This is a genomic window from Gelria sp. Kuro-4 (assembly GCF_019668485.1).
Taxonomy (GTDB): domain Bacteria; phylum Bacillota; class DTU030; order DUMP01; family DUMP01; genus DUMP01.
Genome location: NZ_AP024619.1, coordinates 2,474,633 through 2,705,318, shown reverse-complemented (window position 1 = coordinate 2,705,318; position 230,686 = coordinate 2,474,633). Strand labels below are relative to the sequence as shown.

Here is a 230,686-nt window from a genome sequence, read left to right as displayed (position 1 = left end):
ACGATTTCCGGCAGCTCGGTGGCCAACGTGGTTGGTACGGGGAGCTTCACCATCCCTTTGATGAAGAGCATCGGCTACAAAGCCAATTTCGCCGGTGCCGTCGAGGCGGCGGCGTCCACCGGTGGACAGATTATGCCGCCCATCATGGGGGCGGCGGCCTTTCTGATGGCCGAATTCACGGGGATTCCTTACGCCCGCGTGGCCCTGGCGGCCGTTATTCCCGCGCTGCTTTACTTTACAGGCGTCGGCATCGGTGTTCACCTGGAGGCGCGGCGCACAGGACTGACCGGGCTGCCCGAAGAGCAGGTGCCGCGGCTGGGCAAGGTCCTGCGGGAACGGGGTCTGCTGCTTATTCCCATCCTGGGCCTGATCGTGATCATGGCGTCGGGCGCCACCCCCACCAAGGCAGCGCTCCTGGCCATGGTTCTGGCGATCCTTGTCAGCTCCATCTCGCCCAAGACGCGCCTCAAACCGAAGGACGTCCTGGATGCCCTGGAGCAGGGGGCGCGCGGGGCTTTGGGCGTGGCTGCGGCCACGGCCGCCGCCGGCATGATCATCGGCTCGGTCACCCTGACCGGTCTGGGACTTAAGCTGGCCAACGGGCTGGTGACCCTGGCGCACGGCAACCTGCTTCTCACCATGTTCTTCGCGATGATCGCTTCGCTGATCCTCGGTATGGGCTCGCCCACCACGGCCAACTACGTCATCACCTCCACCATCGCCTCACCGGCTTTGATCCACCTGGGGGTTCCACTCCTTGCTGCGCACATGTTCGTGTTCTACTTCGGCATCGTGGCCGACCTGACTCCACCGGTAGCCCTGGCGGCTTATGCAGGGGCGGGTATAGCCAAGGGTGAGCCGATGGCGACGGGGGTCAATGCCACCAAGCTGGCCATCGGCGCTTTCCTGGTACCGTATATCTTCGTCATGTCACCGCAGCTGCTGCTCATTAATACCACTGTCTTCGGCGCCCTGCGTGTGGCGGTGGGAGCGGTCATCGGTATGTTGGCCTTGGAGGCGGCGGTGCAGGGCTGGCTGCTCAAGCAGGCGGGCCTGCCGGAGCGCGCCGCCCTGGCTTTAGGTGGTCTCATGCTTATCGATCCGGGGAGCTTGACTGACATCGTCGGTTTGACGCTCTTTGTGGTCATCTATCTCCTGCAGCGCGGCAGTGCGCGCCGGCAGGGCATAAACTACGTTCTTTAGCAAACGAGGCCTTGCGGAACCAGGAATCAGCCTGGTGAAGGGCGAATGGTTTTCTTAGGGAGGGTATAACTGTTGCCGACGATTGTACACATGGATCGCATCAGCCCGGAACTCAAGGAGATCTTCCTGGCGGTTTTGCCGCCGGGCTTCCGGCTGGTTACGCCGGAAGAACCGCAGTGGGAGGTGGAACTGACGGCCACGCGGTACCTGACGGTGAATACGGCGCCGGTCACCGCGGCGGTGATGGACCGGGCGCCGCGCCTCAGGCTCATTCACAAGCTGGGTGCGGGCTATGACAACATCGACGTGGCCGCGGCCAGCCGGCGCGGGATCATCGTGGCGCGCACCCCGGGGGCGAACAAGGTGTCGGTGGCGGAGCTGGTGTTCGGCCTGGCGCTCAGCCTCTACCGCCACCTGCCGGCCCTGGCGGCTGAAACGCGGGCCGGGGAGTGGAACATGTGGCGGCACCGTCCCTACTGCTATGAACTGGCGGGGAAGCGCTTGGGCCTGGTGGGCCTGGGGGACATCGGCCGGGCGGTGGCCGAGCGTGCCCTGGCCTTTGAGATGGAAGTGGTTTACTACCGGCGGCACCCGCTCCCGCCGGAGGAGACGCCCGGCATACGTGCGGTTTCGCTTCCCGAGCTCCTCAGGACCAGCGACATCGTGAGCCTTCACATCCCGCTTACGGCCGAAACGCGGGGGCTGATCGGTGCGGCGGAGCTCAGGAGCATGAAGCCCAGCGCCATCCTCATCAACACGGCGCGCGGCTCCATTGTGGATGAGGCCGCCCTCCTCACCGCCCTCCGCGAGGGTTGGATCGCCGGTGCGGCGCTGGATGTGGTGGCGGAGCCGCCGCTTCCGGCGACCAGCCCGCTTCTTGCCCTGCCCAACTTCCTCTGTACGCCCCACGTCGGCGCGGCCACGCGCGACGCCGACACGCGCGTCCTTAAGACGGCCTATGCCAACATCGAGCGGGTGGAGCGCGGCGAAGAGCCGCTGAACGTGGTCAACCGCCCGGCGGTCCAAGCCTAGTGGCGTTTTGCGCCGCCGGCGGCCGGCGAACTGCATCGATGATATATTGACGGAGAAGAAAAACAACTATACAATGTAGCCGAGATAAAATTAGGAGGAAGGTTGCGTGCAGGGTAGGATTTTCTTTCATTCACTGCGCGAGCAGCTTTTCCAGGCGCTCAAGGAGGCCATCCTGACCAACAGGTACCGACCGGGCGAGGAGCTCCCCATCGACAAGCTGGCGGCCGAGTTCGGCGTGAGCACCACGCCGGTGCGCGAGGCATTGGTGCGCCTGGAGGGGATCGGCCTGGTGCGCCTTATCCCCAACCGGGGCGCGCAGGTGACCTCGATCACGCCGGCGGACGTCCGCCACATCTGGGAGGTCAGGCGCCTCCTCGAGCCCTACGCGGCGCGCACGGCCGCCGAGCGCTGCTCGGTAGAGGAACTGGATGCTTTGGAGGATAAGCTGCAGCGCGTTCTGGCCCGGCCGGAGGAGTTCGACCTTTACACCGAGTCCGACCTGGAGCTCCATGAGCTGTTGGTGAAACACCTGACCAACGGCGTTCTCATGGAGATCCTGGATCGGGTGAAGCTGAGTTCCCTCCGGATGCGCTACTTTTCCGAAGAGAATATCCCTACCCTGCGCCGGGAGGTGATCCAACAGGCGACGCGCGAGCACCTGGCCATAGTTGCTGCGCTGCGGGCGCACGATGCGGCGCGGACCGAGAACATGGTCTGCCGGCACCTGGTAAATGGCGAAAAGCGTACCCTCCTGGGCCTGGAAGGACGGCTTCTTGAAGCCTAGGGAGGTGAGGCGGGAGCAAAAGCGGGCCCGTCAGCAGAGGGAAGAAACGGAGGGAGAAACGGTGGACGGCTCATTCAAGGTTGAGATCAACAGCAGGTGGTGCAAACACTGCGGCATCTGCTTAGCCTTCTGCCCGCAGAAGGTCTTTACCTGGGACGAGAAACAGCGCGTCCTGATCAGCTATCCGGAAAAGTGCACCGGATGCCGGCTGTGTGAGTACCGCTGCCCCGACTTGGCCATCGAAGTGCGCAAAGCGGAGGAGGAGTCCCATGAGTAGCCAGCTCATCCAAGGCAACGAAGCCTGCGCCTGGGGCGCGTTGAAGGCCGGGGTGAAGTTTTGCGCCGGTTACCCGATCACGCCTTCCACGGACGTGGTGGAGCTCCTGGCGCAGGAACTGCCGAAGGCCGGCGGGCGCTTCATCCAGATGGAGGACGAGATCGCCAGCATGGGCGCCGTCCTGGGGGCTTCGGTGATGGGGGAGAAAGCCATGACGGTCACCAGCGGCCCCGGTTTTGACCTGATGCAAGAGAACATCGCCTTCGGCGCCATGGCGCAGCTGCCCTGCGTGGTGGTGAACGTGCAGCGCAGCGGCCCCAGCACCGGCGGCGCTACGCTCCCGGCCCAGGGCGACCTCATCCAGGCCAAGTACGGCACCTCGGGCGACAGCCCCCGCATCGTCCTCTACCCCAACTCCGTGGAAGAGATCTACCGGATGACGATTCAAGCCTTTAACTATGCCGAGCAGTACATGACCCCGGTGATCCTGCTCATGGACGAGATCATCGGGCACATGCGGGAGAACGTGGACCTGGAAGGCGTAGGAGATGTAGAAATCGTGAGCCGCCGACGTACCGACGTGCCCCCGGCCGAATACCGTCCCTACGCCGCGGATGAAACGGGCATCCCCATTTTGATGCCCTTTGGCAGCGGTTACCGCTATGTGGTGCAGGGGATGCATCACGACGTGAACGGCATGCCCAACACCGGCGCCGCCAACGTGGACGCCACCATCCGGCAGATCAACGGCAAGATCGACCGCCACAAAGAAAGGATCTGGCTGTGGGAAGAAAAAGAGACAGAGGACGCCGACATCCTTCTGGTGGCGGTGGGCTGTGTCTCCCGCTCGGCGCTGGAGGCGGTGCGGCAGGCCCGGCGCCAGGGGCTCAAGGTCGGGCTTTTCCGTCCCATCACCGTCTGGCCTTTCCCGGAGGAGCCGTTGGCCCGGGCCCTGGCCCACGCCCGCGCCGTGCTTGTCCCGGAGATGAACTGGGGCCAGCTCATCCACAAGGTGAAAGAAGTCAAGCCGGACGCGGTCAAGGCTGTAGGGCTCAACAAGTACGACGGCACCCTGATCATGCCGGAGGAGATTCTGAAGGTGATCGAGGAGGTGCGCGCATGAGCTGGAAGGATTACATTAAAGAGGACATGTTCCCGCTCTTCACCTGTGCCGGCTGCACCCACGGCACGGTGACGAACGCCTTTGCCCGCGTGGCGGATGAACTTAAGCTCGACAAAGACAAAACCGTCATCGTCTGCGCCATCGGCTGTGCCGGCCGCATTCCCACCTTCCTCGATTTCCCCGTCCTCCGGGTGACGCATGGGCGCGCCCTGGCCTTCGCCACGGGGATCAAGCTTTCCCATCCGGAGATGAAGGTGGTTGCCCTCATGGGCGACGGCGACGCCCTGGCCATCGGCGGCAATCACTTTATCCACGCCGCCCGGCGCAACATTGATATCACGGCCATTGTCTCGCGCAACGAGATCTACGGCATGACCGGTGGCCAGTACGCGCCCACCACGCCGCCCGGCGCCCGTGCCACCACCGCTCCCTACGGCATGCTGGAGCCGGCCTTCGATACCTGCAAAATGGCCGCGGGTGCAGGCGCAACCTACGTGGCCCGCACCGATGCCTACCACGTGCAGCACCTGCAGAGGACCCTGAAGACGGCCCTGCAGCACAAGGGCTTCGGCGTGGTGGAGGTGCTCACCAGTTGTCCCACCCAGTTCGGCCGGCGCAATAAGGTGGCGGATCCGGCGAAGATGCTGGAGCGGATTAAAGCGCTGACCGTGACGCAGGCCCAGGCTGAGCGGATGACGCCGGAGGAGCTGGAGGGTAAGTTTGTCATCGGCGAGTTCGTCAACACCTCGCGTCCGGAACTGACCGAGATCTATGCCCGGGCATTTGCAGGAATGGGGGTTTAGGCGATGCGCGACGTGGATAAAGTGGAGATCCGCTTGAGCGGTTCCGGTGGGCAGGGTGTGGTGCTGGCGAGCATCATCTTTGCCGAGGCCCTGGTCGCGGAGGGGTACAGCGTCATCCAGACCCAAGCCTACGGTGTGGAAGCCCGGGGCGGTGCCTCCCGCGGTGAGGTCCTTTACGGCAAGGTGAAACCCAATTACCTGAAGGTGGAGCGCCCCGATATCCTGGTGGCCATGACGCAGCAGGCCTGCGACCGCTACCTTCCCAGTCTTAAGCCCGAGGGAACCCTGATTCTGGATTCCTTCTTCGTGGAGAAGCTGCCGGAGCGCGCGGGCGGACGTACCTTTGCTGTACCGCTCAGCAAGATCGCCATCGACGAGCTCGGCAGCCCTCTCTACGCCAACATCATAATGCTGGGGTTTATGAACGGTGTAACAGAGCAGGTGGCGCCGGAACACTTGGAGGCGGCGGTGCTCAAGCGGGTGGCGCCGGCCTTTGCCGAGGCCAACCGCCGGGCGCTCCACCTGGGCTATGAAAAGGCGCGCGCCGAACTGGGCCTTTAGGCGGCAAAGCGCGCAGCGAGGAGCTGAACTTAGATGAAGCTGTATGAATACCAAGCAAAAGAGCTTTTTCGCGGCTACGGTATACCTACACCTCACGGGCACGTGGTAAAATCGCCGATGGAACTTAAGGCGGTGCTCTCCCGTGTAAGCTATCCGGTTGTGGTTAAAGCGCAGGTCCTCGTGGGTGGGCGGGGTAAGGCGGGCGGGGTCAGGTTCGCCGACACCCCGGAGGAGCTGGAAAAGAGCGGGACGGCACTTCTCAGGGCGACGCTCAAGGACGAGAAGGTTACGGCCCTCCTCCTGGAAGAAAAGGTGCCGGCGACCGAGGAGTACTACCTGGCGGTAACCCTGGACCGGGCCCGGCGCCTGCCGCTCATCATGTTCAGCCGTTCGGGCGGCATGGACATCGAAGCGGTAGCGCGCGAACACCCCGGGGCCATCGCCCGGGTGCACGTTGATCCCCAGATGGGCCTGAGGGGTTTTCACCTGGAGCAGCTCACCAAAGCGGGCGGCCTGGCCGATCCGGCCGTGAAAAAGGGCGTGCAGCGGGCGGCCCGGGCCCTGTACCGCCTGTGGGACGAAAGCGATGCCGCCCTGGCGGAAATCAACCCGCTCATGGTGCTGGCCGATGGTTCGGTGGTGGCGGCCGATGCCAAGCTGGAGGTGGACGACAGCGCCCTCTTCCGCCACCCGGAGCTCGGCGCTTTCCGGGCGGAGCTACCGGAGAGCGAGCTTGAACGGGAGGCGCGCGCCACGGGCTTCCTCTACATCGATGTGGACCCGGCGGGCAGTGTGGGCGTAGTGAGCAACGGCTCGGGCATGATCATGTCCTGCATCGACTGGATCGCCCGTCACGGCGGCCGGGTGACCTGCGCTCTCGACCTGGGCGGCGGGGCCACCGCGGACCGGGTGGCGCAGGGGATCGACATCCTGCTCAAGAATCCCCGGGTAAAATCACTCCTCATCAGCATCTTCGGCGGCATCACGCGCTGCGACGAGATAGCGGGCGGCGTCCTCAAGGCCGTTAAGGAGCACGCCTACCCGGTGCCCATCGTTACCCGCCTGGAGGGTACCAATAAAGAGAAAGGCTTGGCTCTCCTGAAAGAGGCGCGCCTGGCCGGCGTAACCGTGGCCGGCACCCTGTCCGAGGCGGCCGACCGCGTGCTGACGGCACAAAAGTTAGGGGGACGTGGGGCATGAGCATACTCATCGATGAAAACACGCGCCTTCTGGTACAGGGGATCACCGGCCGGGAAGGTCACTTCCATACGGCGAGGATGCTGGAGTACGGCACCAACGTGGTGGCCGGGGTGACGCCCGGCAAGGGAGGCACCTCCGTGGAGGGCGTGCCGGTCTTCGACACGGTGGCCGAAGCGGTGGCGGCGCGGCAGGCCAACGCCGCGGTGCTCTTTGTGCCGCCCCAGGTGACGCTGGATGCCATCTTCGAGTCCCTGGCGGCCGGCATAAAGACCGTAATCACCATCGCCGAAGGTGTACCGGTAAAGGACATGCTGCAGGTTTACCACTATACCAAGCACCTTCCCGACGTGCGGGTCATCGGGCCCAACTCCTTCGGGGTCATCAGCCCGGGGAAGGCCAAGGCCGGCTTCATGGCGCACGAGATCTACCTGCCGGGGCCGGTGGGCCTCATGTCCCGCAGTGCGACCAACTCCTACGAAACGGTTCTCGCCATGACACAGCGCGGCATCGGCCAGTCCACCTGCATCGGCGTGGGCGGCGACGTCATCCCCGGGTCGGCCTTCCGGGACCTGCTGCCCCTTTTTGCAGCGGACCCGGAAACCAAGGCCGTGGTCCTCATCGGTGAGATCGGCGGCGCCGATGAAGAAGAAGCGGCGGACTACATCAAGGCGCACATGACCAAACCGGTGGTGGCCTACATCGCCGGCCGCAATGCGCCCCCCGGCAAGAAGATGGGCCACGCCGGCGCCATCGTGGGCGCAAGCGGCGTGGGCAGCGCCCAGAGCAAGATCGCAGCCCTCACGGCGGCCGGCGCCCACATCGCCGACAGCCCGGGACAGGTGGCGGAAATACTGGCCAAGATCCTCTAGGCAGGAAAGGAAGGACGGTACATGGCCGAGTTCAAGGTGGTACTTACCGACAACATCTTTCCCGATCTTAACCTGGAGCGCGACATGCTGGCGGCGGCCGGCGCGGAACTGGTGCTGGCCGATCCAGAGCGGGATCTCGCCGAAGAGCTGAAAGACGCCGACGCCGTGATCAACACCTATGCTAAACTGCCGGCGTCGGTAATCGAAAAGCTTGAACGCTGCCGCCTCATCATCCGCAACGGCATCGGGGTGGACACCATCGATGTGGCCGCCGCTTCGCAGAAGGGCATCATGGTGGCCAACATACCCACCTACTGCCTGGAAGAGGTGGCCACCCACGCCACGGCCCTCATCCTGGCCTGCAACCGGAAGGTTGTTTTTCTGAACGGCAAGGTTAAAGCCGGCATCTGGAATGTTAAGCTGGCGATTCCCATACAGGCGCCGGAAGCGAGCGTGGTGGGGCTGGCGGGCTTCGGCCGCATCCCCCGCTCCGTGAGCCGGAAGGTGAAGGCCCTGGGGTTCGATGTCATCGCCTACGACCCGTATGTGGCCCAAGCCGATGCGGACGTCTACGGCGTGACCATGGTGGATTTCTCCACGCTCCTGGCCAAGTCCGACTACATCTCCATCCACTGCCCGCTCACCGCAGAGACGCGCGGCATGTTTGATTATGAAGCCTTCCGAAAGATGAAGCGCAGCGCCTACCTCATCAACACCGCCCGCGGGGCCGTGGTGAAGGAGAAAGACCTGGTGGCGGCCCTTAGAGACGGCCTCATCGCCGGCGCCGCCCTGGACGTGCTTGAGACGGACGGCATCGCCCCGGATCATCCTTTCCTTGAGATGGAAAACGTCATCCTCACGCCGCACGCCGCCTGGTACAGCGAGCAGTCCATCCTGCGCCGCCGTACCCAGACGGTGGAGGAGGTAATCAAGGTCCTTAAAGGCGGCGAGCCCACCTCGTTTGTCAACCGGAGGAGCATCGTGAGGTAGCTGCAGGCAGCGGAGCGCATTCACGGTGCGCCGGACCGCCTGCCGGGGTAAGGATGCAGGAGAGAGGAGAATTCCCATGGTTAAGATCGGGCTGTTTGATTCCGGGTTGGGCGGCCTTACCGTGGTGCACGAGGTTCGGCGCCGGCTGCCGGGGGCGGGCGTAGAGTTTTACGGCGACAACGGCCGTAACCCGTACGGCCCGCGCCCGCAGGCGGAGATCGTCAAGTTCTCCCGCCAAATCCTGGACTTTCTCGCTGGGAAGGGGATTGACCTCGCGATCATCGCCTGCAACACGGCCACGGCGGCGGCCCTGGCCGAAGTGCAGGACGCGTACCCCTTTCCTGTGCTGGGTGTGATCGAACCGGGGGCGCGGGCGGCCTTGGCGGCGAGCAAAAGCCGCCGGATCGGCGTAATCGGGACGGAGTTTACCATAAGAAGCGGCGCCTACACCCGCGCGCTGCAAGGTTTGAGCCCCGGGGTGCAGGTACTGGGGCAGGCCTGCCCGCTCTTTACCCCCCTGGTGGAGCAGGGCAGAACCGCCGGTCCGGAGCCCGAGGCGGCGGCGCGCGCGTACCTGGCGGCCTTCCGGGGGAGCGGCATCGATACCCTCATCCTGGGTTGTACCCACTATCCCGTGCTCATCGACGTCATCCGCGCCCACCTGGACCCCGGTGTCACCACAGTGGACCCGGCGGTGGAAACCGTGGCCCAGGCCAAGCTGCTGCTCGGTGCCGAGGCCACGCTGCCGGCGGCGGCACCGACATACCGCTTCTACACCAGCGGCGACCCCGAGCTCTTCGCGCGGCTCGGCAGCAATATCCTGGGCCGACCGCTGGAGAATGTGACACGGGTGACCTTTCCCGAGTGACCGGTTGACTTCCACTGGAAGGCAGGGACGAGCAGCTTGTTTGTCCCTGCTTTTCTGTTGGGAAAGCTTCACTGCCTTTTGTCAAGAAGGAAAATTGGTGTGTAAGACCGAATCTCATGGCTACACCATACGGTGGGGCCTGATTGGAAAGGGCTCGAGGAGCCGCAGGCCTGGCCGATGGGCATGCGCTGTGTTCCGGACGGTGAACCCGCGTCGGCCGAGGGGACGCTCCCGGGACGGCTGCCGGGCCGGGTGCTGCGGCCCAAGTAGAACCAGAAAGAGAAACGGGGTGTTGACTTGGATCGGGTACTCATTCGCGGCGGCCTGGTGGTGGACGGTACGGGCCGGCCGGGCTGTCGGGCGGACGTGGCCCTGGAAGAGGGGCGGATCGCCGAAATCGGGGCGAAGTTGAGCGGCCCGGCCCGGCAGGTGATTGAGGCCGACGGGCTGGTCGTGGCGCCCGGCTTCATCGACATCCACTCCCACAGCGACGGGAGCGTCTTCGCCCATCCCCTGTCCGAAAGCAAGGTCTTGCAGGGGGTCACCAGCGAGGTGGTGGGGAACTGCGGCATCGGCGCCTTTCCGGTGACGCCGGAGCAGAAGGAGGAGCTCCTCGGCTACCTTAAGATCCACGAGTTCGTCTTTGCGCCCGCCGGCATCACCTGGACAGACTTGGGCGAGTATGCGCGCGCCGTGGAGGCATTGGGGCCGGGGCCGAACCTCATCCCCCTGGTGGCGCACGGTGCCCTGCGCAGCGCGGCCATGGGCTTTGAAGACCGGGAGCCCGCCGCGGCGGAGCTCACGCGCATGGAGGAGCTCTTGACCCAGGCTCTGGAGCAGGGGGCGTGGGGGCTCTCCACGGGGCTGATCTACCCGCCGGGGAGTTTTGCCCGGACGGACGAGCTGATCGCCCTGGCCCGCGTCCTGGCGCGTTACGGGGCCCTCTACGCCAGCCACATCCGCGGTGAGAGCGGCACGCTGCTCACCGCCCTGGACGAGGCCATCGCCATCGGCGCCGCGAGCGGGGCCCGCGTGGAGGTTTCCCACCTGAAAGCCCTGGGCCGACCCCAGTGGGGGCAGGGTAAGGAGTGCCTGGCTCGCCTGGCCGCGGCGCGGGCGCGCGGCGTCGACGTGGGCGCCGACCAGTACCCCTACGAGGCTTCCAGCACCTCGCTCACAGCGCTGGTGCCCCAGTGGGCGCACTCCGGCGGCGCGGGCGAACTCTTGAAACGCCTGGCTGCGCCGGAGCTCAGGGAGCGGCTGGAGACGGAAATTGAGCGGGAGATGCTGGTGCGCGGCGGGCCGGAGCGGGTGCTCATCGCCGGGGTGGGCTCGGGGGAGAACGCCGACCTCTCCGGACGGACCCTGGCACAGATCGCCCAGGGTTGGGGGCTCAGCCCGGCGGCGGCGGTGGGGCGGCTGCTCTTGGAGGAAAAGGCGGCCGTGGGGGCGGTCTACTTCTCCATGGCGGAGGACGACGTGGAGGCCATCCTGGCCGATGAGCGCGTGGCGGTGGGCTCGGACGGGCGCGGCATGAACGCCGAAGCTGATGCCGGCGAAGCCACCCACCCCCGTTCCTACGGCACCTTTGCCCGGGTACTGGGCCGCTATGTCCGGGAAAAGGGGCTCCTTTCCCTGGAGACGGCGGTGTACAAGATGACGGGCCTGCCGGCGGAGCGCCTGCGCCTCACCGACCGGGGCCGGCTGCGGCCGGGACTGGCCGCGGATGTAACCGTGTTTGACCCGGCACAGGTGGCGGATCGGGCGGACTTTGCCAACCCGCACCGGTACGCGACCGGGATCGAGTACGTCTTTGTCAACGGCTGCCCGATCGTGGCGGCGGGCCGCCTCACCGGTCGGGCCGGTGGTCGTGTGCTGCGCAAGGATTTGCGGCACGCCCGGCTCTAAGAGGGTGGACACGTGAGGTTATCTCCCGCCGGGCCCGATGTCCAGTCCGCTGGTCGGCGTGGGAGCTGTACCCCGGCGGAGTTGATGCCGCATGGACTTTCGTAGATAACAAGGCCCCAAAGGCGAGACTAAACGGTGGAGGGAAAAGATGTGGCAAACGGCAGCACCAGCATCTGGCTCGGGCTCTTGGGACTTTTGCCCCTGGTGGTTTACATCGTTGTCGTCTTTCGTGACTGGGAGCCGCTTCCGGCCACGGCGCTGTGCGTCCTCATCGGCGCGGTGCTCACGCACCAGTCCCTTATCTCTTTCGGCGATGTGCTGGCCAAGGCCATGGGTTCGTTCCTCGCCCTGGTGGGCCTGATTATCATGCTGGGGCGGGGCCTGGGCGAGGTGCTCACGGAGACCAAGGTGGCTCATACCCTGGTGCACGGAATCATTTACGGCATCGGGGTGGATACCGAAAAGAAGGCCATGCTGGGTATCATGCTGGCCTGCCTGGTGGTGGTGGGGCTGCTCGGTACCATGGCGGGCGGCAATGCCATCATCGCGCCCATCGTGCTGCCGATTGCAGCGGCGGTAGGGCTTTCGGCCAGTACCGTGGGCGTTATCTTCCAGGCGGTGGGTGAGACGGCGCTCATCTTGGGACCCTTCACCCCGCCGGTGGTGGCGCTCCTCGGCTTCACGAAGCTCTCCTACGGCGAAATGCTCCTCAAGGTGGCCGTCCCGGTCACCCTGGTCACCTTGGTGCCCACCTGGTTCATGCTCCAGCGCATCCAGCGCGAAACCAAGGATAAAAACCCCTACCCGCACCAGGAAGGGGTGGCCGCGTTCCGGCCCACGCCGGTCCAGCGCCGGGCTACGCTGACCTTCGGCCTGCTCTTTTTGGCGGCCATGGTCTACGGGGTGCTGGTGAAGGCCGCCACCTCGTACGTGATCGTGGTGATGCTTGGACTGGCGCTGGTGACCGGTTTCGTGGGGGGTCTGAAGTTCGACCATATCCTCAAGCTCATCGTCAAGGGCATGGCGGGCAACGTGGGGCTCTTCTTCCTCTTTGTGCTCCTTGAGCCCTTCATCAACTTCATCGTCCAGGCGGGCGGTTTTGACGCCTTGGCCCAGCTCTTTAAGCCGCTCGTTTCGTTGGGCGGCCGGCCGGCCATCGTCATCCTGGGCGGTCTCACGGGAGCCTTCGGCATCTCGGGTGCGGTGGTCGGGGAGCTCAAGACGCTGCACGAGATGTTCCTGCCGCTCTTAACGCAGTACGGCGTGCACATGACGGCTTGGGCGGTGGCTATGGTAGTGGCCACGCGCGTCACCAACTTCATCTACCCTGGTGCCAACATGTTCAGCTCCATGGGCTTCGCCGAATCCCGCGACGTGAAGTCCATGATCAAAAACGGCGTCATAGTGGCCGTGTGCCAAACGGTGTTTCTTCTGCTCTACGCCCTCATCTTCGCCTAGACACCGATGCGCCCTTAGACCGCGTGGAGACCGGTCACCCGGTCTCCACGCTTTTTTCAGCCAGGATGAAACCCTCGCGGGCCAGCCACTTACGGACCCGTTCCAGCAGGCAGCGGCGGCGATAGGCCTCCCACTGGGCCGCCACGTCGGGGAACTTCCCGACTGCGGCGCAAAAAGAGCGGACGGCGGCTTTCCCGCTCAGGGCGCGGTGCAGCTCGGCCCGGATGGCCGGATTCTCTACGCGCGCCACGAAGGACAGCATGTCGTGATACAGTTCGCGCGGGGAGGCGTGGGGGATGTGACGGTAACGAGCCGGTTGGGATTTGCAGCGCAGGAAGATGCTTTCGCGCTCCTCAAGAGCTTGTTCGCCCACGCAGAGGGAGATGACGTTGCCGGTGCTGACGTCCAGGAAGGCTTCTTCAGCCAGGGAAGTACAGGCAAACGCCTTCACCAGTCGTTCCAGATCGACCGAGAGCCGGTGCGGCATGGTCTCCCTCCTTCCCTGTTTGCTTAATTTTATCATGGCCTTTGTTAGGGCGGCAACAATCTCTACGGCAAATCAGAGAATTTTATGGCTTGCCATGGCATGCTACCGGCTTTGAGTAGACGTGTACGGACGTGATATAATTGGTATTGCCAGTTAAAGAGGGAAAAAGGCGGTGCAGGCATGATTATCGGGGCACATTTGTCCATAAGCCGGGGGTACCCGGCGGCGGCCCGGGAAGCGGCCAAGCTGAACTTGGACGGTTTTCAGTATTTCACCCGCAATCCGCGCGGCGGGGCGGTGCGCCACCTGGTGGACGAGGAAGCCGCCGCTTTTCGCCGGGCACGGGAGGAGGCCGGCCTGCGGGCGGTGATCGCTCACCTGCCGTATACGGTGAATCTGGGGAGCAGTGAACCCCGCTTGGTCGAATTCGCCGCCCAGGTGGTGCGCGAGGACACGGAACGCGCCCGCCGCCTGGGAGCGGAGCTGGTGGTGACACATCCGGGGCACTTCGGTTCGGACGGACGGGAGGCCGGGCTGGAGCGCGTGGTCCGCGTGCTGCAGGAAGGTCTGGGGGAAGTGGAAGACGGTCCGGCCTTCTGCTTGGAGACCATGGCCGGACAGGGACACGAGATCGGCGGTACCCTGGAGGAGCTGGCGGCGGCGATTAAAGTCCTAGAACCGGTGGTGCGGGTGGGACTATGCCTGGACTCAGCGCACCTCTTCGCCGCCGGCTGGGACCTGCGGACGTGGCCGGGCATCGACCGGCTGGTGGAGCGGATTGACGAGCTGGTGGGCTGGGACAGGGTCTGGGCCCTGCACCTGAATGACACCAAGGCCGCCCTGGGCAGCCGCCGCGACCGGCATGAACTCATCGGGCGGGGGCAACTGGGTCGGGACGGCATCAAGGCCATCGTAACGCACCCTGCGCTGGGACGCCTGCCGCTCTTTTTGGAGACGCCCGTCGGCGATTACAAGGAGTACGCGGCCGAGGCGGCGCTGGTACGGGAGCTGGCCGGCTTGACGAAGACTGAGACGCAGGAGTAAACTCTAGGTGAGACTAAGTCTCACTCGCTGTCCCAAGGCTGGAAAGCCGGGTAACGCCGGTCTTGGCAGGCCGCTTCAGACCGACGCGGCGGGTGCGTTGAGTGGCGATGGGGAGCGGAGCACAGAGAAAGGAAGGGAAGAGAACGGCATGAGCAGCGAGGCCCTGGCTGAGGCTTTACTGGCGCGCGGTTACCAACTTACCGAGGCGCGCCGGACTGTACTTACGGCGATCAGCGCTTGGTCCGGCTGCTTTTCTTCCCGCGAACTCTGCCGTAAGCTTCAGGCCGAGCGTTCCGGGGTGGGGCGGGCTACGGTTTTTCGGACGCTGAACCTGCTTTTGGAACTGGGCCTTCTGGAGCGCATCCGGGGCACGGACGATGTGGAACGTTACCTGGTGACCTGCACGGGGGACCACCACCATCACCTCATTTGCTCCTCTTGCGGGTGGGTGGAGGAGCTGCCGGAGTGCCCGGTGGCAGACAAGCTGGCGGAACTGGCGGCGGCGCGGCACTTCCAGATGAAGAGCCATAGCCTGGAGGTGTACGGGCTCTGCGAGCGGTGCGCCGGGAAAAGACCCGGCCAAAGCAATAAATAAGGGTATTTCTTTTGTGCCCGTGGGTGAGACTAAGTATCAGTTCGAGCTGAGGAGGCGGAATTTTGGTTTTTCTGCGCGAAGCGCTGGTGGAAGCTTGGGCCGATACGGCGGAGATGCTGCCGCTCCTTTTCTTGCTCTTTCTTCTCCTGGAAGCGTTTCAGCACCGGCTGGGAGCGGGTCTCAGCGTTCACCTGGAGCGGGCCGGACGGCTGGGGCCGCTGGTGGGGGCGGGCCTCGGGATCATACCCCAGTGCGGGTTCTCGGTGCTGGCGAGCCTGCTTTATGTGCGCGGCCTGGTGACGCCGGGGACACTTCTTGCTGTGTTTTTGGCGACGTCGGATGAGGCCGTGCCGGTGATGCTGGCCCAGCCGGGCAAAATGGGCTACATAATGCCGCTGCTCATCGCCAAGCTGGTCCTCGGTATCGCCGGCGGTTACTTCACCGACCTGCTCCTGAAGCGCGACGGGCGATCGCTCGGCCGGGCACCGGTCGGGGGCGGGGCTGTTCTGCGGCGCCCCACCCCGGGGGAACATGCGCACCGGGTGCGGGCCGCCACGCTGGTTTACCACGCTGCGCACCAAACGCTGCACATTTATGCTTTTGTCGTGGCCGCGGCGACGCTCCTTAACCTGGGCGTGAAGCTCCTCGGCCTCAGCGGCGTCTCCCGCGTGCTCCTTACCGGCAGCCCCCTACAGCCGGTGATGGCGGCGTTCATCGGGCTCATTCCAAACTGCGCCGCTTCCGTGGTATTGGCCCAGCTCTACCTGGAAGGGGCCCTGGGCTTTGGGGCGGCCGTGGCCGGCCTGGCGGCGGCGGCCGGGTTGGGCCTTTTGGTCCTGGCCCGCCACAACCCTCTGCGGGACACCGCCCGTCTGCTGGGGCTGCTTTTTGCCTTGGCTGTGGCCGCCGGCCTAGTTCTCCCGTCCCGCCCGTGGGTGCTCTGAGAAAAATGCCCGGCGGCGCAGGAAGGAAAATTGTCGGCGGGGGAAGAATATGTCTATTAAAGGGGAAACAGGAGAACCATAAGAAGGGGGGACAAGATGGCTATGTTCGGCAGCATCATCCTTGCCTACCTTCTTGGGTCCATTCCCTTCGGCTATCTCATCGGCCAAATCAAAGGGCGGGATATTCGCCGCTTCGGGAGCGGCAACATCGGCACGGCCAATGCCTTGCGGGTCCTCGGCCTGCCCGCCGCCGTGGCGGTGTTCCTCGGCGACGTGGTCAAGGGACTCCTCGGCGTTATGGTAGGGCGCTGGCTGGGCGGGGGCGGCGTGGCCGCCGTTCTGTGCGGCCTGGCCGCCATCTGCGGCCATAATTGGTCTGTTTTCTTAGGTTTCAAGGGTGGCAAGGGCGTGGCCACCTCGTTCGGCGCTGCGCTGGGAATAGCGCCGCTTTTGGCTCTGCTGCTCGTCCCGGTCTGGGTGCTGGCGGTGGCCTTCACCCGCTACTCTTCCCTGGGCTCGCTGCTGGCGGCGGCCCTGGCGCCCGTGGTCGCCCTGCTGTTGCGCCAGGGTTGGCACGCGGTGGTGTTTTCGCTCTTGGCGGCCGCGCTCATCATCTGGCGCCACAAGGCGAACATCAAACGCCTCTTGGCAGGGACGGAACTTAAGCTTGGCGACCGCATATAGGAGAAGCAGGAGATGGAACTTACGGCTTTCATCCGGGAGAACCCGATCATCGCCGCGGTCCGTGAGGTGGCCGACCTGCGCGAGGCCCTGGCCTCCACGGTCCGGGCGGTTTTCCTTTTGACCGGCGATGTCAATAACGTGGCCGACTGCGTCCGGGCGGCGCATCACGCCGGCAAAGGGATCTTCGTCCACCTGGACCTTTTAGAGGGCCTGGGCCGGGACAAGGCGGCGGTGCGCTTCCTGGCACGTGAGGCGGCGCCGGATGGGATCATCACCACGCGCAGCAACCTCATCCAGGCGGCCCAAAAGGAAGGCCTGTACACCATCCAGCGCATCTTCATCCTCGACTCGCTGTCGATTAAAACCGGCATCGCCAACGTTGAGGCTACCGCGCCGGACGCGGTGGAGTGCCTGCCCGGCATTCTGCCGCGGGTCTTTGCGGAGCTGACGCAAGAGGTGAGCGTCCCCGTTATTGCCGGCGGGCTGCTCAAGTACCCGGCGGAATTGCGGGAGGTCCTCCAGGCCGGCGTGCAGGCGGTATCGGTTAGCCATAAAAGATTTTGGCATTTCTATCGTTCACAGGAGGAATTCCGGCAGTTTTGTAGAATAGACATAAATAAGAAGCCGGTTGCTCCAGAGAAAAAGAAATAACCGAGGACGGAGATGTGGAGAAAGTCCTATCCTAGGTCCGGTGCAGGCGCGCTGGCCTTGGGTAGGGCTTTTGTTCTTGCCTGGGGGACAGCCGGCGGGAAGGAGGGTTGTGCAGGGAGGTGAGGGAGCGGGGAAAACCGGGCTTTGTCTGCCTGCGAGTGTGAGCCGTGCGCACAGAAAGCAAGGGAGGTAGGGATAGGATGGCGAAGTACGTGCTGGCGCTTGACCAGGGAACCACCAGCTCCCGGGCCATCGTCTTTGACCATGACGGCAACAACGTCTCCATGGTGAACAAAGAGTTTCCCCAGATCTACCCCAAGCCCGGCTGGGTGGAGCACAACCCGGCGGATATTTGGAACTCACAGCTGGAGGTGGCGAAGGCAGCCCTCGAAAAGGCCGGGATTACGCCGGCGGACGTGACGGCCATCGGCATCACCAATCAGCGCGAAACCACCATTGTTTGGGATAGGGCTACGGGACAGCCGGTGTACAACGCCATCGTCTGGCAGTGCCGGCGGACCGCCCCCATCTGTGACGAGCTCAAAGCCAAAGGTTGGGCGGAGAAGATCCGCGAAAAGACCGGCCTCGTGGTGGATGCCTACTTCTCCGGCACCAAGATCAAGTGGATCCTGGACAATGTGCCGGGCGTGCGGGAGAAGGCGGAGCGGGGTGAGCTGCTTTTCGGCAATGTGGATACCTGGCTTATTTGGAACTTGAGCGGCGGCAAGGTGCACACCACCGACTATTCCAACGCTTCCCGCACCATGCTCTTTAACATCCACAAGCTGGACTGGGACGACGAGATTCTGGCCGAGCTGGGCATCCCGCGGGCGATGCTGCCGAAGCCGCAGCCCTCGAGCCACGTGTACGCCCACACGGACAAGGCTGTCTTCGGGGCGGAGGTGCCCATTGCGGGCGATGCGGGCGACCAGCAGGCGGCGCTCTTCGGCCAGGCCTGCTATAAGCCGGGCATGGCTAAGAACACGTACGGCACCGGCTGCTTCATGCTCATGAACACAGGCGAGAAGGCGGTGCCTTCAAAAAGCGGGCTGCTCACCACCATCGCCTGGGGCGTCAACGGCAAGGTGGAGTACGCGCTGGAGGGCAGCATCTTCATCACCGGCGCGGCTGTGCAGTGGCTGCGCGACGAGCTCAGGGTCATCGACAACTCGGCTCAGTCCGAGGAATACGCCCGCAAGGTGCCGGATACCGGCGGCGTATACCTGGTACCGGCCTTCGTCGGCCTGGGCGCCCCGTACTGGGATATGTACGCGCGCGGCACCATTGTCGGCATCACCCGAGGCACCAAGCGCGAGCATATCATCCGGGCCGCCCTGGAGTCCATCTGCTACCAGACCCGCGACGTGTTGGAGGCCATGACCAGCGATTCCGGCATCAAACTCACTGCCCTCAAGGTGGACGGCGGCGCGGTGGCCAACGACTTCCTCATGCAGTCCCAGGCCGACATCCTAGGCGTGCCGGTCCACCGTCCGAAGGTTACCGAGACCACGGCCCTGGGCGCCGCCTACCTGGCCGGTCTCGCCGTGGGCTTCTGGGCCGACCAGGAGGAGATTGCCGCCAAGTGGCAGATTAATAAGGAATTCACCCCGGCCATGGCGGCCGATCAGCGCGAGAAGCTCTACCGGGGCTGGAAGCGGGCGGTCGAGCGGGCCCTCAAGTGGGAGGAGGCGTAAACTCGTTTAACGTTCCAGCTTAATCGCAGCAGAAAACGCAGCCCGTGGCGGAGATGAGGAGAAAGCCACACCCAGGGCAGGAGCAAGCACGTGCCTTAGGCCACCTGTGTTTCTCTCGGGTGTGGCCTCTCCATTTCGCCGGTTCAGCAAGGGAGGTCTTTTGATGGAAAAACTACAGGCTGACGTGGTGATCATCGGCGCCGGCGTCACCGGCACCGCCATCGCCCGTGAGCTCGCCCGCTATGAACTCGAAGTGGTCCTGGTGGAAAAAGAGGCGGATGTGGCCTGCGGTTCCACCAAGGCCAACACGGCCATTGTGCATGCGGGTTACGACGCCCACCCCGGTACCTGGAAAGCCAAGCTCAACGTCCGCGGCAACGCCGTTTTCCCGCAGATTTGCCGCGAGCTGGAGGTGCCCTTTAAGCGGACCGGCTCGCTGGTGGTGGCCCTGGAGGAAGACCAGGTGCCCCACCTTTACGAGCTCCTGGAGCGCGGTCACGTAAACGGCGTGCCGGACCTTGAGATCATCGGCCGCGATGAGCTGCTGCGCCGCGAGCCGCACCTCAACCCCCACGCTGTGGCCGCTCTCTGGGCGCCCACGGCCGGCATCGTCAACGCCTGGGAGTTGACCATCGCGCAGGCGGAAAACGCCGTGGAAAATGGGGTGAAGCTCCTCCTGGAGCAGCCGGTCATAAGGATCGAGCGCGAGGGCGACCGGGTGCGTACCGTATGCACGCCGGACTTCGCCATTGCGACCCGCTTTGTGGTCAATGCCGCCGGTCGCCACTCGGACGAGATCGCCCGCCTTGTCGGCCAGGAGGATTTCCGTATCACCCCCCGCAAGGGCGAGTACTACGTCTTTGACCGGCGCTTCGGGCACATGGCCGGCTGCCCGCTTTTCCCGGTACCCACGGCCGTCTCCAAGGGCATTCTGGTGACGCCCACCGTGGAGGGCAACCTCCTCATCGGCCCCAACGCCCAGGACCTGGAGGACAAGGAAGACCTGCGCACCACACCGGCCGGGTTGAAGGAAGTCCTGACGGAAGCCCTGGACATGATGCCGGACCTGCCGCTTAAGGACGCCATCGCCAACTTCGCCGGCCTGAGGGCGGTGGCGAGGCCCAGCAACGACTTTGTCCTCGGGCCCGCTTCGGGTGTACCGAACTTCATCAACGCGGCCGGCATCCAGTCGCCCGGCCTTACCTCGGCCCCGGCGGTGGCTGAGGAGATCCGGGACTACCTGCAGGCGGCGGGGTTGGAGCTGAACGGAAAGAAGAAGTTCAATCCCTACCGGAAACGGCTGGTGCCCTTCCGGGAACTCAGCCGTGAGGAGCAGGCGGAGCTCATCGCTGAGGACCCGCGCTACGGGCAGATTGTCTGCCGCTGCGAGACGGTAACCGAGGCCGAGATCGTACAGGCCCTGCACCGCCCGGTGCCCTGCACCACCATGGACGGCGTCAAGCGCCGGACCCGGGCCGGTATGGGGCGCTGCCAGGCCGGCTTCTGCACGCCGCGCGTCGCGGCCATTATGGCCCGGGAACTGGGACTTTCGCTGGACGAGGTAACGAAAAAGGGCGGCGCCTCCCAACTCCTTCTGGCCCGTACCAAAGAACTGCTTCTAGCGAAGGGGGCTGAGGCGCATGCGTAAGATACAGTGTGACGTGGCCGTGGTAGGAGCGGGGCCCGCCGGGCTCGCAGCCGCCGGGCGCGCCAAGGCGGCGGGCGCGGGGCGGGTGCTGCTCATCGACCGGGACCGGGAGCTGGGCGGCATCCTGCAGCAGTGCATCCACAACGGCTTCGGGCTGCACCTCTTTGGCGAGGAGCTGACGGGGCCCGAATACGCCCACAAGTTCATCGCGGAGAACCAGGAGGCGGGGGTGGAGGTTCTCCTTAATACCATGGTGCTTCAGGTGCGCCCCGACCGGCACCTTTACGCCATGAACCGCCGGGAGGGGATGCTGGACATCGCAGCCGGGGCGGTGGTTCTGGCCATGGGCTGCCGGGAACGCAACCGCGGGGCGGTCACCATACCCGGGACGCGGCCGGCCGGTGTCATTACGGCGGGAACGGCGCAGCGCTTTGTCAACATGGAAGGGTTTATGCCTGGCCGGCATATTGTCATCCTGGGCTCCGGCGACATCGGGCTTATCATGGCGCGCCGCTTCACCTGGGAAGGGGCCAAGGTGGAGGGCGTTTTCGAGATCATGCCCTACACGAACGGTCTCACCCGGAACGTGGTGCAGTGCCTACACGACTACGACATCCCGCTCCACCTCAACCATACCGTGGTGGAGATCCACGGCCGGGAGCGGGTAGAGGCGGTGACCGTGGCCAAGGTCGATGAAAAGCTGCAGCCCATTCCCGGCACGGAGCGGCGCATCCCCTGCGACACCCTGCTGCTTTCGGTGGGCCTCATTCCGGAAAACGAGCTGAGCCGCGACGCCCGCATCGAACTCGATCCCGTGACCGGCGGGCCCGTGGTGAGCGATGAGATGGAGACCTCGCTTCCGGGGATCTTTGCCTGCGGCAACGTGGTGCACGTGCATGACCTGGTGGATAACGTCACCCGGGAAAGCCGGCTGGCCGGAGAGGGAGCCGCCCGGCTGGTGCAGGGCCGGCAACCGGGCGGGCCGGTCCTGGCGACGCGCGCGGGCGAGGGCGTCCGCTACGTGGTGCCGCACCGCCTGCACCTGGCCAACCTGGCCGAGCGCGAGACCACGCTTTACATGCGGGTGCGCGAGCCGGCCGAGCACGTGCGCATTGAGGCCAGCGTGGGCGGGGAGCGCGTCCTGAGCGTACGGGAGCGGGTGGTCCGTCCCGCGGAGATGGTGAGCGTGAAGCTCCCGCCGGGCTCTCTCCCGGCTGATTGCACAGGCACGGAACTTACGCTCTCCGTGGTGAAGGAAGGTGAGCGGGCATGACGAAGGAGCGGAAGCTCACGTGCATCGTTTGCCCGGTGGGCTGCGGGATTAAGCTCACCTACGACGCCGACCGGCGAGAGATTCTGAGCGTTACCGGCAACCAGTGCAAGCGCGGTGCGGCCTATGCTGCGGACGAGGTCTTCGCCCCGAAGCGGGTGCTCACCACCACGGTGCGGGTAGAGGACGGTTTCCTGCCCGTGGTGCCGGTGCGCACAGCGCAGCCCATCCCCAAGGAGAAAATCTGGGATGCTCTTAAGGAGCTCGCGGCGCTTCAAATAAAGGCGCCCGTAGCTTATCATCAAGTCATCTGCCCCGACGTGGCGGGGACAGGGGTGGCCGTGATAGCCGAGCGTCCCCTGCCGGCCGAGACAGAAGAGAAAGCCGGCTGAGCTGAAACCCTGACGGCTGGTGTACCCAAGCACCGGCCGGCAGGTCTTTCCGCCGGCGGTAGGACCTGTCATCAAGGAAGGGGGGATGCCGCTTGAGCCGGAGGAGGTTGTAAGGCGGTTAACGCTTGAGCATGCGAAGGAGGCAAGTCCAGTGAAACGTGATACCTTGTGGGGTGAGCTGTGGGCGGAGTTCTTCGGTACCCTGACCCTCATTGTCTTCGGGTGCGGCGTGGTGGCCAATGTGCTCTATGCACCGCGCCTGAGCGGCTTCGGCATCTTTAAGACGGGGGCGGGGTACGGCTGGGATACCATAGCTTTCGGCTGGGCCTTTGCCGTGGCCCTTGCTGTCTACGTCGCCGGGGGTATCACGGGCGCGCACATCAATCCGGCGGTGACCTTCGCCGCCATCCTGCGCCGCGGCATGCCGGTAGGCAAGGGCATCGCGTACATGGCGGCCCAGACCTTGGGGGCCTTCTTCGGGGCCTTCATCGCGCACATGGCCTACTTAGGCAGCTTCATCAAGGACGGTTACATGAACATCTTTTACACCGGTGCGGCCAACCCCAGCTACAGCCTGGGGAACAGCTTCTTTGTTGAACTGGTGGCTACGGCTTTTCTCGTTATCTTCATCTACGCCATCGGTGATAACGTGAACAACGTTGGTCCGGGGGCCAACCTCTGGCCGTTCATGGTCGGCATGGCCATCCTCCTTATCGGCCTGGGGCTGGGCGGCCCGACCGGGTACGCTCTGAACCCCGCACGTGACCTGGGCCCGCGGATCTATGCCGCGCTCATCGGTGACCCGGCGGCCTTCCAGGGACCGTACTGGTTCTTGGTGCCTATTGCGGCGACGCTTTTAGGCGGGGGTATAGGTGCCTATGTCTATGACTTCGGCATTACACCCTTCCTGCCCAAGGCAGCGGCGGCCAAAGAAAAGACGGCGTCCACCGCCGCCAAGTAAGCGCTCGCGTTTCCTGTGCGTACAATCCAGCAGGCGACTCACCAGCCACCTGCTTCTTTCTTCATATAATGATAGACAGAAAAGTAGGATAAGTATGAGATAAGTTTTAAGGCAGCGGGGGAGATCATACATTTGAATCAAGAGAGGGAATGGACTCCGGCGGCGCCAAGCGGGCGAATTCAGGCTACAACAGGGCAAAAAAAGATCGGCCTTCTGGAAGGTGACTTCCATCCCAGCGGCGAATCTTGCTTGCGACGCACCTGCTTACAGCCACGCGGCTGAAACCGCGCGTACAGCCGGTTTTTATCCCAGTGCTTAGAAGAGTAAAAGCTTTCCGTAGGGCGGAGGGGGCGAGGGGATGGCTCAGCTCTGGCGCTGGCTCGCTACCAGTCCGGTGATCGCGGTTGTGCGCAGCAGTGATGCCGTAAGCGAGGCCCTGGCGGCCCCCGCGCGGTGCGTGCTTCTGGCCACAGGGGACATCGCCAGCGTCGGCTCCGATACTCACCTTTTTCATACGCGGGGGAAGATAGTTTTTCTCCATACCGATCTGATCGCCGGCCTGGGCGGCGATCAGGCGGCGGTGCGCTTCATCGCCCGCCGCCTTAAACCCGATGGCATCCTCACCACCCACAGCCAGCTCATCCAGGCGGCGCACAAGGAGGGGCTCATCACCATCCAAAGCCTCTTTCTGCTCGATTCGCTGGCGGTAAAAAACGGCCTCACGGCCGTACTTAAGAGCCGGCCGGCGGCGGTTCATGTTCTACCCGGCATTCTACCCCGGGTGATACGCGAGATCAAAGCGACCTGCCGGCTGCCGCTCATTGCCGGCGGCCTCATCCGTAGCCGGCGGGATGTCGAAGAGGCGCTGGCGGCCGGGGCGGTCGCCTGCGCCACCGGGAAAACGCGGCTGTGGTGGCTGGGTGAAGAGCTTCCAGCGGGCACTGGAGCCGTGCGGGAGGTGGTAGGAGAGGAACACTAGCTGGTTACCGGTTTCTTCATTTTTCTACAGGCCAAACGAAGGGGGCGGAAGGAATGGCTATCGACATCAATGCTCTGGTGGCTTCATTCGGCGGCGGCATCGTCGGCGCGGCCATGGGTGGACTGCCGGCCTTCATCCTTACTGGTTTAGCCGTCCTGGCCGGCGTGGCGGCGAGCTTCTTCGGGCAGCCCCAGGCCGCGCAGATCATCGGTTCCGTGGCGTTCGGTCCCTTCCTGGGCCCCCACGTAGCCTTCGGTGGCGGCGTGGCGGCGGCGGCCTACGCGGCGCGCAAGGGACTCGACATCACGGGGAAAGACATCGGCGTACCGCTCACCAAGTTCAACGATCCGGGTGTTCTTCTCGTCGGCGGTGTTTTCGGCGTGATCGGTTATCTTCTTAACGCCTTCTGGGTGGGTATGAGCCTCAAGACGGACACCGTGGCCCTGAGCGTGGCCGTGTCGGCGATCATCGCCCGGGCGGTGTTCCTGGGCGACGGGCCCTTTGGTTCCCTGCCGGCGGAAATGAAGGAGAAGGGCTTCGGCGGCCGCTTTGTAATTACGGAAGGACACTGCTGGCTCCCTTGGCAGAAGGACTTTGGGCAGCTGGTAGTGCTTGGTCTGGGCTTCGGCCTGGCGGCCGGGATTCTCGCGGTGGCCACCGGGCAGCCTGTCTTAGCCTTCGGTATCAGCGCCGCGTCCCTGGTGTTCCTGGAATTCGGTCCCGGCTGGCCGGTCACCCACCACATCACGCTGCCGGCAGCGCTGGCGGCAGCGGCTACGCAGAGCGTGATCATGGGCGGTGTGTTTGGAATCGTCGGCGCCCTCCTCGGGGAATTCTTCGCCCGTCTCTGCTATAACTACGGCAAGAACCACATCGACCCGCCGGCCTGTGCCATCGCCCTGGCCACAACACTGGTGCTGCTCTTCTTGTAGAGGCGGGTCGAGCAGCGGCCTCCCGCCACGGGGGGCCGCTTCGGCTTCCAACACCCCGGTGCGCCTGCCGGAGAGGAAGGGGAGGCAAATGAAGCATGCGGAGACCGCCGTTATCCGCCACAGCCGCGGGCTGCATGCGCGGGTGGCGGCCCTGGTGGTGCAGAAAGCGACGGAGCTGGCCCGGCTCTACGGCGCCGAGCTGGAACTGAAGGCGGCCGACGGCCGCCAGGTGCCGGCCACCAGTATGCTGGCCGTGCTGGGGCTTGACCTCCGGCAGGGGGCTCGGCTCAGCGTCCTGGCCCGGGGCCCGGGGGCCGAGGCAGCCACCGCGGAGCTGGCCCGCTTTCTGGAGCGCGACTTTTCCTCCGACGCCCAGGGACCCTTGAGCCAGGTGGACGATCTTTTGGATGAAACCACTTTAACGGCCGGGCAAATCTTTACCAGCATGGCGGCCGGGCTGGTGGTAACGGATGCCAAGGATCGGGTGGTGGTCTTCAACCCGGCGGCGGAGCGCCTTTTCCGGCTGCCGGCGCCGGCCGCCCTGGGCCGCCCGATTGGGGAGTTTTGGCCTGAGGCCGCCGCTGCTTCCGTACGAACGAACCGGGAGCCGGCAACGCGGCGGCAGGCGCTCCCCGGCGGCGCGGTCATCGCCACCTGTACGCCCATCCTGCTGGAGGGGGAAACCCGCGGTACAGTGACGCTGCTGGAGGACATCTCGCATGTGGAGGAGCTGGCCGGTGAGCTCCGGGCGGTGAAGGAGCTGAAGGAGCGCCTGCAGCTGGTACTGGACACGGTACACGACGGCATTTCGGTGGTGGATAAGGAGGGTACGATCACCTACGTCAACCCGGCCTACGAGGAGATTGCCGGCCGGCGCCGGGCTGAGCTCATCGGAAAGAGCGTCTTCGCCCTTTCACCCCAGGGCGTGCGCGCCCGGGTGCTGAGGAGCGGGGAGAAGGTGCTGGGGGCGCTGACGCGCAAGGCGAACGGGCGGACGCTGGTGGCCAATGTTTCCCCTATTTACGTGGAAGGGGAGATCTGCGGCGCTGTCTCGGTGGTCAAGGATGTCTCGGAGGTGGAAAGGTTAGCTGAACACCTGCACAAAGTGCTGGCGCGGGCGGAGTACCTGGAGCAGGAGCTCACCCGCACGCAGGAGCTCCCGGCGGCCTTCGCCGGTATCATCGGCCGAAGCGGCGCGCTGCGGGAGGCGCTGGCGGTGGCGCAAAAAGCCGCGGCGAGTACCTCTACCGTCCTCATCCGCGGCGAGAGCGGCACGGGCAAGGAACTGGTGGCCCGGGCCCTGCACGCGGCAAGCCCCCGGTCCGGGCGGCCGTTTGTCCGGGTCAACTGTGCCGCCATCCCGGCGCCGCTTCTTGAGAGCGAACTTTTCGGGCACGAAAAGGGCGCCTTCACCGGCGCCTGGCAGCGCCGCCACGGCCGCTTTGAGCTGGCCGACGGCGGCAGTATCTTCCTCGACGAGATCGGCGATATGGAACCGGCCATGCAGGCTAAACTCCTCAGGGTGCTTCAAGAGCGTGAATTCGAGCGCGTGGGCGGCGAGACCACCATCCGGGTCGATGTGCGCATCATCGCCGCCACGAATCGGAACCTGGAGGAGATGGTGCGCACCGGCCGCTTCCGCGAGGACCTGTACTGGCGCCTGAACGTCATCCCCATCTTCCTGCCCCCGCTCAGGGAACGGCGCGAGGACATCCCGCGCCTGGCGGAATACTTTCTGGCCAAGCTGGCCGGGCGCCTGGGAAAGAAGGTACAAGGGATCACGGCCCAAGCCCTGGCCTGCCTGGAGCAGTACGCCTGGCCCGGCAACGTGCGTGAGCTGGAGAACGTCATCGAGCGGGCGGTGAACCTGGCTGAAGGTGCGACCGTCACGGCGGCCGACCTGCCCGCTTACGTGCGCGAAGGGGGGGCACCCGGCGTTTTCGCTGCGGCGGCGCAAGAGGCCCCGCTCCTTCCCTTTGCTGCCTACGAAAAAGCGATCCTCGCCCGGGCCCTGGCCGAGTGCGGGAGCTTTCGGGCGGCGGCACGGGCCCTGGGATTGGATCATAAGACAGTGGCCGCGCGGGCGCGCAAGTACCGTTTGACCGAACAGAAGCTGCCTGCGAGCGGCTAGGCCGGAGGGGGTTGGGCTGCCCCCGGGCGGGGAAAAGCGCCTCTGGAGCAGATCGCCCCACCTGGGGGAATACTACCCAGGATCCTGGGGAAGTATTCCCCAGAGAGGACGCTGAACCCCGTGCCGCGACCGTCCGGCCCCGGGCCGGCGGCTGGCACGCTGCTTGCATGTCCCCAAAAGTGGTACCCTGGGTCCAGTATGCAAGAAGGAGGAGTAGAGGATGAAGAAGCTCATCAACCAGCCGGAACGTGTGGTCGAGGACATGCTGGCGGGGATGGCGGCGGCCTATCCCGAGTATGTCCGCCTGCTGCCGGACCTGAACGTGGTGGTGCGGGCGGATGCCCCCGTTAAGGGGAAGGTGGCGCTGGTTTCAGGCGGCGGCAGCGGCCACGAGCCCACCCACGGCGGTTACGTAGGGCGCGGCATGCTGGATGCGGCCTGCGCCGGGAATGTCTTCACTTCTCCCACGCCGGACCAGGTGCTGGCCGCCGTTAAGGCGGTGGACGGCGGCGCCGGCGTGCTCTTGGTGGTCAAGAACTATACGGGCGATGTCATGAACTTCGACATGGCGGCCGAGATGGCGGCGGCCGAGGGCATTGAGACGGCCAGCGTGGTGGTGAACGACGACGTGGCGGTGGAAAACAGCACCTGGACGCAGGGACGGCGCGGCATCGCCGGGACCATCTTCGTCCACAAGATCGCCGGTGCCAGGGCCCAGGCCGGCGGCAGCCTGGCTGAGGTGAAGGCGGTGGCGGAGAAGGCGATCGCCAACGTCCGCAGCATGGGTATGGCCCTCACCCCCTGTATTGTGCCGGCGGCCGGCAAACCCAACTTCGCCCTGGCCGAGGACGAGATGGAAATCGGCATGGGCATCCACGGCGAACCGGGCACCCACCGGGAAAAGATCAAGACGGCCGACGAGATCACGGCCCACCTGACAGAGAAGGTCCTCACCGACCTGCCCTTCAAGAGCGGGGACGAGGTGGCGGTGATGGTGAACGGCCTGGGCGGCACGCCGCTCATGGAGCTCTTCATCGTGAACAAGAAGGTGGCCGCCATGCTGGCGGAGCGCGGGATCAAGGTCTTTCGCACCTACGTGGGCGAGTTTATGACCTCGCTCGAGATGGCCGGTTGCTCGGTCACCCTGCTCAAACTGGACGAAGAGCTCAAAGAACTCCTGGCGGCCCCGGCCGACACCCCCGGTTTCAAGCAGCTGTGAGATTTCGCGAGGGGTACCCGCGGGTGCCCCTCATAATCTTTAACTACAAAAAGCGAGGGACGAAGCGTGCCTTTAACAGCTCAGGAACTCACCGACATGATACGTGCCATTGGGCAGACCCTGGAGGGGAACAAAGCGTTTCTCACCGAACTCGACAGCGCCATCGGTGACGCCGACCACGGCATCAACATGGCCAAGGGCTTCCGCGCCGTGGAAGAGAAGGTGGCGGGCGTTGCCGGGAAAGACGCCGGCACCATTCTGAAAACCGTGGGTATGACCCTGGTGAGCACCGTGGGCGGGGCCGCCGGCCCGCTTTACGGTACGGCTTTTATGCGGGCGGGGACGGCCGTGGCCGGCAGGGACAGCCTGACAGCGGCCGACCTGGTCCGGGCGCTGGGGGCGGCCGTCGAGGGCGTCAAGCAGCGCGGCAAGGCCGGGCGCGGGGATAAGACCATGGTGGACGCCCTGGAGCCGGCGTACGAGGCCATCCAAAAGGAAGTCGCCGCCGGCAAAGGTGCGACGGCCGCCCTGGCGGCGGGCGTGGCGGCGGCGGCGGCCGGCGTGGAGTACACCAAGGGTATCATCGCCCGCAAGGGCCGGGCAAGCTACCTGGGTGAGCGGAGCATCGGCCACCAGGACCCGGGTGCGACCTCCAGCTACCTTATCCTCAAGACCATGGCTGAGTTTCTAGCAGGGAGGAAGTAACATGGCGGAACTTACAGGCAGGCGCGTTGCCGTGCTTACCGAAGAAGGCTTTGAAGACCTGGAACTCTGGTATCCTATCCTCCGGCTGCGCGAGGCCGGCGCCGCGGTGGATGTGATCGGCACAGGCAGCGCCCCGGAGTACCGGGGTAAGTATGGGCTCCCTAGCCGCCCCGACAAAACCATCGACCAGGTGGAGGCCGGCGACTACGACGGCCTGGTGGTGCCGGGCGGCTGGGCGCCGGATAAGCTGCGCCGCTACGGCGCGGTCCTGGCTTTTGTCCGGGACATCTTTGCCGCCGGTAAACCGGTGGCGGCCATCTGCCATGCTCCCTGGGTGCTCGTTTCCGCCGGCGTCCTCAAGGGAAAGACCATGACCGCCACCATAGCGGTCAAGGACGATGTGGAAAACGCCGGCGCCACCTACGTGGACCGGCCGGTGGTCCGGGACGGTAACCTGATCACCTCGCGCAAACCTGACGACCTGCCCGACTTTTGCCGCACCCTGATCGCGGCCCTGGCCGAGTAGAGGCGGCGGCCATGGTGGGCATAGTCATCGTTTCGCACTCCGCCGAGGTGGCGGAAGGAACGAAGAAGCTGGCACGGCAGATGACGCCCCCCGAGCTGCCCCTGGCCGCCGCCGGCGGCACGCGCGACGGCCGGCTGGGCACAGACGCCACGCTTATCCAGGAGGCCATCGAGGCGGTGGCCGGGCCGGATGGAGTGCTGGTGCTGGCCGACCTGGGAAGCGCCGTCCTCAGCACTGAAATGGCGCTGGAACTTCTTTCTCCCGAACTTCGGGAGCGGGTGGCCCTGGCGGATGCCCCTCTGGTGGAAGGAGCAGTGGCGGCTGCGGTGGAAAGCAGCTTGGGGAAAAACCTCGCTGAAGTGAAAGCGGCAGCGGAAGCAGCACGTAATCTCAAGAAAACTTAAGGCAAGAGGGAAGAGCATGCAGCAACAAAGCGTAACCTTGACCAACCGGCTGGGCCTCCACGCGCGCCCCGCCGCGGCGTTTGTGCAGAAGGCGAACCAGTATCGGGCGTCGGTGCGGATCCGGGCCGGAGAAAAGGAGGCCGACGCCAAGAGCATCCTCAGCGTGCTCGCCCTGGGAGCGCGCCAGGGTTCCACCGTTACCCTGACGGCCGACGGTCCGGACGAGGAGCAGGCACTGGCGGAACTGGCGGCCTTCCTGGCGGCCGGTTGCGGGGAAGCGTAGGGGTGCGCCGGTGCAAGATGAGGAGGCTGAGGGGGCGGGAATATGTGGCAGGGTCTGGCGGCGGCGCCGGGAATAGCCATCGGGCCGGCGGCCGTCCTTAAGAAGACGATTGGCGGTCTCGAACAAACGGGGCCGGCGGCTGAACCGCAGGAAGAGGAAGCGCGCCTGACTGCGGCGGTGGAAGCGGTGCGGCGTGAGCTTACCGCCCTGAAAGAGCGCACGGAAAGGGAGGTGGGTGCCGAGCAGGCGGCGATCTTCGGCGCCCACCTGCTCATGCTGGACGATCCGGCGCTCGTAGGTGAGACCAGGCGGCTCATACGGGAGGAGAAGCTGGCGGCGCCGGCGGCGCTCACGCGGGTGGTGGACGACCTGGCCGCGGCGCTGGGTGCACTGCCGGACGAGTACCTCAGGGAGCGCGCCGCCGATGTGCGCGACGTGGGCGGGCGCCTCCTGGCCGAGCTTACCGGAGCGCGGACCGAGGTGGTGCTGCCGGCGCCGGCGGTCGTGGTGGGCGCGGACCTTACGCCTTCGCAGACGGCCCAGCTGCCCAAGGATAAGCTCCTGGCTCTGCTGAGCGGCACCGGCGGCCGCACCGCCCACGTAGCCATCCTGGCGCGGTCCCTGGGGATCCCGGCGGTGGTGGGCCTGGGCGAGCGGCTCAGCGCCGTCCGCGACGGCGACCTGGTGGCCGTGGACGGAACACAGGGGCTGGTCGCGGTGAACCCCTCAGACCGGGAACTGGAAGAGTGGCGCCGGCGGCAGGCGGCCGCAGAGGAAGAGAAGGCGCGCCTGGCTGCCTTTAAGGACCTCCCTGGCGTGACCCGGGACGGCCGGCGCGTGGAACTGGCGGCCAATATCGGCACGCCGGGCGATGTTGGGCCGGCGCAGGCCTTGGGGGCGGAGGGGGTGGGCCTCTTTCGCACCGAGTTCCTCTACATGGACCGCACCGACCTTCCCAGCGAGGAAGAGCAGTTCGAAGCCTACCGCACCGTAGTGGCCGCCTTCGCGCCGCAGCCGGTTATCATCCGCACCCTGGACATCGGCGGCGACAAGGAGCTGCCCTACCTGGGGCTCACCCGGGAGGAGAATCCCTTCCTGGGCCTGAGGGCCATCCGCTTTTCCCTGGCCCGGCCCGAGGTTTTCCGCACGCAGCTGCGGGCCATCCTGAGGGCCGGCGCCTACGGCAACGTCAAGGTCATGTTCCCTATGGTAGCGACACCGGCCGAGGTGCGCTCCGCCCGGCGGCACCTGGAAGAGGTGCGGGAAGAGCTTTCCCGGGCCGGGGTCAAGTTGGCGGAGAAGATCGAGGTCGGCATCATGGTGGAGGTGCCGGCGGCGGCGCTCGCCGCCGACCTCCTCGCGCCGGAGGTGGACTTTTTCAGCATCGGCTCCAACGACCTCATCCAGTACACCCTGGCGGCCGACCGCCACAACGAACGGGTGGCTTACCTGTACGAGCCTTTCCACCCGGCGGTGCTGCGGCTCATCGAGCGCACCATCCGGGCCGCCCACGCCGCCGGCATCTGGGCCGGCATGTGCGGTGAGCTGGCCGGCGACCGGCTGGCGACGCCGCTTCTTCTGGGGCTGGGCCTGGATGAGTTCAGCATGGCGGCCGGGTCGCTGCCGGCGGTGAAGGAGCGCCTGCGTGCGCTCAGCTATGCTGAGGCACAGCGCATCGCCGCGAAGGCCCTTTCCCTGCCGGATGCCGCGGCCGTCCGGGCGCACCTGGAAGCCGTGCAGGCTTGAAGGAGAAATAGTGGGTGAACCCCGGTCGGCTGCGACCGGGGTTTTTGGGGTTTTTGGCGGCGCCGCTCCTATTCCTGCGGCCGGCGGTAGCTTTCCCACGTGGCCCGGTAGGCGGGGTGCTCCTTGAAGAAGGCTAAAAGCTGCTCGATGGCCGTGAGGGCGGCCGTGCTGATGTTGTGCTCGATCTTTTCCGCGTCCTCCAGCACGTCCTCGACGCCGAGCAGGCGCAGGAAGGCCTCGAGCGTATTGTGCCGGTGGATGAGGAAGCTGCCGATTTCTTCCCCCCGGGGGGTGAGGCGGATGATGCTGTACTTTTCATAGACGAGGAAGTCGCTGTCGGCCAAGCGCTGGATCATGCGCGAGGCGGAGGGCGGCTGCACGTGCAGCGCCGCCGCCAGCTCCAGGACCCGGGTGTAGCCGTCCCGCTGCGCCAGCCGGTAGATCATCTCCAGGTAGTCTTCCATACTGGGGGTGAGGCTGTCCGGGCGCCGGGCGCTGTGGAGGGAGTAACCGCGGAAAGTGTAGAACTCTTTTCTCCCGCTCATGGCCGGCACCTCCTTCCTAAAGCCCTTCTTGCTAATGTTTACGCGGCGCGTGCGGCGCGAAGAACGGTGACCGTGACGCTTCTTTTTACTGGATGAATGTCAGGTGAAGGTCGCCATAAGGAGTAGGAGATTCAGGAAAATGACCGCACCGGCCATCAGCCAGCCGACGATGCGCACGGCCGGTGTGTTTACCATATCGCCCATCACCGCCCGGCGGCTGGAGAGCACGAGCAAAGGAATAATCGCCGCCGGCAGGGTAAAGCTCAAGATCACCTGGCTCAAGAGCAGCATGTACATCGGGTCTAAGCCGAGTCCAATGATAATGAGCGCCGGGGCCATGGTGAGGAGGCGACGCCAGACAATGGGAATCTTCAGGTCGACAAAGCCGTCCATAACCACCTGCCCGGCCATGGTACCCACCGCTGAAGAGGAAAGCCCGGAGGCCAGTAAGGCGATGGCAAAGGCGGTGCTCGAGAGCGATCCCAGCAGCGGCTGCAGGGTCCGGTGCGCTTCTTCGATGGAAAGTACCGTCAGTCCCCGGTTGTGAAAGACCGCAGCGGAGACCACCACCATGGCAGCGTTGATGACAAAGGCGGTATTCATAGCCAGAAAAACATCGATCTTTTCCAAAAACAAGTGCCGGCGTAAGTTGGCGGCCCCGGTCTGCCGGCGCGACTGTATCAGGTGAGAATGCAGGTAGATTACGTGCGGCATCACCGTTGCCCCCAGCATGCCGACGGCTACGAAAAGGCTGTTCCGGGTGAGGCGGGGAACAACCGCGTGGTACACCACCTGGCTCCAGTCAGGTTGGGCGAGGAAGAGTTCCACGAAGTACGCACCGCTGATCACTGCAATCAAGGCAAAGACAACCCCCTCCACCAACCGGTGCCCGTATTTCTCCAGGTGCACCAGAACGAAGGTGACCAGTCCGGTAAGGAGCCCGGCCCAGCCCAGGGGAATGGCGAGCAGCAGGTTGAAGCCGAGGGCGGCGCCCAGGAACTCGGCCAAATCGGTGGCCATGGCGGCCACCTGGGCCAGGCACCAGAGGACCCAGTTCACCGGCCGGGTGAAGGTACGGCCGCAGAGCTGCGGCAGGTTCATCCCCGTAGCGATACCGAGTTTGGCCGAAAGGATCTGCATGAAGATGGCCACCAGGTTGCTGGCCAGGATAACCCAGAGCAAATCCAGGTTGTAAAGGGAGCCACCGCTGATATTGGTGCCGAAATTGCCTGGATCGATGTAGGCCACACTGACAACAAATGCCGGACCCAAGTACTGAAACAAGGACTTGATTTGCACCCCGGTGCGGCCGGGCGCTTTTGCCCTCGTCAGCGGGCGCGACCAGCCCTGCGTCCGCTCCAGCGCCTTGTCGCTTACAGTCACCTCGATCGCCTCCTATCGGACACGCAGAATAGCCTTGCCAAACAAACTTAGTCCCCGTTAACTTCCCTGCCATCTTATGCAGGGCCGAACGCCTTTGTCACCGGGAGCAGGAATCGCCTCGCTCTGTGGCGAATTACGAGGAGAAGGTAAAAAGAGACGAAGAGATGAAACCATATCCCCAGGGTGCGAAGGAGGGTAGAGGATGGCAGTACGGCGATTCTTTCACCTGCGCGACGTGGTAGACGTCAGCGTGCTGCAGGAGATTCAAGACCGTTTCTCCGACGCCACCGGTTTGGCGTCGATTATTGTCGATTACCAGGGTAAGCCCGTGGTGCGCTACAGTAACTTCCGGCCGTTTTGCGCGCGGGTGCGGCAATACCCCGGCGGGCGCGAGGGCTGCGAGCAGTCCGACGCCCACGCCGGGCTTGAGGCGGTGCGCGAAGGGCAGCCTTACATCTACCGCTGCCACATGGGGCTGGTGGACCTGGGAGCCCCCATCGTGGTGAACGGCCAGTACTTAGGTTCCATCATGGCGGGACAAGTCCTCATTGAAGAAGAAGCCATGGCCGGCCTCGACCGCATCGCCAAGCCGGGACTCAACATCGCCCAACACCCGGAGCTGAAGCAGCTCTATGAAGGCATCCCTACCATGCCCTTCCATAAGGTAAAAGCCGCCGCCCAGCTGATGTATACCATCGCCAACTACATTGCGGAAAAAGGCGTGGCCAACATCATCCAGCAGCAGCTCAATGAGCAGAACGTCCGCCTTATGGAAGAGATCAAGGCGCGGGCGGAACTGGAGAAAGCTTTGAAGGATGCGGAACTCAAGGCGCTGCAGTCGCAGATTAACCCGCATTTTCTCTTTAACACCCTCAACACCATCAGCCGCCTGGCCCTCCTGGAAGGAGCGCCGCAGACCCAGGAGGTGGTGTTTGCCCTGGCGGAACTGCTGCGCGCCAGCCTGCGCAAGATCGGCCAGGTGGCCACGCTGCGCGATGAGATCGCCTACATCCGCCACTACCTCTTGATCCAGGAGACGCGCTTCCGCGATCGCATTCAGGCGGAGCTGGATATCGATGAAACCTGCCTGGAGAGCGAGATACCGCTCTTGACGCTGCAGCCCCTGGTGGAAAACGCCATCGTGCATGGCTTGGAGCCGAAGGAAGAAGGCGGGCACCTGGTGGTGCGGGTGCAGCGGGTGGGGGACGAGGTGTGCATCGAGGTGGCCGACGACGGGCTGGGCATGCCGGCGGAGGTGGTGGAAGAAGTCCTGCGGCTGGAGTCGAAACGTTCGGGCCGCAGCCACCTTACCGGCCTCGGGATGAGCAACGTGCACAAGCGCCTGCAGTATCACTTCGGCGCCGACTACCACTGGGAGGTGCAGAGCCGGTTGGGGGAAGGAACGCGCATCACCCTCTTTTTACCTTACCGGCCTGCCAAGGTGGGAAGCTGAATGGTAAAAGTGCTGGTAGTGGATGACGAGCCTTTGGAGCGCGAGGCCATTTCCTATATCCTGGGACATGAACGGCCCGAGGTGAAGGTGGTCGGTGAGGCCGGCTCCGGCCGTGCGGCCCTCGAGCTCACCCGGAAGCTCCGGCCCGACATCGTTTTTATGGACATCCAGATGCCGGGCGTAAGCGGGCTGGAGGCCACCCAAGCGCTCAAGGAGCTGGCGCCGGAGATGAAGGTGGTGGTGCTCACCGCCTACGACGAGTTTGACTTCGCCCAGCGGGCGCTCAAGCTGGGGGCCAGCGACTACCTTTTGAAGCCGGCGCGGCCCGCCGAGATTCTCCGCGTGACCGACGCCATGTGCCGCGAGCTGGCTGAGGCGGCGGCCCGCGAGGAAGAGGAAAAAAGGCTGCGGCAGGAACTGGCGGCCATCATGCCCTATATTGAAACCGGGCTCCTCTTGGATCTGGTGAGCGGGCGCACGGAAAACAAAGCGCAGCTCACGGAGCGGGCGCGCTTTTTGGGTTTGGCCGCCGGTCCGTACCAGGTGCTGCTGGTGGACATCGACCACTTTGCCCAAAGCACCTCCGCGCAGCGGGAAGTAGAGCGCCAGGTGCTGAAAAAGGAGGTCTACCAGGCCCTGGTCCGGGTGGCCCGGGAGGCCGGACCGGCGCTCGTGAGCCCCTTCGGCAGCGATACCTTCCTGGTGCTCGCCCCGGCCGGCAACCGGCCCAGTCCGCGCGAGCTGGCAGAAAGCCTGCGCCGGGAGGTGGCCCGCGCCACACCCTGTACGGTGACCGTGGGCGTGGGGACGGTCTGCCTGGACCTGGGCGACGTGGCTGCTTCTTACGCCGCCGCGCAGCGCGCCGTGCAGTATGGCAGTTTCCTCGGCGCCGATCAGGTGGTGGAGAGCGCGGAACTCGGTGACCTGCGTCTCCAGGCGGTGGCCTACCCGTACCAGCGGGAGACGCGCCTGGCGGAAAAGGTCCAGCTAGGCGAAGGGGAGGCGGCGTGGGCGCTCTTTGAGCAGCTCTGGCAGGAGCTTGTCGGAGCGACGGCCGGCAATCCCGAGCTGGCGAGGGCGCGCGCCCTGGAGCTGGCGGTGGTGCTTACCCGCGCGGCGCTGCAGGGCGGGGCCGGGCCGGAGGTGCTCACCGTCTCGCAGCGCGCCTCGCTGGCGGAGCTTACGGCCGCCGCCACGGCTGCGGCGGTTAAGGAGTGGGCGGCCGGCGTACTGGAGCGCTGCCTGGCCGCGGTGAGTGCCAGCCAGGCGGCGCTGCGCAGTGAGGCCATCGCCCAGGCGAAAAAGTACCTGGCCGAGCATTTCAGCGACCCTGTTTCGCTGGAGGACGTGGCCCGGCAGGTACACCTGAGCCCCTTTTACTTCAGCCGGCTCTTCAAGGAAAAAGAGGGCGTCAACTTCGTGGAGTACCTCACCCGCCTGCGCCTGGAGGAGGCTAAGCGCCTGCTGGTCCGTACCAACGAGACCATCGCCGCCGTCGCCGCCCGCGTAGGGTATGCCGAGGCCAATTACTTCAGCCGCATCTTTCGCCGCCACTTCGGGCTCAGCCCCAGCGAATACCGGGAAAAGCGGCCGGCCGCGGGCGCCGAGGGCTGAGAGCAAAAAAAGCTTAGGAAAGAGCAAGAAGGCATCTAAGCCTTCTTTTTCTTTTACCCGGCCGGCTGCCGCGCCCGCCGGCGAACCGCCGACTTTTCCCAAGAAAGCAACATGGCATCACAGCCCGGCAAAATGGACTCCAGGAGGAAGGCGTTGAAGGGCGAAATCCACGCCAGGAAAGGAAAGAAATGAGCAGCCGGGGGGCGGTGGTGTGCCGGAAGAAAAACCGCGCTTCCGCGCCTGTAGCGCTGCAGGTCTCGCAGCAGCCAGCGCCCGGCCCGCAGGCCGGGCGCCCGGGCGGAAAGGCCGTGAAGGGGGTGAGGGGCGGGGGAGCCGCAGATCAGGGTGAACTGGATCGAGGCGACAGCAAAGCGAGGAGGTTAAGAGGATGGCACAAGAAGCTCTCGGCATGGTGGAAACGCGGGGTCTCGTAGGCGCCATCGAGGCGGCCGACGCCATGGTCAAGGCGGCCAATGTCTCGCTGGTCGGCTATGAGAAGATCGGCTCCGGACTGGTCACCGTGATGGTGCGCGGCGACGTGGGCGCGGTGAAGGCGGCCACCGACGCCGGCGCCGCGGCGGCGCAGAAGGTGGGCGAAGTGGTTTCCGTGCACGTCATCCCGCGGCCGCACACCGACACGGAGAAGATCCTGCCCAAGGCGTGAAGCGGCGCAGTGTTAAAACTCGTACGGAGGTGTAAATGCAGATGAAAGACGAGCTGGTCGAAAAGATCGTCCAGGAAGTCCTCAAGAAGGCCGGAGCGGCGGCCCCTGCAGCGCCGGCGGCTCCGGCTCCGGCTGCATCGGCCGAGCCGGCAGGCTGCTGCAGTGTCACCGAGTTTGTGGGGACCGGGCTCGGCGATACCATCGGCCTGGTGATCGCCAACGTGGACCCCGCCCTGCACGAGCGCATGGGCATCGACCCCAAGTTCCGCTCCATCGGCATCTTCAGCGGCCGCACCGGCGCCGGCCCGCAGATCATGGCGGCCGACGAGGCGGTTAAGGCCACCAACACGGAAATCGTCAGCATTGAGCTGCCGCGCGACACCAAGGGCGGGGCCGGTCACGGCAGCCTCATCATCTTCGGCGCCGAGGAGGTTAGCGACGCCCGTCGGGCGGTGGAAGTGGCGCTCAAAGAACTCGACCGGACCTTCGGCGACGTTTACGGCAACGACGCAGGTCACCTGGAGTTCCAGTACACGGCGCGCGCCAGCTTTGCCTGCAACAAGGCCTTCGGCGCCCCCATCGGCAAGGCCTTCGGTTTGACGGTGGGTGCACCGGCCGGCATCGGCGTGGTCATCGCCGACACGGCGGTCAAGGCGGCCACCGTGGACGTCATCGGCTATGCCAGCCCGGCCAAGGGAACCAGCCTCACCAACGAGGCCATCCTCTTTATCAGCGGCGATTCCGGCGCCGTGCGCCAGGCCCTCATCGCGGCGCGCGAAGTCGGCCTGAAGCTCCTCGGCACTTTGGGTGCGGCCCCCGCCTCCACCACCGGCAAGCCGTACATTTAAATCCTTGCTGGTTCCTTCTGGCCAGCCAGCGTAAAGGAGGGATAATCCTTGAAGAGATCCAAGCGCTTTGAGGTCTTGGAAAAGCGTCCGGTGCATCAGGATGGGTTCGTCCAGGAGTGGCCGGAGGTAGGTCTTATCGCCATGAGCGGCCCGAACGACCCCAAGCCGAGCATCAAGATCGAAAAAGGCCGCGTGGTGGAGATGGACGGCAAACCGCGCAGCGAGTTCGACATGATCGACCAGTTCATCGCCGACCACGCCCTGAACCTGGAGCTGGCGGAGAAAGTGGCCGCCATGGACTCCAAGGAACTGGCCAAGATGGTCGTTGACGTCAACGTGCCGCGCTCCGAGATCGTCAAGCTCACCACGGCCATGACCCCGGCCAAGATCTGCGAGGTCCTGGGCCACATGAACGTGGTGGAGATGATGATGGCGCTCCAGAAGATGCGCTGCCGCAAGACGCCCGACACGCAGTGCCATGTGACCAGTTTGCGCGACAACCCGGTGCAGATCGCGGCTGACGCGGCCGAAGCGGCCATCCGCGGCTTCGACGAGATGGAGACCACGGTGGGCGTGGTGCGCTACGCACCCTTCAACGCCATGGCCCTCCTGGTGGGTTCGCAGACCGGCCGCGGCGGCGTGCTCACCCAGTGCGCCCTGGAGGAAGCCACGGAGCTCCAGCTCGGCATGAAGGGCTTCACGGCCTACGCGGAGACCATTTCCGTGTACGGCACCGAGAACGTGTTCGTGGACGGCGACGACACGCCCTGGTCCAAGGCTTTCCTGGCCTCGGCCTACGCCTCCCGGGGCCTGAAGATGCGCTTTACTTCCGGCACCGGCTCTGAGGTGCAGATGGGCTACGCCGAGGGCAAGTCCATGCTCTACCTGGAAGCCCGCTGCGTGTACATCACCAAGGGCGCCGGCGTACAGGGCCTGCAGAACGGCTCCATCAGCTGCATCGGCGTACCGGGCGCGGTGCCCAGCGGTATCCGCGCGGTGCTGGCCGAGAACCTCATCACCACCATGCTGGACCTGGAGGTGGCCTCCGGCAACGACCAGACTTTCAGCCACTCCGACATCCGCCGGACGGCCCGCACCATGATGCAGTTCCTGCCCGGCACCGACTTCATCTTCTCCGGCTACAGCGCCGTGCCCAACTACGACAACATGTTCGCCGGCTCCAACTTCGATGCCGAAGACTACGACGACTACCTGGCCCTGCAGCGGGACCTCATGGTGGACGGCGGCCTGCGCCCCGTCTCTGAGGAAGAGGTTGTCGCCATCCGCAACAAGGCCGCCCGGGCCCTGCAGGCAGTGTTCAAGGAGCTGGGCCTGCCGCCCATCACCGACGAAGAGGTGGAGGCCGCCACCTACGCCCACGGCAGCGCCGACCTGCCGGAGCGCAACGTGGTTGAGGACCTGAAGGCGGCGCAGGAACTGTTTAAGGGTTCCGCCACAGGTCTTGACATCGTGAAAGCCCTGGCCAAGAACGGCTTCGAGGATGTGGCCCGGAACGTGCTCGGCATGCTCAAGCAGCGCGTCTCGGGCGATTACCTGCACACCTCTTCGATCATCGACAAGAACTTCGTGGTCCGCAGCGCGGTGAATGATCCGAACGACTACGCCGGTCCCGGCACGGGCTATCGCCTCTCGCCCGAGCGTTGGGAAGAGATCAAGGCCATTCCGTGGGCCATTCGCCCTGACCAGATCGGCTAAAACTGGCCTGCAGAAAGGGGTGGAAAGGTATGCAGATCAGCGAACAGCTTGTTCGCCAGGTAGTGGAAGAAGTGCTGGCCAGCATGGGCCAGGCCGAGCCGGCAAAAGCGCCGGAAGCGGCCGTCCCTGCTGCGCCGGTGAGTGGGATTGCCTTCACCGAGCTGGGCGAGGCGCAGCCGGGGACCAAGGCGGACGAGGTAGTCATCGGCCTGGCGCCGGCCTTCGGGCTTTACCAGACGAAGACCATCCTCGGCATTCCGCATGCCGTCGTTCTGCGAGAAATGATCGCCGGGATCGAAGAAGAAGGCCTGCGGGCGCGCGTCATCCGCGTGCGCCAGAGCTCGGACGTGGCCTTTGTGGCGCACACGGCCGCCAAACTCTCCGGCTCCGGCATTGGCATCGGCATCCAGTCCCGCGGGACCACGGTGATCCACCAGAAAGACCTCGACCCGCTCTCCAACCTGGAGCTTTTCCCGCAGTGCCCGCTTCTCAAGCCTGAGACCTACCGTGCCATCGGGCGCAACGCCGCCCGGTACGCCAAGGGCGGTTCGCCTAACCCGGTACCGACGGAAAACGACCAGATGGCCCGGCCCAAGTACCAGGCGGTGGCGGCCGTGCTCCACATCAAGGAGACGGAGCACGTGGACCGCAGCGCGAAGCCGGTTGAACTTGCTGTGAGCTTTAAATAGGGGAGGTGACGAGGATGGTGCAGGAAAACCTGGTTGAACAGATTGTGCGCGAAGTTTTGAAGTCGCTGCAGACGAGCCCGGCACCGGCTCCGGCGTGCGGCGCGGCGGCGGGCAGTAAGGTAGGCCTGGATCCGGCGCGCGACTACCCGCTGGCCACCAAGCGACCGGAAATCGTCAAGACCCCCACCGGGAAATCCCTGGATGACATCAAGTTGGAGAGCGTGCTTAAGGGCGAGATCGGGCCACAGGACGTCCGCATTACACCCGAGACGCTGGAGATGCAGGCCGAAATCGCCGAAAAGGTCGGGCGGCCGCAGTTTGCCCGTAACCTCCGGCGCGCCGCGGAGCTGACCCAGATCCCTGATGAGCGCATCCTCGAGATTTACCAGGCGCTGCGGCCCTATCGCTCCACCAAAGAGGAGCTTCTTGCCATCGCCGATGAACTCGAACAAAAATACGGAGCACGCATAAACGCCGCCCTCGTCCGGGAGGCGGCCGAGGTGTACGAGCGGCGCGGCCGCCTACGTACGGCGTAAGGAGTTGATACTTTGCGGTGCATCGCCGGAGTGGATGTGGGAAATGCTACTACCGAGGTCGCCCTGGCCGAACTAGGCGCCGAGGGCCTCCGGTTCTTAGCCGGCAGCCTGGTGCCCACTACGGGCATCAAGGGAACGCGGCAGAACCTGCACGGGATCTTCGGCGCCCTGCGCCAGGCGCTCGATAAAGCGGGGCTGGCGCTGAAGGATCTGGACCTCATCCGCATCAACGAAGCAGCACCGGTCATCGGGGATGTGGCCATGGAGACCATCACGGAGACGGTGATCACCGAATCCACGATGATCGGCCACAACCCCGCCACTCCGGGCGGATTGGGACTGGGCACCGGCATCACCGTCCCCATCGCCGACCTGGCGCAGCAGGCGCCGGGGGCGAAGGTGCTCGCGGTAGTACCGGCGGAGTGGGATTTTGCCCTGGCGGCGGCGGAAATCAACCGGGCCCTGGCCCGCGGCGTGGCGGTCGAGGGCGTTATCGCCCAACGCGATGACGGGGTGCTCATTGCCAACCGGCTGACACGGCCCCTCCCGGTGGTGGACGAAGTAAGGCTGATCGAGAAGGTACCCCTGGGCATGCTGGCCGCCATTGAAGTGGCGGCCCCCGGCGGCGCCATCACCACGCTCTCCAACCCGTACGGCATCGCCACGGTTTTCGGCCTTGGCCCCGAAGAGACGAAGGCTGTGGTACCCATGGCCCGGGCCCTCATCGGCAACCGTTCTGCGGTGGTGATCAAAACCCCCGCCGGCGATGTGCGGGAACGGCGCATCGCTGCCGGCAGGCTCACGCTCCTCGGCGAGCGCCACTCTGAGACGGTTGACGTGGAGGAAGGCGCTGAGGCCATCATGCAGGCGGTGGCGGCTGTGGCGCCGCTTAAGGACGTGCGCGGCGAGCCGGGCACCAACGCCGGCGGGATGCTGGAGCGGGTGCGCCAGGTGATGGCAGAGCTCACCGGGCAGCCGGCGGGCAACATCGCCATCCAGGATCTTTTGGCGGTGGATACCTTTGTACCGCAGAAGGTGCGCGGCGGCATCGCCGAGGAGTTTTCGCTGGAAAACGCGGTGGGCCTGGCAGCCATGGTGAAGGCCGACCGTCTGCAGATGGAGCGGATTGCCCAGGCGCTGGCGGAAGAAACCGGGATCACGGTGGAAGTGGGCGGCGTGGAGGCCAACATGGCCATCCGCGGTGCCCTCACCACCCCGGGCACGAGCGCTCCCCTGGCCATTCTGGATTTGGGTGCCGGTTCGACCGATGCGGCGCTCATTACCAAAAGCGGCGAGGTGCGCTCCGTACACCTGGCCGGGGCGGGGAACATGGTGACCATGCTGATCAACGCCGAACTGGGCCTCGAGGACCCGGGCCTGGCCGAGGACATCAAGCGCTACCCCCTGGCCAAGGTGGAGAGCCTGTATCATATCCGGCACGAAGACGGGACGGTGCAGTTTTTTACGCAGCCGCTGCCGCCCCAGACCTTTGCCCGGGTGGTGCTCCTCAAGGAAGGAGAGCTGGTTCCGCTGCCGGGCGAGCACAGCCTGGAGAGGGTGCGCACGGTGCGCCGGGAGGCGAAGCGCCGGGTGTTTGTGGAGAACAGCGTGCGCGCCCTGAAACAGGTGATCACCACCGGCAACATTCGCGACATCGACTTTGTGGCGCTGGTGGGCGGGTCGTCACTGGACTGGGAAGTGGCCGGCTTTATCACCGACCGGCTGGCGGAGTACGGCGTGGTGGCCGGCCAGGCCAACATCCGGGGCAGCGAGGGACCGCGCAACGCCGTAGCCACCGGTTTGGTGCTGGCGTACCAAGAAAGCAGGGAGTGAAAAGCGTGGGCCTGGAAGAGCGGGCACGAAAAGAGAAGCCTCACGTCAAGCTGTACCGGGGTGCGGGCGCCCTGAGCGACGAGCTCTGCCGGGAGGTGGAGCTGGGCTTGGAAGAGGAAGGCATCCCCGGCGAACTCCAGGTTGAGGCGGGGGAAGCCGGTGCGGCCGAGCTCGCCTACGCCGCTGCCCAGGCCTCACCTCTCGGTACAGGTGTGGGCCTGGCCGCCGATGGCCTGGCCGTGCACTACAGCCGCCTGCCGCGCGAGAGGCCCCTGTTCTTCCTGCCCCGGAGCGAGTGCAGCCCGGCCGCGGCCCGGCGCTTGGGCGCCAACGCGGCCCGGCTGGTGAAGGGCATCCCCTTCAAGGAGCAGGAAGACCCACCGCCGGCGCCGGCTGCCCGTACGCAGCCGGCGGACGGAGATGGCCTCAGGGAACTGGTGGCGGCGGTGGTGCAAAGAGTGCTGGCGGAAATGAGCCGGGCCGAAGGAGGTGAGCGCGGTGCAGCAACAAGCGCTGGGACTCATTGAAACTGTCGGTTTGACGGCGGCGGTGGAGGGCGCGGACGCGGCCGTGAAGGCGGCCAACGTCCGGCTCCTGGGTTACGAGCTTACCCGCGGCGGCGGCATGGTGGCGGTGAAGCTCGGCGGTGACGTGGCCGCGGTCCAGGCGGCGGTGACGGCCGGGGCCCAGGCGGCCGGCCGGGTGGGCAAAGTCGTCAGTACGCTCGTGATCCCGCGGCCGCATCCCGATCTGACCAAGCTCATCCACTCGCCGGAGACGGTGGGGCAAGAGAAACGCCCCGCCGGGCAGCCCGCCGGCGAAGAAAAGGCCGGCGCGGACCGGCAAGAACCGGCTGAGCAACCGGAAACCCCCGGCGTGGAAACAGGAGGACCGGCCGGAACCGTTCCCCTGCCGGAGCCGGCCGAGGTAGAGCCGGCCGCCGAGCCGGAGCCTGAACCTGAGCCCCGGGAGCAGCCCCGGAGCAGGCGGGAGGGGCCGGCGCCGGTGGCCGAACCGCCGGAGGAGGCGGGTGCCGCCCCGGGCGGGGAATACCCGGAAGCGGTGCTGCCGGCGGCGGCCAGCGCCGAGAAACCCGCTCCCCCGGAAGTGTGCAACCTGTGCGGTGATCCGGCCTGCCCGCGGCGCAAGGGTGAACCGCGGTCGCGTTGTATTCACTACGCGGAGTGAGGAGGGTAAAACATGGGCGAAGCGCTGGGCCTCATAGAAACCCAGGGCCTGGTGGCTGCCATTGAGGCGGCCGATGCCATGGTGAAGGCGGCCAATGTTACCTTAATCGGCTACGAGAAGATCGGGCACGGCCTGGTGACGGTGATGGTGCGCGGCGATGTGGGCGCGGTTAAAGCGGCCACCGATGCCGGCGCTGCTGCCGCCGGCCGGGTGGGTAAGGTGGTTTCCGTGCACGTCATCCCGCGGCCGCACACCGATACGGAGAAAATCCTGCCCCGCGCTTAGGGTGAGGGGCAGAGCCGCCCCGGCGGGGGCGGGGGCATAGTTTTCGCTGCGGCGAGGAGGAAACAGCCTGATGGCGGAGAGCGATAAACTGGTGGCCCAGGTGGTGGCGCAGGTTCTGGCCCGCCTCAAGGCCGAGCCGGACCCTGCCGGTGGGCAGGGCCGTATCCTGCGCATACCCGTAGGGGTGTCGGCACGGCATGTGCACCTTGCGCCCGAGGACCTGGCAGAACTTTTCGGTCCCGGCTACAACTTGACACCGAAAAAACCCCTGCAGCCCGGCCAGTACGCCGCCGAGGAGACGGTAACCCTGGTTGGGCCCAAGGGAGTGTTCAGCAAGGTGCGGGTGCTGGGGCCGCCGCGCAGGCACACCCAAGTGGAGGTGGCGCAGAGCGATTGCTTCGCCCTGGGGATTCCGCCCCTGGTGCGCCCCTCCGGACATATTGCCGGCACGCCGGGCGTGGCGGTGGTGGGTCCCAAGGGGGCGCGTTACCTGCGGGAAGGCGTCATTGTGGCCCTGCGGCACATCCACATCACGCCGCCGGAAGCGGCTGCCTGGGGCCTCAAGGACGGCGACCGCGTCCAGGTGGTGGTGCCGGGAGGGGAGCGGGCCCTCACCTTTGGCCAGGTGCTGGTGCGGGTGTCGGCAGCTTCCCGGTTGGAGCTGCACATCGACACCGACGAGGCCAACGCCGCCGGCTTGCAGTCGGGCGATTACGTGGAACTTGTGCCGGGCGGGGAGAGGGCAGATGGCTGAATTGGCGGAGGCGAACGCCCTGATCGCCGCGCTGGCGGAGCGCCTGGCGCCCCATCCTGCCCTGCCCCCCACGGGACCGGTGCACGTGGGCGTGGATGTGGGGACGGCCAACGTTGTAAGCGTAGCCTTGGGCGCCGCCGGCACCCCGCTGGCGGGGGAGATCACGCCGGCGCGGGTGGTACGCGAAGGGATGATCGTCGACTACGTCGGGGCGGTGGACATTGTGCGCCGCCAGCTGGATTCGCTCCGGGCGCGCCTGGGGTGTGAACTCAGGGAGGGCGCCTCGGCCGTCCCGCCCGGGACCGAGGCCGGCAACGCCAAGGTTACCCGCCATGTGCTCGAGGCCGCGGACCTGGAGGTTAAGGTGATCATCGACGAACCCAGCGCCGCTGCCCGCGTGCTGGGCATAAAGGACGGCGCGGTGGTCGACGTGGGCGGCGGCACCACCGGGATCTCGGTGCTTAAGGACGGGCGCGTGGTTTACACGGCCGATGAGCCTACCGGCGGGACCCACCTGGACCTGGTGATCGCCGGGCGCTTTGGCATTACCACGGAAGAGGCCGAGCGGCGCAAGCGTGACCCGAAAGAGCAGGCGGCGCTTTTTCCGGTGGTCCGCCCCGTGCTGGAGAAAATGGCGACCATCGCGCGCCGCCACCTGGCCGGCCGCGCGGTACCGGCCGTGTACCTGGTGGGTGGAACCTGCGCCTTTCCCGGTTTTGAGCGGGTGATGGAGGATGAGCTGGGGCTGCCCGTCTACCTACCCCGGCACCCGCTTTTGGTGACGCCGCTGGGGATTGCGATGGCCGCTTGTGAGGGGTGATAGGCGATGGACGAAAACGCCCTGGTGGAAAAGATTGTGGCGCAGGTGCTGCGGCGCCTGGCGGGCCGCGGCCGACGGGCCCTGGCCCTGTTCTGCGGTGGCACCATCGGCGCCCCCGAGGGCCGGGCGGAAGTGAAGAAACTTCTGGCGGCGGGCTACAGCGTGCGTGCGGTGCTCACGCCCAGCGCCGAGCGGGTGCTGGGAAAAGAGTGGCTCAAGAGCGAGCTGGGCGATATTGAGATTATCACCGAGGCGGACGGGCAGGCCCCGGGCGCCGTTTTAAAGGAGGCCGATTTGACGCTGGTGCCGGTACTTACCTTGAACACCGCGGCCAAGGTGGCGCACGGGATCGCAGATACGCTGGCGGCGACACTCATCATGGACAGCCTGCTCACCGGCCGGCCTGTTTTTGCCGCCCGGGATGCCTGCGATCCGGCGAACCCGGTACGGGCCCAACTCGGTATGAACAAGGCGGCTGCTCCCTACCGGGCGCTTTTGAGCGGGAACCTGGCGCGCCTTACGGAGTTCGGCGTGCGGCTGGTTGCCGCCCGTGAACTCGCGGCGGCGGTCCAGGGTGAGGCCCCGGCGGCGCCGCCGGCTCCCGCGGCCGGCCGGGTGTTCAGCGGCCGGGTTCTCAGCCGGAGCGACGTGGCGGCCTGGGAAGGACGGGTGCTGCAGGTGAGCGCTGGAACGTTGGTAACCCCGCTGGCGCGCGACCTGGCCCGGGACCGGGGGATCGAGATTGTAGTCGGCCAACTCCCGGCGAGAGGGTGAGAGGATGTTTGTCGGCAGGGTCATCGGAAACGTTGTGGCGACGAAGAAAGACGAGCGGCTGGTGGGGACGAAGCTCCTCATTGTCCGGCCCATAACCCCCAAAGGCGAGCCGGACGGCGAAAGCCAGGTGGCGGTGGACGCGGTGGGCGCCGGGATCGGTGAAGTGGTGCTGGTGGCGGAGGGAAGCTCCGCCCGGCAGGCCGTGCGGCAGCCGGATTCGCCCATCGACGCGGCCATTGTGGGGATAGTGGATACCATGGAGGTTGAGGAGCGATGAAAGTTTACACCCGGACCGGGGACAAGGGGGAAACGAGCCTCTGGGGCGGCCGGCGGGTTTCCAAGGCCGACCTGCAGGTGGAGTGCTACGGCACCGTGGACGAGGCCAACTCTTGGCTCGGCCTGGCCCGGGGCCTGGTGCGCAGCCGGCGCGCCCAGGAACTTTTGCCCGTGCTGCAGGCGAGGCTGCAGATCCTGGCCTCGGAGCTGGCCAGCACGCCGGAGGGGCTCCTCAAGCTCAAGGAAAGGCTGCAGGAAGATGACATCCGGCGCCTGGAGCAGGCCATCGATGAGATCCAGGCCACCCTGCCGCCCCAGAAGGGCTTTGTCTTGCCGGGCGGCACGCGGGGCGCCGGGGCGCTGGACGTGGCCCGCACCGTGGTGCGCCGGGCCGAGCGGCTGGTGGTGCGCCTGCGGCAGGAACGCCGCGTGCGGGAAGAACTGGTGCGTTACCTGAACCGTCTCTCTGACCTACTCTATGTTTTGGCCCGGGCCGAAGGGGATGAGGAACTGGTGCAGCTGGTCAAGGAGAAGGTGCTGGAGCGCTTGGGGGTGGGCCGAGAGCGCGGGCTTACCCTGGAAGCGGCGCGCCGCCTGGTAACAGCGGCTCAAAAGCAGGCTGAGCGGCTGGGCCTGCCGGTGGTGGCGGCCGTGGTGGACAGTGCCGGTCAGCTGCTCCTTCTGGAGCGCCAGGTGGGCGCCCTCATCGCCAGCATCGACATCGCCTGGAAGAAGGCGTACACCGCCGCCGTCCTCAAAATGCCCACGCACACCCTGGCCGATCTGGCGCAGCCGGGGCAGCCGCTCTTCGGCATCGAAGCCACCAACGAGGGGCGCCTGGTGATCTTCGGCGGGGGCTTCCCGCTCCTGGCCGGAGGTGAAGTCGTGGGCGCGCTGGGGGTGAGCGGCGGTACGGTGGAGCAGGACATGGAGGTGGCGCAGGCGGCGGTGCGAGTTTGGGAGGAGGAGAACGTAAGTGGGAAGTAGTGCCGGTGCCGTCGAGATAGCAGAAGTTGTTCGCCAGGTGCTGTTGCGCCTGCAGGATGTGGAAAGGGGCGTACCGGGGTCGCAGGCGCCGCCGGGCGTGTACGCCTCCATGGAAGAAGCGATTGACCGGGCGACGGCGGCTCAGAAAAAAGTCGCGCGCCTGACGCTGGCGGAACGGGAAAAGTGTATCGCTGCCGTCCGGGCGGCCTTGAGGGCGCACGCCGGGGAACTGGCGGAGATGGCCGTCAAGGAGACGGGTATGGGCCGCATCGGCGACAAAATTGTCAAGAACAACCTGGTGGCCGACAAGACCCCGGGTACCGAGGACCTCACCACGGAGGCCTGGAGCGGCGACGCCGGGCTCACCCTGGTGGAGATGTCCCCCTTCGGGGTCATCGGGGCCATCACCCCTTCCACCAACCCCACTGAAACGGTCTTCTGTAACGCCATCGGCATGTTCGCCGCCGGCAACAGCGTGGTCTTCAGCCCGCACCCGGGGGCCAAGGCGGCCTCGCTACGGGCGGTGGAGTTGATCAATGAGGCCATTGTGAGCGCCGGCGGGCCGGAGGATGCGGTTACCTCGGTGGCTGAACCGAGCATTGAGGCGACCCAGGTGCTGTTCAAACACCCGGCGGTACGGCTCTTGGTGGCCACCGGGGGCCCGGGCATCGTGCACGCCGTCCTCAGCTCGGGCAAAAAGGCCATCGGCGCCGGGGCGGGTAACCCGCCGGTGGTGGTGGACGACACGGCCGACATTGAAAAAGCGGGGCACGATATCGTCGCGGGTGGCACCTTTGACAACAACCTGCCCTGCATCGCGGAAAAAGAGATCGTTGCCGTGGAGAGCATCGCCGACTACCTGCTCTTTAACCTCCTCAAGAACGGCGCCGTCCAGCTGAAGGACCGGCGCGACATCGACCGGCTGGCCGAGGCGGTGCTCACCAAGGAGGGCAGGCCCAGCCGCAAGTACATCGGCCGCGACGCGGCGGTGCTGCTTAAGGCCATCGGCAAGGAGGTGCCGCCGGAGACGCGCGGCATTGTGGTGGAGGTGGAAAAGGAGCATCCCTTCGTGCAAGAGGAGCTCATGATGCCCATCCTGCCGCTGGTGCGCGTGAAAGATATCGACGAGGCCATCGCCTTCGCCGTGGCGGTGGAACACGGCAACCGCCACACGGCCATCATGCACTCCAAGAACGTGGATCACATGACGCGCCTGGCGCGTGAGATCCAGACCACGATCTTTGTCAAGAACGGTCCTTCTTATGCCGGCATCGGGGTGGGCGGTGAAGGCTTTACAACCTTTACCATCGCCGGGCCCACCGGCGAGGGGCTGACCTCGGCGCGGACCTTCACCCGCAAGCGCCGCTGCGTGCTGGTGGATGCCTTTTCCATCCGCTAGGCGGAGGTGAAGGCGATGAACGCTGTAGCTGAGCTGGCCCGGCGCGCGGGCGTGGTCGGCGCGGGCGGGGCCGGTTTTCCGACGCACGTGAAGCTGGACGCCCGGGTGGAATACGTGGTGGTGAACGGGGCGGAGTGCGAGCCGCTCCTCACGGTGGACCAAACGCTTCTCATCCGGGACGGGGAGCGCCTGGCCGCCATGCTGGAAGAGGTGCGCCAGGCCCTGGGCGCCCAGGAGGCGCGCATCGCCATCAAGGCCAAACACGAGAAAGCGGTGGCGGCGGGCAAGGCGGCCGTCGCCCCCTATCCGGCCCTGCAAGTGGTGCCCCTGGGCGACTTTTACCCGGCGGGCGATGAGTTTGTGCTGGTCTACGAGACCACCGGGCGCTTGGTGCCCCAGGGCGGCATCCCTCTCCAGGTGGGGGTGGTGGTGCTCAACGTCGAGACCCTCTGGAACCTGGCGGAAGCTAAAGAAGGGCGGCCGGTGACTCACAAGTGGGTTACCGTGGCCGGGGCGGTAAAGAGCCCCGGCACGTTCCGGGTGCCGCTCGGGGTGAGCATAGGGGAGATGCTCACCCTGGCCGGCGGGGCGGGCGTGCCCGACTTTGCCGTCTTAAACGGCGGCCCCATGATGGGGAAGCTGGTGGAGAACCTGGCCGAGCCCGTCACCAAGACCACCAAGGGTTTGGTGGTCCTGCCGCGCCTCAGCCCCGTCGTTCAGGTGCGGGCGCGGCCGCTGGCCGGCATCCTGCGGCAGGCGCGTGCAGCCTGTTGTCAGTGCCAGGAGTGCACCGACCTTTGCCCCCGGCACCTTTTGGGGCACGGGCTCGCTCCCCACAAGGTGATGCTGGCTGCGAGCTACGGCGGGAGCCGGGTGGCGGCGCCGGTGACGGCGGCCTTCCTTTGCTCGGAGTGCGGTGTTTGTGACCTCTACGCCTGCCCCCTGGGACTATCCCCCCGGCGGGTGAGCCAGGCCCTCAAGGAGGAACTGGCCCGCCAGGGGGTGAAGAACCCGCACAAGGGCGCCCCGGCGGGTGTACACTCATGGCGGTCCTACCGGCGGGTGCCGGTGGCACGCCTCCTGCCGCGCCTCGGCCTGAAACCCTACGCGCGCCCGGCGCCGGCGCGGGAGGTAACCTGGGAACCGGAGCAGGTGACCCTTCCCCTGAAGCAGCATGTGGGTGCCCCGGCCGAAGCGGTGGTAGCGGTGGGCGACCGGGTGGAGGCCGGGCAGCTGGTGGCGGAGATCCCGGCGGGAAAACTGGGGAGCCGCCTGTTTGCCAGCCTCAGCGGCTGGGTGGCGGAGCAGACGCCGACGGCCCTGGTGCTGGTTCGGCGGCGGCCGTAGAAAGGGGTGGGAGAGGTGAAACAGGCTTTAGGCCTTATCGAGTATAAGAGTATCGCCCGGGGTTTAGCGGCGGCCGACGCCATGCTTAAGGCCGGCCATGTGGAGCTGATCCAGGCCACGGTCCTCTGCCCGGGCAAGTTCATCGCCCTGGTGGCCGGGGATGTGGGCGCAGTGCAGGCGGCGGTGGAGCGGGGCTTTAATTTTGATCCCACCTTCGCCGTCGACCGCTTCGTGCTGCCCAACGTGCACCCGGCGATCTTCCCCGCCCTCACCGCCACCACGCCGGTGGAGCCCCGGGGTGCCTTCGGCGTGGTCGAGACCATCGACGCCGCCTCAGCGGTGGTGGCGGGCGATACGGCGGCGAAGGCCGGCAATGTGGAGCTCCTGGAAATTCGCTTGGCCCGGGGAATGGGCGGCAAGGCCTTCGTCTTCCTCTGCGGGGAGCTGGCGGCGGTGGAGGCGGCCGTGCGCAGCGCTGAAAACCGGCTGGCCGAAGAAGGCGTCCTCGTGGCCACGGCGGTGATCGCCTCGCCGCATCCCGACCTGACGTTCTAAGCGCAAAGGGGGACCCTCTTGTGCTCACTACCCGTCTCATCCGGGCCCCGCGCCCGGGAACCACGGCCATGCTGCTCCGACGTATGGTGCCGGCGGCGCGCCAAGCGGTGGAGGGGCGGCGCTTCGACGCGGTGGGTCTGGTGCAGACTGATCTTCCCAGCCTGTTCTATTTCGCCGATGTCGGGCAGAAGGCGGGCGACGTGGTGGCGGTGGAGATCAGCGGTAACTGCCCGCAGCACATCAGCACCGTCGCCTTTTTCGGCGATACGGCCGCGGTGGGCGCCGCCTTGGCGGCGGTGGAAGCGGCCGGCGCTCGGAGCGAGAAGAAGTGAAAGGCGATGACGATGGCGGACCCCCAAGGGCGGCTCGACGCCCAGCGTGCGGGCCGCTTTTGCATGCCCGGCATGCCGGGCGCCGGGCGGGGCAAACTAAGGCGGGGGTGAGTAGATGCTGACCGATCTCCTGATGGGTTTGAGCGAGAACGGCCTGGAGAAGCTCAAGGCCGCCGAGCCGGCCGAGCGCGAGCGCCTGGCCCGCGTGATGGTGAGCGCCATGGAGCTGGGCCGGGCCCTGCTCCGGGAGAGCCCGGAGCTGCGCCGGGCCTTTGGAGAGGCGCACGCCGAGTTCCTGCACCACCCGGAATGCCGCGCGCTGTTGGCCGAAGCACGGCGCGCTTACGAGCAGTTCGGCCCGGGGGGAAGCAAGGAGGCGGGGCGGGGGTGAGGAGGAAAAGAAGCAAAGAAGAAGTCTACGCCACCGATAACATCATGAGCGACGGCATGAACCCGCCGATTGCGGCGGACGAGCTGATTAACGCCAAAATCCGCGCCCGCGCCCGAGCCGACCGGGCAGAAATCCTGCCCGACACCAAAGAAAAATAAAAAAAGGGCTTGCCCGCACGCGGACTCTTTGCTATACTACGTACCAAACACTCTCATGAACTGAGGATGGAAGTGTACCTAGGGTTCCGCGGGCAAGTCCCGGTCTGGTCCAAGCGGTACAGGGCGCAGCGCGCCACACCGTGGGTAGAAAAGACCCCAGCGGCAAGTTCCCCTCAAGCGTAAGCCTGTGGGAATTGCCACCGGGGTCTTTTTGTTGCACCCTTTTTGCGGAAGGGGGGAGGTGCAGCCTTTTCAACCGAGGCGCTGCGCGTCGGCGCCGGATGCACTGTCTGAGAGGGGACCGAACTCATACTTAAACTGAGGGGAGAGACTGAAGCGATGGGACGAAAACGGTGGTTCGGGTTGGCAGCAGCGGTGGTAGCGGCGGCAGTGGTGCTGGCCGGGTGTAGCGGCAGCAAGCCGGCGGCGGAGAAAGAGGGGGCGAGCGGCGGCAGCGAAGCGGCGGTGATCAAGATCGGCACCGTCGGGCCCCTGAGCGGCAACGCCGCCACTTACGGCCAGAGCACGAAACACGGGGTAGAGATCGCCGTGGACGAGGTGAACAAGGCGGGTGGGATCAGCGGCACGCAGGTGGAGCTGGTCCCGGAGGACAGCCGGGGCGACCAGACGGAGGCGGCCAACGCCACCCGCAAGCTGGTGGAGCAGGACAAAGTGGTGGCCATTGTGGGGGCGGTCCTGAGCTCTGAGACCTTGAGCGGCGGGCCGATCGCCAACGACGCCAAGGTCCCGATGATCTCCTCTTCTTCCACCGCCCCGGGCATTCCCGATATCGGTCCCTACATCTTCCGCAACTGCATCTCCGACAACGTGCAGGCCGCCCAGCTGGCCGAGTACGCGGTACAGGAGCTCAAGGTCAAGCGCTTTGCGGTGATGTTTACCAACAACGACTACGGCATGGCCCTGCGCGACGGTTTTACGGCCAAGGCCAAGGAGTTGGGTGAGGTGGTGGCGGTGGAGGCCTACACTGACGGCGACGCCAACTTCAGTGCCCAGCTCACCAAGATCAAGGCCCAGAATCCGGACGCCCTTTATATCGGCGGCTATTACACAGAAGCGGCCAAAATCGCGCAGCAGGCCAAGGAAATGGGCCTTAAGGTCCAGCTTCTCGGCGCCGACGGCTTTTACTCCAGCAAGCTCACGGAGCTGGGCGGCGACGCGGTAGAAGGCGCCGTCTTCACCGCCGGCTTCTACTCCGGCGATACCAGTCCGGCGGTACAGAACTTTGTGGCGGCCTACAAGGCGAAGTTTAACGAAGAGCCCGATATGTTTGCCGCCCAGGCCTACGATGCGGCCAAGATCGTGCTCGAGGCGATCAAGAAGGCGGGTAGCACGGATACGACCAAGATCCAGGCGGCCCTGGCCGCCACCCGGGACTTCCCCGGTATCACCGGCACCACTTCGTTCACGGCCAACGGCGACGCCGAGAAAGACATCGTTATCCTCAAGGTGGAACAGGGTAAGTTCGTGCGCGTGCGCTAAGCGGCCGGCGCGTTCGGGCGGGCAGGGAAACCTGCCCGCTGCCGCGTGCCTCGGCCTTTAACCGGGGGGTGCAAGCAGTGCTGCTGGAACAACTCTTGAACGGCCTTATCCTTGGCACCACCTACGCCCTGATCGCCCTGGGATACACCATGGTCTACGGCATCCTCGGCCTCATCAACTTTGCCCACGGCGAGATCTATATGGCAGGGGCGTTTCTGGGCCTGTTTTTGGTTACCGTCGCCAAGCTGCCGGCTCCGGCGGCCTTTCTCCTGGCCATGGCGGGGGCGGCGCTCCTGGGGGTGGGCGTGGAACGCCTGGCCTACCGGCCGCTCCGGACCTCGCCGCGGCTGTCCGTGCTCATCAGCGCCATCGGCGTGTCCATTTTCCTCCAAAACCTGGCCCTGGCCGTCGCCGGCCCGGCCACCCGTCCCTTCCCGCGCCCTTTTGCGGTGCACGTCTTTCGCCTGCCCGGGGGCCTCACCGTTTCCACCCTGCAGATTGTCATCATCGCCGTGGCCGTCCTCTTGATGCTGGGCCTTAACTTTCTCATCCGGAGCACGGCGCTGGGCCGGGCCATGCGGGCCACCGCCCAGGACCAGGAGACGGCACGCCTCATGGGCATCGACATCGACCGGGTGATCGCCCTCACCTTCGCCCTGGGCTCCGCCCTCGGGGCGGCGGCGGGGCTTCTCATCGGGCTGTACTTCAACTCGGTGGATCCCCTGATGGGCTTTCAACCCGGGCTCAAAGGCTTCGTCGCCGCGGTGCTCGGCGGCATCGGCAACATCCCCGGGGCCATGGTGGGCGGGCTTCTCCTCGGCTTCGCCGAGGTTCTGGGGGCGGTCTACCTTTCCCAGTACCGGGACGCCATCGCCTTCGCCATCCTGATTGTCGTCCTCCTCGTTAAACCGGCCGGGATCATGGGCAGCCCGGCGCAAGAAAAGGTGTGAGGTGAAGCCGATGAATGCTTACGTGCTGCAGGTGCTGGTGCTGGCCGGCATCAACGTGATTCTCGCTCTGGGGCTGAACCTGGTGAGCGGCTTCACCGGCCAGCTCTCTTTGGGGCACGCCGCCTTTATGGGTATCGGGGCGTACACGGCCGCCCTCCTCACCAAGGCCGGCCAGCCGTTTCTTGCGGCCCTCACGGCCGGGGGGCTGGTGGCCGCCCTCGCAGGCGCTCTGATCGGCATCCCTACCCTGCGCCTGCGCGGCGACTACCTGGCCATCGCCACGCTGGGTTTCGGCGAAATCCTGCGCGTAGTGGCGCTTAACCAGAAGATCACCGGCGGCCCGGTGGGCCTGCGTGCCATACCAGGGTATACCACCCTGCCCATCGTCCTCATCGCCGTTGCCCTGACGTATCTTTCCCTGGTGCGGATCCTGGGCTCGCGCCTGGGACGCGCCTTCGTCGCCGTGCGGGAGGATGAGCTGGCGGCCGACGCCATGGGCATCGATACCACCCAGACGAAAATCCTGGCCTTCGCCGTCGGGGCCTTTTACGCCGGCGTGGCGGGCGGGCTCTACGCCCACTACATCCGCTACATCAACCCCAGCAACTTCGGCTTCATGCGCTCGATTGAGATCCTTTCCATGGTGGTCTTGGGAGGGATGGGGAGTCTGCCGGGGGCGGTCCTGGGCGCCGTCGCCTTGAGCACGCTGCCGGAGCTCCTGCGCTCAGTCTCGCCGGCGGTGGCCCAGTACCGCCAGCTGATCTACGGCGCCCTGCTGGTGGTGGCCATGCTCTGGTTTCCCCAGGGGCTGGCGGGCGGGGGCCGGGCACTGCCCGGTCTCCTCAAGCGGCTGCACCTGCCGGCGCTGAGGAGGGGACAGCATGACGCTGCTTGAGAGCCGCGGTGTGACCGTGCGCTTCGGCGGTGTGACGGCCGTAAGCGCGGTGGACCTGGCGCTTCAGGAAGGCCAGGTGCTGAGCCTGATCGGCCCGAACGGGGCTGGCAAAACCACCCTCTTTAACGTTTTCACCGGCATCTACCGGCCGGCGGCGGGAGAGGTGCTGTTGCGGGGCGAGAGCATCAAGGGGCTGAAACCCTTTCAGATCACCCGCCGCGGCCTCGCCCGCACCTTCCAGAACATCCGCCTTTTCCGGAACATGTCGGCGCTGGAGAACTGCCTGGTGGCGCGCCACGGCCATGGGCGCGCGGGGCTGGGCGGGGCGCTTCTGCCGCTTAAGGCGGCGCGGCGGGAAGAGCAGGAAAGCCGCGCGGCGGCCCTTGAAGCGCTGGATTTTGTCGGGCTGGCCGCACAGGCGGGAGCGAAAGCCGGCAGCCTGGCCTACGGCCAGCAGCGCCGCCTGGAGATCGCCCGGGCGCTGGCCACGGGTGCCGGGGTGCTCCTTCTCGACGAGCCGGCGGCCGGAATGAACCCCCAGGAAACGAAGGAGCTCATGGCGCTGATCGAGCGGATCCGCAGGCGTGGGCTGACCATCCTGCTCATCGAGCACGACATGCGCCTGGTGATGGAGATCTCTGACCGGGTGGTTGTCCTCGACCACGGCAAGAAGATCGCCGAGGGGACCCCGGCCGAGGTGCGGCGCGATGCGGCCGTTATCCAGGCCTATCTGGGGAGGCAGGGTGAAAATGCTGCAGCTCACCAACGTTAGCACCTACTACGACAACATTGCTGCGTTGCAGGGCATCTCCTTTGCTGTAGAGGAGGGCGAGATCGCCACGCTCATCGGTGCCAACGGCGCCGGCAAGACCACCACCTTAAAGACCATCTGCGGCCTTCTGCGGCCCCGGAGCGGCCGCGTTCTCTTCCGCGGGCAGGACATCACCGGCGCCCGGGCGGACACCGTGGTGCGGGCCGGGATCGCCTTGGTGCCGGAGGGGCGCCGGGTCTTTCCCCAAATGACGGTGTGGGAGAACTTAGTCCTGGGCGCCACCGTGCGCCGGGACCGCAGCACCGTGGCTGAGGACCTGGAACGCGTTTACGCGCAGTTTCCCGTACTGGCCGAACGGCGCCGGCAGCTGGCCGGGACCTTGAGCGGCGGGGAACAGCAGATGCTGGCCATCGGGCGGGCGCTGATGGCGCGCCCCGAGCTGCTTCTCTTGGATGAACCCTCCATGGGCCTGGCCCCCCTGGTGGTGGAACAGATCTTCGGCATCATCGCCGAGATCAACCGTCAAGGTACCACGATTCTCCTGGTGGAGCAGAACGCGCACCTGGCCCTCAGCCTGGCCCGGCACGGCTACATCCTCGAGACGGGGCGTATCGTCAAGGCCGCCCCCGCCGCGGAACTTCTCGCCAGCGACGACGTGCGCCGCGCCTACCTGGGGGAATAAAAGAAAAACCGGCGCCTCCGACCGCCGGCGGTTTGACCTCTACTATTTGCGTAGCTCGGAAAGTTGGGTCCCGCCTACCCCGACGTTGTCCGGCGGAGTCTCCCGGATCAGCACCGAGAAAGCCTGGCCGGGGATGCCCAGCGTGGTGCTGGCGGCTTCGGTGAGGGCCTTAATAAGTTGCGCCTTTTTTTCCTTGGTGAGCACGGGGCCGTCAATCTGAATAAACGGCATGGACACTCTCCTTTCATTATTGAATGACTGTGCTGCTTAAATTATACGTCTGAACTGGATGTAATACCAGAGGTTACCTCGGATGAAAAACTTGGCGGCCGCCGATGAAGACGTAGCGCACGCGAGCCAGGTCGGCGCGGGCGAGTACAGTGAGGTCGGCGATGTAACCGGGGGCGATACGGCCGCGCTCCGGGGCGAGGCCGGGCAGGGCGGCGGCCGGCGCGGCCGTCAGCAGGTGCACGGCGGCGGGTAAGGGGAGGATGCCGGCGCCGACGATGGCTTTGAGGGCGAGGGGCAGCGGATCAAAAAATCCGCCGCCGTAGTCGGTGGTAATCAGGTCCACCAGGCCGGCCTTAAGGAGGGTCACGAGGTTGGCCGGGCTTTCTGTGGTGCGGCGGGCCCCGAAGCTGTCGAAGGTGGCGCCGTCGAGGATCGCCCCGGCTCGTTTCAACGCGCGGGCGGCCGCCAGCATGGCGCCTGCGGTGAAGCTGTCGTGGTTGGTGTGGGCGGCGATGGTGTGCGTGCCTGCCCGGGCGGCGGCCAGCACCGCGGCCAATGAGGGCGGCGCGGTGTGGGCGATGAGGGGGAGACCAAAGTGCCGCGCCGTGGCGGCGGCCTCGGCGATGCTCCGGCGGGCCGGCTTCAGGCCCGGCAGTACGCACGCTGCGATGAGCGCCTGCGCACGCGCCGGCGTCAGGCGGCCGGCCAGCCCGGCACCGGCCAGGGCTGCTTGGAGGGCCGCTTCGTCGCGGGCGGCCGGGTCCAGTTCTTTGCCCAACGCCGCCTCCTTGAGGGCCCGGGCCTGGGCCGGGGAGATCTCCACCCCGGTCTCTTCTTTAATGCGCCGCGGGATGTACATATACTCGCTGCCGCCTCCGCCCAGGGTGTGGCCGCTCCCGGCCTCGCCGATGGCGACGGCGCCTGCCTCAACCTGCTCCTTAAGGGAAGCGGCCAGGTGACGCTCGGTGAGGCCCGCTCCATCCACCGCCTGCGCTGCGGTGAGGGCGGCCGGCGTCAGGCCGGCACTGGTCTTGATGGTAAGCGGGCTGAGGTGCTGCGCCTCTGCCACCTCCTCGGGCAGGGCGAAGCCGTCCACGCTGAGCACGGTGGTGGTGCCTGCCGCCAGGTGCCTGACCAGGTTCCGCCGGATGGCCTCTTCGGCCAGAGGCGGCGCGCCGCTGGCAAAAAGGGGCCCAAAGGTCACGCCGTGGACATGGCTGTTGATGAAACCGGGCAGGAGGTAGTCGCCATCTAAGTCCAGCACCCGGGCGCCGGGTGGGACGCCGCTTCCCGCCCGCAGCTCAGTGATGCGCCCATCGGCCGCCAGGACGGTGGCGCGCGCTAGGAGCGTTCTTCCGTCGCCGGTGATGACGGTCGCATTGGTGAGGGCCAGCACGGGCTTTCACCTTCCCGACGGCCGGTTCTTACGTAGTGTCTGAGTTCACCGGGGGAGAGATCGGCCAGGCCCAGCTTCTCGATGGTGCGCGCGCCGCGGCGCAGGTCCCGGCGGGTGAGGAGGGAGACGTACTCGATGGTGGCGCTCAGGCGCGGGGTCGGCACACCGAGACGCCGGCCCAGGTCTTCGATGGGGACCAGGCCGTAAGGTGTGTCTTCCGTAAGGTAGCGGTGTTCAAAACTGGTAGGGGCCAGGCTCCACTGGTAGATGGGGTTGTTGACGTGGGTTTCATAGATATTCTCGCCGTGCGTTCCCTGGTGGCCGTACCACTCCAGGTCCTGCTCGTAGGCGGAGCGGAGCGGCACGCCCAGAGCCTCGCCCACAGCCAGGCGCTCGGCGTCCAGGGCCTCGATGACGCGCCCCACGGCCGGTGTCACCCCTTCCCAGTAAAAGAGGAAGTCGCCCGGCGCCTCGATGCGCGCCGCGTTGAGGATCATGATGGGGATGTGGATGATGGGATTGGGGTTGCTGAGGCCGGTCTCCAGAACCGAATCCGCTTCGGCCAGGTCCGGGTACGCCTGCCTGAGAAGGGAGAGTACCCGGGCCGTCTCCCGGGCCGGGAAGGCGGCCAGGCGCAGGCCTTTCTTGTAACCGCGGATCCACATGTGGGTGGGGCCTTTTTTGCGCCCGGCGTAGATGAGGCACTCGGTCTCGGCCACGGTCACGGGCGGGGCGCCGCGTGCCGCCAGCACCTGGGTAAACTCCAGGGAGCCGCCGAAGCTGCCTGGATTGAGTACCACCACCTGACCGCGCCTGAGGTGCGGCGCCACCTTTTCCGCGTAGCGCCGCTGCGAGGGCGCCGGCGTCACCACCAGGATGACGTCTGCGCCTGCCACCGCGGCGGCGATGTCGGTGGTGGCCCGCTCCAGGCGGGCAAAGCCGCCTTTAAGGCCGCTCGACGGGAGGACCTCGAGCTCCAGGCCGCCTTGGGCGGCGATGGGGGCGATGGTCTCTTCATAGCTCGAGTACAGGCGGACAGGAAAACCTTTCAGTGCCAGGTCCGCAGCGGTGGCCAGCCCCCCGTTGCCCCCGCCCAGCACCGCAAAAACGAGTTCTGCCACGGGTGTCACCTCCGCACTTTTCTTTAGGATGACCGGCAGTTCAGGATATATGTGGGCGTGTCGTCTTTCCTGACGCCACCGGATGGCCGCCGGCGTGACGCAAAAAATGATCACCGAAGGCGTAACGGTGAGCAAAATCGTCTTCCAAGGGCAGGACATCACCGGCTGGGCACCGAATAGAATTGTAGCAGCGGGCATTGCCCATGTGCCGGAAGGGCGCCGCATCTAACGCCGCGCCGAACCATTGTGAGCCGGAAAGGAGCGATAGCCTGGGCGGAAGACCGGCCGCGAATCCGCTGCGGCGGGTTCCGGCCGCTCCGGTCCAGGCAAAGACGATGCAGGGCACGGGCTTTTTGGTTGTGGACGGGCACTGTGACGTACTCTACCAACTGGAGAAAGACGGCGGCAACCTAAAGGAACGCCCAGCGGGGCAGGTGGACTTAAAGCGGCTGAAAGAGGGTGGGGTGGCGGGGCAGTTCTTCGCCCTCTACACCGGAGCGCCGCAGCGCGCCCTGCGGGCCCTGCCCAGCGTGCTGACGCAAATCAAGCTCTTTTACCGCGAGCTGGCGGCGGGTCAGGACCTCGTGCTGGCGGGCAGCGCCGCAGACGTGCGCCGGGCGGCCCAGGAAGGGAAGGTGGCGGCCATCCTGAGCCTGGAAGGCGGGGAGCCCCTGGGCGACGACCCGGGCCTGCTCGAGGTCTTTTACCGCCTGGGGGTGCGCGCCGTCGGCCTTACCTGGAACGAGCGCAACCTCCTGGCCGGCGGAGTGGCGGACGACTCGGGAAGCGGGCTCACGGCGCTGGGCCGGGAGGCGGTGAAGCTCGCGGGACGCCTGGGCATGCTGGTGGATGTGTCGCACCTTAATGCGCGTTCGTTTTGGGATGTGCTGGAGGCGGCCGCGGGGCCGGTTTTTGCCTCCCACTCCTCGGTGCATGCCCGCCGCCCGCACCCGCGCAACCTTACCGATACCCAGGCCCGGGCCCTGGCTGCGCGGGGCGGCGTGATCGGGGTGAACTTCCACGCGCCCTTCCTGCGGCGGGAGGGAGCAGCTACCCTGGATGACGTCGTGCACCACATCGACTACCTGGTGGAGCTGGTCGGCCCGGAACACGTCGGCCTGGGCTCGGACTTCGACGGCATCCCGGCGCCACCCCAGGGCCTGGAAGGCCCGCACCGCTTCCCCGCCCTCGCCGCCGCCCTCAAGGAGCGAGGCTACAGCGACGCCGCCATCGCCCAGATCATGGGTGAAAACCTCCTCCGCCTCCTTCCGGGGTCAGGTATCAACTAATCGAAGTTTTTCAACTCTGCAAAAAAGCGCCTGCGAGCTGAACGCCGGCGGGCGGGGCACGAGGCTGCTCACTCACAAAACCCCAGCCCTTTATGGGGGCTGGGGTTTTGTTCTTGCCCGCCTTTATCCCGCAGCGCAGAACTTCAGAGGTTTTCCGTATCCCTGTCTTCTCCAGGCGACCCTTCACAACAGGCCGGGTGTGGGTGCGGCCTGCTGGCCCCGCACTGGGCTGGGAGGATAATAGCGTTCTGCTTAATCGTCCAGGACTTCTCCCTGTGGAAAAGTCTTTTCCCTGGGGGGAGGAGACTTGACATTAGACGATAACTATATTAGAATAACATAATGAAAGCAAGCAATCGAATCTAGACCCCGGAAGGTCAGCGGGGCCCAGGAGAAACTTGACGGTGACGGGAAGGTGGTGATCCTATGCCGGCGGCAAGGAACGCAGAAAGGATGATGGCCGACCTCTTTAAGGCCCTGGCCCACCCCACACGGCTTAAGATCCTCGAACTCCTGAAAGGTGGGGAGCTGTGCGTGTGCGAGCTCATCCCCAGGCTGGGGCTGGAGCAGTCGAACGTTTCGCAGCACCTGGCCGTGCTCCGGCGCGAGGGGCTGGTGAGCTCATATAAAGACGGCCTGCGCGTGATCTACCGGGTGGAACACCCCGAGGTGTTTGACCTCTTGAACTCGGCGGCCAAGGTGCTGGTGCGGCAGGTGGAGGCCGGGCAGGATGTCCTGGCCGAGCTTTCCGGTGCGGACGGGGAGCTCAGCGCCGAGGCCGGGCGCAGCGGTGGAACGGCCTAGGGTAACCACAAGCCGGCAGCGCTTTTGAAATTCAGGGATTGAATTGGTAGGCTTAAAGGTGAGGAGTGGCGAAGTGTGATTTTAGTGCGTATGCTACAAGGCGGTATCATGGAGCTGGGCGAGTACCTTTCCGCCCACGTGCTCACCTGCCTGGTGCCGGCGTTCTTTATCGCGGGCGGCATCGCGGCCTTGCTTTCTACCGCTGCTGTCTTAAAGTACTTTGGTCCCCAGGCCAATAAATACCTGTCATACGGTGTGGCTTCGGTGTCGGGTGCGATCCTGGCGGTCTGCTCCTGTACGGTGCTGCCGCTTTTTGCCGGGATCTATAAGAAGGGTGCCGGCCTCGGCCCGGCCATCGCCTTTCTTTACTCCGGCCCGGCCATCAACATTCTTGCCATCGTGCTCACCGCCCGGGCCATCGGCTTCAAAATGGGCCTCGCCCGCGCCCTGGGGGCGATTCTTTTCTCCCTTATCATCGGCCTTATCATGGCGGCATTCTTTGCCGGCGAAGAAGCGCAGAAGAAGCAGCGCGCCCTCAATTTGGCCATGTTCAGCGGCGCCGCGGATGACCGCCCGGGCTGGCAACTCCTGATCTTCTTCGGGCTCTTGGTTGCCATTCTTCTCTTTGGGACGGCGAAGATTCCGCTCTGGAGCAAGGTGGCCATTCTTATCAGCTTAATCACCGCTGTGGCCCTTACGGTAACCCGCTGGTTCCGCACGGGCGAGTTTCAGGGCTGGATGCAGGAGACGTGGAAGTATGTCCGGATGATTTTTCCCGTGCTCCTGGTGGGGGTGTTCATTGCCGGCGCCATTAAGGTCATCCTCCCGCCGGCGTGGATTTCGCGCTTTGTAGGTGGCAATAGCCTGGGTGCCAACCTGCTGGCTTCGGTGTTTGGGGCGCTCATGTACTTTTCGACGCTTACCGAGGTGCCGATCGTGAAGGCTCTAACCGATCTCGGCATGGGGCAGGGACCGGCACTGGCGCTCCTTCTGGCCGGGCCGGCGCTGAGCCTTCCCAACATGCTGGCCATCCGTAACATCATGGGCACGAAAAAGACGGCCGCCTACGTTTCCCTCGTTGTGGTTATGGCCACCCTCACGGGGATGCTCTTCGGAACAATAGCTTGACTCATTTCCAGAAGCAGGGAGCTATGGGCTGCAAACAACCTCAGCGGCCCGCAATGAATAACAAATCGAGGAGGACTTGCGATGCTGAACATCAAGATCCTGGGAATGGGCTGCCGGAACTGCCGCGCCCTGGAGGCTTACGCGCGGCAGGCGGTGGCCGAACTGGGCCTGGAGGCTGAATTCGAAGAGGTCAAGGACATGGATAAGATCATGTCTTACGACATCATGATGACGCCGGCCCTGGTGGTAAACGAAAAGGTGAAGGTGGCGGGCCGCGTGCCCGGTAAGGATGAGGTTAAAAAGCTCCTCGCCGAAGAGGCCTGAGCGCTGGTAAGCCAAACGACAACGGACGAGGCTGCGGATTGATCCGGGCCTTGTCCTTTTCTTCTTGCTGGAACATTTCTTAGCAGATTTCCGCCCTGTGGCAGGAATACTTATACACCATGTTGAATATGCATCCATTATCACTTGCGAGGAGGGGTGCGTCTGCCTTGGCCGGTTACCGCCTGAATCTAACACTACTTAACGTTAGGGGTGCTCAGAGATGTTAGGGAGAAAAGGTTGGCTGCGGTTCGCCGCGCTGCTGGTGGCGTTTCTTGTTGTCTTCAGCTCGGGAGTACTGGCCGCCCCGCCTGTACCGACGCCTGAGAGCATGCTGGGCTATCCCGTGGGCGCCGACTATCACCTAACGGAGTGGTCCAAGATCGTCGGCTACATGGAGGCCCTGGACAAAGCCTCGCCGCGTGTTCAAGTGATTCCTTACGGCACCACGCCGGAGGGCAAACCGCTCATCCTCACCGTGGTTTCGTCCGAAGAGAACATCAAGAACCTCAAGAAATACCAGGAGATCAGCGCCCGCCTGGCCGACCCGCGGGGCCTCGGCGAGAAAGAGGCGCAAAAGCTCATTAAAGAAGGCAAGGCCATCTACTGGATCTGCGCCAACATCCACTCCACGGAAGTGGGCAGCGCCGAGATGGTCATGGAACTAGCCTACAAGCTGGCCGGCGGCACTGACGCCCAAACGAAAAACATACTGGACAACGTGATCGTGGTGATCGACCCCTCCATCAACCCGGACGGCCACGACATCTTTACGGAGTGGTACAACAAGTACAAAGGGACGGAGTGGGCGGGGTCCCGCCCGCCGTACTACGGCAAGTACGTCAGCCACGATAACAACCGCGACCTGATCGCGCTGGCGCTCCCCGAGATCAGCCAGAACGTCGAGGCACGCTTCCTTTTCCATCCCCAGGTCTACCACGACCTGCACCAGGGTGTACCCCGCATGTGGATCAACCCCACCCAGGATCCGAACGACCCCAACATCAGCCCCATCACTCAGGCCGACTGGATCAAGTACGGCGGCTATATTATCTCCGGCATGACGGCCAAAGGGATGGCCGGCGTGGTGACGGCCAGCCTCTTTGACAACTGGTACCCGGGCTACAACGACCAGTTCACCACCTACCACAACGGCATGGGCCTCCTCTTTGAGACGGAAGGCGGCTGGGGCGCCGACCCGGAGACCAGCGGCCCCGCCGACTCGGAGAAAGAAATCCACTGGTACATGCCCCTGCCGTGGAAGGGCAGCGTCTGGCGCCTGCGGGACAACATCGACTACCAGGAGACGGGCGTGCTGCTTTCCCTGGAGCTCACCGCCAAGGACAAGGATACCGTCCTCGAGCACTTCTACCTCAAGGGGAAGCAGGCGGTAGAGGCGGGGACGAACGAACCGCCCTACGCCTACGTCATCCCGGCGGGGCAGGAGGATCCGGCCGCGGTGGCCGACCTGGTGGCGAACCTCCTCAAACACCGCATCGAGGTCAAAGAGGCTACCGCCGCCTTCACGGCCGGCGGGAAAACCTACCCGGCCGGAAGCTACGTGGTGCTTCTCAACCAGCCGTACGGCCGGCTGGCCAAGACCTTGTTGGAGAAACAGGTCTACCAGCCCTACTTCAACGAACCGTACGATGTCACCGCCTGGACCTACGGGCTCTTGCGGGACGTAGCCACGGCGGCGGTTACGGACAAGGCGGTCTTTGACGTGCCGCTCCGTCCGGTAGAGAAGGCGGAGCTTGAGGGAACGCTGAACGGTGAAGAGAGCAGCGTCGGCTATCTGGTGAAGCACCAAAGCAACAACAACCTGGTGAAGCTCCTGGGCGAGCTCTGGGCCCAGGGTGCAGAGGTCGCCCAGGCGACGGCTCCCTTCAGCGTCGGCAGCCAGACTTTTGCAGCCGGCACACTTTGGGTGCAGAAGCTGGGCCGTATGGCTTTCGCCGACTTCAAGGCCCAGGTGGAAAGCCTCGGCCTCAGCGGGCAGGCCCTGGCCGCGGCCCCCTCCGGTTCCTTCAAGGCGCTGCACGAGCCCAAGATCGGCCTCTACCACGGCTGGGTGGACACCATGGACGAGGGCTGGACGCGCTATGTGCTGGACTACTACGGCCTGAAGTACGACCGGTTGGACAACACGGCGGTAAAGACGGGCGACCTCAGCCAGTACGATATCATCGTCCTCCCGGATATGCGGCCGCAGAACATTCTCGAAGGCAGCAGCAAAATGCCCCCGCCGTACCAGGGCGGCTTAGGTAAGGAGGGCGTGGCCAAACTTGCGGCCTACGTCAACAACGGGGGGACGCTTCTCGCCATGGGGAAGGCGGCGGCCTTCCCGGTGGAACAGGGCCTGGTGCCGGGAGTAAAGCTGGTAGATCTTAAGGGAGTGAACGCGCCCGGCTCCATCCTGGGGATAAAGGTGGACGCGTCTCAGCCGGTGGGCTACGGCTTTGATGCCGAGGAGGCCGTTTTCTACGAGAACAACCCCGCCTTTGTGGCCGAACAGGGCCGGGTGGTGGCGAGCTTCACTGCGGACCCGCTTCTTTCCGGTTTCCTTGATGACAAAGAGAAGAAACTCTCCGGCAAGGCGGCCATTCTCGACGTACCGGTGGGGGACGGCCGTGTGATCCTTTCCAGCCCGGATCTGGTGTACCGTTTCCAGGCGCAGGGCACGATCCCCTTCTTCTTCAACAGCATTCTGAGCACGGCATCGGCGTATTACGCCAGCCAGCATTGGCATTGATTCTGTAAAGCAAACCAACCCGGAAAGAAAAGCGGTGGTAGGATGCGCGGGGCGGCTCCGGCCGCCCCCTTCCTCTTTCCGCCGGTGTGGGCGGCCGCCGGGCCGATTGACCGGGTTGACGGGCAGAGCCGGATGGAGTACGATGGAAAGGATAGGAATAAAATGGTAGCGGAGCCTGCGCCCGGGTGTGACGGTGTTGGCGGACGTTCGGCGGCGAAGGAGGCGACTGGAGTGCGGGAAACCCGGTTCAACCGGCGGCCGGAACAAAGGGCGGGGGCTGCCCTCGTCCCGCTCTTCTCCGTCGTGCTGGCAGCGCTCCTTGCACTGGCGGCTCTGGCCGGATGGAGGCGCACGCCGGCGGTGCCGCCGAGCACCCCGGAGGCGGCGGTGCTTGCACCGGCACCCCTGGCCACCTTAACCCTGGCCGCCGTGGGAGATATCATGTGCCACCTGCCGCAGGTGCGGGCGGCCTGGGACGCGGAACGAAAGGTCTACGACTTCAGCCCGGCCTTTGCGGCCGTGGCGCCCCACCTGCGCGCTGCCGACCTTACCGTAGCCAACCTGGAAACGGTGCTCGACGACGCGCGCCCTTACCGCGGCTATCCCCGCTTCAACTCCCCGGCGGTCCTGGCCCAGGCCCTGTCCGGCGCCGGCGTGGACATCGTCACCACCGCCAACAACCACGCCTTGGATCAAGGCGAGGCCGGGGTCCTGGCCACGCTCCGGAACCTCAAGGCGGCCGGACTCCTTTCCACCGGCACCTTCGCCGGCGCAGCCGACCGCGGGCCGCTGCTGCATACTCTGAAGGGGTTTAAACTGGCCTTTTTGGCCTACACCCTGAGCACCAACGGGCTTAAGCCTCCCGCTGGGAAGGAGTACCTGGTAAACACCTGGAATTGGGAGCAGGCGGCCAAGGACATCGCGGCGGCGCGGGCGGGCGGCGCCGAGTTCGTGGTGGTGAGCATGCACTGGGGCCAGGAATACCAGAGGCGGCCTGCGGCGGAGCAGGAAGAGCTCGCCAGAAAGCTGGCGGGTGCCGGGGCGGACCTCATCCTGGGCAGCCACCCCCATGTGCTGCAGCCCCTGGCGGAAATCATCAGACCGGGCGGCGACGAACGGGTCCTGGCGGCCTACTCGCTCGGGAACTTCATCTCCAACCAACGCGACCCCCACACCGATCGGGGGCAGATCCTCTATGTCACCCTCACGCGCGACCCGCTGAACCACCGGGTGCTCATCAGCTCCTACCGGGTTTTGCCCACCCGGGTGCTGCGCGGGCGCGTGATCCGCGTGGTGCCCGCTGCGCTTGTGGACGAGTAGCCGCCGGCGCACCCGTCTTCTCAAACGTGAGAAAAAGTTGGATAAGTTGATACCTGACCCCGGGGTTGACAAAAGGGCGGTGAATTGCTAGTCTAGGCTGTGTACAAGAAACGAGGGGTCGCTGTATGCAGCTTAGAAACATTGCCATTATCGCCCATGTGGATCACGGTAAAACCACGCTGGTGGACTGCGTCCTCCGGCAGACGGGGGTTTTCCGCAGCAACCAGGAGGTCAGGGAGCGGGTCCTCGACTCCAACGACCTGGAACGGGAGCGCGGCATCACCATTCTGGCCAAGAACACGGCCGTGTTCTACAAAGATACCAAAATCAACATCGTCGACACGCCCGGCCACGCCGACTTCGGCGGCGAGGTGGAGCGGGTGCTCAGCATGGTGGATGGGGCGCTGCTCGTGGTGGACGCCTTTGACGGCCCCATGCCGCAGACGCGCTTCGTGCTGGAAAAGGCCCTGGGCCAAGGCGTAAAGCCGCTCCTGGTGGTGAACAAGATCGACCGGCCGGGGGCGCGGCCGCTCGAGGTGGTGGACGAGGTCCTGGAGCTGTTCATCAACCTGGGCGCCGGCGACGAGCAGATCGATTTTCCGATCATCTATGCCTCGGCCCGGGCGGGGGTGGCCCACCCGGACCTAGAGGAGGCCCGGCGGCTGTTGGCCGCCGGCACGCCCAATGTTCTGCCTCTCCTCGATGCGGTGGTGGACTGGGTGCCGGCCCCGGGCGGAGATGCGGCGGCGCCGCTCCAGCTCCTGATCACTACACTCGACTGGAGTGACTACGTGGGCCGGATCGCCATCGGCCGCCTGGCCAACGGCACGCTCACTCCCGGGCAGGGGGTGGCGGTGGCCTACGGCGACGCGCAGCCCCGTCAGGCGAAGGTGGCCGAGGTGTTCACCTTCCAGAGCCTGAAGCGGGTGCCCATCGAGCGCGCCACGGCAGGCGACATCGTAGCCGTTACCGGCCTCGGGGAGGTTAAGATCGGCGAGACCATCATGGACCCGCTTGCACCGCAGCCGCTCCCGCCGATTACCGTGGACGAGCCCACCCTCACCATGACCTTCCGGGTGAACGACAGCCCCTTTGCCGGGGAAGAAGGCACCTACGTCACCTCGCGCCAGCTGCGCGAGCGCCTGTTCAAGGAGGCGCGCACCAACGTGGCCCTGCGCGTGCGCGAAACCGACAGCCCCGATGCCTTCGAGGTGGCGGGACGGGGTGAACTCCACCTCAGCATCCTCATCGAAACCATGCGCCGTGAGGGCTACGAGCTGGCGGTCTCCAAGCCGCGCGTTATCCTCAAAGAAGGCGCGCAGGGTGTAGAAGAACCACTGGAGCGCGTGGTGATCGACGTACCGCAGGAGTATGTGGGACCGGCGATCGAGTCTTTGGGCGCGCGCAAAGGGGAAATGACCGGGATGATGCCGCGCGGTGAGGACCGCGTGCGCCTGGAGTTTACCGTACCCATGCGCGGCCTCATCGGCTATGCCTCGGAATTTGCCACCTTAACCAAAGGTAACGGCATCCTGACCCAGAACTTCGCCGGCTACGGCCCCTACCGGGGCCCGATCCCGACCCGCTCCGGCGGCAGCCTGGTGGCCTGGGAAGAGGGTGAGGCCACGGCCTACGCCATCAGCAGTATCCAGGAACGGGGTACCCTCTTTGTGACGCCGGGCACCCGGGTGTACGAGGGCATGATCGTGGGCGAGAATTCCCGCCCCGACGATATCGATGTGAATATCGCGAAGAAGAAGCACGTCACCAACATGCGTTCGTCCACGTCGGATATTGCGGTGAAGCTGGATGAGCCGCGCATCCTCACGCTGGAGCAGGCCCTGGCCTACATCCGCGACGACGAGCTGGTGGAGATAACGCCCAAGAGCATCCGCCTGCGCAAGGCCGTCCTGGCCAAGGGCGAGCGCAAGGACGCCCGCCGCCAAGCCCAGGCCTCGGCGTAGGATGTATAGAGTGCCGGCGTAGGGGCGCAATAAATGCGCCCCTACGGTTTGCGCCGGTATAAAGCCTGCAGGGATGCGTCGGAAAATTACGAGCACTACCGGAGGGGTTAAGAAGGAAGTTCCTGTGCCCGTGTTTTTACTTGTCCGCCGGTGATACCGGGTCGGGGGGTTTTACGGAGGTAAGGTTTACCGCCGGGGCGTGGCGGGCGTACAGCGAGCGGGCCCGCTCGTTGCTGACCGCCTCCAGCACCGGGGCCTCGGCGGCGAACTCATCGACCTCTTGACGGCCGACCTCCGGCGGGACGAGCTTCCCCGGGCCGCCCACGCAGCCGCCCGGGCAGGCCATGCCTTCGAGGAAGGTGGCCTTAAGTTCGCCGGCTTCGGCCTTCTTGAGAAGTTCACTGCACTCTTTAATGCCGTTGCCCTGGCGCGCGGCCACCGCCGTGCCGGGGGCCAGTTTCGCGATGCTGCGCATGATGGCGGCTGTAACGCCGCCGGTGTGCCCGTAGATACGGCCGTCGTGGCTGGCGTCCCGCAGGGCGGGCGCCGCCGCCCGGCGCGGCACGGTGATGCCCCCCGCTTCCAGCAGGGCGGCCGCCTCCTCGAAGGTGAGGACAAAGTCCACGGCGTCGGCCAGCTCCCTCTGGCGCGCCTCCGACTTTTTGGCGATGCAGGGACCGATGAACACCACGCGCGTACCGGGGTGCTCAGCCTTCTCCAGGCGGCCGATGGCGATCATGGGGGAAACTGAATCGGAAATAAGGTGCGCCAGGCGCGGGCGGAACTTCTGTACCAGGCGGATAAAGGGCGGGCAGCAGCAGGACGTGATCATAAAGGGGTCACCGCGCCGGATGCGCCGCAGGTACTCCTCTGCTTCCTTAATGGTGATGACGTCCGCCCCCAAGGCCACCTCCACCACCCGGTGAAAGCCGAACTCCCGGAGTGCCGCCGCCACTTCCTCGCCGAAAACGTCCGGCCCGAACTGCCCGGCGAAGGCCGGGGCCACCACTGCCGCCACCGGCCCCCGCCCGTCAAGGAGGAGCTTGGCCACCTGCACTATCTCCGCTTTGTCCGACAGCGCGGCCGCCCGGCAGGCGCCGATGCAGAGCCCGCAGTTGAGGCAGCGCTCGTTGTCAACTTGGACCGTACCCGCCGGTCCTTTTTTTAGTGCTCCGGTGACACAGGCGGCTTCGGCGGCGCACTCCATGTCCCGGCAACCGGCGCAGGCGCCGGGAACCGCCACAATGGTGGGCGTTTCCGGTGTACCTGTCTCCAGGGCGCGCCGCGCCGCCTGGGCAAGGGTTTCCCCGCCCGCCGGGTGCGGGTTGAGCCCCAGCGCACAGCGCACGTGCCCGGCGGCCGCCTGCCGGGCCGCCGCTTCGCTCTGCCCCCGCTCGCGCCAGAACGGGGTCAGGCTTTTTGCCAAGTCCTCCACTTTTGCGACCAGTGTTCCGGCCTGGAGCGCGCCTGCCACCTCCCGAAAGAGGCGCCGGCGCAAAGCCTGGGTCGGGGTAAGTTCAAGTTCCATCGCTATCACCCCGGTTTAGTTTAACCCGGAAGCGCCTTCACTCTACCCGGCGCTGCAGCCGCACAAGACAAGCCGGTCCCAGGCCGCGCAGAGTACGTTGCTCCGCCACGGGAAGGCCGGGACCGGCCGGACAAAGGGCGAAAGCGGGCGGCGGCCGTCAGAAGGCCGGTACCACGGCGCCCTGGTATTTCTCCTCGATGAACTGCTTCACCTCGGGTGTGTTGAGGGCAGCGGCCAGTTTTTGAAGCGGCTCTTTATCCTTGTCCTCCGGCCGCACCACCAGGACGTTCACATAGGGCGAATCCTTGTCTTCGATAAAAAGCGCATCCTGGGTGGGCACCAGCTTCGCTTCCAGGGCGTAGTTGGTGTTGATCACGGCCAGGTCCACGTCTGCGAGCGTGCGCGGCAGGGAGGCCGCATCCAGCTCCTTGATCTTCAGGTTGTGCGGGTTCTCGGCGATGTCGAGGGGCGTGGCGGTGATGCCCACGCCTTCTTTCAGCTTAAGAAGCCCGGCGCTCTGCAAAAGGAGCAGGGCCCGCCCGCCGTTGGTGGCGTCGTTGGGGATGGCGACGCTGGCACCGGCCGGCACATCCTTGAGGTCCTTAAGCTTCTTAGAGTAGATGCCCATGGGTTCGATGTGAACGCGGGCGATGTAGGTGAGGCTGTTGCCGGTGCCCTTATTGAAGCTCTCCAGGTACGGGATGTGTTGGAAGTAGTTGGCGTCGAGCTCCTTGGCCGCCAGAGCGGGATTAAGCTGCGTGTAGTCGCTGAATTCCTTTACTTCCAGGGTGATGCCTTCTTTTGCCAAGGCGGGTTTGACAAAGTTGAGGATTTCCGCGTGCGGCACGGTGGTAGCGCCTACCTTAAGCGTCACCTGGGCCTGGGCGGCAGGTTCCGAGCTGCCGCCATTTTCCTGGGGCTTGGCCGGCGCGCAGGCCGCCAGGCTCGTGGCGACGAGGACGGCGACAATGAAGAGCGCCAGGCGAACTTTTGTTTTCATGCACTGAACCCCCTTTGATCTTTGGCCGCCCGCCGGGCCAGCCAGTTGCCGGCCGACTGGGCAACCTGTACCAGAGCGATCAGGATGACGACGGTCTCTAAGAGCACATCGTCACGGAATCTTTGGTAGCCGTAACGGATGGCGATGTCCCCTAAACCACCTCCTCCGATGGCTCCCGCCATGGCCGAGTAACCCACCAGGTTGATCGCCGTGAGGGTGAATCCCAGAAGGAGCGCCGGCCAGGCCTCCGGGAGAAGCACCTTGAAAATGATCTGGGCCGGTGAGGCGCCCATGGCCTGCGCCGCTTCCACCACGCCCGGATCCACCTCCTTGAGCGCGCTCTCCACCACGCGCGCCACAAAGGGGATGGCGGCCGCCGCCAGGGGGACGATGGCCCCGCGGGTGCCGATGGCGACACCGACCAGGAGTTTGGTGACGGGCATAAGGAGAAAGAGAAGGATGATAAAAGGGATGGAGCGCCCAGCGTTGACCACGGCCCCCAGGACGGCGTTAAGCCGGGGCCGGGGCAGCAGGTGCTCCGGTGCCGTCACCACCAGCAGCACCCCCAGGGGTACCCCAGCGGCCAGGGCGATAGCCAAGGAAAGGCCGACCATGGAGAGGGTCTGCCCAGTGGCCTCCAGGATGAGGCGTTGCAGGGCCGCATCGGTGAGCAGCGCGCGCACCTTACACCACCCCCGCCGCCGGGGCCAGGGTCACCCGGCTTGGCGGCAAGAGCCCGCTGATGCTGAGCAGGCGCCGCGTGGCCGCCGCCCGCGGGCGGCTGAAGACCTCCCGGACCGGCCCTTCCTCCACCAGCCGGCCCTGTTCCAGCACGGCCACCCGGTCGCACACGGCCTGGATTACGGGCAGCTCGTGGGTGATGAGAACAATGGTTACGCCCAGGCCGGTGTTGATCTCCTTAAGGAGCGCCAGGATGGACTGGGTGGTTTCCGGGTCGAGGGCCGAGGTGGCTTCGTCGGAAAGGAGGAGCTTCGGGCGACAGGCCAGCGCCCGGGCGATGCCCACCCGCTGCTTCTGGCCGCCGGAGAGCTGGTGCGGGTAGGCGCCGGCTTTGTCCGCCAGCCCCACCAGCTCCAGCAACTCCGCCACGCGCGTTTTGATGGCCGCCGGCCGTGCGTGGACAATCTCCAGCGGGAAGGCTACGTTCTCGGCTACGGTGCGGAGCTTGAGGAGATTGAAGTGCTGGAAGATCATGCCGATGCCTTGGCGCGCCCGGGCCAGCTCGCTCCGGTCGAGTGTCGCCAGGTTCCGGCCCGCCACCCAGACCTCGCCGGCGGTGGGCCGCTCGAGGAGGTTAAGGCAGCGGATGAGGGTGCTCTTACCGGCGCCGGAAAGGCCCATCACGCCGAAGATCTCTCCCTGCGCCACCCGGAAGGACACGTCCGTAAGCGCCGTTACCTTCCCGGTGGGTGTCTCATACACCTTTGTCAGGTGCTTCACCTCGATCACTTTTTTCTCCCTCCTTGAAGCAACAAAAACCCCTCCGACAGACGGAGGGGTTTAATTCCGCACTCTCATCTGCCAGGACAGCACCTCTCGTCCTGCTGGAATTGGCACCGGGCCGCGCATGAGCGGCTGGTTGCCGAGGTTTCACAGGGCCAGTCCCTCCACCTCTCTGGATAAGAGCCCTCAGCTATTCACTTGTTGGCATGAATATTAGCATGGAAAACGGGAGCTGTCAAGAGCCCGGCGGCAGCCAAACGGTAAAGGTGGTGCCGCGCCCTACCTGGCTCTGAACGTCGATACGGCCGCCGTGGGCGGTGACGATCCAGCGCGCGATGGCCAGGCCCAGGCCGGTTCCGCCGTTTGCCCGGGAACGCGCCTTGTCCAACCGGTAAAAGCGCTCAAAAATGTGCGGCAGGGCCTCCGGCGGGATCCCGGGCCCGGTGTCTGCTACGGCCAGGACAATCCCGCCTTCCTGGGCCGTAAGCCGCACCCTGACCTGTCCCCGGTACGTGTACTTGATGGCGTTTTCCACCAGGTTAATGAGGAGCCGCGTGAGCTGTGTTTGATCGCCCCAAAAGGTAAGGGAGGACGGGGCCTCAACCTTGAACTCCAGGCCCTTGGCTGCAGCCGCAGCGGCCAGTTCCGCCGCTACATCGCGTACCAGCGCGGCCAGGTCCAACTCTTCGTACTCCAGCCCCAGGCGGGAGCTGTCACTGCGGGCCAAAAAAAGCAGCTGGGCGATAAGTTTGGCCATGCGCTGGGTTTCCGCTTGAATGGTGGTCAGGGCGGCCCTGGCCTCTGGAGGCAGCGCGGGCAGGTGCAGGGCATCCTCTGTTTGTGCAGCCACCACCGCCAGCGGCGTGCGCAGCTCGTGCGAGGCATCGGCCGTAAACTGGCGCTGGCGTTCAAAGGCTGCTTCCAGGCGGCCTAGCATTTCATTGAAGGTTTGGGCCAGATGGCCTACTTCGTCATTGGCGCTGGGAACCCTGACCCGTTCGGACAGGTTGCCCTGTCCGATGGCCCGGGCCGTTCGGGTGATCCGGTCGATGGCGCCCAGGGCGCGCCGGCTGATAAAGAGCCCGCCGAGCGCACCCACCAGGAGAAACGGGGGTGCCGCCGCCAGGAGGAGGAACAGAAAACGGTGGCTGGTTGCTTCCACGCCTTGGGTGGTGCGTGCCGCCCGCACCCAGGCGATTACCCGGCCACCGTCCTCTACCGGCAGGGTGACCACAAACCAGCCCTGGCCGTGAACTTCTAAGTGCTGGGGTTGCGAACCGGTGGGGGGTACCCCCATTTTCTCTGGTAAGACGCCCGGGACCGCCTCGCCCAGGAGCCGGTTGCCGCGTCCATCGTATAATGCCACCTGTGTGCCGGAAGGTGCCAGGTGAATGGGTTCTGAAACGCGGGGGTGGCCGTCTTCCACCTCCACCTGGGCTAAAACCTGTTGGGCGTGGGTTGCGACCAGGGTTGCCACTTCCGCCTTCCCGCCACGGTCCAAGGTGAGGTAGACCACAGAACTGAAAAAAGCTAAGACGACTGTCAAGAGCATCGAGAACCAGAGGGTTAGGCGGGCACTGATGGTAAGGTTCCGTTCCAGAAGACGCAGTGCGGCGCCGGCCAGGGCGCGCAATTTTTTCAGCATCATTCCGGCGCCCTCAACTGGTAACCAGTACCGCGCACTGTTTGGATGAGCTTGGGTTCGAACCCGTCATCCACCTTGCGGCGCAGATAGCGGATGTAAACGTCCACCACGTTGGAGAGGCCTGTAAAGTCGTAATCCCAAACGTGCTCGGCAATCTGGCTCCGGCTCAAGACCTGATTGGGGTGACGCATGAGGTACTCGAGCAGGGCGTATTCCTTGGCCGTAAGCTTAATCTCCTGTCCGTCACGCGTTACCTGGTGTGTCACCGTATTGAGCTCCAGGTCGGCTACCGTTAAAATGGGGCCCCGGTGTTCCTCGCCGCTACGCCTAAGGAGCGCGCGCACGCGCGCCAGGAGCTCCTCAAAGGCGAAGGGCTTGGTGAGGTAGTCGTCCGCCCCGGCGTCCAGTCCCTTCACCTTGTCTTCCAGCGCGTCGAGGGCGGTGAGGATTAAAACGGGCGTGTTGTCGCCACGGCTGCGCAGCGCTTTGAGGACGCTGCGGCCGTCCTGTTTCGGCAGCAGCTGGTCCAAGATGACGCAGTCGTAGCGCACGGCCGCGAGAAAATCGAGCGCTTCCTCTCCGTCCCTTGCCAGGTCCACAGCGTAGCCTGCTTCCTTGAGACGGCGAACGACCACCCGGGCGAGATCGGGCTCGTCTTCGACCACCAACAGGCGCACACGGGTCCCTCCTTCATTTAGTCTATTGTACCTCCAGAATGTTAAGGTCAGGTTAAAGCGGCTCGCTAAGCTGCGTCCCGGTATAAAAAAGGCGCTCCCTCACCTAGGCGGGCGAGGGAGCTTTTTCGCAGGGGGGATCAGGTCGAAAGTGGCGCCGGCTGGTTCACCCAGGTCAGTTTTGAAACTCGCCTTCTTGTTCCACCTGGATGTTGTCCGTGTCGGCTTCGGCACCGGACTTCTCGCTTTCCAGCTTTTCCTGCTCGGTTTCGCCGCCGGCATCCTTTTCCTGGGCTAGGACCCGGCCACTCCCGGCGTCTACCTTAACATCCAGGGACTCACCAGTCTTAGCGGTGAGTTCCACCTGGTAAACCAGGTACCCATTCTCATCCCCCAACTCAGTCTTAACCACCTTGGCTCCGGGGTAGGCCTGGAGGGCCGCCGCTTCGGCCCGGGCGGGGCTGAGCTTGGCTTTCGCGGCCAGGGCCGGATCAGGTGCGTCTTCCTTGGCTGCTGGATGCTCAGCCTCCTGAGCTTTGGCGGTATCATGCGCCGCCCGCCCCAGGAAAATAGAGCCCTTGATTTCGGGGAGTTTTTGCTCAACCTCCTGCACCGCTGCCGCCGGTGCGGCCGGGGGTTTGGCTGCTGCGGTGCCGCTGGCGCTCACGTAGCTAAATACCAGCGTGGCACCCAGAAGAGGTACAGCGGCCTTTTTGGCCGTCGCGAACCACATCATTGTATCCAGCTCCTTTCTTCTCTGCAAGGTGGCCACCTTCACGTCTTATTATGGCTGAGCTGGATTAGAATGGGGTGAAAAAAGGATTAGGATTCGATTAGGATTTCATGAGAATTTTCTTGTTTTTTCCGGCTGTTATTGACTTACGTATGGCTTAGAAGACCTGAAGCGTTAGGCTGAGAGGGCCAAGGGGGTGAGGCCGGTGGAGCGTAAGTTTCGCTGTGCTACCGGTGGTTACGAGTTCGGCCTGGCCTACAGGGCGGGTATGCAGGGCGCACGGCTGCGTTGCCCCAAGTGCGGCGGCCTGGTGCACCGCGCCGATCCGGGCGGACGGGGAGGCTGCGGGCGGGGCGCCAGAAGCAGGGGGGTTAACATGAAGGTTGCGATTACGTCCCAGGGCGACGACCTGGCGAGTGCTGTGGATCCCCGTTCGGGCGCTGCCGGTACCTCATCTTGAGTGACACGGCAGCGGGAACCCGGCGGGCGGCCCCAACCCGGCACAGGGGGAACCCGGCGGTGCCGGCATCGCCATGGCCCAGCCCTGGCCCGGGAAAAGGTTGAGGCCCTCGTTGCCGGCAACATCGGCCCGAATGCCGCCCGGGCTCTGGCGGCGGCGGGGCGCAATACGCGCCCAGGGGGCACGCGGCCGAAAAAGCGGCCGGCAGCTGAAAGCCGCCGGCTTCGCTGTTGTCAGGCGTAGGTCGGGGGATGAGCCCAGGAGTTAGCGCTGGGAGGTGTCTTCCGATTCGTCGCCGGGCGGTTCAGCGGGGGAGGGGGCTTCGGGCGTGACCATTGGCCGCCGCCGGAGGCGACGGTGGCGCCGGTGCCGGCCGTCCGGCGCGGGGGGACCTTCGCGGTCGTCGTCCCGGCACGTGGGGCAAAGGGCCTCGTCCGCCGGAGAGGCAGGGCGGGCGGGCGCGGCAAATTCACCCTGGCAGCGGCGGCAGCGCCGGCGCCGCCCCGCAAGTTCGTACGTCCCGCCTTCCACCCGCAGGGCCAACCCGCCCGTGAGCATACGGGCGACCTTGGCACGGGCCGAGGTGAGAATACGCTGGAAGGTGGGGCGGGAGACCTGCATGCGTGCAGCACACTCTTCCTGCTCCAGCCCTTCCTGGTCTTTCAGGCGGATGGCTTCCAGTTCTTCCACGGTAAGCACTATTTCTTCCAGGCCGCAGCGGCGTACTCCTGCCGGCTTAAAGACTGTTACCGTGGGAAGAAACTCCACGCGGCGGCATTTTTTCGGCCGTGGCACCCCCATCTCTCCCCTGCGCAGTTCTAGCTCTTACGTTTACTGTAAATCCATTCTGTTTCCCTGTCAACAACCCGGTGGCTTGTACCGCCGGCAAAATCAGTATTTTCCCACGTTCTCCCGCTGCGGCAGGAGGCCGGTAAGGCCGGGGTACCAGTCACCCGGTGTGAACCGCCGGTGCGGGCCTGATACTGGAGGGCCTGGAGCACGCGCAATCTCGCCGCTACCCGCCGCTATTGGGCTGCACGGCCTGGACATCCGGTCTCGTAAGCGGTGGCTCGGTTAAAAGGGGGGTGCGATCGCAGGCATACCTTGGGGTCCTGAGCCGCTATCCTTTCACTCAGGCTCAGTGCCGGTTCATGCAGGAGGGCCGCTTCCTGTACTTTTCAGCCTTACTGGCCTAGCTCAAAGATGACCAGTTCACCCTTTTTCCCGTCCGGATCTTCTTGGAGGTAGGCCAGACGCGAACCGCTTCTACCGGCCAGAAAGCCCGTAAGCTCGCCTTTAACCACCGGCAGTACCTGATCCTGCCATACCTGCACCATCTGCCGGCTGCCGGCCGGGTTGTAATTGGCTGCGTCAAAGGTGAGAAAGAGGCTCTCGCCTACGGTCAGCCAGGGATAGCCGGACCAGTAACCCTTCGTCTCACCCGGGGGCGTAAGGCGCAGCGGTTCTTTGCCCGCCCGGGCCAGCCAGAGGGCGTTGCCGTCTTTCTCCGCGGTCAAGAGATAGACCGCAGGCTCCTCGGCGAAGACCGCCGGGAGGGTGATAATCTGCCGCGGGGCGGCCCCCAGGCTGCCTACCTCGGTCAGTTTTCCGGTCACATCCGCCAGATAGAGCGAGGTGTCCTGGAAGGCGGGGAGTTCGCCCGACTCCGCCGGCGACTTCCCCTGCACCTGGCCGGCGATGAAGGCCAGGTGAGTACCGTCCACAGACCAGGTGAAGTAGCCCAGTTTCTTATCCGGGAGAGAAAGCTCAGCGACCTTCTGGCCGTCCGGTGTGGCGATGGTGACTTGAACAGCGATGGGGAGCGGCGTGTCCTCGCCCATGATGATGTCGTATCGGTCGTAGGGGTCGGTGCTGCCCTTTTTCGTGGGGGCCGTGTAGTAGGCCAGGTAACGGCCGTCCGGGGACCACTGCGGCCCGAAGCTCATGGTTTCGGCGCGCGGCGCTAGGCAGGTCTCCACTTCGGTGACTGTATCCAGCACATAAATCCCGCTCTTATTCGGTTCCCACAGCTCGTAGGCGAAGTGCGTACCGGCCGGCGACAGGCGGGGGTAAAAGAGCCCGTCGTAGCTGGGGAGGTTTTGGCGTAGGGCGGTGGGTGGAGCCCCGTCCAGGGGCACCCGCCAGATGGCCTTGTCCGCATGGACGAAGACCGCCCCTTGCGCGAGGCTCGGGTACACCTCAGTGACGTAACCGCCTTGGACCGGGAGCCAGGCGACCTCCGCGGGGGCAGTGGCGGCGCCGCCGGCCTTGACGGTAAAGAAAACCAAACCCCGCTGACCCTTGTGCGCTCCGTCCGGCTGCGTGCCCTGGCGGGCGAAGATGAGCGTGTTGTCTTCAGCCCACCCCAGCGACCGCAACAGTAGGCGGCCGGCGGCGTAGTCTTGTTCGCTCGTTTCGGCGAGCACCCTTCCTTCTCCTTGCCCGACCGGGTAGAGCCAGAGCCCGGCCTTGTTCCTGACTGGGTTTTTCCCGCCCGGTGTAGTGAGCACCACTGCCCACCGGCCGTCCGGGGAAAGGGTGTGGTCGATGTAGCCGACGGGGCCGGGCGGAAGGCTGATCTTGGCTTTCTCCTTCACCTTCAGGGGCGCAGCGGGCGGTGGCGGTGCCCCGGGAGCCGGGTTCTCTTCCGGTGTCGCAGCATCGCCTCCCGCAGGCGGGGCGGTGGGCGCGGTGCTGCAGCCTGCTAGGGCCAGTACTAGCACCAGTGCCACGACCATCATACCCAGGTGGGTTTTGAACAGGTAACGCAGCGTCACTTAGCATCCTCCCCCTTGTCCGCTTGCCTTTACTACCTTTGCTATCTGTAAAGACGTTTGCTGGCTCTTTTTGGTTCCCGCCCCGTGAGCGGAGCAATACTGTAAGCACTCGTGGAGTGCGCCATCTGCAGGCAGACAAAAAGTCCGGGGAATCATCCCGAACTCAGCACAAGACTGCATTTTTTGGTATAATTGGAGTGGACAGGTCGAAACCTGCCGATTCGGGGATAGGAGGCACCCCTTCTCTGTGGCCGAGGGGCATGCGGCCCGGGGAGAACTCGGGAGAGGGGGTGCCGCGTTGGAACTCAAGATCGGACCAATTGAATTCGCCGTTGCGCCGTTGGTAGCCATTGTGCTACTCCGGCTGTACTTCCAGTACAAGTCGAAAAAATAGCCCGCTATTAAGCGGGCAAATCGAGTAATCGCCTACCCCCGGGTCGCTATGCCCTCCGGGAGCAGGAAGTCTTGCGGGACTTCCTGCTCTTATTTTATACGGAGAGCTGTTGGAAAGCAAGCACCGGAAACTTCACATTTGGCCGAACATGCCGGCGGAAGTGTCGCCGGACGAGGTGGATGACTTGACAGTTCCTGCGGAGCAGGATAAACCTGCCGCCCGACGAATACCTGTTTAGTAACCTAAGTTTGCTTGTGTGCCTTTATCGAACGCTGAGGGGGGTGCGACATGTTTCTTCTTCGCCTGGGTCTTCCTGCGGCCGGCGGAGCCGGGGCGGATTGAAAACGCTCTGGTGGAGGTGGCGACTGCCTGTGGCCTCGGCCTTCAAGCGGCATGACCGCCGCCGGTGAAAACGACACAGTGGACTTGCTCACCCCGCCCGGTCCTGCTCAGACGCGGGTCGCCGATGCCTGCGAGATCCTTTACCTACCTAGTCCGGCGGCCGCGGTTTTGGCCGCCGCATTAACGCAGGGGCGGCGACGGCGTTGGCCCGGATCGACCTGGGCCAGGGCACGCTCATGCTGCGGGTCCCCGCGCCGGGCAGCAGTTTAGTAGAACGGCTGATCGAGGAATACGGGGCACGGCGGGCCGGCGAATCTAGTCCAAAGGCGCTTTTTCTAAGAACAATACGAGGGGGAAGGAAGATGAACCTTGGCATCACCGGCTTTGAGCACGTGGCGGTGCAGGTGGCCGACCTGGAGCGTTCGCTGGCCTTTTACACCGCGACGTTGGGGCTTACCCTGCGCGAACGGAGCGAGATTCCGCAGCGGGGCCTGCGCAAGGCTCTCATCGCTGTGGGGACGGGGCAGATTGAACTCCTGGAGTACCAGGATAAGGCGGTGCCCGCTGCCGACGGGCCGGTGGCGCACCTGGCGCTCACCGTGACGGACATCGCTGCTGCACTGGCGGCCCTTAAGCGTGCCGGTGTCCGGCTGGAGGACGAAGCGCCGCGCGCTGTGGGGGGTGGCTGCCAGATTGCGTTTCTACGGGGCCCGGACGGCGAACACATTGAGCTGTTCCAACCCGTCCGGGCGTAAGGACCTTGCGATCTCCCCGCTTTTTCCGGTGGGGAGATTTTTTTGGCGGGCAGGGATAGGAGCGGTACGACACGAAAGTATAAGAGCACGGCGCAAGTTACTTTGAAAAGTTGATACCTGACCCCGATGGGAGGGAAAAGGGTGAAGCGGGAGTATCCGGTGTTTTTGGCGGAGAATCGGAGCGTGGCGCACCTACTGAACTACGTTTTGCTGGTGCTGCTTTTCTGGCAGGCCTGGAGGAACCGCGCCTCGGAGCTGGGCTTTGTGGTGTGGGGATCGCTGGCGTTTGCGCTGCTCCTGGACCTTCTGCAGCGCGCCTTGACGGTGTACACCCTGGCGGAGGGGCGGCTTAAGGTGCGGCAGGCCTGGCGGGGGGCGAGCATCCCGGTGGACGAGATCAAGGAAATCCGTTCTTGCCCGGGCGGGCGCAACCTGCCCCGGGGTCCCAAACTACGGGCCGCCATCACCATGAGCAACCTCCTCGCCATCCGCTGGGGACCGAAGGAGAAGGAACGCTGGGCCATCATCAGCCCTTCCGCGGAGCTGGTGCACCTTATCCGGCGGGCCAAGAAGAAAAAGTAGCCCGGCGGGTGAAACTTTTGCCGCCTGCGCGCGTACTGCGGAGAGACGGCAGGGAACAGGGCAGCACCCGTGCCGGAGGGTTTTCACTTTTGTACTTGGGAAAGGAGAGACTGTATGTCGAAGCCCCTTATTGTCGTTGTGGCGGTGCTTGTGCTGCTGGCGCTTTTTGGCTTCGGCAGCTACAACAGCCTGGTGAACCTGGATGAAACGGTTGAGAGCTGCTGGAGCCAGATTGACAACCAGCTGCAGCGGCGCGCCGACCTGATTCCGAACCTGGTGGCGACGGTGAAAGGCTACGCGGCCCACGAAGAAGCTGTCTTTACCCAGGTGAACGAAGCGCGGGCGAAACTCGCCGGCGCCCAGAGCGTGCGCGATGCGGCGCAGGCGGATGCCCGGCTCAGCGGCGCCCTGAGCCGGCTCCTCGCGGTGGTTGAGAACTACCCCAACCTCAAGGCCGACGCCAACTTCCGCCGGCTGCAGGATGAGCTGGCCGGCACTGAAAACCGTATTGCCGTGGCGCGCATGGACTACAACAACGCTGTCCGGCGCTTCAACGCTGCCATCCGGCGCTTTCCCACGGTGATCTTCGCGCGCCTTCTGGGCTTTACACCCAAGGATTACTTCCAGGCTGAGCCGGGTGCCCAGTCGGTGCCGAAGGTGGACTTCGGCACTCCGCCGGCCGCCCGGCAGTAAGGAGGGCGGAGCGATGTTTGCGGCACGCCGCAGCGCCGGGTGGGCGCTGGCTCTTTCCCTCGTTGGTGTTGTTCTCGTTGCGGCGCTGCCGGCTCCGGCCGCGCCCGAGCTCCCGCCCCGCCCGGCGACGGCCACGTACGTCAATGACTTCGCCGGCTTGCTCGACGCTGGCACGCGCAATGAGCTCAGCGAGATCGGCCGGGCCCTGGATGAAAAGACCGGGGCGGAAGTGGTGGTGGTCACCGTACCCTCCCTGGACGGCAGCCCCATCGAAGATTACGCCCTGCAGCTTTTCCGCGCCTGGGGCCTAGGGGACCGGGAGAAGAACAACGGTGTGCTGTTGCTGGTGGACAAAGAGCGGCTCTTAAGCGGGGAGAGCGGCAAGGTACGCATTGAGGTGGGCTACGGCCTGGAAGGGGCCATTCCCGACGGCAGGGCCGGCCGGATTCTGGACGAAAGGGTTCTACCCCTGTGGCAGGAGAAAAAGTACGCCGCAGGCATCCGGGCCGGCTACCTGGCGGTGGCGGCGGCGGTGGCCGAGGAGTATCAGGTAGACCTCAGCGCCGACCGCACCTTGAACGTGCTGGATGGCTATCGGGCAGCGGAGCGCGGCTCCGACGGCCTGCCCTGGGAGCTTCTTCCGCTGCTCTTTTTCCTGTTCATTTTCCTGATGAGCGGTTGGGGCCGCCGGCGGCGCCGCGGCATCTGGTGGTGGGGCGGCTTCGGTGGCGGCGGCTGGGGCGGTTTCGGCGGTGGCTTCGGCGGCGGCGGTTTCGGCGGCGGTTCGTCCGGCGGAGGCGGCGCCAGCCGTTAGGCACCACCCAAGGTGCAGCAAACGCGACGCCCGCCAGTGAGAATAGCCCAAGCGCAACGCACGCCTTCTTTAGCCCCAAGGGATTCCGTTACCCGGCTGGCTGCGGTTCGGCTAAGGAGCTTGTCTTAGGTGCTGTGCTGTCCTTAAAGGCATCTTTCTGCCGCCAGGCGGTCCGACACATCCGTGTGACTACGCAGAAAGGTCCTGGATCGAGCGTTTGGATCCGAGTCGAATCAGTTCGTTGAGTACATCCATGTCTCCCTGAATCCCTGCGTCAAGAGTTCATCAATCGCTTGCCGAATACGCTGGGAAGGTGGTACTCTATTTATGGCTCTGAGTTCCTTCAACCTTAGGGTAAGGACTTAGTGGGTTGCCACTTCTGAGTTTGGCCGGCAAGCTAAGGAATAGGGAGACGGTAGGTTTGCCCCAGGCTTTCTCCGCCCTCCGGCACCGCAATCTCCGCCTTTTTTGGAGCGGGCAGTGCGTTTCGCTCATCGGCACCTGGATGCAAAACGTGGCCCAGGCCTGGCTGGTGCTGCAGCTGACGGATTCGGCCTTTCTCCTGGGCCTGGTGGCCGCTACCCAATTCGTGCCGATGTTGGTGCTCTCTCTCTTCGCCGGAGTCATCGCCGACCGCTTCCCCAAGCGGCGGCTGGTGCTGGCCACGCAGACGACCATGATGCTCATGGCCGCCATCTTAGGCACGCTCACGTACCTGGGCGTGGTGCGTTACTGGCACGTGCTCCTTTTGGCGCTGGGCCTGGGTCTGGCGAACACGCTCGACATGCCCGCCCGCCAGTCGTTCATCATCGAACTGGTGGGGCGCGAAGACCTCATGAACGCCATCGCTTTAAACTCCTCCATCTTCAACGCTGCGCGCGTGATCGGGCCGGCGGTGGGCGGCCTGGTGATGGGCTGGCTCGGGGTAGCGCCTTGCTTTTTCATCAATGCGGCCAGTTTTGCGGCAGTGATCATCGGCCTTCTCTTTATCCGCGTAGCGGAGAAGAAACCGGCGCCACAGCGCCGGGAGCCCGTCTGGGCCGACATCGCCGCCGGCATCAATTACGCGCGCCAGACACCGGCCATTCTGGAACCGCTACTTCTTATGGCAGCGCTCAGCACCTTTGCCATGAACTTTAACGTGCTGGTACCGACCTACGCGAAGCACACCCTGAGCCTTACGGAATCCGGGTACGGGTTTCTCATGGCGGCGCTCGGCATCGGCGCCTTCGCCGGTGCCGTTATGCTGGCCTTTATCAGCCATCGCGGCCCGCAGCGGGCGCTGCTTGTCGCCGGTGTGGTGGGAATAACCTTTTTTCAATCGCTCCTGGCGCTGACGCGCTGGTTCCCGCTGGCCTTTCTTCTTCTTATGTTAACGGGCTGGTCGATGATCACCTTTACCGCCTCCGTCAACACCACCATTCAGCTGGCTTCCCCCGCTGAGCTCCGCGGGCGGATCATGAGCCTCTATTCCCTCGTCTTTGGCGGCGTGATTCCCTTCGGCAGCCTGTTTGCCGGCACCATAGCCGGGTGGATAGGAGCACCGGCGGCTTTGGCGGCCGGCGCGGCCGTCGGCCTCGTTTTAGCGGTGTGCGTTGCAGCCTTGGTACGGCGGCGCGCGCCGAAGAGTTTAAAATAGCTTTGGGGCCCCGCAGGGGGCCCCTTCTGGTGCGCCCGGCATGGGCGTTCCAAGGCGTAAGGAGTTTCCGATCGGGCCATTATCTTCTGCAGCGCTGTCTAACGTATCGCTTCGTTCGGCTCGAGAGGATTCTTTTCAAGAATCCTCTCAACTTCCTCAAATCCCGTGGGAAACGCGTAGTTGTAACGGGCGGGAAGCGCAAACGCGTATTTCGAGTTACGTCCAAGCATCTTTGGCCCGATGGGGGCGGCACTGACGCTGAATTCCATATCTTGCAGCCGGGTCCACTGCGATAAGGTAAATATCATGATCGGAATGTCTTGTCGCGGCTTTTCGGCGGTCCACTCAGGATGTCGTATAAGAATTAACGGCCCTGTCTCAACGACCTGTCCCGCCTTGGGGCCATCCACGGCGGTGCCGCTCCAAGTGCTCGTCACGATTGAATAACCTTGCCAAGACGAGGGCAGAGAAAAAGTGAAGCCGTACTGCGTATTCCTGTACAGGATCGCTTCAAGGTCTTTGTAGTCTCCGAAGGTGACAGAGGTGATCAGCCAGCGTTCACCGGCCTTCTCGACTTCCAGGGTTATGGGCCGCCTTGCCGCAGCACCTTTGTTTTCCTTTTCCGTGCTCGTAACTTCGACGATTTCACCTTCGACTTTGAAAACCTGGGCCGATGCCTTCGTAATGTTCAAAATCTCTATGCGGTCGGGCCACGGGCTCGAAACCAACCTCCCTGGCGCATTCTCGGGATCTTTCGCCCATTCCGCAATGGTCTGGGGGGATACGAGGCCGCCGTAGTTCTCTTCCATGCTCTTCTTCACGGCGTCGGCGGGAGCCAGAAGTGAAACCAGCTGAAGTTTCTTGCCGAAATCTTCGACAAGACTTACAACGGCGCGCTGCTCGCTTTCTTCCGAGAGAGGCCCGGCCTCAGAGCCCAGCTCGGACTTCAGCCAAGCCGCGTTGTTCCAGAGGAGGAACCCCAAAAGGCAAACAAGCACAAGAACAGCAAGGCTCAACCGGGAACGCCTTTTCATTGACTAACCTCCTCACGTGACCACTTGGCTGGCGCGCTTGCATCAGACCGCGTTTTCTTCACCGCGCTGCCTGTCGGGTCGGTCAGATCGGTCGAGATTGGATCCGCCATTATATGTGACGTCATATGCTGCGTTTTGGTTCCGTAGGGGCTTAATTGGCGCCGGGCGGTGCGGCCGAGCGAGGTCGCATCATGTAGCGGGTGCGACTTCCGCCGGGGAAAGGGCCAGCCGCCCACCTGCAGCCGGCCTTGGAACCCAAAGGAGCAGCCCAGGGGCCGATGAATATGGCCCTGGGCATCGCCTGCCGGGATGCCCAGGGCCTCTTGAATTCAGCTGTACGTTACCAAAGCTCGCCAAACTTGGTGAACCACCGTACACCGGAAGGCATACTGTGGTGTGAGAGGACGGGGGCTTGCCGCCCCCTCCTGCTCAATTGGTACAAGGTTGTTACCTTGAAACCCCATCGCCTTATGCGCTCACGTTAGCGGGTAGTCGTCGGGCCGGCCTTGCCGGCCAGCTGCTGCTCCGCCATTTCAACCATCTTGCGGGTCATGTGACCTCCGACGGTACCGGCATCACGCGAAGCCACGTTACCCCAGTACCCATTCTGAATCTGGGTGTCTACCCCCAGTTCACGGGCAATTTCGTACTTCCAGTTATTCATTGCGTCCCAAGCTTCCGGAACCACGTGCGTCGCACCCCGAGAACGGTTGTAACTTCCTCTTGCCATTTCCGGTTCACCTCCTTTCGCTCTTAGTTTGGCCGCAGGGAAAAGGCTTATGACATTAACTTGTTACCACTTATCCCAACGAAAAGAAAGAACGACCACCCTTTTCCTCGGGTCGTTCTTTCTTGCTGGCAAAAGGAAGTTTACGCCGTTATTCTTTCATACCAATTGTTAAATATACGCGTAGCTTTTTGCCTTTTACTGGCATCAACTACCCGGCAGTGCATGCAGGTTGGGATAGGTGACTTCCTTCCAGGAGGCAGGGGCTTTTTTGATGTAGCCGGCCTGCTGCATGTATGCGGCGTAGTGCGTGATCCCGCGCGGGGTGATGTCCCAGCGGGTACCCGGCCAGGTGAGGTGCTCCCTATAGGTGGCGGCGGGAACGGTTTTTTCCACCCGGGCCAGGATCTCTGCTGCTTCCTCGGGGTGGGCCCGGATGAACTCCAGGCTGTCCGCCAAGGCGGCGCAGAAGGCCTGGTAGGTTTGGGGTTGCTCGCGATAAAACCTGCCGGCGGCCACGGCGACGATGTAGGAAAAGGCATCGCCGAAAGCGGAAAACCCGTCGCCGATCTGTTTTATCCCGGGTTGCTTGAGAAGCTCGTACTGGTAGGGCGGGGCGCCGTAGTAACAGGTGACGTCCTGGCGGCTGAGAAGCGCCGTGGCGGCGTCCGGATGCGGCATGGCCACGATGATGTCGTCGAGCGCCCGGGCATCGCCCAGTTCTTTTTCCGCTGCCATGGCCAGGAGGATGTGCTGGTTGGAGCCGGGGCCGGGCAGGGCCACTTTGTCCTCCGGCCCCAGGTCTTTGATGCCTGTGGCGTCTGCCCGGTAGGTTAAAAGAAGAAGCGGCATGCTGTCCAGGGCGCCGGCGATTTTCCAGTCCACCCCTTTGTCCCAACCGACCAAAAAGGGCGGGATCCCCATGAAGCCCACGTCCAGGTCGCCGGCGATCACCGCTTCGCGCACGGCACCGCCGGAGCCGAACTTTTTGCGCTCAATTTGAATTCCCGGCAGGTGCTTTTCGAGGAACTTCTTCTCCAGCATGATGGTGAGCGGGGCGTAACCGAGACCGAACTGGTCGGCCAGCCGGATACGGGGAGCCTGGGTGGCGGGTTTTTCCGGCGTGCAACCCGCGACGGACACTAGAGCGAGAAAAAGCGTTACGACCAGGAACCAGGAGAGATGACGCTGCACTTCCTTGACCTCCTTCTGTTCTTTTTACTCTAAGCAGCTTATCGCCCGGGCAGGGAAAAGGTGAGCGGGAACATTTGGCGTAAGTGGAAGGCATATGATGGTGATGGAGGTAAGGAGGTGGGGGCGTGCGTGACGGTGCCATCCTCGTTCTCCTGATCTTTGTGGCCGGGGCGGTCACGGGAAACAGAATTTTAAGCACGGCAGCAGCCTTCGTTCTCGCGCTGGCCCTGCTGCCGGGGGGGAGCGGTGTCGGCTTTCTCTGCCGTTACGGGGTTTTTCTGGGGCTCTTTTTCCTCACCACGGCGGTGCTGGCGCCGCTGGCGGCCGGGAACCTGCGCTTTGCCGATGTGGTGGCCACCCTGCTCTCGCCGGTGGGTTTAGTAGCCGTCCTGGGCGGTACCATGTCTTCCATTATGAACCACAAAGGCGTCGACCTTTTGCAGCTGGAGCCGCGCGTCGCCGCCGGGGTGGTGCTGGGCTCCCTGGTTTCCATCGCCTTCTTCGGCGGCATCCCGGTCGGCCCGGTGATGGCGGCCGGGCTCACGGCCGTGCTCCTGGATGTCCTCCGGGCGCTGGGGGTGCTCTAAAAAGATAGGCGCCGCACCGCGGCGCTGGTATTTTATCAGCCGTTCGGTTGTTTGAGGTTGGTCCGGGCCGCTTTGTCCCGGCGAGGCTGCAGCTCGGCGCTGTACTCGTCGAGGAACTCCTTGCCGGGCGGTGCGCCGCGTCCCTTCCGGGGTGGGGCGGCAGCCTGGGCGGCGTAAGCCTCCTGGTCGGACTGGGCGGTGGGCCAGGGGGGAACGTCCAGCTTCTCGGCCCGGCGCCGGGCTTCGGCTTCTTTTTCGGCCAAGTTTTGCGTCACCTCCTCCATGTACTTTGCCCGTTCGCGCATGGCCTCGGGCGGCATCCAGGCATGGAGGCTGGGGATTAGCTCACCGAAACGGTCGCCGTCGGTCAAGGCGGCCTGCCCAAACATGTCTTCCTCTTCCCCGCGGGTGGCCGGGGCGAAAACCTTGCCGCCGGCGGCCTCCTTTTCTTTTTCCTTCACCGGCGCTTACCTCCTTTGGCGGGCGCTTTTCTCTTCTTAGTCTGGCCGGAAGCACCGGCTTCATCCCCGGGGTTCTTTCCCAGCTCTGCCGGCAGCATTTCGTCAACGTGGATGAGGAACCAGGCCAGGAGCAGCACCAGGGCGGTGGCGGCCGCCGCCCCGAGAAAAAGCGGTAGGCGTCCCACCTTCAAGCCCAGACCTAAAGCAGGTGGACCCAGGGCGGCGCCGAAAAAACGCACCGTGCCGTAAAGGGCGGTTACCAGTCCCCGTTCGCCTTCGGCGGCGCTGGTGATGAGCAGGTTCAGGCCAGGGAGAAAGAGGCCGGTGCCGATCCCGGCCGTGGTGAGCGGCAGGAGGAAGAGAAAGCCGGACGGGATAACGGCCAGGGCGGCCAGGGAAACCGCCACCAGGCCGAGACCGAGGAGAAGAACCGTCTTCAGCGGCGGGCCCAGACGTTTTTGGAGGTAAACGCCTGTGCTGGAGGAGGTGATGGTCATGGCGAGGACGGGTAAGGCCACTAACAGGCCCCGGGTGAAGCCTTTAATCCCCAGGCGCTCCTCCAGGACATCGGCCAGATAGCTCAAAAGGCCGAAGAGCAGGAACAGGCCGAGGAAGCCGGCGCTGAAGGCGGCGCTGAGGCCGCGGCCCCGCCGGGAAAGAACGCTTTTTAGGTCCTCTAAGTAGGTGCTGCCCGCCGGCGGGGCCGGTAGCGGCGGCTCTCTACAGACAAACCAGACCAGGGCGGCGGCCGGCCAGGCCAAAAGCCCGTAAACGAAAAAGGGCGCGAACCAGACGAGGAGGGCGGCGGCGGAGCCGAGGAGCGGCGCTACAACCTTGCCCAGCCCGTTGGAACCTTCCAGGTAGCCGAGCGCCTTGCTGCGCTCATGGTCGGTGAACATGTCGCCGGCCAGCGCCATGGCCAGTTGGTAGGTGCCGCCGCCGCCGATGCCCTGCAGCACGCGCCCGGCCAGAATCCAGGGGAAGGCGCGCGGCGTGAGAGAGGCCGCGATGCCCGCCAAAACGCCGCCCAGCCCGAACACCACCAGGGCGGGTACCATGACGGCCTTGCGTCCCACCCGGTCGGAAAGGTAGCCGGCAAAGGGGATTATTACCCCGGCGGTCAGGGAAAAAGCCGTGATGATGAGCCCGGCCTGAAAGAGGGTGAGCCTGAGCGCCTTTTGGATTTGCGGCAGAACCGGGATGAGCAGGGAATTGCTGAGGACCAGGATAAAGGGGACTGTACAGAGGGCCGCGAAGCTTTTGAGCGTTTTGCCGTGCATCCCTAAGCTCCTTACCAGAGAATCGCAGCACTTCTAATCTTCCCGCTGCTCGTCCTTTTTACGCTGGGAGGAATTTCAGGGCGCAGGGCGAATAGTCTTAGTGACGAATCTGCCGGAAGCGGGGGGAGTAAGGCATGGCGGGGCGCCGTGTACACCGGCCGGAGCCGAAACGCCGCGGCGGTGCAGGCTGCCTGATGCAGTTCCTGGTGGCTGCTGTTTGTGCCGTTGCTTTGGGGTATTTTTTTGGCAGTTACTTGTTTCAACAAACCACCGCGGTAAAACCACCGGCGCCCCCGGCCCAAGCTACCCAGCCGGCACCGGCGGCCCCGGCGCCTGAGGAGCCTCCCCAGGCGGCGCCGCAGCCGGCGGCCGGGAAGGTGAGCCTGCCTGAGCTGACTGTTTTTCAGGTGCAGCTGGGGGCATTCAGCCAAAGGGCCAATGCTGCGCGGCTGGTGGCTGCCATTGAAAAGCAGGGCTGGCCGGCGGAAGAGGTCGCAGCCGGCAATTTAACCCAGGTGCGCGCCGGCAGCTTTTTCGGGCGCCAGCGGGCGGAGGCGCTGAAGGACAGGTATACCGAGGACCAGCTGCGGCCCGTGGTGGTCACCAAGGTGCTGGCGGCCAAGGACTTAAATTATCAGGCGGAGGACAAAGCGTACTGCGAATTTGTCCAGGCGGCGGCCGGCGGCCTGGCGGAGGCGCTCGTCGCCGCCGAGGAAGGGCAGATAAGTGAGGCCCGGGCCCAGCTAAAAGCCATGGTGACTGCGGCGGAAAAGCTCCCGGAAGCCGGCGCGAAGGCAGAGTTGGTGGAGTTTCTCCGCCGGGTGGAGGCCGACTTGGGCCAGGCCGCCCAGGCGAGCGGCGTCCGGCGCGAGCAGGCGGTGAGCCGGGCGCTGGCGGAGTTTGCCCGCTGGTACGCCGGACTGGCTGGGTAGGCCGGGGCCTGAAGCGCCGTGCATAACTGGCCGGCGGCAGCAGCCGCGGGATGGGACCGCGGTAGGCGGGCGGCGCCTGGAGCGGCGCGAGGGCAGAGCCTGCTCGTGGGCTCACACCGCTCCCTTTGCCGCGGCGAACGAGCCGGGCACGGCCATGCTCGGCTGGGCGGCGGTGCTGCCGGCGGACGCATTCGAGCTCAAGGATATATAAGGCGGCGGTCGAGGCGCAGGGGCCCGGCGGCCGCCGTTGGTTTTTGCGGCCGGGCTCGGAAGCTGCGCAGGCGTGCCGGTGCTTCTTGCAGGCCCTGCGCTTGAGCTAGCCGCCCCCTTCCGCACGATTTTCTTGGGGCCCGCCCTCCGGAGAGGGTTTGTGCGCCGGCTCAGGCAGGACGGCGCGGAAGGGTTCCCGGCGCGGCGAACGGAACCGGCGGTAAGGGTCGAAACTGCGCAGGCGCAGGGCATTGCTCACCACCGAGACGGAGCTGAGGGCCATGGCCGCGCCGGCGAGAACGGGGGAAAGGTAACCGAAGGCGGCGATGGGAATGCCCACCGAGTTGTAGACGAGGGCCCAGAACAAGTTTTGCTTGATGTTGGTGAGCGTGGCCCGGCTGAGGTCGATGCTGGCGGGGACGCCCCGCAGGTCGCCGCGCATGAGGGTGATGTCCGCCGCCTCCATGGCTACGTCGGTGCCGGTGCCGATGGCGATCCCTACGTCGGCCGTGGCCAGGGCCGGAGCGTCGTTGATGCCGTCACCCACCATGGCCACCACCTGGCCGGCACGGCGCAGCTTCGCCACCTCTTCGGCCTTATCCTGTGGCAGCACCTCCGCCCGCACGTCCGCGGCGTCGATTCCCACCTGGCGGGCGATGGCCTCGGCGGTGCGCCGGTTATCCCCGGTGAGCATCACCACCTTGATCCCCATCTGGCGGAGCGCAGCAATGGCCTCAGCGGCGTGTTCCTTCACTGTGTCCGCTACGGCAATGAGGCCGGCGGCTGCGCCGTCGACGGCCACCAGCATGGCCGTTTTGCCTTCGCCTTCGTACCGGGCGGCCGTGGGGGCGAGGGCGTCAAAGGAAATCCCTGCTTCGCTGAGCAGGCGCCGGCTCCCCACCAGTACCAGCTTCTCCCTTACCCGGGCGGCGACGCCGCGTCCGGGTACGGCGGAAAACTCCTGCGGTTGGTCGAGCTCAAGGCCCCGGGCCTTGGCGCCGCGCACGATGGCCTCACCCAGTGGGTGCTCCGAGCCCCGCTCGGCGGCAGCGGCCAGCTGGAGCAGCTCCTTTTCACTGCGGCCCGGGAGGGCGAAAACATCCGTTACGGCCGGTTCCCCCTTGGTGATGGTACCCGTCTTATCGAGAACCACGGCATCTATCGCGTGGGCCTTTTCCAGGTGCTCACCCCCCTTTATCAGGATGCCGTTTTCCGCCCCGCGGCCGGTGCCCACCATGATGGAGGTGGGGGTGGCCAACCCCAGAGCGCAGGGGCAGGCGATGACCAGCACGGCGGTGAAGCTCACGACGGCCTGCGCCAGGTCGCCGGGAGCGGCGAAGAAATACCAGGCGGCGAAGGTGAGCAGCGCGATGGCCACCACGACGGGGACGAAGTACCCTGAGATCACGTCGGCCAGGCGCTGGATGGGCGCCTTGGAGCCCTGGGCTTCTTCCACGATCTTGACGATCTGGGCCAGCGCCGTCTCGGCCCCCACGCGGGTGGCACGGAACTTGAATGTGCCGTACTTGTTGAGGGTGCCGCCCACCACCTCGTCGCCGGCCTGCTTGTCCACCGGGAGACTCTCACCGGTGAGCATGGACTCATCCAGGCTGGAGGCGCCTTGGATGATAATGCCGTCCACCGGCACCTTTTCCCCCGGCCGCACCACCACCACGTCTCCTTTTTGCACCTCGTCCACGGGAATGTCCACTTCTTCTCCGCCGCGCACCACACGGGCTGTCTTGGCTGCAAGGCCCATCAGCTTTTTGATGGCCTCTGAGGTGCGTCCCTTGGCCCGGGCCTCCAGCAGGCGGCCGAGGATAATGAGCGCGATGATGACGGAAGCGGTTTCGTAGTAGACGTGCCCCGGGATAAAGAAGGTGGTGGCCACGCTGTAAAAGTAAGCGGCCGAGGTCCCCAGGGCGATGAGAACATCCATATTGGCGTAGCCGCGGCTTAAGGTGATGACGGCACCCCGGTAGAACTGGTAGCCGGCGATGAACTGGACCGGCGTGGCCAGGGCGAACTCAAACACCTTGTTTCTTAGAAGCGGCGGCGCCGGGAAGTGAAAGAGGTCGGCGAACATGACCAAAAGGAGGGGAACAGAAAGAACAGCCGCCAGGACAAAGAGGCGCGTTTGACGGCGGGCCTCCCGTTCGCGGGCCGCCTTTTCGCTGTCTTCATCGAAGCGCCGGGCGGCTTCCTGGGCCTCGTAGCCCTCGGTGCGGATGGCGCGCTTGATGTCTTCGGCGGAAAGTTCGGCCGGGTAGTACTCCACTGTGGCCCGTTCCAGGGCAAAGTTCACCGTGGCGGAAACCACGCCCTCCAGGCGGGCCAGGGCCTTTTCGATGCGCGCGGCGCAGGAGGCGCAGTCCATGCCGCCCACCTTAAGCTCCAGCCGTTCGGCCACCAGCTTGTAGCCGGCGGCCTCCACGGCCCGGCGCACCTCGCGCGGCCCGACCTTCTCGGGGTCGTACTTCACCGTGGCCTGTTCGAGCGCGAAGTTGACATTGGCCTCCGCGATGCCCGGCAGCCGGCGCAGGTTTTTCTCGATGCGGGCGGCGCACGCCGCGCATTCCATATTGAGGACCTTAAAGGTGGCGGTTTTGCTGTCTGCCATGGGTACTCCCTCCTGGTGCTAGTCTTCCCGGCCCTGGAGGAGGCATGCGCCGAGCCACGCCGCCGGGCGGGGGCCGGGGGCCAGGCAAAACATACTTCGGTAGCATAATAAGATAATTTTTACGCCCTATAGCAGGAATCTTGTTAAGAAGGGCGAATAAGTATTTGTTGCAAGTTAGTCAAAAGCCATTAGTCCAGTTGTGGGGTATAAGGGATCCATATAGCCAATTGGCCGGTAAAGGGGGCCTTTTCGGCCGTGCTGCCCAGGTCGAGACGGGTCGCAGGGGAGGGAAAGCATGAAGCTGGCGGAAGTGGTGCGCATTCTGCAGGCTGAGGTGCTGGTGCCGGTTCCGGACATGGAACGGGAGGTTTTAAGCGCCTGCGGGGCCGATCTCATGAGCGATGTGCTGGCCTTCATTAAAGAGCGCACCCTGCTCCTTACCGGACTCACCAACCCGCAGGTGATAAGGACGGCGGAGATCATCGACCTGGCGGGGATTGTGTTTGTCCGGGGCAAGCGGCCGGGCCCCGACGTGCTGGAGCTGGCACGCGCGCAAAACCTCCCCGTGTTCCTCACGCGCTTTCCCATGTATGAATCCTGCGGGCTGCTCTTTCAAGCCGGCCTGGGCGGCTGTATGTTGGGCCGTGGTGGCGGCTATGGCAAGTGACGCCAGCTATGACCTTACCCTGCCGATAGCGGGACGCGACTTTCTCCGCGCCGGCGAGGCGGCCAGCCGCATCAAACGCGTGCTTCAGGCCTTGAACCTGCCGCCGCAACTGGTACGGCGGGCGAGTATCTGCGCCTACGAGGCGGAGATGAACATCATCATCCACGCCCGCCAGGGCCGGCTGGGCCTCAAAGTGACGCCCGCGGCGGTGACTCTGGTGGCGGAAGACGAAGGGCCGGGCATCGTGGACATCGAGCTGGCCATGCAGGAAGGATACTCCACCGCGCCGGATGAAATCCGGGAGCTGGGCTTCGGTGCCGGGATGGGCCTGCCGAACATGCGAAAATGTGCCGATGAATTAACGATTTCCAGCACCGTAGGGGTGGGCACGCGCGTAGAGATTGTCATAAGGATAACGTAAGGTGGGGGCGGTATGGAGTACTTCCACTCGGTGCGTTTGGATAAAGAGAAATGTAAAGGTTGCGTTAACTGCATTAAAAAGTGCCCGGTGGAAGCCATCCGGGTGCGCCACGGCAAGGCGGAGATCATGGAGGAGCGCTGCATCGACTGCGGCGAGTGCATCCGGGCGTGCCCGAACCATGCCAAGTACGCCGAGCGCGATTCCTTACAGGATCTCGCTCTCTTCAGCTACACCGTGGCGCTGACGGCCCCCTCCCTTTACGGGCAATTCCGGGACAACGTAAGCCCGGCGCGCATCCTGGCGGCTGTGAAGGCCTTGGGGTTTGATGACGTCTGCGAGGTAGCTCTCGGGGCGGAAATGGTCTCGCAGGCGGTACGCGATTACCTCCAGGCCAACCACCACCTGCGCCCGCTCGTCTCCTCTGCCTGCCCTGCCGTGGTGCGCCTTGTCCAAGTGCGCTTTCCGGCACTGGTGGACCACATCATTCCCCTCGAAAGCCCCATGCAGGTGACCGCTTCGTTCATGCGCAGGAAAACGGCGCAGGAGACGGGCCTGCCGTCCGAAAAGATCGGCATCTTCTTCCTGAGCCCTTGCCCGGCCAAGGTGACGGCGGTGAAGAACCCGGTGGGCGGCCTTCCGTCGGAGGTGGACCGGGTGCTGGCGGTGGCGGACGTTTACGGACGGCTGCTCGAGAACCTGCGCCAGGAGCAGCCCTGCCTTACCCGGGCCGACCGCCTGGGGATCGGCTGGGGCGCTTCGGGTGGAGAGGTGGCGGCGGCGGGGATCGAAAATGCGCTGATTGTGGATGGGATCCACAACGTCATCAGCGTGCTCGAAGAGATCGAGCTGGGCCGCCTGGGCGACATCGACTTCATCGAAGCGCAGGCCTGCCCGGGCGGTTGTGTGGGCGGTATCCTCAACGTCAACAACCGCTTTGTAGCCGGGGTGCGCCTGCGGCACCTGGTGCGCGACCTGCCGCCGCGGGAGCCGCTGGCGGAGCGCCTGGCTGCGGCGGGCTTCCCTTCCGTGCCGGTGCCGCGCATCGAAGTGCAGCCGCGGCCCATCGTCCGCCTGGACCGCGACCTCAAGCGGGCCATGCAAAAGCTGCAGCAGGTGCAGACGCTCATCGAGCATCTGCCCGGGCTGGACTGCGGTTCCTGCGGCGCCCCCACCTGCCGGGCCCTGGCCGAGGATATTGCGGTGGGTAAAGCGCTGGAGACAGACTGCATCTTCAAGCTCCGGGAACGGATTATGGCCCTGGCCCAGGAGACATACAACCTGGCGCGGGCGGTGCCCCCGGCCATGGACCAGACGAAGACAGCAAAGGGGGGAAACAAAGGTGAAAATGGCGGACCTGCTGGCGGTGCAGGAACTGGGACTCAAACTTGAAGCCGGGCGCGCCGGGCTGGAGCGGGAGGTGCGGGGCGGCTACGCCTCGGATCTCCTGAGCCATGTCATGGCCCGGGCGCACGAGGGCGATGTTTGGGTGACGGTGCAGGCGCACCAGAACATTGTGGCGGTGGCGGTCCTTTTAGGCCTGGCGGGCATCATCATCGCCGGCGGCATCGAGCCGCAGGCGGACACCCTGAGTAAGGCCGAGGCGGAGGGCATTCCCCTTTTAACCACCGATCTGCCGGCGTTTGAGGCGGCCGGCCGGCTCTACGCCTTGGGGATAAAGGCGGCGGGCGGTTATGCTCAAGTGGCTCAAGGCTGATCTGCACGTTCACACCGTGCTTTCGCCCTGCGCCGAACTGGAGATGGGACCGCGGGCGATTGTGGCGGCAGCGGCGGCGCAGGGCATTACCCTTCTCGGCATCACCGACCACAACGCTTGGGAGAACGTCCCGGCGGTGGCCGCCTGCGCGGCGCCGGAGGGAATAGCGGTGCTGCCGGGAATGGAGGTACAGACGCAGGAGGACGTACACGTGCTGGCCTTTTTCCCCGACCTCACCGCTCTGGCGGCCGTGGGCGCGCAAATCCGGCGGCACCTGCCGCCGCTGAAGAACCGGCCTGAGGTTTTCGGCGACCAGGTGATCGTGGACGCAGAGGAGAACATCCTCGGCTTTGAGGAGAAGCTGCTGCTGGCTTCCACCGCCCTCTCCCTGGAAGCGGTGCGGGACCTTGCGGTGGGTGCCGGCGGGCTCATCATTCCCGCGCACGTCGACCGGCCGGCGTTCAGCCTTCTGGCCAACCTGGGGCTGGTGCCGCCGGGCCTGCAGCCGGCGGCGCTCGAGATCTCGAGCCGCCTGGCACCGGGCGCAGCACGGCAAAAGTTCCCGCAGCTAGGGGGCTACACCCTCCTTACTGCATCCGATGCCCATCGTTTAAGCGATTTCGTTACTTCCCATACTACCTGGTTTTATATGGCCGCTCCAACCCTGGCCGAAGTGGCCCTGGCCTGTGCGGGTAAGAACGGCCGGAAGGTGGTGATCGCTCCCAGCTCGGACAAAGCACCTGCTGTTTCAGAGGAAGCGTTACCTGAGTTTAACTGCTAAAGGAGGAAACGCGGCATGAGCGCATGTGCCTGCGGCAACGCCGGCCCTAAGTACCCGGAGCTTCAGGAAATCCTGGCCCGGCACGCGGGGGAGAAAGGAGCCCTCATCCCCATCCTGCAGGAGGTTCAGGCAGCCTACGGGTTTATCTCGGAAGACGTCATTAAAGAGATCTCCCTGGCCCTCGACATACCCGCCACCACCATTTACGGCGTGGCCACGTTTTACGCCCAGTTTCACCTCAAACCCCGCGGCCGGCATGTGGTGCGGGTCTGCCAGGGTACGGCCTGCCACGTGCGAGGCGGCGCGAAAATCCTGGCGGAGGTACAAAAGGAACTGGCGATTAAGCCGGGTGAAACCACAAAAGACCTGCGCTTCAGCCTCGAGCCGGTGGCCTGCCTGGGCTGCTGCGGCCTGGCGCCGGTGATGATGGTGGACGAGGACACCCACGGCCGCATGACCCCCGACAAGGTGGCCGGTGTGCTGGCCCGTTACGAATAAAAGATGGAAGAGCTCGCCCTCCATATCCTGGACCTGGCCCAAAACTCACTGGCGGCTGGAGCCACGGTCCTGGCGATTACGGTTGCGGAAGACGTGGCCGCCGACCGGCTTACCATAACCATCGCCGACAACGGGCGGGGGATGGAGCCGGAGTTTGTGCGCCGGGTGCTGGATCCCTTTACCACCACCCGCACCACCCGCCGGGTGGGGCTGGGGCTGTCGCTCCTGGCCATGACGGCGCGCCAGTGCGAGGGCGATGTGAAGATTGAGTCGGAAAAGGGGCAGGGGACCCGCGTCACCGCCACGTTTCGGCTCCGGCACTGGGATCGGCCGCCCCTGGGCGACCTGCCGGCCACCCTGGTGACCATTTTGGCGGGGGCGCCCAATCTGGACCTTACCTACCGGCACACCGTGGCCGGGCGTACCTTCAGCTTCGGCGCCCGTAAGGTCCGGGAAGAGCTCCAGGAGCTACCGCTGAATGAACCCAAGGTGCTGGTGTTCCTGCGCGAGTATCTGGAAGAAGCGCTGCGGAATTTACATGGAGGTGGAAAGGATGACGCTTAAAAGCTTGGATGACCTGCGCCGGCTGCGGGCGGAAGCGCAAAGGGAAATCGAGACGCGCGAGGGCGGCGAGGTCCAAATCATCGTCGGCATGGGGACCTGCGGCATCGCGGCCGGCGCCCGCGAGGTGATGACGGCTGTTCTTGCGGAACTGGCTAAACGCAACCTGAAGGCCACGGTGCTGCAGACGGGGTGCATCGGCATGTGCGAGAAGGAGCCCCTGGTGGACGTTATCCGGCCGGGGGAGAAACGCATCACCTACGGCCACGTGACACCGCGCGATGTGCCGCGCATCATCGGCGAGCACGTGGTCAACGGCCGCATCGTGGAAGACCTGGTGGTCGGCCGGGCCAACTGACGCGTAGCGAACTGAGTAGGGCTAAGGGAGGTTTAAGCGATGGATCTATTCCGTGCCCATGTCCTGGTCTGTGGCGGCACCGGTTGCACCTCGGGCGGCTCGCCGGAGATCCGGGCCAGGCTGGAGAAGGAACTGACTGCCAAGGGACTGGATAAAGAGGTTAAGGTCGTCACCACCGGTTGCCACGGCCTCTGCGAGATGGGCCCGCTGGTGATCGTTTACCCGGAGGGGACCATGTACACCCACGTCACGCCGGACGACGTGACGGACATCGTGGAGGAACACCTCCTCAAGGGCCGCATTGTCCAGCGCCTGCTTTACAAGGAGCCGCTCACCGAGGAGAAGGTGCCCCACTACGGCGACCTCCCCTTCTATCACAAGCAGCACCGGGTGGTACTCCAAAACTGCGGTTATATCAACCCGGAACGGATCGAAGAGTACATTGCCCGCGACGGCTATGCCGCCCTGGCCAAGGTGCTGGGCGGTATGAAGCCGGAAGAGGTAATTGCAGAGGTCAAGAAGTCGGGCCTCAGGGGCCGCGGCGGCGCCGGCTTCCCTACCGGGCTGAAGTGGGAGTTCTGCCGCAAGGCTGTGGGCGAACCGAAGTATATCATCTGCAACGGCGACGAGGGTGACCCCGGGGCGTTCATGGACCGCAGCGTCATGGAGGGCGACCCCCACCGCGTTCTCGAGGGCATGATCATCGGCGCCTACGCCATCGGCGCCAGCGAAGGCTACATCTATGTCCGGGCCGAGTACCCGCTGGCGGTGAAACGCCTGCGCATCGCCACCCAGCAGGCCGAAGAGCTGGGCCTCCTGGGCGACAACATCTTAGGAAGCGGCTTTTCCTTCCGCATTCATATTAAGGAAGGCGCCGGGGCGTTTGTCTGCGGCGAAGAGACGGCGCTCATGGCTTCCATCATGGGCCAGCGCGGTATGCCGCGCCCGCGGCCGCCTTTCCCGGCCAACCAGGGCCTCTGGGACAAGCCTACCAACATCAACAACGTTGAGACGTGGGCCAACATCCCGGACATCATCCTCAAGGGCGGCGACTGGTATGCCGCCATGGGTACGGAAAAGAGCAAGGGCACCAAGGTCTTCGCCCTCACCGGCAAGGTGCGCAACACCGGTTTGGTGGAGGTGCCCATGGGCATCACCCTGCGCGAGATCATCTTCGACATCGGCGGGGGCATCCCCAATGGCAAGAAGTTCAAGGCCGTGCAGATCGGCGGCCCCTCGGGCGGCTGTCTCCCCGAGAGCCAGCTTGACCTGCCGGTGGACTACGAGTCCCTTACCGGTGCCGGCGCCATCATGGGTTCCGGCGGCCTGGTGGTGATGGACGAGGACACCTGCATCGTGGACGTGGCGCGCTTCTTCCTTAATTTCACCCGCTCTGAGTCCTGCGGCAAATGCACTCCCTGCCGGGAGGGCATAAAGCGCATGCTGGAGATCCTGGACCGGATTGCCGCCGGGAAAGGTGAACCGGAAGATCTCGACCTCTTGGAGCGCACCGCGCTCGTGGTGAAGCAGAGCGCTCTCTGCGGCCTGGGGCAGACGGCGCCCAACCCGATTCTTTCCACCCTCCGTTACTTCCGCGATGAGTATGAGACCCACATCCGCGAGAAGCGCTGCCCGGCCGGTGTCTGCACGGCGCTTCTGGTGTACCGCATCAAGCCCGAGCTTTGCCGCGGCTGCACCGCCTGCACCAAGGTCTGCCCGGCGGGGGCCATCAGCGGGACCAGGAAAGAGGTCCACGTCATTGATCCGGACAAGTGCATCAAGTGCGGCGCCTGCGCGGAGCGTTGTCCCTTCGGCGCTGTTGTCCGGGGTTAAAAGCGGAGAAGGAGTGTGAAACATGGAAACCATCACCTTGACCATAGACGGCCAGGAGGTTCAGGCCCCTAAGGGCGCGACCGTGCTGGAGGCGGCCCAGGCGGCCGGCTTTAAGATCCCCACCCTCTGCTGGCACCCGGAACTGAGGCCGGAGGGAGCGTGCCGCCTCTGCGTGGTGGAGGTGAAAGGCGCGAAGAGCCTGGTGGCCTCCTGCGTGATGCCGGCAGCGAACGGCATGGAGGTGCACACCAACACCCCCTTTGTCCGTGAAGCGCGCCGCACGGCGCTGGAACTCCTCTTGGCGAACCACCCCTTTGAGTGCCTCACCTGCGAAAAGAGCGGCAACTGCGAGCTGCAAACCCTGGCCCACGATCTGGGCGTGCGCGAAGTGCGCTACCAGGGCGAGAAGCGCGACGTGCCGAAGGATACCTCCAGCCCTTCCCTGGTGCGCGACCCCAACAAGTGCATCCTCTGCGGCCGTTGCGTGCGCATGTGCTCCGAGGTGCAGGGCGTAGATGCCCTGGGCTATGTCGGCCGCGGCTGGGATACATTGGTGCTGCCGCTGTTTAACCGCAACCTGGCGGACGTGGCCTGTGTAACCTGCGGCCAGTGTTCCACCGTCTGCCCCACCGGCGCCATCACAGAAAAGAGCTACGTGGACGAGGTGTGGCAGGCCCTGGGCGATCCCAAGAAGCACGTGGTGGTGCAGACGGCGCCGGCCACGCGCGTCTCGGTGGGCGAGGCCATGGGGATGGCACCCGGGTCCGTCGTCACCGGCAAGATGGTGGCGGCGCTCAGGCGGCTCGGCTTCGACCGCGTCTTCGACACCGACTTTTCCGCTGACCTTACGATTATGGAAGAAGGCCACGAGCTTCTCGAGCGGCTCAAGGAAGGCGGCACCCTGCCCCTTATCACCTCTTGCAGCCCCGGTTGGATCAAGTACTGCGAGCACTTCTACCCGGAGCTCCTGTCCAACCTCTCCACCTGTAAGTCCCCGCAGCAGATGTTCGGGGCGGTGACCAAGACCTATTACGCCGAAAAGATGAGTCTTAAACCCGAGGACATCTATGTGGTCTCCATCATGCCGTGCACGGCCAAGAAGTTTGAGGCCCAGCGGCCGGAGATGACGGCGAGCGGTACGGCCGACGTCGACGCCGTCCTTACCACGCGGGAGCTCGCCCGGATGCTGAAGGAGGCCGGCGTCGAATTCGAAAGCCTGCCGGAGGAAGAATACGACGCGCCCCTTGGTATCTCCACCGGCGCCGGCGCCATCTTTGGCGCGACGGGCGGCGTGATGGAGGCGGCCCTCAGGACGGTTTATGAGGTCGTGACCGGGAAAACCTTGGAGAACCTTGACTTCACCGCCGTCCGCGGCCTCGAGGGCGTGAAGGAAGCGGCGGTGGACCTGGACGGTAAGACTGTGAAGGTAGCCGTGGCCCACGGCCTGGCCAACGCCAAAAAGGTGCTGGAGAAGATCAAGGCCGGCGAGGCCGACTGGCAGTTCGTGGAGATCATGTGCTGCCCCGGCGGCTGCATCGGCGGCGGCGGGCAGCCTGTCCCGGTGGACCGTAAGAAGCGCGCAGCGCGGATTAAGGCTATTTACGAAGTGGATGCGGCTATGCCGCTTAGAAAGTCGCACGAGAACCCGGCGGTGAAGACCCTTTACGAGGAGTACCTGGGCGCACCCCTTTCTGAGAAGGCTCACGAACTCCTGCACACCCACTACACGCCGCGACCCCGCTTTTAAAAGCCTGCCGTGCAGCCTACCGCGTGCAAAGGACGGCCCTTGCGGCCGTCCTCTTTTTTCCCCCTTTTCTCCCAGCGTGCGTGAAAACTGGGAGAATCTCAGGTGGTCAGCGAGCGGGGTTTTTATGTTATAATGGACAAGGTTAAAAGCCGCTGCCAAGCGGGACCTGGTTAATTTTCTCCGGACCAAAAAAGGATTTGGCTTAATGGGTGCCGAAGTATAGAGAGTTTGATCGAAGTATAACAACGTTTTATAGTCTGAAGGGGTGAAGGAGAGACCATGGAGCTGAGGACTTTTCTGGGAGGGGTGCACCCGGCCCCGTCGAAGGACCGGACGGCCGCGAGCCCCATCGAGGCCGCGCCTCTTCCTAAGCGGGTGGTCATTCCACTCGTGCAGGGCGGCGCACCCTGCGAGCCGCTGGTGAAACAGGGTGACGCAGTCCTGGCCGGGCAGAAAATCGGGGAGAGCAAGGCCTTCGTTTCTGCTCCGGTGCACGCCAGCATCTCCGGCAAGGTGACGGCAATTGAGACGCACCTTCTCCCCACCGGGCGCGAGGCACCCGCGGTGGTGATCGAGGGCGACGAGAGCGACACCTGGGTGGAAACAAAGGGCCACGCCCTGGACGGGCTCACGGTGGAGGACCTCAAGGCCCTCATCCGCGAGGCGGGGCTGGTCGGCATGGGCGGGGCCATGTTCCCTGCGCACGTCAAGGTGTCGCCGCCGCCGGGTAAAACCTTCGACAGCGTCATCATCAACGGCGCTGAGTGCGAACCCTACCTCACCTGCGACCAGCGCCTGATGACGGAGGAGCCGGAGAAGATCATCCTGGGTCTTAGGGCCTGGCTTAAGGTTACAGGGGCTGAGCGCGGCTACATCGGCATTGAGAACAACAAGCCCGAGGCCATCAGCGCCCTTAAGGCGGCGGCCGCCGGCGAGGGGAACGTCGAGGTTGTGCCGCTTCTTACCAAGTACCCGCAGGGTTCGGAGAAACAACTCATCAAGGCCATCTTGGGGCGGGAGGTGCCCTCCGGCGGCCTGCCGGTGGATGCCGGCGCCCTGGTGCAGAACGTGGGCACCACCTATGCCCTGGCGACGGCCATCGAGAGCGGCCGGCCGCTGGTGGAGCGCGTGGTAACGGTAACCGGCACGCCGCTTAAGGCTCCGCGGAACCTGAAGGTGCGGCTGGGGACCCTCTTCAGCGATCTCCTGGCCTACTGCGGCCTGGAGGGCGAGGTGGGGAAGGTGATCTCCGGCGGGCCGATGATGGGGATTGCCTTACCCACCACCGACGTCCCGGTGATCAAAGGTACCTCAGGCATTCTCCTTCTGACGCCGGCGGAGGCTGAGATTCCACCGGAGCGGGCCTGCATCCGCTGCGGGCGCTGTGTGGATGCCTGCCCCATCGGTCTGATACCGACCTTCCTGGATCAGTTCTGCCGCAAGGAGATGTGGGACCGGGCGGAGGAGTACCATGTGCAGGACTGCATCGAGTGCGGCTCCTGCGCCTACGTGTGCCCGTCCAAGCGGCACCTGGTGCCGGCCCTGCGCCTGGGGAAGGCCGAGGTTTTAGCGCGGCGGCGCCGTAAGTAGGAGGGAGCAGGGAATGGAGGAGAAAACGGCCATGCCAAGCTTGGAAAAGCTCGTGGTGGCGTCTTCCCCGCACATCCGGGCGGAGGAGACGGTGGATAAGCTGATGTGGCAGGTGCTTGTGGCCCTGCTGCCGGCAGCGGTAGTCAGCGTATACTTTTTTGGCTTCCGTTCGCTGGTGCTCATGGCAGTGGGCGTTGCGAGCGCGGTGCTTACGGAAGCCCTGGTGCAGAAGGCGCTGGGCAAAGAGGTGACCGTCGCCGACGGGAGCGCGGCTGTGACCGGGCTGCTTTTGGCCTTCAACGTCCCGGCCGACGCACCCTGGTGGCTGGTGGCCATCGGTGCCGCCTTTGCCATTGCCGTGGTCAAGCAGACCTTTGGCGGGCTGGGGGCCAACTTCGTGAACCCGGCGCTGGCGGCGCGCGCCTTCATGCTGGCGGCCTGGCCCCAGCACATGACCGGCAAGTTCCCCGTGCCGCTCGATTCCGTTACGGCGGCGACGCCGCTGGCCATCCTCAAGGGGACGGCCGCCGGCACGCTGCCGTCCTACCTTGACCTGTTCATCGGCAACGTGGGCGGGGTGCTGGGCGAGACCTCGGCCCTGGCGCTTCTCGTGGGCGGCGCCTACCTCATCTGGCAGAAGGTCATCGATTGGCGCACGCCCGTCAGCTTCATCGGTACGGTAGCCCTTCTCACCTGGGTCTTTGGCGGTAAGGGCGGCCTGCTCACGGGCGATCCCCTGTATCATGTGCTGGCAGGCGGACTCATCTTGGGGGCCTTCTTTATGGCCACCGACTACGTTACATCGCCGATCACGCCCAAGGGCCGGCTCATCTTCGGCATCGGCTGCGGGTTTATCACGGTGCTCATCCGCCTCTGGGGCGGCTACCCCGAGGGCGTATCCTACTCCATCCTCTTGATGAATCTGGTAGTGCCTTTCATTGACCGCTGGGCTGTGCCGCGCGTTTACGGCGTTTCTCGGGCCCGGGCGTAACAAGGAGGTAGGAGAAAGTGGGAAAGCTCTGGGCGACCTTCGCGAACGGCATCATCAATGAAAACCCCACCCTGAGGTTGGTTATCGGCATGTGCGCACCGCTGGCCGTGACCACAGCGGTGGCGAACGGCTTTTGGATGGGAATCGCCGTGATTTTCGTCTTGACCGCTTCTAACATCCTGGTCTCCCTGCTGCGCAAGGTGACCCCGGACCAGATTCGTATTCCGGTTTTCATCGTCGTTATCGCCACTTTCACCACCATTGCCGATCTAACGTTAAAGGCTATTCAGCCGGATATTCACGCCAAGCTGGGCGTGTTTGTGCCGCTGATTGTGGTGAACTGTATTATTCTGGCGCGCGCCGAGGCTTTCGCCAGCAAGAACGCCGTACTGCCGTCCACGGCCGATGGGCTTGGAATGGGGCTCGGCTTTACACTGGCCTTGCTGGTGCTGGGCACCATCCGGGAGGTGCTCGGCAACGGTACCTGGTGGGGACTGCGGGTTCTACCGGCTGCTTTCGAACCCGCCATTGTCATGATCCTGCCGCCGGGGGCCTTTGTCACGCTGGGGTTTCTTCTCGGGGCCTTGAACCTTTTAACGCATAAGACCGGCGAAGTATAGAGGAACGGCGTCAGGTTTGTGCCTGCACCCGTACGAAGGTGCAGCTTTCTTCCGGAGGGCGCTCAAACCTGACCCCGAAAACGGAGGGGTGAAGCATGCATTACCTGGCGATAATCATCGGCGGGATCTTCATTAACAACTACATCTTCAGCCGTTTCCTGGGGCTCTGCCCCTTCCTTGGGGTGTCCAAGCAGCTGGAGACGGCCACGGGCATGGGCATGGCGGTTATCTTTGTTATGACCATGGCTTCCGCGGTGGCCTGGCTGGTTCAGTATTTCATCCTGGTTCCGCTCCACCTGGAATACATGCAGACCATTGCGTTCATCCTGGTGATTGCCGCCCTGGTGCAGTTTGTCGAGATGGTGATCATGAAGATCAGCCCGGTGCTCTACCAGGCCCTGGGCATTTACCTGCCGCTCATCACCACCAACTGCGCTGTGCTGGGCGTGGCGCTGCTTAACGTCACCGAGGGCTACAACTTCCTGGAAGCCGTCATCAACGGCGGCGCCAGCGCCGTTGGTTGGACCCTGGCCATCCTCCTGTTCGCCGGCATCCGCGAGCGCTGGGCCTTTATTGACATCCCGCCCAGCATGCGGGGCTTTCCCATTGCACTGGTTTCGACGGGCCTTATGTCCATCGCCTTCTTCGGTTTCCAGGGGCTTTTCCGCGGCATTCTCTTTTAACGTAAGGGGTGAGAAAAGATGGTGGAAGCAATTCTCAGCCTGGGCGGCCTCGGCCTCGTCTTCGGCGTACTGCTCGGGGTCGCGGCGCGTAAGTTTGCCGTGGAAAAGGACCCGAAGGCCGTTGAAATCACCGAGGTGCTGCCGGGTGCCAACTGCGGCGCCTGCGGCTTCCCGGGCTGCAGCGGTCTGGCCGCGGCCATCGCCAAGGGCGAGGCGCCCGTAAACGGGTGTAAAGTGGGCGGAGCGGCTGTGGCGGCCAGGGTGGCGGAGATAATGGGCGTCCAGGCAGCCGGGGACGAGGAACGCCGGATCGCCCACCTGCTCTGCCGTGGGGGCCACGGTGCGGCGGTGCAGCGCGCCAAGTACGAGGGCCTGACCGACTGCCGCAGCGCGGCGGCTTTCGGCTCGGGCGGCAAGGCGTGCAGCTTCGGCTGTGTGGGCCTCGGCAACTGCGTGCGCGCCTGCCCCTTCGGGGCGCTCAGCCTCGGCCCGGATGGGCTTCCTGTAGTAGATAAGGAAAAATGCACCGGCTGCGGCATCTGCGTCAAAACCTGCCCCAAGGGTGTGCTCGCGCTGGTGCCGGCGCACGCCAAGGTCTTTGTGGCCTGCAGCTCCAAGGCGCCGGGGCGCGAGGTGCGCCAGGTGTGCCGCGTAGGCTGCATTGCCTGCCGCATCTGTGAGAAGACGTGCGAGTCTGATGCCATTCACGTCGCAGATAACCTGGCGCGGATCGACTACGCCAAGTGCAGCAACTGCGGCCGCTGCGCCGAGAAGTGCCCGCAGAAGATCATTGTGAACGAGCAGGCGCAGGAAAAGCAAGCAGCTGCTAACTGATGAAGTCAGGTCTGCGGCAGAGGTTCGCAGGCGCAGCGTCCTTTCGAAGAGACGGCTGGGAGGTACGGGCAGGTTCTCCGTCGGGCGCGAGACCTGACCCAATAGAGGTAAAGCGTCAGGTCTGCGCCTGGAAAGGATCGCAGGCGCAGCGTCCTTTCGAAGAGGCGGCTGGGAGGTACGGGTGGGCTCCGGCGTCGGGCGCGAGACCTGACCCAATAGAGGTAAAGCGTCAGGTCTGCGCCTGGAGAGGTCCGCCGGCGCAGCGTCCTTTCGAAGAGACGGCTGAAGAGGTGCAGGCAGGTTCTCCGTCGGGCGCGAGACCTGACCCAATAGAGGTAAAGCGTCAGGTCTGCGCCTGGAAAGGATCGCAGGCGCAGCGTCCTTTCGAAGAGGCGGCTGGGAGGTACGGGTGGGCTCCGGCGTCGGGCGCGAGACCTGACCCAATAGAGGTAAAGCGTCAGGTCTGCGCCTGGAAAGGTCCGCCGGCGCAGCGTCCTTTCGAAGAGGCGGCTGGGAGGTACAGGCGGGCTCCGGCGTCGGGCGCGAGACCTGACCCAATAGAGGTAAAGCGTCAGGTCTGCGCCTGGAGAGGTCCGCCGGCGCAGCGTCCTTTCGAAGAGGCGGCTGGGAGGTGCAGGCAGGTTCTCCGTCGGGCGCGAGACCTGACCCAATTGATGTACGGTAAGGCGGGGCGCGACTGGTGGCGCCCCGCTTAGGGTAAACTGGGAAGGAATTCAGATTAAAGGGTGAACGCTGAGTGAAACCACGGCGCCTTAAGCTCCCGGCCCTCCTTCTGGCCGTGGCCCTGCTGGCCGGTTGCCGCGGCCGGGGGCCGGCGGGGGCGGAAGCGGCCAAGGCCGAAAAAACTGAGTTCATGATGGACACGGTGATCACCATCACCGCTTACGGACCGGGGGCGGAGGAGGCGGTGAACGCGGCCCTGGCGGAGATGCGGCGTATCTCCGCTCTAATGAACGCCGACGATCCCGAGAGCGAGGTCAGCCGCCTCAACGCCAACGCCGGAAAACGGCCTGTCAAGGTGAGCCCGGAGACCTTTTACGTGCTGGCCCTGGCCCAACGTTACTCAGAGCTGTCGGAGGGAGCCTTTGATGTGACCGTCCGCCCGCTGGTGAAGCTCTGGGGTATCGGCAAGAAAGACAAGTATGTCCCTGCGGAGGAGGCCGTCGCCCGGGCGCGTTCGCTGGTGAACTACCGGGACCTGGTGCTCGACGAAGCGGCGCAGACGGCTTACCTTGAGCGGCCCGGCATGGGAGTCGACCTGGGCGGGGTCGCCAAGGGTTACGGGGCTGACCGGGCGCGGGAGGTGCTCCGGGAACACGGCATCCGTTCCGCCCTTATCGACGCCGGGGGCAACATCTGGGCCATAGGCAGCCGCCCCGACGGCCGGCCGTGGCGCATCGGCATTCGCAATCCCCGTCCCGAGCACGGCGGCGAGCTCTTGGCGGTGCTGCCCAGCGAGGACCTGACCCTGGTAACCTCCGGGGACTACGAACGTTATTTTATAAAGGACGGGGTGCGCTACCACCACATCTTTGATCCCCGTACCGGCAGGCCGGCGCGCCGCGCCATTTCCGCCACCATCGTCGGCCAGAACAGCGCCGAAGCGGACGTGCTCTCGACCGCCGTGTTTGTCCTGGGACCGGAAAAGGGGCTGGCGCTGATCCGCCGGCTGGGAAGACTGGAGGCGGTAGTGGTGACACCGGACGAGAAGATCGTTTCCACCGGCAATCTGGAAGACCGCCTCGAGGTGGTCCGGAGAGAGGGTGGCACCGGTGACGCGGGGCGATAAACTCATCCTGGTCCTGGTGCTTGTCGTGGCACTGGGAGCGTTCGGGTTCTTGGCCCTGCGGCGCCAGGCGGCGCCGTCGCCCGCTGTGGCACAGGTGGTGGTGGAAGTGGACGGCAAGGAGGTCGAACGCTTTCCCCTGGCGAACCTGCGCGCCGGCGAGCGGCGCCGGGTCCGGGGCCCGCTCGGGTATAGCGTTATTGAGGGCGGAGAGAATAAGGTTAGAATGGTAAGTTCTCCCTGCCCCGACAAGGTCTGCGTTGCCCGCGGCTGGATCAGCGCGCCGGGCGAGGCCATTGTCTGCGTACCGAACCATGTGGTGGTGCACGTGGAAGGAGGCGCACAAAAGCAGGGTTACGATGCGTTGACGCAATAAAGTGAGCGAGAGAGGATGTCGTGCATGGGGGGTCAAACGCGAAGGCTGCTCCACCTGTCGCTTCTGGTGGCGGGGGGTACGGCCCTACACGTTTTTGAAGGGCTGCTGCCTGCTTTGGGTGCCCTGCCCGGAGCGAAGCTCGGGCTGGCAAACCTGGTCACGCTGCTGGCACTGGCGCTGTACGGGCCCGGAGCCACCTGGTGGGTGGTAGGCCTGCGGGTGCTCCTCGGTTCGCTCCTGGGCGGCACGCTCCTTACCACCACCTTCTTTCTCAGCCTGGCCGGAGCGGTCGGCAGCACGCTGGTAATGATGCTGGCCTTTCGCCTGGGCAGGCGCGTGCTCAGCATCATGGGTGTAAGCGTCCTGGGCGCCGTGGCGCACAATGTGTCCCAGCTTTTGCTGGCGGCGCTTTTGATTCAACACTTGGGCATCTTCTTTTACCTGCCCTACCTGCTCCTCTTTGCCCTGCCCACCGGGTGCTTCATCGGGATTACGGCCGGCTACGTGCTGCGGCTTTTTCCTCCGGCAGCAAGCAGCTACCGGTGGAAAAAAGATCCATTAAGAGGAGTTGTCCCCAAAGCGTGGAATATGTGATAGAGATGGACCCGACTTCCCGAAGGAGGATTGATTGTAGTGCGGAGATACCGGAGCACCGGTCTTCTGGTGGTGCTGCTCGTGGCCGGTGCGCTAATCGGCGGCGCGCTGGGCCAGGTGTTTACCAGGTACCTGCCTTTTCTGGCCCTCGGCGAAACCGTCGGCTTCAGCCCGACCACGCTCAACCTCAGTGTCCTGCAATTGACTATCGGCCTTAGCCTGCGGATAACTGTAGCCGGGGTGATCGGTATCCTCCTCGGGTACCTCCTTTACCGGCAGCTTTAGCGCGGAAGTCGGGGCGTAGAAGGGATGCGGGAACTGATCCTGGCTTCGGCCTCGCCGCGGCGCCGGGCCCTCTTGGCGGGCCTCGGGCTTAGCTTTCGGGTGGTGCCCAGTGCCGCTTCGGAAGAGGTGGAGAACGGGCGGGCACCTGGCGCGCTGGTGCAAGAGCTGGCCCGTCGCAAGGCGGCGGCGGTGGCCGGGAAGCTCAGCGAACGAGAAGGAAGACTGGTTATCGGCGCCGACACCATTGTTGTCCTGGAGGGGCGGATCCTCGGCAAGCCGCAGGATGAGGCAGAGGCGCAGGCCATGCTGCGGGCCCTGTCCGGGCGCTGGCACGAGGTGTTCACCGGCGTAGCCGTTATCGATCCGGCGGCCGGCAAAACCGTGAGCGCCCACCAGCGCACACGGGTGAAGTTCCGCTCGCTCAGCGCGGGCGAGATCGCAGCGTACGCGGCCACCGGCGAGCCGCTGGATAAAGCCGGCGCTTATGGAGTGCAGGGGAAGGGTGCGCTTCTGGTGGAGCGCATCGAAGGCTGCTTTTACAATGTGGTGGGCCTACCGCTGGTGACCTTGGCGGCGCTCCTGGGGGAGTTCGGCGTTGACATCTGGGAGGAGGCGAAGAAAGCTGGGCGCGGAGTATCACCTGACGTTAAAGGAGCTGCCGCCGGACAGCCGGCCGCGCGAACGTCTGGCGGCGCTCGGCGCTGAGAACCTGTCGACGGCGGAGCTTTTGGCGATAATCCTGCGCACGGGCCAGCGCGGCTATACGGCGCTCGAGGTGGCGCAGCTCCTCCTTAGCCAGGAGGGCGAGGAGGGCGGGCTGCGCTACCTGGCGACGGCGGACATCGAAGAACTGGCCCAGTGTCCCGGCATGGGACCGGCCAAAGCGGTGCAGGTGAAGGCGGCCCTGGAGCTGGGGCGTCGTCTCGGGCGCGAGGGCCGGGAACGCGGCCCGGGCATTCGCACCCCGCGCGATGTTTACCGCCTCGTGCACGACGAAATGCGGCTGCTCGACCGGGAGCACTTCCGCACGGTGATGCTCACGAGCAAGCACCAGGTGATCGCCCAGGAAACCGTGGCGGTGGGCAGTCTGAGCGCCGCCTTGGTCCACCCGCGGGAACTTTTCAAAGGCTGTATTAAAAAGAGCGCCGCGGCTGTCATCCTGGTCCATAACCACCCCAGCGGCGATCCGGAACCCAGTCCGGAAGACATAACCCTGACGCGGCGCCTGGTCGAGGCGGGGGCGCTCCTGGGCATTGAAGTACTGGATCACGTGATTATTGGGGACGGACGTTACGTCAGTTTGAAAGAAAGAGGTCTCCTGGGTGCCCCGACCACGGGGGAGAGCCTGGCGGGTAGCAGGTAGCCGGAGAAAGGAGTCAAAAGCCAATGCCCCTGAACTTCATCCTCAACCAGATCTCCCGCGATATGGGAATCGACCTGGGTACAGCCAATACCCTGGTTTTTGTCCGCAACCGCGGGATCGTGCTGCAAGAGCCCTCTGTGGTGGCCATGCAGCGGGACACGGGAGCTGTGCTGGCCGTCGGCGACGAGGCCAAACAGATGATCGGGCGCACGCCCGGAAACATCATCGCCATCCGCCCGATGAAGGACGGCGTCATCGCCGATTTTGACGTGACCCAGGCCATGCTGCGGCACTTTATCACCAAAGCCAACCGTTCCCGCGGCATCATTAAACCGCGGGTCATAGTGAGCATTCCTTCCGGTGTCACCGAGGTGGAGAAGCGCGCCGTGCTCGATGCCACCCTGCAGTCCGGGGCACGCGAGGCGCATCTCATCGAAGAGCCCATGGCGGCCGCCATCGGCGCCGAGTTGCCGGTGCACGAGCCCACCGGGAACATGATCGTGGATATCGGCGGCGGTACCACCGAGGTGGCGGTGATCTCCCTGGGCGGCATCGTCACCAGCCGCTCCATCCGCATCGGCGGCGACGAGATGGACGAGGCCATCGTCCAGTACATCAAGCGCGCTTATAACCTGATGATCGGCGAGCGCACCGGGGAAGAGATTAAGATAAACCTGGGGTCGGCCTACATCACACCGGAGATCAAGGACGCCGAGCAGGACATCCGGGGCCGCGACCTGGTTACCGGGCTGCCGAAGACCATCCGGATAACGGCGGAAGAGGTGCATGAAGCGCTGGCGGAGCCGGTGGCGGCGATCGTCGAGGCGGTAAAGGTCACCCTCGAGAAGACGCCGCCGGAGCTGGCCGCCGACATTATGGACCGCGGTATTGTGATGGCGGGTGGCGGCTCGCTCCTTAAAGGCATCGATACCCTGCTGCAAAACGAGACCGGCATGCCGGTGCACGTGGCCGAAGACCCGCTTACCTGCGTGGCTCGGGGCACGGGCAAGGCCTTGGACGAGATCGACGTGCTGGGGCGGGTGCTTATTTCGCCGAAACGCGGCTAGGAAGGCGGGATGGGAGTGCCCGAGCTGGCCAAGAACCGGAAGTACTTTGCCCTGGCGGCCGCCACGGTGCTGCTCACGTTGCTGATGAGCTTGGCGGCGCAGGAGGGCGGCCGGGTGGCGCCGGTGAAAGGGTTCCTGCGCGAGGTGCTGGCGCCGGTTGAGGGAGTCATCCTGGCGGGTACCAACAAGGTGGAGGGAGCGGTCCGCTTTGTCGCCGAGATTAGGAGACTGAGTGCGGAAAACGCAGAGCTGAAAAAAGAACTGGCGCAGCTTAAGCTTAAGGAGAACGTGAGCCGTGAGGTTTGGAGCGAAAACGTCCGGCTGCGCAAGCTCCTGACGCTGCCTCCCGGGCAGCCGGAGCTTACTACTCTGGGCGCCCGCGTCGTCAGCCGGGACCCGGGCAACTGGTACAAAACCCTCACCATTGACCGGGGCAGCCGCTCCGGGGTTAAGGTGGACGCGGTGGTGCTGGGGGCCGGAGGTGTGGCGGGGCGTGTGATTCAGGTGTCACCCAACACGGCGGAGGTCCTTCTTATCACCGACCAGCGCAGCGCCGTCGGGGCCCTGGGGCAGCTCAGCCGCGACGTCGGCGTACTTAAAGGCGGCGATGCCGCCGATGGCGGCTGTCGCCTGGTCTATTTGCCGCGCAGCGCCACCATTAAGCCGGGCGAGCTGGTGGTGACGTCCGGGCTGGGCGGGCTCTTTCCCAAGGGCCTGGTGCTGGGACAGGTAACGGAGGTTAAAAGCGAAGGCTACGGCCTCGGCAAGTATGCCCAGGTGAAGCCGGCCGTAGATTTCGACCACCTGGAAGAGGTGCTGGTGATAACGGGGGTTAAAGGCTAGGGGAGAGGAAACATGCGCGTTTCAGCTGGCAGACGTGCCCTCATCCTTACCGGGGGCATCATAGGGTGTTTGCTCTTAGAAAGCACGTGTCTCAACCGGGTTTCCTTCTGGGGCGTCCGGCCGGACTTCGTGCTGATGATCGTTGGCTCCGTGGGTCTGGCGAGCGGTTGGGGCAAGGGGCTGCTCTGGGGCGCGGCCGGAGGCCTGCTGGAGGATGTGTTTTCCGGCAGCCTGCCCGGCAGCCACGCCCTGGCCAAGAGCGTGACCGGTTTTGTCCTGGGCCTGGCCGAAGGACAAGTGTTTAAGGAGAACCCGTTGCTGCCGGCGGTGGCGCTTTTTATCGGGACGGTGGTGGAGCAGGTTCTTTTTTTTCTGGCCGCCGGCGCCTTCGGCCAGGTGCGCTGGACGTTTATCACGGCCCTCCTCCGGGTCGTTGTGCCGACCGCTTTGGTCAATGCCGTCTTCGCACCGCTCGTCTTCCACTACGTGGCCGGCCTTTATGAAGCGCCGGGTTTCAGCCGGCGGGAACGCCCGCGTTTGTGAGGTGAGGAGATGACCCCGAAACAGCTCGAACAGCGCCTTTTCCTCTTGACCGTGGCGGCCGTTCTGGTTTTCACCGTGCTGGTGGGCCGGCTCGGGTATCTGCAGCTGGTGGAAGGCGAGAAGTATGAGAAGCTGGCCACCGAGAACCGTATTCGCCTTCTGCCGCTGGCGGCGCCCCGCGGGGACTTTCTGGACCGCAACGGCAACCCGCTGGTGACGAGCCGGCTGGCGCCGGTGATCAGCGTGGTGCCGATGGACATGAAAAAGCCGGACGAGGTGCTGCAGCGCCTGAGTCAGCTTTTGGGTTACGACGTCAGGCAGACGGTGGAGGACACCATCGCGCGACTCAAGGAGCGCAAGGAGTACCGGCCCTATACGCCGATCCGCATCGCCACCGATGCCGACATCGCCACCCTCACCAAAATCGCCGAGCACCAGTTGGAGCTGCCCGGTGTGATGATCGAAGAGCAGCCCATCCGGGATTACCCCCTGAAGGACGTCGGCGCGCACGTCTTCGGCTACGTCCGCGAGATCTCTAAGGAAGAGCTGGACGCCTGGCGCGATAAGGGTTATAAGATGGGCGATATAGTGGGTAAGACCGGGCTCGAGCGCGTCTACGACGAAGTGCTGCGGGGGGAGCCCGGGGGACAGCAGGTGGAGGTGGACGCCGGGGGCCGGCCGGTGAAAACCTTGCCCGGCCGCAAGGTACCGGTGGCCGGCTCCAGCCTCAAGCTCACGCTCGACCGCAGTCTGGAGGAGGCGGCGGCCCAAGGGCTCCGCGAGAGCATGGACCGGATCAAGACGCAGTTTCCTACTAAGGCGGGGGCGGTAGTGGTGCTGGACGTACGCACCGGGGCGGTGCTGGCCATGGTGAGCGAGCCTTCGTTCGACCCCAACGATTTCACCCGGGAAACCATCCCGCCGGACACCTGGCAGGCCATGAACGACCCCAAGTGGCAGCCACAGCTCAACCGGGCGATCCGCGGCGAGTACCCACCCGGCTCCACCTTTAAGATGGTGGTGGCCACGGCCGGGCTGGAAACAGGGACCATCCGGCCCCAGGACACCATTGTCGACCGGGGTGTGTACTGGCGGATCGAGCCCAAGAAGTGCTGGAAACCGGGCGGCCACGGGGTGATCAACCTCACGCGGGCCATCGAGGTTTCCTGCAACGTGTACTTCTACGACCTGGGCTACCGAACCGGCATTGACGCCATCAACCGCTATGCCGAAGGCTACGGCCTGGGCCGGCCTACCGGCATCAACCTCTATCCGGGCGAGAAAACCGGGCTGCTGGCCACGCCCGAGTGGAAGCTGAAGAACTACAAGCTTCTGGGGCTGAAGAAACCCGAGCCCTGGCAGCCGGGCGAAACCTTGAGCGCTGCCATCGGCCAGGGATTCTCTTCCTTCACCCCCCTGCAGATGGCCAACTACATCGCCACCCTGGCCAACGGCGGTACCCGTTATCGCCCCTACCTGGTCAGCCAGGTGATCGGTCCGGACGGTAAGGTCAAAGAAACCTATGGTCCTGAGGTCATGGCGAAAATGGACCTGAAGCCCTCCACTCTGGCCGCCATCAAAGAAGGCATGCACCTGGTGGCCCAGGGACCGGAAGGTACGGCGGCGGCTTATTTCCGCAATTTCCCTATCCCGGTGGCGGGGAAAACGGGCACTGCCCAGAATCCCCACGGGGCCGACCACGGCTGGTTTGTCGGCTTTGCGCCCTATGACAAGCCGGAGATTGCCGTGGCGGTGCTGGTCGAGCAGGGTGGCCACGGCGGCTCCGCGGCGGCGCCCGTGGCCCGGCGTATCTTCGAGACCTACTTCCACGTGGCGCCTGCCCGGCAAAACGCCCCGGCAACCCCTTCCGTGGATTGATGTCAAAGTTTAGCAAAAGGCAGGGTATTTTACCCTTGCTTTTTTCATTGGAAAAAGCAGGATTTAGCCCCGGTGAGTTAGAATTAAACCCTTATGGAAGAAGTAGTTAGGGAGAGGAAAGGGATGGCAAAGGAAAAGGAAGAAGCAGTCTTTAAGGGAACGCGCGACGGCCTGCTCATTATTCTGGACGACCGGCGTGAGTTCCGCTCGGTCCTGGACAAGCTGAAGGCTAAGCTGGAAGCGGCCCGCGGGTTCTTTCAGGGGGCTCAGGTGATCGTGGACGTGGGCGGGCGCAGGCTCAGCGGCAAGCAAAAGAAGGCGCTGGAGAAGCTGATCAACAGCCAGGCCGGCCTTAAACTGAAGGGCTTCAGCAGCGGTGAACGGACGGCGGCCGACCAGGTTTCCGGGGAGGAGGAAGGAAGAGTGGACGTCACCACCGCCGCCGAGCAGCCTCAAGAGCCGGCACCGGCACCGGAAGCGCCGCTTTCGCCCTGGCCGCACAGCAAGCTGTCCAGCCTGCCGACGCTCTTTCTCACGCGCAATCTGCGCTGCGGGCAGCGCGTGAATTTCGCCGGGCACGTGCTGGTGCTGGGCGATGTTAATCCCGGATCCGAGATCGTGGCGGAGGGCAATGTCACCGTGCTCGGCACACTGCGCGGTTTAGTCCATGCCGGGGCGGCCGGGGATCAGGAAGCCTTTGTGGCGGCGTACCGCTTGGAGCCCAGCCAGCTGAGGATTGGCGGTGTGTTTACGCGGGCGCCGGACGAGGACGGGCTGCGCACCGGCAGGGAACCCGAGGTGGCACGCGTACGCGACGGCAATGTGGTGATCGAAAAAAGCGCCGTAAATCCAGCCCTATCCCTCGTGCACAGAGCAGAATAGTCTGCGGCAGATGGAGCGGCCGGAGAAAGGGAGGAAAGGCTATGGGTGAAGTCATCGTCATAACTTCGGGCAAAGGCGGCGTGGGCAAGACCACCAGCACGGCCAATCTGGGTACGGCATTGGCCCTCATGGAGCGGCGGGTGGTTCTCCTGGATGCCGATATCGGTCTCCGGAACCTGGATGTGGTTATGGGACTGGAGAACCGCATCGTTTACGACCTGGTGGACGTAACCAGCGGGGCCTGCCGTATCAAGCAGGCTTTGATCAAGGACAAGCGCTTCAACGAAAACCTGTTTCTCCTGCCGGCGGCCCAGACCAAAGACAAAACGGCCGTGACGCCGGAACAGATGAAGGCGCTCACGGCGGAGCTCAAGGCGGAATACGACTACGTCCTGGTGGATTGCCCGGCGGGCATTGAACAGGGTTTCCGCAACGCCGTCGCCGGGGCCGACCGGGCGATTGTGGTGACCACGCCGGAGGTTTCGGCCGTGCGCGACGCCGACCGGATCATCGGGCTTTTGGAAGCCAGCGAACTGCCCGACGTACAGCTTTTAATCAACCGCATCCGCCCCAATATGGTCAAGCGCGGCGACATGATGGACATCGACGACATCATCGATATCCTGGCCATCGACCTTATCGGCGTGGTGCCCGAGGATGACAAGATAGTGGTCTCCACCAACCGCGGCGAGCCTACGGTGCTGGATGCAGGTTCCCGCGCCGGGCAGGCCTATCGCAATATCGCCCGGCGGATCACCGGGGAGCAGGTACCGCTGATGACGCTCGAGGCCGAACACGGGTTTATGGAACGCGTCAAGCACCTGTTCGGCTTTGGCCGCTGACGGTGAGAAGGAAGGAGGGACTAACTGTGCTCGATATCCTGGGCCGGGTTTTTGGACGGGAGGAGGCTCCCAGCAAAGAAATAGCCAAAGAACGCTTGCGCCTGGTGCTGGTCCATGACCGGGCGACGGTTTCACCGCAGTTCCTCGAACTGATTAAAGAAGAGGTTATCGGCGTCATCACCAACTACATGGAGATCGATGAAAGCGGCGTCGAGGTGAGCATCCACAACATAGACCGTTCCGTGGCGCTGGTGGCCAACATCCCCATCCGGCGGATGAAGCGATCCGTCCGGGGTCAGGTATCAACTTTTGAAAGTATCTCGCCGTCTGAAACGAAAACGCCTGATCCAAGTGTCCCTAGACGGATGGAGTCGAAATGGTTATAATGGACGAGGAGATACTTCTCCCCGGAGGAAGCCATGTTCGACCGCCGTCTGCTGAAAAACCTGGACTTCTTAATAATAGGGGCTGTGGCGGCGCTTACCACCATCAGCCTTTTTATCATCATGAGCGCCAGCCCCGAAGACCCCTTGTACTTTGTGAAGCGCCAGCTCGTGTGGGTTGCCATCGGGCTGGTGGCTTTCGTTATCACCCTCTCCATCGACTACCACGACCTGGGGCGCTATGCGCGGCACCTTTACTACCTCAATTTAGCCCTGCTCCTGGCCACCCTGGTGCTGGGCTCGGAGGCCAAGGGTGCCCAGCGGTGGCTCCAGTTCGGCCCGGTGGTGGTGCAGCCCTCGGAGTTTGCCAAGATCATCATCATCATCACCCTGGCCCAGCTTCTCTCCGAAAAGGCGTCCGAAATCCACACCCTGAAGGATCTCGTGCCGGTGTTCGTACACGTGGGTGTGCCCATGGCCCTGATCCTAAAACAGCCCGACCTGGGCACCTCACTGGTGTTCGCTGCCCTCCTTTTTGTGATGCTCTTCGTGGCGGGCGTGCGCTGGCAGTACCTGGCAGGCCTCGCCGCCGGCGGTGCCGCGGCGGCACCGGTGCTCTTTCATTTCCTCAAGGACTACCAGAAAAAGCGCCTGCTCGTCTTCCTCGACCCGAGCGTGGACCCGACTGGCTCCGGCTATCACGTCATCCAGTCGATGATCGCCATCGGCTCCGGGCGCCTCTGGGGGAAGGGGCTCTTCGGCGGTACCCAGAACCGCTTGGGGTTTCTCCCTGAGCAACACACGGACTTCATCTTTTCCGTTATCGGCGAGGAGCTGGGGTTTGTCAGGGCGGCGGGTATCCTGGCGCTCTACTTCATCATCATCTACCGCGGCATCCGGGTGGCGGCCAGGGCACGCGACGACTTCGGGACCCTGCTCGCCACCGGCGTCGTCACCATGCTGGCCTTCCACGTGCTGGTCAACGTGGGCATGACCACCGGCATTATGCCTGTCACCGGTATCCCTCTGCCCTTTATGAGCTACGGCGGCAGCTCCTACCTTACCAACATGATCGCCCTGGGCCTTCTCCTCAACGTTCACATGCGCCGCCACAAGATCCTCTTCTAGCGGGGTCAGGTATCAACTTTCCGCAGTTTTTATCAAAAGTGAGAAGGATTCTAGGAGGAGCGGACTTGGCGGAGGAAAGAGTTGCCCTGGTTCGGTGTCCGAGTTATGAGCGGGCCGTGGTGCGGGCGGCGCTGAGGCAGGCGCTGGCCGGCCTGGGCGGCATGGCGGCCTTTGTGCGGCCCGGGCAGCGCGTGCTGGTGAAGGCCAATCTTCTCACCCGCCGGACGCCGGAGGCCGCGGTGACCACGCACCCGGCGCTGGTGCGCGCGGTGGTCGAGGAGGTACAACAGGCGGGGGGCCGTCCCGTGCTCTACGACAGCCCAGGCGGACCGTTTACAGAACGCAGCCTGCGGGCCGTTTACGAGGCCAGCGGCCTGGCCGAGGTGGCGGCCGCGACCGGGGCGGAGCTCAACTTTGACCTTGACGCCGTGGAGCGGCCGCACCTTCCCGGGGCGCTGTTCCAGGGGGTGACCCTGAGCCGGGCGGTGGCCGAGGCCGAGGTGATCATCAACCTTCCCAAGCTCAAGACCCACGGCCTGACGCGGTACACCGGCGCGGTGAAGAATCTTTTTGGCTGCATCCCGGGCCTGACCAAGGCGGAGTATCACCTGCGCCTGCCGGAGCTTACGTACTTCAGCCGTTTCCTGGTGGAGCTGGCGCAGCTTGTCCGGCCCGCCCTTACCGTGATGGATGCGGTGGTGGGCATGGAGGGGGAGGGACCCTCGGCCGGGCGGCCGCGGCACCTGGGATTCATCCTGGCCAGCCCCTCGGTCTTTGCCCTGGATCAGGTGGCGGTGGCGCTCATCGGCCTGAGCGCGGATGCGGTCCCGACGACGCGCCTCGCCCGGGAGGCGGGGCTTGTTCCGCCCCTGGACGAAATAGCGGTCCTGGGGGAAGACCTGGCTGCTGTGGCCGTGCACGATTTCGCCGTGCCGCCGCCGGGTGGGACGAGCTTTCGCCTGCTGGGGCGCCAGGTGTCCCTGGGTTCACTCAAGCTTGCCGCCCGCTGGCTGCAACCCCGTCCGGTTTTCGACCCGGAAAGGTGCCGCCGCTGCGGCGTGTGCCTTAAGAACTGTCCGGCGCAGGCCCTTACCCTGGGGCCGCGCCGCCCCGCGGTTGAGCTGGAGCGCTGTATCCGCTGCTTCTGCTGCCAGGAGCTCTGCCCGGCGCAGGCCGTCGCCATTCACCGGCCGGTCCTTGCCCGGTGGCTTTTCCGCTCCTGAAAAGGCCCCGCTCGCACGGGGTCCGGCTCAATGAGCAGCCTCTGCGGTTGGGGTCGGCCGCGGGGGCTTTCTTTTCAGCCGATGAGCGCCCAACAGGCTCCCGCGGCCGCGCCGGTGCGGTAGAGGCAGGCCGGGGCGCCGCCGGACGGTGTGGCAGAAACTGGATGGAAAAGTTGGAAACGATGAGGTATAATATTATTAAGCAACTGCTTAATTGTTACAGCGCCGGCGTAAGGGAGGTGAAAGGATGGGAGAACCAGAGGCTGCATCTTACCACGGGGACGCTACCTACCAGGGGACAGACCTGCACCGCGAAATTCATGCGCTCACCGGTGTGGCCGAGCTGTTTAAGGTCCTCTCCGACGACACGCGCAGCAAGCTCCTTTACGCCCTGGGGCAAAGAGAGCTCTGTGTGCGTGAGATGGCGGAGCTCATGAACATCAGCCTGCCTGCCGTCTCACACCACCTGAGGATCATGCGGCAGCTGCGCTTGGTAACTGCACGCCGCGCCGGGAAGGAAGTCTTCTACTCACTACGGGAGGAGCACGTCAGCGCGCTGATTACGGCTGCTCTGGTTTCCGCCCGCGCCCTGGGGCTTGTGGCCTCGCTAGAACCGACTCTGGTGTAACAGCGGTGGACAGCAGCGGGGACGAAGGGAACCCGTGAAAGGGGAGGATCCGAGAATGTCTGTTCTTGACGGTGCTTCGCAGGGAATGGAGTACGTTAAGAAGGTGGCGGCGGAACTGGCCTTGGACCAGGCGGTGAAGTACCTAGGCCGGGATCCGGAGCGGAACCTGCCCCGCATCTTGAGCTTTGCCGAAAAGGTCGCCCCGGATGAGGGTCAAAAGGAAAACGTGCGCAAGCTGCGCGCGCGGATGGAGGGCGATCCCGGTGTCCTGCGGCAGGTGCAGCGGCTCTGCTCGAACCCGCGCATGCTGAAGAAGTTCATTAACAACTGGGTGCTGAACGCCATGCTCCTGGGCGGTCCGCGGCGCAACGCTCTCAGCCGGCGCCTGGGGATCCACATCCCGAGCCTGATCCTCATCGACCCCACCTCGGCCTGCAACCTGCGCTGCAGGGGTTGCTGGGCCGGCGAGTACAAGCAGACCGATCGCCTGGAGCCGGAGCTGCTCGACCGGGTTTTCACCGAGGCCGAGGAGCTCGGCATCTACTGGATCGTCTTTTCCGGCGGCGAACCCTTTGCGTACCGGGAGCTTTTGGACGTGGTGGCGCGTCACCCCAAGCTGGGCTTCATGGCCTACACCAACGGCACGCTCATCGACGAGAAGGCGGCCGACCGGCTGGCGGAGCTGGGCAACTTCTCGCCGGCCTTCAGCCTGGAAGGGTGGCGGGAAGACACCGACGACCGCCGCGGCGCCGGGGTGTTCGACCAGGTGATGGCCGCCATGGACCGCCTGCGCGCGCGGGGGGTGTTCTTCGGCGCTTCCCTTACTGTGACCCGTCACAACGTTGAGACCTTGTTTTCTGATGAATTCATGGACTTCCTGGTGGACAAGGGCGCCGTTTATGCCTGGAGCTTCCACTACATCCCCATCGGACGGGGGCCGGACCTCAGCCTGATGATCACGCCTGAACAGCGCGCCTGGCTGGTGAAGCGGGTGGCTGAGATCCGCACCACGAAACCCATTCTGGTAGCCGACTTCTGGAACGACGGCCACTTCACGGACGGCTGCATCGCCGGCGGGCGCATGTACTTCCACATCAATGCCGCCGGTGAGGTGGAGCCGTGCGCCTTTGTCCACTTCGCCACCGACAATATCCGCGCAAAGAGTCTAAAGGAGGTTTTGGCCTCGCCGCTCTTTAAGGCGTACCAGAAGCGGCAACCGTTCCACAAAAACCACTACGCCCCCTGCCCGATCATCGATGCGCCGGCGGCGCTTCGGGCCATAGTGGCCGAAAGCGGCGCCCACCCGACTCATCCCGGCGCGGCCGATGTCCTCACCGGTACCACCGCCGCCTTCCTGGACGAGCGCTCGGACCAGTGGCTCAGGGTGGCGGACCAACTGGAGAACCGCTACTTCGGCCCGCAAACGGCACGGCAGGCCGGTAAATGAGACCAAGGCCCGGGTCGGATCGACCCGGGCCTTGCGCGTTCCGAGCGGGGGTGCTTACTCTCTTTGCTCGCTGAGGAGGCGCTTTTCACCGCTGATGTGCTGCAGCGGGGCGATGTCCTGGGTGACCTCCACGGTGCCCAGATACTCGCCCTTTTCACTGCGTACCGCGTAGTAGGAGATGTAGACGTACTTATCCCCCAAGTGGATCCAGAAGTGCTCCGCGTCGCGGCGGCCGTGGCGGAAGTCGTCGATGAGGGCGTTCACCTTGTCCAGGCTCTGCGCCGGGTGGCACTGCTGCACCTTACGGCCGATGCTGGCCGTGGTGCGCACAAAGATGCGCCCGCGCGTCTCGCTGTAGTAGCGGAAGGTGTCGTCCTTGTCCACAAAGGTCAGGTCTACGGGCAGTGCGTTGAGGAGGCAGCGCAGCTCCTCGTGGGTGAGGGTGCCGGTGGGGAAGACAACCCTGTCGCCGGTGGCCGGCCCCACCTCGGCCCGCTCCTTGCTCTCGGCGGCCAGGGCTTCCTGGGCGGTGGGCGGGGTGAAGCAGCAGTAGCCGATCGCGTCGCACTCGCGCCGGACCTGCCGCCACTCCTCTTCACTGAGGGCCTGCAGCGCCATGGGGTAGAGGATGTTGTTTTCTTTGAAGATGTGGCTGGAGAGCGTCTGGTCGACCTGGGAGGCGACGCCCGCCAGTTCCTGGAGGAATTTCTCCCGCCCCAAGAGCTCGTACTCTGTTGTCAGCTCGAGAAGCTGCTTTTTCATTTCCCGAAGGTCGTTGTGCTCCGCCCACATCACCGCCGGCGGCTCGGAGATGCCGTGCTTTTCCAGGTAGGGGAAAAGCACGTTCTCTTCCCGGGCGTTGTGCTTTTCGATTTCCATCAGGTGCTCGGCCACATGTTTCAGCAGGGCGAGGCTTTCGCTGACGGCCTCCGGGTGGCTCTCGCGCTGCAGGGCGGCCACCGTTTCCTTGAGTTTGGCCAGAAGGTCTAGGATTCGGGTGTGTTCTTCACGGAAGGTGTGAATGGGGTGGCCGGGCGGCACGTCCAGCTTCACCGGCCCCAGGGCGTCGCGCATCACCGCCAGGTGCGCCTCGCACAGGTGCCGCACCTCCTGCCGGGGCAGACCCTCGCGGACCAGCTCTTCCTCGGCCTGGCCGATTTCTGTGGCGCTGACGTTCCCCAACTTGGCCTTAAACTTTTCCTTGGCGGTATCAAGGTCGGCTCCCGCATGAATGTCGCGGATGATCTCCTTGATGGCTTCTTTGCGCTCCTTACGGCTGATGTCCATGGGCATCTGCTCCTTACTACAAGAATGCCGGCCTGCGGGTGCAGCGGCCCGCCGGGCTGGCCTGGGCGCCGGTGGTAGTATGCGCTTTTGCCGCCGGAAAAAATGCAAGGTCGTTCCTCCTCCGACCTGTAGGTACCGCAGGGTGAGAGCAGCCGGCCCGGATTGTTTCCCCCCTTATGACGAAGTGCGCGGCAGGGGGAGGTCAGGCCCAGGGCCCGCCTGCCCATAATCCATTCTCTAACGTGGTCATCCATCGTCGGCTTCGGCAGTCTTATCCTCGAAACTCAGCGCCAGAGCGACCCCAAACCAAAAACTCGCAGAAGGAGCGTAGCCGCCTAAAGGCAGCAGCTGCAGGCTGACCTTTCCCATAAGACGCCCCAGCAGTCCATAGTATAGAAATGGCAAAAAAACAATACCCAGAGCAGGTGAGCCTAAAAACAGAAGTTTCAGCCAAGATAAGCGCCGCTGTCGGCAATCGTCGGGCAGCGCCAGGACGAAACCGGCCGAGCCGAGGAGCAGGAATTCAGGTAACGAGCGTACCCAGTAAGTGCCGAGGAGCGGGAACTCAGCATCAAGAGGGCGCCCTTAACCTCGACCTTGCTTTCTCGGAGCTTCTTATCTACCGTTTCTTTGATTAGTTTGGCAATACGTTCGTAATAGTCTTTTTCCGGTTCATTCTCAAGCCTTGGATTATGGGCTTGGTAATGGCTCATCAAGTTCCTGTTGACCAAGTCTAGTAGGTAGAAGGGCCGGGCATACTCAAAAAAGTATTCGCGAGGGCTAATTCCTGCGGTCTGAAAGAATGTCGCCAGCTCGTTTTTGTTATCCGCCTGCTCGACCCCCTGCAACTGCCACTTCAAATACTCCGTTAAATCCTCTTCGGATGGCATGAGATTCAGTTCTTCCGCCAAATCAAGGTATGCTTGGTCCCTCAGTACAGCCTGTAAAACGGCTGACCTGTCTGGAACCTTATGATTTCTGGCCTTAGCTGCTTCGGCCATGTGAATAGATTTCAAGACGATGTACGAATAGGGTATAGGTTCGCCGTTGAAGGTTGCAGCTACACGGTTGTCTTTCAGGGCGTCTTTAGCATTTCTCATACTTAGCCCCATCTGTTCGAGGAATTGCGCATACGTTATGTTTGAAGGAGAAGCAGGAGCAATGGTGTTTATCACAAAGGCCAAGCCTAGGGCCAGTCCTACGACTGCTATCAGTAGTACTTGATACCTTCTGTGGGCGAGCATTCCAACTGATCCTTCCTAAGCTATAATTAAGGATTGCATCTCGACTCACGGGTCCGAAAGGAAACTGATCACTGAAGAGCAGCCACACCCCGGCGATGATGAGGGCGCCGGCCGGGAGCCGCCGGCGGATGGGTCGCGGCGGATCATGGAAGCCCTCCACTTTAGGGGCAGCTTAAGAATAGGCCAGGAAATAAGCGTAAGGCCCGGGCAGGCACGCACCCGGGCCTTGGATATCCGTCGGTCACCCTTTTTTGGAGAATTCCCATAAGCCCAGGCCTATTAAACTAGCCGGTATCAACCAGTACATCGGTGTAAACTCCTGCCACCATTTCCATCCTACTCCCCTTATGTCCAATTCATATAGCCATAAAAACCTGCTGGCTATGATCGAAAGACCTAACAGCCAAGTTCCCGCCACAAGGTATATCGCCGCCACAATCTTAGACCCCTTCATTGCGCCACCTCAGAACTAAAGAATTGGGGAGTTACGTAGTTACCCCGGTTATGGCAAGGCAGAAGCGCCTAGAGCGGTTCTTCCATGTACAGCAAGTAGCCGTCCAACCGGCCATCACTCAGTGTATTCGGGCTCCAGGCATCCACCCACTCCTGCGCCTTTAGTTCCCCCAGCCAGCTGAATGTCTTGAGATAACCATAAGAGTTGTTCATTATTGGCTCAAACTCCCACCAACCTCTGCACCCTGGATTTACCGACATTGCTTCTGTTTTCTCTTGGTAGGCATAATCTTCCCAAGTGAACGACACACCGGCTTTGACGGCAGAGAACTTTTCGGTGGTCAGAGAGATGTTGATCTGGTACTTTTGGGCTGCAGCGTACTTACCCGAGTAAGTTTGGGGTAACTGAGTGTAGTTTTCGATGTATCTGCTCACCCGTTTCCTCAGGTCGGAGCACCTCACTTCCTCCAGGGTGCCGCTCTCGTCATATCGACACCAATCAGCAGTAATGCGGCCACCTGGATTAACGTTTCCTTTGACGGCGCTGCTACCTGGGTAGTTACCCGAAGCCTTGGCGCATGGGTGGTTCAGGTACTCTTGGATACTCACTTCCTGGAGTCCATTTTCGGTAACACGGTAAGCTTTCACTATCTGTGGCTTCGATGCTGCTCCTTCGGCAAAAGTCAGGGGAGACACAGCAGCCGACACCGCCAGGCAAACGAGTAACGCCAATGCTCGTTTCATGAGTGCTTCTTCCTCCGTCTATAAGCTACTCCCATATGACATTCCAATGCTTGCCATCTTTGGCCGGCTGCATCCATCCCTTACCGGTTGCGTACCACTCATACGTTCTCGTGAGCGGGAAAGCCCACTGGAACCGCCCCCTTTATCACTCTTCTACTAATAAGACAATTTAGGGGTACATTTAGTTCCCGGTTTTTTCACGGGGCAGGCGAAAGAACGGCCGGCAAATAAGCGTAAGGCCCGGGCAGGCACGCACCCGGGCCTTGGATATCGTCGGTTACCCTTTTTTGGAGAATTCCCATAAGCCCAGGCCTATTGAGCTGCCGCGCACGGCCGGGGTGGATCAGGCCAAGAGCAGCCACACTCCGGCCACTATGAGGGCGGCGGCCGGAAGGCGCCGGCGGATGGGCTCGCGGTATACCAGGTATCCTAAGAAGACGGAAAGAAGGAGGGAGCACGATGAGGCCGGCTCGGCTACGGAAACATCCAGCCGGCGCAGGGCGACGAGGAGGAGCAGATAAGAATAGGCGTTGACGAAGCCGCTGAGCAGCGCCGGCCCGGGGCGTTCGGCGAGGAGGCTCAGCGCCGCCGCCCGGCGGCCGCGCACGACCAGGTACCCGGCCAGGAGCAGACCCACCACCAGGTTGAGGACAAAGGCATAAAGGAGCGGGCTGACGCTGGCATTGAGGTGCTTGTCGATCACCCGGCCGGCGGCGGTAAAGAGCGTGGAGATGGCCATGTACTGGGCCGGCCGGTAGGCAAAGAGTTTGCGCAAGGAGGCCAGGAGCGAAGCCCCCTCCTCGAGGAGCGAGGTTCCCAGCACCAGGCAGGCGGTCCCGGCGAGCTTTGCGGCGGTGAGCGGCTCACCGAGAAAGACCACCGCCAGCATCAACAGAAAAAACGTGCTCAGGCTGAAGAGGGGCGCCACCAGGGAGACCTCGCCTTCGGAGAGCGAGCGCACGTAAAACACGTTGGCAATGCTGTAGAGGGCCCCTGCGGCGATGACGCCCGGCAGGAAGGCCGGGCCGGGCCAGCGGGTGAAAAAGAGCACCGGCAGAAGAAAGACGGCCGCCAGGCCGAAGAAGAGGCACGCCGCCTCCTCGCTGCCGCGCGCTTCCCCCAGCTTTTTCACGATCACCCGCTCGACGCCGAGAAAAGCGATCCGCCCGGCCAGAGCGGTGTAGGCCCAGAGCATGCGCCTGCCCCCTTAAGGTGTGCCTGGTTCCCTGAACGTTGACTTATTCGGCGCGCGGGCGCAGCTTTCCTGCCGACCAAAAGCGGCAGGAAAAAGAGCGCCTGCGGCGAAAGAATTACCTGGAAACGGACAGACTGGCTGCAGGTCGGAGGTGGTGCCGTGGATTTCTGGCAGGGTAAGACGGTGATCGTAACCGGAGCCTCCCGGGGCATCGGCCGGGCGCTGGCGCTGCAGCTGGCGCAGCGGGGGGGGCGGTTGGCCCTGGCGGCCCGGTCGGCCGGTGAGCTGCGCGAGCTGGGCGCCGAGCTGGCGGTGAGCGGCGCTGAGGTATTGCTGCAGCCTACGGACGTCACCGACCGGGCGGCCGTGACGGCTTTGGTGGAGGCAGCCGGGGGGCGTTTCGGCCGCCTGGATGTCCTTATCAACAACGCCGGGATCGGACTGCGCTCCCGCGTGGCGGAGCTCAGGCCGGAGGAGCTGGAACGCGCCCTGGCCGTAAACCTTTTGGGGCCGCTTCACCTCATCCAGGCGGTGCTCCCGTGGTTTACCAGCCAGGGCGGGGGGCTTATCGTCAACATCTGCTCCCTGGGGGCGGTGCAGCCGGCGCCCAACATCGGCGGCTACTCCGCCACCAAGGCCGCCCTGGCCGCCCTGGGTGCCGCAGCGCGCCTGGAGCTGGCCCCGCTCGGCGTGCGGGTGTGCAACGTGTTCCCCGGCTCGGCCGCGACCGGCTTTCGCGCCCACGCCCTGGGCCAGGCCTACCCGGAGAACGAGCCGCGCCTTTCCCGGGTGACGCCGGAGTTGGTGGCCGAACGGGTTTTGGCCGGCGCAGCGCGCGGGCGGCGCGACATCTTTATCACTCTCCCGGATCGCCTGCTGGCTGCCCTGGCCCGGTGGGCGCCGGGTGTCGCCGACCGGTTGGTGGCGCAGGCCTTCCACCGTGCCCGGGGCGCTTAGCTTCCCGTCCCCGGTTTTGGCTCCTCCCCTCGCTGAATATACATTAGCGAGAAAAAAGGGGGTCGACGCGACCCGACCGGGGAGGGGCGAGGGTGCGAAAGAAAGCGCAGTGCGCGGGGGCCTGGCTGGGGGCGGCCTTCTTAACCGCGTGGCTTGTTTTTTTGGCCACCGTGTTGAGCCGGTGGCCGCCTGTCTGGCCGGCGCTGGCCGCCCGGGCCGAGGCCCTGGAGGCAGCCCAGGAACTCCTTAAGCTGCGCGCCGGTTTACTCGTTTGCGGGGATCCGGCCGAGCTGGTGCCATTTTACGCCACCGAGACGGTAGGTGGCGCCTGGGCCTTGGAGAAGGAACAGGCCCGCATCGCCTATGTGCGCCGGTGGGGCCAGGTCCGCAACATCGCGTTTACCAGTGCCCGGGTAGAGTTTACCCGGGCGGCGGTAGAGACGGGGGAGAAAAAGGCCGGCATTTCCCTCTGCACGCACACCCTGCTCACCTACCGCCATCTGGACCGGCCGGAAGCCGGCGAGGCCACTTTAGGCTGGCGGACAGTACACTGGCTCGAGCTGGCCCAAGGCGGTCCCGGCTGGCAGGTGGAGGCTGAGTGGTACCTCGATCCTTTGGAGGACGCCAGCCGCAATCCCAGCGTTGCGGCGGGCGCCGCGGCGCTCAAGGGCGCCGGTGCACCTGAGGCAAAGGACAATGCCCGCACGGACCCCGGCACCGGTGCCTACCGGCGGGCGGCCGCGGTGCGCTACGCCGACCGCTTTGCCGGGGTCAAGGTGGGCCCCGGCACCGGGCGCTACAATCAGGCGTACCGCGACTTCACCGGCCTGGGCGGCGATTGCGCCAACTTTGTCTCCCAGGTGCTGACGGATAAAGACGCCGGCAACCTGAAGCCGGACTGGGGCTGGTTTTACGCCGACGGGGAAGGCAGCGAGGCCTGGCTGAAGGCCGAGGCACTGGTGTACCACCTGGTGGGCAGCGGCCGGGCCGCCTGCCTGGCCAAGGGGACCTTGGCCGAAGTGGCGGCCGCTGGGCCCGATGGAGCCGAGTCGGCGCTCCGCCGGCTGCGCCCGGGTGACATCATCGCCTACGAGGAAGACGGCGAAATCGCCCATGTCTCCCTGGTGGTGGGCAGGGACGGTGCCGGGTATGTCCTGGTCGACAGCCACTCGGCCGACCGTTACCATGTGCCCTGGGATTTTGGCTATAATGCTGATACCAGTTACTGGTTCCTTGCGGTGCAGGGTTAACCAAATCCCGGCCGCCGGGCCGGATGCGCAGGGAAAAGGGGGGACTGCTCGTGCGGATTGTACCGGTGGAAAAGGAAGACCTGGCCATGGTAAAGGAACTCCTGACGAAAGCCGGGCTGCCTTTGGCCGGTGTAGAAGAGAACTTCGCTAATTTTCTTAAACTCATGGTCGACGGGGAGCTGGCGGCGGTAGCCGGGCTGGAAATTCACGGCCGGGCAGGGCTGCTCAGGTCGGTGGCGGTGGCGCCGGCGTATCGCAACTCCGGGCTGGGGCAGGGCATCACCCGCGCCATGATCAACCGGGCGCGCGAGCTCGGCTTGCAAGAGCTCTACCTCCTCACCCAGACGGCCGCCGACTTCTTTCCCCGCTTCGGTTTCAAACGCATCGACCGCAGCGCCGTCGATCCCGCCGTGCAGCAGTCGGTGGAGTTTAAGAGCGCCTGCCCCGTAAGCGCCGTCTGCATGCGGCTGAAACTCGGTACAGGAAAGGGTATGCCGGGTTCGGCCACGGCTGGTGTTTAGGTGGGCCTGCGGGCAAGGCCGGCTTTAAAGCCGGCCTTTGGCAGGCCCGCTTGAGCGTGTGAGACGGGAAAGGGGCAAAAAAGAGGAGGATTTTTCCGTTTCTTGCCGAAACCTAAAAACTATAACGCCCAGGATCCAGGCCTAAACTGCGGGATGAGGTGAACGGGAGATGCACGGTGGGTACATGGGACGTGTCCTGCGGGTGGATTTGACGCAGGGTGCAATTGAACAGGTGGAATTAAGCGAGGAAGAGGCGCGTACCTATATCGGCGGCAGCGGCCTGGGCGCGGCTTTGCTCTACCGGGAAACCGGGCCGGAGACCGACCCGCTGGGGCCGGACAACCTGCTGCTGTTTTTCACCGGTCCCCTTACGGGAACGAAGGTCTTCACTTCCGGGCGCTATGCCGTGGTGACCCGCTCGCCGCTCACCGGGATTTGGGCCGAGGCGGACGCCGGCGGAAAGTTCGGGCCGCGTCTCAAGGCAGCGGGCTTTGACGGTATCGCCATCAAGGGGCGGGCGGCGGCGCCTCTTTACCTCTACGTGGACGACGGGCGGGCCGAACTGCGCCCGGCCGCCGGGCTGTGGGGCAAGGATACCTATGTCACGGAGGAGCTCATCCGGGAGCAAACGGCCCCGGATGTCAGTGTGGCCTGCATCGGCCCGGCGGGGGAGAACCAGGTCCTCATCGCCGGGATCATGAGCGAGGGCAGCCACGGGCGCGCCGCCGGCCGCGCCGGCGTAGGCGCGGTGATGGGGTCGAAGAACCTCAAGGCGGTGGCTGTGCGCGGCAGTCAAAGGGTGAAGGTGGCCCGGCCCGCCGAGCTGGAGAGCGCCCTCAAGGCCTTTGCCCCGGGGCTCGTGGAGGCGAGCCGCGGGCGGCACCTGTACGGCACGGCGGGCGGTGTTGTGTCCACCGAGAAGATCGGCGACTTCCCGCTCCAGAACTGGCGGCGCGGCACCTGGCCGGAAGGAGCGGCCAAGATCTCGGGGCAGGTCATGGCCGAGACCATGCTCACCGGCCGCTACTACTGCGACCGCTGTCCCATCGGCTGCGGCCGCGAGGTGAAGGCCGACACCCCCTGGGGCCATGTGGAGGGGGCCGGCCCGGAGTATGAGACCATCGGCATGCTGGGCGGGATGTGCCTGGTGGACAGCCTGCCGGCCATCGCCTACGGCAACGAGCTGTGCAACCGCTACGGGCTCGACACCATCTCCACCGGCGCGGCCATCGCCTTCGCCATGGAGTGCTACGAGCACGGCCTGATTACGGCGGCCGACGCGGAAGGGCTGGAGCTCACCTGGGGGAGCGCCGCCGCCATGCTGGGCCTGATCGACCAGATCGCCCACCGGCGCGCCTTGGGGGCGCTCCTGGCGGAGGGGACGGTGCGGGCGGCCAAAAAGATCGGCGGCCTGGCCCCGGAATTCACCGTCCACAGCAAGGGCCTGGAGTTCCCGGCCCACGACCCGCGCACCTACAACAGCCTGGCGGTGGGCTACGCCACCAGCAACCGCGGCGCCTGCCACCTGCAGGGCTTCACCCACGGGCTCGAGCTTTCCCTTACCATGCCGGACCTGGGCTTTCCAGAGATCCTGGACCGCTTTGCCGCCGAGCAAAAGGGCGCCATGACGGCGGCGATGCAGAACCTGATGTCGCTTTTTGACTCGCTCAAGGTCTGTAAGTTCCTGCTCTGGGGCGGGGCCAAGCCGCACCATGTGGTGGAGTGGCTGAACCTGGTCACCGGGTGGGAACTGGATGTGGCGTCGTTCATTCACATCGGTGAGCGGCTCTTCAACCTGAAGCGCCTCTACAACGTGCGCCTGGGCGTGAGCCGCAAGGACGACACCATCTCACCGCGCATCCTGACGCTCAAAAAGGGCGGCGGTGCCGGGGACAACCTGCCGCCCCTGGGGCGCATGCTGAGCGAGTACTACGAGGTGCGCGGCTGGACGGAAGAGGGCATCCCGCGGCCGGAGACCCTGGCGCGGCTCGGCTTGGCGGATTTCGCCCCAGCCGGTGCGGCCGGCCTAGAAGCATAGAGAGCGGCTTGACAGGAAGGGAGGCAGATTCTTTGCGCGTTGGTATTGTAGGGGCCGGCCAGGGGGGCAGCCGGGTGCTGGCCGTGCTGCGGAACCTGCCGGAGGTGGAGATCGCCGGCATCTGCGACCGCAACGCAGCGGCGCCGGGGCTGGCCCTGGCCCGCGAGCTGGGGCTGCCGGTCTGGACGGACTGGCAGGAGCTCCTGGCGCAGCCGGGGCTGGACATGGTGATCGAGGTCACCGGCATTGCAGCCGTCCAGGAGGGCCTGCGCCAGGCGTTGCCGCCCGGCTGTCACCTGGTGGATGCCTGCAGCGCCCGGCTGCTCATCGAGGTGGCTGCCCGGGAAGAGGGGTTGGTGGCGAGGTTAAAGAGCACGGCCGAGGGCATCGCCCAAGCCGCCCGAACCATGGACGCTTCCCTGGCGGCCTGGGAAGAAAAATCCCGGGAGCTGGGTACCCAGTCCCGGGAGGTGGCGGCGGCCAGCGAACAGGCGGCCGCTGGAGCGGAGAACACGGCCGAAGTGCTGGCGGTGATCCGCAACCTGGCCCGCCAGACCAATATCCTGGGGCTCAACGCCAGCATTGAGGCGGCACGGGCCGGGGAGAGCGGCCGGGGCTTCGCCGTGGTGGCGGCCGAGGTTAGAAAGCTGGCGGCAGAGTCCGACGCAGCCGTGAAGAAGGTGGCCGCGGCGCTGGACGAGCTGCAGTCGTTTCTCGCCGGGGTGCGCACGTCCATGGAGCGGGCCGGTGCCCTCACGGAGGAGCAGGCCGCCCTGGCGGCTGAGATCAGCAAGGTGCTGGCCGAACTATCGGCCGAGGGAAGCAGACTTGCCGAACTGAGCGCCTAGCCCCTGAGTGGCAGCAGCTGCTCCACCAGGGCGCGGGCGGTGTTGAAGAGGAAAAAGCTATCTGCCCCGAGGGCCAGGTAGGTTACGCCGGCCCGTACCCAGCGGGCGGCGTCTTCGGCATTCAGGGCGAAGATGCCCACCGGTAGGCCGGCCTGCCTGGCCTTGGCGATGGTGACCTCCACCAGCTCCACCACGCGCGGGTGACCGAGCTGCCCTGGAAGGCCCAGCGACTGCGAGAGGTCGGCCGGGCCGATGAAGATGACGTCGATCCCCGGCACGGCCAGGATGTCGTCCAGGTTCTCCACGCCGAGCCTGTTTTCAATGTGAATGATAAGGAGCGGGTCCGCATTGGCCTCGGCGATGTACGCCTCTTGGTCCAGGGCGCCGAAGCGGGCCGCCCGGGTGCCGGGGGCGAAGCCGCGCTCCCCCTGCGGCCAGTAACGGGCGGCCTGCACTACGGCTGCCGCCTCGGCGCCGGTATTCACCTGCGGGACGTGCAGTCCCTTGGCTCCCAAATCGAGCGCACGCAGAATGAGCGTGGGCTCGTTTTTTGTCACCCGGACGATGGGCACAATCCCGGCGGCGTCGGCCGCCCGCAGCAGGCCGGGAAGGTGGTCCTGCCCGTGCGGGCCGTGTTCCATGTCGATCACCACAAAATCAAACCCCGCCGCCCCCAGGATCTCCACGCACTCCGGCCCGGTAAGCCAGTTGAAGGTGCCGAAGGCGGGCCGCTTCGCCTCCAGGAGCTGGCGCACGCGGTTTTTCTGCACTGTACATCCTTCCTTTCCCGCCGAACTTGGAACGCATAGCACGGCGGCGTGCTGCGCCGTGCGGGGTGACCCTGCCATCCTGCTTCTACCGTACGGCTTGGTCGGGTAGCATTTTTCAGGATAATTCGTAGTTCGCTTTCGGGAAAGTAAATCCTGCTGAACCGGCAGCTTACGCGACAATAAAAAAGCCGCCCGTGGGACAGGCGGCGCCTTCTTGACTCAAGCCGAGCGGCGGTGCCTAGGGTCGCTCGGCGTAGGTGGCGTAGGTGTCCAAAGATACTTCAACGACGCCACACTCGAAACCAGCCTTGGGGCTGGTACAGAAGAGGCGCAGGAACAGATTGTCCCCGCGGGCGTAGCCGGCCGGGAGAGAGAAGCTGAAGTAGCCCCAGTCCGGCGCCCCGCCCGCGGCCTGGACCTCGCCCCGGCGCACGACGGCCCCTGCGCCGCCGTCAGCCAGCACCTCCCAGTTGAGCGTCCCTTCCCATACCCGCACCGCGCCGCGTACCGTAAGTTCCGAACCCTTCACCACCGGGGCAAAGAGCTTGAGGTTAGGGGTCAATTCCGCAACCACGGGATCCAAGTGCTCCAGGCCCTGAAGCTGGGGGACGTAGACGTCACCCGTCCCTTGGAAGCGCACGGGCCGTTCGGCCTTGGGGATTGCGGCCAGCACGCAGGGGTAGGTAATGACCTGGGTGACTGCGGCGCCGGGCGCCGGGTTCCGGTACTTCACCTTTACCACGATTTCGTCCCCGGTGTCGACCACGCTTTCGATGTCCACCCCATACCCGCCGGTCGGCTTCATGCCGCGCGTCACGAGGAGGTAGGTCTGGTCACCCAGGGTAATGGTTTGAGCGAGCTCCAGCTCGCGCGAATGCTGCGCCAACTCTCGCACCGCCGGCGGGGCTTCGGTGACGCTGATTTTCTTGAGAGGCAGCTGCTTTTCCGGCTCGGGTTCAACGGGGGTGGCACCTGCCGGTGCGTCCAGGATGATGCTGCGCGTAGCCTGATCCCATGCCACCTTCAGGCCCAGGGACTCGGCGACGAAGCGCAGCGGTACGTAGTTGGTGCCGCTTAGGCTCAGGGCCGCCGGCACGTACGCCCGGCCGTTGAAATAGTAGCCCGGCCGGTCGCTGGGCTGAATCTTATCCCCGTGCAGCACAAACTGCACCTGGTTGACCGCCGCCGGTACAGTCTGGCTCCCGCTGAACCCCACGCCCACCACCGACAGAACTCCCACCAACACTCCCGCCACAAACTTGGGGTCAGGTATCAACTTCTTGACGTTTCTTGCAAAACCGCCGATCATCCGCTTCCACCTCTCCTTCCGGGTCATATCCACTGCCCTCGTTTTTGGTAATCCCTTGTCGGGAGGGACACCGCTCGTTCCCCGAGCTCGCTCAATGGAGCACCTGGTTCGGTACGCAGGCCGAGCACGCCGGTTGGCCTTCCCTTTTATTAGACGCAACACGCCGTTTCAAGTTCCCTGAAAAAGTTCTTCGGGGAAGGGCGTGAAGGGCTGGGGCGGCGCATAGGATGAGGGGAAAAAGGCAAGAAAGGAAGGCGAGGTATGCGGGAACTCTTGGTGGCAACTTCCGTAACCGACGTTTGGAGCGCCCCGGGCGCCGGGGCGACGAGGGAACGCTTCACACAGGTGCTCTTGGGCGACCGGGTGGTGGTGCTTATGGAGAAAGACGGCTGGGTGTACGGCCGTGTCCCGGACGGGTATACCGGTTGGCTCAGCCGGGAGGCCCTCTCCACCCCGGCACTTGTGCCGGGACAGCGCCGGGCGACGGTGACGGTACCCGTAGCGGTTTTTCGCCCTGCACGCAGCCCTCACACCGCCGGGGGCCTTTTCCCTTCCCAGGCCTTCCTCGGTACCCGTCTGCCGGAGCTTGAGCGCACGGGCGAAGAGGTTTTGCTGGCGCTGCCCGGTGGCCGCTCTGCGTACCTTCCCGCCGCTGCTGTGTCTCCTCCCGCGCCTGCTCTGAACGGGCCGCCGACCTCAGCTCCGGCGCCGGGACAACTGCTGGAATACGCTCTGACACTTCTAGGGACTCCTTATCTCTGGGGCGGCGTTACGGCCGCAGGGGTAGATTGTTCGGGCCTGGTCTACATCGCCTACCGCACGGCGGGAATCGACCTGCCGCGCGACGCCGACCAGCAGTACAAGTGCGGTTGGGCCGTGACCCAGCCGCTGGCCGCAGGCGATCTGGTCTTTTTTGCCACGGAGGAGCCGGGCTTTCCGGCCCACGTAGGCCTCTACCTGGGCCGGGGGCGCTTTCTCCATGCCTCTAGCCGCCTGGGTGGGGTGGTGGTGACCTCCTTGAACGCTCCTTTTTACCGGGAGCGCTACCTGGGGGCGCGCCGGGTGGTCACGCAAGAAGGATTTGCCGCGGGCGAAGGCGAAGTTACCAGGCGAATAATTATCTAAGGAGCGATAAACGTGCCCTACCGGTTCCTGGCCCTGGACTTGGACGACACGCTGCTGGGCGAGCAGGAAAGCATCTCGCCGCGTAACCGCGAAGCCATCCGCGCCGCCCAGGCGCGCGGCGTGGTGGTGACGCTGGCAACCGGTCGCATGTACGCATCGGCGCGCGTGTTTGCCGAAGAGCTGGGTGTGGTGGTGCCGCTCATCACCTACAACGGCGCCCTCATCAAAGACAACGCCGGCCGGGTTTACCTGGACCGGCCCCTGCCGCTTCCGGCCGCCCGCATCGCCCTGGACGTGGCCCGGGAACACAACATCCACGTCAACCTGTTTCTGGAGGACGTACTTTACGTGGACCGGGACGATGAGTGGACCGAGCGCTACCGCCGCTCGAACGGCGTTACCCCGCATTTCGTACCGGACCTGGCGGCTGTGCTTACCCGGGCGCCCAACAAGGTGCTTCTTGTGGCAAAAGCGGAGAAGCTCGCGGCACTGCGCCCCGAACTGGCCGCGCGCCTCGGCCCGGCGGCGCACATCACCAGCTCCAAGCCCACCTTCATCGAAGTCATCCACCCCCAGGTTTCTAAAAAAAGCGGCCTCGCGTATCTCCTGTCCTCCTTCGGCATTCCCGCCGCCGAGGCCGTTGCCGTCGGCGACAACTACAACGACCTGGAGATGATTAACCTGGCCGGACTGGGCGTGGCCATGGGCAACGCGCCGGCGGAGGTCCGGGCCGAGGCCGACTACGTCACCGCGAAAAACACCGAAGACGGCGTCGCACAGGTGATTGAGCGGTTTCTCCTGAGCTGAGGCAGGGTAGGCCGTCATCCTGCCGGCGGCACCGGCGGAGTGCGTTGGAAGCGGGGGTGTGGGATTCTCGCGGGCGGAAACAGAGCGAGTGGCGGAGAGTCTGCAGCTAGGCGGCCGCTCGAAGGCGGAGCCGAGGAGGAGACTCTCCACGAGCTCTCTGGGAAGCGAGCGAGAACCCACCCCGCGGACAAGCAGGCCGGGCGCCTCCCGGGGCATACTAATACGGTAGGGATTTCCTGATTCCCAGCGAACAAGGAGGCCGCCTGCGTGCAGATCTTCGCCGACTACCACACCCACTCCGAGTACAGCCACGGCCGCGGCAGCATCGTAGGCAACCTGCGCGCCGCCCAGCAGCGCGGTTTGAAAGCCATCGCCATTACCGACCATGGCCCGGCCACCGCCTTCGGCATGGGTGTGCCGGACGAAAGGACGCTCCTTAAGATCAAAGCGCGCTTGCGCTCCTTGGCGCCGCACTTCCCCGGCCTGCGCATCCTGGCCGGCGTAGAGGCCAATGTCATCACCCTGGACGGCGACCTGGACGTCTCGGACCGGGTGCTGGCCGAGCTCGACGTTGTCCTCGTGGGCCTGCATCCCACCATTTTGCCCAAAACGCTCCGGGATGCCGCCGGGCTCATCGGTGTGAACGCCCTGAGCCGCTATCTTAAAGAGGCCCGCCGCCTGGCCCGCCGCCTGAACACCCGGACCCTCATCCGGGCGGTGGAGCGGCACCGCATCGACATCATCACCCACCCGGGCTGGAGGCTCTCCATCGACACGCGGGCGCTGGCGCGGGCCTGCGCCGCGTGCGGTACGGCCCTTGAGATCAACGCCGCTCACGGTTTCCTTTCCCGCGAGTACGTCCGCGTGGCGGCCGCCGAAGGCGTGCGCTTTGCAATCGGCAGCGATGCCCACAGCCCGTCCTGCGTGGGGCGCCTGGAGGCGGGCATTGCCGTGGCCGAGGCGCTGGGCCTCAGACCCGAGCAGATCATCAACGCCGAGCCGCCGCAGTCGGCTCAGGAGGTGAAATAATGCCTTCCAACGCCCAGGACTTTGTCATTGTGACCGGGCTTTCGGGGGCGGGCAAGTCCTCGGCCGTGCGCGTGCTCGAGGACCTGGGGTATTTCTGCGTCGACAACCTGCCGCCCGACCTGGCGCCCAAGTTCGCCGAGCTGTGCCTGCAGTCCCGGGGGCAGGTGCGCAAGGTGGCCCTGGGGATTGACATCCGCGGGGGCGGGTTCTTCGACCATGTCTTCGATAGCCTGGCGACCCTGGAGCAGATGGGCCTCAGGTACCGTATTCTCTTTCTCGAGGCGTCCGATGCCGCCCTGGTCCGCCGTTTCAAAGAGACGCGCCGCCGTCACCCGCTGGCACCCGAGGGGCGCGTGGTCGACGGCATCGCTGCCGAGCGGGCCCGGATGGAGGAGCTCAAAAGCCGGGCCACCCATGTGATCGATACCAGCAACATGACGGCGGCCCAGCTGCGCGAGGAGCTGCGCACCATCTTCGCCGAAGGCGAGGACCTGGAGCGCCTCCTTGTCACCCTGGTCACCTTCGGCTTCAAGCAGGGCCTACCCCTGGATGCGGACATGGTTTTTGACGTGCGCTTTTTGCCCAACCCATATTATATCGAGGCGCTGCGGCCCCACACCGGGCAGGAGGAGCCGGTGCGCAACTATGTGCTCAAATGGCCTGTCACCAAGAACTTCCTGAACAAGGTGCTCAACCTGCTGGATTTTTTGATCCCCTATTTTATCAAAGAAGGAAAAAGCAGCCTGGTGATCGGCATCGGTTGCACCGGGGGGCGGCACCGCTCGGTAGCCATCGCCGAAGAGCTGGCCCGCCTGCTGGCGGCCAACAACCACCGCGTGCTGGTGCAGCACCGGGATATGGAAAAGGACGTGGGGGCATGATGTTCGCCCTGCTCAGTTTAATCTGCGGAATCAGCGCCTTGAGCCTGGGCCTGGCGGCGCTCTTCCCGCCCGCCGTTGCCGCCTGGCCGGCCTGGTGGGGCGGGGCGGCTGTTTTTTTCGGCCTTTCAGCTATTGCCGCCGGGCTCACCGCCGCCTGGCGGGGACTGAAGCGTTACCTGCCGCCCCAGCGCGGGGGTGGGCTGGTCAGTTTCCTCACCGAGGAACGGCAACGGCGGCGCGGCCCGCGGGTGGTGGCGCTGGGGGGCGGTACCGGCCTCTCCACCCTGCTTCGGGGCCTCAAGGAGTACACCGACAACATCACCGCCATTGTCACCGTAACGGATACCGGCGGCAGTTCAGGCCGCCTGCGGGAAGAGCTCGGGGTGCTGCCCCCCGGGGACATCCGGAGCTGCCTGGTGGCCCTGGCCGACACCGAGCCTTTGATGGAGCGGCTTTTCCAGCACCGCTTTACCGCCGGCACGGGCCTCGCCGGCCACAGCTTCGGCAACCTCTTTTTGGTGACCATGAGCGAGGTGGTGGGGGACTTCGAGCTGGCCATCAAGGAAACCAGCCGGGTGCTGGCGGTACGCGGTCAGGTACTGCCCTCGACGCTGACGAGCACCACCCTGGAAGCTGAATACACAGACGGCAGCCGTGCCCGGGGCGAGACCAACATCGTGCGCTTGGGACAGACCATCCGGCGGCTGGCGCTCGACCCGCCGGACGCCAAGCCCCTGCCCGAGGCTCTGGAGGCGTTGGCCCAGGCCGACCTCATCGTCCTCGGCCCGGGAAGCCTCTATACCAGCGTCCTCCCGAACCTCCTCGTCCCGGACCTGGCGGCAGCCATCCGCACCAGCCGTGCCCTCAAGGTTTACGTTACCAATGTCATGACCCAGCCCGGTGAAACGGACGGCTACACCGCCGCCGACCACGTACGCGCCTTGATTGAACACGCCGGCCCCGGCATCATCGAATGGGTGCTGGTGAATAGTGAGCGTGCGGCACCCGAGGTCCTGGCGCGCTACCGCGAAGAGGGTGCCCGGCCGGTGAAGATCGACCGGCGGGCGCTGGCCCGCCTGCGCGTGCGCTCCCAGGAAGCGCCGCTCCTTTCCCAGGACAGCGTGGCCCGGCACGACCCGGACAAACTGGCGCGGGCCCTGCTGGGGCTGCTGGCTGAGGCAAGGTAGGGGGGCAGAGTATGGAAGAAACCTTTTCCCTACGGGTAAAGGAAGAACTGGCCCGTAGCGAGGCGGCGCGGCCGTGCTGCGAGCGGGCCGAGCTCCTCGGCCTTATCCGGGCGGGCGGGGTGCTGGAGGCCGGCCAGAAGGGCCTCACGCTCCGGATCACCACCGAAAGCCCGGCGGTGGCGCGGCGGCTGTTTTTGCTCCTCAAGAAAATCTCCGGCCTTAAGGCCGAGATAGCAGGACGACCACGCCGCATCCACCACCACACCCTGTACAGCGTCACCATGCCGGCGCAACCCGGCCTGAAGGAGTTTCTCAGCCGGCTGGGTTTTCTCCAGCTGGAGAGACGGCCGGTGCCGGCGGTGGTCGCGGCTGAAGACTGCTGCCGGCGCGCCTACCTGAAGGGCTTTTTTCTCGGGGCGGGGTCCATCAGCAACCCGGAGCGGGCCTATCACCTGGAGCTGGTCACCGGCAGCCGCGTGCACGCCGGGCGCCTCATCCGCCTCTTGCGTGCCCTGGGCCTGAAAGCCCGGCGGGTGGAACGCAAGGGCTACCACGTGGTTTACCTGAAAGAAAGCGAAGAAATCGCCGCCCTGCTCACCCTCCTGGGTGCAGTGCAGAGCCGCCTGGAGCTGGAAAACGTGCGCGTGGTTAAAGGCATGCGCAACCAGGTGAACCGGCTGGTGAACTGCGAAACGGCCAACCTGTCCAAGACGGTGGAGGCGGCCTGCCGGCAGGTGGAAAACATCCGCTTCCTGGTACAGCGGGTAGGGCTGGAAAACCTGCCGGAGCGCCTGCGGGAGGTGGCGCGCCTGCGGCTGGAGTACCCGGAGGCCACCCTCCGGGAGCTCGGGACGCAGCTGCGGCCGCCGCTGGGCAAGTCCGGGGTGAACCACCGCCTGCGGCGGCTGGAGGAAATGGCTGCGGACCTGCGCCGTACTTCGGGTTCTGGGGAAAAGAGCGGCGCATACACTGGTTAAGGGACCGGCAACCTGAAACGAAAAAGAAGGTTTTCAACGATTTATGCCGAATTCTTAATCAAAAGAAGCGGATCGGGGCGAATACCCAAGAGAGATGGGGAGAGGGGTACGGTTAGCATGGGTATGGCCTTCAGTCTCACCCTGGAACAGACCCAGAAACTGGTGATGACACAGGAACTGCGGCAGGCGATCTCGATCCTGCAGCTTCCAACCCAAGAGCTTTTGGATTACGTGGAAGAGGAGCTGGAGGAAAACCCGCTCCTGGAGCTTTCCGAGGATGACACCCGGCCGGACCCGCCGGTGGCGGAGCCGGAGGCGGAGGCGGAAACTGAGTGGGCCGACCGGTTGGAGGGAGGAAGCGACCTGCCCTGGCCGTCAGGCCCCGCAAGCCGTGAGGAGGCGCCGGCCTGGGAGAACTTTATCAGCCGCGAAACCACGCTGGCGGAGCACCTGGCGGGCGAGTGGCGGGTCACCGCCCGCACCCGGGAGGAGCTCAGGATCGGCCTTTTTATCATCGGCAACCTGGATGAACACGGCTACCTGCGCTCCGGCGTGACAGAGATGGCCCAAGCCCTCAACGTACCGCGCTTTCGCATCCTGCGCGTGCTCCGGGGGATTCAACGGCTCGACCCGCCGGGCGTCGGCGCGCGCAGCCTGGAGGAGTGTCTGCTTATTCAGGCCCGGGCGCTGGGCCGGCTCAGCCCGCCGGTGCGCCGGGTGATCAAGGGTTACCTGCGCGACCTCGCGGAAGGGAAGCTTACGCGCGTAGCTTCCGACCTGGGGCTCAGCCTGGAAGAGGTCCAGGCGATCCGCGATTTCATCCGCACCTTGGACCCGAAGCCCGGCAGGAGGTACGCGTCGGGGGAAGAGATCCAGTACGTGGTCCCGGATGTCAGCGTGGAGAAGGTGGAGGGCGAATACGTCATTTTGGTGAATGACGCCGCTGCCAGCCGCCTGACACTGAACAACTATTACCGCCGCCTACTCGCTCACCCGGGCGAGTGCGACCCGAACACGCGCCGTTACCTGGAGCACAAGCTGAATTCCGCCCTCTGGCTGATCCGCAGCATTGAGCAACGCCGCCGCACCGTGTACCGCATTGTCGAGGTGCTGCTCAGGCGCCAGCGGGCCTTCTTCGACTACGGTGTGCGTTACCTGCAGCCCCTGACCCTGCGGCAGGTGGCTGAAGAGATCGGCATGCACGAATCCACGGTGAGCCGGGCCACGGCCAACAAGTTCATCCAGACACCCCAGGGCGTCTTTCCCCTGCGCTTTCTTTTCGGCAGCGGCGTCGAGAGTGCCGGCGGCACCGCTGCGGCCGCCGAATCGGTGAAACGCCTGCTGGCGGATTTCGTGGCCAAGGAAGACCCGCGCCACCCGCTCAGCGACCAGAAGCTTGCCGAGCTTCTCGGGCAGCGGGGGATCAGCGTTTCCCGGCGTACCGTGGCCAAGTACCGGGAAGAAGCCCGGATCCCTTGTTCCGCCAGCCGCCGTCGTTTCGCCTGAGATTTAAGATAGAGGCGGCCGTGGGAAAATATTTATCGCCAGGCAGGAATTCCTCCACAAAGAAAGAATTATGTTAAGGGATAGGGAGGAGGCCTTTTTTCTTGGCTCTCGTGGGACAAATCAGGGAGACGCGGGACATAAATCGCCCCACAAGTGAAGTCGACCTGCGTCTGGTGGCCGGCCTGCAGCAGCGGTTGGTGCCGGAACTGATAGAGGCTCTTTCCAAGAGGTATACTATCCTACGCACCGTGTCCCTGCTGCAGCCGGTTGGGCGGCGCGTGCTGGCTCAGGAACTCGGCAGCACCGAGCGCCGGCTTCGGGCCGAGGTAGAGTTTTTGCGCGCGCAGGGGCTGGTTGCAGCCAGCAATCTGGGCATGACCCTTACACCGGCGGGTGCCGAGCTGGTGGAAGAGCTGGCCCTTTACATGCGTGAAGTACACGACCTGACGCGCCGCGAACAGGCCCTGGCTCAGCACCTGGGTTTAGAGCGGGTGATCGCCGTGCCCGGCGACAGCGATACCAGTGAGACAGTGCAGAAAGACATGGGGCGGGCCGCGGCGCAGCACCTGAAAGCCATTTTAGCCGAAGGCATGGTGCTGGCCGTCTCCGGCGGCACCACCCTGGCCAGAGTGGCGGCGGCGCTCTTACCCGCCAATTACCACGGCCGCGTCACCGTGGTGCCGGCGCGCGGTGGCATGGGTGAAGACCTGGGCAAACAGGCTGGTACCATTGCCGCCAAGATCGCCGCCAAGCTCAACGCCACGCACCGCCTGTTGCACCTGCCTGATTGGCTGGGAGAAAAGGCGGCCGCGGCCCTGGCCCAGGAGCCGGAGATAAAAGAGGTACTGGAGCTGGGACGTTCGGCCTCGGTACTGCTCCTCGGCATCGGAGCGGCGCAGGCCATGGCCCGGCGGCGGCACCTCCGGCCTGACCAGCTCAGCCTCTTGGAACAGCTGGGGGCGGTGGGGGAGACCTTCGGCTACTACTTCAACCGCCGGGGCGAAATAGTGTATGTGACACCCAGTACGGGCCTCAAACTGGAGAACATCAAGCAGATCGAGCACGTCATCGCCGTTGCCGGTGGGGCCAGCAAGGCGGAGGCCATACTCGCCGTTCTTTCTTACAGGTTCCCGCCGCTCACCCTGGTCACGGATGAGGGAGCCCTCACCGGGATGTTGAACCTTCTGGAAAGGGGGTAAGGAAGGGAGCTAAACCAGAACCCGAAAGAGCATCTTGGGCAAGAAAAGGAGGAAGAGTCATGACTGTTAAAGTGGCCATCAATGGGTTCGGCCGTATCGGCCGGCTGTTCTTCCGGGCGGCGCTTTCCAACCCCAGCCTCGAGGTCGTTGCCATTAACGGCGTGCGCGACAACGCCATGTCCGCCCACCTCCTCAAATACGACTCCCTCTACGGCCGCCTCGCCTATGAGGTGGAGGCAACGGAGAACGGGATCAAGGTGGACGGGCGCGAGATCAAAACCTTCAACATCCGCGATTCCTTCGAGTATCCCTGGGGCGAGTTGGGCGTCGATGTGGTGCTGGAGTCCACCGGCAAAATACGGGACCGCGAAAAAGCCGGCTACCACATCCAGTCCGGTGCCAAGAAGGTGGTGATCTCAGCGCCGGCGAAGGGCGAAGACATAACCATCGTCCTCGGTGTCAACGAGGAGATGTACGATCCGAAAAAGCACCATATCATCTCCAACGCCTCCTGCACCACCAACTGCCTGGCCCCTGTGGCCAAGGTGGTCCATCAGAACTTCCATATTGTCAAGGGTCTCATGACCACCGTCCACTCCTATACCAATGACCAGGTGATCCTGGACGCGAACCACAAAGACCTCCGGCGCGCGCGGGCGGCCGCCTACTCCATTATCCCCACCACCACGGGCGCGGCCAAGGCTGTGGCGCTGGTGTTGCCGGAGCTCAAGGGCAAACTCAACGGTTTTGCCCTGCGGGTGCCCACGCCTACCGTCTCCATCACCGACCTGGTGGCCGAGGTGGAAAAGGAGGCTTCGGTGGAGGAGATCAACGCTGCGCTCAAGGCGGCGGCGGAGGGACCCATGAAGGGTATCCTGGGCTACAGCGAGGAACCGCTCGTTTCGGCCGACTTCCGCGGCTCGTCACTCTCCTCCATCGTCGATGCGCCGCTCACCATGGCCATCGGCAACATGGTGAAGGTGGTGGCCTGGTACGACAACGAGTGGGCCTATTCCTGCCGTTGCGCGGATCTCATTGCCTACATCGGCAGACAGGGCCTGTAAAAGCGGTACCTCCAGGAGGTTATGGAGCATGGCAAAAAAAACCCTGCGGGACATCCCGGTCATCGGCAAACGGGTGTTGGTGCGGGTGGACTTCAACGTGCCGCTCAAAGACGGGCAAGTGGCGGATGACACGCGCATCCGGGCCGCTGTGCCCACCATCGAGTACCTGCGCAAGTATGGGGCCAAGATCATCCTGGTTTCCCACCTGGGCCGCCCCAAGGGCAAGGTGGTGCCAGAGCTCCGGCTGGATCCTGTGGCCCGGCGCCTGGAGGAGGTTCTGGGTGTGCCGGTGAAGAAGCTCGACGAAGCCGTCGGGCCGGCGGTGGAACAGGCGGTGCAGGCGCTGCGCGGGGGTGAGGTACTCCTCCTGGAGAACATTCGCTTTTATCCGGGGGAGGAGAAAAACGACCGCGAGCTGGCCGCGGGCCTGGCCAAGCTGGCTGAGGTGTATGTAAACGATGCCTTTGGTACCGCGCACCGGGCCCATGCCTCCACCGCCGGGGTGGCCGAGTTCCTCCCGGCCGTGGCCGGCTTCCTCATGGAGAAGGAACTCAAGATGCTGGGCGGCGTGCTGGAGGACCCGGAGCGGCCCTTTGTGGCCGTCCTGGGCGGAGCCAAGGTTTCGGATAAGATACTGGTGCTGAAGAACCTGGTGAGCCGGGTGGACACCCTCATCGTGGGCGGCGGCATGGCGTTTACCTTCCTGGCCGCCCAGGGGTACGGCGTCGGCCGGTCGCTCCTGGAAGAAGACAAGATCCCGGTGGCCAAGGAGACCATGGCGGCCGCCGCCGAGCGCGGCGTGCACCTCTTGCTGCCGGTGGACACCGTGGTGGCGCCGGAGGTGAGCGACAAGGCAGTCACCCGGGTAGTGCCGATTTCGGCCATCCCGGCGGACCAGATGGGACTCGACATCGGACCGGAAACGCGGAAGCTGTACGCTGAAGCCATCGCCGGGGCGCGCACGGTGCTCTGGAACGGGCCCATGGGGGTGTTTGAGCTGACGCCCTTTGCCGCCGGCACTCAGGCCGTAGCCCAGGCGGTGGCCGACTCGGGCGCCATCAGCGTGGTGGGCGGCGGCGATTCGGCGGCGGCCGTGGAGAGGTTCGGTCTGGCCGACCGCATGAGCCACATCTCCACCGGCGGCGGTGCCTCGCTGGAGTTCTTAGAAGGACGCGAGCTGCCGGGTGTGGCGGTACTTCAGGACAGGTAGGCGCCCCCGCCTCCCCTGCCTCGGCGCGCGGGCATCCACCTGCGGCGCCGACGACCTGAGGGCGAACGAACTTGGCTCGCTCAAGGCGCGGGTCCAACTCGCCCTGCGGGCTCAGGCCATGCCCACGCTTTCCTTCGTTCGCCTGCGCTCTTCTCAATGACGGTACGCAGGGCGCCGTGCGGGGGATGGCCCTCGGCCTCATCGGCCGCTGAACCGAGTTCTACGTTAACGTATTTTCAGGGTAGAAGGTGAAAGAATGCGCAGGCCGATCATTGCCGGCAACTGGAAGATGCACAAGACCGTAGCTGAGGCCCTGGCGCTGGTCCGGGAACTGGCCCCCCAGGTGGCGGGGGAGGAAAGGGTGGAAGTGGTGGTGTGCCCGCCCTTCACCGCCCTCCATGCCGTGGCTCAGGCGCTGGCCGGCACCCGGATCGCCCTGGGCGCCCAGAACCTGTTCTGGGAGGAACAGGGCGCCTTCACCGGCGAGGTTTCCCCGCTCATGCTCAAAGACGTGGGCGTCAAGTACGTCATCGTCGGTCACTCGGAGCGGCGCGCCTACCAGCGCGAGAGCGACGAGGAAGTGGCGAAAAAGCTCACGGCGGCCTTCCGGGCGGGCCTCACGCCCATTCTCTGCGTCGGTGAACAGCTGGCGGAGCGCGAAGCCGGGCGGGCGGAGACCGTGGTGGGTGCCCAGCTTGCGGCCGACCTTACGGGACTCGACGGAGCGGCGGTGCAAAAGCTGGTGATCGCGTACGAGCCCATCTGGGCCATCGGCACAGGACGCTCCGCGCAGCCGGAGGATGCAGCGGCCATGGCGGCCTTCATCCGCCGTAAGATCGAGACGGCCTTTGGGAAAGAGGCGGCAGCCGCCCTGCGCATCCAGTACGGGGGCAGCGTTTCCCCTGCCAACAGCCGCGAGTTTTTGACTCAGGAAGGCATCGACGGGGCCCTGGTGGGCGGCGCCAGCCTGAAGGCGGACAGCTTCGCCGCCATTGTGGCTGCCGCCCACAAGTAGGTACGACTATGAAGAGAGGGAGGCCGTTTCGTGACAGGCGCGCTGCGACCGGTGGTCCTCATTGTGCTGGATGGGTGGGGTGAGCGCCGCGAGCGGGAAGGCAACGCTGTGGCCCTGGCCCGCACTCATAACCTGGAGAGCTATGTCCAAAAGTACCCGCATACCCTCCTGGGCGCCGCAGGCGAGGATGTGGGCCTGCCGGCGGGGCAGATGGGGAACTCCGAGGTGGGGCACCTCAACCTGGGTGCCGGGCGCATCGTTTACCAGGAGCTTACCCGCATCAGCCGGGCCATCCGCACGGGTGAGTTCTTCACCAACCCGGTGCTTACCGCGGCCATGGCCCAAGCGCGCGGCCGCAGCCTGCATCTTTTAGGTCTCCTCTCCGACGGCGGCGTACACAGCCATATCGAGCACCTCCTCGCCTTGCTGGAGCTCGCCCGCGGGAGCGGCCTGGATAAGGTTTGCGTGCACGCCTTTTTGGACGGCCGCGATGTGCCGCCGGCCTGTGCCGAGCGCTATCTCAAAGAGCTGGAAGAAAAGTGCGCCGCCCTGGGCGTGGGTGAAATAGCCAGCATCAGCGGCCGGTACTATGCCATGGACCGGGACAAACGCTGGGAGCGCACGGCGCTGGCCTACCGCGCGCTGGTGGCGGGGGAGGGCGAGACGGCGCCGTCCGCCCAAGCGGCGCTCCAGGCCGCCTACGCCCGCGGCGAAACCGACGAGTTTGTCCGGCCGACGGTGCTGGTGCGGCCCGACGGTTCGCCGCGCGGCCGCATCGCGGACGGCGATACGGTGATCTTTTTCAACTTCCGCCCGGACCGCGCCCGGCAGCTGAGCCACGCCCTGGTGGATGCAGACTTCGGCGGCTTCGACCGGGGCCCCGCACCGCCCCGGGTGCACTTTGTCTGCCTTACGCAGTACGAAGAAACCCTGCCCGCGCCGGTGGCCTTCCCACCGGAAGAACTGCACGCGACGCTGGGTGAGTGCCTGGCGGAGCGGGGATTGAGGCAGCTCCGGATCGCCGAGACGGAAAAGTACGCCCACGTTACCTTCTTTTTCAGCGGCGGCGAAGAGAAGCCCTTCCCCGGCGAGGAGCGGCGCCTCGTTCCCTCGCCCAAGGTGGCGACGTACGATCTCAAGCCGGAAATGAGCGCCTACGAGGTGACGGCGGCCGTGCTGGAAGAGCTGGCGGCTGAGAAGTTTGACCTGGTGGTCTTAAACTATGCCAATGCGGATATGGTGGGGCACACGGGGGATCTTCCGGCGGCCGTCCGGGCGGTGGAGGCAGTGGATGATTGCCTCGGGCGGGTGGTCACGGCGGTCCTTAAGCAGGGCGGGGCGGTGCTGATCACGGCCGATCACGGCAACGCCGAGGAGATGATGGATCCGGCCACGGGCCAGCCGCATACCGCCCACACCACCAACCCGGTGCCCTTTATCCTGGTGACCCCGGAACCCGCGGCCTGGGGCGTGCGCCCTGGCCGCCTGGCTGATGTGGCTCCCACCATTCTCGAGCTCCTCGGCCTGCCCCGGCCGGCGGCCATGACGGGCAGGTCGCTCCTCATAAGAAAGGAAAAGGTAGGCAAGGAGGGAAATCCGTGAGTTCTTTTACCGCCATCGTCGATGTTTTCGCCCGCGAGATCCTGGATTCCCGCGGTAATCCCACGGTCGAGGTGGACGTCACCCTGGAAGACGGCACCGTCGGCCGCGCAGCCGTGCCCTCGGGTGCGTCCACCGGCACGCGGGAAGCCGTGGAACTAAGGGACGGCGATAAGGAGCGCTACCTAGGCAAGGGCGTGCAAAAGGCCGTGGCCAACGTGAACGATACCCTGGCCCAGGAACTTACCGGTATGGACGCCGTGGACCAGGTGGCCATCGATAATCTCATGCTTGAACTGGACGGCACGCCCAACAAGGGCAAGCTCGGGGCCAACGCCATCTTGGGCGTATCGCTGGCCGTGGCCAAGGCGGCGGCCCAAAGCCTGGAGCTGCCCCTCTTCCGCTACATCGGCGGCACCTCCGCCCGGACGCTGCCGGTGCCCCTGATGAACATCTTGAACGGCGGCAAGCATGCCGACAACAACGTGGACATCCAGGAGTTCATGGTGGTGCCGGCGGGAGCGCCCAGCTTCGCTGAGGCCCTGCGCCTGGGCGCCGAGGTGTTCCACAGCCTGAAGAAAGTGCTGAAGGAAAGAGGGCTGGCCACCGGCCAAGGCGATGAAGGCGGGTTTGCCCCGGACCTGAAGTCCAACGAAGAGGCCCTGGAGCTTCTGGTGGAGGCCATCACCAAGGCCGGCCTTAAGCCGGGCGAAGATGTCTACCTGGCCATCGACGCGGCGGCGTCCGAGCTGTACCGGGACGGGCGCTACGTCTTGGCCGGCGAGGGCAAAACGCTGACGGCGAGTGAGCTGGTTGACTTCTACGCCCGTCTGGCGGAGCGCTACCCGATTATCTCCTTGGAAGACGGCCTGGCGGAGGACGACTGGGAAGGCTGGCAGGAGCTCACGGCCCGGCTGGGCGGCAGGCTGCAGCTGGTGGGCGACGACATCTTCGTCACCAACACGGAGCTCATCAGCCGCGGCATCGCCCAGAAGGTGGCCAACTCCGTGCTCATCAAGGTGAACCAGATCGGCACCCTCACCGAGACCCTGGCGGCCATCGAGATGGCCAAGGGGGCCGGCTACACCGCCGTGGTATCGCACCGCTCGGGCGAGACGGAGGACACCACCATCGCCGACATTGTGGTGGCGGCGAACACGGGGCAGATTAAAACGGGCGCACCCTCGCGCTCCGAGCGTGTGGCCAAGTACAACCAGCTGCTGCGCATCGAGGAGCTCCTCGCCGGCAGCGCCCTCTTCCCCGGCCGCGCCGCGTTCCGGGTCTCCTCTCATTCGTAAGTCGTTAGTAGCCAGTGATTGGTGGACCCCCGAGGATCACGTTAATAGTTGACAACCCACTACCGACGACTCACGACCTCCTTGGTCGTGGGTCGTTAGTAGTTAGTAGGCGGTGGCGCAGGTAAAAACTGTGGGCCTGGACCGCCGAGGGTTGCCTTCATAACCAACAGCCAACCACCAACGACTCACGCCCCTTCGTTGCCATCTGTTTCGTTCTATGCTACAATAGGGTGGATGTAACGGCGTGGACAACCTGGCCAGGCATAAGCAGGGTAGGCCAGGGCAATAATGGAGGTGATGCGGGTGCTGCGAACCGTTCTTCTAGTGGTCTTTGTCCTCGTTTCCCTCGGCCTCATCGCTCTGGTTTTACTGCAGTCCGGCAAGTCCGCCGGCCTTTCCGGTAGCATTGCAGGCGGGGCCGAAACCTTCTTCGGCAAGAAGAAAGGGATCAACGAGAAGCTGGAGTCCTGGACCAAGTACATTGCCTTCGCCTTCATGGTTCTGGCGCTGCTTCTAACCATCCTTTAGAAGGGGCGGGCACTTACCTGAAGGTAGGTGCTCTTACTTTTCCAAGAAATCTCTTCAGGACGTTACAGAGGAGGCGAACTTAAGGAATGGAGTCCCTTGTTATCCTGGCACCGGCTGCCGGGCTGCTCGCGCTGGCCTTTGCGCTCTTTCTCACTCTGCGGGTGGTGAGGGCGGAGGCGGGCACCGCCCGCATGCAGGAGATCGCCGCAGCCATCCACGAAGGAGCCATGGCTTTTCTCATGCGCGAGTACCGGGTGCTGGCGGTCTTCATCACCGTTCTCTTCATCGTTCTTGCTTTTGCCATCAACATTCAAACGGCCGTCTGCTTTTTGTTCGGGGCACTTTGTTCCATCGGCGCCGGATTCATCGGTATGAATGTCGCCACCCAGGCCAACGTGCGCACTGCCAACGCCGCCCGGCAGGGGCAGGGGCAGGCGCTGACCATCGCCTTCTCCGGCGGCGCGGTGATGGGGATGTCCGTGGTGGGGCTGGGGCTTTTGGGTCTCGGGATTTTCTACATAATCTTCCGGGATCCCACCATCGTTAACGGCTTCGGGCTGGGCGCCAGCTCCATTGCTCTCTTTGCGCGCGCCGGCGGCGGGATTTACACCAAGGCCGCCGACGTCGGCGCGGACCTTGTCGGCAAAGTGGAAGCAGGTATCCCCGAGGACGATCCGCGCAACCCGGCCGTCATCGCCGACAACGTGGGCGATAACGTGGGCGACGTGGCCGGCATGGGCGCTGATCTCTTTGAGTCTTACGTTGGTTCGGTCATCGCCGCCATGTCCATCGGTGTACTAAGCTTCGGCCTCAACGGGGTTCTGCTGCCGCTCCTGCTGGCCGCCACGGGAATTGTCGCCAGCATTATCGCTACTTTCTTCGTGCGCGGCGGCGAGGGCGCCAATGCCCGCCTGGCCCTGCGCAACGGCACCTTTGGTAGCGCGGTCCTGGTGGCGGTGATCAGCTATTTTCTCACCCGGGCCGTCCTGGGGAGCAGCGGGCCCTTCCTGGCCACGGTGGCGGGCCTGGCGGCCGGCGTGGTGATCGGCCTCATCTCCGAGTACTACACCTCGGCCGACTATAAGCCCACCCAGGGTATCGCGCAGTCGTCGCAAACCGGTCCGGCTACCACCATCATCACCGGGCTGGCGGTGGGTATGGCCAGCACCGGCTGGCCCGTTGTCATGATCGCCGCAGCGATCTATGTGGCCCACGCCTTTGCCGGCCTCTACGGGATTGCCTTGGCCGGTGTGGGTATGCTTTCCACCACCGGCATGACGGTGGCGGTGGACGCCTACGGCCCGGTGGCCGATAACGCCGGCGGTATTGCCGAAATGGCGGAACTGGACCCGGGCGTCCGCCAGATCACGGACACCCTGGACTCGGTGGGCAATACCACCGCTGCCATCGGCAAGGGCTTTGCCATCGGTTCGGCAGCCCTCACCGCGCTCGGCCTCTTCGCCGCCTACGCTGCTTCGGTGGGGCTGACCGAGACCGGCCTCAGCATCCTGGATGCCCGCGTGACGGTGGGCCTTTTCATCGGCGGTGTGCTGCCGTTCCTCTTCTCGTCCATGACCATGCAGGCCGTCGGGCGTGCGGCCTTCCACATGATCGAGGAAGTACGGCGCCAGTTTAGAGAGATCAAGGGCCTTATGGAGGGCAAAACCCGCCCGGATTATGCCCGCTGCGTGGACATCAGTACGGCGGCGGCCCTCAGGGAAATGATCGTGCCCGGCCTGATGGCCGTGGTGGTGCCGCTGGCGGTGGGCCTGGTGCTGGGCAAGGAAGCCCTGGGCGGGCTGCTGGCCGGTGCGCTGGTCACCGGCGTGCTGCTCGCCATTCAGATGGCCAACTCCGGCGGTGCCTGGGACAACGCCAAGAAGTTCATTGAGAGCGGCAACTACGGGGGCAAAGGCACTCCCGCCCACGCTGCGGCGGTGGTGGGCGATACCGTGGGCGATCCCTTCAAGGACACCGCCGGGCCCTCGCTCAACATCCTGATCAAGCTGATGACCATCGTCTCGCTCGTGTTTGCCCCCCTGTTCCGCTGAGGAACGGTCCGGCACGGCCGGACCCACAGGCGGGGAGAAGATTGTTATAAAACTGATAAAAAATCTTTGGCCGGGCACTGATTGACGTAAACGTAACAAAGGTGCTACACTGAGGGTGAACTCAGGGTGGCACCTTTTTTCGCGTCGAATTCATTGTTGCAGTGCTGAGACACTTGACCGGAGCGGGGTAAAGGGGGATGGCCGGAAAAAGACGAGGCGGGAGGATCATGAAAACTGAGGGTCATAGCGCACCACGTATTGTCGAAAAGTTGACAAAGAGGAGGGACCCGGCCGTGCCTGATGAAGGCGTAACGAGTGGGCGGCGTTTTGTAGCGGTAAACGAGATCTTGGAAAAACACCGGCGCCGTCCGGAAGAACTCGTGGCCATCCTGCAGGAGGTGCAGGAGGTCTACCGTTACCTGCCGGAAGAGGTGCTCACCTATGTGGCGACCAGCATGGGGCTGACGCCGGCCCGGGTATTCGGCGTGGCCACCTTCTACGAGAATTTCTCCCTCGAACCTAAAGGCAAGTACGTCATCCGTGTCTGCGACGGGACAGCCTGCCACGTGCGGCACTCGGCGCCCATCCTGGCTGCGCTGCGCGAGCGGCTGGGACTGAAGGATGGCCGGAACACCACGCCTGATCTAACCTTCACCGTGGAGACGGTGGCCTGCCTGGGGGCCTGTGCCTTGGCACCGGTGGTGACCATCAACGGGAAGGTGCATGGGCAGGCCACGCCGGAGGCGATTGTGGCGCTCATCGACGAGCTGGCGAAGGGGGAGAGGGAGTCGTGATCAAGTCGGTAGAAGAGCTTAAGCAGGCGGCTGCGGCCTTCCAGAAAGCCCTCGGCCGCGCCTGGCGCCGGGTGCTCGTCTGTCACGGTACAGGCTGTGTGGCCAATGGTTCCCCGGCGGTGTATGAGGCGCTGCGCCGGGAACTTACTGCGCGTGGCATCACCGCCGACCTGGCGTACCTTTTGGAACACGAGGAAGAAGCCACCCCGGCGGACGTAAAGAGGAGCGGCTGCCACGGGTTCTGCCAGATGGGTCCTTTGGTGCGCATTGAGCCGGAGGGTTACCTTTACCTGCATGTGGTTCCGGAAGACGCTCCTGAGATTGTCGAAGAGACGGTCCTCAAAGGCAGGCTCGTCGAGCGTCTTACCTATGCTCTGCCTGGAACGGACCGGCACTTCGCCCGGGAGGAAGAGATCCCCTTTTACCAAAAGCAACAGCGGCGCACCCTGGCGGACTGCGGGCGCATCGATCCGGAAGACATCCGCGAGTACATCGCCTGCGGCGGCTACCAGGGGCTGGCCCGGGCGCTCACGGAGTTCACCCCGGAGACGGTCTGCCAGGAGGTGCTGGCGGCCGGCCTGCGCGGCTTGGGCGGGGCGGGTTTCCCGGCCGGCAAGAAGTGGGAGGCGGTGCGCCGGGCCCCGGGCGGGAAAAAGTACGTGGTGGCCAACGGCGACGAGGGTGACCCGGGCGCTTTCATGGATCGCAGCGTTATGGAGGGCGACCCGCATAAAGTCTTGGAAGGCATGCTCATCGCCGGTTACGCCGTGGGCGCCGGCGAAGGCTATATCTATGTGCGCGCGGAGTATCCGCTGGCCGTGGAGCGCCTTACCAAGGCCATTGCCGCCGCCGAGGAGTGGGGCTTTTTAGGCGACAATATCCTCGGCACCGGCTTTTCCTTCCGGCTGCACATCAACAAGGGTGCCGGGGCCTTTGTCTGTGGCGAGGGGACGGCGCTTGTCTCCTCCATCGAGGGGCAGCGGGGCATGCCGCGCACGCGCCCGCCGCGCCTGGCGCAAAAAGGCCTTTTCGGCTGCCCTACCCTGCTTAACAACGTGGAAACCCTGGCCAATGTGCCGTTCATCCTGCGGGAGGGGGCGGCGGTCTTCAGCCGGGTGGGGACGCCGACCAGCCACGGTACCAAGGCCTTTGCCCTCACCGGCAACGTGGCCAACACCGGCCTCATCGAAGTGCCCATGGGGACGACGCTGGGCGAGGTCATCTTCGACATCGGCGGCGGTATCCGCGGCGGCCGGAACTTCAAGGCGGTGCAGATCGGTGGGCCGTCCGGGGCGTGCCTGACCGCCGAACACTTGAATCTGCCCCTTGACTTTGAATCCCTCAAGCGGGCCGGAGCCATGATGGGCTCGGGCGGCCTCGTGGTGATGGACGACCACACCTGCATGGTGGAGGTGGCCCGCTTCTTTATGGACTTCACGCAGCGCGAGTCTTGCGGCAAGTGCATCCCCTGCCGGGAAGGCACGGGCCGCATGCTGGAGATCCTGGAAAAGATCGTCGGCGGCCGGGGGACGGAGGAGGACCTGGCCCTCCTGGAGGAACTGGCGGTAACGGTGAAGGAGACCTCGCTCTGCGGTCTTGGCCAGACGGCGCCGAACCCGGTGCTCTCCACGTTGCGCCACTTCCGGGACGAGTACCTGGCCCACGTGCGCGACAAGCGCTGTCCGGCGGGTGTGTGCCGCGCCCTGCGCCGCTTTGTGATTAACCCGGAGCAGTGCCGCGGCTGCGGCCGCTGCGCGCGGGTCTGTCCGGCCGGCGCCGTGAGCGGCCGGGTGAAGAGCCCCTTTACCATCGATCCCGATCGCTGCCTGCGCTGCGGAGCCTGCGAGAAGGCCTGTGCCTTCCATGCCATCGAGGAGGTGAACTGAGATGACGGCTGCCATGTGGGTTGACGGCCGCGAAGTGGAGTTAAACGGGGAGAAGAACCTCCTGGAAGTGGTGCAGAAGGCGGGGGTTGACCTGCCCACCTTTTGTTACCACTCGGAACTTTCTGTTTACGGCGCCTGCCGCATGTGCCTGGTGGAGGACGAGCGGGGGCGGCTCCTGGCCGCCTGTGCCACCCCGCCGGAGCCGGGGCTTAAGCTGCGCACCCATACCCGGCGCCTGCTGCACCACCGGCGCCTGATCCTGGAGCTTATCCTTTCCAACCACAACCGCGACTGCACCACCTGCGAAAAGAGCGGCGCCTGCCGGCTGCAGGAGCTGGCCGACCGCCTGGGGGTGAACAAGGTGCGCTTTCCTCAGAAGAAGGAGGCCGGCCCGGTGGACGTGGGCCCCGCCCTGGTGCGCGACCCCTCCAAGTGCATCCTCTGTGGCGACTGCGTCCGCATGTGCGAAGAGGTGCAAGGGGTGGGCGTGCTGGGGTTTGCCTACCGCGGTGGGCGCCTGGCTGTGGTGCCGGCCTTCGGCAAAAGGATGAGCGAAGTGGAGTGCGTCAACTGCGGCCAGTGCGCCGGCGCCTGTCCCACCGGGGCCTTGGTGGTAAAGTCGGACGTGGAGCGGGTGTGGGCGGCCCTGGCCGACCCGGCCAAGAAAGTAGTGGCGCAGGTGGCGCCGGCCGTGCGGGTGGCGTTCAGCGAAGCCTTCGGCCTGCCGCCGGGGACGTCCGGCGCCGGTCAGGTGGCGGCGGCCCTCCGGTGCCTGGGCTTTGACCGGGTGTACGACACCTGCTTCAGCGCCGACCTCACCGTGCGCGAGGAGTGCCACGAGTTTCTGGACCGGCTGCAGGCGGGCACCAACCTACCCCAGTTCACCTCCTGTTGCCCGGCCTGGGTTAAGTTCGCCGAGCAGTATTACCCGGAGTACCTGCCGAACATCTCGAGCTGCCGCTCGCCTCAGGCCATGTTCGGCGCCCTGGCCAAATCCTACCTGCCCGCCGAGCTGGAGGTGGCGCCGGAGAACCTGTTTGTGGTCTCCATCATGCCCTGCACCGCCAAAAAGTTCGAAGCTGGGCGCCGGGAGCTGGGGCGGGACGGGGTACCGGACGTCGATGCCGTACTCACCACCCAGGAGCTGGTACGGATGGTGCGCCAGGCTTCTTTGGACTTCAGCCGGCTGGAAGGCGAGGCCTTCGACCTGCCCTTCGGTCTGGCTACGGGTGCCGGCGTCATCTTCGGGGTTACGGGCGGCGTGGCCGAGGCCGTGCTCAGGACTGCGGCCCGGGCGCTCGATGGCAGGACGCCGCCCCTTGAGTTCCGGGCGGTGCGCGGCCTGGCCGGCTGCAAAGAGGCAGAGCTGGAGCTGGGCGGCCGGCAGCTGCGCGTGGCGGTGGTGCACGGGCTGGGCGAGGCGCGGTCACTGCTTCAGGCGCTGAAAGCCGGCGAAAAACGGTATGACCTGATCGAGGTGATGGCCTGCCCCGGCGGGTGCGTGGGCGGCGGCGGGCAACCCCTGCCGAACGACGCCGCCCACCGGGCCGCCCGCGGCGAGGGCTTGTACCGCCTGGATCGGGAGCACGAGCTGAGGCGGGCGGATGAGAACCCGCTGGTGGAACAGCTTTACCAGAAGCACCTGGGCGCCCCGGGCAGCAAGGAAGCGGAAGAGCTCCTCCACACCCACTACAGCCCGCGCCGGCGCATCAGCGGCGAAGAGGTGGCGGTGGCGCCCGGCGGCGCTGCAGTCAAAACCAGGATCCGGGTCTGCGTCGGCACCTCCTGTTATTTGAAGGGTTCCTACGATGTCTTGCAGGCTTTCCACCGGGCGATTGCGGCCAGCGGCCGCCCGGAGGAGTTTGACCTGGGTGCCACCTTCTGCCTGGAGAACTGCCCGGGCGGGCCGAGCGTCGAGGTGAACGACCGGGTACTGGGCCAGATGACGCCGGAAAAGGCGGCCGAACTGGTCCACTCCTTGAGCGCAGCGGAAAGAAAGGTTTAGCGACGTGTCCCTTCAAGCGCCGGCGCGCAGCCGGCCTATTTTTTTCGCTCCACTGCACCAAACTATAGCCGGCGGGTTTTCTTGACACGGCCGGCGGAAGGTCTTACCATAGTAATTATCAATGGACGAGTAGGGTGGGATGAAAGGAGGGGGAGCGGGTGCGCCTGGGCCTGGAGGAAGAGGTCTTTATCACGCAGCCGGCACGGCCGAACCTGCAGTCGCTCTACTACCTGACCCGGCTTTTCTGGCGCAACCCGGGCTTCTTTCTCAGCCACTCGGATTCCAACTTCGCCCGCGGCAAAGACCTCAAGGTCGGCCTCATGGGACCGGTGGAGATTTCCACCCCCACTGTGGATGGCCCGGCGGAGGTTGTAGCGGCCTTGGCTGAGCTGCGGCGCGAGCTGGCCGCGGCGGTGGGCGGGGAAGGGCTCCTGGTGGCCGCCGGGCACCTCCTGGACATGGATGCCCCCACGCTCACCGCCGGCCTCCACCTGCACCTCTCCGGCCTGACCGATGCCGAGCGCACCTACAACAACCTGGCGCACTTTCTGCCGCTTTTCGCCCTGGCCGCGGCCAGTTCCCCCGCGCGCCGGGGAGAGTACTTCGGACCCAGCTACCGGCTCTACGCTTCCTACGCGCTGGGGCCGCTCCGGCCCGGCGATCCCTACTACCGCTTTCAGGACCTCATTTTTTCCCTCCGCCTGGGCACCATTGAGGTGCGTCTCCTGGACCCGGTGGCAGACCTGGAGCGCCTTAAGGAGCTGGTGGCGGCCATCGTGGCGGTGGCCGCCTGCACCCGCCCTTATACCTGGGACCCGGTGACCTACCGGCGCCTGCGCCGGGAGGCGGCCACCGCGGGACTCACCCCCGGCCTGGCGACCCTCTGGACTGAACTCCAGGATGTTTACCCTCTGAAGCGCCGCCTGGTGGAGCAGCCGGCAGCGCTGGCAATCTGGGCCAGCTACCAGAACAAAGGCCTGGTGCCTACGTACACGGCCTTGGATAGCCTGTACCGCGACGGCAGCTTCAGCGTAAAAGAAGCGCCGCCTACGTCCTACAACCCCCTGAAGGCGGCGGCCGGCCTGGCGGGGTACTACGTTGTCCGCCTGCCCTACAAGCTGGCAAAGGTGAGGAAGGAGTGGTCCCGGTGTGGCTCTGGTTCCTGACCCTTACGGCCATTCTCCTCGGCGGCCTCTACTGGTACCTGCGTAACGTCTACTTCTTCCGCGACCCGGTGCGCCACCCGCCGGCCGACCCGGACGCCATTTTGGCACCCTGCGACGGTACCGTGGTGTACGTGAAACCATTTCGCGCCGGGCGGATCGAGGTCAGCAAACTGGGAGAGTCCGTCCCGCTGCCGGAAATCCACCGCTCCAGCCACCGTTTTGCCGACGGCTGGCTGATCGGCATTTACATGTCACCGCTCGACGTGCACTTCAACTACGCCCCGGTGACGGCGGCGGTAACCGACGTGGTCCATGCCCCGGCCGCCACCAACCTGCCCATGGTGGACCTTTGGGAATACGTCAGGCTGACCTTTCTGCGGCGGGCGGTGGACCTCTTTGCCCACCGCTATCGCCTGGTTAACGAACGGAACACCCTCTTTCTCCGCCCGGAAGGCAGGCCGCCGCTCGCCATGGTAGAGATTGCCGACAAGTTCGTCAACAAGATCTCCTGCTTTGTGCAGGCGGGCCAGACGGTGCAGGCGGGGCAAAAGGTCTCTTTCATCGCCCGCGGCTCGCAGGTGGACCTTATCATCGGTGAACCGGAGGTCGGCATCCTGGTGCAGGCGGGTTCCCGGGTCACGGGCGCCGAGTCCATCGTGGCGCGGTGGCGCAAAGCGGCGCCATGAAAGAAAACGGCGTTTTGGAGCTCCTTGCGGCGCCCGCCGGCATCGGGATGTATGCCCTCGTGCTTTTCCTGGAAGGAACCGGCCTGCCCGGTATACCTTACGAGGCCTTCTTTTTGGCGGCCGGCGTGCTCATCGCCGCCGGCCGGCTGGCGCTCGTTCCCCTCCTTGCCCTAGCTACGCTGGCCAACACCCTGGGCACCCTGGCGGGCTACGCGGCCGGCCGCTTCGGCGGACGGCCGCTCCTCGAGCGCTACGGACCCTTCTTGGGCGTGCGGCCCGGGGCAGTGGCGCGGGTGGAGAACTGGTATGCCCGCTGGGGCGGGGCCGCCATCATCATCTCACGCATCATCGGCCTGACCCGGACGCCGGCCATTCTGCTCGCCGGCATTGCCCGCATGGATCTTAAGGTCTACCTTTTCTACTCCGTCTTAACTTCACTGGGCTGGTGTACGGCCCAGCAGCTCGTCTACCTTTACCTGGGCCAAACGGCTGCCCGCTTCCTCAGCCCGCGGGTTTTAGAGCTGATTACCCTGGGGGGCGTACTTTTGGGCGTCTTTTACGTCCTGTTCTTTTGGCTTACCTGCCGCCGCCGCGCGCGGCCGTCTTAGAGAAAGGAGCCGCCATGCGCCGCGCCAGCAAAGGAGTCTTCTTGAGTTTACTGCTTCTTCTCAGCGGGCTGGGAGCCTACTTTTGGCTGCTCCCGCTGGAGACAGAGCCTAACCTGGAGGTGCGACCGCTTACGCCGGCGCTTACAGCCGCGGACCGGGTGCTCGTCTTTGCCCCCCACCCGGACGACGAAACGGTGGGGGCAGCTGGCTTCATCCAGACGGCCCTGGCGGCGGGCGCACGGGTCAAGGTTGTCTTTTTTACCTGCGGCGACGCCTTTCGTTATGCGGCCCAGCGGCGCCTGCGGCTTTTTAAGATCACCCCGGCCGGCATGCGCGCCTTCGGCCAGCTGCGCCAGAAGGAGGCCTTGGCGGCTCTGGGGGTTCTCGGCGTCCCGCCCGAGGCGGCGGTTTTCCTCGGCTTTCCGGACCGGGGGCTGGCCGCGCTCTGGCAGGAACACTGGTCTGCCGCCCATCCCTTCCGGTCACCCTACACCGGTGTCACCTCCTCTCCCTACGGTGTGCACCCGGTTTTCGCCACCACCTATGCCGGCGAGGTACTCGTGGCCAACGTCGAGGAGCTCATCCGGAGCGAAGACCCCACCGTGCTCATTTTCCCCAGCCCGCACGAGGGCCACCCGGACCACTGGGCGGCGAGCGCTTTTGTCAGCTACGCCTTGGAAGACTTAAAGCGCAACCGGGGGTGGAGCGGGCAGCCCCAGATTTACACCTACCTGGTGCACTACACGGGCTGGCCGCGCCCCTGGGGCGCCAACCTGGCCCGTAACCTGGAGCCGCCGCCGCCCATCGCCCCGGAGGGGATCTGGCTGCGCCTGGATCTTCCCTGGGCCGCGCGGGTACAAAAGTATAACGCCATCTTAAAATACCAGTCGCAGGTGGCGGTGATGCGGGGGTTTCTCACCAGCTTTGCGCGGGCCACGGAGCTCTACTGGGCTTATCCGCCGGCCGAGGTGCTCACCGCCGGCCCCGGTGGGGAGAGCCCCAAGGCCGTGGCGGTGGACGTGGTCGGCGACAGCATCATCGACCGCTGGGAAAAGGACGCCGACATTGTCCGGCTCGATGCCGCGTTGGACGGGGAAAACCTGCGCTTTTGGCTGCGCCTGCGGGGCCCCGTGAGCCGGGAAATCAGCTACCGCCTGGAGGTGGTGGCGCTGGAAAAAGGGGAGGCGGGCCGGGGCCGCGTGGCGGTAAGCTACCCTGGGCCGGCCGCTCCCGGCACGGGAGCTGTGCCGGCTGCGGACACCGTCAGCTACCAGGTGTCCCGCCGCCTCCTGGGCGACCCGGCGGAGATTTTTGTCAGCGCTGAAACCTACCAGGGCCGGGTGCGGGCCGACCGGCTCCCGCAGGTGCGCATCGTGCTCCATGAGTAGCAGCGTCGCTCGCCCGGCGGGCTGCCGCGGGCTTGTTGCAGCCGGCCGGTTGTGTTACAATAAAAGAGCAGGCAAATAAAAAATGTTGCGGGAATATTTCGGGTGGGCCGGTGAGGAAAATGGCGAAAGAAAAAAGGGCGGAGAAAAAAGGACAGCGCATTGTCACCGAAAACCGCAAGGCCCGCCACGACTACTTCGTGCTGCAGACCTACGAAGCCGGGCTGGCGCTGGTGGGCACCGAGGTCAAGTCGCTGCGCGAGGGCAAGGCGAACCTCAGGGACAGCTATGCCCGGGTTGAAAACGGCGAAATCATCCTTTATAATATGCATATCAGCCCTTACCAAAAAGGTGGTTACGTTAACCACGAGCCCAAGCGCCCGCGCAGGCTCCTTCTGCACAAGGGTGAAATCGGCCGGCTGGCCGGTGCGGTGCAGCAAAAAGGGCTGACGCTGGTCCCGCTCTCCGTTTACTTTAACGAACGGGGCCTGGCAAAAGTAGCCCTGGCTCTGGCCCAGGGCAAGAAGGTCTACGATAAACGGGATGACCTCGCCAAGCGCGAAGCGGCGCGGGAGATCGAGCGGGCCTTCAAAGAGCGCTCCCTGGGGGCGATTTAGGCTCGACGGGGGTCGTATGGGCACAGGAAGCGAGCCGCGGACCATGACCGCGCACCAACATGGAAAGGCATAACTGCCAACAACGATTACGCACTGGCTGCGTAACTAACGCGGCCCATCCGCCCGGCCTGCGCCTGCGGGGCCGGATCCGGGTGTCAGATTAGCAGGCTACCGCCGGGCAGGCACCCTGGAGCCAGGCGGGAAAGCTACGGGGTTAGCCCAAGCGGCATCCTGCTCCTGGGAGGCCGTGCGGGCGAACGCTAAAGCAGGAGCTACGCTCGTAGAGGCCTGTGTGGGTACACCTTCGGACGGGGGGTGCAATTCCCCCCCGCCTCCACCAGAACATAAAGAAAAGGCGCCTAAAGCGGCGTCTTTTCTTTATTCACAGCAGGCGTGTGAAGCCCCAGCCGTTCCACTGCCAGATGGTGAGCTGCCGGTTGGTCGGGTCGGTATAGCTGCCCTCAGTGACAACCAGCTCATTTTCCCCGTTGGCGTCCAGATCGGTGAAAGCCATTTCGCAGATGGGGCGGTCGAGGTTGGAGGACTGCCAGATCGGCTTGACGGCATCATCAACCAGGTCAAAGATGAAAAGGTGGTTCTTGACGCTGTTGTCGTCTTCAGTTATCCAGAAGGGCTTGTGCGGCCCAAAACTGCCCGCCTTCCAGACACTCAAGTTGAGGTCGGTCCGGCCGTCGTTATCGGCATCGGCCAGGGTGAAACCGTCCACCCACCATTCTGGGGGCGACTGCCACAGCGGCTGCGCCTCCTCCTCTACGATCAGCCGCCCGTTCTGCAGCCGGTAGACTTCCTGCCGGCCGTCTTCGTCCAGGTCGGCGTGGGCGGTTTGCCGCCGCCGAAAGGCCTCCAGTGTCTGGCGGCAGTAATGGACATACTTGGTGCCAAGGTAGTAGGAGGAGTCGCTTTCGCTCCAGGTGGCCAGCGGTTCTGCCTGCAAAGGCAGCTCGAGCCGGGCGGCGATGCTCTGTGCAGCGGCGCCCCGCACCGGTTCCGGTTGGGCGCGCTTATTGATGTACACCGGGAGGAACTCCAGTTTTTCCACGCCGCTCTTGTCCACCAAAAGCCGGACGACCACGCTCTCCCGGGTGGCTTCCGACCACCACTGGTCAAAAACGAAGTTGCCTAAGCTGTAGAGGATATACCCTCCCCGGTAGCGTTCCACCCGCTGCACCACATGGGGGTGGTGTCCCAGGACCAGATCCGCCCCGGCGTCGATGGCCCCGCGGGCGGCCTGGATTTGGGCTTCGTCCGGTTCGGCGGCGTACTCCCGGCCGCCGTGCAGGGAGACGACAATAAAATCCGCTTTTCGGCGGGCGGCTCGAACGGCGGCCGCCGCTTTTTCCGGGCTGAACAAGGCCGGGCCCGGTTGCTCCTCCCCGGTACCGTGGACTGCAGGAACTAGTTCCGGATCGGCAAAGGCCAGGAAGGCCAACCGGACCCCTTTGACCTGCACGCAGTACGGCTCGCCAGCCTGACGGGCGGTCAGACCGGCCCCGGTGCAGCCGATCCCGGCCTGGGCGAGGTACTGCCGGGTATCGCTGATCCCATGCGGACCGAAGTCGGGAAGGTGATTATTAGCCAGGGTGAGCAGGGTGAACCCGGCGTCGCGTAGAACGGCCTCGGTTCCCGGGTCGGCGCGGAGGCGCATTTCCGACGGCTCTATCTCCGGTCCCGGCGTGATCGGTCCTTCCAGGTTGCCGAGGACAATATCCCCCTGCAGGTAGGGTTTGATCTTGGCGAAGGGTAAGCGGCTGTCGCCGGCCTTTTTCATCTCCCGCGCCACGCCGCGCGAGAGCATGATGTCGCCCACCGCCACCAGCGCGATCGGGTCTTCTTGTACCGGCAGCCGCATTTCGCCGGCGCGGAAGGTGGCAAAGGTCTCCAGGCGGACAGTTTCCAGCCTGGGCGTGAGCGCCCCCAGTACGACCGCCAGCCCGCCGATCAGCAGCCATAGCCTTCGCCTAGGCATGGGGTGGAGCGGCAGCGGGCGGGGCGGTGAAGGACTTGGTCCAAGCCGGCTGAGGGGGAGCTTGGCCTTCGTTGATCAGCTGGTGCCACTTTTTATCCGTCAAACGCTCCGCGAGGGGCCAGGGGAACTCATAGTAGGAGTAGACGCCGCCGACGGCGATGCGCAGTTTACCGTCCACCGGTACGGCCACATAGATGGGAAAAACCGGGCCGGTGGCTTCTTCCAGGACCCGACCGCCGCCGATGTCGGTCGCCACATCGGCCACCAACGCCGCGGGCCGGTCGTTCTGGGCGGAGGGGTGGTCGACGCCTTCGTCCCGCAGGGCTTCGAGCCAGAAGTGTTCCAGGCTGGCCCCGTAAGAGCGGATCAGCTCATAATCCTCTGCGGCCAAGGGGGTGGCGTTCAGCTCTTTCTCGGCGATGGCCTTGAGAGCCAGGGCGAGCTCCTCCAACCGCTGTAAGTTGACCTGGTCCCGTTCGCTGATAAGCTGGCGCGCCATGAGTCCCTCCCGGGTCATTTGCGCCAGGGCGGCCAGCCGGGCGTAGACGTAGGGGTTGGGTTCCACATAGCCCCGGTCGTCGACCTGATCGCCGCCGCCGGCCTCGGCGTAGACCTGTTTGGCGTAGAGCAGGGTGTCGTGCTTCAGTTCCGTCCAGCCGGCCAGGTAGGTGCTGAGTTCCTTTCTGGCCCAGGCCGGGTTGCGCATGAAGGAAGGGTAGCCTTCCGGCTTTTCCCAGGTGAGAGGAAGGAGGGTGTACAGCCAGCCCCAGTACAGGTTCTGCGTCCAGGTCGTCGGGTCCAAACCGGCGATTGCCCGGCGCAGCCGCTCCATATTCTCCGGATACCGGGCGTAGTCGGTTTCTCCTTCCGCCTGAAGGATTTTGTATGCTTCTCGGGAACCCATGGCCGCAGCGATGTCCAGGCCCCGGGGCAGCATCCTTCTTGCACCGCAGCTGTTTTCCCCCACTTCGCGATAGACCAGCCGCTGAAAAATGGCGGCGTCCAAGGTGAAGCGTTGACCCAGGAGACGGAAGCCGCTGATCTCCCTGTCCCGGTCGGGCTGAAGACCGGCAGCAAAGATGGGCAGGGAATTAATGGCCGGAGGTTTTAAATCCCGCACGGCTGCCACGAGCTGGGACCATTTCGCGCGGTCCTCCACCAGGGTTTTCAGGCCGGCGGCGGGCCCGTAGACCTTGAGGAGGAGTTCCCGGTAAGCGGGATACGTAGGATCGTCGCTCTGGCCGACCAGAAACTTGGTCGGTTCATAGATTCTGGCCCAGAGCTCAGGGTTTCCCGCTTGATCGAGTGCCCGGGTCAGCAAGACGGCGGACCGGGTCTCATCCTCGCTCTGGGCCCGGAAGGTGAGCCGACCGTACCACATCATTGCCTTGAAATAGGACTTGAGCAGATCGGACTTGTCGTAGTGGCCCCGGGGCAGGTACTGGGAATAGTCTTCCTTCAAGCCTTCCACCAGGTCAGGGTCGCTGCCCAGGTTCATCACCGGGGAAAGGGCCCATTCCCGGTGCCGGTCAATCAGGGTAAGTTCAGCCTCAACTACCTTTCTTACTTCTCCCGGCACCGGCGCTTCCAGGTCCAAAAGCCGGGCTGCCACCGCCAGAAAGGCCACGTTGCGCCGGGCGGCGTTTTCCCAGGCCGTGCCTTTCAGGGCGGCAAGATCTTGAAGCGCTCTTTCCAGCAGGGACTGGGTCAACCTTTTCAGGTCCGGCGCGAGGCTTTCTTCTTCCATCACCCGCAGCAAATGGCTAAAAAAGAGGTGGTAGTTATGCAGCAGCGAATCGGTGGTGACAAAAAGCGGCCGCGGTGCGTACCGGTTCATCTCATAGAGGGCGAAGAACTCCTTGAAGTGGCTGTTCGGCACAACCACAAACCCGTTCTTGATGAAGAGGTTCCGGGCCGCGGGTGACAGTGTAAACATATCTTTGTTGGTGATGTTGCTCAGGTCCGGAGCCACTTGATAAGGTTTGACTGCAGGGCTGACCCGAACCGGAACCTCCGCGAAGCCGGCAAAGGCGCCGGGTGCTGTGGAAGTCCCCGGGTCAGGCTGCCCGCTCTCCAGCGCGACCGGTTCGCCTGCCGCGGGCCCACCGCCGCCCTGGCCAGGGGTGGGGGTGCAGCCGGCGAGGGCCGCCGCCAGCAGCAGTAGGGCCAGGCAGCTCACCCCTGCCCGGGTTGCTCCTTTCCCAGCCTGCACGCGCAGGCGGCAACGCTGTATGACCATCTTTCCTCTCCTCCTTGTCGGCTGCTCTTGGCCGAGGTTTCCCGCTGAGTTTTCCGGGGTAAAAGCCGCCTCCAATTTATAGACGAAGTGCACCATTATTTGGTTCCCCTATTCAAAAAATTTCCCATTCTGAGGACCGGCGGGAAGCGAGCAGGCAAAAAAACTCCAGCCCGCTTGCGCGGGCTGGAGAAGGCGAAGCGGCACGCTAGCAGGGCTCGCTTTCCGGGAATTCGCCCCAGAGGCGTACCTCCGGTACCAGGGTGATGCCGCGGGCGGCGGCTTCTTTCCGGACCAGCCGGATGAGGGCGTAGACGTCGGCGGCCGTCGCCCCGCCCAGGTTGACGATGAAATTGGCGTGATCGGGCGAAATCTGCGCCTGACCGATCCGTGTGCCTTTGAGTCCCAGTTCCTCGATCACCTTGCCGGCGTAGGTACCGGGCGGGTTGCGGAAGGTGGAGCCGCAGCTGGGCAGCCGCGGGTGGCGCCGCCTCTTTTCCTTGGTGGCGGCGATGCGCTCGAGGAGTTCGGAGCGCGGGCGCGCCTCTACTTTAAGGAGTGTCTCCAGGACGATGAGGTCCTTTTCTTGAAAGATGCTGTGCCGGTAGGAGAAATTGTGCTCTGCGTGGGGGAGGCGGCGGATGATGCCGCTGAAGTCCATAACGGTGCTTTCCTGGACGAAATCGCCCAGCGTAACGCCGTAGGCACCGGCGTTCATGAAGATACCGCCCCCTACCGAGCCGGGGATCCCCGCCAGCACCTCGAATCCACCCAGGCCTTCCTCGGCCAGCGCCGTCACCAGATGGTCGAGAAGAAGCCCGGAGCCCACCTGCACCACGCCGTCCTGAAAGGACAGATAGGCAAAGTCGGCAGCCACCCGGATGACGAGGCCGTTCACCCCGCTGTCGCTCACCAGGACGTTGGTGCCGCAGCCCAGGATGTAAACGGGAAGAGTATGCTCTTCGGCGAAGTAGAGGGCGTCTTTGAGCTGGGCGATGGAGTGCGGTTCACAAAAATAGCGGGCGGGGCCCCCGATCTTGTAGGAAGTATAATCCTTCAACGGGACCTGCTCCCGGATTTCTGCAGACAAAGACGGAAGCACCTCCTTCTTCTGGGTTAAGATTCGCGAGCGGGCGCCGTTTTCCTTCTGGCCGGCGAGAAAAAGGCTGTATCCTGGGAGCTGCAGGCGTTAGATTCACCCGGCGAAGATCACAATTGGATTACAGTTGGAAAAACCGGCTTAGGCACCAGGGAAAATGGGAGGGACGTCGAATATATTTATACGGGGAGGTTCAAAGGCATATAACCTAAGGGGGTGCCCCATGCATGGGACGAGGACGTCGCAGAGCCTCGTTCGTTCTGTTCACCCTGCTCGCACTTTCCCTGTGGGCCCTACCTGGTTGTGCCGAGAACATTGCTGTACAAAGAGAGGCGGCACCGCCGGAGCAGGCAGCGCCACCCGGCAGGCAGCAGCTGGTGACGGTGTATTATGAAACGCGGGCCGAAGATTACCTGGTGCCGGTGAACGCCACGGTAACGGCGGATGAGGATCTGCCGCGCCACGCTGTGGAGAAGCTCTTGAGCGGTCCTTTGGACAGGGAGCTGCTTACGGGTCCGTTCCCTGAGGGTGCCATGGTGCGGGATCTCTACATTAAAAACGGCATCGCCTGCCTTGACCTGGGCGGAGTGGCCGGCAAGCTGGCCGGCGATGCCGCCTGGGAGCGCGCAGTGGACAGCGTCGTGCTTACGCTGACGGAGCTGCCGGAGATTGAGGCCGTGCAGATTCTGCTCGACGGGCAGATAGTGGAGAAAGTCGGTGCGTTGGTGCTCAAGACGCCGCTGAAGCGGCCGGACCGGATCAACTTCATAGCCGGCGGCGACCCGGCCGGGCCGGAGGTCCGCCTCTACTTCAGCTACCACGATGCCTACCTGGTGCCCGTCACGGTGCGCCTGGGGCCCGAGACGAAAGACCCGATCCGCTCTACGGTGGAGCAGCTGATAGCGGGTCCGCAGGGGCTTCCGGGTTTGTCTGCCGTCTTCCCGGAGGGGACACGCCTCCTCAACTGTGAAAGAGTGGGCGAGCTGGTGCGCCTCGATTTTTCGCCGGAGGCGGTTCTGCGCGACACCAAAGGCAATATCCGGTCTGAGCAGAGTATAACCCTGGGGGCTCTAGCTTACACCCTGCGCCAATTTCCCCAGATCAAAAAGTTTGAGGTCCGCGTGAGCGGGAAGCCGCTGGAAGTTCCTCGGCTTAAGCAACCAATCGCCATTCCAGGCAACTACCGCGATTGGTTTGGCGCCGACGCATCGCGCGGCCTGCTGAGGCTCCTGGCGATATCTGGCTAGGAGCCTTTTCTTTCATTTTCTGCAGGATTATGGGGAAAAAAGTAGAAGTTAGGTGACGAACTCTATAGTGTGTGGTTGAATCATCCGTGCAGGGGGAAGGTTTGGTGCTCAGGAGATGCCTGGCGTTTTTTTGTTGCCTGCTGTGGCTTAGCGTGTCGGCCGTCGTGATAAGCGGCGTCCCCGCCCGGGCGGCGGGGAGCGCCATTAAGCTCGTCATCAACGACCGGTTGGTACAGCCGGACGCACCGCCCGTTCTAAGAAACAATCGGACCCTGGTGCCGCTGCGGGTAATCTCTGAAAACCTGGGTGCTCAGGTGGGCTGGGATAACAGGACGCGTACGGTTACTGTGGCAGGGCCCGGCCGTGAGATCCGGCTGGTTATCGGCCGGAGTGAGGCCTTGGTAAATGGCAAGGCCCAGAAACTCGATGCCCCCGCGGTTATTATCAGCAACCGCACGTTTGTGCCGCTGCGCTTCATCGGCGAGGCCTTGGGGGCTGAAGTCGGCTGGCAGGAAAAGACCAGGACGGTTTTTGTCAGCTCCCGGCAGGCTGAGATCACTGCCGTCCGCGTGCGCCGGGAGGTAGGCCGCGAGGTGGTGGCCATTGCCGGCAGCGGGCCGCTCAAAGGGAGCGCGATTCAGCTGGGGGCTACGATTACCCTCAAGTTGCCGGGGACGCTCCTGAAGATGGCCCCCGGCCCCGTGCCCGTGGGCGACGATCCCTTGGTAAAGAGCATCGCCGTGGCGGCCGCCGGGACGGAGAAGGAGCCGGCGGCCCAGGTGGTGATCGAGCTTAAGGAGGCAGGGCCCTTTACCTTAAGTTCGGGCCCGGGGGAGCTTACGGTGGGCCTTCCCCACCGCGTGACGGCGCTGGAATATGTACAGGTGCCGGGCGCGGAGGTGCTCAAGGTGCACACCAGCGGGCCGGTGGCCTATACCGTACAGCAGCTGGGGAGCCCCGACCGCCTGGTGCTGGACCTTCCCGGGACGGTGCCGGCGGCGGCTGCGCCGCGGGAAGTGCCGGCGGACACGGCGCTCACAGCGCGCGTGCGCCTGGGGGAGGGCGCGGGGGGAACCAGGATCGTGCTCGACCAGAACAGGGTGACCAAGTTCAAGGTCAGCGCCACTCCCGAAGGTGTGGAGGTGCGCCTGGCGGCGCAGATCACCGCTCTCTCGTACAACCGGGGGCCGGGCGGTGGCGAGGTGCACATCCAGGCGACGGGACCCTTGGCGTATCACGAAACGCGCCTGGTCAACCCCGAGCGGCTGGTTTTGGACTTTAGCGGCGCTGTTTTGGCGGTGGACAACCCTACGGTCAAAGTAGGCGATGCCACGGTGCGGGAGGTGCGGGCCGGCCAGTTTGCCGTGGATCCCGATGTAGCCCGCGTGGTGGTAGAGCTGGCTGCTTACGTCCGCCACGAGGTGGTGACCGGCGCGAATCCGGGCGAACTGGTCCTTCAGATAGTCTCCAGCCCGGTGGCCGGCCGTTACATCGCCGTGGATGCCGGGCATGGCGGCGCCGAGCCGGGGGCCATCGGGGCCGGCGGGCTCATGGAAAAAGACGTCAACCTGGACATCGCCCGGCGGGTGGCGGCGCTGCTTCGGACGGCGGGGGCGAAGGTGTACATGATCCGCGACGGCGACACCACCGTCGATTTCCGCGTGCGCCCGGATATGGCTAACAAGGCCGGCGTGGAGGCCTTCATCAGCATTCACAGCAACTCCTTTACCGATACCAGCAAGCGCGGCACCGAAGTGTATTATTACCAGGACGGCCGGGCCGGGCAAGAGCTGGCGGAGGCCATCCATGCGGCACTGATACCGATCCTCGGCCTACCGGATCGCGGCGTGCGCACGGCGAATTACAACGTGCTGCGCTACACGGCCATGCCGGCTGCCCTGGTGGAAGTGGCCTACATCTCCAACCCCACAGAAGAAAAGCTCCTCGCTGACCCGGCCTTTCGCGAAAAGGCGGCCCAAGGCATTTTTGCCGGTATCCTGGCGTACTTCCGCGGTAAGTAAAAACCGGCCGTGGGCGGAGTGAACTCTCAGGCGACTTGTCGTGCGCCCTCTTTCACGCTAGAATAAGAGGGCGGGGTCCGGAGCGCAGGAAGGAACTCCTGCCCCGGACCCCGAAGTATTATGAAAACCCGGCAGACCAGGCAGAAATTAAGGCAAGGAGGGGCACGTCGGTGGCGCTGGAGGGCATCGTGGGCTATCTCTTCATCTTCTGCGCGCGGGTCGTCGACATGTCCTGTACAACCGTGCGTACCATCCTGTTGGTACGGGGACAACGCCTGATCGCTGCAGTGATCGGTTTCTTTGAAGTCTCGGTTTACATCCTGGCCCTCAACCAGGTGGTGGGGAGGCTCAACAACCCGCTCAATCTCTTGTTTTACGCGCTGGGTTTTGCCACCGGTAACTATGTGGGCAGCGTGATTGAGGAGCGCGTTGCCCTGGGGTTTGTTACCGTGGAGATTATCCCGACGCGCCCGGATTCCAGGCTGCCACAGCTGCTGCGGGAAGAGGGCTTCGGTGTCACCTGCTTTCCCGCCGAAGGCAAGGAGGGGGAGCGGCTGGTGCTGCACGTATTGCTCAAGCGCAAACGGCTGCCCCATCTTTTGGATACGTTGATGCACCAGGATGAAAAGGCGTTTTATTCGATCATGGACGCGCGTTCAATTCACGGCGGGTTCTTCGGACGACAAGGGAAGTAGTGGGGGTGGGAAGGGTGACCTTCGTCATCGCACGCAAGAACGGTATCCCCATTTACGTACAGCTGAAAAACCAAATCAAGGACCTGATCCAGCGCGGCGTCTGGGCAGCGGGGCACCGGCTGCCCACCGAAAGGGAGCTGGCCGGCCAGCTGGGCGTAAGCCGTAATACTGTGAGCCTGGCCTACGCCGAGCTCGAGACGGAGGGTATCCTTGCCCGCCGGCAGGGTTCGGGGACCTATGTCCTGGCGGGAGAGGGCAGCGTGGGCTCGACCGGCCGCCGGGAACGCCTGCTCAAGATTATCGACCTGGCCATCGAAGAGGCGTCGCACATGGGGTTTTCCATCGACGATTTTACCGCCATCATGCTTCTCAGGGTGCGGGAGCGCAAGGAGGTACTGGGGCGTCTGCAGGTGGCCTTTATCGAATGCAACCGCGAACAGCTGGATTACTTTACCCGGGAGCTGGAGCTGGGGTCGGGTGTGTACATCCACCCGCTGCTTCTGGCCGACCTGCGTGCGGCACCGGAGGAGGCCCGCGAGCGCCTGGGCCGGATGGACCTGGTGGTTACTACCTTTTATCACCAGGATGAGGTACGCGAACTGGGGGTACCGGCGGACAAGATCCTCGGCATCGCCCTGGAGCCGGACGTGTCCAGCATTGTGCGCATCGCCCGCGTCCCGCGGACCAGTACTTTGCCGGTGGTCTGCCTGTCGCCGAGTTTCGGCCGCAGCATCACCGAGGCCCTGGCCGCTGCCGGCCTCAGCTTTGCAGCCATGCCGGTCATTACCACGCGCAGCAGTGAGGAGCTGCTGCCGGCCCTGAGCGACGTCGGGACGGTGGTCGTTTCGCCGGGGCGCAAGAAAGACGTGGAGGCGGTGGTGCCGGCGGGGACCGAGATCGTCGAGTTTGTGTTTCATCCCGACGCCGGATCCATCACCATGCTGAAAGCGGCGCTCCTCAGCGCCGGCGGCGCGTCGGCGGCCCCGACGGCGGTGCAGAGAAATGCTTGAGGACTTCTGCGCAGAGCGCCGGAAACTGGCGCGTTCTTTTCCCCTGCCGGAAAAGGACGAAGTCCTGGAATGGCTGAAGGCGCACCGGCCGCGGCAGGGGAGCGGGGCGCGGCCGGCCTGGGGCGTCAGGGTGAACGCCGGCGGCGTGCCCGGCGGGATCAGCCTCGCCGAGGGGTGGCGGCCGGGGTGTGCTTTTGTTGTCCTGGCCGCTCCCTGGGTGGACAGCCCGGCCAGCGGGACAGGGCTCAGCGCAGACCTGCTGCACGAGAGGATTAAGGGGCTGCGCGGCGGCGTCGCCGCCTTCCCCGTGGAGTGGGGGCTGGAGCTTACGGGTGCGGACCCGCGCCTTCCCGCAGAGGTCGCGGCGGCCGCGGGGCTCTTAACCTGGCGGGGCGGGCCGCTGGAGAGCTACCTGGTCCTGGGTCGTACGGGAACCTTTCCCCAGCTGGTGGAGCACTGGTCGTACGTGGAAGGCCTGGCCCAGTTTTACGGCGGAGCCGGTGCCAAGGTGCGGCGTGAGGTACGGGGACTGCGCGGCACGGCGCTGGTCCCGCCGGGCCTCGCCGTGGCGCTCGTCCTGATCGAGGCCGGCCTGGCCGTTGCGGCCGGCACCCGGGAGCTGAGCCTGGCCTACGCTCCCTGTGGCCACCTGCTGCAGGACGTGGCGGCCATGAACGCCCTGGCGCGCCTCGCGCCTCCCGGGCTTACGGTTGATGTCACCTGCCTCTTGTGGTCGGGCGGGGCCCTCACCGGTCACGGCGGCGCGGCGGCGGCCGCGGCCTGGACCGGCCTTACGGCCGTGCTCGGCGGAGCCGAGCGCGCCGAGATTGCTGCGCTCGATGGTCAGCGCAACCCGGGCGAGCCGCAGAACCTTCTGGCCCAGATGGCCGCGCTCGCCCGGCTGGCCGGCGACCAGCGCCGGGCCTTCCTTACGGCCGTGCAAAGGGAGGAGGAACTTATTGCGGCTGAGGCCGGCGCCATCGTGAGTCGGATTGAGGAACTGGGCGCAGGCGATTTGAGGGCAGGGGTTATGCCGGCCCTGGCCGAAGGCAGCCTGGACGTGCCGCTGGCGCCTTCCGGGGTCTGCCGGGGCCAGGTCCTGGCGGCGCGTGACCAGGAGGGCGCGGTGCGTTTCCTGGACACAGGTCACCTGCCGCTCCCGCCCGCGGCCAAGGAGTACCACCGCGCGCAGCTGGAGCGGCGGGCGCAGGCAGAAGGGCGCGAGCCGGGCGTTTCCATGGTTATCGACGACATTTATGCCTTAAACAAAGGCTTCCTGGTGGGGCGGCCGGAGTAAACGGGCGCATGCCGCAGGCGGCGGCGGTAAAGGCTAGAGGTGAGGCTGATGCTTTCGCAAAACCTTAAGGAAGCGGTCTATTTCGCCCCCCGGGGCAAGGAGCGGCTGCTCACCCTGGGAAACCACCTGGCGCAGCATTATCTAAACCCCAAGGACCGGCTGGTGGGCTTTATCGGTCTGGCCGGCACGGGCAAGTCGCTCCTCATCCGGGGCATGTTCCCCGGCCTGGAGCTCACCAACGATGACGAGAACGTGAACGTTCGTCCCCTCCCTTTGGTGCGCGATGTGCGCGAGGGGTCTTTCCGCAGCCACACCTACCACGTGGATGCCCACTTTGAGCTGGCCTTCGTTTCGCTCACCGAGCTGGTGGAGGCCGTCGCGACGGCGGTTCTGGCCGGGCGGCGGGTGGTGGTGGAGCACTTTGACATCATCGCCGCCGCCTTGCCGATGAATGCCGAGCTCCTCGTCGGCGTAGGAGAAGAGGTCATCGTCACCCGGCCGACCATTTTCGGCCCCCGGGCCGGCGAGATCGCCGGGCGCGTCTTCGCCTCCACCCGCTACCGCAAGATGGTGCACACGGCGGAGGACTTGACCGCTCTGGTCCTGGCGGATATGGGGGTGCCGCCGGCCAACTTTCACAGCGACATCTCCCACGGCTTTATCCTGGAGTATGTGGACAAATTGGAGGTAGACCTGGCTCAGGTGGAGCAGAAGGTGCACCAGTACATCGCCGCCGATCTGCCGGTGGCCTACCACGATGAGCAGCACATCAAGATCGGCGAGCGCCTTTTCCCCTGCACGGGGCCGCGCATCCATGTGGCGCGCACCGGTGACGTGCAGGGCTTTTCCCTCGTTCCCCGGTTGTACTTGGATCCGCTCAGCCGGCTTTACCTGTTGGTGGGTATGGTGGGCGGCGCGGAAAAAGGAAGAATGGAGGCAGCGAGCGATGCGGGCAGACGGCAGAAGGGTTGACGAAATCCGGCCGGTGGAGATTGTGCGGCACTTTACGCGGCACGCGGAAGGGTCGGTGCTCATCACCGCCGGTGACACCAAGGTGATTTGCACAGCCACGGTAGAAGACAAGGTTCCGCCTTTCTTGCGCGGCAGCGGCCAGGGCTGGATTACCGCCGAGTATGCCATGCTGCCCCGGGCCACTCCTGTCCGCACCGTCCGGGATGCCGTCCGCGGCAGGGTAAGCGGCCGCAGCCTGGAAATCCAGCGCCTGATCGGCCGCTCTTTGCGGCCGGCGCTGAACCTGCACGCCCTGGGCGAGCGCACCATCTGGCTGGACTGCGATGTCATCCAGGCGGACGGCGGCACCCGTACGGCGGCGGTTACGGGCAGCTTCGTGGCGCTGGTGGACGCTGTCAAGTACCTCTTGGGCCAGGGACAGCTTACCGCCTCACCCCTGGTGGACTACGTGGCCGCCACCAGCGTGGGAGTGCTGGAGGGCGAACTGCTGCTCGATCTTTCTTTTGCCGAAGATTCCCAGGCCGATGTGGACATGAACTGCGTTATGACCGCGAGCGGTACCATTGTGGAGCTGCAGGGCACGGCTGAGGCGGTTCCCTTTACCCGGGAACAGCTCGACCGGCTGCTGGACCTGGCGGCAAGCGGTATTCGCCAGCTGATTGCGGTGCAAAAAAGCGTCCTGGGCGAGGACGCGGCGCTGGTGGGAGGAGAGGGTTGATGGCCGGAGTACGCCTGGTACTGGCCACGCGCAATGCGGGCAAAGTGGCAGAGTTTCAGACGGCGCTTGACGACCTGGGCCTTACCATCCTCTCGCTTAAGGACTTCCCTGCGTGTCCAGATGCGGCGGAAGACGGCGATACCTTTGCGGCCAACGCCTTGATAAAGGCGCGGGCAGCCTTCACGTGCACCGGCCTTCCCAGCCTGGCCGATGATTCGGGCTTGGAGGTGGACGCCCTGGGCGGTGCACCGGGGGTCCACTCCCACCGCTTCGCCAGCCCGGCTGAGGACGATGCCGCCAACAATGCCAAGCTGCTCGCACTGCTTGCCGCCGTGCCGGAAGAGCAGCGCACGGCCCGCTTCCGGGCGGTGCTGGCCCTGGTGTGGGGCCCGGGGCGCGAGATCACCGTGGAGGGAACCTGCCCAGGCCGCATCCTCACGGCGGCCCGGGGAGCGGGCGGTTTCGGGTACGACCCGCTCTTTTACCTGCCGGAGCGCGGCCTTACCCTGGCGGAGCTGCCGGTGGCGGAAAAGAATGCGGTGAGCCACCGCGGGGCGGCCGTCCGGCGCCTGCGCCCGCTGCTGGCCGACCTGGTACGGAAAGGAGAACTCGGCTGAATGCGCATTGCCGTCGTCAGCGACAGCCACGGCTCTTGGCGGGAGGCCGAACAGGCGCTGGCAGCGCTGAAACCGCTCGACCTCTTGCTTTTTGCCGGCGACTACTACCGGGACCCCTGGCGCTGGGCGCAGCGGGAAAAGGTAAGGGTGGCGGCCGTCATAGGAAATTGCGACTGGGGAGCGCGCGGCCCGGAAGAAGAGCTCCTGGAGCTCGGCGGGACGCGCATCCTCCTTACCCATGGCCACCGGTACGGGGCCAAGTGGGGATTGGAGCGCCTCCTTTTCCGCGGGCTGGAGGCGGGGGTGAAAGCCGTGGTTTTCGGCCACACCCACGTCCCTGTGGCCACGTACGGCGAGGGCGGCCTGCTGCTTTTTAACCCAGGCAGCCCCAGCCATCCGCGCGGCGGGAACGGGGGCAGCATCGGGCTGCTCGAGGTGGAGCGCGGCCTTATCACTCCCCGCCTGTACAAAATCGACGAGCTTAAAGCCCGCCGGGCGGGACAGAGCGCGGCAAAAATCCACTTTGACGACCGCGACGAAATGAGCTATAATATATAACGCAGGCCGGGGCGTGGCGCAGTTTGGTAGCGCACATGGTTTGGGACCATGGGGTCGTAGGTTCGAATCCTATCGCCCCGACCATTTGGGATGTGAGAAGTGAGAGCGGTGGGAAGGGGAAAAGGCCGCTTCTCGCCGCGGTGAACGAGGAGAGCGCGGTGCTGCCGTTGGGTTGAGCACTTTGGGAATGAGCCATACAGGCGGGAGTAGCTCAGTTGGTAGAGCACCAGCCTTCCAAGCTGGGTGTCGCGGGTTCGAGTCCCGTTTCCCGCTCCATTTGCTTTTTCAGGGGTCCTGGTAGCTCAACGGATAGAGCAGCAGCCTTCTAAGCTGTCGGTTGGGGGTTCGAGTCCCTCCCAGGACGCCATTACCCTTGACGATAAAGCGCTTCTTTGCTATACTTACTCCGGTAACAAGCTTACATGGTGAATGTAGCTCAGCTGGTTAGAGCACCAGATTGTGGCTCTGGGGGTCGTGGGTTCGAATCCCACCATTCACCCCAAACAAAGTTGGCCAAGAAATCGCTGGCGCGGTTTCTTTCTTGGTCTTATACTGGGGCGTAGCCAAGCGGTAAGGCACGGGACTTTGGATCCTGCATTCGTTGGTTCGAATCCAGCCGCCCCAGCCAATTTTTATATCTTTGAGCGGATGTGGCGGAACTGGCAGACGCGCCAGACTTAGGATCTGGTGGGTGAGCACCCTTGGGGGTTCGAGTCCCCCCATCCGCACCACAGCGTGACCAGGTTCCCTCCCTTGGTGGAGGGTTTTTCTTTTGCACCAAAGGTGCATCCGGCTTTCTGCCGTCGCCCCACGCCCCTCAGCTCCTGATCTGCGGCCCGGCGCCGCCCCGGCAGGGCCGGGAGCGGCCGCAGCGGCCGCGATAGGCCGGGCGCTTGCCAGCGGCCCGCTCCCGGCGGGAATGTGCAGCCTTTCGCACCGTGCCCGTCGCAGGCGGGCCTTTTGGTGCGCTCCGCCCCTTCCTACTTGATTTGGGGGGCGCCGTTCGAACGGGCTCAGAGGGCGGCGAGGAAGCCGGCGGCGAGGGATGCCCGGACGGGGATGCCGAGATCCCGGCAGGCTTGGTCGAGGGCGAGGAGGCAGGTCAGGACGCGCTCGACGCGGGCGTTGGCGCCCATGTGGCCGATGCGCCAGACGCGGCCGGCCAGGCGGCCCCAGGAACCGGCAATCATGACTCCATACTTTTCCCACAGGTGCCGGCGCAACGCAGCGTCGTCCGCCCCGTCAGGGATGACGACGGCGGTGACGGTATTGGCCTCCGCGCCTTCCACCGGGTATACCTCCAACCCGGCTTGGCGCACGGCGGCGCGGGTGGCGGCGGCTATGCGGCGGTGCCGCTCGCTGAAGGCCGGCCCCTCGGCCAGCACGGCATCCAAGGCGGCGCCCAGGCCATAGATGTCGGACTCCGGTGGGGTGTAGGGGAACACGCCTTCACCGAGCCACTGCTTCTTCCATTCCAAGAGGTTGACATAAAAGCCGGGGATGGGGCTGGTGCGGCGCTCCATGGCCGCCCAGGCGGCCGGGGAAACGGAGAGCAAGGTGAGTCCGGGCGGGGCGGAGAGGCACTTTTGCGAGCCACCCAGGACGATGTCCAGCTTCCACTCGTCGGCAAAGACGGGGTCTCCGGGAGCGGAAGCCACGGCATCCACGATGCTGATGACGCCGCAGCGGTGAAAAATAGGCCCCAGCTCCGCCACCGGATTAAGGAGTCCGGCCGGGGTGTCGCAATGGACCACCGTGGCGGCCTTGATGCCGGGGTTTTGCCTGAGGGCGGCCTCCACCGCTGCAGGGTCGACGGGCCGGCTGTAATCGCCGCCCACGAGCACAGGCTCGCCGCCGTAGCGGCGCACAAAGTCGGCGAAGCCCTCCCCGAAGACGCCGTTGGTCACGCACAGCACCTTGTCGCCGGGTTCGACCACGGAGGCCACCGCGGCCTCCAGGCCCAGGATGCCTTCACCGGAGAGCACCAGCACATCGGAAGCGGTGTGCCAGACCTGCTGGATTTTGCTGCAGACCTCGCGGTAAAAAGCGGCAAATGCCGGGTCCAGGTTCGGGTTGGTGGCCGGTCGGGCCAGCGCGAGCCGCACTTCTTCTTCAATCATCGTGGGGCCGGGGGTCAGGATGAGACGGTTTTTCGGCAGCACTGCCAGCACCTCCTCAGACACTTCCAGTTATAATTCTTTCCTGCGGGCGGCGGTCCCTCCTTTGAGTAGCAACGTTTGCGGTAAAATTTTACCGGCCCTGCCGCCCAGCGGCAGGAGTTTCGGAAAACGGATAGAATACTGAATCAAAGCAAAAGGGAGTCAGAGGGAGAGCTTGAGCGGGAGGAGGCGAACTTGATGCCTGGCGAAAAGAAGCCAAAACCGAAACCGAAGGGAAAGTAATCAGGTAGGCTTCGCGATCCTTGAGCCCGCCGGCGTGCGGGCTTTTTTGGTCGGCGGGAGGGGAACTTTTTGCCGGGGAAACGCGTCATACTCTTGGAAGACGCTTGAGGAGGGAAGCAGCGTTGTGCGGTGGGGGCGGGGTTCGGGTTGTTGTCGGACGGCGACCGTGCTGGGGCCGCAGAGAAACTTTTGGGGCAGCCCCTGAAAACCCCTTGACCGGCGGCGCGGGTATGTGGTAAAATCACTCACAAATCCATCGGCGAAGACAGGGATAGTAGGCCGGGAAAGGGCTAAGAGAGCCGCCGGTTGGTGGAAGGCGGCCCCAGACTCCGCCGAACCTCACCCTGGAGCCCCCCACCGATACGTAGGCTGGGGCGCTTCTTCCCCGTTAGCGGAAGCCGGCCGGGCGTACCCGGGTACGCCCGGCCGTGATGAGCGGGCCGGCTCAGCCGGCCAAGCGGAGTGGTACCGCGGAGGATAAACCCTTCGTCTCCTTGGGAGGCGGAGGGTTTTTTGTACGGCAGGATGGGAGTGCGGTGCCGCCGCCGGCGGCTTCCGGGAGTCTTGTCCGGTGGGAAAGCAAGGACACACCCAGGAATAGACTACGGTTAAAGGTGAAGACAGGGAGTAACGACCAGGGGTACGGGTTTAGAGAGAGCCGCCGTTTTGCTGCAAGGTGGCACCCGCCCCAGCCGTGGCTCGCCCTGGAACTTCCGGGCTGAAGAAGTAGGTCCGGACGGCAGCCCCGTTAGCGGCCAGAGTGGTTCTGCGCGGTGGGCGTGAGCACCTTCCCGGTGCCCGGCTCAGCCCGCGCGGAGCAAAAAGAGTGGTACCGCGGCAAAGCCTCCGCCTCTTGACGAGGAGGCTTTTTTACTTGCATGAGGGAGGTGCTTCTTGATGGCGGACAACGGTAAACCCGTCATTATCTTTGACACCACGCTGCGCGACGGTGAGCAGTCGCCCGGCGTGAGCCTGACTGTCTCCGAGAAACTGGAGATCGCCCGCCAGCTGGCGCGGCTGAAAGTGGACGTGATCGAGGCCGGGTTTCCCATCACTTCACCTGGGGATTTCGCGGCCGTCCAGGCCATCGCCGCCGAGGTGAGGGGGCCGGTGATCTGCGCCCTGGCACGGGCGGTACGGCCGGACATCGAGCGGGCCTGGGAAGCCGTTGCGGCGGCCGCGAAGCCGCGAATTCACACCTTTATCGCCACCTCGCCTATTCACATGAAGCACAAGCTCCGTAAAAGCCCGGGCGAGGTGTTGAAGGCTGCGGTGGCGGCAGTGGAGCTCGCCCGGTCCTTCACGCCGGATGTGGAGTTTTCTGCCGAAGACGCTACGCGTTCGGACCCGGAGTTTCTGATCGAGATCTTCAGCGCGGTAATCGCTGCCGGGGCCACCACCATCAATATCCCGGACACCGTGGGCTACACCACGCCAGAGGAATTTTACCGCCTGATAACCTACCTGCGGCAAAAGGTGGCCGGGGCCGACCGGGTGGCCTTCAGCGTACACTGTCACAACGACCTGGGCCTGGCGGTGGCCAATTCCCTGGCAGCCGTCGCCGCCGGCGCGGACCAAATCGAGTGCACGGTGAATGGCATCGGCGAGCGGGCGGGCAACGCTTCACTCGAAGAGGTGGTCATGGCCCTCCGGACGCGGGCGGATCAGTACGGGCGTCCGGCCGGCGTTCACACCCCGGAGATCTGCCGTGCCAGTGCGCTGGTGGAACGCCTCACCGGCATGCCCATCCAGCCCAACAAGGCCATCGTGGGGGCCAATGCCTTCGCCCATGAGTCGGGGATCCACCAGGACGGTGTCCTCAAGGAGCGGACCACGTATGAAATAATGCGCCCGGAGGATGTCGGACTTTCTGCCGGGCGCCTGGTCCTGGGCAAGCACTCGGGTCGCCACGCCTTCCGGGAGCGCCTGGCAGCGCTGGGCTACAACCTGAGCGAGGCCGAACTGGACCGCGCCTTCGCCCGTTTCAAGGAGGTGGCCGACCGCAAGAAGGAGATCGGCGAGCGTGATCTCGAGGCCATCTTACAGGCCGAACTTCCGGCCGAGACAAGCGAGCTTGTCCTGGAATCGTTCCAGGTGACGAGCGGCAACCGGACGGTTCCCATGGCGACCGTAAGCGTTTTGCTGCGCGGGGAAACGCGCTCTGAGGCGGCCACCGGCAACGGCCCTGTACACGCCGTTTACCAGGCCCTTAACCGCGCGGTCGGGCTGAGCCCTGAACTCCGGGAGTACGCGCTCAAAGCGGTGACGGCGGGCGGCGATGCGCTGGGGGAGGCCACGGTCCGGCTGGGGTGGGAGGGAGGTATCTACACCGGAAGAGGCCTCGCTCCCGATGTGGTTGAGGCTTCGGCCCGGGCCTACGCCACGGCTTTAAACAAGCTCCTTAACGCTCGCCGAAAGCCGGGCGGGAAACCTGCCGCCCTGGCGGAAGGGGCCCGCTGAGCAAAACACACGGGGAGAGGGGATAACCAAGTGGGTCTGACGATAACAGAGAAGATCCTGGCCGCCCACGCCGGGCGGGAGGAGGTCAGGGCCGGGGAGATAGTGAGCGTCAAGATCGACCTGGCCCTGGCCAACGACATCACCGGGCCGGTGGCCATCCAGGAGTTCTACGGTATGGGGGCCGAGACGGTCTTTGACCGCGAACGGGTGGTGCTGGTTCCCGATCACTTTGTTCCCAACAAGGACATCAAATCGGCCGAACAAGCCAAAGCCCTCCGGACCTTTGCCCGCGCCCAACACCTCACTCACTACTTCGAGGTGGGGGAGATGGGGGTCGAACACGCCCTGTTGCCGGAGCGGGGCCTGGCGCTGCCCGGCCAGGTGATCATCGGGGCGGACTCCCACACCTGTACCTACGGCGGCCTGGGGGCGTTCGCCACCGGGGTCGGCAGCACCGACCTGGCGGCCGCCTGGGCGTTGGGGGAGACCTGGTTCAAGGTGCCGGAAACCCTGCACTTCATCTATTACGGACAGCTCCCTCCCTTTGTGAGCGCCAAGGACCTCATCCTTTACACCATCGGCCGGATCGGGGTGGACGGCGCCCTCTACCGGGCCATGGAGTTCAGCGGCGAGGCCGTCGCACAGCTTTCGGTGGAAGGGCGGCTCACCCTGTGCAACATGGCGGTGGAGGCCGGGGCGAAAAACGGCATCGTGGCGCCCGATGCCACCACCTTGGCGTACGTCAACGCGCGGGCCGCCTGGCCGTTTAAGGTCTACGCCAGCGACCCGGACGCCAGTTACGCCGGCGTGTACGAATGGAACGTAACGGAACTGGAACCCCAGGTGGCTGTACCCCATCTCCCTTCCAATAGTAAAAACGTGCGCGAGCTGAGCGACGTGACCATCGACCAGGTAATCATCGGCTCCTGCACCAACGGCCGTCTGGAAGACCTTAGGGTGGCGGCCCGGCTCCTGGCCGGCCGGCGCGTTCACCCGGAAACGCGGCTCATCGTCATCCCGGCCACCCAGGCCGTTTACCTGGCCGCCCTCAAGGAAGGGCTGCTTGAGGTCTTCCTGGCGGCAGGGGCGGCCGTTTCCACGCCCACCTGTGGTCCCTGCCTGGGCGGGTACATGGGTATACTGGCGGCCGGGGAGCGGTGTCTCGCCACCACCAACCGCAACTTCGTCGGCCGCATGGGCCACCCCCAGAGCCAGGTGTATCTGGCGAGCCCGGCGGTGGCGGCGGCTACCGCCGTGCGCGGGCGGATCACCCACCCGGCGGAACTGTGACTCTGCGTCAGGCGATGGGAGGAGGAAATTATGATGCAGGAAAAGCTGAGCGGCCGGGTCTGGAAGTACGGCGACGACATCGACACCGACCGCATCATCCCGGCCCGTTACCTCAATACCTTTCAGCCGGAGGAACTGGCCCGGCACTGCCTGGAGGACCTGGACCCGGCCTTTGCCGGGCGGGTGAAGCGGGGCGACATTCTCGTGGCCGGCAAGAACTTCGGCTGCGGCAGTTCCCGCGAGCACGCGCCGCTGGCGCTCAAGGCAGCGGGCCTCGGTGCCGTCGTCGCGGCTTCCTTTGCCCGCATCTTCTACCGCAACGCGATCAACATCGGCCTGCCCATCTTTGCCTGTCCGGAAGCCGCCGAGGAGTGCGCAAGCGGGGACGAGCTGGAACTCGATCCTGCAGGCGGCACCATCTACAATAAAACCAAGAACGTCACCTACAAGGCGGCTGCCTTTCCGCCTTACATCCAGGGGATTCTGGACGCCGGCGGGCTGCCGGCCTACGTGCGGCTGCGCCTGGCGGAAAAAAGAAAGGAAGCGCGGCCCCCGCTGGCGCGCATTGCGGTCCTTAAGGGCGACGGCATCGGCCCCGAGGTGGTGGAGGCCGCCCTCCTGGTCCTCAGGCAGGCGGAGGCCCTGGCCGGGCGGGCGCTCTTCAGCTTCCGCGAGTACGCGGTGGGCGGGGCCGCCCTCGACCGGGAGGGTACGCCGCTGCCGCCGGCCACGCTGGAGGGTGCCCTGGCCAGCGACGCCGTGCTTCTGGGGGCGGTGGGCGGGCCGCGCTGGGACAACGAGCCGCCCGAGCGGCGCCCTGAGAAAGGGCTCCTCGAGCTGCGGCGTGCCCTCGGCGTTTTCGCCAACCTGCGCCCGGTCCAGGTGAGCCCGTACCTCAGCGCCTGCTCACCGCTCCGGCGCGAAGTGGTGGGCGCGGGGGTAGACCTTCTGTTTGTGCGCGAGCTTACCGGTGGCGCCTACTTTGGAGCCAAGGAACGCGGTGAGATCCGCCCCGGCGAACTCCAGGCCAGCGATGCGATGGTGTACACCGCCTCCGAGATCCGCCGCGTGGCGCGGCTGGCCTTCCAGCTGGCGCGCAGCCGCGCGCGGGAAGCGGGCCGCCGGCCGCGCCTTACCTCCGTGGACAAGGCCAACGTACTGGCCACCTCGCGCCTCTGGCGGGAGGTGGTGAACGAGGTGGCGGACGCCTTCCCCGAAGTGGAGGTGGAGCACCTGTATGTGGATGCCTGCGCCATGCGCCTGGTGGCGGCGCCGCAGGAGTTCGACACCATCGTCACCGAGAACCTTTTCGGCGACATCCTCACCGACCTGGGCGGGGCGCTGACCGGGTCGCTCGGGCTCTTACCCTCCGCCAGCCTGGGCGAAGGCGGCCCCGGCCTCTACGAGCCCGTGCACGGCTCGGCCCCAACCCTCGCCGGGCAGGATAAGGCCAACCCGGTGGGCACCATCCTGGCGGCCGCGCTGATGCTGCGCCACTCCCTCAACCTGCCGGCTGAGGCCGCCGCCATCGAAGCGGCCGTGGCCGCCACCCTGAGCGCAGGGATCCACACGCCGGACCTGGCCCTGGGGGCGGGTACCGGCACCGGCACCCAGGCCTTCGCCTGGGCCGTGGCCGAGCGCCTGGAGGAGTTCTGGCCGCAGGCCGGCCGCACCGCTCAGGCCTGATCCGCCCGGCAACCGCCCAAGCTGAGCGGAAAAGACCCGGGCGCCCATCTCATGGTCTGGTAGTGTAAACTTCTAGTAGGCGAACAGGAGATCGTGTGTGAGATGTAGAAAGAGAGATCTCACACAGGGTTGGTCTTGGAACCCTTGCAGGTTGGAGCGCAGAATGATAAAATTAGCTAGATACAGCGTTCAATGCCGTATCTCTCCGGACCTTTAAGTCCCGGTGCCCACCGGGACTTCGCTTTGTTCTGGCATGAAAAAGGCAGGCCCGCCGGGGAAGGCCCGCGGGTGGGACGGCCGCGGAAGAAGGAAGGGCCGGGTGTGGTGTGTACTGTGTTTCTTGAAGCGCCTAACTGAAGGAGAATTTTCCTACGCGTAGAAGTTATACTACGTGAGGTGAATTAAGAATTTGTCCCGGTGCCTCTGGCGCTTGTAGTACAATTGCAGGCTAGGAACATATAAATTTGGTGAGGAGGTTTCCCATTGGACGTCAGGCTGGAGCAGTTGGAGAAGAACAAGGTGCGCCTGGAAGTTGAAGTTGAAAAAGACAAAGTGAACGCCGCCATTGCAGCGGCGGCGCGTTCCCTGAGCCGGCGGGTGAAGGTGCCTGGCTTCCGCCCGGGGCGTGTACCGCGGCCCATTCTCGAAGCGCGGCTGGGCAAAGAGACCATTTACGACGAAGCCTTGGAGCTGCTCGTCCCGGAGGCCTACAGCCAGGCCGTGGAAGAGCAGGGATTGGACCCCATTGACAAGCCTGAGGTGGAAGTGGTTAAAATAGAGGAAGACCAGCCCCTGGTCTTTAAGGCGACCGTGGCGGTTAAGCCGGAAGTTAAGCTGGGCGGGTACAAGGGACTCCCGGTAAAGAAGAAAAAGGTGGAAGTTACCGAGGAGCAGGTGGAGGCCGTCCTTAAAGACCTGCAGGAACGACACGCCACCTTTGTCGCTTCCGAAGAGCCGGCCGCCCCGGGCGACCTGGTGATGGTGGACTTCAGTGCCACCGTGGATGGGAAGCCCTTTGAGGGGAGCCACGCTGAAAACATGCCGCTGGTGGTGGGCACGCCCGGCTACTTCCCCGGCCTGAGCCAGGGCCTGGAGGGTGCCCGCAAAGGGGAGACCCGCGAGGTGAAGGTTGCCCTGCCGTCCGACTTCCGCGTGGCGGAAGCGGCCGGGAAAGAGGCCGCCTTTAGCGTTACCGTTAAAGAGGTGCACAAGAAGAAGATGGCGGCGCTCGACGATGAGTTTGCCAAGGACGTCAGCGAGTTCAACACCCTGGCCGAGTTAAAAGACAGCATCCGCCAGCGCCTGACCGAGGTGGCCGAGCGCCGGGTGCGTGAAGATATGGAGAATCAGGCGGTGCGTGCGGCAGTCGCTGCTGCTGAGGTGGAAGTACCGGATGTCCTGGTGGCCCGGCGCGCCCACACGCTGCTGCACAACTTCGCCCACGAGCTGCAGCACCGGGGCCTCACCCTGGAGAAGTACTGCGAAATCAAAGCGACCACGCCCGAGAAGGTGGAGGAAGACTTCCGGCCGGCGGCGCTGGAGCAGGTGAAAACCGAGCTGGTGCTCGACGCCGTCGCCAAGGCGGAGAACCTGACCGTGAAAGCGGAAAAGCTGGAGGAGGCTCTGGACGCCATGGCGGCCGGCCAGAAGGAGCCGGAGAAGCTCAAGGCCCGGTGGGCGGGAGATGGTACGCGGGCGGCGTTGGAGCGCAGCCTCCGGCGCGAAGAGGCAGTGACTTTCCTGGTGGACCAAGCTCAGGTTACGGAAGTGGAGGCGCCCCAGGAGGCTCCGGGCGGGCCTGCCGCGCCGGAAGCGGCGGCGGAGGCCGGCGCAGCCGGGGTCGGCGATTAAACCCCGCTTCTTTCGGGTAAACTTGCGTTATGTCGGCAGAGGCTTGCCTTTAGGGTTTGTTAAGAACTCCCGGGGGGTGGACACATGACAACCTTGGTACCGATGGTGGTGGAACAGTCCAATCGGGGTGAGCGGGCCTACGACATTTATTCCCGGTTGCTGAAGGATCGTATCGTTTTTTTGGGCGATGCCATTGACGATGCGGTGGCCAACACGGTTATCGCTCAGCTTCTCTTCCTTGAGGCGGAGGACCCGGATAAGGACATTTTTCTTTATATTAATTCCCCTGGCGGGTCGGTGCCGGCCGGCCTGGCGATTTACGATACCATGCAGTACATTCGCCCGAGCATCAGCACCATCTGCATGGGCCTGGCGGCCAGCATGGGGGCGGTGCTCCTGGCGGCCGGCGCCAAGGGCAAACGCTACGCCCTGCCCAACGCGCGCATCATGATTCACCAGCCCCTAGGCGGCGTACAGGGCCAGGCGGCGGACATCGCCATTCACGCCAAGGAAATCCTCAGGATGCGTGAAGTGCTGAACAGTATCCTGGCCAAACACACCGGGCAGCCGCTGGAGCGCATCCAGCGCGATACCGACCGCGATTACTTCATGTCCGTGGAGGAAGCCAAGGAATACGGGCTTATCGATGAGGTGATGGTGCGGCGAGGTGTCAAGGTGTAAAGGGGGGAAACCATGTTCAAGTTCAACGACGAGAAGGGCCAGCTCAAGTGCTCCTTCTGCGGCAAAACGCAGGATCAGGTGCGCAAGCTCGTGGCCGGCCCCGGCGTCTATATCTGCGATGAGTGCATAGAGCTCTGCAACGAGATCATCGAAGAAGAGCTCTCGGATGACCTGGAGCTCGAGCTGAAGGACATCCCCAAGCCGAAGGATATCGCCGCCATCCTTGACCAGTATGTGATCGCCCAGGACCGGGCCAAGAAGACCCTTGCCGTGGCTGTTTACAACCACTACAAGCGCATCAACGTTGGTTCCCGGGTGGACGATGTGGAGCTCCAAAAGAGCAACATCATCATGCTGGGCCCCACGGGCTCCGGTAAAACCCTGCTGGCGCAGACCCTGGCCAAGATCCTGAACGTCCCCTTCGCCATTGCCGACGCCACCTCGCTCACCGAGGCGGGGTACGTGGGCGAGGACGTGGAGAACATCCTGCTCAAGCTCATTCAGGCGGCCGACTACGACATCGAGAAGGCCGAGAAGGGCATCGTTTACATCGACGAGGTCGATAAGATCGCCCGCAAGTCCGAGAACCCTTCTATCACCCGCGACGTCTCCGGCGAGGGTGTGCAGCAGGCGCTCCTCAAGATCCTGGAGGGCACCGTGGCCAGTGTGCCGCCCCAGGGCGGGCGCAAGCACCCGCACCAGGAGTTCATCCAGATCGATACCACCAACATCCTCTTCATCGTGGGTGGAGCCTTCGAAGGGATCGAGAAGATCATCCAGAACCGCATCAGCCAGAAAACCCTGGGCTTCGGTGCCGAAATCCGCGGGAAAAAGGACCTTAAGGTCGGCGAGATCCTGCGGCACATCCTGCCGGAAGACCTGCTCAAGTTCGGGCTTATTCCGGAGTTCGTCGGTCGCGTGCCGGTTATCGTCACGCTCGACGCCCTCGACGAGGAGGCTCTGGTGCGCATCCTCACCGAACCCAAGAACGCCCTGGTGCGCCAGTACCAGAAGTTCTTTGAGCTTGACGGCACGAAGCTCGAGTTTGATCCGGAGGCGCTCAAGGCCATCGCCGCCGAGGCCATCAAGCGCAACACGGGCGCGCGCGGCCTCAGGGCGATTCTGGAAGAGATCATGCTGGATGTGATGTACGACATCCCATCGCGCAGCGACGTGGTGAAGGTACAGATAACGCGGGACACGGTGGAAAAGCGGGAGCCGCCCGTGGTGGTGCTGCAGGAGCGCAAAGGGCGCAAGCGCGAAGCATCGGCATAAAAGGGTGGGAACAAGGGCGCGTTTGATCGCGCCTTATTCTTCTCGGCCGGTTTTTGCCACCCTTCTTATATTTCCCGGCGGCCGCGGTAATACTAACGCCAGGATGCGGAAGGGAGGACCGGCCATGGCTGTCAGCCCCGGTCTGGGCAGCTTCTTGGGGGTTGTCCAGATCTTTTTTGCCATCGTCATCGGCGTCTATTTCTGGAACCTCTTGCGCTCGCAGCAGGGGAGCAAGGTGGCGGTGGAGCGGGAGTCGCGCAAGGAAGTGGAGAAGCTGCAGCGCCTGCGCGAGATTTCGCTGAGTGAGCCGCTCGCCGAACGTACCCGGCCGACGAGCTTTGCGGAGATCGTGGGGCAGGAGGAGGGGCTCAAGGCGCTGCGGGCGGCCCTCTGCGGCCCCAACCCGCAGCACGTTCTCATCTACGGCCCGCCCGGCGTCGGCAAGACGGCCGCCGCCCGCCTGGTATTGGAGGAGGCGAAGCGCAACCCGCTCTCACCTTTTAAGAGTGCGGCCAAGTTCACCGAGATCGACGCCACCACTGCCCGCTTCGACGAGCGGGGCATTGCCGACCCCTTACTGGGCTCGGTGCACGACCCTATCTACCAGGGGGCCGGTCCCCTGGGCATTGCCGGAATTCCCCAGCCCAAGCCCGGTGCGGTCACCAAGGCCCACGGCGGGGTGCTCTTCATCGACGAGATCGGCGAGCTGCACCCCATTCAGATGAACAAGCTCCTTAAGGTGCTGGAAGACCGCCGGGTGTTCCTGGAGAGCGCCTACTACAACTCCGAGGACCCGAACATCCCCAGCCACATCCACGATATCTTTCAAAACGGCCTGCCGGCCGACTTCCGCCTGGTGGGAGCCACCACGCGCAACCCGGAGGAACTGCCGCCCGCCCTCCGCTCGCGCTGCGTGGAGGTGTTCTTCCGCGCCCTTCTGCCGGACGAGATCAAGGTGATAGCGGCCAACGCCGCGCAAAAGATCGGCTACCCCCTAAAGGAGGGCGTGGTGGATGTAGTCGCCGGCTACGCCAAGAACGGCCGCGAGGCGGTGAACATCATCCAGATCGCGGCGGGCATCGCCCTGGGAGAGAACCGCCGGGAGATCCAGGTAAAGGACGTGGAGTGGGTGGTGAACAGCGGGCAGTACAGCCGCCGCCCGGAGAAAAAGGTGCCGGCCACTCCCCAGGTGGGCTACGCGAACGGCCTTGCCGTCTATGGAGCCAACCTTGGCACCCTGCTCGAGATCGAGGTGACCGCCTTTCCGGTGGCCCCCGGCAGCGGGCGCATCACCGTCACCGGTGTGATCGAGGAGGAAGAAATGGGCAACCCGGGCCACGTGGTGCGGCGCAAGAGCATGGCCCGCGGCTCCGTGGAAAACGTCCTCACCGTGCTGCGCCACTACCTGCGCTTCAACCCGGCGGATTACGACATCCACGTGAACTTCCCCGGTGGCATTCCCATGGACGGTCCCTCGGCCGGCGTCAGCATGGCCACGGCCATTTACTCGGCCCTCACCGGCATTCCCATCGACAACACGGTGGCCCTCACCGGCGAAATCTCCATCCGGGGTTTTGTCAAACCCGTGGGCGGCATCACCGCCAAAATCGAAGCAGCCCGGCAGGCAGGCGCCCGCAAGGTAATCATACCGGCCGAGAACTGGCAGGAGCTGTTCGCCGGCTGCAGCGATATTGCCGTTGTCCCGGTCAAGACCTTGGCTGAGGTTCTGGACCACGCCCTGCACCTTGAGGACCGCACCCGGCCCGAAGCGCCTCTCGCCACGCTGCGCCGGGCCCTTTAGAGCCGCGCGGCCGGCGGAGACTTCTTTTTTTCTGCCCCTCTATGGTACAATAGAACCGGGGAGCGTTAAGGCAAAAGAGGTGAGAGAATGGCTGTCAAAGCTGTGCGGCGCCAGTTACCCCTTCTGCCGCTGAGGGGCATTCTGGTCTTCCCTTATATGGTGGTGCACCTGGACGTGGGCCGGGAGAAGTCCATCGCGGCCATGGAAGAGGCCATGGTCCAGGATAAACAGATCCTCCTGGCTACCCAGAAAGACCCGCGCATCGACGACCCCAACCCGGAAGACATCTACCCGGTGGGGACGATAGCCGAAATAAAACAACTCCTAAAAATCCCGGGGGGCACGATTCGCGTCCTGGTCGAAGGTATTTCCCGGGCGCGCACCCTCACCTACCTGGATAACGATAAGTTTTATCTGGTGGATGCCGAGGAGTACACCGAAGAAGCAGTGGCAAGCCCGGAGATTGAGGCGCTCACCCGCAGTGTCATCTTTCAGTTTGAACAGTACGTAAAACTCTCCAAGAAAATCCCCGCCGAGACGGTGGTGTCCATCGTTTCCGTGGAGGATCCCGGGCGCCTGGCCGACATCATCGGCGCGCACCTCAACCTCAAGCAGGAGGACAAACAGCGGCTGCTCGAAGCCGTCGACCTGGTCGAGCGCCTGGAGACCCTCTACAGCATCCTCAGCCGGGAGCTCGAAATCCTGGAGCTGGAGCGCAAAATCGGGGCCCGGGTGCGCAAGCAGATGGAAAAAACGCAAAAGGAATACTACCTGCGCGAGCAGCTCAAGGCCATCCAGAAGGAGCTCGGCGAACGCGGCGAGGAGGAAAACGAGGCCCAGGAGTTTAAAGAGCGCATCGCGGCGGCCTCCCTCCCGGCCGAGGTGCAGGAAAAGGCCGAGCGCGAGGCGGAGCGCCTGGGCAAAATGCCGCCCATGGCCGCCGAGGCTGTGGTGGTGCGCACCTACCTGGAGTGGCTCCTGGCCCTGCCCTGGGAGGTGCTCACGGAGGACAGGCTGGACCTGGACCGCGCCGAGCAGGTGCTGAACGAGGATCACTACGGCCTGAAAAAGGTGAAGGAACGCATCCTCGAGTACCTGGCGGTGCGCAAGCTGGCCGAAAAGATGAAGGGTCCCATCCTCTGCCTGGTGGGGCCGCCCGGGGTGGGCAAAACCTCGCTCGCCAAATCCATTGCCCGGGCCATGGAGCGCCGCTTCGTGCGCGTCTCCCTGGGCGGGGTGCGGGACGAGGCTGAGATTCGGGGTCACCGCCGCACGTACGTCGGGGCGCTGCCCGGCCGGATCATCCAGGGGATGCGCCAGGCGGGTTCCAAAAACCCCGTCTTCCTCTTGGACGAGATCGACAAAATGAGCATGGACTTCCGGGGCGACCCTTCGGCGGCCCTCCTGGAGGTGCTGGATCCGGAGCAGAACAACTCCTTCAGCGATCACTATATCGAGCTTCCCTTCGACCTCTCGCGTGTCCTCTTTGTCACCACGGCCAACAGTACCCACACCATCCCGCGGGCGCTCCTGGACCGCATGGAGGTCATCCACCTGCCCGGCTACACGGAAGAGGAAAAGGTACACATCGGCCGGAAGTTCCTCCTTCCCAAGCAAATCCGCGAGCACGGCCTGGAGCCTGGGCAGCTGGTCCTTTCCGACAACACCTTAAAGGCCGTCATCCGCGAGTACACCCGGGAGGCCGGCGTCCGCAACCTGGAACGCTCCCTCGCCACGCTGTGCCGCAAGGCGGCGCGCCAGGTCGTGCAGGGACGGCAGAAGGAGGTGCGCATCACCTCCCGAAACCTCAACACCTACCTGGGCCCGGCGCGCTACCGCTTCGGCCTGGCGGAAAGGTCGGACGAGGTGGGGGTGGCCACGGGCCTTGCCTGGACCGAGGTGGGGGGCGATGTTCTGAGCATAGAGGTCAGCGTGATGCGCGGCAAAGGCAACCTTACCCTCACCGGTCAGCTGGGTGACGTGATGCGTGAGTCGGCCCAGGCGGGGTACACCTACGTCCGTTCGCGCGCCCGGGCCGTCGGCATCCCCGATGACTTCCACGAGAAAGAGGATGTGCACATCCATGTGCCGGAAGGGGCCATTCCCAAGGACGGTCCCTCCGCCGGCATCACCATGGCCACGGCCTTGGCCTCGGCCCTCTCGGGACGGCCGGTGCGGCGCGAGGTGGCCATGACGGGAGAGATTACCCTGCGCGGGCGGGTGCTCCCGGTGGGCGGCATCAAAGAAAAGATCCTGGCGGCCCACCGGGCCGGGGTAAAGACGGTGATTTTGCCGGAGGAGAACCGCAAGGACCTGGAGGAAATACCGCGCCACGTACGGCGCCGCCTGCGCTTTGTATTCGTCAAGGACATGGACCAGGTGCTGGCCGAGGCGCTGCTGCCGGCGGCCCGCAGTGAGGCGGGCAGGGAAAAACCCAAAACCGTTTCCAAGGCAGCGGTCAACAAATAGGTACTGACGTCCGGAGTTACTCCCGGGCGTTTTTCTTACCCCTGTCGGGCTCGGCCCGAAGGTCCCGCACCGCCGCCGCCAGGTAGGTGAGCGCCGGGAGGAGCAGGGTGAAGGGGAGGGCGTAAAAAGGATAGATGGTCAAGTAAAAGCTTCTCATCTGGGCGAAGTTCTCGTAGATGATGACGGCCAAGCTGGTCATCAGGAGTGTCACGGGGAAGGCCAAAGGGCGGTAGTCCTTCAGCCCCAGGAGCTCGGCACTGCCCAGGCAAACGGTGTACTGCAGAACGGCGGCCTTAAGGAAGGTACCGAAGGTCCAGATGAACACGGCCAGGGCGTCCAGGCGCTGGAGGAACTCGCCCAGGTTGATCAGCTTGATGGCGGCCAGGGAGGGCAGGTTCAGGCGAGCGATCTCGACGGGCCCGAGGACGGCCAGGTTGCGCAGGTGCGTCAAGGCGAGAAGCACGGTGACGAAGCCCAGCGAACCCAGCGCGTAGGGGCGGGTGCGGTCGGGCTGGGTGAGGAAGGGCAGAATGATAAGGAAGACCACCGCTTCCCCGTAGGGAAAGATGAAGCTGAGCAGGGTGCCCCGGAGGACGTTCGGCCAGCCGCTCCCCAGGATGGGCTCCAGGTACTCCCAGTGCATCAGGCCGGGCGTGGCGAAGGTGAGGATGTTGAGCCCCACAATAGAGAGGACGAGCCAGGGAAGCAGGAGCTCGGCCAGGCGGCTGATCACCTCCAGCCCGCTGCGCACGGTGAGGGCGGTAAGGAAGGCCAGCATACCGATGAACACCACAATCGGCGTTTTGGGCATGATGGCTGTTGCATACAGTTCACCGAAGTTGCGCGTCACTCCGGCGCCGACGTGAAGGAAAAACCAGAGGTAAAGGACCACCACCGGGATCCCGAGGAAGTCCCCCAGGACGCGGCGTGTGTAATCCACCGGCGAGAGCCCCTGGAACCGCAGCCCCAGGGCCAGCCAGAGAAGAAAAACTCCTGCAGCGCAGAGTCCGCCCAGGAGAATGGCGAGCCAGCCGTCCTGGCGGGCGATCTCCACGGGCATAATGAGGGTGGAGCGGCCGATGAGGTAAGCGGTGAGGAGCGTGGCAAACTGCGCCAGCGAAAGGCGCCCTTCTTCCCTCACGGTTGTCTTTCCTCCTCGACGTGCGCCGCCGCCGGCGGTGTCTGCACGCCCCGCAGCTTTGCGCAGATGAGCATGAGGAGCGGTAAGACCACCTGGAAGGGGAAGGCGTAAACGGGGTAGAGGCTTATGGCCGTCACCACCATGCCGGCGAAATTATCATAAATGAGAATGGAGAGCGCCGCCATGATGACGCCCAGGGGGAGCACCAGCGGGCGGTAGTCGGCGAGCCCGCCGAGTTCAGCCAGGCCCAGGGCCAGCGCCCAGTAGCAGACGCAGATCTTGAGGAAAGTACCGAAGGTCCAGACGAAGATGCCGATGACCTCCATCCGCGTGAGGAACTCGGCCAGGTTTACCTGGCGTAGTACCGCCAGACCAGGGAAGTTGACGCGTGCAATGTCGGCGCCCAAGGTCGCGATGTGCAGAGCGGTGGTTCCCGTGAGCAACAGGCCGATGACGGTGGTGATGAGAATAAGCGACCGACCTGCGCGGTTTCTGTCGAGCGTAAAGGGTACGAGGTTAATGAACAGCACTGTTTCGCCAAAGGGAAAGGCGAACACGGTGAAGGCCGCCTGCAGGACCGGCACCGGTCCCCGTTCCAGGACCGGCCGCAGGTATTCCCAGTGCACGAGCCCGGGCGTGGCCATCACCAGGATGTGGCCGGTGAGCACGGCCAGGAACAGGAGGGGGAAGAGGAACTCGGCCAGACGACCCAGTACTTCCACGCCGCCCCGTACCGCAAAGCCGGCCAGGAGCACGATGACACCGATGAACACCACTATCGGCGTCTCCGGCATGACGGCGGTTACATAGATCTCACTGATGTTGCGCACCACCAGAGCGCCCAGGTGCAGGTAATACCAGAGGAAAAGCAGGGCCATGGGGGTGCCTAGATACGGGCCCAGGGTGCCCAGGATACCGCTTACGGCGGGCACTCCCAGCAGCCGGGCCAAGGCCAGCCACAGCCAGGTAACCCCCAGGCCCGCGACAAGCGCCGCCAGCACTGCCAGCCAGCTATCCTGGCGCGCCTTGACGGTGGGAAGGAGGATAGTGGAGCTGCCGATGAGAAACGAACCCAAGAGCACGGCAAGCTGCTGAAGGGAAATCCGCCCTTCTTCGCGCACGAGTTCTCTCCCTGCGCTTTCCGCCCCGGATGGGCAAAGCTGCGTCGCAGCCTTAGGCCCTAGCATGCCTCCTGGACGTGCGGGTTATGAGCACCGGCGCATGAAGCTCTGGGGTGACGGTGATACTAGGGTTCGACGTGGGGGCGCGATTCATCGCGCCCGGAGCTCACGCGAGGAGGGGGCCGGCCGGTGCTGGGTTTCTTGCGCCGCCTGTCAAAGCGCCAGCCAGAGCGCACACTTGACCTTCCGGAGCCCGAGGCCGTGCTCGGAGCACTCGCCAAAGTCTCCGTTCCGCCCGACCTGGCCGCCGCCGTCCAGCTTGTCAAAGAGGCCCTGGGCAATTGTCCCGATGTGGTGAGCCGCGAAGTGAAGCTTGACGGCGGGACTTTGGTCGCCCTCTATGTCGATGGGCTGGCCGACAAAACTGAAGTGGAAAAGATCCTGGACAGCCTCCTGCTGAAGCGGCCTTTGGCGGAGCGCGCAGGGCTTAAGCTGGGGACCAGCCTCCAGCGCTGGCAGGAGGCCGGCCTCCCGGTGGGAGAAATCCACACCGCCGGCACTGTGGGTGACGTGGTGACGGCCCTTCTCAACGGCGAGACCTGCCTCCTGGGTGAGGAGTGGGGTCAGGCGCTCCTCATGGACACCAAAGGCTGGGAGAAGCGGCAGATCAGCGAGCCCGACACCGAGGCTGTGGTGCGCGGCCCGCGCGAGGGCTACGTGGAAAACCTGCGCACCAACACTTCCCTCATCCGCCGCCGCCTGCGTCACCCCAACCTGCGCATTGAACACTTGGTGCTGGGCGATCTCACCAACACCCAGGTGGTCATTATCTACATCAAGGGTATCGCCAACGATAAGATAGTAGAAGAGGTCCGGCGGCGTCTGAAACGCATCAAGATAGACGGGGTGCTGGAAAGCGGCTACCTGGAAGAGCTCATCGAGGACGCACCCTTTTCTCCCTTTCCAACGGTGGGACACACGGAACGGCCGGACCGCTCGGTGGCCGCTCTCCTGGAGGGGAAGGTTACCATCCTGACGGACGGCACGCCCTTTGCCCTGTCGGTGCCCGCTACCATCAACGGCTTCATGCAGTCTCCCGAGGACTACTACGAGCGCTGGCCGGTGGCGCTGGGCATCCGCACCTTCCGCTACCTGGGCCTTTTCGTTTCCCTGCTCCTTCCCTCTCTCTACGTGGCCATTACCACCTTTCACCAGGAGATGCTCCCGACGGCGCTTGCCGTAAGCCTGGCCCTCCAGCGCGAACGGGTGCCGTACCCGGCCGTGGTGGAGGCTTTCCTCATGCAGATCACATTTGAGCTCCTGGTGGAAGCGGGCGTGCGCCTGCCGCGGCCTTTGGGGCAGGCCATCGGTATTGTGGGCGCGCTGGTCATCGGCGAGGCGGCCGTGCGCGCCGGGTTGATCTCGGCGGCCATGGTGATCGTCATTTCAGCCACGGCCATCTCCTCCTTCACTATTCCGTCTTTCGATCTGGCCATCGCCGTGCGCATGCTGCGGCTGCCCATGATCCTCTTTGGAGCGGTGCTGGGGCTCTTCGGCATCTTTACCGGCCTCCTCCTTATTCTGATCCACCTGACCACCCTGCGCTCTTTTGGGGTGCCTTACCTGGCGGGGATCGCTCCCTTCATCCCCCGCGACCAGAAGGACACCGTCTTCCGTTCGCCCTGGTGGGCCATGCGTACCCGTCCCGAGCTCGTCGGGTTCACAGACCTGAAGCGCCAGGCGGACGACTTGAAACCCCATGCTCCCGGTGACAGGCGTGCCATTGCCGAAGAAGCCGAAGCTGAGGCCAAGGGCGGAACGGGAACGGAGCAGAAAGCGGCCGCCGGCCGGCGGGACGAGAACGAGAAAGTACCTGGGAAAGCGGCGAGCCCCGGGCAGGCGACCCGGCGGCGTGTGCGGCGAGTGAGGAGGAAGCGGCAGTGAGGCGTACCCTGGCCCTCGGCTTAACCTTTGTTCTCCTCTCCACTCTTCTCGCCGGTTGCTGGGACCGGCGCGAGATCAACGAGCTGGCCCTGGTCTCCTCGGTGGGCGTCGACAAGGAGAAGGACCTCTGGCGACTCACCGCGGAGATTTTTCGCCCACCCGCCGGAGGCGGTGAAGGCGGCGGCGGGGGCGGCGGCCCCATACGCCAGGTCTGGGTGGCCCGTGGACAGGGCTACACCGTATTTCAAGCGATCCGTGACATGGCCGCGAAGGTGCCGCGGCGTGTGTACTGGGCGCACTGCACGGTGGTGATCGTAGGCGAGGAGACGGCTCGCGCCGGCATTACCGAGGTGCTGGATTTTTGGGACCGCGACCCGGAAGCAAGGCGCAGCGCAAACATCCTGGTTTGCCGGGGGCGGGCCGAGGACCTGATTGTGGACAGCCAGGGGAGCCTGGAGAAAACTGTAGGGCTGGAAGTGGTCGGGTTGAAGAAAGTGGTCCGGGCCAACGCCCATTCCCGCGTATCTTCCATCAACGAATTCCTCGTAGCCATGGCAGCCGCAGGCGCCGACCCCATAACCGGGGGCCTGGAGCTTAAGGCTGTCCCTGAACCGCCGGGACTGGCTCAAGGGGGCGGCGGAGGCGGCCAGGGGACGGCCGGCTCCGCCGGCGGCGGGGGAAGCGAAGGCGGCGGGGGCCGGCCGGTTCGCATCCTGCGGCTTAAGAGCATGGCCCTCTTTCGCAAAGACAAGCTGGTCGGCTTCCTGGAGCCTGCGGAAGCCCGGGGCTTGAACTGGGTGCGGGGGGACTTCGCCAGCACCATCATCAACGTCCGCTGCCCCCAGCACCCGGACAAAGAAGACGACCGCGTGGGCCTGGAGCTTTTCCGTGTCGCCAGCAGGCTCGAAGTCAAAGCCCGGGAGGGCCGCCCGGAAATCACCGTCAAAGTTAAGACAGAGCTGGCCCTGGCCGACCAAGGCTGCCAGGGCGACCTCACCAAGCCCGAGCCCCGGCGTTCGCTGGAGCGCCAGGCGGCCACGGTGATCCGCAACGAAATCGAAGCGGCCGTGGGCAGGGCCAAGAGCCTGGGGGTGGACCCCTTCGCCTTCGGCGAGGCCATCCACCGCGGGCAGCCCAGGCTCTGGAAACAGCTCGAAAAAGACTGGCCCCAGGGCCTGAAGGACCTGACCGTCAAAGTAGACAGCACAGCCAAAATCCGCCGCAGCGCCCTTTCCACCCAAGCCCCTTAATCGGGGTCAGGTATCAACTTTCCAAAGTTCTTTGCAGATTTGCACACGGGTGCCCGGCACCTGGCAGGAGGTGGAAGACATGATCGTTCTGCTCTTTTTGGTTTACCTCGCCATCATCGCCTTTGAAGTGCCGCGCCTCATCAAGAAGAAGCAGTGGCGGGATCTAATCGCCTTCTCCGTCTTTATGGCCCTGGCCGTCGCCATCAGCCTTCCTTTAGCCTTGGGTGTCAAGCTTCCCAATCCCACCAAACTCATCGCGGCCGTCTTCGGGCCTCTTTCGGAGAGGGTCCTCGGCGTTAAACCTAAGATCTGAACGAGGGTTATCCTCGGCTGCTGTGGCGCTGGAAATGAGGGGCACACACCGGATGGCGCGCACTTGACAGTGCCGGGGTACTGGGGTATCATAAAGGCAACGAGTTTTGGGAAAGGCTGCGAACGGGAGGAGTAGGTGGCTGGACCGGCCAGAGAGGGAAGCCCGCGGCTGTAAGGCTTCTCCGGAGAAGGCACCGAAGGTCGCCCGGGAGCCGCCGGGGCGAGGGTTAGCCCCGGCCGCACCGCCGCGTTACGGCACAGAGCCTGGTACGGCTGTGCCTTGCCGGGGAAGTAAGGTGGTACCACGGGGCCTCCGTCCTTATCGGATCGGAGGCCTTTCTGCGTCTGGTACGGCTGGCGGTGCCGCCGGTGCGGCTGCGGCAGGTTGCCGGCACGCTCCGGCGGGCTGGCTGGAATGAGTCAAGGTATGGCGGACAAAGCAGCAAGAGCGGCGCGAAGCTTTGGTGGTGCGCGGACCATGAGCATATACAGCTTTAAGGAGGATGATGACGTGCCGGCGCAGGAGATTCCCACCGTCTACGACCCGCAGGCGGTGGAAGAAAAATGGTTCAAATTCTGGCTGGACGGCGGGTACTTTACGCCGCGGATTGAGCCGGAGAAGGAACCCTTTACCATTGTTATCCCGCCACCGAACGTCACAGGGGCTCTCCACATGGGGCACGCCCTGGATAACACCATCCAGGACGTCCTGATCCGTTTCCATCGCATGCAGGGCGACCCCACCCTGTGGCTGCCCGGCACCGACCACGCCGGGATTGCCACCCAGGCCCGCGTGGAGGCGGAACTGGCCAAAGAGGGCCTGAGCCGCTGGGACCTGGGACGGGAGAAGTTTCTCGAGCGCGTATGGCAGTGGAAGGAGCAATACGGCGGGCGGATCATCCGCCAGCTGCAGCGCCTGGGGGCTTCCTGCGACTTCACGCGCGAGCGCTTCACCATGGACGCGGGCTGCTCGCGGGCGGTGCGGGAGGTGTTCGTGAGCCTCTACGAGCGCGGGCTGATCTACCGCGGCAATTACATTATCAACTGGTGCCCGCACTGCCACACCGCCATCTCCGACATCGAGGTGGAGCACGAGGACACGCCTGGCAAGCTCTGGTACATCCGCTACCCGCTGGCGGAGGGCGAGGGCTACATCACCGTGGCCACCACCCGCCCGGAGACCATGCTGGGCGATACAGGCATCGCGGTGCACCCGGAGGATGAGCGCTACCGGCACCTGGTGGGCAAGGAGGCCGTTCTTCCGGTCGTTGGGCGGCGCCTGCCGATTTTCGCCGACGATTACGTAGACCCGTCCTTCGGCACCGGTGCTGTGAAGGTGACACCCAGCCACGATCCCAACGACTTCGAGATGGGGCGCCGCCACCGCCTGGAGGAGATCACGGTCATCGGTCTCGACGGGAAAATGACCGAGGCGGCAGGCAAGTTCGCCGGGCTGGACCGTTACGCGTGTCGCGAGCAGCTGGTGAAGGAACTGGAGGAGGGCGGCTACCTGGTCAAAATCGAAGACCTGGCGCATGCCGTGGGCCACTGCTCGCGCTGCGGTACGGTGATCGAGCCGCTCCTTTCCCGCCAGTGGTTCGTCAAGATGAAGCCCCTGGCCGAGCCGGCGCTGGCGGCGGTGCGCGACGGGCGCATCCGCTTCATCCCCGAGCGCTTCACCAAGATCTACATCAACTGGCTGGAGAACATCCGCGACTGGTGCATCTCACGCCAGCTCTGGTGGGGCCACCGCATTCCGGTGTGGTACTGCAGGGAGTGCGGGGCGGAGGCGGCGAGCCGCACGGACCTCACGGCGTGCCCGCGCTGCGGCAGCACCCGCATCGAGCAGGACCCTGACGTCCTCGACACCTGGTTCTCCTCCGCCCTCTGGCCCTTCTCGACCCTGGGCTGGCCGGAGGAGACGGCGGACCTGAAGTACTTCTACCCCACCTCGGTCCTCGTCACCGGGCGGGACATCATCTTCTTCTGGGTGGCCCGTATGATCTTCATGGCCCTGGCTTTTCAAGACGACGTGCCCTTCCGCAACGTGTTCATCCACGGCCTGGTGCTGGACGCCGAGGGCCGCAAGATGAGCAAGTCCCTCGGGAACGGCATCGACCCCCTGGAGGTGATCGAGAAGTACGGCGCCGACACCCTGCGCTTTATGCTCATCACCGCGAGCGTTCCCGGCTACGACCTGCGCTTCCACTGGGACAAGGTAGAGGCGACCCGCAACTTTGCCAACAAGGTCTGGAACGTGGCGCGCTTTGCCCTCCTCAACCTGGAGGATTTCGATCCGGCCGCGGTGAACCCGGCGGAGCTTACGTACACCCTGGCCGACCGCTGGATCCGGAGCCGTTTCAGCGCCACGCGGGACCGGGTGACGGAGCTCATCCAGGCCTACGACCTGGGCGGGGCGGGCAGCACCCTCTACGACTTCATCTGGGATGAGTTCTGCGACTGGTACGTGGAGGTGGCGAAGCTGCGCCTCTACGGTGAGGATAAAAGGGCGCGGCGGACTGCCCAGTACGTGCTCTGGGAGGTCCTGGAGCGGACGCTGCGGCTGCTGCATCCCTTTATGCCCTTCATCAGCGAGGAGATCTGGCAGCACCTGCCGCACGCGGGCGAGAGCATCGTGGTGGCGCCCTGGCCGGCGGCGCTCGCCGCGCGCGATGAGGCCGCCGAGCGGGACTTCGGCCTGCTGCAGCAGCTCATCCGCGGCATCCGCAACGCCCGCGCCGAGATGGAGGTGCCGCCCAGCCGCAAGGCGCGGGTTATCATCCAGGCGGACGACCAAGCCGCAGCCGCCTTGGAAGCCGGGCGGGCTTACCTGGAGGCGCTGGCCGCCGCCGGCGAGGTGGCCGTCGGCCCTGTGAGCGAGAAGAAACCGGCCCGGGCGGTGAGCGTGATCGCCAGCGGCGTGGAGGCCTACCTGCCCCTGGCCGACCTGGTGGACATCGAGAAGGAGAAGGCGCGGCTGGCGAAGGAGATCGCCGCCATGGAGGCCGAGGTGGCGCGCAGCGAGCGGCTGCTTTCCAACCCTGGCTTTGTGAACAAGGCGCCGGCCGAGGTGGTGGCCAAGGAGCGCGAGAAGGAGGCCGGCTACCGCGACAAGCTGGCCCGCCTGAAGCTGCGTCTCAGCCAGCTCGAGGCGTAAGGGCGCGGTTTAGCGCGTCCGCTGTTGAGGAATGGAGGGTGGGGCGATGGATTGGGAAGAAACCACGGTCTGGTTGGAGTCGCTGGCGCGCTTCGGCAGCCGGCCGGGCCTGGAGCGCATTGAGCGGCTGTTGGCGCTCTTGGGGCATCCTGAGCAGGGCCTTAAGGTGATCCACGTGGCCGGCACCAACGGCAAAGGCTCTGTCTGCGCCTTGATCAGCGCGGTGCTGGCGGCGGCCGGCTACCGCACCGGCCTGTACACCTCACCCCACCTGGTGGAGTACACCGAGCGCTTCCAGGTGAACGGTAGGGAGGTCGCCCCGGACGAGTTGGCGGCGCTCCTCACGCGTGTGCGTGCGGCGGCCGAGGCGGTGGCGGCCGCCGGGGGCGGGCAGGCGACGGAATTCGAGGTGCTGACGGCGGCGGCCTTTCTCTACTTCGCCCGTGAGCGGGTGGACTACCTGGTCCTCGAGGTCGGCCTGGGCGGGCGGCTGGACGCCACCAACGTGGTGGAGCCGCAGGTGGCGGTGATCACCCACATCAGCTACGACCACGTGGCCGTGCTGGGCCGCACCCTGACGGAGATCGCCCGGGAAAAGGCCGGCATCATCAAGCCCGGGCGCCCGGTGGTGCTGGCGCCCCAAGAGGACGAAGCCGCCCGGGTCATTACCGCCCGCGCTGCCGAGCGCGGCGCACCGCTATTCAGCGTGCGGGCCCACTGCACGGTGGTGCCCGGCCGGCAAGATTTAAGCGGCCAGCGCTTTGACCTTACGGCAGCCGGCCGCTCTCATCCGGATCTTGAGATCAGGCTTCTCGGCCCGCACCAACTGGACAACGCCGCCACCGCCGCCCTGGCCCTGACGGTACTCGGCAGCCAAGGTGCGATTATACCTGAGGACGCTGTACGCCGGGGCCTGGCCGCCGCCCGCTGGCCGGCGCGCTTTGAGGTGGTGCGCACAGCGCCTTTGGCAATCATCGACGGCGCCCACAACCCCGATGGGGCGCAGGCTCTGGCCCGCACCGTGCGGACCTACCTGCCCGGCCGGCGCCTCATCCTCGTGCTCGGCATGCTGGGCGACAAAGACGTGTCGGCGGTGTTAAAGACCCTGGGCCCTCTGGCCCAGGCGGCGGTGGTTACCCGGCCCGCGAGCCCGCGCGCCGCGGCGCCCGAGCAGGTGGCGGCGGGTCTTAAGGCCTGCGTGCCGGCGGTGTACGTGGAGCCTGAGATCCCGCGCGCGGTGGACCGCGCCCTGGCCTTGGCCGCGCCCGGCGACGCCGTGCTGGTGTGCGGCTCGCTCTACATGGCCGGCGCGGCCCGCCGGCACCTGGTTACTTGCCCCCCTCTTCCAGGGCGATGCAGATAAAGGCGGACGCGGCTTCACATTGCCGACAACCGTCCAACCAGCCCTTCAACCGAATTCATTGCGTGTTCTTCACTCCCGGCAGGCGCTGCACCTGCCGCTTTTTATGCCCGGGTTAAAGTGACCTTGAGCGCGCCGGTTTCCACTTCGGCCCGGGAGATTTTTAACCCGGCGGGAAGCGGGAGGGTAAGCGCCAGGTCCCGTCCGGCGAAAAGCAGCGCCAGGGTAGGGGTGGGAACGTCGGCTCCCGCCACGCGGATGCCTGCGGGTTTAAGCATAAGACGCCGTCCGTCGGGGGCGAGCTCCAGGCTTAGGGTGTAGGCCGGGCGCCCGGCCGCGGCGGGCCGCGTTAAGGTTAAGCGGCCGGGCAGGCAGGTAAGCTCCAAACTGTCGCTCGCGTCCTCGGGACTCTGGAGCAGGCCGGCCAGCGTGGCTTCCCGGTAGGCCAGGTGCGCCTGGCCGAAGAGGTAGTTCACCTCCAAGCTGTCCGGTTGGACACGCTCCCAGGGCACGGCTTCCAGGCGGGACAGCAGCCGGTCGATGTCCGGCAGCACCGTTTCCCAGGCCTGGCTTACCGCGAGGAGAGTGGCGAAGTCGGCCAGCTTTTTCTCCGCCTCGGCCAGCGCGCCGGCTTTGGCCCGGCGGAGCTCCTGCGCTGTTGCCAAGTTTCGGCTGATGGCGGCGTGTGCCTGGGCCAGCTCGGCTTGCTTTTGAGCCAGCTCCTCCTCTTTGGCTGCTACGGCGGCGGCCAGGGCCTTAAGCTGCTCCAGCCGGTCCACGTTGCTTTCGATAATGGTAAGCACCAGGTCCAGGCGCGTGAGGAAATCGCTGAAATCGGCCGCCCCCAGAAGAACGTCCAGGTAGGTTAGGGTGCCGTCTTCGGCCAGAAAGCGCAGCCAGAGGGCCACGTTCTCCTGCTCGCCGGCGGCCTGGCGGGTCAGGCGTTCTTTTTCCTGGGCGGTGCCGTTGAGGTCAGCCGTAAGCTGCTTGATGCGCTCCTCGGCCTGTGCTTGCTCGCGCTGGAGCAACGCCAACCGGGTGTCAAGCGCCAGGATCTCAGCGACGAGCCGCTCTTTTTCCGCGGCAGCGGGCGTAAGCGGCGGCGCCGGCGCCGGCGCCAGCGGCGCGGCCACGAGCGGCGACAGGACGAAGAAGCAAAGAACGAGGGCGGCCGAAACACCGACGTTCAGGCTTTTCATGCTGGTACGCCTCCGGACAGCTAGGCTCGCGGGCTTTCTCCCAAAAGATTCGCTACGGCCCCCCATAATCCTTCCTGGTGCAAGTCTGCAAAAGGGCCACAACCTGGACGAGCAGGGTGGCCTGGGCCGGGTAAGTGCTCCTGACGGCCGCAGAAGACGTTTGGCGCCCCTGGACGTCTCCATGTTGTGGGTCTATAATTAAGGTGCCACTACATATTGTGGGTTGGGCCCGACATCCCGGCTCTGGTGGTGGCAGCAGCACTGGAAGGGAAGGTGGAAAGATGCTGGAGAGAATCAGAAAACGCGATGGCCGTTTGGTGCCCTACGACCGTTCCAAGATAGCCACGGCCATCTTCAAGGCCGCACAGGCGGTGGGTGGCGGCGACCGCGGGCGGGCGGAAAAACTGGCGCTGGAGGTGGAAGAACTCCTTAAGGCCCGCTATCAAACGGAGATCCCCGAGGTGGAAGACATCCAGGACCTGGTGGAGAAGGTCCTCATTGAGCGCGGGCATGCCCGCACGGCCAAGGCCTACATCCTCTACCGGCAGCAGCACGCCGAGTGGCGCAGCTTGGAGCACCTGGTACTGGACGTGGAGAAAACCGTTCTCCGCTACCTGGAGGGGGAGAGCTGGCGCGTCAACGAAAACAGCAACATGGATTACTCGCTCCAGGGGCTCAATAACCACATCATCGGTGCGGTGACCTCGCGCTACTGGCTGGAAAAGGTCTACCCGCCGGCGATCCGCGATGCCCACGTCAGCGGCGACCTGCACCTGCATGATCTTTCCCTGCTTGCCCCCTACTGCTGCGGCTGGGATTTGGGGGACCTTCTGGAACAGGGCTTCAAAGGCGCAGCGCAAAAAGTGGAAAGCGCGCCCGCCAAGCACTTCCGCACGGCCCTGGGGCAGATCGCCAACTTCTTCTACACCCTGCAGGGCGAGGCGGCCGGTGCCCAGGCGCTGGCCGGCTTCGACACCTATCTCGCGCCCTTCATCCGCTACGACGGCCTCTCCTACAAAGAGGTCAAGCAGGCCATGCAGGAATTCATCTTTAACATCAACGTACCGACCCGCGTGGGCTTCCAGACCCCCTTTGTCAACCTCACCATGGACGTGCGGGTGCCGCGCCACATGCAGGGTGAGCCGGTGATCGTGGGCGGCAGGCGCCAAGAGGCCGTCTACGGCGACTTCCAAAAAGAGATGGACATGGTGAACATGGCCTTCTGTGAGGTCATGACCGAAGGCGATGCCAAGGGCCGCATCTTCACCTTCCCCATCCCCACTTACAACATCACGCGTGACTTTCCGTGGGGGACGCCGGTGGCTGATAAGATCATGGCCATGACCGCCAAATACGGCATCCCCTACTTCGCCAACTTCATCAACTCAGAGATGAAGCCGGAGGACGTGCGCTCGATGTGCTGCCGGCTCCGCCTCGATAACCGCGAGCTCAGGCGGCGCGGCGGCGGCCTGTTCGGCGCCAACCCCTTAACCGGTTCCATCGGGGTGGTTACGATCAACCTGCCGCGCCTCGGGTATCTCGCCCGGAGCGAGGAAAAATTCTTTTCCCTCCTAACCCGGCAGATGAATCTGGCTAAAGAGAGCCTGCTTCTGAAGCGCAAGGCTCTGGAAAAGTTCACCGAGCAGGGGCTTTACCCTTACTCCCGTTTCTACCTGCGCCATGTGAAGGAAACCTTCGGCCACTACTGGGAGAATCACTTCAACACCATCGGCATCGTCGGCCTGCATGAGGCAGCGTTGAACCTCTTGGGCGCGGGGATCGAAACGCCGGCGGGCCGGGAGTTTGCCCTGCGCGTGCTGGAGTTCATGCGGGAAAAGCTCCGGGACTTCCAGGAAGAAACCGGGCAGCTCTTCAACCTGGAGGCCACCCCGGCGGAAGGCACCAGCTACCGGCTGGCCCGGCTGGATAAACAGCTGTACCCGGATATCATCACAGCGGGCGAAAGGGAACCGTACTACACCAACTCCACGCAACTGCCCGTCAACCACGGGCTGGACCTCTTCGCCGCGCTGGAGCACCAAGACGAGCTCCAGGTGCGCTACACCGGCGGTACGGTGTTCCACGCCTTCCTGGGTGAGCGCCTCACGGACATCAAGACCTGTGAGCAGGTAATCCGCACTGTGTTCGAGCACTTCCACCTGCCGTACTTCTCGCTCACTCCCACCTTCAGCGTCTGCCCGGAGCACGGCTACCTCACCGGCGAGCGGCCGAGCTGCCCGGAGTGCGGCGCTGAAACGGAGATCTGGAGCCGGGTGGTGGGTTACTACCGGCCGGTGAAGAACTGGAACAAGGGCAAGAAGGAAGAGTTCCGCCAGCGCTCTACCTTCCAGGTGGAGCCGGCGGGCATCGCGCAGGCGGCGGCAGGGAGCGAGTAGGGCGTGGGGATCAAGGGCTTCGTACCCGTAAGCCTGGTGGACTACCCGGGGAACATCTGCAGCACCGTCTTTTTCGGCGGCTGCAACTTCCGCTGCCCGTTTTGCCACAACGCCGGCCTGGTGCTAGAGGCGGCCGCAACCGCTGATGAGAGCTTGGAGGAAGTTCTGGCCTTTATCCTGAGGCGGCGTCGGCTGGTGCCGGCGGTCTGCGTCACGGGAGGAGAGCCCACCCTGGCGCCGGAGCTGCCCGCGTTTCTCCGCCGCCTGAAACGGGCCGGCCTGAAAGTGAAGCTCGACACCAACGGCACTCGCCCGGAAGCGCTGCGCACCCTCCTGGCCGAGCGGCTCCTCGATTACGTGGCCATGGACGTGAAGGCGCCGCGGGCGAAGTACGGCCTCCTGGCCGGCCGCCCGGTGGACCTCCAGGCTGTCCGGGCGAGCATAGAACTGATCCGGTCGGTGGCCCCGGCCTACGAGTTTCGCACCACGGTGGTGCCAGGGCTCCTGACGGCGGAAGACCTCCTCGCCCTCGGCGCAGAGCTCGCCGGCAGCGAGAAGTACGTGCTGCAGCCCTTCCGGCCGACGCACCCGCTCATCAGCCCGGAGCTGGAGGCGACGCCGCCCTGTGCGGCTTCCTTCCTGGAAGAAGTAGCGGCCAAGCTCCGGGAACAGATTAAAGTAGTGGAAGTGCGCGGCTGACCTGGGTGAAAGACCCAGGTTTTCTTTTTGTTGCTTTGGCCCCGGCGGGATTTGCCGCCCGGGGCCTCTTTTTTGCTTGGTTCCTGGAGTTTCAAAACAAATTTCGCTATAGCCGAACAAAACCTGCCCGCCAGTGGCAGGAATACCCCGGTGGACCGGAGAATAGTTGCTGTGTTTCGGTAATGCAGAATAGTATTCGGCATTGCCGAACAAAACGCCCTTATGAAGGAGATTGCCATGAGGGAAGTTGCGAGAAAGGAACTGGAAAGCGCGAATCACATTCAGTCGGTGGTCAAGGCAATAAACATACTGGAGCTCCTCGCCGCCAAGGGGAGGGAGCTTTCCTTGAGCGAAATCGCACGAGACCTGGAACAGGCGAAAAGCACCGTGCATGGCATTCTATCGACCCTGAGGGATTACGGCTACGTAAGGCAGTCTTCGCATACGGGAAAGTACACCTTGGGAATACGCTTGTTTGAGATCGGTAACAAGGTCACCGCCATCGCCGACGTTAGAACGGTGGCCTCCCCCTATCTCATCAAGCTGGGTAACGAGGTGGGGGAGACAGTGCAGCTGGCTATCTTGGATCAGGGAGAGGTTCTTTACATCGACAAGAAGGAATCTCAGCAATCCATTTACATCGCGACCAAGATTGGATCACGTTTGGCGCCGCACTGCAGCGGATTGGGGAAAGTCTTGCTCTCGGAACTTCCGGTTCAGAGTCGGCGGCAGCTTATTTCCGAAAGGGGCTTAGTTCGGCTGACGAAAAACACAATAACTGATCCAGACAAACTGGAACAGGAGCTGGCCAGGGTCCGGGAGCAGGGCTATGCCATCGACAACGAAGAGTCAATGAACAACCTGCGTTGCGTCGCAGCGCCCATCCGGGATCATGAAGGCAAGATAATAGCAGCGCTCAGCGTGTCCGGTCCTGTCTTCCGACTAACGGATTCCAGGGTGATGGAGTTGGCCGAGGTTGTGGTGGATTATGCCCTGCAAATCTCCAGCGCGTTGGGCTATCGTGCCCAAAGCGTATAAGCCTAACGGCAGAAGGGAGGTGCTTAAGTGGCGGGATTTCCGGCCTAATCTTGGGGTTGCTGACAGTGGTGATATCGGGTCTCTTCTGCATACTGGCAGACAGAACGGTCCTTAAACGTCCCGGTTATGCCGGGGCAGCGGTGGCCAGCTCCGCCGGCAACTCGGTGGCTACGCCGGCAGCCGTGGCGATGGTCGATCCTTCCTGGCAGCCTTATGTGGCCCAAGCGACGGCTGCGGCAGGTGCTTCGGTTGTCATAACCGCTATTCTGGTACCGATCCTTACCACGTGGGCCGCAAAACATTTTGGCTCTGCAAAAGACCTTACACCGAAGGGGGGTTCGCCGCGCATCGAAGAACAACCCAGGCAGGCGACGGCGTAACCGACTTAGTTCTTGGAGGTGGCTGAGATGGCCGAGAGAAAACACGATGCTTTGCTTATCAACCAGCGGGACAATGTTGCGGTGGCAATCAGAGACCTCGTAAAAGGGCAGCGGGCGCTGGTTAAGGGTGAGGGTTTTGAGGAGGAAATAGAACTACTGGAGGACATTCCGTTCGGACATAAATTTGCCGTACGCGACCTGGAGACAGCGGACAAGGTTATCAAGTACGGCCAGACGATCGGTAAAGCAAGTCGAAAGATAAGAAAGGGCGCCCATGTTCACGATCACAACATTGAAGGCATCCGGGGAAGAGGAGACACGGCGGCGAAGGAGGATGTAAGGTGAAATTTAAAGGTTATACCCGGCCGGACGGTACGGTAGGTATTAGGAATTACTTACTCATAATACCGTCGGTCGTCTGCGCAAACAACACGGTACAAAGGATTGCCCAGCAACTTCCGGGAGCGGTGGGTATCACCCACCAGCACGGCTGCTCGCAGTTTCCCATCGATGGCGAACAAACAAAGAGAACGTTGGTCGGCTTTGGTACCAACCCCAACGTCGGAGCCTGCATCGTTGTCGGTTTAGGGTGCGAAAATGTTCAGCCCCAGGAAGTTGCCGCAGGCATCGCAAAGTCAGGTAAACCGGTGGCCTGCATTGTCATACAAGAGGCGGGTGGAACGATCAACGCCGTAAGTGAAGGCGTTAGGATCGGGCGCAAGATGCTGGCCGACTTGTCACTGCAGGAAAAGGAAGAACATGACCTGTCCGAGATTATCCTCGGTTTGGAATGTGGCGGGTCGGACACAACATCAGGCATTGCGGCGAATCCGGCGGTCGGTGTGGCCAGTGATCTGCTGGTGGAACACGGCGGTACGGCCATACTCTCTGAAACCCAGGAATTGATAGGCGCCGAGCATTTGCTGGCGGAGCGGGCGGTCAGCCCGGAAGTGGCAAAGCGGGTCATTGAGATCGTCAAGCGGGCAGAAGAAAGTGCCTTTCGCATGGGAGAAGACATCCGCCTGGCGAATCCGTCACCAGGCAACAAAAAAGGCGGGCTCTCCACCCTGGAGGAAAAATCCCTGGGTTGCGTCCACAAAGCCGGTTTGGCCCCGGTCCAGGAGGTCATTGAATACGCCTACAAGCCGACGAAGAAAGGCCTTGTCATTATGGACACACCCGGTAACGACATCGAATCCATCACCGGCATGGCTGCGGGCGGGGCACAGATAATTGTGTTCACCACTGGACGCGGCACGCCCACGGCCTGCCCCATCGCACCGACAATTAAGGTGTGCGGCAACGGCAACACCTGCCGGACGATGGAGGACAACATCGACATCAGTGCTGCCGGGATTATCGAGGGGACGAGCACGGTTCGCGAAGTAGGGGAGAGGATCTTTGCCGAGCTTGTAGAAGTATGCCGGGGAAAACTGACCAAAGCTGAGCAATTGGGTTTCGGCGATTTTGGCATCAATCGCATCGGACCGACCCAATAAAAAGTGGCCGCCAAAAGAGCACCCCTGCCCCTCCTTTAAGAGGGGCAGGGGGTCGGTTATCCATAAAACAAGTGTTTCATTAAGATAAGGAGCGTGAATTGATGTCCGGCACGAGATTCCATGGGGTTATACCGCCAATGCTGACGGCTTTCAAAGAGGATGGAACTTTTGACTGGGAAGGCAATGAAAAGCTCATTGATTTCCTCATCGGCAGCAGGGTACACGGCATCTTTATTCTCGGCAGCATGGGTGAATTCAGCCGCCTCGACGCCCAAGAAAGAAAATCCTTCAGCGAGTTCGCCGCAAAGTACATCAACGGGAGAGTTCCTTTGCTGGTCGGCACGGGAAGCTGCAACACACGCGAAGCGATCGACCTGACCCGGCATGCCAAGGACGTTGGAGCGGATGGTGTACTGGTTGTAACTCCTTACTACTGGGGCCTTACCGAGGAGAACCTGTACGACTATTTTGCGGCCATTGCCCAAGCCGTTGACATTCCTGTGCTTATCTATCATTTTCCCGCCCTGACGGGCCAACAAATGTCGCCCCAACTTGTGAAGCGCCTGGCGACCGACTTCGCAAATATCGTAGGCATAAAGGCGAGCGTAGACAGCATAACCTATGTCCGCCAGTTAATCTTGGAGGTTAAGGCCGTTAAGCCGGAGTTCTCGGTGTTGGTCGGCTTCGATGACCATCTGTTCAATACCCTGGCCATGGGCGGGGATGGAGCCATTCCAGGAACAGCCAACTTCTATCCAGAAGTTACCGTAGGGCTCTATGAGAGCTTTGTTAAGGGGAATCCGGCCGAGAGCCTGAAGTGGCACAGAACCCTGCTTCCGCTGCTTGAGGTCTATGCCTTGGATAATCCTCCCATTGGCGTCATTAAAGAAGCATGTAAGCAGCGGGGCGTTGGCATAGAATCGTTTGTCCGCCAGTCCGCCGGTTCGCTTAATGAAGAAAGGAAGAAGCAGGTAAGTAGGATCTTGCAGAAGGTCAAGGAAGCAACGGCCGTCAGCAGACAATAAGGCGTAGCGGCGTATCCGTTGTTATGTGCAGCGGCATGTGGTGGGTGCCTGTCGTCCCGGTATTTTCTTGGCGGCGGGCACGCGACGGCTGGAATAATTGCCCACATGCCCGGTCACTGAAGCCGGAGTCCGGCCTGCTTCAGGGCTGCCCGGGCGCGCTGTTCCTTAATGAGGGTGGTAACAACGGAAACAAGGGCCAGCCCCAGCATGACGAGACTGATGGGGCGCGTCCCAAAGACCCGCCAATCGCCTTGGGACATGATCAGGGTTCGCCGCAGGTTGCTTTCCGCCATGGGGCCAAGGATCAGTGCAAGCAAGATGGGCGAAGCCGGGAAGTTGTACTTGGACATCAAGTAACCCAGAATACCAAACCCCAAGGCCAGCCAAACGTCGAACAAGCTGTTGCGCATGGCAAAAGAGCCGACGAGGGAAAGCAGGAATATAACCGGCAGTAAAATCCTTCTGTCCACGTTGATGATCTGGGCCACGTAGCGGGCGCCGAACATCCCGACAAGAAACATAACCAGGTTCGCCAGTATCATGCCGGCGAAAATGCCGTACACAAGATCCAGGTGCTCGCGGAACAGCATCGGCCCCGGCTGCAGCCCCTGTAAAATGAGTGCCCCCAGCAAGACGGCCGTTACCGCGTCCCCGGGCACCCCCAGGCTGAGCATCGGAATCATGGCCCCGCCGGTGCAGGCGTTGTTCGCCGCTTCTGCGGCGGCAACCCCTTCGAGAGTGCCGGTGCCGAAAAGCTCCGGATGCTTGGAGTCACGCTTGGCCTCACTGTAACCGACAAAAGCGGCGATGTCCGACCCGGCTCCCGGGACGGCGCCGATAAAGGTGCCTAAAATAGTGGAGCGGAAGATCGTCTTGAGGCAGGGGGAGAGTTCCTTGAGGCTGAGCGACATGTCGGTGAGCCTGCCGCCGACCTCTTGCGCTTTGAAGAGCGTCTCGATATTGAGAAAGACCTCAGATAACGCGAAAAGGCCGATCAGGGTGGGGATAAAGGCAGGCCCGCCGTAAAGATCCATCGAACCGAAGGTGAAACGCGGGTACCCGGAGGTGGGATCCAGACCAACGGTAGAAAGCAGCAGGCCGAAGAGGCCCGCGATGAGTCCTTTCACCAAGGACCTGCCCGATACCGAGATGATGATACTGAGCCCGAAAACCGCCAGGGCGAAGTACTCCGGAGCGCTGAAAGCGAGTGCCGCCCGGGAAATCGGGGGTGAGAGGAAGGTCATGATCAAGGCGCCGCACATTCCTCCGATGCCGGAGGCCACAGTGGACATGCGTATCGCCTTCCCTGCTTTGCCCTGCAAAGCCAGCGGGTAGCCGTCGAGAACCGTCGCCGCGGCGGCCGGGGTGCCGGGAGTATGGATGAGAATGGCGGAGATGGAGCCGCCGTAGATGGCGCCGCAGAAGATCCCCAGCAACATCACCATGGACTGTAACACCGGCCGGCCGAAGGTAAAAGGCACCAAGAGCGCCACGCCCATGGTTGCGGTCAGACCCGGCAAGGCCCCGACGACAACCCCGCCGACCACCCCAAGAAGCACCACCAAGAGGTTGCTCACGTGAAAGACCTGAAGAAAGCCCCGGCAGAGAAGATCAAAGTCCATCTTTACCTCCCCCCAACTAGCGCGCCAGGAGCCCCAGGGGCAACGCGATTTTAAGCACTGTATGGAACACGAAGAACACGGCCGCTGTCACCGCGATGGAAACGCCGAGCACCTTCACGTAATTTTTCAGCTGCAGCAAGACCATCAGATAGATGAGGAAGAGGATGCTGGCCGGAACAAAACCCAAACCGGGCAAGAGCAGCGTATAAACTCCGGCTCCCACCAGCGCCAGGAGCGCCCGCCGCATGCCGCCGCCGGCGAAGTCAAACTCTGGTCCTGTGGAGGAGGATCTACCGGCCAGCGCCATCCCGATCAGTGCGGCGGCCAGTATGCTCAGCCCGCCGGCCAGCAGGCGCGGAAAGAAAGCCGGTCCCAGAAGTAACACTGAGTCCGGGGGAAAATGCGCGGTCTCGAAAAAAACGTAGGTTGCCAACGCAAGGGCCAGGAATCCGGCCGCGATGTCCGGCTTCTTCATGTGACCACCTCATGTTGATTCCGGTAGGGTGCCTGTTCAGGCACCCTACCTCCTTTGACTATTTCTTTACCATACCCAGCGCATCCATTACCTCTGCCACGCGCACGGACTGTTCGTCGAGGAACTTGGTGAATTCGTCGGCCGGCTGATAGGCGAGCCCGAGACCGGCCTTCTTGGCAAACTCCTCAAAGGACGGTTCTTCGTAACCCGCCTTAAAGGCCGCCCCCAGGATGTCCTTGACGGCAGCGGGCGTTCCCTTGGGAACGGCTAGGCCGCGCCAGGTCCCAAAGACCACGTCCAATCCCGCCTCTTTTAAGGTCGGGACGTCCGGGAATTGTTCGATGCGCTCATCGCTCATGATCCCCAGGATCTTCAGGTTACCAGCCTGAACCTGCCCCGCAACCTCGGCCGGGCTCACAGTAACCGCTTCGATATGGCCGCCGACCAGCGCCGCCACGGCTGGTGCCGCCCCATCGTAGGGCACATGGGTGAACTTGACACCTGCTTTTTGTTCCAGGAGGCCGGCGGCAATATGCCACACCGAGCCCGGGCCCGAATTGCCCACCTTCAGTTCGCCCGGTTCAGCCTTGGCCGCTTCGAGAAACTCCTGGACCGAATTCCAGGGGGCGTCCGCCTTTACCGTCAGCGCCGACGGGTCCATATTCACGCGCATCAGCAGGTCAAAGTCCTTGTAAGTAAAGGGAACCAGCCCCTGTGGCGGGAGGGACAACAATTCAAAGGTGATTATCGTGGCCGTGTAGCCGTCGTTCTTGGCCGAAACGCCCGCGCCGTGCCCGGTGGCACCGCCCCCACCGGTTTGATTCACGACCGTGATCGGCTGGCCGAGGTGGGCCTCCGCCGCCTTCGCCAACCCGCGCGCCACCGCGTCGGTTCCTCCGCCCGCAGCCCAGGGGCAAATAATGGTCACTGGTTTCTCCGGAAATTTTGTCTCAGCCGGCTGCGGCGAACTGGAGCACCCGGCAACCAGGGCAACAATCATGACCAGAGAGGGCAACACCCAAACGATTCTTTTTTTGCCTGACACAACCTTCTCCCCCCTTCACTTTTGACCGTCAGTACGCTGTTCCAAGCCGGGAACTCAGCTCACCTCCTTTCAGCGGCGCGGCGTTCCAGAACCCATGACCGATCTCAGGCCGGGCAAACAACCAGCCCAAGATTTCTACATGGCTTTTTTGCAGATGGTAATAAGATCCTCTACCGTAGGCCGGCGGGGGTTGATAGGGATGTTGACGTTTTTCATAGCCTCTGCGCAAACCTCAGGCAGGCTTTCTTCCTTGACTCCCACTTCGCCGAGCCCCGCCGGCAGCCCCACATCCTTCGCCAGCTTCTTCACGGCTTCCACCGACCTCCCGGCCGCTTCCACCGGCGAAAGACCCTGCACATTTTCACCCAGGGCCGCCGCTATCCGGGCGTGTTTTTCCAGGTGGCCGATCAGGTTAAACTCCATGGCGTAGGGCAGGAGGATGGCGTTGACAACACCGTGCGGAACAGGGAAATACCCCCCCAGGGGCGAGGTGATGGCGTGCACGATACCCAAGCGGGTGTTGGCAAAAGCCAATCCGGCCATAAGGCTGGCGAGCAGCATCCGCTCGCGGGCCGAGAGGTTATCACCCTTGGCTACCGCCGGCCGCAGATTGGCGCCGATGAGCCGGATCGCTTCCAAGGCCAGCGCCTCCGAAATCGGCTCCGTGCTGGTATTGGTGTAGGATTCAACCGCGTGCGTCAGGGCGTCGAGCCCGGTAGAGGCGGTAACATTCGCAGGCATGGTAGTGCTGAGAGCCGGATCACACAACGCGACCGCCGCCGCCAGGTTGGGGTGGCCGATCCCCATCTTGACCTTGCGCCTGGCATCCTTGATTACTGTAACCCAGGTGACCTCGCTGGCCGTACCCGCGGTAGTCGGCACGGCAATCACGGGTACGGCCCGGTTGGCCGGCGCCCTGCCCCAGTAATCGCTGATGGAGCCGGCATTGTTCAGCATAAGGCCGATCGCCTTAGCCGAGTCGATAGAGCTGCCGCCGCCCAAACCCACCAGCAGGTCACAGGCGAATTCCCGGGCCAGAGTAAGGCCCTGTTCCACCACCTCAATGGTGGGATTGGGTTCTACTCCATCGTAGATGGTCACGGCCAGGCCGGCTTCCTCCAGGTACTTTCGCGTTTCCTCTATCGGTCCGACCCGGCGCAGGACAGGATCGGTAACCACGAGTACCCGTGTTCCCCCTAACGCCCTGGCCTGTTCCCCGATCTTACGGACCGCGCCGGTGCCAAACACAACTTTAGTCGGCAGCTGCCACGTAAAGCTCTGCCCCGGCTCCATCACAAAGACTTCCCCCTCGCTGCAAGTGATTGACTCTTGTATAATTCTATGCTCTTTTTGTAATTCCTTTCCACATTTCCCGTATTCTTTCTTTTTAGAAGATTAGTCAGGCGATTGCCAACTGCCTGCCCTGGCGGAAATCGAAACCCTCGTTGTTAATGCTCGCAGATCAAGGCCGTACCTGGGCGCAAGACCGATGTCAAGGCGGCGAAGTGGATGGCCGGCTAAGTTATAAAGCGACCCGCCTGGGTCCGCGCCCTCTGCCTGCGCTTCGCGGCCGAGGTGCGGGGTGAGCCGTTGCCCGAGCCCGCGAGCGTTCTGCGGAAGGTTATCTCGCTTCGATCTGCAGGGTGCAAACCGGAACGGTGGATCAGTCATTCGCCGGATTATGTTTAGCCCGGTCTTGTTTAGTGATGCCGTACTTTTGGAGTTTACGCACCACTGTGGACTGGTCCACCTGCAGCACTTGAGCCAGCTTGCGGGTGCTGCCGAGCGACGAGTAGAGGTTTTCCAGAAGCCGCCTTTCCATGCTGTCGAGATAACCCTGAAGCGAGAGAAACTCGAAGCTCGTAATCCCACCGGGGTTTTGCTGGGCCAGGGATGACAATGTGACTTCCGAGGAGGTGGAGGTAAGGAGCAGGCGCTCCACAGTGTGTTCCAGTTCTCTTACGTTGCCGGGCCAGTCGTAATGAAAAAACGACTGCAGTACCTCCGGAGAAATGGACTTGTTCAGCCCGTACTTGGCGTTGCATTTAGCCACGAAGTGGGCCACGAGGGGCGTTATGTCCTCCTTGCGCTGGCGCAGCGGCGGGATGGTGATGGGGACCACGTTCAGGCGATAATAAAGGTCTTCGCGAAAGGCACCTTTTTGCACCTGGTCGGCCAAGTTCTTGTTGGTGGCGGCGATGACCCGCGTGTTTACTTCAAAAGTGCTGGTGCCGCCTACGCGGCGCACCTTTTTGTCTTGCAGAACCCGCAGGAGATCAGCTTGGGTCTTCGGGGCGAGTTCGGCCACCTCGTCCAGAAACAGGGTTCCTTTGTGCGCCACCTCAAACAGGCCTGGCTTACCCTGCTTTCTGGCTCCAGTGAAGGCGCCTTCCTCGTAGCCGAACAGCTCGGCTTCAATGAGTTCCGGCGGTATGGCAGCGCAGTTGACCTCAACAAAGGGTTCGGCAGCGCGCGGGCTGAGATCGTGGATCAGCCGGGCCATGACTTCTTTGCCGACACCGGATTCGCCGGTGAGAAGGATGGTGGTATCAAACGGGGCAACCCGCTTGACCAGTTCGATTACGTGAGACATGACCTTGCTCCGGTAAATAACCTTTTCTACCTTTTGCTGCCGGCGGAGAATATCGAGTTCCGCTTGGTACACCTCTGACTCACGACTTCGCTTCTCCAGTTCCTGCTTTAAGTGGTTGAGTTCGGTCATATCCCTTAGTGTTGCGATAATCAGAACCAAATCCCCTTGCTTATTAAACAAGGGGTTTCCAGTTATCAACAATTCCCTGCCTGTACGTTTAAATTTCTGCATGCTGCTGATGCTTCTCTTGGTTTTCTGAATGAGCTGGCTGACCGAAGGAGGCGAAATATAGCCTTGGTCTAACAGGAACTGAACATTACGTCCGATGACCTCTTCGGCCTTGATTCCCGCAAGTGTCTCATAAGCACGGTTAACTAGAAGATAATTTCCCTGGGCATCGGTGACAGCTATACCATCAGGAAAGTAATCCAGTATTTGGATCAGGGTGTCTTTCCCAAGGATGTCTTCCTTTATCACCATGCTACCACCTCACTATTCCACGACAATGATGCATTTCTGCATCACAAATCAGGTTGCATCACTAAAGCACCTAATAGGATTTTGCGGCCCTGCCTAAGTTGATGCCTGCTAGCTTGGCACAGTAATTGCAACTAGGTTTTTCAAACGTGAGTAATGCGAAGAGGTTAGGTAGCACAAAAAGCAGGCTTAAAATTTGTTTTACAACTTTGACCCCACAAATTCGTCGTTCCTGGGCTGAAATCCTCTAGAAGAATGAAAAAACATTTGGCATAAGGGGGTGAGCGCTGCAGCTCAACTAGGTCAACTTTTGAACTGGAGGTGGAGGAGAAGCTGTTTTGGAACCCGCTATCAGACGTTCATAAACACATAGAAAGGATGTGAAGCGAATGAAAGTTAGGCTGGCACTTTGCCAGTATGCGACGGAACTGGGGGACAAGGAGAAAAATGTTTCACTTAGTTTGGAATGGTTGGAACGGGCCGGAAAGGAAAAGCCAGATCTAGTTGTTCTCCCGGAATTGATTACAACAGGATATGCTGCTGGCGAAAAGCACCTAGAGTTAGCTGAACCTGTACCTGGGCCGGTTACGGACAAATGGGGCGCTGTTGCTCAGCGCTACGGTTTTAATCTGATCGCCGGGATCTGTCGCCGCGATTCAGAACTGCCGGGTGTAGTCTACAATTCAGCCGTTCTGATCAACCGACGTGGTGAGGTGGCCGGGATCTATTCCAAGGCAGTACTGCCTCTCTATGTTCATACTTGGACCGATCCTGCAGGAAATCCTATTTTAATCGAAGAAGCGGAGATCTTCCGTCGCGGGGATGATCTCCCGGTATTTAAGACTGATATCGGGAACATTGGCATAGAGGTTTGCCAGGACGCCGTTTATGCTGAATTCATCCGGGTTTTTGCTTTCCGGGGTGCTCAGCTGGTAGTCCAGGTCTTTAACCACCCATCGCCTGTCACGGACATCGAGCACGATATTCTTAAAGATGTAACCAGGGTCCATGCTTGGGAAAATGGCGTTTTTGTTATAGCTGCCAACAAGTGTGGTACAGAAAGATTCGAGTACCGGGGTATTCCGATGGAGGCAACTTTCCAGGGCGAATCCCACGTTGCTGATCCATTCGGGCGGTTGGTCGCGATAGGGAAGATCCAGGAGCCTGATCTCGTTGTGGCAGAAATTGATACTGATTTGGTTCGTCAAGCCCAGTGGGGAGCTAAGTTCATTCGTGACTTCCGCCCCGAACTACTGACGCCGTTAACGAAAATGGGTGTAAGCCTCGGGGATAAACGCTAATTACTCTCACCTAGTTGCCCCCCCAGGTAGCAGTAGCTTCCGTAACAGTGGAAAGGAGGTTAGTATGTGCCTACCACTCATCAAAAGGTAACCCTGGCAGATGTTCTTGGTACGTTGAAAGCCACCCGTGGAGACTGGGACGGTGCCATGTTTCTCTTCTTCGCTCAGTATGCGATACCTATTGTCTGCGCAGCTCCTCTGCTAGCGGCCGGCTTTCCAGCCAAGATTATCATGTTCTATCTCCTCCCGGCTTTTGTTTGGCAGCAGGTAGCCTGTGAGCTGTACTGTACCTGGATGGGATTGAGGCTGGCTCGTAAAGAAGGCCGTACCGATGTAACTGCGCTCCCTGGTACAGGCGTGGATTTGGTAGGTAGTCTCACCATTACTTTCGCTGTGGTACTTCCCACTTGGCTGTCAACTAAAGATGCCAATTTAGCCTGGGGGCTTGGACTCGCCTGTAATCTTCTCTACGGGATAATAAAGATCGTCATGCTGCCTTTTGTGGAAAAGTTGCGCAGTCTTTTGCCTCGGGCGGCTTTACTAGGGTTTATCGGCGGAATTCTTCTGGTCTTCGTCGGAACGACATACGGCATAACATTGTTTACGCAGCCGTACGTGGCCTTCGTAACCCTGGCCATAGTCCTTTTGGCTATGTACGGTGGTTTGCGGACACCCGTCCCGCCCCTGGCCATCGTCATGATCCTCGGTGGGATCATTGGGTACGCGGTGGGCTACGTACCGGGGTTCGGCGAAGGGTTTCCGGGTTTCTACTTCTTCCGGTTTACCCCTATCGGGTTGTTCCATCTTAAAGATGCGTTCGTCAAGTTTGCTCCACTCATCATACCTCTTACCGTCGGATATCAGATGATGTGGACCCTAAGTAACCTTGAAGCTGCTGAAGCGGTAGGTGATAAGTATTCTCTACGCGAAGTGCTTATAGCGGATAGTCTGCTCACCACCATTGGCGGAGCCCTTCTAGGCAGCTGGATGCCGACGTTCGTTTTGACAGGGCACCCGGGATGGAAAGCTGCTGGAGCGCGTTGTGGCTACACTACCCTGGCAGCCATAATCTACCTCGTTACCGGATTAACAGGCCTTCTCTGGGCCGGTATGAATCTGATCCCTAGCGGTGTTATTGCTGGAATCTTCATCTGGTTAGCCATCCTGCTCGCAGAAGTAGCGGCTACGGAAAGTCCTAGACGGCATCTGCCAGCGGTATTCCTTACCTTTATTCCTGCCGGGGCTTATCTGGTTCAGTCACAATTCAATCCCGTATTTACCGCCTTGAATATTGACCTGGCAAAGGTTGGAACACAACTGGCAGGAGCTGGAGTCTTTGTAGACGCTGTAAACACTTTGGCCTGGGGCTTCCCGTTAACCTGCATTGTTTGGGGCTCGATTTTAGTTTCAATTATAGAACATCAACCGGTTAAGGCTGGACTCTGGAGTTTCCTTGGAGCTGCTTTGTCCCTGATTGGTTTGATGCATGCCCAAAACATCACTTTTCTGGCGGCACCTATACCGGTGATTTTGAGTTACGTTATATTTGGGCTAGTGATGATCATCAGTAAACCCTTGGTTCCGCCGCTTGATCAAATACAGAGCTAAGTGCAGATAAGAATAAACGAAAGGAGAGGGAGTCATGACTAACATAAAAAAGGTTAGAGGGAGTCTGGCTCAAGACCGCATTCCTGAGACCCCAGCCAAGCTCATGGGTTTTCAAGAAAACCTTACTCTTGCACTGTGCCAACTTAGCTCAGAAATCGGTAATGTTTCAGCAAACCTGGAGAAGGCCTTAGAATTAATAAAAGAGGCGGCGGCTGAAGGCGCAGATCTGGTAACCTTTCCGGAAATGTATCTTTCTAATTACACCGGTCAGTATGAGAGCCGATACGTAGCTGAGCCTGTGCCGGGACCTGTTACCGACAAACTGGTAAAGGCTGCGAAAGAGAATGACATTTATATCGTCATGGGCATGCCGGTAGCCGTTCGCGAATTCCCAGGATTCATCACGAACTCTGCTGTCGTCGTCGGACCGCAAGAAGGCGTAATGGGTGTTTACAGCAAGATTACACTGCCGACTTTCCGTATCGGTGATCTTCTGGTTACTGAGGGCAACTACTGGTCCCCGGGAACCAGGTTTCCAATCTTCAAGATCAAGGGTTGGGATATGGCTATTAATATCTGTCAGGATGCTTGGCTACCTGAGATTCCGCGCATTCAAGCGCTTCAGGGGGCGCAGATCATTCTTACTATCTCTGCTGGTCCTACGGAGTTCAAGGCTGGCTGGCCGCTGCTTCTCAAGACCCGGGCGATGGAAAACCGCGTGTTCCAGGCCTACTGCAATGTGGTCGGGTCTTTCCGAGGGGCGAGCTTCTTTGGTGGCAACTGTGTCGTAACTCCTGACGGCGAAGAAATTGTTGGTGGTGTAATCGACGAAGAGGCCATGGTTATCGGGACGTTAAACATTAACTCTCTCTATAATGCCAGAACGCAATTCCCCGGTCTGCGTCCTGGCTATGACCTGCAGCCTTACTTCTATGAGCATTTGGTGAAACCAGTTCGGTACTGATATCCTAGTTGTCCCTGCTGGCCGCTGTGGCCAGCAGGGACTTCTTGAAAGGAGAACAACGATTGCTAGATGTCCTGGTAAAGAACGGTCAGGTCATCGACGGCAGCGGTAACCCCGGGTTTAAGGCGGACGTTGCAGTTCAAGGGGACAGGATTGTTCGGGTGGGCCATGTCGTCGAAGTGGAGGCTGCCCGCGTTATTGATGCCAGTGGGTTAATCGTCGCTCCCGGTTTCATCGACATGCACACTCACTCGGACCTCAGGGTGTTTAAGCACCCTGAAGAAGATGCCAAGCTGATGCAGGGCATCACCACGGCCCTCCTGGGCCAGGACGGCCTGTCCGTGGCTCCGCTGGATGACGCTAACAAAGGGCCGATGATGCGGCGTGTTTCAGGCCTCTTGGGCACCTACCTTACCGAGTGGCCCTGGAACTCTATGGCGGAATACTTGGCTGCGATTAATGCCGTGCAGCCGGCGACGAACTCCCTGATGCTGGTGCCGCACGGTGCCGTCCGGGCCATGGCCCTGGGTTGGGAAAACCGGCCCGCCACGCCCGTGGAACTCGAGCGCATGAAGGCTATCCTAGCTCAGGCCATGGAGGAGGGCGGAGTCGGTTTCTCCACCGGGCTCATCTATCCACCGGGTATGTATGCCGACCGCACTGAACTTGTGGAACTGTGCAAGGTGACGGCCGGCTACGGTGGTTTCTTTGTGGTCCACATGCGCAATGAGGCCGACTACGTGCTCGACTCCATCCGCGAAGTGACGGGGATTTGTCTCGAGGCCGGCTGCCCGCTGCACATCTCACACCTGAAAGTCGCCGGACGGCGTAACTGGGGCCGGGCGGGCGAGGTGTTGGCCCTCCTGGACGAGGCGCGCGCCCAGGGCCTGGAGGTCACCTTCGACCAGTACCCCTATATTGCCGGCAGCACCATGCTGGATGCGGTCATCCCACCCCGCTTCCACACCGGGGGCACGACCAAGCTCCTGGAAAACATCAAAGACCCCGCCTTCCGGGAGGAGATCCGGCAGGTGCAAGAGAACATCAAACCGGAGCGCTGGGAAAACTGGGTGGACACCTGTGGCTGGGAGAACGTGATGGTCAATGCCGTGCAAACGGAAAAGAACCGCTTTGCTGAGGGCAAATCCGTGGCCGAGATTGCCGCGCAAACCGGCAAGACCCCGTTGGATGCGGTCTGCGACCTCTTGATCGAAGAGGACGACGCGGTAACCATGACGATCTTCTACGGCTCTGAGGATGACGTGAAGGAGATCATGCAGAGCGAGTACATGACCCTGTGCTCCGACGGGATCGTCGGCGGCAAGCCGCACCCGCGGGTCTATGGTACCTGCGCCCGCTTCTTGGGCAAGTACGTGCGGGAGGAGAAAGTTCTCTCCCTGCCCCAGGCAGTGAAGCGCATGACGTCTTTGCCGGCACGGCGGCTGGGCCTGCAGGACCGGGGGCTGATCCGGGAAGGCATGGTGGCCGACATCACCATCTTCGATGCAGAGGCCGTCCGTGAGAAGGGCACCTTCGCCGAGCCGAACCGGTACCCGGAAGGCATCGCTCATGTCTTGGTGGCCGGCCGGGTGGCACTGGAGAAAGGCAAGCTAACCGGTGTGCGGGCAGGCAGGGCCTTGCGGCGCAGAAATTAGTGTCTCCGGGTGCCCGGCACCTGGGAGAAGAAGGTAGGGAACGAGATGCTGACGCAGTCGGCCCCGGCGATGGTGACGGGGCCGCGGGCGGCTAAGGCGGCGACGGCCAGGGCCATGGCCAGGCGGTGATCGCCGTGGCTCTTGACTTCGCCGCCGTGGAGGGGGCGGCCGCGGATGATGAGGCCGTCGGGGAGTTCGCGGATGTCGGCGCCCAGAGCGCCCAGTTCCCGGGCCAGGGCGGCCAGGCGGTCGCTCTCTTTCACGCGCAGTTCGGCCGCGTCGCGGATGACGGTCTCGCCCTGGGCGTAGCAGGCGGCCACGGCCAGGGCGGGGATCTCGTCGATGAGGCGGGGTATGAGCGGCCCGGCGATCTCGACGCCCTGAAGCGGCGCGGCGGCAACGGTGATATCAGCCAGCGGTTCGCCGCTTTCTTCGTGCCGGTCGGTCAGGGTGACCGGGGCGCCCATGCGCGCCAGAACATCGAGGACGCCCGTGCGGGTGGAGTTGACGCCCACCCCTTTGATGGTGACCTGGCTGCCGGGAAGGATGGCCGCGGCGACGAGGAAGAAGGCCGCAGCGGAGATGTCACCGGGGACGGAGACGGTTTGCGCCCGCAGGCGCGGGCCGGCTGGGAGAATAACGCTGCTTCCTGCCCGCCGGAGCGGCACGCCCCAGGCGGCGAGCATCCGCTCTGTGTGATCCCGTGAGGGCGCGGGCTCGGTGATGCTGGTCTCGCCTTCGGCATTGAGGCCGGCCAGGAGCAGGGCCGACTTCAGCTGGGCGGAGGCCACGGGAAGGGCGAAGTGGCCGCCCCGGAGTCTACCGCCCCGGACGGCCAAAGGAAGCAGGCTACCATCTCTGCGCCCCAGGATCTGCGCGCCCATGCGCGCGAGCGGTGCCGTCACCCGCGCCATGGGCCGGCGGCGGAGCGAAGCATCGCCGGTGAGAAGGGCGGTGAAGGGCTGCCCGGCCAGGATGCCCAGGAGGAGGCGGGCGGTGGTGCCGGAGTTGCCGGCGTCCAGCACATCTTCCGGCTCCGCCAGGCCCTGAAGTCCCCGGCCGGCGACGGTAACCGGGCCGCTTCCCTCCAGGCCCTCAATCCCAACGCCCAGCGCCTTGAGGCAGCTGGCGGTGCTCAGGCAGTCGGCGCTGCGCAGCAAGTTGTGGACGGTGGTTGTGCCCTCGGCGAGCGCACCCAGGAGGAGGGCGCGGTGGGAGATGGACTTGTCGCCGGGCACGGTGATGGTGCCCCGGAGTGGGGAAGAGGCGGGACAAACGGTTACGTTCATACCAGGTCCCTCCAGAGCTGCTCTACCGCGCCTTCCGGCACCGGGACCACCCGGCCCCGGCCCAGGCCCTGCGGGAGGGCGAAGATGAGGCGGCCGTCCCGCACCTTTTTATCCCGGTAGAGGAGGGGACGGGCCTCTTCCCAGGACAGGGCGGGGGAAAGAGCGGTGGAAAGGCCGGCGCGGCCGATGAGCTCCTGCAGGCGCTGCACCTCTTCACTGCTCAAAAGCCCCAACCGGCGGGCGAGCTCCGCCTCCACCGCTATGCCGCGCGCCACGGCTGCGCCGTGCGGCAGGGTGAAGCCGCTGGCGGCCTCGAGCACGTGGCCCAGCGTGTGACCGAAGTTGAGGAGGGCGCGGCGCCCGGTCTCCCGTTCGTCTTCCTCCACCACCTGGGCCTTGAGGGTAAGGCAGCGCTCGATGACGGTGCTGAGCTCGGCCGGATCCCGAGCCAGGAGGGCCGGGAGATGCTCCTCCAGGTGGGCGAAGAACGCCGCATCCAAGATAGCGCCGTACTTCACAACTTCGCCTAGGGCGGTGCAGAACTGGTCCTCGGGGAGGGTGGTCAGCACCTCGGGATCCACCAGGACCAGGCGGGGCTGGTAGAAGGCGCCTACCAGGTTTTTGCCTTGGGGCAGGTTCACGGCCACCTTGCCGCCGACGGCGCTGTCCACCTGGGCCAGCAGGGTGGTGGGCACCTGGATGAAGGGAACGCCGCGCAGGTAAGTGGCGGCGAGGAAGCCGGCGGCATCCCCCACCACGCCGCCGCCCAGAGCCAGCACGGGGGAGGAGCGTTCCAACCCGGCGCTCACGGCGGCGCTGTAGAGGTGGGCCAGCCAGCCCAGGGACTTGGCTTCTTCCCCGGCCGGCAGGGTGACGAGGGCCGGGTTGAACCCGGCGGTGGCAAGGTTCTCACGCACCTTCTCTGCCCAGAGGGGGGCCACGTGGGTATCGCTTACGATGAGGGCGCGCCGGCCCGGGTTGAGCCCGGCGAGAGCCGCGCCCAGGCCGACCAAGGCGCCGGGACGGATGATGATTTCGTAGCTGCGTGCACCAAGCTCGACCAGCATAGGGATTCCACCTTCTTATGTAGCTTATTGGGGCGGGTAAGGCCCCCTGCCGGGACGGGAAGGCCGGGCGGGTCACCGGGGCCAGTCTTGGAGGCGGGCTTGGTAGCGCTCCCAGGCCGCCCGGATCTCATCCAGGGTGTCGCCGCCGAACTTTTCGAGCACGGCCCGGGCCAGTTCCCAGGTCACCGCCGCTTCTCCCACCACGCAGGCGGCGGGCACGGCGCAGGTGTCGGAGCGTTCTACGGCGGCGCGCGCCGGTTCCCGCGTGCGGATGTTAACGCTGGGAAGCGGGTCCTTCAGGAGGGTGGGTATAGGTTTAACGGCGGCGGTCACCACGAGGGTCTCGCCGTTCGTTATACCGCCCTCCAGGCCTCCGGCCCGGTTGCTGGCGCGCCAGTAGCCGCGCCTGGGCGCATAGAAAATGGCATCATGCGCAGCGGAACCCGGCTCCTGCGCCACGGCGAAGGCGTCACCGATGGCCATGCCTTTGACCGCAGGGATGGAGAGGAGGGCCTGGCCGAGGCGCCCGTCCAGGCGCCGGTCCCACTCCACGTGGCTGCCCAGCCCGGGCGGCAGGCCAGAAGCCAACACCACGAAAGTCCCCCCCAAAGTGTTACCGGCTTCTTGAGCGGCGGCGATAACCTGGAGCATGGCGGTCTCCGTCTCCGGGTCGGGGGTGAGCACGGGGGAGGCAGCGGCGCGGCGGGCGATTTCTTCAACCGCCGCTTCGGCCACGCGTTCCGCCGGCAGCCGTACTGTGCCGATACTGGCCACGTACCCGGTGATCCTTACCCCCAGCTGGGCCAGGAGCTGCCGCGCCAGTGCTCCTACCGCCGTACGGGCGGCGGTGGAGCGGGCGCTGGCGCGTTCCAGCACGTTGCGCAGGTCGGCGAAGCCGTACTTTTGCCCGCCGGCCAGGTCGGCGTGCCCGGGGCGGGGGCAGACCAGCTCGCGTCCCCGCTTTACTTCTCCGGCAGGGGAGAGGTAGGGCTCCCAGTGCGGCCAGTCGCGGTTTTTAATCTGAAGGGCGATGGGGCTGCCCAGGCTCAAGCCGCCGCGCACGCCGCTTAAAATTTCCACCTCGTCCGCTTCAATCCGGGTGCTGCGCGCGCCGCGCCCGGCGACGCGCTGGCGGCGGGCCAGTTCCCCGTCGATAGCCTTCTTGGCGATGGGCACGCCGGCGGGAAAACCCTCGACGATGGCCGTCAGGGCCGGGCCGTGGGATTCGCCGGCGGTGAGAAAGCGCATGCTGTTCCCTCCCTGGCACTGGTAAGTTGGGAGCGGGTCTCCCGGACCACGTTGAAGAGTTCTTCCAGCTGTGCCGCCTTTCCTGCCGCCACCAGGGCGCGCACGGCGGCCAGGCGGCGGCTGAAGCAGTCGAGGGCGGCCAGGATGGCGTCGCGGTTGGTGAGGCAGATGTCCCGCCACATCACCGGGCTGCTGAGGGCGATGCGGGTGGTGTCGGCGAAGCCGCCGGCGCTGAGGCCCAGGGCTCCGCCGGCGAGCTCGGCGGCGGCGCTCACGAGAGCGACGGCGCTGAGGTGGGGCAGGTGGCTGGTGGCGGCCACCAGGGCGTCATGCCGCTCCGCCGGGAGAAACACCGGCGCAGCCCCGGCCAGGCGCACCAGGGCGGCTACGAGCTCCGTGGCGCGCGCACTCGCGCTGCCGCCCGGCGCAAGGACGTAGGCCGCGCCCTGAAAGAGCCCGCGCCGTGCCGCCTGGGGGCCGGCCTTTTCCGAGCCGGCCAGGGGGTGCCCGCCGACGAACTCCACCCCCGGTGAGCAGGCTCGTTCCCAGGCTGCCAGCACGGGTGCCTTCACGCTGGCGACATCGGTTACGATCTGGCCGCTTTTAAGCTGGGGTCCGAGGCGGGCGGCCAGGTCGCAGGTGGCCTTGACCGGCGCCGCCACCAGCACCAGGTCCGCCCCGGCTACAGCTTCCTCCGGGCTTGCGGCCGCCGCCTGGATAATACCTTCGGCCAGGGCCAGCCCTACGGCCGCCGGTACGACATCCCAGCCCACCACCTCGCGCACGGCCCCCGCCGCCTGCCAGTCCAGCGCCAGGGAACCGCCGATGAGGCCGGTGCCGAGGAGCGCCAGCCGCTTCACCAGGGTCATCGGCCGCTTTCCCCCTCGGCGCCGGCGATGCTGCGCTCCATGGCCGCCACCACCGGGCGGAGCTTCAACATCAGGCCCTGGAAGCGCTCCGGGGTAAGGGACTGCGGACCGTCGGAAAGCGCTGCGGTGGGGTCAGGGTGTACCTCGATGATGAGTCCGTCGGCGCCGGCCGCCACCGCCGCCAGCGACATGGGCGCCACCAGGCGCCACTTGCCGGTGGCGTGGGAGGGATCAACGATCACCGGCAGATGGGAGAGGCGGTGCAGCAGCGGCACCGCCGCCAGATCCAGGGTATTGCGGGTGGCGGTATCGAAGCTGCGGATGCCGCGCTCGCACAGCACGATCTGGCTGTTGCCCTCGCGCATGATGTACTCGGCCGCCAGCAGCCACTCTTCGATGGTGGCCGAAAGGCCGCGCTTTAAGAGCACCGGGAGCTTGAGCAAGCCCACCTCCCGGAGGAGCTCGAAGTTCTGCATGTTGCGGGCGCCGATCTGGATCATGTCCGCCTGGGCGGCCACCGTCTCCAGGGTGCGCACGTCCAGCACCTCGGTGACGATGGGCAGGCCCGTCTCGGCCCGTGCCAGGGCGAGAAGGCGCAGCCCCTCTTCGCCGAGCCCCTGGAAGCTGTAGGGCGAGGAGCGGGGTTTGAAGGCGCCGCCGCGCAGGATGCGCGCCCCGGCCGCCTTTACCGCCCGTGCCGTGGCCAGGATCTGCTCTTCGCTTTCCACGGCGCAGGGACCGGCGATAACCACCACCTCGGGCCCGCCGATGGCCACGCCGCCCACCTTCACTACCGTAGGCTCCGGCTTCAACTCGCGGCTTACCAGCTTGTACGGGTGGAGCACCGGCACCACCCGCTCCACGCCGGCAAGGGCCTCCAGGGCCTGCTGGGCCAGGGCCTCGCGGTTGCCGCCCAGTGCGCCGATGATGGTCCGCTCGGTACCTTCTGAGAGATGCACGCCAAAGCCAGCCTCCTTCAGCCGTGAAATCACCTGCTCTATGTCTTTTTGTGTGGCATCCGCCTGCATGACGATGACCATGTTCCAGCCTCCTCTGAACCCTCAGCTTGAGCCCCGGGCAGCTCTTTCATGCTAGCAAAAAAGCCTTCTTCCCCTAAGGGACGAAGGCTTTACTTCGTGGTACCACCCTAATTGCATCATGCCGCTCTTCAGGGTACAGGGCTGCCCCGATACCCCCTTCCTTTTAACGGCGGAAGTTCCCGGCGGAGCCTACCGGCCGGCGCCTGGCTTTCGGTCCGCACTCCCGGGCGTATTCAGCCTGAGCCTGAAGTCCGGTTTGCACCGCCCACCGGCTCTCTAAACTCCACGCTGCCGACCTACTCTTCCCGGTCATCGCGCTCGCGCTGTGGTTTGTTCACGATAATAACACCTTAAGCTGCTCCTGTCAAGAGTTTTTCTTTAACAGGCGATTTGAGTTATTCTCCTTTAATCTGAGGCAGGAGCGAACTCATCTCGACGGCCGTAAGAGCGGCCTCCCATCCCTTGTTGCCGGCCTTAGTTCCTGCCCGCTCAATGGCCTGTTCAATGCTGTCCGTGGTCAGCACACCGAAGATCACCGGAATCTCTGTCTCCAGCGCCGCCTGGGCTATACCTTTGGCGACTTCAGCACTGACGTATTCGAAATGCGGAGTGGAGCCACGGATCACTGCGCCTAGGCAGATCACCGCATCATACTGCCCGCTGCCGGCCAGCCGCTTGGCCACCAGCGGAATTTCAAAGGCGCCGGGTACCCAAGCAACGGTAAGATCGTCGCCGGCAGCCCCATGACGCGTTAAGCAGTCGACAGCACCGCTCAAAAGTCTGTTCGTTATAAACTCATTAAATCTTGCTGCCACCAGGGCAAAACGTTTCCCAGATGCGTTTAATTGTCCCTCAATGGTTTTCATTTTCTTGCCCCTTTCCTTAAAGATTTAATAAGTGACCTAGTTTGGTGCGCTTGGTAGCCAGGTAATGACGGTTTTCAGCGGTGGGCGGTATAACCAACGGTACACGATCGACTATCTCTAAACCATAGCCGCTTAAACCATGAATCTTGCGGGGGTTATTGGTCATCAAGCGGATCCTCTTTAGGCCCAAATCCGCCAGGATCTGAGCACCAATTCCGTAGTCCCGCAGGTCCGGCGGATAGCCCAGAGCCGTGTTGGCTTCTACGGTATCGAGGCCTTGGTCCTGGAGAGCGTACGCATGGAGCTTGGCTTCCAGGCCGATTCCCCGCCCTTCCTGCCGCAGGTATAAGACAACTCCCCGGCCTTCTGCTTCGATACTGCGCAACGCCTGCGCCAACTGGTCACCACAGTCGCAGCGGAGAGAGCCCAGCATATCGCCGGTCAGGCACTCAGAGTGCACCCTGACCAGCGTCGGTTCGTCGCCTCCAGGTTCCCCTTTGACAATGGCCAAGTGCAGCAGGCTGCTAATCTCATCCTTGTAAGCTTTAAGCGTGAAATCGCCGTACTTGGTAGGCAGTCGGGCCTCAGCGACCTTGCGCACCAGCTTCTCCGTGCGACGGCGAAAACGAATGAGATCGGCGATGGTGCAAAGTTTCAGCCCATGTTTCCTGGTGAACTCCATGAGATCCGGCAGGCGGGCCATGGTGCCGTCGGCTTTGATGATTTCACAGATAACCCCGGCTGGGTAGAGGCCGGCCGAACGGGCGAGGTCTACCGCGGCTTCGGTGTGTCCGGCGCGCCTCAAGACCCCCCCCTTTTTTGCCCGCAGGGGAAAGACATGCCCCGGCCGGTTGAAGTCGGCGGGTGTAGACTTGGGATCAATGACTTTTTTAACTGTCAATGCCCGTTCGTAGGCCGAGATTCCCGTAGTTGTACCTTCACGGGCGTCGATGGAGACGGTGAAGGCTGTTTTCATAGGATCCTTGTTATCTGTTACCATGGGTTTCAGGTCAAGTTCATCCGCTCTTTCTTCAGTCACGGGCAGGCAAACCAGACCACGACCATAACTGATCATGAAATTTATAATCTCAGGGGTGATTTTTTCAGCGGCAGCCACCAGATCCCCTTCGTTTTCCCGGTTCTCGTCATCCACAACCACCACCGGCCGCCCTTGTCGCAACTCTTCCAGAACCTCTTCAATGGGCGCAAAGGTGAAAGTCTCCATGCACGTTGTCTCCTTTAAAGCGTGATTCTCAGCTT

Annotated in this window: 215 protein-coding genes, 6 tRNA genes, 1 other RNA gene, 2 pseudogenes, 1 riboswitch and 1 other annotated feature (2 of these 226 cut by a window edge); of the genes and pseudogenes, 177 read left to right on the top strand and 47 right to left on the bottom strand. The window is 64.3% G+C overall.

The genetic code is table 11. The features are described from left to right. The 13 genes from K5554_RS13550 to K5554_RS13490 all read left to right on the top strand — a co-directional run. Positions 1–1,203, top strand: the 3' portion of a protein-coding gene (locus tag K5554_RS13550) for a TRAP transporter permease (protein ID WP_221038982.1). 747 nt of this gene lie to the left of the window's left edge; the window shows 1,203 of its 1,950 coding nt (coding positions 748–1,950); its start codon lies beyond the left edge, outside the window; its stop codon occupies positions 1,201–1,203. A gap of 72 nt (positions 1,204–1,275) precedes the next feature. Beyond that, positions 1,276–2,235, top strand: coding sequence for a 2-hydroxyacid dehydrogenase (locus tag K5554_RS13545; RefSeq protein WP_221038981.1), 960 nt, complete (start codon positions 1,276–1,278; stop codon positions 2,233–2,235). Positions 2,236–2,341: 106 nt separating this feature from the next. Continuing rightward, positions 2,342–3,019, top strand: a complete 678-nt coding sequence (locus K5554_RS13540) for a GntR family transcriptional regulator (protein WP_221038980.1) — start codon at positions 2,342–2,344, stop codon at positions 3,017–3,019. 61 nt (positions 3,020–3,080) lie between these two features. Continuing rightward, a complete protein-coding gene (locus K5554_RS13535) occupies positions 3,081–3,296 on the top strand; it encodes a ferredoxin family protein (RefSeq protein WP_255565421.1) in 216 nt (71 codons plus the stop codon). Continuing rightward, a complete protein-coding gene (locus K5554_RS13530; protein WP_221038978.1) occupies positions 3,289–4,419 on the top strand; it encodes a 2-oxoacid:acceptor oxidoreductase subunit alpha in 1,131 nt (376 codons plus the stop codon). The genes K5554_RS13535 and K5554_RS13530 overlap by 8 nt, the downstream gene beginning before the upstream one ends. Next, complete coding sequence (locus K5554_RS13525) at positions 4,416–5,222, top strand: thiamine pyrophosphate-dependent enzyme (protein ID WP_221038977.1); 807 nt, start codon at positions 4,416–4,418, stop codon at positions 5,220–5,222. Before K5554_RS13530 ends, K5554_RS13525 begins: the two co-directional genes overlap by 4 nt. 3 nt (positions 5,223–5,225) lie before the next feature. After that, entirely contained in the window at positions 5,226–5,783 is a 558-nt protein-coding gene (locus tag K5554_RS13520) for a 2-oxoacid:acceptor oxidoreductase family protein (protein ID WP_221038976.1), read from the top strand. A gap of 33 nt (positions 5,784–5,816) precedes the next feature. After that, positions 5,817–6,983 carry an ADP-forming succinate--CoA ligase subunit beta gene (sucC, locus tag K5554_RS13515; RefSeq protein ID WP_221038975.1) on the top strand — a complete coding sequence of 389 codons (1,167 nt, stop codon included), beginning with the start codon at positions 5,817–5,819 and terminating at the stop codon, positions 6,981–6,983. Further along, positions 6,980–7,852, top strand: a complete 873-nt coding sequence (gene sucD / locus K5554_RS13510; protein ID WP_221038974.1) for a succinate--CoA ligase subunit alpha — start codon at positions 6,980–6,982, stop codon at positions 7,850–7,852. The genes sucC and sucD overlap by 4 nt, the downstream gene beginning before the upstream one ends. A gap of 21 nt (positions 7,853–7,873) precedes the next feature. Continuing rightward, positions 7,874–8,842, top strand: a complete 969-nt coding sequence (locus K5554_RS13505) for a C-terminal binding protein (RefSeq protein ID WP_221038973.1) — start codon at positions 7,874–7,876, stop codon at positions 8,840–8,842. Between the two features lie 76 nt (positions 8,843–8,918). Continuing rightward, a complete protein-coding gene (gene murI / locus K5554_RS13500) occupies positions 8,919–9,710 on the top strand; it encodes a glutamate racemase (protein WP_221038972.1) in 792 nt (263 codons plus the stop codon). Between the two features lie 297 nt (positions 9,711–10,007). Beyond that, positions 10,008–11,618, top strand: a complete 1,611-nt coding sequence (locus K5554_RS13495) for an amidohydrolase family protein (protein WP_221038971.1) — start codon at positions 10,008–10,010, stop codon at positions 11,616–11,618. 150 nt (positions 11,619–11,768) lie between these two features. Next, positions 11,769–13,076, top strand: a complete 1,308-nt coding sequence (locus K5554_RS13490) for a hypothetical protein (RefSeq protein ID WP_221038970.1) — start codon at positions 11,769–11,771, stop codon at positions 13,074–13,076. Between the two features lie 34 nt (positions 13,077–13,110). Here the strand turns inward: K5554_RS13490 and K5554_RS13485 are convergent, their stop codons facing one another. Beyond that, the gene (locus tag K5554_RS13485) at positions 13,111–13,563 is read right to left on the bottom strand and encodes a UPF0158 family protein (RefSeq protein WP_221038969.1); all 453 of its coding nucleotides are present in this window, start codon (positions 13,561–13,563) and stop codon (positions 13,111–13,113) included. A 180-nt stretch (positions 13,564–13,743) separates the two neighbouring features. Here K5554_RS13485 and K5554_RS13480 point away from each other — a divergent pair, with 180 nt between their 5' ends. From K5554_RS13480 to ptsP, 19 genes are all read left to right on the top strand, one after another. Further along, a complete protein-coding gene (locus K5554_RS13480) occupies positions 13,744–14,607 on the top strand; it encodes a deoxyribonuclease IV (protein ID WP_221038968.1) in 864 nt (287 codons plus the stop codon). 148 nt (positions 14,608–14,755) lie between these two features. Further along, on the top strand, positions 14,756–15,202 hold the full coding sequence (locus tag K5554_RS13475) for a Fur family transcriptional regulator (protein ID WP_221038967.1): 447 nt from the start codon (positions 14,756–14,758) through the stop codon (positions 15,200–15,202). A gap of 62 nt (positions 15,203–15,264) precedes the next feature. Then, the gene (locus K5554_RS13470; RefSeq protein WP_221038966.1) at positions 15,265–16,146 is read left to right on the top strand and encodes a putative manganese transporter; all 882 of its coding nucleotides are present in this window, start codon (positions 15,265–15,267) and stop codon (positions 16,144–16,146) included. A 96-nt stretch (positions 16,147–16,242) separates the two neighbouring features. Beyond that, entirely contained in the window at positions 16,243–16,830 is a 588-nt protein-coding gene (plsY, locus tag K5554_RS13465) for a glycerol-3-phosphate 1-O-acyltransferase PlsY (protein ID WP_255565420.1), read from the top strand. A 12-nt stretch (positions 16,831–16,842) separates the two neighbouring features. Continuing rightward, positions 16,843–17,481, top strand: a complete 639-nt coding sequence (locus tag K5554_RS13460; RefSeq protein WP_221038965.1) for a glycerol-3-phosphate responsive antiterminator — start codon at positions 16,843–16,845, stop codon at positions 17,479–17,481. 200 nt (positions 17,482–17,681) lie between these two features. Then, positions 17,682–19,175 carry a glycerol kinase GlpK gene (gene glpK / locus K5554_RS13455; RefSeq protein ID WP_221038964.1) on the top strand — a complete coding sequence of 498 codons (1,494 nt, stop codon included), beginning with the start codon at positions 17,682–17,684 and terminating at the stop codon, positions 19,173–19,175. A 163-nt stretch (positions 19,176–19,338) separates the two neighbouring features. Next, positions 19,339–20,823, top strand: coding sequence for an NAD(P)/FAD-dependent oxidoreductase (locus K5554_RS13450; RefSeq protein ID WP_221038963.1), 1,485 nt, complete (start codon positions 19,339–19,341; stop codon positions 20,821–20,823). After that, positions 20,816–22,096, top strand: coding sequence for an NAD(P)/FAD-dependent oxidoreductase (locus tag K5554_RS13445; protein ID WP_221038962.1), 1,281 nt, complete (start codon positions 20,816–20,818; stop codon positions 22,094–22,096). Before K5554_RS13450 ends, K5554_RS13445 begins: the two co-directional genes overlap by 8 nt. Continuing rightward, complete coding sequence (locus tag K5554_RS13440; RefSeq protein WP_221038961.1) at positions 22,093–22,485, top strand: DUF1667 domain-containing protein; 393 nt, start codon at positions 22,093–22,095, stop codon at positions 22,483–22,485. Before K5554_RS13445 ends, K5554_RS13440 begins: the two co-directional genes overlap by 4 nt. A 151-nt stretch (positions 22,486–22,636) precedes the next feature. Beyond that, positions 22,637–23,446, top strand: a complete 810-nt coding sequence (locus K5554_RS13435; protein WP_221038960.1) for an MIP/aquaporin family protein — start codon at positions 22,637–22,639, stop codon at positions 23,444–23,446. Positions 23,447–23,804: 358 nt separating this feature from the next. Beyond that, complete coding sequence (locus K5554_RS13430; protein WP_221038959.1) at positions 23,805–24,425, top strand: glycerol-3-phosphate responsive antiterminator; 621 nt, start codon at positions 23,805–23,807, stop codon at positions 24,423–24,425. Positions 24,426–24,478: 53 nt separating this feature from the next. Continuing rightward, positions 24,479–25,357 (top strand): hypothetical protein, encoded by an 879-nt coding sequence (locus tag K5554_RS13425; protein ID WP_221038958.1) that lies wholly within the window; start codon positions 24,479–24,481, stop codon positions 25,355–25,357. Between the two features lie 88 nt (positions 25,358–25,445). Continuing rightward, positions 25,446–27,488 (top strand): sigma 54-interacting transcriptional regulator, encoded by a 2,043-nt coding sequence (locus K5554_RS14595; RefSeq protein WP_221038957.1) that lies wholly within the window; start codon positions 25,446–25,448, stop codon positions 27,486–27,488. 220 nt (positions 27,489–27,708) lie between these two features. Then, positions 27,709–28,707: a dihydroxyacetone kinase subunit DhaK gene (gene dhaK / locus K5554_RS13415; protein WP_221038956.1), complete on the top strand. Its 999-nt coding sequence runs from the start codon at positions 27,709–27,711 to the stop codon at positions 28,705–28,707. Positions 28,708–28,773: 66 nt separating this feature from the next. Further along, on the top strand, positions 28,774–29,412 hold the full coding sequence (dhaL, locus tag K5554_RS13410; protein WP_221038955.1) for a dihydroxyacetone kinase subunit DhaL: 639 nt from the start codon (positions 28,774–28,776) through the stop codon (positions 29,410–29,412). A gap of 1 nt (position 29,413) precedes the next feature. After that, positions 29,414–29,938, top strand: coding sequence for a type 1 glutamine amidotransferase domain-containing protein (locus K5554_RS13405; protein ID WP_221038954.1), 525 nt, complete (start codon positions 29,414–29,416; stop codon positions 29,936–29,938). Between the two features lie 11 nt (positions 29,939–29,949). Beyond that, on the top strand, positions 29,950–30,342 hold the full coding sequence (gene dhaM, locus K5554_RS13400; protein WP_221038953.1) for a dihydroxyacetone kinase phosphoryl donor subunit DhaM: 393 nt from the start codon (positions 29,950–29,952) through the stop codon (positions 30,340–30,342). A gap of 16 nt (positions 30,343–30,358) precedes the next feature. Then, a complete protein-coding gene (locus K5554_RS13395) occupies positions 30,359–30,625 on the top strand; it encodes an HPr family phosphocarrier protein (RefSeq protein ID WP_221038952.1) in 267 nt (88 codons plus the stop codon). A 42-nt stretch (positions 30,626–30,667) separates the two neighbouring features. After that, a complete protein-coding gene (gene ptsP, locus K5554_RS13390) occupies positions 30,668–32,371 on the top strand; it encodes a phosphoenolpyruvate--protein phosphotransferase (RefSeq protein ID WP_221038951.1) in 1,704 nt (567 codons plus the stop codon). A gap of 68 nt (positions 32,372–32,439) precedes the next feature. Here the strand turns inward: ptsP and mntR are convergent, their stop codons facing one another. Both mntR and K5554_RS13380 read right to left on the bottom strand, forming a co-directional pair. After that, positions 32,440–32,916: a transcriptional regulator MntR gene (gene mntR / locus K5554_RS13385; protein ID WP_221038950.1), complete on the bottom strand. Its 477-nt coding sequence runs from the start codon at positions 32,914–32,916 to the stop codon at positions 32,440–32,442. A 99-nt stretch (positions 32,917–33,015) separates the two neighbouring features. Further along, positions 33,016–34,248, bottom strand: a complete 1,233-nt coding sequence (locus tag K5554_RS13380; RefSeq protein WP_221040630.1) for an Nramp family divalent metal transporter — start codon at positions 34,246–34,248, stop codon at positions 33,016–33,018. Positions 34,249–34,501: 253 nt separating this feature from the next. Between K5554_RS13380 and K5554_RS13375 the strand changes: the two genes are divergently transcribed. The 27 genes from K5554_RS13375 to K5554_RS13245 all read left to right on the top strand — a co-directional run bounded on the left by K5554_RS13375 (position 34,502) and on the right by K5554_RS13245 (position 57,717). Beyond that, positions 34,502–35,752: a PocR ligand-binding domain-containing protein gene (locus K5554_RS13375; RefSeq protein ID WP_221038949.1), complete on the top strand. Its 1,251-nt coding sequence runs from the start codon at positions 34,502–34,504 to the stop codon at positions 35,750–35,752. After that, positions 35,753–37,366: a response regulator gene (locus tag K5554_RS13370; protein ID WP_221038948.1), complete on the top strand. Its 1,614-nt coding sequence runs from the start codon at positions 35,753–35,755 to the stop codon at positions 37,364–37,366. A 388-nt stretch (positions 37,367–37,754) separates the two neighbouring features. After that, positions 37,755–38,030: an ethanolamine utilization microcompartment protein EutM gene (gene eutM / locus K5554_RS13365; protein ID WP_221038947.1), complete on the top strand. Its 276-nt coding sequence runs from the start codon at positions 37,755–37,757 to the stop codon at positions 38,028–38,030. A 41-nt stretch (positions 38,031–38,071) separates the two neighbouring features. Continuing rightward, on the top strand, positions 38,072–38,878 hold the full coding sequence (pduB, locus tag K5554_RS13360) for a propanediol utilization microcompartment protein PduB (protein ID WP_221038946.1): 807 nt from the start codon (positions 38,072–38,074) through the stop codon (positions 38,876–38,878). 48 nt (positions 38,879–38,926) lie between these two features. Beyond that, a complete protein-coding gene (locus K5554_RS13355; protein ID WP_221038945.1) occupies positions 38,927–40,594 on the top strand; it encodes a propanediol/glycerol family dehydratase large subunit in 1,668 nt (555 codons plus the stop codon). A 29-nt stretch (positions 40,595–40,623) separates the two neighbouring features. Further along, entirely contained in the window at positions 40,624–41,283 is a 660-nt protein-coding gene (locus K5554_RS13350; RefSeq protein WP_221038944.1) for a propanediol/glycerol family dehydratase medium subunit, read from the top strand. Between the two features lie 14 nt (positions 41,284–41,297). Further along, positions 41,298–41,819, top strand: a complete 522-nt coding sequence (locus tag K5554_RS13345) for a diol dehydratase small subunit (RefSeq protein WP_221038943.1) — start codon at positions 41,298–41,300, stop codon at positions 41,817–41,819. A 12-nt stretch (positions 41,820–41,831) separates the two neighbouring features. Further along, entirely contained in the window at positions 41,832–43,652 is a 1,821-nt protein-coding gene (locus K5554_RS13340; protein ID WP_221038942.1) for a diol dehydratase reactivase subunit alpha, read from the top strand. A gap of 5 nt (positions 43,653–43,657) precedes the next feature. After that, the gene (locus K5554_RS13335) at positions 43,658–44,179 is read left to right on the top strand and encodes a glycerol dehydratase reactivase beta/small subunit family protein (protein WP_221038941.1); all 522 of its coding nucleotides are present in this window, start codon (positions 43,658–43,660) and stop codon (positions 44,177–44,179) included. Beyond that, entirely contained in the window at positions 44,151–44,840 is a 690-nt protein-coding gene (locus K5554_RS14770; RefSeq protein ID WP_221038940.1) for a BMC domain-containing protein, read from the top strand. The genes K5554_RS13335 and K5554_RS14770 overlap by 29 nt, the downstream gene beginning before the upstream one ends. A 12-nt stretch (positions 44,841–44,852) precedes the next feature. Beyond that, positions 44,853–45,125: a propanediol utilization microcompartment protein PduA gene (gene pduA, locus K5554_RS13325; RefSeq protein WP_221038939.1), complete on the top strand. Its 273-nt coding sequence runs from the start codon at positions 44,853–44,855 to the stop codon at positions 45,123–45,125. A gap of 70 nt (positions 45,126–45,195) precedes the next feature. Continuing rightward, on the top strand, positions 45,196–45,879 hold the full coding sequence (gene pduL, locus K5554_RS13320) for a phosphate propanoyltransferase (RefSeq protein ID WP_221038938.1): 684 nt from the start codon (positions 45,196–45,198) through the stop codon (positions 45,877–45,879). Further along, positions 45,872–46,699: an ethanolamine utilization protein EutJ gene (eutJ, locus tag K5554_RS13315; protein WP_221038937.1), complete on the top strand. Its 828-nt coding sequence runs from the start codon at positions 45,872–45,874 to the stop codon at positions 46,697–46,699. The genes pduL and eutJ overlap by 8 nt, the downstream gene beginning before the upstream one ends. A gap of 6 nt (positions 46,700–46,705) precedes the next feature. Then, complete coding sequence (locus tag K5554_RS13310; protein ID WP_221038936.1) at positions 46,706–47,473, top strand: flavoprotein; 768 nt, start codon at positions 46,706–46,708, stop codon at positions 47,471–47,473. 4 nt (positions 47,474–47,477) lie between these two features. After that, positions 47,478–47,750, top strand: coding sequence for a EutN/CcmL family microcompartment protein (locus K5554_RS13305; RefSeq protein ID WP_221038935.1), 273 nt, complete (start codon positions 47,478–47,480; stop codon positions 47,748–47,750). After that, entirely contained in the window at positions 47,747–48,736 is a 990-nt protein-coding gene (locus tag K5554_RS13300; RefSeq protein ID WP_221038934.1) for a cob(I)yrinic acid a,c-diamide adenosyltransferase, read from the top strand. Before K5554_RS13305 ends, K5554_RS13300 begins: the two co-directional genes overlap by 4 nt. Then, a complete protein-coding gene (locus tag K5554_RS13295) occupies positions 48,726–50,135 on the top strand; it encodes an aldehyde dehydrogenase family protein (RefSeq protein WP_221038933.1) in 1,410 nt (469 codons plus the stop codon). Before K5554_RS13300 ends, K5554_RS13295 begins: the two co-directional genes overlap by 11 nt. A 15-nt stretch (positions 50,136–50,150) precedes the next feature. Continuing rightward, the gene (locus K5554_RS13290; protein WP_221038932.1) at positions 50,151–51,482 is read left to right on the top strand and encodes a 4Fe-4S dicluster domain-containing protein; all 1,332 of its coding nucleotides are present in this window, start codon (positions 50,151–50,153) and stop codon (positions 51,480–51,482) included. 15 nt (positions 51,483–51,497) lie between these two features. Then, complete coding sequence (locus K5554_RS13285) at positions 51,498–52,037, top strand: BMC domain-containing protein (protein WP_255565415.1); 540 nt, start codon at positions 51,498–51,500, stop codon at positions 52,035–52,037. Between the two features lie 20 nt (positions 52,038–52,057). Continuing rightward, positions 52,058–52,369, top strand: coding sequence for a BMC domain-containing protein (locus K5554_RS13280; RefSeq protein ID WP_221038931.1), 312 nt, complete (start codon positions 52,058–52,060; stop codon positions 52,367–52,369). Positions 52,370–52,484: 115 nt separating this feature from the next. After that, positions 52,485–52,760 (top strand): hypothetical protein, encoded by a 276-nt coding sequence (locus K5554_RS13275; RefSeq protein WP_221038930.1) that lies wholly within the window; start codon positions 52,485–52,487, stop codon positions 52,758–52,760. Then, positions 52,757–52,918 carry a hypothetical protein gene (locus K5554_RS13270; protein WP_221038929.1) on the top strand — a complete coding sequence of 54 codons (162 nt, stop codon included), beginning with the start codon at positions 52,757–52,759 and terminating at the stop codon, positions 52,916–52,918. Before K5554_RS13275 ends, K5554_RS13270 begins: the two co-directional genes overlap by 4 nt. Positions 52,919–53,257: 339 nt before the next feature. Beyond that, positions 53,258–54,418 carry an ABC transporter substrate-binding protein gene (locus K5554_RS13265; protein ID WP_221038928.1) on the top strand — a complete coding sequence of 387 codons (1,161 nt, stop codon included), beginning with the start codon at positions 53,258–53,260 and terminating at the stop codon, positions 54,416–54,418. Positions 54,419–54,495: 77 nt separating this feature from the next. Then, positions 54,496–55,368 carry a branched-chain amino acid ABC transporter permease gene (locus K5554_RS13260; RefSeq protein WP_255565414.1) on the top strand — a complete coding sequence of 291 codons (873 nt, stop codon included), beginning with the start codon at positions 54,496–54,498 and terminating at the stop codon, positions 55,366–55,368. Positions 55,369–55,378: 10 nt separating this feature from the next. Beyond that, a complete protein-coding gene (locus K5554_RS13255) occupies positions 55,379–56,263 on the top strand; it encodes a branched-chain amino acid ABC transporter permease (protein WP_221038926.1) in 885 nt (294 codons plus the stop codon). Continuing rightward, on the top strand, positions 56,250–57,035 hold the full coding sequence (locus K5554_RS13250; protein WP_221038925.1) for an ABC transporter ATP-binding protein: 786 nt from the start codon (positions 56,250–56,252) through the stop codon (positions 57,033–57,035). Before K5554_RS13255 ends, K5554_RS13250 begins: the two co-directional genes overlap by 14 nt. Further along, positions 57,013–57,717: an ABC transporter ATP-binding protein gene (locus K5554_RS13245; RefSeq protein WP_221038924.1), complete on the top strand. Its 705-nt coding sequence runs from the start codon at positions 57,013–57,015 to the stop codon at positions 57,715–57,717. Before K5554_RS13250 ends, K5554_RS13245 begins: the two co-directional genes overlap by 23 nt. A gap of 42 nt (positions 57,718–57,759) precedes the next feature. Here the strand turns inward: K5554_RS13245 and dmpI are convergent, their stop codons facing one another. From dmpI to K5554_RS13230, 3 genes are all read right to left on the bottom strand, one after another. After that, positions 57,760–57,948 carry a 4-oxalocrotonate tautomerase DmpI gene (dmpI, locus tag K5554_RS13240; RefSeq protein ID WP_221038923.1) on the bottom strand — a complete coding sequence of 63 codons (189 nt, stop codon included), beginning with the start codon at positions 57,946–57,948 and terminating at the stop codon, positions 57,760–57,762. Between the two features lie 73 nt (positions 57,949–58,021). Beyond that, positions 58,022–59,344 (bottom strand): amidohydrolase family protein, encoded by a 1,323-nt coding sequence (locus K5554_RS13235; RefSeq protein ID WP_221038922.1) that lies wholly within the window; start codon positions 59,342–59,344, stop codon positions 58,022–58,024. Further along, positions 59,290–60,465, bottom strand: coding sequence for an NAD/NADP-dependent octopine/nopaline dehydrogenase family protein (locus tag K5554_RS13230; RefSeq protein ID WP_221038921.1), 1,176 nt, complete (start codon positions 60,463–60,465; stop codon positions 59,290–59,292). Before K5554_RS13230 ends, K5554_RS13235 begins: the two co-directional genes overlap by 55 nt. Positions 60,466–60,559: 94 nt before the next feature. Between K5554_RS13230 and K5554_RS14495 the strand changes: the two genes are divergently transcribed. From K5554_RS14495 to typA, 8 genes are all read left to right on the top strand, one after another. After that, positions 60,560–60,694 carry a hypothetical protein gene (locus tag K5554_RS14495; RefSeq protein ID WP_255565413.1) on the top strand — a complete coding sequence of 45 codons (135 nt, stop codon included), beginning with the start codon at positions 60,560–60,562 and terminating at the stop codon, positions 60,692–60,694. A gap of 106 nt (positions 60,695–60,800) precedes the next feature. Beyond that, on the top strand, positions 60,801–61,754 hold the full coding sequence (locus tag K5554_RS13225) for a dipeptidase (protein WP_221038920.1): 954 nt from the start codon (positions 60,801–60,803) through the stop codon (positions 61,752–61,754). 426 nt (positions 61,755–62,180) lie between these two features. Beyond that, on the top strand, positions 62,181–62,558 hold the full coding sequence (locus K5554_RS13220; RefSeq protein ID WP_255565412.1) for a metalloregulator ArsR/SmtB family transcription factor: 378 nt from the start codon (positions 62,181–62,183) through the stop codon (positions 62,556–62,558). A gap of 75 nt (positions 62,559–62,633) precedes the next feature. Next, positions 62,634–63,686 (top strand): permease, encoded by a 1,053-nt coding sequence (locus K5554_RS13215; RefSeq protein ID WP_221038919.1) that lies wholly within the window; start codon positions 62,634–62,636, stop codon positions 63,684–63,686. 81 nt (positions 63,687–63,767) lie between these two features. After that, positions 63,768–64,010, top strand: a complete 243-nt coding sequence (locus K5554_RS13210; RefSeq protein ID WP_370636911.1) for a thioredoxin family protein — start codon at positions 63,768–63,770, stop codon at positions 64,008–64,010. A gap of 220 nt (positions 64,011–64,230) precedes the next feature. Then, positions 64,231–66,759, top strand: coding sequence for a M14 family metallopeptidase (locus K5554_RS13205; RefSeq protein ID WP_221038918.1), 2,529 nt, complete (start codon positions 64,231–64,233; stop codon positions 66,757–66,759). Positions 66,760–66,801: 42 nt separating this feature from the next. After that, positions 66,802–68,079 carry a CapA family protein gene (locus K5554_RS13200; RefSeq protein WP_221038917.1) on the top strand — a complete coding sequence of 426 codons (1,278 nt, stop codon included), beginning with the start codon at positions 66,802–66,804 and terminating at the stop codon, positions 68,077–68,079. Between the two features lie 125 nt (positions 68,080–68,204). Next, a complete protein-coding gene (gene typA / locus K5554_RS13195) occupies positions 68,205–70,043 on the top strand; it encodes a translational GTPase TypA (protein WP_221038916.1) in 1,839 nt (612 codons plus the stop codon). A gap of 136 nt (positions 70,044–70,179) precedes the next feature. Here typA and K5554_RS13190 read toward each other — a convergent pair whose 3' ends face one another. From K5554_RS13190 to K5554_RS13160, 7 genes and pseudogenes are all read right to left on the bottom strand, one after another. Next, positions 70,180–71,571, bottom strand: coding sequence for a [Fe-Fe] hydrogenase large subunit C-terminal domain-containing protein (locus tag K5554_RS13190; protein ID WP_221038915.1), 1,392 nt, complete (start codon positions 71,569–71,571; stop codon positions 70,180–70,182). A gap of 157 nt (positions 71,572–71,728) precedes the next feature. Then, entirely contained in the window at positions 71,729–72,571 is an 843-nt protein-coding gene (locus K5554_RS13185) for a MetQ/NlpA family ABC transporter substrate-binding protein (RefSeq protein ID WP_221038914.1), read from the bottom strand. Continuing rightward, positions 72,568–73,185 (bottom strand): methionine ABC transporter permease, encoded by a 618-nt coding sequence (locus tag K5554_RS13180; RefSeq protein WP_221040627.1) that lies wholly within the window; start codon positions 73,183–73,185, stop codon positions 72,568–72,570. The genes K5554_RS13185 and K5554_RS13180 overlap by 4 nt, the downstream gene beginning before the upstream one ends. Before the next feature lie 142 nt (positions 73,186–73,327). Beyond that, positions 73,328–74,041: pseudogene (locus tag K5554_RS13175) on the bottom strand (methionine ABC transporter ATP-binding protein); the annotation flags it as partial. A gap of 62 nt (positions 74,042–74,103) precedes the next feature. Continuing rightward, a riboswitch (SAM riboswitch) is annotated at positions 74,104–74,218 on the bottom strand. A 52-nt stretch (positions 74,219–74,270) separates the two neighbouring features. Then, the gene (locus tag K5554_RS13170; RefSeq protein WP_221038912.1) at positions 74,271–75,683 is read right to left on the bottom strand and encodes a cell wall metabolism sensor histidine kinase WalK; all 1,413 of its coding nucleotides are present in this window, start codon (positions 75,681–75,683) and stop codon (positions 74,271–74,273) included. Beyond that, on the bottom strand, positions 75,680–76,357 hold the full coding sequence (locus K5554_RS13165; RefSeq protein WP_221038911.1) for a response regulator transcription factor: 678 nt from the start codon (positions 76,355–76,357) through the stop codon (positions 75,680–75,682). Before K5554_RS13165 ends, K5554_RS13170 begins: the two co-directional genes overlap by 4 nt. Before the next feature lie 172 nt (positions 76,358–76,529). Continuing rightward, entirely contained in the window at positions 76,530–77,090 is a 561-nt protein-coding gene (locus K5554_RS13160; protein WP_221038910.1) for a PepSY domain-containing protein, read from the bottom strand. Positions 77,091–77,292: 202 nt separating this feature from the next. On the opposite strand from K5554_RS13160, the gene K5554_RS13155 reads away from it, so the two are divergent. Beyond that, positions 77,293–77,547: a hypothetical protein gene (locus tag K5554_RS13155; RefSeq protein WP_221038909.1), complete on the top strand. Its 255-nt coding sequence runs from the start codon at positions 77,293–77,295 to the stop codon at positions 77,545–77,547. A gap of 264 nt (positions 77,548–77,811) precedes the next feature. Here K5554_RS13155 and K5554_RS14765 read toward each other — a convergent pair whose 3' ends face one another. Both K5554_RS14765 and K5554_RS13140 read right to left on the bottom strand, forming a co-directional pair. Next, complete coding sequence (locus K5554_RS14765; protein ID WP_221038907.1) at positions 77,812–78,342, bottom strand: DUF134 domain-containing protein; 531 nt, start codon at positions 78,340–78,342, stop codon at positions 77,812–77,814. Between the two features lie 389 nt (positions 78,343–78,731). Further along, entirely contained in the window at positions 78,732–80,324 is a 1,593-nt protein-coding gene (locus tag K5554_RS13140) for a hypothetical protein (RefSeq protein WP_221038906.1), read from the bottom strand. A gap of 247 nt (positions 80,325–80,571) precedes the next feature. Between K5554_RS13140 and K5554_RS13135 the strand changes: the two genes are divergently transcribed. The 6 genes from K5554_RS13135 (at position 80,572) to K5554_RS13110 (ending at position 85,543) form a co-directional block, all read left to right on the top strand. Next, positions 80,572–80,718 carry a hypothetical protein gene (locus K5554_RS13135; RefSeq protein WP_221038905.1) on the top strand — a complete coding sequence of 49 codons (147 nt, stop codon included), beginning with the start codon at positions 80,572–80,574 and terminating at the stop codon, positions 80,716–80,718. 704 nt (positions 80,719–81,422) lie between these two features. Next, positions 81,423–81,815 (top strand): VOC family protein, encoded by a 393-nt coding sequence (locus tag K5554_RS13130; RefSeq protein WP_221038904.1) that lies wholly within the window; start codon positions 81,423–81,425, stop codon positions 81,813–81,815. Between the two features lie 141 nt (positions 81,816–81,956). Continuing rightward, complete coding sequence (locus K5554_RS13125) at positions 81,957–82,397, top strand: PH domain-containing protein (protein WP_221038903.1); 441 nt, start codon at positions 81,957–81,959, stop codon at positions 82,395–82,397. Positions 82,398–82,511: 114 nt separating this feature from the next. Further along, complete coding sequence (locus tag K5554_RS13120; RefSeq protein WP_221038902.1) at positions 82,512–83,090, top strand: LemA family protein; 579 nt, start codon at positions 82,512–82,514, stop codon at positions 83,088–83,090. Between the two features lie 13 nt (positions 83,091–83,103). Beyond that, positions 83,104–83,904, top strand: a complete 801-nt coding sequence (locus K5554_RS13115) for a TPM domain-containing protein (RefSeq protein ID WP_221038901.1) — start codon at positions 83,104–83,106, stop codon at positions 83,902–83,904. 421 nt (positions 83,905–84,325) lie between these two features. Then, positions 84,326–85,543: an MFS transporter gene (locus K5554_RS13110; RefSeq protein WP_255565410.1), complete on the top strand. Its 1,218-nt coding sequence runs from the start codon at positions 84,326–84,328 to the stop codon at positions 85,541–85,543. Positions 85,544–85,641: 98 nt separating this feature from the next. On the opposite strand, the gene K5554_RS13105 is transcribed toward K5554_RS13110, so the two are convergent. From K5554_RS13105 to K5554_RS13095, 3 genes are all read right to left on the bottom strand, one after another. After that, positions 85,642–86,577 (bottom strand): hypothetical protein, encoded by a 936-nt coding sequence (locus K5554_RS13105; protein WP_221038900.1) that lies wholly within the window; start codon positions 86,575–86,577, stop codon positions 85,642–85,644. 481 nt (positions 86,578–87,058) lie between these two features. Next, the gene (locus K5554_RS13100) at positions 87,059–87,307 is read right to left on the bottom strand and encodes an alpha/beta-type small acid-soluble spore protein (RefSeq protein WP_221038899.1); all 249 of its coding nucleotides are present in this window, start codon (positions 87,305–87,307) and stop codon (positions 87,059–87,061) included. Positions 87,308–87,511: 204 nt separating this feature from the next. Beyond that, on the bottom strand, positions 87,512–88,498 hold the full coding sequence (locus tag K5554_RS13095) for an ABC transporter substrate-binding protein (RefSeq protein WP_221038898.1): 987 nt from the start codon (positions 88,496–88,498) through the stop codon (positions 87,512–87,514). Positions 88,499–88,623: 125 nt separating this feature from the next. On the opposite strand from K5554_RS13095, the gene K5554_RS13090 reads away from it, so the two are divergent. Continuing rightward, on the top strand, positions 88,624–89,085 hold the full coding sequence (locus K5554_RS13090) for a DUF441 family protein (protein WP_221038897.1): 462 nt from the start codon (positions 88,624–88,626) through the stop codon (positions 89,083–89,085). 35 nt (positions 89,086–89,120) lie between these two features. Here the strand turns inward: K5554_RS13090 and K5554_RS13085 are convergent, their stop codons facing one another. Both K5554_RS13085 and K5554_RS13080 read right to left on the bottom strand, forming a co-directional pair. After that, on the bottom strand, positions 89,121–89,546 hold the full coding sequence (locus K5554_RS13085) for a hypothetical protein (protein ID WP_221038896.1): 426 nt from the start codon (positions 89,544–89,546) through the stop codon (positions 89,121–89,123). Then, entirely contained in the window at positions 89,543–90,826 is a 1,284-nt protein-coding gene (locus K5554_RS13080; RefSeq protein ID WP_221038895.1) for an MFS transporter, read from the bottom strand. Before K5554_RS13080 ends, K5554_RS13085 begins: the two co-directional genes overlap by 4 nt. Before the next feature lie 134 nt (positions 90,827–90,960). Here K5554_RS13080 and K5554_RS13075 point away from each other — a divergent pair, with 134 nt between their 5' ends. Both K5554_RS13075 and K5554_RS13070 read left to right on the top strand, forming a co-directional pair. Continuing rightward, positions 90,961–91,758, top strand: coding sequence for an SPOR domain-containing protein (locus K5554_RS13075; protein ID WP_221038894.1), 798 nt, complete (start codon positions 90,961–90,963; stop codon positions 91,756–91,758). Continuing rightward, complete coding sequence (locus K5554_RS13070) at positions 91,727–91,969, top strand: hypothetical protein (RefSeq protein ID WP_221040638.1); 243 nt, start codon at positions 91,727–91,729, stop codon at positions 91,967–91,969. Before K5554_RS13075 ends, K5554_RS13070 begins: the two co-directional genes overlap by 32 nt. Before the next feature lie 105 nt (positions 91,970–92,074). Here K5554_RS13070 and K5554_RS13065 read toward each other — a convergent pair whose 3' ends face one another. Next, the gene (locus K5554_RS13065; protein WP_221038893.1) at positions 92,075–94,588 is read right to left on the bottom strand and encodes a heavy metal translocating P-type ATPase; all 2,514 of its coding nucleotides are present in this window, start codon (positions 94,586–94,588) and stop codon (positions 92,075–92,077) included. A gap of 295 nt (positions 94,589–94,883) precedes the next feature. Here K5554_RS13065 and K5554_RS13060 point away from each other — a divergent pair, with 295 nt between their 5' ends. The 32 genes and pseudogenes from K5554_RS13060 (at position 94,884) to K5554_RS12905 (ending at position 123,175) form a co-directional block, all read left to right on the top strand. Continuing rightward, entirely contained in the window at positions 94,884–95,255 is a 372-nt protein-coding gene (locus tag K5554_RS13060) for a DRTGG domain-containing protein (RefSeq protein WP_221038892.1), read from the top strand. Next, positions 95,245–95,676 (top strand): ATP-binding protein, encoded by a 432-nt coding sequence (locus tag K5554_RS13055; RefSeq protein WP_221038891.1) that lies wholly within the window; start codon positions 95,245–95,247, stop codon positions 95,674–95,676. The genes K5554_RS13060 and K5554_RS13055 overlap by 11 nt, the downstream gene beginning before the upstream one ends. Positions 95,677–95,688: 12 nt before the next feature. Continuing rightward, complete coding sequence (locus tag K5554_RS13050; RefSeq protein ID WP_221038890.1) at positions 95,689–97,065, top strand: [Fe-Fe] hydrogenase large subunit C-terminal domain-containing protein; 1,377 nt, start codon at positions 95,689–95,691, stop codon at positions 97,063–97,065. Continuing rightward, a complete protein-coding gene (locus K5554_RS13045; RefSeq protein ID WP_255565632.1) occupies positions 97,022–97,390 on the top strand; it encodes a DRTGG domain-containing protein in 369 nt (122 codons plus the stop codon). The genes K5554_RS13050 and K5554_RS13045 overlap by 44 nt, the downstream gene beginning before the upstream one ends. Next, positions 97,368–98,171, top strand: a complete 804-nt coding sequence (locus K5554_RS13040) for a PHP domain-containing protein (protein ID WP_221038888.1) — start codon at positions 97,368–97,370, stop codon at positions 98,169–98,171. The genes K5554_RS13045 and K5554_RS13040 overlap by 23 nt, the downstream gene beginning before the upstream one ends. 15 nt (positions 98,172–98,186) lie before the next feature. Next, positions 98,187–98,669 carry an NADH-quinone oxidoreductase subunit NuoE gene (gene nuoE / locus K5554_RS13035; RefSeq protein ID WP_221038887.1) on the top strand — a complete coding sequence of 161 codons (483 nt, stop codon included), beginning with the start codon at positions 98,187–98,189 and terminating at the stop codon, positions 98,667–98,669. A gap of 3 nt (positions 98,670–98,672) precedes the next feature. Next, the gene (locus K5554_RS13030) at positions 98,673–99,233 is read left to right on the top strand and encodes an ATP-binding protein (RefSeq protein WP_221038886.1); all 561 of its coding nucleotides are present in this window, start codon (positions 98,673–98,675) and stop codon (positions 99,231–99,233) included. Beyond that, positions 99,223–99,588, top strand: a complete 366-nt coding sequence (locus K5554_RS13025) for a ferredoxin (RefSeq protein WP_255565409.1) — start codon at positions 99,223–99,225, stop codon at positions 99,586–99,588. The genes K5554_RS13030 and K5554_RS13025 overlap by 11 nt, the downstream gene beginning before the upstream one ends. Positions 99,589–99,627: 39 nt before the next feature. Continuing rightward, the gene (gene nuoF / locus K5554_RS13020) at positions 99,628–101,421 is read left to right on the top strand and encodes an NADH-quinone oxidoreductase subunit NuoF (RefSeq protein WP_221038884.1); all 1,794 of its coding nucleotides are present in this window, start codon (positions 99,628–99,630) and stop codon (positions 101,419–101,421) included. A 22-nt stretch (positions 101,422–101,443) separates the two neighbouring features. After that, positions 101,444–103,168 (top strand): NADH-dependent [FeFe] hydrogenase, group A6, encoded by a 1,725-nt coding sequence (locus K5554_RS13015; protein ID WP_221038883.1) that lies wholly within the window; start codon positions 101,444–101,446, stop codon positions 103,166–103,168. A 279-nt stretch (positions 103,169–103,447) separates the two neighbouring features. Next, on the top strand, positions 103,448–104,758 hold the full coding sequence (gene rsxC / locus K5554_RS13010; RefSeq protein ID WP_221038882.1) for an electron transport complex subunit RsxC: 1,311 nt from the start codon (positions 103,448–103,450) through the stop codon (positions 104,756–104,758). A gap of 13 nt (positions 104,759–104,771) precedes the next feature. After that, complete coding sequence (locus K5554_RS13005; protein WP_221038881.1) at positions 104,772–105,749, top strand: RnfABCDGE type electron transport complex subunit D; 978 nt, start codon at positions 104,772–104,774, stop codon at positions 105,747–105,749. 17 nt (positions 105,750–105,766) lie between these two features. Further along, positions 105,767–106,369, top strand: a complete 603-nt coding sequence (gene rsxE, locus K5554_RS13000) for an electron transport complex subunit RsxE (protein WP_221038880.1) — start codon at positions 105,767–105,769, stop codon at positions 106,367–106,369. 95 nt (positions 106,370–106,464) lie between these two features. Next, the gene (rsxA, locus tag K5554_RS12995; RefSeq protein WP_221038879.1) at positions 106,465–107,052 is read left to right on the top strand and encodes an electron transport complex subunit RsxA; all 588 of its coding nucleotides are present in this window, start codon (positions 106,465–106,467) and stop codon (positions 107,050–107,052) included. Positions 107,053–107,070: 18 nt separating this feature from the next. Next, positions 107,071–107,886 (top strand): RnfABCDGE type electron transport complex subunit B, encoded by an 816-nt coding sequence (gene rnfB, locus K5554_RS12990; protein WP_221038878.1) that lies wholly within the window; start codon positions 107,071–107,073, stop codon positions 107,884–107,886. Positions 107,887–108,643: 757 nt separating this feature from the next. Next, the gene (locus K5554_RS12985) at positions 108,644–109,696 is read left to right on the top strand and encodes an FAD:protein FMN transferase (RefSeq protein WP_221038877.1); all 1,053 of its coding nucleotides are present in this window, start codon (positions 108,644–108,646) and stop codon (positions 109,694–109,696) included. Further along, entirely contained in the window at positions 109,680–110,069 is a 390-nt protein-coding gene (locus K5554_RS12980) for a NusG domain II-containing protein (protein WP_221038876.1), read from the top strand. Before K5554_RS12985 ends, K5554_RS12980 begins: the two co-directional genes overlap by 17 nt. Before the next feature lie 24 nt (positions 110,070–110,093). Continuing rightward, the gene (locus K5554_RS12975) at positions 110,094–110,663 is read left to right on the top strand and encodes a Gx transporter family protein (RefSeq protein ID WP_221038875.1); all 570 of its coding nucleotides are present in this window, start codon (positions 110,094–110,096) and stop codon (positions 110,661–110,663) included. A 39-nt stretch (positions 110,664–110,702) separates the two neighbouring features. Beyond that, complete coding sequence (locus tag K5554_RS12970) at positions 110,703–110,948, top strand: DUF4321 domain-containing protein (RefSeq protein ID WP_221038874.1); 246 nt, start codon at positions 110,703–110,705, stop codon at positions 110,946–110,948. A gap of 24 nt (positions 110,949–110,972) precedes the next feature. Next, complete coding sequence (locus K5554_RS12965) at positions 110,973–111,653, top strand: nucleoside triphosphate pyrophosphatase (protein ID WP_221038873.1); 681 nt, start codon at positions 110,973–110,975, stop codon at positions 111,651–111,653. Next, on the top strand, positions 111,544–112,311 hold the full coding sequence (gene radC / locus K5554_RS12960) for a DNA repair protein RadC (protein WP_255565408.1): 768 nt from the start codon (positions 111,544–111,546) through the stop codon (positions 112,309–112,311). The genes K5554_RS12965 and radC overlap by 110 nt, the downstream gene beginning before the upstream one ends. Before the next feature lie 23 nt (positions 112,312–112,334). After that, on the top strand, positions 112,335–113,378 hold the full coding sequence (locus tag K5554_RS12955) for a rod shape-determining protein (protein ID WP_221038872.1): 1,044 nt from the start codon (positions 112,335–112,337) through the stop codon (positions 113,376–113,378). Between the two features lie 15 nt (positions 113,379–113,393). Next, positions 113,394–114,221, top strand: a complete 828-nt coding sequence (mreC, locus tag K5554_RS12950; RefSeq protein ID WP_221038871.1) for a rod shape-determining protein MreC — start codon at positions 113,394–113,396, stop codon at positions 114,219–114,221. A gap of 12 nt (positions 114,222–114,233) precedes the next feature. Next, positions 114,234–114,764: a rod shape-determining protein MreD gene (mreD, locus tag K5554_RS12945; RefSeq protein WP_221038870.1), complete on the top strand. Its 531-nt coding sequence runs from the start codon at positions 114,234–114,236 to the stop codon at positions 114,762–114,764. 9 nt (positions 114,765–114,773) lie between these two features. Continuing rightward, entirely contained in the window at positions 114,774–116,642 is a 1,869-nt protein-coding gene (mrdA, locus tag K5554_RS12940; protein WP_221038869.1) for a penicillin-binding protein 2, read from the top strand. Between the two features lie 123 nt (positions 116,643–116,765). Continuing rightward, a complete protein-coding gene (gene minC, locus K5554_RS12935) occupies positions 116,766–117,524 on the top strand; it encodes a septum site-determining protein MinC (protein WP_221038868.1) in 759 nt (252 codons plus the stop codon). A gap of 41 nt (positions 117,525–117,565) precedes the next feature. Beyond that, positions 117,566–118,366, top strand: coding sequence for a septum site-determining protein MinD (gene minD / locus K5554_RS12930; RefSeq protein ID WP_221038867.1), 801 nt, complete (start codon positions 117,566–117,568; stop codon positions 118,364–118,366). A gap of 26 nt (positions 118,367–118,392) precedes the next feature. Beyond that, positions 118,393–118,653, top strand: a pseudogene (minE, locus tag K5554_RS12925) (cell division topological specificity factor MinE); the annotation flags it as partial. A 132-nt stretch (positions 118,654–118,785) separates the two neighbouring features. Then, a complete protein-coding gene (gene rodA, locus K5554_RS12920) occupies positions 118,786–119,877 on the top strand; it encodes a rod shape-determining protein RodA (protein ID WP_221038865.1) in 1,092 nt (363 codons plus the stop codon). Positions 119,878–119,942: 65 nt separating this feature from the next. After that, positions 119,943–121,100, top strand: a complete 1,158-nt coding sequence (locus tag K5554_RS12915; RefSeq protein WP_221038864.1) for a DUF362 domain-containing protein — start codon at positions 119,943–119,945, stop codon at positions 121,098–121,100. Positions 121,101–121,347: 247 nt separating this feature from the next. Next, positions 121,348–121,728, top strand: a complete 381-nt coding sequence (locus K5554_RS12910; RefSeq protein ID WP_221038863.1) for a metalloregulator ArsR/SmtB family transcription factor — start codon at positions 121,348–121,350, stop codon at positions 121,726–121,728. A 55-nt stretch (positions 121,729–121,783) separates the two neighbouring features. Continuing rightward, a complete protein-coding gene (locus K5554_RS12905) occupies positions 121,784–123,175 on the top strand; it encodes a radical SAM protein (RefSeq protein ID WP_221038862.1) in 1,392 nt (463 codons plus the stop codon). Positions 123,176–123,229: 54 nt separating this feature from the next. On the opposite strand, the gene K5554_RS12900 is transcribed toward K5554_RS12905, so the two are convergent. The 4 genes from K5554_RS12900 to K5554_RS12885 all read right to left on the bottom strand — a co-directional run bounded on the left by K5554_RS12900 (position 123,230) and on the right by K5554_RS12885 (position 128,098). Further along, entirely contained in the window at positions 123,230–124,462 is a 1,233-nt protein-coding gene (locus K5554_RS12900) for a DUF438 domain-containing protein (protein WP_221038861.1), read from the bottom strand. A 446-nt stretch (positions 124,463–124,908) separates the two neighbouring features. Then, positions 124,909–125,706, bottom strand: coding sequence for a hypothetical protein (locus K5554_RS12895; RefSeq protein ID WP_221038860.1), 798 nt, complete (start codon positions 125,704–125,706; stop codon positions 124,909–124,911). Positions 125,707–126,228: 522 nt separating this feature from the next. Further along, positions 126,229–126,903: a hypothetical protein gene (locus K5554_RS12890; protein WP_221038859.1), complete on the bottom strand. Its 675-nt coding sequence runs from the start codon at positions 126,901–126,903 to the stop codon at positions 126,229–126,231. A 343-nt stretch (positions 126,904–127,246) separates the two neighbouring features. Then, entirely contained in the window at positions 127,247–128,098 is an 852-nt protein-coding gene (locus tag K5554_RS12885) for a DMT family transporter (RefSeq protein ID WP_221038858.1), read from the bottom strand. 159 nt (positions 128,099–128,257) lie between these two features. Here K5554_RS12885 and K5554_RS12880 point away from each other — a divergent pair, with 159 nt between their 5' ends. The 5 genes from K5554_RS12880 to K5554_RS14590 all read left to right on the top strand — a co-directional run bounded on the left by K5554_RS12880 (position 128,258) and on the right by K5554_RS14590 (position 133,712). Beyond that, on the top strand, positions 128,258–129,055 hold the full coding sequence (locus tag K5554_RS12880; RefSeq protein ID WP_221038857.1) for an SDR family oxidoreductase: 798 nt from the start codon (positions 128,258–128,260) through the stop codon (positions 129,053–129,055). A 92-nt stretch (positions 129,056–129,147) separates the two neighbouring features. After that, on the top strand, positions 129,148–130,305 hold the full coding sequence (locus tag K5554_RS12875; RefSeq protein WP_221038856.1) for an amidase domain-containing protein: 1,158 nt from the start codon (positions 129,148–129,150) through the stop codon (positions 130,303–130,305). Positions 130,306–130,355: 50 nt separating this feature from the next. Beyond that, entirely contained in the window at positions 130,356–130,826 is a 471-nt protein-coding gene (gene arsN2 / locus K5554_RS12870; RefSeq protein ID WP_221038855.1) for an arsenic resistance N-acetyltransferase ArsN2, read from the top strand. Positions 130,827–130,995: 169 nt separating this feature from the next. Next, entirely contained in the window at positions 130,996–132,864 is a 1,869-nt protein-coding gene (locus K5554_RS12865; RefSeq protein ID WP_221038854.1) for an aldehyde ferredoxin oxidoreductase family protein, read from the top strand. A 32-nt stretch (positions 132,865–132,896) separates the two neighbouring features. Beyond that, positions 132,897–133,712, top strand: a complete 816-nt coding sequence (locus K5554_RS14590; RefSeq protein ID WP_305038861.1) for a methyl-accepting chemotaxis protein — start codon at positions 132,897–132,899, stop codon at positions 133,710–133,712. Here K5554_RS14590 and K5554_RS12855 read toward each other — a convergent pair. Together K5554_RS12855 and K5554_RS12850 are read right to left on the bottom strand one after the other, a co-directional pair. Further along, complete coding sequence (locus tag K5554_RS12855) at positions 133,709–134,482, bottom strand: HpcH/HpaI aldolase/citrate lyase family protein (protein ID WP_221038853.1); 774 nt, start codon at positions 134,480–134,482, stop codon at positions 133,709–133,711. The two genes, K5554_RS14590 and K5554_RS12855, sit on opposite strands and share 4 nt — an antisense overlap. 238 nt (positions 134,483–134,720) lie before the next feature. Continuing rightward, complete coding sequence (locus tag K5554_RS12850; RefSeq protein WP_221038852.1) at positions 134,721–135,818, bottom strand: protease complex subunit PrcB family protein; 1,098 nt, start codon at positions 135,816–135,818, stop codon at positions 134,721–134,723. Between the two features lie 234 nt (positions 135,819–136,052). Between K5554_RS12850 and K5554_RS12845 the strand changes: the two genes are divergently transcribed. From K5554_RS12845 to ssrA, 24 genes are all read left to right on the top strand, one after another. Next, on the top strand, positions 136,053–136,916 hold the full coding sequence (locus K5554_RS12845) for a C40 family peptidase (RefSeq protein ID WP_221038851.1): 864 nt from the start codon (positions 136,053–136,055) through the stop codon (positions 136,914–136,916). Between the two features lie 12 nt (positions 136,917–136,928). Further along, positions 136,929–137,723 carry a Cof-type HAD-IIB family hydrolase gene (locus tag K5554_RS12840; RefSeq protein WP_221038850.1) on the top strand — a complete coding sequence of 265 codons (795 nt, stop codon included), beginning with the start codon at positions 136,929–136,931 and terminating at the stop codon, positions 137,721–137,723. A gap of 267 nt (positions 137,724–137,990) precedes the next feature. Further along, positions 137,991–138,752, top strand: coding sequence for a PHP domain-containing protein (locus K5554_RS12835; RefSeq protein WP_221038849.1), 762 nt, complete (start codon positions 137,991–137,993; stop codon positions 138,750–138,752). After that, the gene (gene rapZ, locus K5554_RS12830) at positions 138,752–139,633 is read left to right on the top strand and encodes an RNase adapter RapZ (protein ID WP_221038848.1); all 882 of its coding nucleotides are present in this window, start codon (positions 138,752–138,754) and stop codon (positions 139,631–139,633) included. Before K5554_RS12835 ends, rapZ begins: the two co-directional genes overlap by 1 nt. Continuing rightward, on the top strand, positions 139,630–140,820 hold the full coding sequence (gene yvcK, locus K5554_RS12825; RefSeq protein WP_255565407.1) for a YvcK family protein: 1,191 nt from the start codon (positions 139,630–139,632) through the stop codon (positions 140,818–140,820). Before rapZ ends, yvcK begins: the two co-directional genes overlap by 4 nt. Positions 140,821–140,831: 11 nt before the next feature. Beyond that, complete coding sequence (whiA, locus tag K5554_RS12820) at positions 140,832–141,797, top strand: DNA-binding protein WhiA (protein ID WP_221038847.1); 966 nt, start codon at positions 140,832–140,834, stop codon at positions 141,795–141,797. A gap of 117 nt (positions 141,798–141,914) precedes the next feature. Further along, positions 141,915–143,303, top strand: coding sequence for an RNA polymerase factor sigma-54 (gene rpoN, locus K5554_RS12815; protein ID WP_221038846.1), 1,389 nt, complete (start codon positions 141,915–141,917; stop codon positions 143,301–143,303). A 110-nt stretch (positions 143,304–143,413) separates the two neighbouring features. Beyond that, entirely contained in the window at positions 143,414–144,502 is a 1,089-nt protein-coding gene (locus K5554_RS12810; RefSeq protein WP_255565630.1) for a sugar-binding transcriptional regulator, read from the top strand. 59 nt (positions 144,503–144,561) lie between these two features. After that, a complete protein-coding gene (gap, locus tag K5554_RS12805; RefSeq protein ID WP_221038844.1) occupies positions 144,562–145,566 on the top strand; it encodes a type I glyceraldehyde-3-phosphate dehydrogenase in 1,005 nt (334 codons plus the stop codon). Between the two features lie 28 nt (positions 145,567–145,594). Continuing rightward, the gene (gene pgk, locus K5554_RS12800; RefSeq protein ID WP_221038843.1) at positions 145,595–146,776 is read left to right on the top strand and encodes a phosphoglycerate kinase; all 1,182 of its coding nucleotides are present in this window, start codon (positions 145,595–145,597) and stop codon (positions 146,774–146,776) included. Positions 146,777–147,032: 256 nt separating this feature from the next. Next, positions 147,033–147,791, top strand: a complete 759-nt coding sequence (tpiA, locus tag K5554_RS12795; protein ID WP_221038842.1) for a triose-phosphate isomerase — start codon at positions 147,033–147,035, stop codon at positions 147,789–147,791. Positions 147,792–147,821: 30 nt separating this feature from the next. After that, positions 147,822–149,393, top strand: a complete 1,572-nt coding sequence (gene gpmI / locus K5554_RS12790) for a 2,3-bisphosphoglycerate-independent phosphoglycerate mutase (protein ID WP_221038841.1) — start codon at positions 147,822–147,824, stop codon at positions 149,391–149,393. After that, complete coding sequence (eno, locus tag K5554_RS12785) at positions 149,390–150,688, top strand: phosphopyruvate hydratase (RefSeq protein WP_221038840.1); 1,299 nt, start codon at positions 149,390–149,392, stop codon at positions 150,686–150,688. Before gpmI ends, eno begins: the two co-directional genes overlap by 4 nt. 297 nt (positions 150,689–150,985) lie before the next feature. Further along, positions 150,986–151,216 (top strand): preprotein translocase subunit SecG, encoded by a 231-nt coding sequence (gene secG / locus K5554_RS12780; RefSeq protein WP_370636908.1) that lies wholly within the window; start codon positions 150,986–150,988, stop codon positions 151,214–151,216. A gap of 86 nt (positions 151,217–151,302) precedes the next feature. Continuing rightward, positions 151,303–153,267, top strand: coding sequence for a sodium-translocating pyrophosphatase (locus tag K5554_RS12775; protein WP_221038838.1), 1,965 nt, complete (start codon positions 151,303–151,305; stop codon positions 153,265–153,267). A gap of 293 nt (positions 153,268–153,560) precedes the next feature. After that, positions 153,561–154,061 carry an NAD(P)H-dependent oxidoreductase subunit E gene (locus K5554_RS12770; RefSeq protein WP_221038837.1) on the top strand — a complete coding sequence of 167 codons (501 nt, stop codon included), beginning with the start codon at positions 153,561–153,563 and terminating at the stop codon, positions 154,059–154,061. Then, entirely contained in the window at positions 154,058–155,947 is a 1,890-nt protein-coding gene (locus tag K5554_RS12765) for an NADH-ubiquinone oxidoreductase-F iron-sulfur binding region domain-containing protein (RefSeq protein WP_370636907.1), read from the top strand. The genes K5554_RS12770 and K5554_RS12765 overlap by 4 nt, the downstream gene beginning before the upstream one ends. 1 nt (position 155,948) lies before the next feature. Then, a complete protein-coding gene (locus K5554_RS12760; RefSeq protein WP_221038836.1) occupies positions 155,949–157,952 on the top strand; it encodes a [FeFe] hydrogenase, group A in 2,004 nt (667 codons plus the stop codon). 158 nt (positions 157,953–158,110) lie between these two features. Beyond that, positions 158,111–159,118, top strand: coding sequence for a hypothetical protein (locus K5554_RS12755; RefSeq protein ID WP_221038835.1), 1,008 nt, complete (start codon positions 158,111–158,113; stop codon positions 159,116–159,118). Continuing rightward, positions 159,100–159,804 carry a phosphatidylserine decarboxylase gene (locus K5554_RS12750; protein WP_221038834.1) on the top strand — a complete coding sequence of 235 codons (705 nt, stop codon included), beginning with the start codon at positions 159,100–159,102 and terminating at the stop codon, positions 159,802–159,804. Before K5554_RS12755 ends, K5554_RS12750 begins: the two co-directional genes overlap by 19 nt. After that, complete coding sequence (locus K5554_RS12745; protein ID WP_221038833.1) at positions 159,801–160,412, top strand: DedA family protein; 612 nt, start codon at positions 159,801–159,803, stop codon at positions 160,410–160,412. Before K5554_RS12750 ends, K5554_RS12745 begins: the two co-directional genes overlap by 4 nt. A gap of 14 nt (positions 160,413–160,426) precedes the next feature. Continuing rightward, positions 160,427–161,800: a PIG-L deacetylase family protein gene (locus K5554_RS12740; protein WP_221038832.1), complete on the top strand. Its 1,374-nt coding sequence runs from the start codon at positions 160,427–160,429 to the stop codon at positions 161,798–161,800. A gap of 119 nt (positions 161,801–161,919) precedes the next feature. After that, a complete protein-coding gene (smpB, locus tag K5554_RS12735) occupies positions 161,920–162,414 on the top strand; it encodes an SsrA-binding protein SmpB (protein ID WP_221038831.1) in 495 nt (164 codons plus the stop codon). After that, positions 162,402–162,754, top strand: a transfer-messenger RNA (tmRNA) gene (ssrA, locus tag K5554_RS12730). The genes smpB and ssrA overlap by 13 nt, the downstream gene beginning before the upstream one ends. A 42-nt stretch (positions 162,755–162,796) precedes the next feature. Here ssrA and K5554_RS12725 read toward each other — a convergent pair. From K5554_RS12725 to murB, 3 genes are all read right to left on the bottom strand, one after another. After that, positions 162,797–164,401 carry a CapA family protein gene (locus tag K5554_RS12725; RefSeq protein WP_221038830.1) on the bottom strand — a complete coding sequence of 535 codons (1,605 nt, stop codon included), beginning with the start codon at positions 164,399–164,401 and terminating at the stop codon, positions 162,797–162,799. After that, complete coding sequence (locus K5554_RS12720; RefSeq protein WP_221038829.1) at positions 164,394–166,640, bottom strand: DUF3160 domain-containing protein; 2,247 nt, start codon at positions 166,638–166,640, stop codon at positions 164,394–164,396. The genes K5554_RS12725 and K5554_RS12720 overlap by 8 nt, the downstream gene beginning before the upstream one ends. Before the next feature lie 205 nt (positions 166,641–166,845). Then, positions 166,846–167,739, bottom strand: a complete 894-nt coding sequence (gene murB, locus K5554_RS12715) for a UDP-N-acetylmuramate dehydrogenase (RefSeq protein WP_255565406.1) — start codon at positions 167,737–167,739, stop codon at positions 166,846–166,848. A 224-nt stretch (positions 167,740–167,963) separates the two neighbouring features. Here murB and K5554_RS12710 point away from each other — a divergent pair, with 224 nt between their 5' ends. The 15 genes from K5554_RS12710 (at position 167,964) to K5554_RS12640 (ending at position 177,602) form a co-directional block, all read left to right on the top strand. Next, positions 167,964–168,983, top strand: a complete 1,020-nt coding sequence (locus tag K5554_RS12710; protein ID WP_221038827.1) for a GerMN domain-containing protein — start codon at positions 167,964–167,966, stop codon at positions 168,981–168,983. Positions 168,984–169,087: 104 nt separating this feature from the next. Beyond that, complete coding sequence (locus K5554_RS12705) at positions 169,088–171,004, top strand: N-acetylmuramoyl-L-alanine amidase family protein (RefSeq protein WP_221038826.1); 1,917 nt, start codon at positions 169,088–169,090, stop codon at positions 171,002–171,004. Positions 171,005–171,174: 170 nt separating this feature from the next. Then, positions 171,175–171,699, top strand: a complete 525-nt coding sequence (locus K5554_RS12700; protein ID WP_221038825.1) for a DUF2179 domain-containing protein — start codon at positions 171,175–171,177, stop codon at positions 171,697–171,699. A 14-nt stretch (positions 171,700–171,713) separates the two neighbouring features. After that, the gene (locus tag K5554_RS12695) at positions 171,714–172,709 is read left to right on the top strand and encodes a GntR family transcriptional regulator (RefSeq protein ID WP_221038824.1); all 996 of its coding nucleotides are present in this window, start codon (positions 171,714–171,716) and stop codon (positions 172,707–172,709) included. Next, positions 172,702–174,006 carry a hypothetical protein gene (locus K5554_RS12690; RefSeq protein ID WP_221038823.1) on the top strand — a complete coding sequence of 435 codons (1,305 nt, stop codon included), beginning with the start codon at positions 172,702–172,704 and terminating at the stop codon, positions 174,004–174,006. The genes K5554_RS12695 and K5554_RS12690 overlap by 8 nt, the downstream gene beginning before the upstream one ends. Positions 174,007–174,054: 48 nt before the next feature. Continuing rightward, positions 174,055–174,978 carry an alanine-tRNA synthetase second additional domain-containing protein gene (locus K5554_RS12685; protein WP_221038822.1) on the top strand — a complete coding sequence of 308 codons (924 nt, stop codon included), beginning with the start codon at positions 174,055–174,057 and terminating at the stop codon, positions 174,976–174,978. Then, a complete protein-coding gene (rph, locus tag K5554_RS12680; protein WP_221038821.1) occupies positions 174,953–175,696 on the top strand; it encodes a ribonuclease PH in 744 nt (247 codons plus the stop codon). Before K5554_RS12685 ends, rph begins: the two co-directional genes overlap by 26 nt. Then, positions 175,696–176,313 carry an XTP/dITP diphosphatase gene (locus tag K5554_RS12675; protein WP_221038820.1) on the top strand — a complete coding sequence of 206 codons (618 nt, stop codon included), beginning with the start codon at positions 175,696–175,698 and terminating at the stop codon, positions 176,311–176,313. Before rph ends, K5554_RS12675 begins: the two co-directional genes overlap by 1 nt. Further along, positions 176,314–176,871 (top strand): metallophosphoesterase, encoded by a 558-nt coding sequence (locus K5554_RS12670; protein WP_221038819.1) that lies wholly within the window; start codon positions 176,314–176,316, stop codon positions 176,869–176,871. It abuts the gene before it with no gap. Positions 176,872–176,878: 7 nt separating this feature from the next. Then, positions 176,879–176,955, top strand: a tRNA-Pro gene (locus K5554_RS12665). A 116-nt stretch (positions 176,956–177,071) separates the two neighbouring features. Continuing rightward, positions 177,072–177,147: transfer RNA gene (locus K5554_RS12660), tRNA-Gly, on the top strand. A gap of 15 nt (positions 177,148–177,162) precedes the next feature. After that, a tRNA-Arg gene (locus tag K5554_RS12655) sits at positions 177,163–177,238 on the top strand. A 58-nt stretch (positions 177,239–177,296) separates the two neighbouring features. Then, positions 177,297–177,373 (top strand) — tRNA-His (locus K5554_RS12650). Positions 177,374–177,424: 51 nt separating this feature from the next. Further along, a tRNA-Gln gene (locus tag K5554_RS12645) sits at positions 177,425–177,499 on the top strand. Positions 177,500–177,515: 16 nt separating this feature from the next. Then, positions 177,516–177,602 (top strand) — tRNA-Leu (locus K5554_RS12640). Between the two features lie 282 nt (positions 177,603–177,884). Here the strand turns inward: K5554_RS12640 and K5554_RS12635 are convergent. Continuing rightward, a complete protein-coding gene (locus K5554_RS12635) occupies positions 177,885–179,033 on the bottom strand; it encodes an alanine--glyoxylate aminotransferase family protein (protein WP_221038818.1) in 1,149 nt (382 codons plus the stop codon). Between the two features lie 1,137 nt (positions 179,034–180,170). On the opposite strand from K5554_RS12635, the gene K5554_RS12630 reads away from it, so the two are divergent. The 8 genes from K5554_RS12630 (at position 180,171) to lon (ending at position 192,786) form a co-directional block, all read left to right on the top strand. Then, on the top strand, positions 180,171–181,733 hold the full coding sequence (locus K5554_RS12630; RefSeq protein WP_221038817.1) for a 2-isopropylmalate synthase: 1,563 nt from the start codon (positions 180,171–180,173) through the stop codon (positions 181,731–181,733). A gap of 30 nt (positions 181,734–181,763) precedes the next feature. Next, entirely contained in the window at positions 181,764–183,023 is a 1,260-nt protein-coding gene (gene leuC / locus K5554_RS12625) for a 3-isopropylmalate dehydratase large subunit (protein ID WP_221038816.1), read from the top strand. Positions 183,024–183,053: 30 nt separating this feature from the next. Beyond that, positions 183,054–184,709, top strand: a complete 1,656-nt coding sequence (gene leuB / locus K5554_RS12620) for a 3-isopropylmalate dehydrogenase (RefSeq protein WP_221038815.1) — start codon at positions 183,054–183,056, stop codon at positions 184,707–184,709. A gap of 483 nt (positions 184,710–185,192) precedes the next feature. Next, positions 185,193–186,560 carry a trigger factor gene (tig, locus tag K5554_RS12615; protein ID WP_221038814.1) on the top strand — a complete coding sequence of 456 codons (1,368 nt, stop codon included), beginning with the start codon at positions 185,193–185,195 and terminating at the stop codon, positions 186,558–186,560. A gap of 84 nt (positions 186,561–186,644) precedes the next feature. Continuing rightward, complete coding sequence (clpP, locus tag K5554_RS12610; RefSeq protein WP_221038813.1) at positions 186,645–187,241, top strand: ATP-dependent Clp endopeptidase proteolytic subunit ClpP; 597 nt, start codon at positions 186,645–186,647, stop codon at positions 187,239–187,241. 12 nt (positions 187,242–187,253) lie between these two features. Next, on the top strand, positions 187,254–188,516 hold the full coding sequence (gene clpX, locus K5554_RS12605; RefSeq protein ID WP_221038812.1) for an ATP-dependent Clp protease ATP-binding subunit ClpX: 1,263 nt from the start codon (positions 187,254–187,256) through the stop codon (positions 188,514–188,516). A gap of 124 nt (positions 188,517–188,640) precedes the next feature. Further along, positions 188,641–190,317: an ATP-dependent protease LonB gene (gene lonB, locus K5554_RS12600; RefSeq protein ID WP_221038811.1), complete on the top strand. Its 1,677-nt coding sequence runs from the start codon at positions 188,641–188,643 to the stop codon at positions 190,315–190,317. Between the two features lie 87 nt (positions 190,318–190,404). Then, positions 190,405–192,786: an endopeptidase La gene (gene lon / locus K5554_RS12595; protein WP_221038810.1), complete on the top strand. Its 2,382-nt coding sequence runs from the start codon at positions 190,405–190,407 to the stop codon at positions 192,784–192,786. Between the two features lie 16 nt (positions 192,787–192,802). Here the strand turns inward: lon and K5554_RS12590 are convergent, their stop codons facing one another. After that, on the bottom strand, positions 192,803–193,927 hold the full coding sequence (locus K5554_RS12590; protein WP_221038809.1) for an endospore germination permease: 1,125 nt from the start codon (positions 193,925–193,927) through the stop codon (positions 192,803–192,805). Continuing rightward, the gene (locus K5554_RS12585) at positions 193,924–195,114 is read right to left on the bottom strand and encodes an endospore germination permease (protein ID WP_221038808.1); all 1,191 of its coding nucleotides are present in this window, start codon (positions 195,112–195,114) and stop codon (positions 193,924–193,926) included. The genes K5554_RS12590 and K5554_RS12585 overlap by 4 nt, the downstream gene beginning before the upstream one ends. A 123-nt stretch (positions 195,115–195,237) precedes the next feature. On the opposite strand from K5554_RS12585, the gene K5554_RS12580 reads away from it, so the two are divergent. From K5554_RS12580 to K5554_RS12560, 5 genes are all read left to right on the top strand, one after another. Then, positions 195,238–196,992, top strand: a complete 1,755-nt coding sequence (locus K5554_RS12580) for a spore germination protein (RefSeq protein ID WP_221038807.1) — start codon at positions 195,238–195,240, stop codon at positions 196,990–196,992. Continuing rightward, positions 196,989–198,242, top strand: coding sequence for a Ger(x)C family spore germination protein (locus K5554_RS12575; protein ID WP_221038806.1), 1,254 nt, complete (start codon positions 196,989–196,991; stop codon positions 198,240–198,242). Before K5554_RS12580 ends, K5554_RS12575 begins: the two co-directional genes overlap by 4 nt. Before the next feature lie 79 nt (positions 198,243–198,321). Then, a complete protein-coding gene (locus K5554_RS12570; RefSeq protein ID WP_221038805.1) occupies positions 198,322–198,555 on the top strand; it encodes a hypothetical protein in 234 nt (77 codons plus the stop codon). Between the two features lie 510 nt (positions 198,556–199,065). Beyond that, positions 199,066–201,711, top strand: a complete 2,646-nt coding sequence (locus K5554_RS12565) for a valine--tRNA ligase (RefSeq protein WP_255565404.1) — start codon at positions 199,066–199,068, stop codon at positions 201,709–201,711. 46 nt (positions 201,712–201,757) lie between these two features. Then, positions 201,758–203,074, top strand: coding sequence for a folylpolyglutamate synthase/dihydrofolate synthase family protein (locus K5554_RS12560; RefSeq protein WP_221038803.1), 1,317 nt, complete (start codon positions 201,758–201,760; stop codon positions 203,072–203,074). A 101-nt stretch (positions 203,075–203,175) separates the two neighbouring features. On the opposite strand, the gene K5554_RS12555 is transcribed toward K5554_RS12560, so the two are convergent. After that, positions 203,176–204,270: a hypothetical protein gene (locus tag K5554_RS12555; RefSeq protein ID WP_221038802.1), complete on the bottom strand. Its 1,095-nt coding sequence runs from the start codon at positions 204,268–204,270 to the stop codon at positions 203,176–203,178. 281 nt (positions 204,271–204,551) lie between these two features. Here K5554_RS12555 and K5554_RS12550 point away from each other — a divergent pair, with 281 nt between their 5' ends. The 7 genes from K5554_RS12550 to K5554_RS12520 all read left to right on the top strand — a co-directional run bounded on the left by K5554_RS12550 (position 204,552) and on the right by K5554_RS12520 (position 211,307). Further along, entirely contained in the window at positions 204,552–206,666 is a 2,115-nt protein-coding gene (locus tag K5554_RS12550; RefSeq protein WP_221038801.1) for a ribonucleoside triphosphate reductase, read from the top strand. A gap of 3 nt (positions 206,667–206,669) precedes the next feature. Next, on the top strand, positions 206,670–207,365 hold the full coding sequence (locus K5554_RS12545; RefSeq protein ID WP_221038800.1) for an anaerobic ribonucleoside-triphosphate reductase activating protein: 696 nt from the start codon (positions 206,670–206,672) through the stop codon (positions 207,363–207,365). A 237-nt stretch (positions 207,366–207,602) separates the two neighbouring features. Then, positions 207,603–208,403 carry an IclR family transcriptional regulator gene (locus K5554_RS12540; protein ID WP_221038799.1) on the top strand — a complete coding sequence of 267 codons (801 nt, stop codon included), beginning with the start codon at positions 207,603–207,605 and terminating at the stop codon, positions 208,401–208,403. Continuing rightward, positions 208,400–208,783, top strand: coding sequence for a 2-keto-3-deoxygluconate permease (locus K5554_RS12535; protein ID WP_370636991.1), 384 nt, complete (start codon positions 208,400–208,402; stop codon positions 208,781–208,783). The genes K5554_RS12540 and K5554_RS12535 overlap by 4 nt, the downstream gene beginning before the upstream one ends. Before the next feature lie 27 nt (positions 208,784–208,810). Then, positions 208,811–209,128 carry a UxaA family hydrolase gene (locus tag K5554_RS12530; protein WP_221038797.1) on the top strand — a complete coding sequence of 106 codons (318 nt, stop codon included), beginning with the start codon at positions 208,811–208,813 and terminating at the stop codon, positions 209,126–209,128. After that, a complete protein-coding gene (locus K5554_RS12525; protein WP_221038796.1) occupies positions 209,125–210,282 on the top strand; it encodes a UxaA family hydrolase in 1,158 nt (385 codons plus the stop codon). Before K5554_RS12530 ends, K5554_RS12525 begins: the two co-directional genes overlap by 4 nt. A 101-nt stretch (positions 210,283–210,383) precedes the next feature. Beyond that, on the top strand, positions 210,384–211,307 hold the full coding sequence (locus K5554_RS12520) for a dihydrodipicolinate synthase family protein (RefSeq protein WP_221038795.1): 924 nt from the start codon (positions 210,384–210,386) through the stop codon (positions 211,305–211,307). Between the two features lie 113 nt (positions 211,308–211,420). Here the strand turns inward: K5554_RS12520 and K5554_RS12515 are convergent, their stop codons facing one another. The 5 genes from K5554_RS12515 to K5554_RS12495 form a co-directional block, all read right to left on the bottom strand. Beyond that, on the bottom strand, positions 211,421–212,929 hold the full coding sequence (locus K5554_RS12515) for a tripartite tricarboxylate transporter permease (protein ID WP_221038794.1): 1,509 nt from the start codon (positions 212,927–212,929) through the stop codon (positions 211,421–211,423). 16 nt (positions 212,930–212,945) lie between these two features. Beyond that, positions 212,946–213,404 (bottom strand): tripartite tricarboxylate transporter TctB family protein, encoded by a 459-nt coding sequence (locus K5554_RS12510; protein ID WP_221038793.1) that lies wholly within the window; start codon positions 213,402–213,404, stop codon positions 212,946–212,948. 58 nt (positions 213,405–213,462) lie between these two features. Further along, positions 213,463–214,449 carry a tripartite tricarboxylate transporter substrate binding protein gene (locus K5554_RS12505; RefSeq protein ID WP_221038792.1) on the bottom strand — a complete coding sequence of 329 codons (987 nt, stop codon included), beginning with the start codon at positions 214,447–214,449 and terminating at the stop codon, positions 213,463–213,465. A 135-nt stretch (positions 214,450–214,584) separates the two neighbouring features. Then, the gene (locus K5554_RS12500) at positions 214,585–215,742 is read right to left on the bottom strand and encodes an iron-containing alcohol dehydrogenase (protein ID WP_255565626.1); all 1,158 of its coding nucleotides are present in this window, start codon (positions 215,740–215,742) and stop codon (positions 214,585–214,587) included. A gap of 370 nt (positions 215,743–216,112) precedes the next feature. Beyond that, complete coding sequence (locus tag K5554_RS12495) at positions 216,113–217,522, bottom strand: sigma-54-dependent Fis family transcriptional regulator (RefSeq protein ID WP_221038790.1); 1,410 nt, start codon at positions 217,520–217,522, stop codon at positions 216,113–216,115. 386 nt (positions 217,523–217,908) lie between these two features. Here K5554_RS12495 and K5554_RS12490 point away from each other — a divergent pair, with 386 nt between their 5' ends. The 4 genes from K5554_RS12490 (at position 217,909) to K5554_RS12475 (ending at position 223,047) form a co-directional block, all read left to right on the top strand. Continuing rightward, a complete protein-coding gene (locus tag K5554_RS12490; RefSeq protein ID WP_221038789.1) occupies positions 217,909–218,820 on the top strand; it encodes a carbon-nitrogen hydrolase family protein in 912 nt (303 codons plus the stop codon). 66 nt (positions 218,821–218,886) lie between these two features. After that, positions 218,887–220,428, top strand: coding sequence for a hypothetical protein (locus tag K5554_RS12485; protein ID WP_221038788.1), 1,542 nt, complete (start codon positions 218,887–218,889; stop codon positions 220,426–220,428). 34 nt (positions 220,429–220,462) lie between these two features. Further along, positions 220,463–221,392 (top strand): carbon-nitrogen hydrolase family protein, encoded by a 930-nt coding sequence (locus K5554_RS12480; RefSeq protein WP_221038787.1) that lies wholly within the window; start codon positions 220,463–220,465, stop codon positions 221,390–221,392. A gap of 62 nt (positions 221,393–221,454) precedes the next feature. Next, positions 221,455–223,047: an amidohydrolase family protein gene (locus tag K5554_RS12475; protein WP_221038786.1), complete on the top strand. Its 1,593-nt coding sequence runs from the start codon at positions 221,455–221,457 to the stop codon at positions 223,045–223,047. On the opposite strand, the gene aroA is transcribed toward K5554_RS12475, so the two are convergent. The 8 genes from aroA to ribE (K5554_RS12435) all read right to left on the bottom strand — a co-directional run. Further along, entirely contained in the window at positions 223,044–224,336 is a 1,293-nt protein-coding gene (gene aroA, locus K5554_RS12470) for a 3-phosphoshikimate 1-carboxyvinyltransferase (protein ID WP_221038785.1), read from the bottom strand. The genes K5554_RS12475 and aroA overlap by 4 nt on opposite strands. After that, a complete protein-coding gene (gene aroB / locus K5554_RS12465; protein WP_221038784.1) occupies positions 224,333–225,403 on the bottom strand; it encodes a 3-dehydroquinate synthase in 1,071 nt (356 codons plus the stop codon). Before aroB ends, aroA begins: the two co-directional genes overlap by 4 nt. 72 nt (positions 225,404–225,475) lie before the next feature. After that, positions 225,476–226,651: a chorismate synthase gene (aroC, locus tag K5554_RS12460; protein ID WP_221038783.1), complete on the bottom strand. Its 1,176-nt coding sequence runs from the start codon at positions 226,649–226,651 to the stop codon at positions 225,476–225,478. Continuing rightward, the gene (locus tag K5554_RS12455) at positions 226,609–227,520 is read right to left on the bottom strand and encodes a prephenate dehydrogenase/arogenate dehydrogenase family protein (RefSeq protein ID WP_221038782.1); all 912 of its coding nucleotides are present in this window, start codon (positions 227,518–227,520) and stop codon (positions 226,609–226,611) included. Before K5554_RS12455 ends, aroC begins: the two co-directional genes overlap by 43 nt. Next, complete coding sequence (gene aroF, locus K5554_RS12450; protein WP_221038781.1) at positions 227,517–228,560, bottom strand: 3-deoxy-7-phosphoheptulonate synthase; 1,044 nt, start codon at positions 228,558–228,560, stop codon at positions 227,517–227,519. The genes K5554_RS12455 and aroF overlap by 4 nt, the downstream gene beginning before the upstream one ends. Positions 228,561–228,633: 73 nt before the next feature. Further along, positions 228,634–228,882, bottom strand: a binding site (T-box leader). A gap of 73 nt (positions 228,883–228,955) precedes the next feature. Continuing rightward, positions 228,956–229,426 (bottom strand): 6,7-dimethyl-8-ribityllumazine synthase, encoded by a 471-nt coding sequence (gene ribE / locus K5554_RS12445; RefSeq protein WP_221038780.1) that lies wholly within the window; start codon positions 229,424–229,426, stop codon positions 228,956–228,958. 16 nt (positions 229,427–229,442) lie between these two features. After that, entirely contained in the window at positions 229,443–230,651 is a 1,209-nt protein-coding gene (locus tag K5554_RS12440; RefSeq protein ID WP_221038779.1) for a bifunctional 3,4-dihydroxy-2-butanone-4-phosphate synthase/GTP cyclohydrolase II, read from the bottom strand. A 28-nt stretch (positions 230,652–230,679) separates the two neighbouring features. Then, positions 230,680–230,686, bottom strand: the final stretch of a protein-coding gene (gene ribE / locus K5554_RS12435; RefSeq protein ID WP_221038778.1) for a riboflavin synthase. 644 nt of this gene lie beyond the right edge of the window; the window shows 7 of its 651 coding nt (coding positions 645–651); the start codon falls outside the window, past its right edge — the gene reads right to left on this strand; the stop codon is at positions 230,680–230,682.

Coding starts and splice junctions, on each gene's coding strand:
- K5554_RS13530 (WP_221038978.1), top strand. CDS start 3,289: ATGAGTAGCCAGCTCATCCAAGGCAACGAAGCCTGCGCCTGGGGCGCG.
- K5554_RS13525 (WP_221038977.1), top strand. CDS start 4,416: ATGAGCTGGAAGGATTACATTAAAGAGGACATGTTCCCGCTCTTCACC.
- K5554_RS13520 (WP_221038976.1), top strand. CDS start 5,226: ATGCGCGACGTGGATAAAGTGGAGATCCGCTTGAGCGGTTCCGGTGGG.
- sucC (WP_221038975.1), top strand. CDS start 5,817: ATGAAGCTGTATGAATACCAAGCAAAAGAGCTTTTTCGCGGCTACGGT.
- sucD (WP_221038974.1), top strand. CDS start 6,980: ATGAGCATACTCATCGATGAAAACACGCGCCTTCTGGTACAGGGGATC.
- K5554_RS13505 (WP_221038973.1), top strand. CDS start 7,874: ATGGCCGAGTTCAAGGTGGTACTTACCGACAACATCTTTCCCGATCTT.
- murI (WP_221038972.1), top strand. CDS start 8,919: ATGGTTAAGATCGGGCTGTTTGATTCCGGGTTGGGCGGCCTTACCGTG.
- K5554_RS13485 (WP_221038969.1), bottom strand. CDS start 13,563: ATGCCGCACCGGCTCTCGGTCGATCTGGAACGACTGGTGAAGGCGTTT.
- K5554_RS13480 (WP_221038968.1), top strand. CDS start 13,744: ATGATTATCGGGGCACATTTGTCCATAAGCCGGGGGTACCCGGCGGCG.
- K5554_RS13475 (WP_221038967.1), top strand. CDS start 14,756: ATGAGCAGCGAGGCCCTGGCTGAGGCTTTACTGGCGCGCGGTTACCAA.
- plsY (WP_255565420.1), top strand. CDS start 16,243: ATGGCTATGTTCGGCAGCATCATCCTTGCCTACCTTCTTGGGTCCATT.
- K5554_RS13460 (WP_221038965.1), top strand. CDS start 16,843: ATGGAACTTACGGCTTTCATCCGGGAGAACCCGATCATCGCCGCGGTC.
- glpK (WP_221038964.1), top strand. CDS start 17,682: ATGGCGAAGTACGTGCTGGCGCTTGACCAGGGAACCACCAGCTCCCGG.
- K5554_RS13450 (WP_221038963.1), top strand. CDS start 19,339: ATGGAAAAACTACAGGCTGACGTGGTGATCATCGGCGCCGGCGTCACC.
- K5554_RS13445 (WP_221038962.1), top strand. CDS start 20,816: ATGCGTAAGATACAGTGTGACGTGGCCGTGGTAGGAGCGGGGCCCGCC.
- K5554_RS13440 (WP_221038961.1), top strand. CDS start 22,093: ATGACGAAGGAGCGGAAGCTCACGTGCATCGTTTGCCCGGTGGGCTGC.
- K5554_RS13430 (WP_221038959.1), top strand. CDS start 23,805: ATGGCTCAGCTCTGGCGCTGGCTCGCTACCAGTCCGGTGATCGCGGTT.
- K5554_RS13425 (WP_221038958.1), top strand. CDS start 24,479: ATGGCTATCGACATCAATGCTCTGGTGGCTTCATTCGGCGGCGGCATC.
- K5554_RS14595 (WP_221038957.1), top strand. CDS start 25,446: ATGAAGCATGCGGAGACCGCCGTTATCCGCCACAGCCGCGGGCTGCAT.
- dhaK (WP_221038956.1), top strand. CDS start 27,709: ATGAAGAAGCTCATCAACCAGCCGGAACGTGTGGTCGAGGACATGCTG.
- K5554_RS13405 (WP_221038954.1), top strand. CDS start 29,414: ATGGCGGAACTTACAGGCAGGCGCGTTGCCGTGCTTACCGAAGAAGGC.
- dhaM (WP_221038953.1), top strand. CDS start 29,950: ATGGTGGGCATAGTCATCGTTTCGCACTCCGCCGAGGTGGCGGAAGGA.
- K5554_RS13395 (WP_221038952.1), top strand. CDS start 30,359: ATGCAGCAACAAAGCGTAACCTTGACCAACCGGCTGGGCCTCCACGCG.
- ptsP (WP_221038951.1), top strand. CDS start 30,668: ATGTGGCAGGGTCTGGCGGCGGCGCCGGGAATAGCCATCGGGCCGGCG.
- mntR (WP_221038950.1), bottom strand. CDS start 32,916: ATGAGCGGGAGAAAAGAGTTCTACACTTTCCGCGGTTACTCCCTCCAC.
- K5554_RS13375 (WP_221038949.1), top strand. CDS start 34,502: ATGGCAGTACGGCGATTCTTTCACCTGCGCGACGTGGTAGACGTCAGC.
- K5554_RS13370 (WP_221038948.1), top strand. CDS start 35,753: ATGGTAAAAGTGCTGGTAGTGGATGACGAGCCTTTGGAGCGCGAGGCC.
- eutM (WP_221038947.1), top strand. CDS start 37,755: ATGGCACAAGAAGCTCTCGGCATGGTGGAAACGCGGGGTCTCGTAGGC.
- pduB (WP_221038946.1), top strand. CDS start 38,072: ATGAAAGACGAGCTGGTCGAAAAGATCGTCCAGGAAGTCCTCAAGAAG.
- K5554_RS13350 (WP_221038944.1), top strand. CDS start 40,624: ATGCAGATCAGCGAACAGCTTGTTCGCCAGGTAGTGGAAGAAGTGCTG.
- K5554_RS13345 (WP_221038943.1), top strand. CDS start 41,298: ATGGTGCAGGAAAACCTGGTTGAACAGATTGTGCGCGAAGTTTTGAAG.
- pduA (WP_221038939.1), top strand. CDS start 44,853: ATGGGCGAAGCGCTGGGCCTCATAGAAACCCAGGGCCTGGTGGCTGCC.
- pduL (WP_221038938.1), top strand. CDS start 45,196: ATGGCGGAGAGCGATAAACTGGTGGCCCAGGTGGTGGCGCAGGTTCTG.
- eutJ (WP_221038937.1), top strand. CDS start 45,872: ATGGCTGAATTGGCGGAGGCGAACGCCCTGATCGCCGCGCTGGCGGAG.
- K5554_RS13310 (WP_221038936.1), top strand. CDS start 46,706: ATGGACGAAAACGCCCTGGTGGAAAAGATTGTGGCGCAGGTGCTGCGG.
- K5554_RS13305 (WP_221038935.1), top strand. CDS start 47,478: ATGTTTGTCGGCAGGGTCATCGGAAACGTTGTGGCGACGAAGAAAGAC.
- K5554_RS13300 (WP_221038934.1), top strand. CDS start 47,747: ATGAAAGTTTACACCCGGACCGGGGACAAGGGGGAAACGAGCCTCTGG.
- K5554_RS13290 (WP_221038932.1), top strand. CDS start 50,151: ATGAACGCTGTAGCTGAGCTGGCCCGGCGCGCGGGCGTGGTCGGCGCG.
- K5554_RS13275 (WP_221038930.1), top strand. CDS start 52,485: ATGCTGACCGATCTCCTGATGGGTTTGAGCGAGAACGGCCTGGAGAAG.
- K5554_RS13265 (WP_221038928.1), top strand. CDS start 53,258: ATGGGACGAAAACGGTGGTTCGGGTTGGCAGCAGCGGTGGTAGCGGCG.
- K5554_RS13255 (WP_221038926.1), top strand. CDS start 55,379: ATGAATGCTTACGTGCTGCAGGTGCTGGTGCTGGCCGGCATCAACGTG.
- K5554_RS13250 (WP_221038925.1), top strand. CDS start 56,250: ATGACGCTGCTTGAGAGCCGCGGTGTGACCGTGCGCTTCGGCGGTGTG.
- K5554_RS13245 (WP_221038924.1), top strand. CDS start 57,013: ATGCTGCAGCTCACCAACGTTAGCACCTACTACGACAACATTGCTGCG.
- dmpI (WP_221038923.1), bottom strand. CDS start 57,948: ATGCCGTTTATTCAGATTGACGGCCCCGTGCTCACCAAGGAAAAAAAG.
- K5554_RS13225 (WP_221038920.1), top strand. CDS start 60,801: ATGCAGGGCACGGGCTTTTTGGTTGTGGACGGGCACTGTGACGTACTC.
- K5554_RS13220 (WP_255565412.1), top strand. CDS start 62,181: ATGCCGGCGGCAAGGAACGCAGAAAGGATGATGGCCGACCTCTTTAAG.
- K5554_RS13210 (WP_370636911.1), top strand. CDS start 63,768: ATGCTGAACATCAAGATCCTGGGAATGGGCTGCCGGAACTGCCGCGCC.
- K5554_RS13205 (WP_221038918.1), top strand. CDS start 64,231: ATGTTAGGGAGAAAAGGTTGGCTGCGGTTCGCCGCGCTGCTGGTGGCG.
- K5554_RS13200 (WP_221038917.1), top strand. CDS start 66,802: ATGCGCGGGGCGGCTCCGGCCGCCCCCTTCCTCTTTCCGCCGGTGTGG.
- typA (WP_221038916.1), top strand. CDS start 68,205: ATGCAGCTTAGAAACATTGCCATTATCGCCCATGTGGATCACGGTAAA.
- K5554_RS13190 (WP_221038915.1), bottom strand. CDS start 71,571: ATGGAACTTGAACTTACCCCGACCCAGGCTTTGCGCCGGCGCCTCTTT.
- K5554_RS13185 (WP_221038914.1), bottom strand. CDS start 72,571: ATGAAAACAAAAGTTCGCCTGGCGCTCTTCATTGTCGCCGTCCTCGTC.
- K5554_RS13180 (WP_221040627.1), bottom strand. CDS start 73,185: ATGGTCGGCCTTTCCTTGGCTATCGCCCTGGCCGCTGGGGTACCCCTG.
- K5554_RS13170 (WP_221038912.1), bottom strand. CDS start 75,683: ATGATGCTGAAAAAATTGCGCGCCCTGGCCGGCGCCGCACTGCGTCTT.
- K5554_RS13160 (WP_221038910.1), bottom strand. CDS start 77,090: ATGATGTGGTTCGCGACGGCCAAAAAGGCCGCTGTACCTCTTCTGGGT.
- K5554_RS13130 (WP_221038904.1), top strand. CDS start 81,423: ATGAACCTTGGCATCACCGGCTTTGAGCACGTGGCGGTGCAGGTGGCC.
- K5554_RS13120 (WP_221038902.1), top strand. CDS start 82,512: ATGTCGAAGCCCCTTATTGTCGTTGTGGCGGTGCTTGTGCTGCTGGCG.
- K5554_RS13115 (WP_221038901.1), top strand. CDS start 83,104: ATGTTTGCGGCACGCCGCAGCGCCGGGTGGGCGCTGGCTCTTTCCCTC.
- K5554_RS13105 (WP_221038900.1), bottom strand. CDS start 86,577: ATGAAAAGGCGTTCCCGGTTGAGCCTTGCTGTTCTTGTGCTTGTTTGC.
- K5554_RS13100 (WP_221038899.1), bottom strand. CDS start 87,307: ATGGCAAGAGGAAGTTACAACCGTTCTCGGGGTGCGACGCACGTGGTT.
- K5554_RS13080 (WP_221038895.1), bottom strand. CDS start 90,826: ATGCACGGCAAAACGCTCAAAAGCTTCGCGGCCCTCTGTACAGTCCCC.
- K5554_RS13075 (WP_221038894.1), top strand. CDS start 90,961: ATGGCGGGGCGCCGTGTACACCGGCCGGAGCCGAAACGCCGCGGCGGT.
- K5554_RS13065 (WP_221038893.1), bottom strand. CDS start 94,588: ATGGCAGACAGCAAAACCGCCACCTTTAAGGTCCTCAATATGGAATGC.
- K5554_RS13060 (WP_221038892.1), top strand. CDS start 94,884: ATGAAGCTGGCGGAAGTGGTGCGCATTCTGCAGGCTGAGGTGCTGGTG.
- K5554_RS13055 (WP_221038891.1), top strand. CDS start 95,245: ATGGCAAGTGACGCCAGCTATGACCTTACCCTGCCGATAGCGGGACGC.
- K5554_RS13050 (WP_221038890.1), top strand. CDS start 95,689: ATGGAGTACTTCCACTCGGTGCGTTTGGATAAAGAGAAATGTAAAGGT.
- K5554_RS13045 (WP_255565632.1), top strand. CDS start 97,022: ATGGCGGACCTGCTGGCGGTGCAGGAACTGGGACTCAAACTTGAAGCC.
- K5554_RS13040 (WP_221038888.1), top strand. CDS start 97,368: ATGCTCAAGTGGCTCAAGGCTGATCTGCACGTTCACACCGTGCTTTCG.
- nuoE (WP_221038887.1), top strand. CDS start 98,187: ATGAGCGCATGTGCCTGCGGCAACGCCGGCCCTAAGTACCCGGAGCTT.
- K5554_RS13030 (WP_221038886.1), top strand. CDS start 98,673: ATGGAAGAGCTCGCCCTCCATATCCTGGACCTGGCCCAAAACTCACTG.
- K5554_RS13025 (WP_255565409.1), top strand. CDS start 99,223: ATGACGCTTAAAAGCTTGGATGACCTGCGCCGGCTGCGGGCGGAAGCG.
- nuoF (WP_221038884.1), top strand. CDS start 99,628: ATGGATCTATTCCGTGCCCATGTCCTGGTCTGTGGCGGCACCGGTTGC.
- K5554_RS13015 (WP_221038883.1), top strand. CDS start 101,444: ATGGAAACCATCACCTTGACCATAGACGGCCAGGAGGTTCAGGCCCCT.
- rsxC (WP_221038882.1), top strand. CDS start 103,448: ATGGAGCTGAGGACTTTTCTGGGAGGGGTGCACCCGGCCCCGTCGAAG.
- K5554_RS13005 (WP_221038881.1), top strand. CDS start 104,772: ATGGAGGAGAAAACGGCCATGCCAAGCTTGGAAAAGCTCGTGGTGGCG.
- rsxA (WP_221038879.1), top strand. CDS start 106,465: ATGCATTACCTGGCGATAATCATCGGCGGGATCTTCATTAACAACTAC.
- rnfB (WP_221038878.1), top strand. CDS start 107,071: ATGGTGGAAGCAATTCTCAGCCTGGGCGGCCTCGGCCTCGTCTTCGGC.
- K5554_RS12975 (WP_221038875.1), top strand. CDS start 110,094: ATGGGGGGTCAAACGCGAAGGCTGCTCCACCTGTCGCTTCTGGTGGCG.
- K5554_RS12965 (WP_221038873.1), top strand. CDS start 110,973: ATGCGGGAACTGATCCTGGCTTCGGCCTCGCCGCGGCGCCGGGCCCTC.
- K5554_RS12955 (WP_221038872.1), top strand. CDS start 112,335: ATGCCCCTGAACTTCATCCTCAACCAGATCTCCCGCGATATGGGAATC.
- mreD (WP_221038870.1), top strand. CDS start 114,234: ATGCGCGTTTCAGCTGGCAGACGTGCCCTCATCCTTACCGGGGGCATC.
- mrdA (WP_221038869.1), top strand. CDS start 114,774: ATGACCCCGAAACAGCTCGAACAGCGCCTTTTCCTCTTGACCGTGGCG.
- minC (WP_221038868.1), top strand. CDS start 116,766: ATGGCAAAGGAAAAGGAAGAAGCAGTCTTTAAGGGAACGCGCGACGGC.
- minD (WP_221038867.1), top strand. CDS start 117,566: ATGGGTGAAGTCATCGTCATAACTTCGGGCAAAGGCGGCGTGGGCAAG.
- rodA (WP_221038865.1), top strand. CDS start 118,786: ATGTTCGACCGCCGTCTGCTGAAAAACCTGGACTTCTTAATAATAGGG.
- K5554_RS12910 (WP_221038863.1), top strand. CDS start 121,348: ATGGGAGAACCAGAGGCTGCATCTTACCACGGGGACGCTACCTACCAG.
- K5554_RS12905 (WP_221038862.1), top strand. CDS start 121,784: ATGTCTGTTCTTGACGGTGCTTCGCAGGGAATGGAGTACGTTAAGAAG.
- K5554_RS12900 (WP_221038861.1), bottom strand. CDS start 124,462: ATGGACATCAGCCGTAAGGAGCGCAAAGAAGCCATCAAGGAGATCATC.
- K5554_RS12895 (WP_221038860.1), bottom strand. CDS start 125,706: ATGCTCGCCCACAGAAGGTATCAAGTACTACTGATAGCAGTCGTAGGA.
- K5554_RS12890 (WP_221038859.1), bottom strand. CDS start 126,903: ATGAAACGAGCATTGGCGTTACTCGTTTGCCTGGCGGTGTCGGCTGCT.
- K5554_RS12885 (WP_221038858.1), bottom strand. CDS start 128,098: ATGCTCTGGGCCTACACCGCTCTGGCCGGGCGGATCGCTTTTCTCGGC.
- K5554_RS12865 (WP_221038854.1), top strand. CDS start 130,996: ATGCACGGTGGGTACATGGGACGTGTCCTGCGGGTGGATTTGACGCAG.
- K5554_RS12850 (WP_221038852.1), bottom strand. CDS start 135,818: ATGACCCGGAAGGAGAGGTGGAAGCGGATGATCGGCGGTTTTGCAAGA.
- K5554_RS12845 (WP_221038851.1), top strand. CDS start 136,053: ATGCGGGAACTCTTGGTGGCAACTTCCGTAACCGACGTTTGGAGCGCC.
- rapZ (WP_221038848.1), top strand. CDS start 138,752: ATGCCTTCCAACGCCCAGGACTTTGTCATTGTGACCGGGCTTTCGGGG.
- yvcK (WP_255565407.1), top strand. CDS start 139,630: ATGATGTTCGCCCTGCTCAGTTTAATCTGCGGAATCAGCGCCTTGAGC.
- whiA (WP_221038847.1), top strand. CDS start 140,832: ATGGAAGAAACCTTTTCCCTACGGGTAAAGGAAGAACTGGCCCGTAGC.
- rpoN (WP_221038846.1), top strand. CDS start 141,915: ATGGGTATGGCCTTCAGTCTCACCCTGGAACAGACCCAGAAACTGGTG.
- gap (WP_221038844.1), top strand. CDS start 144,562: ATGACTGTTAAAGTGGCCATCAATGGGTTCGGCCGTATCGGCCGGCTG.
- pgk (WP_221038843.1), top strand. CDS start 145,595: ATGGCAAAAAAAACCCTGCGGGACATCCCGGTCATCGGCAAACGGGTG.
- tpiA (WP_221038842.1), top strand. CDS start 147,033: ATGCGCAGGCCGATCATTGCCGGCAACTGGAAGATGCACAAGACCGTA.
- secG (WP_370636908.1), top strand. CDS start 150,986: ATGCGGGTGCTGCGAACCGTTCTTCTAGTGGTCTTTGTCCTCGTTTCC.
- K5554_RS12775 (WP_221038838.1), top strand. CDS start 151,303: ATGGAGTCCCTTGTTATCCTGGCACCGGCTGCCGGGCTGCTCGCGCTG.
- K5554_RS12760 (WP_221038836.1), top strand. CDS start 155,949: ATGACGGCTGCCATGTGGGTTGACGGCCGCGAAGTGGAGTTAAACGGG.
- K5554_RS12745 (WP_221038833.1), top strand. CDS start 159,801: ATGAAAGAAAACGGCGTTTTGGAGCTCCTTGCGGCGCCCGCCGGCATC.
- K5554_RS12740 (WP_221038832.1), top strand. CDS start 160,427: ATGCGCCGCGCCAGCAAAGGAGTCTTCTTGAGTTTACTGCTTCTTCTC.
- smpB (WP_221038831.1), top strand. CDS start 161,920: ATGGCGAAAGAAAAAAGGGCGGAGAAAAAAGGACAGCGCATTGTCACC.
- K5554_RS12725 (WP_221038830.1), bottom strand. CDS start 164,401: ATGCCTAGGCGAAGGCTATGGCTGCTGATCGGCGGGCTGGCGGTCGTA.
- K5554_RS12720 (WP_221038829.1), bottom strand. CDS start 166,640: ATGGTCATACAGCGTTGCCGCCTGCGCGTGCAGGCTGGGAAAGGAGCA.
- K5554_RS12710 (WP_221038827.1), top strand. CDS start 167,964: ATGGGACGAGGACGTCGCAGAGCCTCGTTCGTTCTGTTCACCCTGCTC.
- K5554_RS12690 (WP_221038823.1), top strand. CDS start 172,702: ATGCTTGAGGACTTCTGCGCAGAGCGCCGGAAACTGGCGCGTTCTTTT.
- K5554_RS12685 (WP_221038822.1), top strand. CDS start 174,055: ATGCTTTCGCAAAACCTTAAGGAAGCGGTCTATTTCGCCCCCCGGGGC.
- rph (WP_221038821.1), top strand. CDS start 174,953: ATGCGGGCAGACGGCAGAAGGGTTGACGAAATCCGGCCGGTGGAGATT.
- K5554_RS12675 (WP_221038820.1), top strand. CDS start 175,696: ATGGCCGGAGTACGCCTGGTACTGGCCACGCGCAATGCGGGCAAAGTG.
- K5554_RS12670 (WP_221038819.1), top strand. CDS start 176,314: ATGCGCATTGCCGTCGTCAGCGACAGCCACGGCTCTTGGCGGGAGGCC.
- K5554_RS12630 (WP_221038817.1), top strand. CDS start 180,171: ATGGCGGACAACGGTAAACCCGTCATTATCTTTGACACCACGCTGCGC.
- leuB (WP_221038815.1), top strand. CDS start 183,054: ATGATGCAGGAAAAGCTGAGCGGCCGGGTCTGGAAGTACGGCGACGAC.
- clpP (WP_221038813.1), top strand. CDS start 186,645: ATGACAACCTTGGTACCGATGGTGGTGGAACAGTCCAATCGGGGTGAG.
- clpX (WP_221038812.1), top strand. CDS start 187,254: ATGTTCAAGTTCAACGACGAGAAGGGCCAGCTCAAGTGCTCCTTCTGC.
- lonB (WP_221038811.1), top strand. CDS start 188,641: ATGGCTGTCAGCCCCGGTCTGGGCAGCTTCTTGGGGGTTGTCCAGATC.
- lon (WP_221038810.1), top strand. CDS start 190,405: ATGGCTGTCAAAGCTGTGCGGCGCCAGTTACCCCTTCTGCCGCTGAGG.
- K5554_RS12585 (WP_221038808.1), bottom strand. CDS start 195,114: ATGCTAGGGCCTAAGGCTGCGACGCAGCTTTGCCCATCCGGGGCGGAA.
- K5554_RS12570 (WP_221038805.1), top strand. CDS start 198,322: ATGATCGTTCTGCTCTTTTTGGTTTACCTCGCCATCATCGCCTTTGAA.
- K5554_RS12560 (WP_221038803.1), top strand. CDS start 201,758: ATGGATTGGGAAGAAACCACGGTCTGGTTGGAGTCGCTGGCGCGCTTC.
- K5554_RS12555 (WP_221038802.1), bottom strand. CDS start 204,270: ATGAAAAGCCTGAACGTCGGTGTTTCGGCCGCCCTCGTTCTTTGCTTC.
- K5554_RS12550 (WP_221038801.1), top strand. CDS start 204,552: ATGCTGGAGAGAATCAGAAAACGCGATGGCCGTTTGGTGCCCTACGAC.
- K5554_RS12540 (WP_221038799.1), top strand. CDS start 207,603: ATGAGGGAAGTTGCGAGAAAGGAACTGGAAAGCGCGAATCACATTCAG.
- K5554_RS12530 (WP_221038797.1), top strand. CDS start 208,811: ATGGCCGAGAGAAAACACGATGCTTTGCTTATCAACCAGCGGGACAAT.
- K5554_RS12520 (WP_221038795.1), top strand. CDS start 210,384: ATGTCCGGCACGAGATTCCATGGGGTTATACCGCCAATGCTGACGGCT.
- K5554_RS12515 (WP_221038794.1), bottom strand. CDS start 212,929: ATGGACTTTGATCTTCTCTGCCGGGGCTTTCTTCAGGTCTTTCACGTG.
- K5554_RS12510 (WP_221038793.1), bottom strand. CDS start 213,404: ATGAAGAAGCCGGACATCGCGGCCGGATTCCTGGCCCTTGCGTTGGCA.
- K5554_RS12500 (WP_255565626.1), bottom strand. CDS start 215,742: ATGGAGCCGGGGCAGAGCTTTACGTGGCAGCTGCCGACTAAAGTTGTG.
- K5554_RS12495 (WP_221038790.1), bottom strand. CDS start 217,522: ATGGTGATAAAGGAAGACATCCTTGGGAAAGACACCCTGATCCAAATA.
- K5554_RS12490 (WP_221038789.1), top strand. CDS start 217,909: ATGAAAGTTAGGCTGGCACTTTGCCAGTATGCGACGGAACTGGGGGAC.
- K5554_RS12480 (WP_221038787.1), top strand. CDS start 220,463: ATGACTAACATAAAAAAGGTTAGAGGGAGTCTGGCTCAAGACCGCATT.
- aroA (WP_221038785.1), bottom strand. CDS start 224,336: ATGAACGTAACCGTTTGTCCCGCCTCTTCCCCACTCCGGGGCACCATC.
- aroB (WP_221038784.1), bottom strand. CDS start 225,403: ATGCTGGTCGAGCTTGGTGCACGCAGCTACGAAATCATCATCCGTCCC.
- aroC (WP_221038783.1), bottom strand. CDS start 226,651: ATGCGCTTTCTCACCGCCGGCGAATCCCACGGCCCGGCCCTGACGGCC.
- K5554_RS12455 (WP_221038782.1), bottom strand. CDS start 227,520: ATGACCCTGGTGAAGCGGCTGGCGCTCCTCGGCACCGGCCTCATCGGC.
- aroF (WP_221038781.1), bottom strand. CDS start 228,560: ATGGTCATCGTCATGCAGGCGGATGCCACACAAAAAGACATAGAGCAG.
- ribE (WP_221038780.1), bottom strand. CDS start 229,426: ATGAAAACCATTGAGGGACAATTAAACGCATCTGGGAAACGTTTTGCC.
- K5554_RS12440 (WP_221038779.1), bottom strand. CDS start 230,651: ATGGAGACTTTCACCTTTGCGCCCATTGAAGAGGTTCTGGAAGAGTTG.